Below are 226,824 nucleotides of genomic sequence, written 5' to 3' on the forward strand. Positions count from 1 at the left end.
CACGCCGCGGCCGAGGGCCTGCTCGGGGGAGAGGTACTGCGGGGTGCCGACCACCATGCCGGTCTGGGTCATCGAGGTGACGCCGGACTGCATGGCCCGCGCGATGCCGAAGTCCATCACCTTGACCACACCGCGCTTGGTGGTCATCACGTTGCCCGGCTTGATGTCCCGGTGGACCAGCCCCTTCTCGTGGCTGATCTCCAGCGCGGCCAGCACGTCCGCGGTGATCTTCAGGGCCTTGTCGGCGGGCATCGCGCCGAACTGCCGTACGTCGTCGGCGAGCACGGAGCCGAGCGGGCGGCCCTCCACGTACTCCATGACGATGTAGGGCATGCCGTCCGCTTCGTCCTCGCCGGTGTCGAAGACGGAGACGATGTTGGTGTGCGTGAGCTTGGCCACGGCCTGGGCCTCGCGGCGGAACCGCTCGCGGAACGCCTGCTCCCGGCCCAGCTCGGTGTGCAGGGTCTTGATGGCCACCTGGCGGTCCAGCACCGCGTCGTGGGCCAGGTGCACGGCGGCCATGCCGCCCTCGCCGAGCAGGTCCTGGAGCCGGTAACGGCCGCCGGCCAGTGCCCGCCCCGTGTACCGGCCGCCCTGTGCGCCGTCCTGGCTCATCGTTCCGTGTCCCCCACTGGCCCGTCGGAGCCGTCATCGACCGGACACGCGCCGCTCGGCACCCGCCTTGATCGAATGTGTCATTCCCGGCCAAGTCTGCCCGAGGGCACGGACACGTCAAGCCCGGTGCCCGTTCCGTGACCGTACGCGAAAGAAGCGTCGCGCAAGCGTTACAGCGGGCGTACGACCGGTGCACGGAATTTGCACGTGGGCCTGTGCTGCGGGTTTCATGGCCGGTCCGTCCTGGGCCCGTCCCGGTGCCGGATCGGGACCGGCGGCCACCGGCGAGGCTGTAGCGTGGCCGACGGAGTCCGTATCAACACCGCGCGCATCGCGGGCAGAAACGACGGCGAGGACCGATGGCACAGACGCACGGCGCCCAAGGCCCGTCCGACCCCGAGGCGTCGGCCGGCGGCGGCATGGCGGAGGCGCCGGAGAACTGGGGCAACGGCGGGCTCGTCGGCGACGGCCGCTACCGGCTCACCCATCGCCTCGGCCGGGGCGGCATGGCCGAGGTGTTCGCGGCCGAGGACGTCCGGCTCGGCCGTACGGTCGCGGTCAAGCTGCTGCGCGCCGACCTCGCCGAGGACCCCACCTCCAAGGCCCGCTTCACGCGTGAGGCCCAGTCGGTGGCCGGGCTCAACCACCACTCGATCGTCGCCGTGTACGACTCCGGCGAGGACCAGGTGAACGGCCAGGCCGTGCCGTACATCGTGATGGAGCTGGTCGAGGGCCGCACCATCCGCGAGCTGCTGGTCGACGCGGACGCGCCGGGCCCCGAGCAGGCCCTGATCATCGTCTCCGGGGTGCTGGACGCGCTCGCCTACTCGCACCAGCACGGCATCGTGCACCGCGACATCAAGCCCGCCAACGTCATCATCACCGACAACGGCGCGGTCAAGGTGATGGACTTCGGCATCGCCCGCGCCCTGCACGGCGCCTCCACGACGATGACCCAGACCGGCATGGTCATGGGCACCCCGCAGTACCTCTCCCCGGAGCAGGCGCTCGGCAAGGCCGTCGACCACCGCTCCGACCTGTACGCCACCGGCTGCCTGCTCTACGAACTCCTCGCGCTGCGGCCCCCCTTCACCGGTGAGACCCCGCTGTCGGTGGTCTACCAGCACGTCCAGGACATGCCGGTGCCGCCCTCGCAGGTCACCGCCGGCTGCCCGCCCGAGCTGGACGGCCTGGTCATGCGCTCCCTCGCCAAGGAGCCGGACGACCGCTTCCAGACGGCCGAGGAGATGCGCGGCCTGATCCAGTACGGCCTGCAGATGCTGTACGACCAGGGCGCCCACTCCGGCACCTGGAACACCGGCCCGGTGGACGCCGTCGCGGGCGCGCCGACCCCGCCCGGCGGCTACGCGGGCACCACCGTGATGCCCCAGTCCGGTGGCTACGGCGGCGGCACCACGCAGATCCCGCAGCCGATCCTGCCCGGCGGGTACGGGAGCGGCGACGACGGCGGTTTCGAGGGCCACGGGAACAAGGGCAGCGGCAGGGGCAAGCTCCTGGTGCTGGCCGCGCTCGCCCTGGTCGCGGTCGTGGCCGGTGTCGCGCTCGCGATGAACAACACCGGCGGCGACGAGGGCAAGGGCCCCAAGCCGACCCCGACGCACTCCCGGACGCACAAGGACGACAAGGCGTCCGAGACGCCGACCGGCGGCACCTCCAAGGAGCCGACGGACGACCCGGCCACCCAGGGCGGCTCGGGCTGGAACAACGGCTCGGACTACACCCCGTCCTACCGGCCGACCGACCCCGGTACGGCCAAGCCGTCGGACGAGCCGACCGACCCGCAGACCTCCGAGCAGCCGAGCACCCCGCAGACCTCGCCGCCCGCCACGGGCGACGCGTCCGGCGGCGGCACGGACGCGGGCACCACGGACGGCACCGGCAACGCGGGCGGCACCGACCAGGGCACCACGGCCGGTGCGGGCGGTGCGGACGCCGGTGCGGCGGCCGGAGCGGACGCGGCCGGCGCGAACGGCACTTGAATGCCGACGTCGCCGGCCCCCGGAACGGGCCCGGACGGGCCCGTCGGCTGACGGGGCCGAAGCGGCTCAGCCGGTGAAGGCGTCGCACACCGCGTCGTACTCCCGTGTCCACCACACCGCGAGCGCGGAGGCGGCCGGGAACTGGCAGTCGGCGCGGGTGTCCCCGCGCTCGTAGTGCCAGCGCAGCATCCAGAAGTCGTTCAGGCGCTCCCACCAGACCCGGTGTACGGCCGCCGCCAGCTCCGAGGGGGTGGCGCGCGCCGCGCGCCGGTACGCCCGCGCGTACGCCCGCGCCTTGGGCAGGTCCAGCATCCCCGCGGGCCGTACGAAGAAGATCGCGGCGGCCCGTACCGCCTCCTCGGCGCGGGGCTGCACCCCGAGGCGGTCCCAGTCGACGATGGCGGCGGGGGTACCGCCCCGGTAGAGCAGGTTGAACGGGTGGAAGTCGCCGTGCACCCAGCCCACCGGGCCGCCGCGCGGCGGGCGGCGGTGGGTGTGCTGCTCCAGCAGCGACCGGCGTTCCAGCAGGCGGTGGCGGGCCAGGTCGTCGAAGGCGTCGGCCGGCTTGTGACGGTGGACGTGGCCGAGCAGGTCGTCGATGAGAGCGAAGGTGTCGGCCGGGTCGGCGCTCTCCACCGGGTGCGGGCTCGTGGCCGGCCGGGTGCGCCCCTTGGGCGGCATCACGCGCTCCAGGCAGGCGTGCACGGCGCCCAGCAGCGCGCCCAGGCGCGCGCTCTCGGAGCGGGTGAGCTGGCCGCCGTGCAGATGCCCGCCCTCGATCCAGGGGTGCAGCGCGTAGGCGTGCCCGCCGACGACCGCGACCGTACGGCCCTCGCGGTGGGTGAGCGGCGGGACGGCCGGGACGCCGACCTCGGCGAGGCGCTTCGTGGCCAGATGGCGGCGCTCGATGGCGTCGGGGTCGGCGGTGTCGGGGTCGAAATGGTGCTTGAGGAAGTACCGGCCCCGGGTGGTGCGCACCCGGAAGCCCCGGTTGAGCAGCCCCTGGTCGACCGGTTCACAGGCGAGGGCCGTACCGGCTCCGTACAGGGGTAACAAGGTGCCCAGCGGGGGCGCGTGGGGCACGACGGGTGGTACACGAAGGCGCTGCACGCGCCGATGCTAGGGCACGGAAAGCCCCCTTGAACTGGGGGTTGTCACAGGCAGTCGTCGGTGGTCGCATTCGGTCACCCGGCGTGCCCCGGTGAACGGCCCGGCGTTCTTCGGAGCGCAATTCGCGCGCGGCGCGAAAGAAATCCGCAGCCGTCCCCGGTGACGCGCCGGGACTCTTCCTTTGAGCTGGGTGCGCGGGATAACGTGCCGTTGCTCCGGCCTCCTGCAAGGCTGTGACCAGGCAACTTCCGGGCCTTGCCGATTTACTTGGAAATCCAAGCAAAATCGCAGGTCAGGTGGGGTTTCACAGAAATGTGGAGCACTGGGTAACGTTAAAAGCCGCAGGCGCTCGCCGGGGCACCTGTCACGCCTGTTCCCGGCCGAGCGGCACCCACCCCGTGCCCGGTGGTCGAGAAGAGGTGGCCGCTCCCCCCGGCTCCGACCGAGCAAGGGGGAACCCAGGCTCACCGGCAACCCCGTGGGCCGGAACGACGGAGGAGCACACGTGACCGTGGAGAGCAGTGCCGCGCGCAAGCCGCGACGCAGCGCCGCAGGCAAGGCCGGTACCGCCGGTACCGGGCGCAGCACCCGCAGCACCGCGAAGCAGGGCACCGAGCCCGAGCTGGTGCAGCTTCTGACGCCGGAGGGCAAGCGGGTCAAGAACGCCGAGTTCGACGCCTACGTCGCCGGCATCACCCCCGACGAGCTGCGCGGTCTGTACCGCGACATGGTGCTCACCCGCCGCTTCGACGCGGAGGCGACCGCCCTCCAGCGCCAGGGCGAGCTGGGCCTGTGGGCCTCGCTGCTCGGCCAGGAGGCCGCCCAGATCGGCTCCGGCCGCGCCACCCGCGAGGACGACTACGTCTTCCCGACCTACCGCGAGCACGGCGTCGCCTGGTGCCGCGGGGTCGACCCGACCAACCTGCTCGGCATGTTCCGGGGTGTGAACAACGGCGGCTGGGACCCCAACGGCAACAACTTCCACCTGTACACGATCGTCATCGGCTCGCAGACGCTGCACGCCACCGGCTACGCGATGGGCGTGGCCAAGGACGGCGCCGACTCGGCCGTGATCGCCTACTTCGGCGACGGCGCGTCCAGCCAGGGCGACGTGGCGGAATCGTTCACCTTCTCCGCGGTCTACAACGCGCCGGTCGTGTTCTTCTGCCAGAACAACCAGTGGGCGATCTCCGAGCCCACCGAGAAGCAGACCCGCGTCCCGCTCTACCAGCGCGCCCAGGGCTACGGCTTCCCCGGCGTCCGGGTCGACGGCAACGACGTGCTGGCCTGCCTCGCCGTGACCCGCTGGGCGCTGGAGCGCGCCCGCAACGGCGAGGGCCCGACCCTGGTCGAGGCGTTCACCTACCGGATGGGCGCCCACACCACCTCCGACGACCCCACGCGCTACCGGCACGACGACGAGCGCGTCGCCTGGGAGGCGAAGGACCCGATCCTGCGCCTGCGCGCCTACCTGGAAGCCTCGAACCACGCGGACGAGGGATTCTTCGCGGAACTGGAGAGCGAGTCCGAGGCGTTGGGCAAGCGGGTGCGGGAAGCGGTCCGCGCCATGCCGGACCCGGACCGCTTCGCCATCTTCGAGAACGTGTACGCGGACGGGCACGCGCTCGTCGACGAGGAGCGCGCCCAGTTCGCCGCCTACCAGGCGTCGTTCGCGGACGCGGAAGGGGGCAACTGACATGGCCGAGAAGATGGCTCTGGCCAAGGCGATCAACGAATCGCTGCGGCGCGCGCTGGAGACCGACCCCAAGGTCCTGGTCATGGGCGAGGACGTCGGCAAGCTCGGCGGTGTCTTCCGGGTCACCGACGGCCTCCAGAAGGACTTCGGCGAGGAGCGGGTCATCGACACCCCGCTCGCCGAGTCCGGCATCGTCGGCACCGCGATCGGCCTCGCCCTCCGCGGCTACCGCCCGGTGGTCGAGATCCAGTTCGACGGCTTCGTCTTCCCGGCGTACGACCAGATCGTCACCCAGCTCGCGAAGATGCACGCCCGTTCGCTGGGCAAGGTCAAGATGCCGGTCGTCATCCGCATCCCCTACGGCGGCGGCATCGGCGCGGTCGAGCACCACTCCGAGTCCCCCGAGGCGCTGTTCGCGCACGTGGCCGGCCTGAAGGTGGTCAGCCCGTCCAACGCCTCGGACGCCTACTGGATGATGCAGCAGGCCATCCAGAGCGACGACCCGGTGATCTACTTCGAGCCCAAGCGGCGCTACTGGGACAAGGGCGAGGTCGACCCCGAGCTGATCCCCGGCCCGCTGCACAGGGCGAGCGTGGTCCGCGAGGGCACCGATCTGACGCTGGCCGCGTACGGCCCGATGGTCAAGCTCTGCCAGCAGGTGGCGGACGCGGCCGCCGAGGAGGGCAAGTCGCTGGAGGTGCTCGACCTCCGGTCGGTCTCCCCGCTGGACTTCGACACCATCCAGACCTCGGTCGAGAAGACCCGCCGTCTGGTGGTCGTTCACGAGGCGCCGGTGTTCCTCGGCTCCGGCGCGGAGATCGCCGCGCGGATCACCGAGCGGTGCTTCTACCACCTGGAGGCGCCGGTGCTCCGGGTCGGCGGCTATCACGCCCCGTACCCGCCGGCGCGCCTGGAGGACGAGTATCTGCCGGGCCTGGACCGGGTGCTCGACGCCGTCGACCGCGCCCTTGCGTACTGAGGAAGGTTTCGTGACGACGATGACGGAAGCTTCCGTGCGCGAGTTCAAGATGCCGGACGTGGGCGAGGGGCTCACCGAGGCCGAGATCCTCAAGTGGTACGTGCAGGTCGGGGACACGGTCACCGACGGCCAGGTGGTGTGCGAGGTCGAGACCGCCAAGGCGGCCGTCGAACTCCCCATCCCCTACGACGGGGTGGTGCGCGAGCTGCGCTTCGCCGAGGGCACGACGGTCGACGTGGGTACGGCGATCATCGCGGTGGACGTGTCGGGCGGAGCCGCACCCGAGCCGGCTCCGGCCGCGCCCGCCGAGCCCGCTCCCGCGCCTGCCGAGGAGGCCGAGCCGAAGGGCCGTACTCCGGTGCTGGTGGGGTACGGCGTGGCCGTGTCCTCCACCAAGCGGCGTCCCCGCAAGGGGCCCGAGGTGGCGGTGGCCGCCGCCGCGCAGGCGGTGCAGGCCGAGCTGAACGGGCACGGGGCTGCGGTTCCGGCTGCCGCTCCGGCTCCGGCTCCGGTGAAGGAGCGCCCGCTGGCCAAGCCGCCGGTGCGCAAGCTGGCCAAGGACCTGGGCGTCGACCTGACGCTGGTCACCCCGTCCGGGCCGGACGGCGTCATCACCCGCGAGGACGTGCACGCGGCGGTGGCCCCGGCGGAGCCGGTGGCCGAGGCCCCGGCCCCCGCAGCTGTGTCCGCTCCCGCGCCCGCCGTGGCGGTGTACGACTCCGCGCGGGAGACGCGTATCCCGGTCAAGGGGGTCCGCAAGGCGACCGCGCAGGCGATGATCGGCTCGGCGTTCACGGCGCCGCACGTCACGGAGTTCGTGACGGTGGACGTGACGCGGACGATGAAGCTGGTCGAGGAGCTGAAGCAGGACAAGGAGTTCCAGGGGCTGCGGGTGAACCCGCTGCTGCTGATCGCCAAGGCCCTGCTGGTCGCGATCAAGCGCAACCCCGAGGTCAACGCGTCCTGGGACGAGGCCGCCCAGGAGATCGTGCTCAAGCACTACGTCAACCTGGGTATCGCGGCGGCGACTCCGCGCGGGCTGATCGTGCCCAACATCAAGGACGCGCAGGACAAGACGCTCCCGCAGCTGTCCTCGGCGCTGGGCGAGCTGGTGACCACGGCCCGCGAGGGCAAGACGTCCCCGGCGGCGATGCAGGGCGGCACGGTGACCATCACCAACGTCGGCGTCTTCGGCGTCGACACCGGTACGCCGATCCTCAACCCCGGCGAGTCCGCGATCCTCGCCGTCGGCGCGATCAAGCTCCAGCCGTGGGTCCACAAGGGCAAGGTCAAGCCCCGCCAGGTCACCACCCTCGCCCTCAGCTTCGACCACCGCCTGGTCGACGGCGAACTCGGCTCCAAGGTCCTGGCGGACATCGCGGCAATTCTCGAACAGCCGAAGCGATTGATCTCCTGGGCGTAGCACGCCCTTTCCAGCGGCATTTCTCGTTCAAAAAGGCCCGCCCCCACGGAGTGATCCGTGGGGGCGGGCCTTTTGCGTGCTGTGAATTACTTCGTGAAGCCGTAGTTCAGGAGCTTCGTGGCGTCCGTGCCGCGCTGGGGGACGGAGGACGACGCGAGGACCGTGCCGATGACCGTCTTGCCGTTGCGGGTGGCGGCGAAGACGAGGCAGTACTTGGCCTCGGGGCCGGAGCCGGTCTTGACGCCGATGGTGCCGCTGTAGCTGCTCAGCAGCGTGTTGGTGTTGGTCCACGCCTTCATCGTGCGCGTGCTGCCGGTCTTGGTGACCGTCTTCGCCGTGTACGACTTGGTCTTGACGATCGCGCGGAAGTTGGCGCTCTTCATCGCGCTGCTGGCGATCTTCGTCAGGTCGCGCGGGGTCGAGTAGTTCGAGCCCTTGCCGATGCCGTCGAAGGAGTCGAAGTGCGTGTTCTTCAGGTTGAGGGCCTTCGCGGCGGAGTTCATCTTGCCGAGGAAGGAGTTCACGCGCGCGGTGTGCGTGCTGCCCGAGCCGTACTTGTCCGCGAGGACGTACGCGGCGTCGCAGCCGGACGGCAGCATCAGCCCGTACAGGAGCTGGCGGACGGTGACCTTGTCGCCGACGATCAGGCCGGCCGAGGACGCGTTGTTGGCGACGATGTAGTCGCTGGCGCCCTTGGGGATGGTGACCTTGGCGTCCAGGTTCAGGTTCGGCTGCGCCAGCACGACCTTCGCGGTCATGATCTTGGTGGTCGAGCCCGTGGAGCGTCGGGTGTCCGCGGCCTTGGTGTACAGCGAGGCGCCGGTGGAGTTGTTCATCACGTAGCCGCCCGCGGCCACGATCGAAGGCGCGGAGGCGGCCTGCGCGGGCGCTGCGGTGAGGGCACTGGTGGTGAGCAGCGCGCCGGACGCGACGGCGACGGCGGCGGCCCTGCGGAGGGAGGAGCCCTTGATGCCGGTAATCAAAGCGGAATACCTCGATTGTCTGAAATGCCCTGGGAATGCGGCCTGGTTGAGGTGCCCTGAAAGGAGAGCCGCACCTGTGTGACATGTGAACGGCCCCCATGGTTGCACTCCCGCGCGAGGAAATTTCCGGCGCTCCCCTGACGCCCCCTCACCCGGGTCCGCATGCTGGACCGCGTTGTCCCGCCCCCGGCTGTTGTATCTATCCTGTGGGCATGCAAACGGCCACCAGGCAGCCACCCGCCGCCGACCGCGTCTACACCCACGTCAAGCAGGGCGTCCTCGACCGCCGGTACGAGGGTGGCACCCTCCTCACCGAGGGCGAGCTGGCCGAGGCGGTCGGGGTGTCCCGTACCCCCGTCCGCGAGGCGCTGCTGCGGCTGGAGGCCGAGGGGCTGATCCGGCTGTACCCGAAGAAGGGCGCGCTGGTGCTGCCGGTCTCCGCGCAGGAGATCGCCGACGTGGTGGAGACCCGGCTGCTGGTCGAGGAGCACGCCGCCCGCAAGGCGGTCCCCGCGCCGCCCGCCCTGCTGGACCGGCTCGCCGAGCTGCTCCAGCGGCAGCGGGAGCAGGCCGCGGCGGGCGACTTCGCCGCCGCCGCCGTCACCGACCGCTGCTTCCACGCCGAGATCGTGCGCAGCGGCGGCAACGAGATCCTCTCCCGCCTCTACGACCAGCTCCGCGACCGCCAGCTGCGGATGGGCGTCGCCGTGATGCACTCGCACCCCGACCGGATCGCCAAGACCCTCACCGAGCACGCCGAGATCCTCGACGCGCTGCGCGCCGGGGACGCGGAGGCGGCGGTCGGGCTGGTGCACCGGCATGTCGACTGGTTCTCCGGGCTGGCGCGCGGGGAGGTCCGATGAGCCGGGCCACGACCACCCTGCCGGGTGACCCTCCGGGCGGCCGCCGGGCCGTCGCCGTGTGGTCCATAGGCGTCGCGGTCTACTTCGTCGCCGTCATCTTCCGCACCTCGCTCGGTGTGGCCGGCCTGGACGCGGCGGACCGCTTCCATGTGAACGCCTCCGCGCTGTCCACGTTCTCGATCCTCCAACTGCTCGTGTACGCGGGCATGCAGATACCCGTCGGCCTGCTGGTCGACCGGCTCGGCACGAAGAAGGTGCTGTGCCTGGGCGCGGTGCTGTTCACGGCCGGACAGCTCGGCTTCGCCTTCTCCCCTTCGTACGGCACCGCCCTCGCCTCCCGCGCGCTGCTGGGCTGCGGGGACGCGATGACCTTCATCAGTGTGCTGCGGCTCGGCACCCGGTGGTTCCCGGCCCGGCGCGGGCCGTTCGTCGCGCAGCTCGCCGGGCTGGTCGGCATGGCGGGCAACCTCGTCTCCACCCTGGTGCTGGCCCGGCTGCTGCACGGGCTCGGCTGGACCCCGGCGTTCGCGGGCAGCGCGGTCGCGGGCGTGGTGGTGCTGGTGCTGACCCTGCTGTTCCTCAGGGACCACCCCGAGGGGTTCGAGCCGGAGCCCTTCCCGCACCAGGGCGCCGCGTATGTGCGCCGGCAGATCGCGGAGGCGTGGCGGGAGCCCGGTACCCGGCTGGGGATGTGGGTGCACTTCACCACCCAGTTCCCGGCGATGGTCTTCCTGCTGCTGTGGGGGCTGCCGTTCCTGGTGCAGGCGCAGGGGCTCAGCCGGGCCACCGCTGGTGAGCTGCTCACCCTGGTGGTGCTCTCCAACATGGTGGTCGGGCTGGTCTACGGCCAGGTCGTCGCCCGGCACCACGCGGCCCGGCTCCCGCTGGCGCTCGGTACGGTCGCCGCGACGGCCGTCATGTGGGCGCTGACCCTCGCCTGGCCGGGCGCGCACGCGCCGATGCCGCTGCTGCTGGCGCTCTGCGTGGTGCTCGGCGCCTGCGGCCCCGCCTCCATGCTCGGCTTCGACTTCGCCCGCCCCGCGAACCCGCCCGAGCGTCAGGGCACCGCCTCCGGCATCACCAACATGGGCGGTTTCATCGCCTCCATGACCACCCTCTTCGCCATCGGCGTCCTCCTCGACGCCACCGGCGACGACTACTCCGTCGCCTTCTGCGCCGTCTTCGTCCTCCAGGCCCTCGGTCTCACCCAGATCCTCCGCCTCCGCACCCGAGCGGCCCGCCGCGAACGGGAACGACTGGTGGCGAGCCGGGTGGAAACGGTGCACGTACCGGCGGCGTAGCCGACTCTCAACGCTGGACCGGGACCAGCGTCAGGTACGCCATCCCCAGGATGCCCCGGTAGCTCATCCACTGGGCGCGGTGGCGGTCGAGGCGGTCGCGGACCTCGGTCGCGTCCGGGTGGGCGGCGAGCCAGACCTCCTGGTCGGCCTGGTAGGCCGATTCGAAGTGGTCCCACTCCGGGAGAGTTGCCGTCTCCGTCCATTCCGGGCGGAAGCCCGACGCGACGGCGAGGTCGAGGAGGGCGGGGAGGGTGAGGTGGTCGGAGGTCGCGGCGCCGGGCCACATGCCCGCCAGCTCGGCGGAGGTGGGCGTCCGTTCCCAGATGCCCTCGCCCAGCAGCACCCGGCCCCCGTCGGCCACCAGCCCCCGCAGCGAGCGCAGGGCTTCCGCCGTGGGGCAGTCGGCGTCGGACAGGGACTGGCTGGCGCCCACGCACAGGACGAGGTCGGCGGGGCCGTGGGCGGTGTCGCGGGCGGACTCGGCCAGGAAGCCGGCCCGTCCCGCCAGGCCCCGCTCCTCCGCCGCCCGGCGCCCCCGGGCGAGGTCGGACTCGTCCAGATCGATGCCCGTGCCCCGCGCCTCCGGGACCGCCTCCAGTACCCGGAGCAGCAGCTCGCCCCAGCCGCAGCCGATGTCGAGGACGGTGCGGGGGCGGTTCGCGGAGAGGCGGCCGACGATCGCGTCGGCGCGGGCGGAGGAGAGCGGGCCGTGGAAGGTGAGGCGGGTGTGGGTGGTCATGGCGGGGACGGTAACGGCGTCCCGGACACCCTGGCACCCCGTTAACCCGGACCCCCGGGCACCCGATCAACCCGGGCCCCGGCACCCGATCAACCGGACCCGGCACCCGATCAGAGGGTCACGGCGTGACCGCGAAGTTCCGCAGGATCGCCGCCGTCAGTTCCGGATCGCCCTCGGCCTTGATGCTGTCGCCCGCCTTCTCCGCGCTGATCCGCCCGCAGGCCAGCCGGAAGTACGTCTCCCAGTCGAGGCTGAAGCTCGCGGCGGGCCCGAGCGCGGGCGCCGTCTCCAGCGTGCCCCTGCCCTGGATGTCGACGCGGATCGTGCGCAGGAACTCCACCGGGCCGTGCACGTCGAAGACGATCGCCGAACTGCGCGGCGCCTCGGCCTCCTTGGCGACCACCTTGGGCAGCCCGGCCAGCAGCAGGTCGCGGGTGACCAGCGCGCCGGGCGAGTCGAGGTTGCCCGGACGCCCGAGGGCGGTACGCAGATCCTGCTCGTGCACCCAGACGTCGAACGCCCGCATCCGCATGGCGAGTTCGAGGGTGATCTCCTTGCCCATCGGCCCCCGGACCACCGTGTCGGGCTGCCGGGACTCGTTGCGGATCTGCCGGTTGCGCCGGATGACCGTGTACTCCAGCTCCGACGTCATCTCCGGCGCCGTGTGGTGGCGGCGCACGTCGACCTGCATCTCCATGTACCGCTGCGCCTCGTTGGTGACGTGGAAGAGGTCGCGGGGCAGCGTGTGGATCGGCCGGGGGTCGCCGAGCATCTCGCAGTCCAGCCCGATGACATGGGAGACCACGTCCCGCACCGACCACCCGGGGCACGGCGTACGCCGGTTCCACTCGGCCTCGGCCAGCGGGTTCACCAGCTCGGATATCGCGTCGATCGAGTGGTTCCAGGCGTCGGCGTAGGGCTGGAGGGTGGGATGCAGACTCACGGAACAGGACCCCTCGGCGGTCGGTACACGGGCAGAATCGGCGGCTGCACTGGGCGGGTGTCGTATGACCCCCACGCTCTCGGCATGCGCGAGCAGGGGGGACCCCCAAGTTACGCTGCTCCGATACCCCCCGGCAGTGCTTTCGTGTGACGATCGTAGGCCCGTGGGAACGACTCGAATGCCAGGACGGTGGTAGTGTGCGCGCCTCGCTGATCCAGATCCGTGTGGACGAGAGCGAATCCGTGGCCGGACGGCGCCTGCGCGCGGCGGACCTCGTACGCGGCGAGGCGGACGCCGGCCTTGTGGTGCTGCCCGAGCTGTGGACCACCGGGGCGTTCGCCTACGACACGTTCGCCACCGAGGCCGAGCCGCTGGACGGCCCCACCCACGAGGTGATGGCCCGGGCGGCCAAGGACGCGGGCGTCTGGCTGCACGCCGGGTCGATCCCGGAGCGGGACCCCGACGGCACCCTCTACAACACCGCGCTCGTCTTCGCCCCCTCCGGTGAACTCGCCGCCTCCTACCGGAAGATCCACCGGTTCGGCTTCGACCAGGGCGAGGCCGTGCTGATGGGCGCCGGGAGCGAACCCGTCACCCTCGCCCTGCCGGAGACCACCGTCGGCCTCGCCACCTGCTACGACCTGCGCTTCCCGGAACTCTTCCGCACCCTCACCGACGCCGGCGCCGAGACCCTCGTCGTCTCCGCGGGCTGGCCCGAGCGCCGCCGCGCCCACTGGACGCTGCTGGCGCAGGCGCGGGCGGTGGAGAACCAGGCATACGTCCTCGCCTGTGGAACGGCCGGTACGCACGCCGGAGTTCCCCAGGCGGGTCACTCGATCGTGGTGGACCCGTGGGGCGAGGTGCTGGCCGAGGCGGGACCGGACGAGGAGGTGCTCCGGGTGGAGTTCGACCCGGCGAAGGTCCCGGCGACCCGTGAGCAGTTCCCCGCGCTGAAGGACCGCGTCCTCGGCCTGGAAGCGCCCCGCCGCTGAGCCTCAGCCGCTGAGCCCCCGCCGCAGCCCTCAGTCGTCCTCCCGCTCCTTCTCCGCCAGGTGGATCACGCACACCGCCACCGCGATGAGCAGCGCCGGGTCGGCGTCCTCCCGTACGACGTCGACCGTGTAGGTGTCGCGGACGGTGAGCCAGCGGCGGGAGATCACCGCGAGGAGTTCGCCCTGGTACTCGATGGCGAACTCGCGGTCCAGGATCTTGCCGCTGATGTCGAGTTCGGTGCCGTCGACCAGATCGACGCGGTAGTGGTTGCGCAGCAGGGAGAGCCGCTTGCGGCGGATGGTGGCGAGGTCCTCGCCGTCCCGCTGGATCACCATGGTGTCGCGCAGGGCGAACATCTTCTGGTGGATGTCGATGAGGACGTTGCCCGCGGTGTCCTTCAGCTCGAAGGTGTCCCGCAGCCGCATGGCCTTGCCGTCGACGAGGAAGACCTTGCGGCCGTTCTCGTCCTCGATCCAGTAGTCGTCGCCGATGCCCAGCAGCCGGTCGCGCACGAGGAGTCTCATGTCTGAAGCGCTTCCCCGGCGCGAGGCGTTCCTCACCGCGCGGCGGGCCCGAACCGCTTCCGGTAGGCGGACGGGCTCAGTCCGGTCTCCCGGCGCAGCCGTGCCCGCAGGTTGGCCGCGGTGCCCAGTCCCGAGCGGGCGGCGACCACGTCGAGCCGGGTCTCCCCACGCTCGATCAGCCGGCAGGCCAGCGCCACCCGTTCACCGGTGAGCCAGGCCAGCGGGGTGGTGCCGAGGCGGTCGCGGAACCGGCGGTGCAGGGTGGCGGGGGAGACGGCCGCGCGGGCGGCGAGGTCGGCCACGGTGAGCGGTTCGCCGAGCCGTTCCTGCGCCCAGGCGAGCAGCGGGCCGAGCGAGACGTCGGGCACCTCGGGCAGCGGGCGCTCCACGAACTGCCGCTGTCCGCCGTCCCGGTGTGCGGCGAAGACCAGGCGCCGGGAGACCGCGCCCGCGATCTCGGCGCCGTGATCGCGCCGCCAGAGGTACAGCCCGAGGTCGAGCGCGGCCGCGCTGCCGGAGGCGGAGAGCACGTCCCCGTCGTCGACGAAGAGCACGTCCGGCTCCAGCAGCACCTCGGGGTGCAGCCGCCGGAAGGTCTCGGCCCACCGCCAGTGGGTGGCGGCCCGGCGCCCGTCGAGCAGCCCGGCCTCGGCGAGCGCGAAGGTGCCGGTGCAGAAGCTGACGATCCGGGTGCCCCGCGCGTGCGCGCGCCGGATCGCGTCCCGTACGGCGGCCTCGCGCGGGACCACGTTGTCCGGCCGGCCGGGCACGATCAGGGTGTCCGCGCCGTCCACCGCGTCCAGCCCGGCCAGGTCGGTCAGGGTCAGGAAGCCGTGGTTCATCCGCACCTCGTGGGTCGGCGCGCACACCGTGACCTCGTACAGCGGGACGGGAAGGCCCAGTTCGGGGCGGGGCAGGCCGAACAGCTCGGTGGCGACACCCACCTCGAACGGGTTGGTGCCGGCGTCCACCAGCACGGCGACCCGATGGGTGCGCGGCACCTGCGAGGATTCTTGCGCCATATGCGATTCCTAGCACTCGTGTGGTCCGCGCACACACCCCACGATGAGCACATGGCAACCGAACAGCCCCGCTCCCTCCCCGACGTCCTCGCCTCCTTCAGCGACCGCTGGAGCCCCCGCGTCGTCGCGTCGGTCAACGACTACGACGTGCGCGTGGCCAAGGTCGAGGGCGAGCACCTCTGGCACGCGCACGACGACACCGACGAGTTCTTCCTCGTCCTGACCGGCGAACTCCACATCGCCCTGCGCGAGCCGGCCGGTGAGCGCACGGTCGTCCTGCGCCAGGGCTCGGTCTTCACCGTCCCGCGCGGCACCGAGCACAAGCCGTACGCCCCGGTGCCCACCGAGATCCTGATGCTGGAACCCACCGGCACCCTGAGTATGGGCGACCGACACGAAGAGATCCCGGACCATGTGGACGCCACCACCGGACACACCCTGGACTGAGCCCCGCCCGTCCTGGTGGCACCCTTGAAGCATGAACGACTCCGCTTCTCGACGTGTCCGTGTCCGAGCCCCCGAGCTGGTCGGCAAGGGCGGCTGGCTGAACACAGGCGATCAGCAGTACACCCTGGCCGACCTGCGAGGACGCATCGTCATCCTCGACTTCTGGACGTTCTGCTGCATCAACTGCCTGCACGTCCTGGACGAGCTGCGGGAGCTGGAGGAGCGGCACCGGGACACCGTGGTCGTCGTCGGCGTGCACTCCCCGAAGTTCGTGCACGAGGCCGAGCACCAGTCGGTCGTGGACGCGGTCGAGCGGTACGGCGTGGAGCACCCCGTGCTGGACGACCCGGAGCTGGCCACCTGGAAGCAGTACGCGGTACGCGCCTGGCCGACGCTGGTGGTGATCGACCCGGAGGGGTACGTGGTCGCCCAGCACGCCGGTGAGGGGCATGTGCACGCCATCGAGCGGCTGGTCGAGGAGCTGGAGGCCGAGCACGAGGCCAAGGGCACCCTGCGCCGGGGCGACGGCCCCTATGTGGCGCCGGAGCCGGAGCCGACCGTGCTGCGCTTCCCCGGCAAGGCGCTGCTGCTGCCCTCGGGGAACTTCCTGGTCAGCGACACCACCCGGCACCAGCTGGTCGAGCTGGCCGAGGACGGCGAGTCCGTGGTGCGCCGGATCGGCTCCGGTGAGCGAGGCTTCACGGACGGCTCCGCCGACGCGGCGTCCTTCAACGAGCCGCAGGGTCTCGCGCTGCTGGACGACGGCTCCGTGGTCGTCGCCGACACCGTGAACCACGCCCTGCGCCGCCTGGACCTCGCCTCCGGCGCGGTCACCACCCTGGCCGGCACCGGCAGGCAGTGGATGCAGGGCGCCCCCACCTCCGGCCCGGCCCGTGAGGTCGCGCTGTCCTCACCGTGGGACGTGGCCCTCTTCGGCGGCAAGGTGTGGATCGCCATGGCGGGCGTGCACCAGCTCTGGACGTACGACCCGGAGGCGGGGACCGTCGAGGTCGCGGCCGGCACCACCAACGAGGGTCTGGTGGACGGGCCCGGCGCCGAGGCGTGGTTCGCGCAGCCCTCCGGGCTCGCGGCGACGGAGGAGCGGCTGTGGCTCGCGGACTCCGAGACCTCCGCGCTGCGCTGGGTGGACCGGGACGGCGCCGTGCACACCGCCGTCGGCACCGGTCTGTTCGACTTCGGCCACCGGGACGGCGAGGCCGGGCAGGCCCTGCTCCAGCACCCGCTGGGCGTCACCGCGCTGCCGGACGGCTCGGTCGCCGTGGCCGACACCTACAACCACGCGCTGCGCCGCTACGACCCCGCCACCGGCGAGGTCACCACGCTCGCCACCGATCTGCGCGAGCCGAGCGACGCGGTGCTCGTCGGCGACGACATCGTGGTCGTGGAGTCCGCCGGGCACCGGCTGACCCGGCTGCGGCTGCCCGAGGAGGCGGTCCGCGTGGAGGCGGTCGCCCACCGCACCCAGCGCGCGGCCACCGAGGTGGCCCCCGGCAGGCTGCGGCTGGACGTGATCTTCCAGGCCCCGGCGGGCCAGAAGCTGGACACCCGCTACGGCCCCTCGACCCGGCTGCTGGTCTCCGCGACCCCGCCCGAGCTGCTGCTCAAGGGCGAGGGCGCGGACAGCGACCTGAGCCGGGAGCTGGAGCTGGACCCGTCCGTCACCGAGGGCGTGCTGCACGTCTCCGCGATGGCCGCCTCCTGCGACGACCCCGCTGGGGGCACCTCCCGGTCGAAGACTGGGGGAGAGTACCCGGCCTGCCACGTCCACCAGCAGGACTGGGGCGTCCCGGTGCGCCTCGTTGAGGGCGCGGCGGACCGCCTGCCGCTGGTGCTGGCGGGCCTGGACGAGGGTGCGGGCGACGCGCGCTGAATCAGGCGCCGTAGCCGTCCGAGTAGCCGTCGCGCGGCGTGTGCCGCTCCTCCTCCACCACCCGGGTGGGCGGGACCACCACGCGGCGGCGCCGGGCGATGCCGCTGAAGGTCACCAGGCCGATCAGACCGGCGGCCATGAAGATGATGCCGACCAGGTCGAGGTTGACGCCGTTCATGTGCCAGTCGGTGGCAAATGTGAGGATCGCTCCCACGGCTATCAGGATGATGCATCCGCCGATGCCCATGAGGCCCTGCCTCCCTACTAGGTTCCGGAATCTCCGGTCCCGTTCGGCGGGTACCCCCCATCCGCCCGGTTAGCCGCCCGACCGGGTTGTCGACTAGCCCTCCAGAAAGGCCGTCAGGGCCTCGGCGAGGAGGAACGGGTCCTCGGCGCCGCAGAGTTCGCGGGCGCTGTGCATGGAGAGGATGGCGACACCGATGTCCACCGTGCTGATGCCGTGGCGGGCGGCGGTGATGGGGCCGATGGTGGTGCCGCAGGGCATCGAGTTGTTCGAGACGAACGTCTGGAACGGCACCCCGGCCCGCTCGCACGCGGCGGCGAACACCGCCCGGCCCGAACCGTCCGTGGCATAGCGGTTGTTGACGTTCACCTTGAGGATCGGGCCGCCGTTGATCCGCGGGTGGTGCGTGGGGTCGTGCCGCTCCGCGTAGTTGGGGTGCACGGCGTGCCCGGTGTCGGAGGAGAGGCAGACGGTGCCCGCGAAGGCACGGGCGCGGTCCTCGTAGGAGCCGCCGCGCGCGAACACCGAGCGCTCCAGCACGCTGCCGAGCAGCGGGCCGTCGGCGCCGGTGTCGGACTGCGAGCCGTTCTCCTCGTGGTCGAAGGCGGCCAGTACCGGGATGTGCGTCAGGGTCTCCCCGGACGTGGCGGCGGCGATCAGCGCGGCCGTGGCGGCGTGCACCGAGAGCAGGTTGTCCATCCGGGGCCCGGCGACCAGCTCGCGGTCCCGGCCCAGGTAGGCGGGCGCCTCGACGGGGTACGTCATGAGGTCCCAGCCCGCGACCGAACCGGCCTCAAGACCGGCCTCCTCCTCCAGGAACGCGATCAGGTCGCCCTCGTGGACATCGTTGCCGAGGCCCCACACGGGCTGGAGGTGGCGCTGCTTGTCGAGCTTGAGGCCGTCCATCGAGACCGAGCGGTCCAGGTGGATGGCGAGCTGGGGCACCCGCAGCAGCGGGCGGTCGATGTCGACCAGGACCGAGCTGCCGTCGCGCAGGGTGAGCCGGCCGGCCAGTCCGAGGTCGCGGTCGAGCCAGGAGTTCATCAGCGGGCCGCCGTAGATCTCCACCGCGACCTGGCGCCAGCCGTGCGCGCCGCTGTCCGGCTCGGGCTTGACCCGCAGGTTCGGGGAGTCCGTGTGCGCGCCGGCGATCCGGAACGGGGTGTGCGGGGTGGCGCCCTCGGGGACGTACCAGGCGATGACCGCGCCGCCGCGCAGCACGTACCGTCCCCCGCTGCCGGTACCCGCGGGGGTGTCCCACGCCTCGGTCTCGGTGACCTGCGTGAAGCCTGCCTCCGCCAGCCGTGCGGCGACGTTCGCCACGGCGTGGTACGGCGTCGGGCTCGCCGCCAGGAAGGCCATCAGGTCGTCGGTGTGGCCGCGGTCGAAACGGGACGGTGCGCTCATGGCGTTTACCTTAACGACGAGCGCGGGCCCGCTCTCCGGAAGGAGGAAGCGGGCCCGCGCCGGCGGTCTTTACGTGGGGATGAGGACTAGAACGCGGCCTCGTCCAGCTCCATCAGGTCCAGGTCGACGTCGGCCGAGATCTTGCGGGCCAGGGTGACGCCGGGCAGGACGTTGGCCGCGAAGAACTTCGCCGCCGCGATCTTGCCGGTGTAGAACGCCTTGTCCTTCGCCGACGCGGTCTCCAGCTTCTCGGCGGCGACCGCGGCACCGCGCAGCAGCAGGTAGCCGACGATGACGTCACCGGAGGCCAGCAGCAGGCGGGTGGTGTTGAGGCCCACCTTGTAGATGTTCTTGACGTCCTGCTCGGTGGCGGCGAGGTCGGTCAGCATCAGGCCGACGATCGCCTCCAGCTCCACGGCCGCCTTGGCCAGGTGCTCGCGGGCGCCCGCCAGCTCCTCGCCGCCGGTGGCCAGCGCCAGGAACTTCTTGATGTCCTCGGCCAGACCGTTCAGCGCGGCGCCCTGGTTGCGGACGATCTTCCGGAAGAAGAAGTCCTGGCCCTGGATCGCGGTGGTGCCCTCGTAGAGGGTGTCGATCTTGGCGTCGCGGATGTACTGCTCGATCGGGTACTCCTGGAGGAACCCGGAGCCGCCGAAGGTCTGGAGCGACTGCGCGAGCTGCTCGTAGCCCTTCTCGGAGCCGTAGCCCTTCACGATCGGCAGCAGCAGGTCGTTCAGCGCGTGCTCGGCGGAGGTGTCCTCGCCGTTCGCCTCCTTGACCGCGATGGTGTCCTGGACGGACGCCGTGTGCAGCACCAGGGCGCGCATGCCCTCCGCGTACGCCTTCTGCGTCATCAGCGAGCGGCGCACGTCGGGGTGGTGGGTGATGGTGACCTTCGGCGCCTTCTTGTCCATGAAGTTCGCGAGGTCGGGGCCCTGGACGCGCTCCTTGGCGTACTCAAGGGCGTTGAGGTAGCCGGTCGACAGGGTCGAGATGGCCTTCGTGCCGACCATCATGCGGGCGAACTCGATGATGCGGAACATCTGGCGGATGCCGTCGTGCTTGTCGCCGATCAGCCAGCCCACGGCGGGGTGGCGGTCGCCGAACGTCATCTCGCAGGTGTTGGACGCCTTGAGGCCCATCTTGTGCTCGACGTTGGTGGCGTAGACGCCGTTGCGCGCCCCCAGCTCGCCGGTCTCGCCGTCGAAGTGGTACTTCGGCACGAGGAAGAGGGAGAGGCCCTTGGTGCCGGGTCCCGCACCCTCGGGGCGGGCGAGGACGTAGTGGAGGATGTTCTCCTCCATGTCGTGCTCACCGGAGGTGATGAAGCGCTTCACGCCCTCGATGTGCCAGGAGCCGTCCGCCTGCTGCACGGCCTTGGTGCGGCCGGCGCCCACGTCGGAACCGGCGTCCGGCTCGGTGAGGACCATGGTGGAGCCCCAGGTCTTCTCGACCGCGATCTTCGCCCAGTTCTTCTGCTCCTCGGTGCCCTCCTCGAAGAGGATGCGCGCGAACGCCGGGCCGGAGGAGTACATCCAGATGGCCGGGTTGGCGCCGAGCACCAGCTCCGCGTACGCCCAGATCAGGGACGGCGGGGTGTTGGTGCCGCCGATCTCCTCGGGCAGGCCGAGCCGCCAGTACTCCGAGTCCATGAAGGACTTGTAGCTCTTCTTGAAGGAGGCGGGCACCGGCGCGGTGTTGGTCTCGGGGTCGAAGACCGGGGGGTTGCGGTCGGCGTCCACGAAGGACTCCGCCAGCTCGTTCTCCGAGAGACGGGTCAGCTCCGCGAGGACGGACTTCGCGGTGTCGGTGTCCATCTCCTCGAACGGGCCGGTGCCGTAGAGCTTCTCGCGGCCCAGCACCTCGAAGAGGTTGAACTCGATGTCGCGGAGGTTGGACTTGTAGTGCCCCATGGTGACTCCATCACGGACTCGGCGAGGCACTGACTCCTCGCGGCTGATCACGTACCAACAAGTGACTACGATGATGCTACCCGTCGGTAATAAGACGCAACCCCGGCGGGTGTGAGAAGGCTCTACCGCTCTCCTGACCCCGCCGCGCGGGCTCGGTACTCTTGCGCCCATGTACGGCTACGACCAGAACGCGGGCGCTCAGCAGAGTTACGTGCCGCCGCAGCAGCAGCCGGGTGGTGTCGGCGGGTACGGCCAGCAGCCGCCGCTCTACCCGGAGCCGTCCGCGCCCTCGCTGGCGGACGCGGTACGCGCCTTCACCACCGGGCAGATGCCCGCCGAGGACTTCCAGCAGGTCTTCGCCACGTCCAAGGTGTACTGCCCGCGCGGCGACACCCCCGGCTTCCTCGCCCTGCACAACACCCAGCAGCCGGTGATCCCGATGTTCACCTCGCTCAAGGAGCTGCGCCGGTACGCGGGCAAGGAGTCCAAGTACTTCGTGATCACCGGCGCCGAGGTGATCGACCTGCTCCCCACCGGCTACGGCTTCGTGGTCGACATGGAGGGCGAGCACCGGATGGTGTTCGACGCCAAGGCGGTGGAGCAGATGGTCGACTTCGCGATGCGCCGGATGTACGGCTAGCCCCGCTGATTCGTCGAGGCCCGGAGGGAATTACCTCCGGGCCTCCTGTGTTGTGGCTGGCAGAAAGTTCAATGCTCAACTAAACTGGGTCCACAAGGAGGTACCGACCATGCCTGCAGTGACCGTCGAGAACCCGTTGACGCTGCCCCGAGTGACCGCGTCCGCCGACGCCGTGTCGCGTCCGGTGCTCACCGTGACGACCGCGCCGAGCGGCTTCGAGGGCGAGGGGTTCCCGGTGCGCCGCGCCTTCGCCGGGATCAACTACCGCCACCTCGACCCGTTCATCATGATGGACCAGATGGGTGAGGTGGAGTACGCGCCGGGCGAGCCCAAGGGCACCCCCTGGCACCCGCACCGCGGCTTCGAGACCGTCACCTACATCATCGACGGGATCTTCGACCACCAGGACTCCAACGGCGGTGGCGGCACCATCACCAACGGCGACACCCAGTGGATGACCGCCGGCTCGGGCCTGCTGCACATCGAGGCCCCGCCGGAGCACCTCGTCATGTCGGGCGGTCTCTTCCACGGGCTCCAGCTCTGGGTGAACCTCCCCGCCAAGGACAAGATGATGGCGCCCCGCTACCAGGACATCCGGGGCGGCAGCGTCCAGCTGCTCACCACCCCCGACGGCGGCGCGCTGCTGCGCGTCATCGCCGGTGAGCTGGACGGGCACGCGGGTCCCGGCATCACCCACACGCCGATCACCATGATCCACGCGACGGTGGCGCCGGGCGCCGAGATCACCCTGCCGTGGCGCGAGGACTTCAACGGCCTCGCCTACGTGCTCGCCGGGCGCGGGTCCGTCGGCGCGGAGCGCCGTCCGGTGCGCACCGGGCAGACCGTGGTCTTCGGCTCCGGGTCCGCGCTGACCGTCCGCGCGGACGAGAAGCAGGACTCCCACACCCCGGACCTCGAGGTCGTCCTCCTCGGCGGACAGCCCATCCGTGAGCCCATGGCCCACTACGGCCCGTTCGTCATGAACACCAAGGACCAGCTCATGCAGGCCTTCGAGGACTTCCAGAAGGGCCGCCTGGGCACGGTACCGGCGGTACACGGCATGACGGAGAAGGGCCCGCAGGGCTGACACCGGTCCCGCTGAACCGCGCCGCCCGGCAGACAACGGAGTCCCCCGGGCGGCGGGGCGTCCGGGCGGCCCAGGCTGCCCGGTCAGATCGGGTCGGAAGGCCGCGTTCCCGGCGCGAAGCCCAGGGGCACGAACGACAGCTCGGGTATCCCCAGTTCCCGTCGCATGGCGTCCGACGTCGCCTGGACGGCCCGGTAGTACTCCACCTGGGTTTCCCGATAGTCGTCGTCGTGGATGTGCGCCCCAGCCGCCAACTGGTCACGAGTGGCGCGGCACTTCCGGAAGGCGTGCACGGCGAGCTCGACCACCCGGTCGGGGGCGAGCATGGTCAGCCGGAAGCGCACCTCGTAGAGGTCGGCGTCGGCGAACGCTTTCAGAACGGCGAGCCGCCGGTCCTCCGGTGAGGCGTGGGAGCTCTCGGACGCGAGCCTCATGCCCTCGTGGGCGCGGCCCATGTGCGTGAGGTACGCGACGAACACCTCACGCTGGACCTGAACCGCCTCACGATGCCGGTCTCGCTTCCAGCGCGAGCGCTCCATGGCGAGAGTGGTGCCACTGCCGATGACCACACCGACGATCGCGAACAGCGGAGACACCCACTCCATCGGACACTCCCGGTTTTCGCTCCTGCCCCAGGAGCTCTCGACGGTCGTCGGCATCAGACCAGTCGCACCGGGCTCAGCACAAGATCGCGGTCGGGGGCGATGCGGGCGGACGCCGGCCTCTCACCCACCCGGCCCGCCACACCAGGGCACCCGAACCCACGGCGTGCTCCGCTGGAAGCGTGCAGCTTCTCCCCGTACCCGTGCGCCGGTTCGCCGCCTGGTGTGCCGTGCTGCTTGTGGCGGCAGCCCTCGGCTGGGTCGGCATCCGGCTGTGCGGAGAGCTGCGTACCGCCGTCACCCCCGTACTGCTGGCCCTCCTCGGCACCGCCCTGCTGGGCCCGCTGTACCGCTGGCTGCTCAAGATGAAGCTGAACGCCAGCCTGGCCGCCGCCCTGACCTGCGTGGCCGTCGTGGCGGTCGTCGGCGGCGCGGTCTACATCGTGGTCGCCGCCCTCGTGGACACCGGCGACGAGATCGTGGCGTCCCTGCGCGAGGCGGCCAAGGCCGTCGCCCGGCACTTCGGCGCCGCCGGCACCGGTCTGGACGACCTGGCCGGCAACGCCCGCGAGCTGCTGGGCAAGTTCGGCGGCACGGCCGTCTCCAACGTCATCAGCGGCGTCAGCGTGGTCGGCGAGACCATCGCCGTCGCCGTACTCGCCCTGCTGCTGGTCTTCTTCTTCCTGCGCGACTCCCACCGCGCCCTGCGCTCCCTGCGCGGCTTCGCCCCCGCCGGCACCGCCGACGTGGTGGAGGCCATGGCCCGCCGGGCCTTCGAGGCGGTCGAGGGGTTCATGCGCGGCACGACGATCATCGCGCTCATCGACGCCGTCTGCATCACCGTCGGCCTGCTGATCCTGCGCGTACCCGGCGCGGTGGGCCTCGGCGCGCTCGTCTTCGTCGCCGCGTACATCCCCTACCTCGGCGCCTTCCTCTCCGGCGCGGTCGCCGTCCTGGTCGCCCTCGCGGACCGGGGTTTCGTGATCGCGCTCTGGGCGCTCGGCGTGGTGCTCGCGGTCCAGGTGCTGGAGGGGCACGTACTCCAGCCGGCCATCCAGAGCCGCACCGTGCAGATGCACCCGGCGGTGGTGATGCTGACGATCACCGCGGGCGCCTCCGTCGCGGGCATCCTCGGCATGCTCCTCGCCGTCCCCCTGACCGCGGCCGTCTTCGGCGTCGTCCAGGAACTCCGCGAGCGCTACGGCACCCCGCACGAGCAGTCCTAGACGACGCCGTCCTCCTCGTCCCCCTCGGGGCGTTCGTGCAGTTCGAACCAGATGCTCTTGCCCTCGCCGCGCGGCTCGACCCCCCAGGCGTCCGCGAGCATCTCGATGAGCATCAGGCCGCGCCCGGAGGAGGCCAGTTCGCCAGGGCGGCGCTTGTGCGGGAGGTCGTCGCCGCCGTCGGTGACCTGGACCCGCAGCCGGCGCCGGCCGTGCTCGCCGAAGATCTCCGCGAGCAGCAGCGCGTCGTTGTCGGTGTGCACCAGCACGTTGGTGATCATCTCGGAGACCAGCAGCACCGCCGAGTCCACCTGCTCGGCCGGGGTCCAGTCGTGCAGCAGCTCGCGCAGATGCTGACGGGCCTCCGCGATGCGCTCCGGCTCGTCCTGCGCCACCGACAGCAGCGTGCTGCGCACGCGGGTCCGGGCGGTGGCCGCCGGTCCGCTGCTGAGCCCCCAGCTCTCCCCGGAGCGGAACAGCAGCAGCACCGCGATGTCGTCCTCGCGGCGGTCGGTCAGCGGGCCGGTGGTGTGGTGCGAGGAGGGCCCGTGCACGCCCTGCACCAGCGCGTCCGCCAGCCCCTCCAGTCCGGTCTCGCGCTCCGCCTCCTTGGCGCCGAACTCCTCCAGGATGGTCCGGATGCGCCGCCAGCCGCTCTCCATGTCGTGGCCGCCGGTCTCGATCAGGCCGTCGGTGCACAGCATCATCGTCTCGCCCGGCTCCAGCGTGAACCGGGTCGTCGGATAGTCCCCGTCCGGGTCCACGCCCAGCGGCAGCCCGCCCGCCGTGGGCCGGAGCACCACCGTGCCGTCGGGCAGCCGGATCACCGGCTCCGGGTGCCCGGCGCGGGCCACCTCCAGGCGGCCGGTCGCCGGGTCGGCCTCCGCGTACAGGCAGGTCGCGAAGCGCAGGTCGGTCATGTGCTCGTCGTGGGTGATGCCGTGCAGGAAGCGGGAGGCGCGGGAGAGCACCGCGTCCGGGCGGTGCCCCTCGGCCGCGTACGCCCGCAGCGCGATCCGGAGCTGGCCCATCAGGCCCGCCGCCCGTACGTCGTGCCCCTGCACGTCCCCGATGACCAGCGCGAACCTGCCGCCCTGCGCGGTGGTCGAGGAGTCCCCGCCGGGCAGCGGGATCATGTCGTACCAGTCGCCGCCCACCTGGAGGCCGCCGCCGGTCGGGATGTAGCGCGCGGCCACGCCCATGCCGGGGATCTCCGGCAGCAGCGAGGGCATCATCGACCGCTGGAGCCCCTCGGACAGCTCCCGCTGGGTCTCCGCGTCGCCCGCCCGCGTCAGCGCCTGGGCCAGCATCCGGGCGACCGTGGTCAGCACCGCCCGCTCGTCCGGGGTGAAGGCCACCCGGTCGCTGAACGCCGCCATCCACGCGCCCCGGGTCCGCCCGCCGAGCGTCAGCGGCAGGAACGCCCACGAGCAGCGCCCGAACCGCTCGGCCAGCGGCCAGGTGGTCGGATAGCGGTCCCGGTACTCGGCGGGCGTGGACAGATAGACGGCCTGGCCGGTACGGACCACCTCGGCGGCCGGATAGTCCGTGGTCAGCGGCATCTGGGTGAAGGGGCCGTCGTCGCCGGGGAGGTAGCCGTGGTGGCCGATGATCGTCAGCCGGTCGCCCTCCACGCCGAACACCGCGAGGCCGTCCGGGGAGAAGCCCGGCATGGACAGCGTGGCCGCGACCCGCAGCACCTCCGCCGTCGACCGCGCCTCGGCTAGCGCGCGGCCCGCGTCCAGCAGGAACGCCTCGCGGGAGCGCCGCCAGTCGCCGGTGATCGCGCTGCGCGCCGAGGACGTGCCCGGTGCCGGCTCGATGACCTCCTGAAGGGTGCCGACCAGCTCGTACGCCCGCCGTTCCCGGTCGTAGGCCGGCTTGGAGCGGCTGCGCACCACCCGGACGGTACGGCCCTCCGCGTCCACCACCCGGATGCGGACCTCGGCGAGTGTGCCCCGGGCGACGGCGAGCGGGATGACCCCGGTGATCTCGTGCCAGTCCGAGGGGTGCATCCGGGCGCGGGCCTGGTTCTCGGTGAGGGTGGTGGGGCGGGCGGGCAGTCCCAGCAGCCGCGCCGCCTCCGCGTCCACGGTGACCAGCTCCGTGGCCGTGTCCCACTGCCAGAGCCCCGTGGCGAGGGAGACGAGGACATCCCCCAGGGACGGCAGTGGCTCACCTGTGCGCATTGCCCCACTTTAAGAAGGTCGTCCCCACTACTGCCACCCTGGTGCGGCCGGTGGCAATGGTGGGGAGGCGATCATGGGGTGCCCGGTACCCTTGACGGGTCCGGGCCCCGTGCCCGTTCTGGCCGGGGAGAGCACACTCCCGGCGAAGAACCCCCAACGAAGGACGATGAACGACGATGCATCGGTACAGGTCCCACACCTGCGGCCAGCTCCGCGCCTCCGACGTCGGTACCGACGTCCGGCTGAGTGGCTGGCTGCACAATCGGCGCGACCTGGGTGGCATCCTCTTCATCGATCTGCGTGACCACCACGGCATCACGCAGCTCGTGGCCCGCCCCGGTACCCCCGCGTACGAGGCGCTGGACTCCATCTCCAAGGAGTCCACGGTCCGCATCGACGGCAGCGTTGTTTCACGTGGAACCGAGAACGTGAACCCAGAGCTGCCGACCGGTGAGATCGAGGTCGAGGTCGCGGAGGTCGAGCTGCTGGGCGCCGCCGCCCCGCTGCCCTTCACGATCAACGCCGAGGACGGGGTCAACGAGGAGCGGCGCCTGGAGTACCGCTTCCTGGACCTGCGCCGCGAGCGCATGCACCGCAACATCATGCTGCGCACGGCGGTCATCTCCGCCATGCGTCAGAAGATGTCCGCGATGGGCTTCAACGAGATGGCCACGCCGATCCTGTCCGCCACCTCCCCCGAGGGTGCCCGCGACTACGTCGTGCCCTCGCGCGTCCACGCGGGCCGGTTCTACGCCCTGCCCCAGGCACCGCAGCAGTTCAAGCAGCTGCTGATGATCTCCGGCTTCGACCGGTACTTCCAGATCGCGCCCTGCTTCCGTGACGAGGACGCGCGTGCGGACCGCTCGCCGGGTGAGTTCTACCAGCTCGACGTCGAGATGAGCTTCGTCGAGCAGGAGGACATCTTCCAGCCGATCGAGAAGCTCATGACCGAGCTGTTCGAGGAGTTCGGCGGCGGCCGCCACGTCACCTCGCCGTTCCCGCGCATCCCGTTCCGCGAGGCGATGCTCAAGTACGGCTCCGACAAGCCGGACCTGCGCGCCAAGCTGGAGCTCGTGGACATCACCGATGTCTTCGAGGGCTCGGCGTTCAAGGCGTTCGCGGGCAAGCACGTGCGGGCCCTGCCGGTACCGGACGTCGCGGGCCAGAGCCGCAAGTTCTTCGACGGTCTCGGCGAGTTCGCCGTCTCGCAGGGCGCGCAGGGCCTGGCCTGGGTGCGCGTCGGCGAGGACGGTGCGCTGACCGGCCCGATCGCCAAGTTCCTCACCGAGGACAATGTCGCCGAGCTGACCAAGCGCCTGTCGCTGGCCCCCGGTCACGCGGTGTTCTTCGGCGCGGGCGAGTTCGACGAGGTCTCCAAGATCATGGGCGCCGTCCGGGTCGAGGCGGCCAAGCGCGCGGGCCAGTTCGAGGACGGCGTCTTCCGTTTCTGCTGGATCGTCGACTTCCCGATGTACGAGCGGGACGAGGAGACGGGGAAGCTCGACTTCTCCCACAACCCGTTCTCGATGCCGCAGGGCGGCCTGGAGGCCCTGGAGACCCAGGACCCGCTGGACATCCTGGGCTGGCAGTACGACATCGTCTGCAACGGTGTGGAGCTCTCCTCCGGCGCCATCCGGAACCATGAGCCGGACATCATGCTCAAGGCGTTCGAGATCGCGGGCTACGACCGGGACACCGTCGAGGACAAGTTCGCCGGCATGCTCCGCGCATTCCGCTTCGGCGCCCCGCCGCACGGCGGCATCGCCCCGGGTGTGGACCGCATCGTCATGCTCCTCGCCGACGAGCCCAACATCCGCGAGACCATCGCCTTCCCGCTCAACGGCAACGCCCAGGACCTCATGATGGGCGCCCCGACCGAGCTGGACGAGACCCGCCTGCGCGAGCTGCACCTGAACATCAGGAAGCCGCAGCCGAAGTAGTAAGCGGTACGTGGGGAACGGTCCGGCTCCTTCAGGGAGCCGGGCCGTACCTATGTCTCGTCTTCCTCGTCCTGGTCCGGAGAGGCGCCGTCCTCCAGCAGGCGTTCCGCGATGTCGTCGGACCAGTGCTGGGCCCAGGCGCGGAGCGGGGCGACCCCTTCGCGTGGCAGGTCGTACCGCAGGAACTCGAAGTCGGAGTAGAAGTCGGTGCCGGTGAGGCGGGACTGAAGGGTGGGGAGGTCGAAGGCGTCGTACGCGTGCCTGCGGCCCAGCTCCTCCAGCTCCGGCAGCGAGTAGTGCCCGGTGGCGGCGCGGGCGTCGATGAGATCGACCGCCGCTCCCCGGTCGTACAGCGCCCGGACCTTCGTCCCGACGGCATCCGCGCGCGACAGGGCGGGCCCGTACGGGGTCAGCTCGGGCGGCTGCCAGAAGGCTTCCTTGTGCAGCGCGAGGCCGACGTCCTCCCCGCTCCGCGGATCACCGACGACGAGCTGACCGGACAGCACCCCGACCGCTCCGACCCGCACGACCCGCCCCCGCGCCTCCAGCGCGGCCGCGAGCCCCCGCACCACGCCGTCCATCCCCTCGCCGCTCTCGGTGGCGAAGTCAAGATTCCCGTGCCCCCGCTCCACCACCCCATGCGCCTCCAGCGCATACCCCCCAGCCAGCACCAGCCCATACGGACCCCCCGCACTGACAACGTCGGCCAAGAGGCGCTGATGGGCTTCACTGATACTCACGGCACCCGTACTCTGCCAGGCCCGAAGCCCGTATGCCGGGTGCCGCCCCGGCGGGAATCAGGCGGGCTGGCCGCCGAAGCGCTCCTTGTAGGTCTCCAGGTCCTCGTCGGTGAGCTTGGCGAAGAGGACCGGGGGGACGGTGAAGGGGATGCCGGGCTGGAGGGTGGTGAGGGAGCGGGCCTCTTCGGGGGTGGTCCAGGTGGCGGTGTCGTCCGGGAGGGCGAAGGCCGCGCGCATCGCGGCCGCCGAGGACGGGATGAAGGGCTCGGAGACGACCGCGTAGAGGTGGATCAGGTTCATCGCGGTGCGGAGGGTGAGGGCCGCCGCGTCCTTGTCGGTCTTGATCTCCAGCCAGGGGGCCTTCTCCTCCAGGTAGGAGTTGCCGGCCGACCACAGGGCGCGCAGGGCGGCGGCCGCCTTGCGGAACTGGAGCGCCTCCATCTGGGTCTCGTACTCCGCGAGCAGCCCCGCGATCTCCTCACCGAGCCGGGTCTCCGCCTCGCCGGGCTCGCCGCCCGCCGGGACCTCGTCGCCGAAGCGCTTCTTGGAGAAGGACAGGACGCGGTTGACGAAGTTGCCCAGCGTGTCCGCCAGGTCCTTGTTCACCGTGGCCGTGAAGTGCTCCCAGGTGAAGGACGAGTCGTCCGACTCGGGGGCGTTGGCGATCAGGAAGTAGCGCCAGTAGTCCGCGGGCAGGATGTCCAGCGCCTGGTCGGTGAACACGCCGCGCTTCTGCGAGGTGGAGAACTTGCCGCCGTAGTACGTCAGCCAGTTGAACGCCTTGACGTAGTCGACCTTCTTCCACGGCTCGCGCACGCCCAGCTCGGTCGCCGGGAACATCACCGTGTGGAACGGGACGTTGTCCTTCGCCATGAACTGGGTGTAGCGGACGGTGTCGTCCGCCTCGTACCACCAGGACTTCCAGTCCCGGTCCGCCGGGTTCTGGTCGGCCCACTCCTTGGTCGCGCCGATGTACTCGACCGGGGCGTCGAACCAGACGTAGAAGACCTTGCCCTCGGCGGCCAGCTCCGGCCAGGTGTCGGCCGGGACGGGCACGCCCCAGTCCAGGTCACGGGTGATCGCGCGGTCGTGCAGGCCCTCGGTCAGCCACTTGCGGGCGATGGAGGAGGCCAGCTGCGGCCAGTCCTGCTCGTGCCGGGCCACCCACTCCTCGACCTCGTGCTGGAGCTTGGACTGCAGCAGGAAGAGGTGCTTGGTCTCGCGGACCTCCAGGTCCGTGGAGCCGGAGATCGCGCTGCGCGGCTCGATCAGGTCCGTCGGGTCCAGCACGCGGGTGCAGTTCTCGCACTGGTCGCCGCGCGCCTTGTCGTAGCCGCAGTGCGGGCAGGTGCCCTCCACATAGCGGTCGGGCAGGAAGCGGCCGTCCGCCGGGGAGTAGACCTGGCGGATCGCCCGCTCCTCGATGAAGCCGTTCTCGTTCAGCTTCCGGGCGAAGTGCTGGGTGATGTCGCGGTTCTCGGCGGAGGAGCTGCGGCCGAAGTAGTCGAAGGCCAGCGCGAAGCCGTCGTACACCGCCTTCTGCGCGTCGTGCGCCTGGGCGCAGAACTCGGCCACCGGCAGGCCCCGCTCCTTCGCGGCCAGCTCGGCGGGGGTGCCGTGCTCGTCGGTCGCGCAGATGTACAGGACGTCGTGGCCGCGCTGGCGGAGGTACCGGGAGTACACGTCCGCCGGGAGCATGGACCCCACCATGTTGCCCAGGTGCTTGATCCCGTTGATGTACGGAAGGGCGCTGGTGATGAGGTGTCGAGCCATCGGGGGCTGCTCCCAGGTCGCTACGGGTACGAACCTTGAAATCGTAGCCGACGTGTGTATGCCGCCCGCCTCCCGTTTTACGGGTGGGACGCGGGCGGCATACGGGGAGCTGCGGGGGTTACGGGCGCCAGTCCGCCAGTACGCCCTCGTACAGCTCGGTGTCCGTCAGCTCGCGGGGGGTGGGGCCCGCGTGGAAGAAGGACGTGTTGCCGGTCTTCAGCTTGCGGAGGTAGTCGAACGCCTTGTTGTCGTGCTCACCGAAGGCGACGAACGAGAAGAAGACCTTCGGGTGGGTCTTCGCCGCGTTCGTGAGGGCCTGGGTGGCGGGGGTCTTGGCGTCGGGGGCGCCGTCCGTCTGGAAGACGACCAGGACGTCGTCCTCCGGGGTGCCGTGCTTGTCGTGGTGGGCGAGTACGGCTTCCACGGCGGCGTGGTAGCTGGTGCGGCCCATGCGGCCGAGGTCCGCGTGCGTCTCGTCGATCTTGGTGGCGTGGTCCTCGGTGAGGGTGAGGTCCGTGGTGCCGTCGACCTCGGTGGAGAAGAAGACCACGTGGACGGTGGGGTCCTTGTCCAGGTGGGCCGCGAGGGCGAGGGTCTGGTCGGCGAGGGCCTGGGCGGAGCCGTCCTTGTAGTACGGGCGCATGCTCGCGGAGCGGTCCAGTACGAGGTAGAGCTTCGCTGCTTGGCCGGTGAGGTCGGTCTTGGCGAGGGCTGCTGCTGCGGCGGTGTGGGCTGTGGTGAGGGAGGGGGTGCTGCGGAGGGGTTCGGCCTCGGCTGCGTCCTCGGCCTCCCCCGTGCTCCCACCCGCACCACCCGTGCGGGATGCGTTGTCGCCCGCGGGTGCCGCCTGCTTGGGCGCGGGAGCGTCGGCGGCCTCGGGGGCGGGGGTGGCCTTGGACTGGGGGTCGGGGGCGGAAGTGGGCTCAGGCTCGGCCTTGGGCTCAGGCTTCGACGCGGACTCGGTGGAAGCCTTCGCCTTCGGCTCGGCGCCGGCCTCCGGCTTCGTCTCGGAAGCGTCCGGCTTGGGCTCCGCCTTCGCCTCGGGCTTCGTCTTCGGCTTCGACGCGGGGGTGGCCTTGGTCTCGGCCTCGGCTTCCGGGGCGGCCTTGGCCTTGGGCTCGGCGGGGGCCTTCGCCTTCGGCTGGTCGTCGGTGTCCGGCTTGGCCTTCGCCTCGGGTGTGGCGGGGGCCTCCGGCTTGGGCTCCGCCTTGGCCTTGGGCTCGGCGGGGGCCTTCGCCTTCGGCTTGGCGTTCGCCTCCGGCTTGGCGTCGGCGTCCAGCTCGGGCTTTGCCTCCGGCTTGGGGGTGGTCTCCGGCTCGGGCTTTGCCTCCGCCTCGGGCTCGGCGGGAGTCTTCGCCTTCGGCTCGGCGTTCGCCTCCGGCTTGGCGTCGGCGTCCAGCTCGGGCTTTGCCTCCGCCTCGGGCTCGGCGGGAGTCTTCGCCTTCGGCTCGGCGTTCGCCTCCGGCTTGGCGTCGGCGTCCGGCTCGGGCTTTGCCTTCGCCTCGGGCTCGGCGGGAGTCTTCGCCTTCGGCTCGGCGTTCGCCTCCGGCTTGGCGTCGGCGTCCGGCTTGGGCTTTGCCTTCGGCTTGGGGGTGGTCTCCGGCTCGGGCTTTGCCTTCGCTTCAGGTTCCTCGGTCGCCTTCGTTTCGGCCTCTGCCTTCGGCTCGGAGGTGGCCTCCGGCTTGGCGTCGGCGTCCGGGGCGGCCTTCTTCGCCTCGGGCTCGGCGGCAGCCTTCGCCGTCGGTTTGGCGTCCGCCTGGGGCTCGGACTTCGCCTTCGCGGCCGGGGTGGCCTTCGGTTCGGCTTCGGGCTCCGTCTTCTGGGCCGGGGTGGTGTCCTGCTTGTCGGTCGTCGCCGTGATGGTGTCGGGTGCCGGTTCCGTGGACTGCTCCGGGATGGCCGGCTGGGTGTCGTGCTCCGCCTCGGCCTCCGGGAGGGGCTCGGTGCGCTGCTGGGGGACCACGAGTTCCGGGTCCGCGTCCAGGATGGCCGGCTCCATCAGCAGCGGCTCGATCTCCGGAGCCTCGGGCTCCGGGGTGACCGGGGCGTCCGCCGCAGCAGTGTCGGCCGACTCAGCCTCCGGCGACTCCGGCTCCGGCGACTCCACCGGAGCCCCTGCATCCGCTTCCGGCTCCGGGTTCTTCGGTGATTCCGTGGCGCCCTGTGCGGGGACCCGGGGAGTGTCGAACGCCTCTGTCACCAGGTCGTGTTCCTGGCGGGGGGTCGGGAGGTGGTCCGCACTCTCCGCCTCGGCGGGACGCCCTTTGCGTCCTCGGCCGAACGCGTTCCGCAGGAGAGTGAGAATGCCCATGTGCGCACCCCTTCGCGTGAGTTGTCGCCGTAGATCCCTGGCCAGGACGGCCACGTTAGGTTAGCGGCCCGTCAGTGCGGTGTGGCGATGGCTCTCGCGGCCGCCACTTCTTGTCGTACCGGTTCCAGCACGCTGCCCGCCGGACCGGTCAGGTGGGTGGGGAAGGCGGTGAGGGTGTCGGCCGCCCGGACCCCCTCCGCCAATTCACCGAGTTGGCGCACCACTTGGTGGACCTCGGCGGAGGACGGGGGCGGTGCGCCGTGGTGGACGCGGACGCGTGCCGCGGTCGTCGCGTCGACGATCCGCTCCACGGCGACCACCAGCGGCCACCATGCCGCGGCGCGTCGCCCGGTGGGCGGCGGTTCGGTGAGCGCGCGCTGGAATTCCGTCCGGATGGTGGAGAGGTCACGGTAGAGGCGGCGCCGCATCCGGGTGCGGCGGGCGGGGTCGGTGCCGTCGCCGAACGCCGTGGAGACGTACGCCGCCGTGTCCTCGACCGCGTCCGCGAGCCGGTCGCCGACGCGGGTGCGCCAGCTCTCCGGCCAGAGGAGGTACCCCGCGACCAGGGCGATCCCGCAGCCCATCAGGGAGTCCAGCAGCCGGGGCAGCAGCAGGCCGGTGCCCTGGTGGTTGAGGATGTCGGAGAGCAGCAGGATCACCGGTGTGATGGCCGCCGTCTGGAAGCCGTAGCCGCGCGGGGTGAGCGCCGGGACGAGCGGCGCGAGCACCACCATCACCGGTACGTCCCACCAGCCGATCGGCACCTCCGCCAGCACCGCCGCCGCGATCGCCAGCCCCACCACCGTGCCCAGCGCGCGCAGCAGGGCGCGGGAGAAGACCGAGCCGAAGTCGGGCTTGAGGACGAAGGTGATGGTCAGCGCGACCCAGTACGAGCGCGGCACCGGGACGAGGGAGACGAGGGCCTGCGCGATGCCGATGCAGACGGCGAGGCGGAGCCCGTAGCGCCAGGAGCCGGCGGAGAGCACCGCGTCCCGGGTGGCGCGGGCGGTGCGTACGTGCAGGGCGACGGTGCGCTCGTCGACGCCGCGCGGGTCCACCGAGGGGGAGGTGACCACCTCGGCGGTGTGCTTGAGGGCGTGGTCGACGGCGCGTTCGGTCTCGGTGAGGGCGAGGGGGAGCTTCGGCAGGCGCAGGCCGGCGGTGTCGCCGCTCTCCACGGCGTCGGCGAGCGCCCGTACCGTCCGGGGGACCTCGGGGGGCAGCGGGCGGCCGGTGAGGTGGACGGCGGGGGCGGCCTCGACGACCGGGGTGATGGCGTTCAACCGGGCCAGGAGCCGGGTGAGTTCCTCGCTGCGGCCGTGGTGGCGGGCGCGGTGGCCGAGGATCAGGTCGTATGCCTGGTTCAGCGCGCGGGTGACGTCGAAGCGGGCGCCGATGTAGCGGTCGTCGTCGCAGGCGTCGTCCAGCAGGTCGGCGACCCGGCGGTACGCGTTGGCCACCGACGCCCGCTCCGGCACCCCGGCCCGCAGCGGCCACGCCAGCAGGGCGAGGGCCAGCACCAGCAGCCCGCCCCCGGTCATCAGCAGCGGCGCCAGCCACCAGGGGTGGGGCAGCGGGAGCCCGGCGCCGACCACGCAGTTGAGCAGGAGCAGCAGCCCCGACACGGAGGCCACCGCGCCGATGGTCGAGATCATCCCGGAGACCAGCGCGACCCCGGTGACCACGAGGACCGCGTACCACCCCCGCCCGAACGCGAGCTGCCCGAGGATGACGCCGACGGCGCCGGTGAGCTGCGGTACGGCGATGGTGATGACCCGCATCCGGTACGCGTCGGCGGTGTCGCCGATGACCCCGTTCAGCGCGCCCATGGAGGCGAGCGCCCCGAGCGCCGGCTGCCCGGCCGCGAACCCGATCGCCAGCGGCAGCGCCATCGCCACGGCGGCCCGCGCCATGGCGGCCCAGTTGACCGGCGCCGGCTGCGGCCGAAGGTTCCGAACCAGCCAGTCGGGCGGGGTGAGGCCGATGGGCAACTCTCGGAACATGCGCCCATTATGTCCACTGTGCCCGCCGGGAGCCTCAACCGGCCCGCGCGGCAGAAAGGTTGACCGTGCTCAGACCCGCGCCCGCGTCCGTGCCGGTGACCCCGGTGTCTCCGCGTCCCGCCGCCGCGCCGAGCGGCGCCGGGTCAGCCACGCGGTCAGCGCCACCGCCAGGCCCAGGACCAGCAGCAGCCAGGAGACCGTGCGCAGGCCCGAGGTGAGGGCGTCGTAGACGGCGGCGGCCACCGGGTGGGGGACGTCGGCGGGGAGGTCGGAGAGGGTGAGGGCGCGGCCCGCCGTGAGGGCGAGGCCGAGCAGGGCGCCGCCCAGGGCGGTGCCGAGGGCGGTGGCGACGACCGCGCGGCGGCGGCGTACGGCCAGGGCGATCCCCGCCGCGGCGAACAGGACGGCTGCCACCGGCAGCCACAGACCGGCGACTTCGAGCATGTGGAATCCCTTGCGGTACCGGGTCAGCTCCCCCGCCGGGAGCACCGGGACCTCGGTGTGGCGCACCGGGATGCGGGCGGCGAGCGGTATGTGGTCCTCGGCGAGCTGCGCCTTGACCTCGGCGGTCACCGGGGCCAGGTCGACGGTGACGGCGCGTGGCGCGCCGCCGGCCGGGGCGTCCTCGCGCAGCGCGCGCAGCACCGCGTCGTGGGTGACCCGGTTGCCGGCGTCCCAGGCGAGGCGGAAGGCGCGGGTGTGGGTGAAGGAGCGCACGGCGTCCCGGACGAAGGGGCCGACCGAGCCGCGTACCGGTGTCATGTCCGCGTGCTGGCCGACCTCGCGGAGGATGCCGTCCCCGACCGTGTCCGCGACGGCGTCCCGCACGGCCGGGTCGGCGGCGAGCGGGGCCATCGTGGTGACGTACCGGCCCGTGTCGGTGAGCGTGTACGAGGCCCAGGCCGCCGGTGCGCCGAGCGGCACGAGCAGGCAGGCCAGGGCGATCAGCGCGGCCGACAGGGCACTCCTCAGTCGGGGGTGCACGCCTCCCAGGCAAGTCCCGCCGCGCCCTCGGCGCGAGCGGTGGGGGTGCGTTCGGGGGACGGACGCCCCCCGGCCCTCTCAGCTCACCCGGTGCCCCACCGCGTCCTCCCGGGTGTAGAAGCGGTAGAAGAACACGATGAACGTCACCGCCGCCACGATCAGCGGAATCCCCACCGACCGCACCAGCGAGGCGCCCGCCTGGTTGTAGAGGAAGCCGAAGGACGCGCCGACGAACACCGCCCACAACAGCGCGTGCAGCTCGCGCCGCAGCCGGGGCGCGATGGTCAGCACGGCGAAGAGCAGCACCCCGAAGACCAGCGCGGTGAGGAACCCGAAGAGCAGGTTCCAGCCGGTGATCGGGCCGCCGGAGCGGCGGTTGGCGGCCGCCCAGTAGCCGTAGACCAGCGCCAGCAGCACCGGTACCGCCACTCGGGCCATCCGGTGGACGCGGTTGTCGAAGATGTCGGGGGGCGGGCTGATCGCCTTCGGGGCGTCCTTGCGGCCGCCCAGGTTCCGCGCGCCGGGCGCGGGTGCCGCGTGAGCCATGAGAGCGCTCCTTCTCTCGCCGCTTCGGGCCGCGACGTGACGGCCCGCCTTCCAGGGCACACCTGCGGCGACGGCCCGGCAACTCGGCCGGGCGGGTGAAGCCGCCCGGATGCGGCCGGAACCGGCCCGTGATCCCCTGAGGTCTCTCAAGGACGGCGGCCCGCCGCGACCCTTCGCGCGGCTCGGGACGGAGATGGCTCGTGACCGAGATGGAGTACCGGGGCCGGCGCGAGCAGCGGCGGATCGTGGGCCGGGGCGTCGCATGGCTGGTGCCGCTGGTGCTGCTGGCGGCCATCGTGACGGTGGACTTCCAGACGGCCGAGAAGTTCCGTGTCGTCTCCTGGATCATCCTGGTGCCGAGCATCGCCGCCGCGATCTGCGGGGTCGGCGCGACCATCACGTTCGCCCTGCTGTCCCTGGTCACCTACCTCGCCGTGGACACCGCCTTTCCCGAGCGCTACCGGGCGGGCACCGCCGACTTCGTACTGCTCGCGCTCGGCGGGGCGCTCGCCGTGATCGCCTCCGTGGTGCGGGTGCGCCGGGACCGGCAGGGCCTGCACATGCGGGACATCGCCGAGACCACCCGCCGTACGGTGCTGCGTCCCCTGCCGCCGGACTGGGGCGGTCTGGAGCACGCGGGCGTGTACCTGGCCGCCGACGTGGACGCGCGGGTGGGCGGCGACTTCTACGACATCCAGCCCGGCCCGAACGGCACCCGGGTACTCCTCGGGGACGTGCAGGGCAAGGGGCTCGGCGCGGTGGAGACGGCCGCCGCGCTGCTGGGCACCTTCCGCGAGGCGGCGTACCACGAGCCCGACCTGGCGACCGTCGCCGACCGGCTGGAGGTGCGGATGTCCCGCCACCGGGGGCACACCGCCGCGCTGGGCCGGTACGACGGCGACCGGTTCGCCACCGCGCTGCTGCTGGGCTTCCCCCGGGACGCGCGGGACGTCGTCGAGGTGATCAACTTCGGCCATGAGCCGCCGCTCGCCGTGGGCCCGCGCGGAGTGCGTCCGCTGCCCGGCGGGGAGCGGCTGCCGATCGGCTTCGGGGACCTCACGGGGGGCGCGGGGCCCGGCGCGGAACCGGGGCCGCCGGCCTGCCGGGAGCGGCTGGACCAGGACGAGACGCTGCTGATGGTGACGGACGGGGTGACCGAGGCCCGCGACCGCGCCGGGGATTTCTACCCGCTGCTGGACGACGTGGCGCGCGCGGTCGCCGCTGACCCCGGCCGGCCCGCGCCCCGGCGGCTGGTGCGCCTGGTCCGCGAGGGCGTGCTGCGGCACACCCGGGACCGGCTCGGCGACGACACCACCGTCTTCGCGCTGCGCAGGCTGCCCGAGCCGCAGCCGGAGGCCCGGCCCCGGTCCACGACCGGGCGACCTTCGCCGTCCTGAGGCCCGCCCGCCCGCGTCCAGCGGTTACGGTGCTGGCTGACCGGCGTACCCGGCCACGGCCGGTGAACAGGGGGAGGCGCCATGCCCGGAACCGTGCTGCTGCTCGCGGCCGCGCCGCTGGGCCGCGGCCGCCTGGTGGACGCGGCGGCCGTGCTGCCCGTACTGGGCGCGGTCGCGCCGTCCGTGCTGGCGGGCACCGACACCGCGCACGTGGTCGAGCTCGCCGACCCGCTCGACCCGCAGGGCGTGCTGACCCGGCTGCGCGCGGCCGCCGCCGCCTCCGGGCCGCTGACGGTGTACGTCACCGGGCAGCTGCTGCTGGACCGGCGCCAGCGCCTGCCCCACCTGGCGCTGGCCCGCACCACCCCGGCCACCGCCCGCTACACCGCGCTGCCCTGGCACTGGCTCAAGGACGAGCTGCGGCTCCGCCCGGCCGGGACCACCCAGCTGCTGCTGGACCTGCACGCGGACGCCGAGACCTGGGCCGACCTGGCCGAACGTCCGCTGGACTCGGGGCGTACGGCGGTCGTGCACGGCCGGATCGCGCCCCCGCCGGGATGGCGCCGGATCGCGGAGCCGACGTACATGCGGGCGGTGGCGGCGCTGCTGCGCGGCGGGCACCGGCCGCCGGTCGCGGAGCTGCACCGGCGGGCGCTGGACCGGATCGGGGCCGAGCTGCCGGCCAATCTGGTGCTCACCGCGCCGGACGACGAGGGCGACCCGCACGCCGCGCTGAGCGCCGCCGTCCGGGCCGGCCGCCATGCCGACGCCGACCGGCTGGCCGCCCGCCACCAGGACGCGGCGGTACGGCGCAACGGGCCCGCCTCCGAGGACGCCCTGCACTGGGCGGAGGTCCGGGCCGACCTGGCGATGTTCGCGGGCGACCCGGTGCGCAGCTGCCGCGCCTGGCTCGGCGTGGCCGGCTTCCGCCTCGCCTCCGGCCACGCCCCCGACGCCCCCGCCGTGGAGTCCGCGGTGGACCGCGCCCACCACCAGTGGGGCCGCATCGAGGACGCGGACCGCGCCCGCGAACTGGGCCACAAACTGGCCGAGTTGCGCACCCGCGTACCAGGACGCCGGGAGGGCGCCCTGGACGACGTGCGGGAACGTCTGGAGCAACTACAGGACGACTGACGTCACTTGGTGAACAGGAAGTACTTCCACGAGCCGTACGTCGTGGAGTTCACGCTGTCGCCGGAGCTGCCGTTGATGTACGACGAGCGCACCCGGAGCCGGTAGCCGACCTCCTGGCCGTGGTCGCCGGTGTACCGCACCTCGGAGACCCCGTCGGTGCCGAGCCCGAAGTACTCCGAACCGGCGTCGTACCAGGTGCCCTGGTAGTAGACCTGGATCTCCAGCCGGTGCGAACGGCCCTTGTAGTAGGGCATCTTGGTGATGAAGCGCGGGTCGGTGGACTTGTGGAAGTAGGCGTAGGTCTGGCCGTACGCCTTCACCGACTTGTACTGCTTGGCGGTCGTCAGGGACACGCTGACGCGGGTCCAGACGGTGCTGGTGGCGCTCGCCGTCGCGGTGCGGGCGTCACCGGCGAACTTCGCGGTGAGCTTGGTGTCCCGGCGCAGGTCGAGGGTGACCGCGAGGTCGCCGTGGGAGTTGACCTTGCCGGACTTCACCAGCTTGTTCGGCTTGTCGGCGCCGTAGGGGTCGGCCCAGATCTCCACCGTGCGGTTCTTGTAGGTCTTCCCCAGGTGGGCCGTGAACTTCACGTCCTTGCCGTAGGAGTAGACCTTGCCGTTGTTGTTCAGCGACAGCGACGCCTTGCTCCGCGAGACGGTCGCGCTGTCGCTGCCCCAGGCCGCGGTGTGGGCGGCGTCGCCCGCGTAGGAGACCTTGTACGTGACCTTGCCGCCGGCCGGCGGGGTGTCGGTGAAGGAGTAGCTGCCGTCGGCCTTGGTGGAGACCTGGGGCAGCGCCTTGCCCTTGGGGGACTCCAGGTCGGTGCGGGTGACGGTGAGCCGGGTCCCGGCCGGGAGCGCGGCCCGGGAGGTCACCTTGCCCTTGACGGTGAGCTTCTTGGCGCGGGTCGCGGTGGCCGGCGCGTCGGCGGTGACCTTGGTGACGGCCTTGGTGGGGCCCTCCAGGACCCGCAGCCGGTAGGCGCCGTCGTAGTCGTGGCTGACCGCGAAGAGGCGGGAGCCGTCCGGCGCCCAGGCGAGCCCGGCGTCCGCGAGGAGCTGGTCGCTCGCCCCGAAGTCGTACTCCCGGACCGAGGTCCGCTGCCCCGGCTTGAACACGAACACGTCGGGCTCGTACGCGCCGTCGATGCCCGCCGCCACCGAGCCGTCCGGGGCGATGTCCACCGCGTTCGGGTAGGCGTCGGTCGGGTAGGAGCCGTCCTCCGACAGGTCGGCCGTGTCGTAGACCGCCTGGTGATAGGGGTACGCGCCGGCGACCACGAGGCGCTGTCCGTCGGGTGTGACGGCGAGGTCGCGCAGGTTGCCGCCGTCGGTGTCGCGGTGGGCGGTCAGGGCCGGGGTGCCGGACGAGACGTCGTACACGCCCAGTTCGGACGGGCTCTGCGTGGGGATGCCCGCGACCAGGGTGTTACCGGCCCCGTCGAGCATGGGCGCGGAGAACCAGGGGCTGTCCGGGTCCTGGCCCAGGGTGACGGTGTGCTCGGGCGCGGTGAGGTCGACGGAGCCCAGGTGGCCGCCGTTGCCCTCGGAGGCGGTGTCGTAGCCGAACCAGAGCCTGCCGCCCGCGAGGGCCAGGTACTTGGGGTCGGTGCCGCTCACCGGATAGCGGGCGGACTCGGTGGCGGTCGCGGTGTCGAAGGCGACGATCGCGTCCGCGCCGCCGGGGACCGCCGCGTACAGGGTGGAGGAGTCGGCGGAGAGTTCCAGGCCGAGCACGCCGGGCAGGGCGGTGAGCTGCTTGACGACCGTGCCCCGGTAGTCGGTGACGACGATCTTGCCGCCGGACGGGTCGCTGAGGAACACCCGCTGGTGGACGCCGTCGACCACGACCGTGCCGGTCGACCGGACGGGCAGCGGCTGCGTGGTGTCGGCGTGGGCGGGGACGGCCGCGAGGGCCGCCGAGCTGAAGAGCACCGCGAGAGCGGTGGCGGTGGAGCGGGTGCGCATACGCACGCTGATTCGAACCCCCCGGAACGAATGCTGATGTGGAGCCGGACGGAGGCCACGGCGCGGAGAGTCCCCGGTGCGCCGGTGATGTGTGTGACCTGTGTGACCTGTGTGCCTCGTGCGGCGAGTGAGCAAAGAGTAGGTCATGCCGGTGACAGCGTCACGCGGGAATCACCAGGTGAAGCCCTCCTGGATCTTCATGCAGGCGTCCGTCCTGTCGCCGCCCAGGACGGCCGCCGACTTGGGGACCTCGCGCTTGGCCGGTTCGGGGAAGCGGTCGCCGGAGGGCCAGTCGGCGCCGACGACGAGGGTGATGTCCCGGGCGTCGTCCACCGCGCGGACGCGGGCGGCGGGGATGTTCAGCTCCTCGGCCACCGCGAGGGCGTCGCCCCTGAGCATGGTGCCGGAGTACAGGACGGAGGTGCCGGGCTCGGCGGCGGCCGTCTTCTCCTCGATGGTGTGGGTGAAGCCGTGGTCGCGGAGGATGCCGGCGACCGCCCCGGCGCGTTCGGGAGCAAGGGACTCCAGGCCCGCGCCGGTGCCGTTCTCGACCCGGACCGTGATCTCGGCGGGCGGCGCGGCCGGGTCGGTGGCCTTCGGGCCGGGGTCCTTGGTGCCGCGGCCGTCCAGCGGGACGTCGTCGCGGACCATGGAGACGAGCTTGTCGGCGTCGTCGGCGGCGGGCACCAGGCGGTCGCGGTCCTGTGACCAGGGCGTGGTGGGCAGCGTGGTCATGGTGATCCGCTCGGTGGGCACCTTCTGCAGCTCCATCGACAGGTCGTACAGCTTCTTGACCGTGCCGAGGCCCTCGTCGACGGTGAGCGCGCTGGTCGCGGCCTCGGCGAGGCGCCGCATCTCGGCGGGGTTGCCGAGGGTGGCGTCGGCGCGGAGCTGGCGGACCATCGAGTTCATGTACATGTGCTGGGCGTGGGTGCGGCCGACGTCGCTGCCGTCCTCGAAGCCGTAGCGGGTGCGCAGCCACTGCAGGGCCTGCCTGCCCTTGACCGGGTGGGTGCCCGCCCGCAGCCTGAGGCCGGAGCCGTGGCCGTCGGCGGTGTGCGAGTAGACGTTCTGTCTCACGCAGACCGGGACGCCCCCGATGGCGTCGGCCATGGCGACCACGCCGGAGAAGTCGACCATCATGAAGTGGTCCACGGGGATGCCGGTGAGCCGCATCCAGGTGGCGACCGTGCAGCCGGGCCCGCCCCGGCCCAGCGACTCGTTGGCCATCGCCAGGCTCAGCTCCGGGTACACCTTCTTGGTGACGGGGTCGGTGCAGCGGGGGATCGGGACCATGGTGTCGCGGGGCAGGCTGATCACCGACATGTCGTTCCGGTCCGCCGAGACGTGCAGCAGCATCTGCACGTCCGCCAGCGGGGGGCGGCCCACGTCGCCCTTGGAGCCGCCGAGTTCGAGGTCGTCGGCGGTGTTCCGGCTGTCCGAGCCGATCAGCAGGATGTTCAGCGGGGTGCGGCCCGCCGCGTCCGGGGTGGCCGAGGGGTTGGGGCTGTCGCCGAGGTTGAGCGGGGCCTTGGCGAGGTTGCCGTTGAGGTGCCGGTAGTAGAGGTAGCCGGCGGCTGCGGTGCCGAGCAGGAGCAGGGCGACGGCGAGGGCGGTCCAGCGCAGGACGCGTGTGGTGCGCCTGCGGGGTGGCCGTACGGTCTCGCCGGTGGTGTCCGGTGCCCCGGTGTCCTCCGTGCGCAGGCTGCTACCCGTCATCCCCCGTGCCCTTCCGCCCTGGCCCCCCGACCCCGGCCACCGAAAAGAAACCCCGTTCAGCGGCAAGGCGGTTCGCGCTTCGTGCAGGGCCTGGCCGGATCGAGGCTCACCCTAATGGCGGAGGTTCGCTGTCAACTGTTGACGGTGAGATATTCCACTCCCGTACAACCGTGGTCTTGGCGGGGTTTGGGAGTGTTCGCCGCTGGGCTTGGGGTGGGTTTTACTCGGAGTTGGGCGAGAAACCCCCTTGCGCGGGTGGGTTGTCGGGGGTTGTCAGGGCTGGGCGTGCCGGGCGACGGGCACGGGGACGGCGCCCGCCGCGCGGGCCGGGCAGGCGTGTCCGGCGAGCACCAGGACGGCCACCGCCACGACGGCCGCGACGACCCCTCTGGCGAACGGACCGGCGTCCGCGAGGCGGAGCCGGGCGCGGGCGGGAGCATGGGGGCGTGCGACGGGGGCGGGGGTGCGACCTGGCACGGCTACCTCGCAACATCAGCGACGGGTCAAGCGGACTTGAGCCGCCGTTTAACCTAGGGCTGCGGGACCCCAACGACAAGGGGACCAAAGGGAGTTGGGGAGGCACACGGATGCCGGAGCGGGACGGGCCCGAGGTGGTCGGGCGGCGCGTGCAACGGCTGCGCGCCGAACGCGGTATGACACAGCGACAGTTGGCCGAGCCCGCCTACACCCCCGCCTACATCTCCACCCTGGAGGCGGGCCGGGTGCGCGCCTCCGACGACGCCCTGCGGCACATCGCGGACCGGCTCGGCGTCACCTACGACGAGCTGGCCTCCGGCCGCCCCGCCGGGCTCGCCACCGCCCTCCGGCTCCGGCTCACCGAGGCGGAGCGGGTGCTGGCGGACGGCCGTGCCGAGGAGGCCGGGGAGCGGTACGCGGCCCTGCTGGCCGAGGCGGCGGAGCACGGCCTCGTCCCCGAACAGGCCGCCGCGCTGCTGGGACTTGGCGAATGCGCGCTGGAGACCGGCGAACTCGGGGCAGCGCGGAGCCACTTCGAGCAGGCGGAGGAACTGCTGTCCGGCGAGACCCTCCCGGTACGGGTGCCCGCCATACGCGGCCGGGCCGTGGCGCACTATCTCGCCGGTGAACTCCGCTATGCGGTCTACCTGTTGGAGTCCGCGCTCGACGGACTCAACCGGGGCGGGCTGCACGACCCGGACGCCCTGCTGCATCTGTACACCGCCGTCATCGGCCCCTACATGGACATGGGCGCCCACGCCCGCGCTGCCCAGGCCGCCGAGTTCGCGCTCGCGCTCGCCCCGCGCGCCGAGGACCCCGCGCTGATCGCCCGGATGCACCGCTCGGTCGCCCGCACGCTGCTCGCCGAGGGCCGGCACGCCGAGGCGGACGCCTCCCTCGCCAAGGCGGCCGGGCTCTACCGGCAGCTCCGGCTGCGCACCGAGCTGGCCAACTGCCACTGGATGCGCGGCTACGTCCACGCCCAGGCGGGCGAACTGGACCGCGCCGAGCACGAGTTGCGCCAGGCGCTGGAGATGCTGGCCGAGACCCGCGCCGCGCTCTACCGCAGCCAGGCCGCGGTCGAACTGGCCGACGTCCTGCACCGCCGGGGCCGGCCCACCGAGGCCGCCTCCCTCCTCGACGGCGTCCTCGGCGACTTCTCCTCCGAACGCGGCGCCGTCCACGCCGCCGCCGCCCACCGCCTCCTCGGCATCATCGCCGAGGACGCGGACGAGACGGACTCCGCCGAGGAGCACTACGTACGCGCCCTGAGCCTCCTCGAACGAGCGGGCGCAGCAGGCGACTTGGCCGACCTCTGCCGACTCCTGGGCGACCTCCTCCGCCGCACCGGCCGCACCGAAGCAGCCCTGGACGCGTACCGGACGGGCCTGGGCCACCGCACCACACCGGGCACGACCACGCTGGGCCCGGCCCCGGCGGGACCGCCGTTCTAGCCCCGCTGTTCCAGCCCTGCTGTTCTAGACCTGCGCCCGCCCCTGGCGCCGTACGTCCGCCAGTCTCAGTGCGCCGATCTGCACCGCCGCCTGGGTCGCGTCGTTCGGGACGTCGCCCGTGCTGCCGTTGGTGAGGGCGAAGGCGTCTTCGCCGACTCGGGCGGCGGCGAGTTCGAGGGTGAGGGACTGTTCGTCGGCGTCGGGGTTCTCGGGGTCGGTGGCGGTGAGGGTGACGCGGAGGCCCTGGCGTTTGTCGCCGACCTCGGGGAGGGGGAGGTCGGAGACCTGGACGTCCTCGGTCCAGCCGGTCTGGGTGGTGGCGGTGAAGCGGGCGCACTTGGCCGGCATCTCGCCGAGCCACTTCAGGTCGGCGTCCACGTCGGAGGGGCGGCGGGCGCCGATCTGGTAGCGGAGCTGGGCGCCCGCGTCGGGGTCGTCCAGCGCGACGGCGACGCGGGCGGGGGCGCCGAGTACCTGGTCGGAGTAGAGCGCGTCCAGCAGCCGCTGGCACTCGGCCACCTCCGACCTGGCCTTCAGCATGCCGTCCCGCCAGGTCGCGATGGAGCCCGCCGCCGTCCACGGCGAACCGAGGTCGGACTCGGTGACCAGCGCGGCCTGCGCCTGCGCGTCGGTGAGCGCGGAACCCCCGGCGGCCGGTGACTTGGAGTTGGCCGGGGGCTTCTCGACCGTCGGCAGGGAGTACGTCGCGGTCGGCGGATGCTCAAGACCGAGGGTCGCGCAGCCGCTCAGCGCGAGCAGGGAGCCGAGCGGCAGGAGGACACGGGCGCCGCGGGTACGTATGCCTCCGGTCATCGGGTGTGCCTCCTGGTCGGTGCGGCCGCTGCCTGCTCCTACGGCACCACCGGCGATCACCGCCCACCAGCGCTCCGGTCCGTTCGGGTGAGGGCATCGGGACCGGGGCCGGGGCACTCCCTTAGGGTCGAGGCGTCCGTACGCAGCGACGCCCGGCAGGAGGCCGCCGTGCAGCCCGTGGTGCCCGTGATCATCGACTGCGACACCGGCGTCGACGACGCCCTGGCCCTGCTCCTCGCCGTCCGCCACCCCGGACTCGACCTGCGCGCGGTGACCTGCGTGGCCGGGAACACCGACGTGGACGGCGTGGTCCGCAACACCCTCACCGTGCTGGAGCTGGCCGGCGCCCCCGCCATCCCGGTGGCCCGGGGCGCCGAACGCCCGCTGCTGGAGCCCGCCCGCCCGGCCCGCCACGTCCACGGCAGCGACGGCATGGGCGACCTCGGCCTGCCCGCCCCCACCCGCGCCCCGGCCGCCGTGGACGCCGTCACCCTGCTGCGCCGGGAGATCCTCGCCTCCCCGCGCCCGGTGACCCTGATCCCCACCGCGCCCCTGACCAACATCGCCCTGCTGCTGCGCACCCACCCCGAGGTCACGCGCAACATCGAGCGGATCGTCTTCATGGGCGGCGCGGTCGGCGTCGGCAACGCCACCCCGGTCGCGGAGTTCAACGTCTGGCACGACCCCGAGGCGGCCGCGATCCTGCTCGGCGCGGACGTACCGATCACGATGTACGGCCTCGACGTGTTCACCCGCGTCGTGGTCCCCGGCACCGAGGTGCGCCGCCTGCGCGCCTCCGCCGAGCCCGGCGCGAAACTCGCCGGCGACCTGCTCTCCCACCGCCCCAGCGCCCCCGGCACCACACCGGACGACGAGGAGGCGGGCGGCCTCGGCGACGCGGGCGCGGTCTGCGCGGTCGCCGACCCGGCCGGCCTCACCACCCGCCCGCTCCCGGTCGAGGTCAGCCTCGCCCCCGGTCCGGCACGCGGCCAGACGATCGTGGACCTGCGCCCCCGCCCCGGCGAGTCCGAGATCCACGGCGGCACCCGCGCCCGCCCCCTGGTGGACGTGGCCCTGGACGTCGACGTGACCCGCTACGTGGACCTGTACCTGAAGACGGTGGAACGCCCCTGACCGAGGTTTCCCGCCCCGGGCGCCCCGGACAGCCTTCTGTCGAGACCCTCTAGGTGACATGGAGCCCGCATGGCGGACCTCTCGTCCAGGAACCCCGACTGGTGGCGGCAGGCCGTCATCTACCAGGTCTATCCCCGCAGCTTCGCGGACGCGGACGGCGACGGCCTGGGCGACCTCGCGGGCGTCACCGCCCGCCTGGACCACCTGGCCACGCTCGGCGTCGACGCCCTGTGGCTCAGCCCCTTCTACCCCTCCGAACTGGCCGACGGCGGCTACGACGTCGCCGACCACCGGGGCGTCGACCCCCGCCTCGGCACCCTGGCCGACTTCGACGCGCTGGCCGCGGAGGCCCACCGGCTGGGCCTGAAGGTCGTCGTCGACCTCGTCCCCAACCACACCTCCCACCGCCACCCCTGGTTCCAGGAGGCCCTGCTCTCCGCGCCCGGCTCGGCGGCCCGCGCCCGCCACGTCTTCCGGCCCGGCAGAGGCACGTACGGCGAACTCCCGCCCACCGACTGGCAGTCGGTGTTCGGCGACAGCGCCTGGACCCGCGTCCCGGACGGCGACTGGTACCTGCACCTGTTCGCCCCCGAGCAGCCCGACCTCGACTGGTCGCACCCCGAGGTCCGCGAGGACTTCCGCACCACCCTGCGCTTCTGGTCCGACCGGGGCGTGGACGGCTTCCGCGTGGACGTCGCCCACGGCCTCGCCAAGGACCTCACCGAACCCCTGCGGGACGTCGGGGGCATCGGCGCCACCGGCGAGGAGGCCCTGCCCCGGATCGCCCCCGGCAGCCACCCCTACTGGGACCGGGACGAGGTCCACGAGATCTACCGCGACTGGCGCACCCTGCTGGACACCTACGACCCGCCCCGCACCGCCGTCGCCGAAGCCTGGGTCCCCGACACCCGCCGCGCCCTGTACGCCCGCCCGGACGAACTCGGCCAGGCGTTCAACTTCGAGTATCTGGAGACCGGTTGGGACGCGGACCGACTCCGCCGCGCCATCACCGCCTCCCTCACCGAGGCGCACACCGTCGGCGCCTCGGCCACCTGGGTGCTCTCCAACCACGACGTGGTCCGGCACGCCTCCCGCCTGATCCTGCCGCCCGGCACCGACCTGGACGCCTGGCTCCGCTCGGGCGGCACCGACCCCGCCACCGACCCGGAGGCAGGGCTGCGCCGGGCCCGCGCCGCGACCCTGCTGATGCTGGCGCTGCCCGGCTCGGCCTACCTCTACCAGGGCGAGGAACTGGGCCTGCCCGAGGTCGCCGACCTGCCCGCGGCGGCCCTGCGCGACCCGGTCTGGGAGCAGTCGGGGCACACCCGCAGGGGCCGGGACGGCAGTCGCGTACCCCTGCCGTGGACGGTCAGGGGACCCTCGTACGGCTTCGGGCCCGGACCGGCGTGGCTGCCGCAGCCGGAGTCGTTCGCCCGGTACGCCGTCGAGGCGCAGACCGGCGCCGAGGGCTCCACGCTGGAGCTGTACCGCACCGCGCTCCGGCTGCGCCGCAAGCTGCTCCAGGGCGAGGAACTCAGCTGGACGCCCGGCGCCCCGCCCGGCGTCCTGGACTTCACCCGCGCCCCCGGCTGGCGCTGCCTGACCAACCTCACCACGGAGCCGGTGGCCCGCCCGGCGGGCGAACTCCTGCTGTCCAGCACGCCGTTGAGCGAGCCGGACGTGCTGCCGCCGGACACCACCGTCTGGCTCGGTTAGCCGATCGTCGGCGTGGGGCTCGGCTCGGCCGGGGCCGGGTCCTCGCGGGTGCTGTTCGAGCCCGGTTCGCCGGGGATGGCCAGCGGGGTCGAGGTGGCGTTCGGCGGCGGGGTGAGCACGACCTGCGGCTGACCCGGGTCCGGCGCGGGGGGCGTCAGGTTGTCCGAGGGCAGCTTGGGCGGGGTGGTCTGCTGGAAGATGGTCTGGTCGAAGTCGACCAGACCGGTCTTCTCCATCACCGTCATGTGGTCCAGCACGGTGTCGTTGGCCTGGTCGGCCAGCGAGCGGATCAGCGAGTTCTTGGTGGTGGACCGGATCTTCGCGATGGCGTTGAAGATCGAACCGTGCGTCATCCGGAGGATGTTGGCGAAGTCGGTGTCGAACGCCTTGCCCGTCTCACCCTTGAGCTGGGTCACGAAACCCTCCTGCTGGGGGCTCGCCACGTTGGGGATCGTGATGTTCAGCATCGGCGCGATCTTGCGGCAGGAGGCGTCCAGCGCTGCGTGCCCGTCGATCAGGTGCTTGCTGGCCTCCTTGACACCCGGGGAGGAGCCCTTCTGGAGTCCGATCTGCCCGAGCGGGTACTCCCACAGCCCGGCCGCGCGCACCTTCACCACGAAGTCCCGGTCCTGCTCGGTGAGCGGACCCCACTGGGTGTTGGCGACGATACGGGTCTGTGAACTGGAGACGGTGTTCAGCCCGAGCATGCTCGGGTAGGCCAGCGCCGCGAGGGTCAGTGCCATGGCACCGCCCACGAAGAGAGTTCCCGTCGCGTTCCGCGAAAAGCGCACCGTTCCTCCTGCCCGGTCGTGGTTCCGCCGACAGGCGGTTCAGACACACAGCAGTACGGACGCGGAGCCGATTCGTCTCGACGTCCGCCGTAAAGATTCCGCGCCGGTTTCCGGTGCTGTGCGGCGGTGTCGTCCTTGGCCCGCCAACAACCAGTGTATGAGCGGACGTTGGCCAAAGGTTGACCTCTCTCCGGGCGAAGCGCCGCAGGCCAGAAGCCTAGATTTCGCCGCATGCCCCCACAGCCACCGCCCCGCTCGCCCGCCGCCCTGCCCGTCCTGCCGTACCGCAAGCCCACCGAGGGCCGCGACTACTGGGTGCTGGACGACGCCCTGCCCGACGCCGGCGCGGTGCGCGAGCGGTGTCTCGCCAAGGAGGACTGGGCCGAGGGGTACCCGTACACCTCGGAGACCTGGCCCGGACTGCGCGCGATGCCCGGCCTCGAAACCGGTGAACTGGCCCGGGTGGAGCGGCTGGTGAAGCGGGCGACCGGTGCGAAGGAGCTGTGGGTGCAGCGGGCGCCCGGCGGCGGCACCCTCAATCACAACTGCGTGCAGGTCGTCGGCGAGGGCGAGAGCGAGCCCCGCCCGCACACGGACTCGCGCGCGCTGTGCCGGTACGCGGCCGTGCTCTACCTCAACCCGGCCGTGCCGAAGTCCTGCGGCACCAGCTTCTACCGCCAGTCCCTGCCCGGCGGCCGGCTCGGCGGCAATCTCGTCCAGGCCCCGCACAACAACCTCGTCGACGCCCTCGGCACCCGCTTCGTCGCCCCCGACACCTTCGAGGAGGACGTCCGCGTCCCGCACCGGGCCAACCGGCTGCTCCTGTACAACGCCAATCTGGTGCACAGCGCGACCGCCTACACGGGGCGCACGCTGGCGGAGAAGCGGATGACGGCGGTGTTCTTCTGGATGGCCTGAGACGCCTGAGCCTGCTCCGGGGCGTCACCCGTATGGCCTAGCCCCCGTGGTAGTCCGGCGCCGTGGCCCCGATCGTCGTATCTACGACCCCGTCCGGGGTTCACGGGGGACGAGACGTCGGAGGTAACGGCCATGACCCAGCAGACGCAGTCGGTGCGGCCCGAGCGCAACGGGCTGGCCGAGGGAGGCGCGGTCTTCGCGGGTGTGCTGATGCTGGTGAACGGCATCCTCCACATCTTCCAGGGCATCTCGGCGATCGCCGCGGACGACGTGTACGCCCGGATCAACGCCTACGTCTACAAGATCAACCTGACCGGCTGGGGCTGGATCCTGCTGGTCGCCGGGGTGATCGTGGTGGCGACCGGCGCCGGGGTGCTGATGGGAGCGGCCTGGGCGCGGGTGGTCGGCATCGTGATCACCTCGCTGGGCCTGATCCTGCAGTTCCTGTTCCTGCCGTACGCCCCGATCTGGTCGCTGATCCTGATCGCGATCGACTTCTTCATCATCTGGGCGCTGGCGACCTGGCACCCGGAGGGCCGCGCGGCCCTCTGACCGACTGCCACCCCGTACGGGCCGGTGCCGCGACGCTCTCCCGCGCGGCACCGGCCTCTTGTCCGGGTCCCATGGTCGTTCCGGGCTGGAAAGTCCCTGGTGTCCGGTGCGCCGGCCGGGCCAGGATGGCCCCGTGACCATGGACAACGCTCTCGAGACCCCGCCCGCGCCCGCCGACCCGCGAGCCTCGGACACCCTCGCGCGCCTGGCCGCGGGGGCGCTGCTGCTGACCGGGGCCGGCTGGCTGGCGCGGGCCGTGTGGGAGATACGGCTGTACGGCGCGGGCGAGCCGGCCTCCGGGGTGCCGGACCAGGGCGACGGTGTGCATCGCCCGCTGACCTCCCTGGAGAACTCGTACCACCTGGTGAGCACGGCCGGTTCCTTGCTCACCCTGCTGTGCGCGGCGGCCTTCCTGATGTGGCTGGGGCGGGTCCGGGACAACGCCCGCGCGCTGTCGGGGCGCCCGCCGAAGTACGCCGGTGTCTGGGTGTACCTGGGGTGGGTGGTGCCGGTGGTGAACCTCTGGTTCCCGCGCGGCATCGTGGCCGACGCCTACCGGGCGAGTGCGCCGGGGGCCCGGCTGCCGGTGGTGGTCAACGTGTGGTGGGGGCTGTGGCTGGCCGGGCTGTTCGGGGGCTTCCTCCAGCAGAGGGACACCGACTCGGTCATCGCCCGCGCCTACTCCGAGATCGGGCCCCTGGTGGCGGCCGACCTGGCCGTGGCGGGCGCGGCCGTGGCGGGTGCGCTGATGGTGCGTACGGTGACGGCGGCCCAGACGGCGCGTCCGGCGCGGGCCTGACGTCCCGTAGGGCGTCGCCCCGAGGGCGCCCCCGGCAAGAACCCTTAGGCCAGACGGGTTTCCCGTCCTGCGGGCCGGAGTGGAGTGGGTGAATATGAGGATGTTTGCCCGACCCCTCCTCTGCTAGGGGGCCTCAATGGCTGCTGTAGACATTCCCCCGCTCATCAAGCCGTCCCGGCTCCGGCACCGGGGCGGTCTGGCGGGCGAGCTGATGGCGGAGTTCATCGGGACCTTCGTCCTGATCGCGTTCGGCTGCGGTGTGGTCGCCATGGCCGTCGCCGCGCTGCCGGGCTCCGGCCGCGCCGCCACCACCACGACGATCTTCCTCGCCGCCGGTGACTGGCTGCTGGTCGCCTGGGGCTGGGCGCTGGCCGTGACCTTCGGTGTGTACGTGGCCGGCGGCGTCAGCGGCGCCCACCTCAACCCGGCGGTCACCCTCGCCATGGCCGTACGCCGGGGCTTCCCCTGGCTGAAGGTGCTGCCGTTCTGGTTCGCCCAGGTCGCCGGCGCGTTCGCGGGGGCGGCGCTGGTGTACCTCGTCTACCACAACGCGATCGACGCCTTCGACACGGCGGTGCCGGGGCCCAAGACCGACGGCCACACCCTGGCTTCCTTCTCCATCTTCGCCACCTTCCCGGCGCCCTACTTCCACGGCGGGATCTGGGGTCCGCTGATCGACCAGATCGTCGGCGCGGGCTTCCTGGTGATGTTCGTGGTCGCCATCCTGGACCTGCGCAACCAGGCGGTGAAGGCGAACCTGGCCCCGCTGATCGTGGGCTTCGCGGTCGCCGCGATCGGCATGTCCTACGGCGCCAACGCGGGCTACGCCATCAACCCCGCCCGTGACTTCGGCCCCCGGCTGTTCACCTGGGTGGCGGGCTGGGGCAGCCTCGCCTTCCCGGGCAGTGTGCCGGGCCAGTTCAGCGGCTACTGGTGGATTCCCATCGTCGGCCCGCTGATCGGCGGCCTGGTCGGCATCTTCCTCTACGACCTGTTCGTCGGCGACGTGCTCTACCTCCGCAGCCACCTCGGCGAACTCCCCGAGCCCGGCCGCACCCGCCCGGTCCGCACGATCGAGCCGGACGACAAGACCGGCCGGGGCGGCGACAAGCGGAAGGGGCCGGACGAGGACGACGACTACTAGGTCCTCCCGGCAGGCTGGACGCGTGGGCGGCTCGGACTCCGGGTCGCCCACCGGTATGTGCACCTGTGTACGAGGGTTCAGTGCGCCGTGTGATCCCTGGGCCGTGTCCGCACCCGAGGTCGCGGGCGGCCGTTGGACTCTGCGTTGGGGCGCCGTGGTGCAGGAACGATTCGGCGCCCTCTCTGAGCGTGCGGCCACGGGTGCCGCATCGCCGCGAGCTACGGAGCGCAGAACAGTGTGGGCATACGCCGAAGGCACCGAGTGGGCGTCCGCAGCGGGGCGTTGCGGACCGGACGGGCTGATCGGACGGGGCGCGGAGACGCAGTCCCTCCGGGAGGGGCTGGCCCGGAACCGGCTGGTGACGGTGACGGGGGCAGCGGGGGTGGGGAAGAGCGCGCTGGCCGCCGTCGGGGCGAGTGCGGGTTCGGACGGCGTGTGCCCCTGGGCCCGGGTGATCTACGTGCGGTGCCCCGGCGGTGGCGGGCCCGTGGCCGTGGGGGCGCTCGCCGCCCGGGTGGCGGAGGCGGTGCTGGGGCCGCGGAGTACGGGCACGGGTGGGCGGCGGACGGTCGGCGCGGGAGCCGTACCGGACGCGCGGGGTACCCGTGCCAAGGCCCGGCCCGCCCTCGCCGACCTGGTCGCGGCGCTGCGGGGTACGGCCGGGCGGCGGCCCGTACTGCTGCTGCTCGACGACGCCGACGCGGTGCGCACCGAGTGCGCGGGGCTGGTGCAACGGCTGCTGATGGACGTACCCGGTGTACGGGTGCTGGTGACCTGCCGCCAGGCGCTCGGACTCGGGGAGGAACAGGTGCTGCGGCTGGCCCCGCTGGCCCCGGACGCGGCGGTGGAGCTGTTCCTCGCGCGGGCCCGTGACACCGCTCCGGGTTTTTGCGCGGAGGGAGCGGCGTCGGCGGCCGTGGCCCGGATCTGCCGGGTCCTGGAGGGCGTACCCCTCGCCGTGGAGCTGGCCGCCGGTCAGCTGGACGCCGAGCCCTCCTCCTGGGCGCTGGCCGACCGGCTGGAGCAGGGCCAGTGCTGGCTGGCCGCCCCCGGCCCGGCGCTGCGGCGGCACCGCTCGCTGCGGTCGGCGGTCGGCGCGGCGTATCTGCTGTGCGAGCGGCCGGAGCGGGCGGTGTGGAGCCGGAGCAGCGTCTTCCGGGGTGCGTTCACCGAGCCGACGGCGGCCTATCTGTGCGCGGGCGCGGGCGTCGCCCCGCAACAGGTCTCCACCTGCCTCGCCCGGCTGGCCGCCGCCGGAGTGCTGGAGACCCTGGACGAACCGGGTGGCCTGCGCCCGCCCCGCTACCGCATGACCCGTGCCGCCCGCGACTTCGGCGCCGAACGCCTGCGCGCGGCCGGTGAGTTCGAGGTCGCCGTGGAACGCCATGTGCTGCACCACCGCCGCCTCGCGGAGGTCGCCGAGCACCTGTGGCACGCGGGCGACCAGTGCCAGGCGGCCCGACTGGTCCGGGACAACGCGGCCGACCTGACGGCGCTGGTGGAGTACGCGTCCCGCCCCGAGGCCCCGGCCGCACAGGTCACGGCGGCGCTGGCCACGGTGGCCGACCTGTGGTTCTGGTGGACGGTGCACGACCACGCGGAGGAGGGCCGCGCCCATCTGGCCCGGCTGCTGCCCCGCGCGAGCGCCGAAGACCACCTCACCGCCCGCGCCCGCTGGCTCGCCGCCTGGCTGCACGCCCCCGGCGACCCGGTCACCGCCCGCGCCCTGCTCGGCCAGGTCTGGCCGGTGGCGGTCCTCGCCGGTGACGACGCGCTGATCGGCTGGGTCGCCCACGTCCAGGGCGTCCTGGCATGGGAGCGCGGCGACGCGCGTACCGCGGCTGAGTGCTTCCGGCAGGCCGCCGACACCGTCCCGCTGTTCGCCCCCGGCGGCCCGGCCCCCGCCGTGAGCCTCGCGGCACTGGCTGTGGCCCAGGCCCCCACCGCACCGGGCGCGGCGGGCCGCAGCGCGCGCCGGGCGCTGGCCTCCCCCGGCGTACGCGACGACGCCTGGGCGACGGCGCTGGCCCGCTACGCCCGCGCCTACACCGACCACCACCAGGGCCACACCGCCCGCGCCTGGCACCGCGCCCACCGCACCCTGGCCACACTGGACGCCCGCGTCCCCCTGTCGGGCACCCAGGACTCCCCCGACATCCCCTCCGTACGCGCCTCCCTGCACCGCCTGTTGGCCGACATCGAGTCGCCCCGCGCCCCGCGCGCCACGGTGCCGGCCCCGCGGACGGACACGCCGGTGCCGAGCAGGACGTCCAGCCGTAAATGAGGGGGCGATCGGGTGGTTTCACGTGAAACACGAAGGCGGCCGGGTCAGCCCTTGAGAGCCGTGGGCCGCCAGCGCCAGCCCGCCGTGTGCAGCGCCTCCGCCCGCTGGACGGCGATCTGGACCCGGAGCCTTGCCTCGGCACGGTCACGGAAGGCCGCGGACGCGGTGTGCTGGGTGGGGTGCTTGCGGTAGAGCGTGCCGGGCTCTCCCTGCATCCAGCCGGGGCTGACCGCCTCGCAGCTCAGCAGCAGCGCCCCGTCCTCGAAGGCGGGCAGCGCGGGCCAGCCGCCCAGCAGCCGGACCAGCTCGGTGTGCACGGTCTGCGTGGTCCCGACCACCGGCATCGCCCCGCGCGCGGCGCCGTCCAACAGGGTCCGGGCGGGCAGCGGACCGGGCTCGGGGTCGTAGGGGCCGGGTTCGAGCCGCCCGTCGGGGTGCAGGTCGAGACAGGGCGAGACGGTCCAGCCGTAGCCCGGGTTCGCGGTCAGCACCTCGATGTCACGGGCGAGTGTGCCGGCGTCGGGCAGCAGATCATCGGCGTCCACACACCGCAGCAGCGCCCCGGTGACCCGGGCCAGCCCGAGCGTCCGAGCCCGCGCGGCCCCACCGTGCCGTCCGCCCCCGGTGGAGATCCACCCCTCCTCCGGCAACACCCCCGCTGGCCGCCCCGACTCCCCGTCCTCCTGCACCACCCACTGAAGCCCCCACCCCCCGGGCAACCGCTGTGCGCGCAACGAGTCGTACAACTCCCGCAGATACCCGTGCCCACCGTCGTGAACGGGCGTCAGGACACTGAGCGTTGGCATACCGAACGCGCTCCCCTTCGACAACCGGGGTCGTGCCCCGAAGTTTTGTCACCCTAACGGGGACCCGGCCGCGCGGGCCCGCTCCGTAAAAGGCTCCCCAAACTCCCTTTCCCCGCACCACTTCTTCCGTCCGGACCGGCGCGGTTATGCCCGGTGCGTATTAACGTTCTCGGGCACTGAGTGCGCGACGCGTCGCACGGTGTCATCGGCGCAGGTCGGTGCCGGGGGGAGGCGCGTCCGCGGGGCACTACTTGGGGGGCTGGATCATGCAGGAGTTGGCCAAGGGAGCCAATGCGGCACTGGCGGCGCTGAGCGAGAGCGTCGATTCCGTGGTGGTCGGCCTGAATTGGTCGAGCCCCACGGGGGAGGGCGACGCGGACGTCTCCGTACTGCTGCTGAATTCCGACGGCAAGGTACGCAGCGACGCCGACTTCTACTTCTACAACAACCCCGTCGCGCCGGACGGCAGCGTGCAGTTGCTGGGCAAGACGCCCACGGGGGACGGCAGCCAGGACCGCATCGGCTTCGACCTGACCGCGATCCCGGCCGAGGTCACCCGGATCGTGGTGGCGGCGAGCCGGTACGAGGGCGCGCACTTCGGGGAGCTGGAGAACCTGCGCCTCACGCTGGCGGACGGGGTCGGCACGGAGCTGGTCGGCTTCACGATCACCGACACGGGCCCGATGAGCGCGTTCATCTTCGGCGAGCTGTACCGGCGGGACGGGGCGTGGAAGTTCCGCGCGGTCGGCCAGGGCTACGGCTCCGGACTCGCGGGCCTCGCCACCGATTTCGGCGTGGACATCGACGACGCGGCCGAGGAGGAGTCGCCGGCCCCGGTCGAGCAGGCCGCGCCGGAGGAGCCCGTACGGGCGCAGGTCCCCGCACCCCGGACCGCCGTGGCCGCGAAGACGCCCGCCCGGCCCCGTACCGCGAAGAAGAAGGTCACGCTGCCGAAGGCGCCCCGGCGGTCGCTGGCGGACAACGACTCCTGGCGCCAGGCCCGGCTGTTCCCGGTGTCCGCGCTCAAGAGCGACCGGGACCGGGAGGCGCGGGCGACCTCGGTGCTGCTGTCGGTGATGGCGCAGATCCCGGAGTTCGGCCGCCGGCTCACTGCGGCCTTCGGCGCGCCGGCCGGGCGGATGGAGACCTTCACCGAGGTCGCGCTGCCGTACGGCGACACCCCGCGCCGCCCGGACGGGGTGATCCGGGTCGAGCGCGCGGGCAAGCTGTGGACGGCGCTGGTCGAGACGAAGACCAACGGCAACGCGCTCAAGGGCGAGCAGGTCCAGGCGTACATGGACATCGCCGCGCGCCGGGGCTACGAGGCGGTCATCACACTGACCAACGACGTCGAGCTGGAGGGCAGCCCGCTGGTCGACGTCAAGGTCGACGGGCGGCGCAAGCACAAGGTGGCGCTGCGGCACCTGTCCTGGGCCGAGGTCGCGCACCAGGCGCAGATGCTGATCCAGCACGAGGGTGTGAACGACGCCGCGCACGCCTGGCTGCTCCGCGAACTGCTGCACTACCTCCAGCACGAGAACTCCGGCTGCCACGGCTTCCAGAACATGGGCGCGGCCTGGGTCCCGGTGCGCAACGGCATCGACGACGAGACCCTCTGCCAGGGCGACCCGCGCGCGCTGGAGGTGGTGGAGAGCTGGGAGCGCCTGGTCCGCCAGGTCTGCCTGCGCCTGGGCGGCGAGCTCGGCCACAAGGTGCTGCCCGTCCAGCGCTCCCGCCGGGGCACCGATCCGGCGGCACGGCGCGCCCAGCTCGCCGACCGGCTCTGCGCGGACGGCCGCCTCGGCGCCGAGCTGCGCATCGAGGGCACGCCGGGCGTCCTGGCCCTCACCGCCGATCTGCGCACGGGCCGTCTGCGCACCTCGATCGAGATCCCGGCGCCCACCCAGGGCTACCCCCTGAGCTGGGCCAAACGCCTCATCCGCCGCCTGGCCGAGGCGCCCGCCGACCTGCACGTCGAGACCCTCGTCGAGGGCGGCGCCGGCCCCCGCAGCACCCTGGAACGCCTCCGCCCCGAACCCGGCAACATGCTCCCCACCACCAACACCCCGGTCCTCGGCTTCCGCCTCTCCCTCCTCAAAACCATGGGCAGCACCCGGGGCAACGCCGAGTCCAGCTTCATCCGCAGCGTGGACGAGGCGGTCCATCGGTTCCACCGGTCGGTGGTGGCGTACTTGGAGTGAGACGGCTCCGGACGTGGAGTGCGGTGGCTCCGGACGGCGTCACGCCGTCTCGAAATGCCGCACCACCGCCCCCACCACCGCCCGAGCCGCCCGACTCGGCTGCCTGCGGCGGTGCTGGGCCAGGTGGATCGGTACGTCCGGCAGCGGAGGCCCCGGCACCAGGGTGAGGCGGCCCTCCGCCAGGGCGCGGGCGGCGTTCGCGTGGGGGAGGACGGTCAGGCCGAGGCCCGCGGTGACGCAGGAGCGGGCCGCCTCGATGCTGCCGAAGCGGGTCATGCGGGGGTGGGCGCCGGGGACCGCCAGGAGCTGGCCGGCGAGCCAGTCGCTGTACGAGCAGCCCTGTTCGTGGAGGAAGAAGTCCTCCTTGGCCAGCTCCTCCCAGGTCGCCGGGTGGGTGCGGTCCGCCAGACGGTGGCCCGGGGCGCACAGCAAATCCAGCGGCTGGGCGGCGACGCGTTCCGCGCGGATGTCCGCGTGGTCGACGCGGTCCTCCAGCAGCAGGGCGACGTCCAGTTGCCCGGAGCGCAGGCCGGTCAGGGCGGCGGCGGTGCCACGGGGTTCGAGCTGGACCTCCACCTCGGGGTGGAGTTCGCGCAACGCGGCGACGATCAACGGCAGATGGGCCGAGCACAGGGTCTCGCCCGCGCCCACCACCACCGTCCCGCTGACGGGCCCCTCCTCGGCGGCGGCCGCGAACAGCCGGGACTCCGCCTCCAGCACCTCCTCGGCCGGGCCGAGCAGCCGCCGCCCGTCCTCGGTGAGCAGCGCCCCCCTGGCCAGCCGGTCGAACAGCCGCGTGCCGAGCGCCTTCTCCAACGCCTTGATCTGCACGGTCACCGTGGACTGGGCGAGCCGCAGCTCGGTCGCGGCGGCGGTGAAGCTGCCCGTTCTGGCCAGCACGGCGAAGGTCTGGAGGAGCCGGGTTTCCATGCCGGAAGGCTAACCAGCCCTCGCGCAAGCCATCGGGCATGCCGATGGCTCGTATGAAAAACTATCGTTGGTGTTGATGCCCCCAGGGGCGCCAGCATGAGGGCATGGCTCACACCACGGCACCCGAAGTCCTGCGCTACGCGGCGTTCACCCCCGACCCCCAGGGGGGAAACCCCGCAGGGGTCGTCCTCGACGCGATCGGCCTCGGCGAGCAGGAGATGCTCGCCCTCGCGGCCGAGGTCGGCTACTCCGAGACCGCCTTCGTCACCGAACGGGACGACGACCGGCGCCGGTTCACGCTCCGCTACTTCAGCCCCCTCGCCGAGGTCGCCTTCTGCGGCCACGCCACGGTCGCCACCTCGGTGGCCCTCGCCGAGCGCGTCGGCACCGGCGCACTCCTCTTCGACACCCCCGCGGGGGAGATCAAGGTCGAGACGAGCGCCGGACAGGACGGCACCGTACGGGCGACCCTCACCAGCGTCCCCACCCGCTCCCGCCCGGCCGCCCCCGCCGAACTGGCCGCCGCCCTCGCCGCCCTGCGCTGGGACGCCGCCGACCTGGACCCGGCCTTGCCCCCGCACGTGGCCTTCGCCGGCAACGACCACCTGATCCTCGCCGCCGCCTCCCGCGCCCGACTGGCCGACCTGGACTACGACTTCGACGCCCTCACCACCGTCATGCGCACCCACGGGTGGACGACCGTCCACCTCGTCTGGCGGGAGAACGACAACAGTTACCACGCCCGCGACCCCTTCCCCGTCGGCGGAGTCGTCGAGGACCCGGCGACCGGCGCGGCGGCAGCGGCGTTCGGCGGCTATATGCGCACCGTCGGCCTGGTGACCGCGCCGAGCACGGTCACCGTCCGCCAGGGCGAGGACATGGGCCGCCCGAGCGATCTCACCGTCGAGGTCGACCCGTACGAGACTCCCGTGCGGGTCACGGGCCAGGCCGTACCGATTGCCGCGCCGGCCTCCTGAGCCCCGCCCGTCTCACCCGGAAATGATCAGCAATGCCCCATCTGTGTGCGGAACCGCGGTAGTTCGCGTAGAGATTTCGAAACTTTTTGGGCAACCCTTCTTCCCTCCTGTGGGTCAGCTATGCGGAAACGTTGATCCCTGCTGCCCAGAGGTTCCTGATGAAGCTGCGTCGTTCCCTGGCCCTCGCTGCCGCGACGGCCGTCCTTTCTCCGGTCGTGCTCATGACGGCGTCGGTGGCGCAGGCGGAGGAGAACCCCTCGTCGCCCACCTCCTCCGAGTCCGCCTCGACCGAGCCCGAGGGGAACGTCACCTCCACTCCGGCCGGTGGGACCTCCACCTCGGCCGAAGCGGAGACCTCCACCCCGCCCGCCGAGAACTCCACCTCGGCCGCGCCCAGCAAGGACACCACCTCCCCCTCGGCGTCCACCTCCGTCTCCACCTCGCCGAGCGCTTCCGCCTCCGCGTCGGCGTCCGCGTCCACCGGCCCGGAGGACTGCGACGAGACCGACCCGAAGCTCGACAAGGAGCTGAGCACCAGCCTCACCGGCCTGCCGTCGAAGGTCGTCGCGGGCAGCGGGTTCCACGGCTTCAAGCTCAACGTGAAGAACTCGGGCACCCACTCCTACAAGCGGGTCGACCTCGGTGTCTTCGCCGCGGCGATCAGCGACGACGACTACGACGCCACCCAGTACCTCACCCTCCAGTACCAGGACCCGTCCACCGGCAAGTGGAACGACATCTCCGTGGACGAGGACGACGAGGCCGCCGGCTACCTCGGCTACACCGACGTGAAGGCCAAGGAGTCGTTCTCCATCGACCTGCGCCTGTCGGTGGACAAGAAGGCCCCCGCCGGGTTCGGCTTCGCCATCAACATCGGCATGTACGCGGACGACCAGGGCAACTGCGTCACCGCCTCGGGCAGCGACTTCTACGACTTCGACATCCTCGCCGCCGGCACCACGCCCGGCCCGGTGGACGACTCCACCCCCAAGCCGCAGGGCGGCAGCAAGCCCCTGCCCACCACCAAGCCCGCCGGCAACACCCAGGTCGTCCCGCAGGGCCACCTCGCCGAGACCGGCTCCAGCTCGGCCCTCCCGGCGATAGCCCTGGCCGGCGGCGCGGCCGTCGCGCTCGGCCTCGGCGCGGTCTTCGTCGTCCGCCGCCGTCGCAACGAGGGCGGGAACGTCGCGGTCTGATCCCAGGCCCCTGAACACCCGCACCCCGTCGAACAGGCCCGGACGAACCCCGTCCGGGCCTGTTCGCATAGCCGTCTCGCGTGTCCGTAAAGACATCCCGCGCCCGTTTGGTGATCGATTTGTGTCCCCAGGGGGCGCTTTTCCATGCCACCTTTGATTGGCTTCCGGGTGGTGTGGTGTTGTCGCACCCGACATACCGACTCCGCTCCGGTGTCACCACGTTGGGTACGGCTTCACCATTTCCGCGACCAAATCGACCTGAATACACAAGAACCCGGCAAAACGAATAGAGAACGAGGCGCATGCTGTCACGGGGGCTTTCGCGAATATCCGGCACGACCGCGTCCACCCCGGGGGCCCGGTCACGGAAGAGACTCTGGGCGGCGGCGGGCGTGACGGCCCTCGGATTCCTCGTCGTGCTGGAGCTGACCGCGCGCCGCTACGGCCTGCCGGGGCCGCTCACCCACCAGGTCGCGGAGCTGGTGTACCGGCCCAAGTCGGGTGCCCTGCTGTACGCGGGTCTGGCGCTGACCCTCGTGGTGCTCACCTGGCGGCAGCGGTTCATCGCGGTCGCGGCGGCGCTCGGTATCGACGCCGTCCTCGCGCTGACCCGCTGGGTGTTCGGCATCGGCGGAGTCGGCGGGATCGAGGGCCGCGCCTTCGGCAACGGCGCGCTGTGGGTGGTGCTGGGCTGCGGCGTCGTCGCGCTCACCCGCCGTACCGGCGCGGAGCGCACCCTGCTGCTGAAGGGCGTCGGCCTGGGCCTGCTGCTGGTGGCCGGCCGCAAGACGGGCGACACCTGGCTGCTGATCACCTCCAGAACCCGCCCCCAGGTGCTCGACCCGTACGTGGCGACCGCCGACCACGCGCTGGGCAACCCGTCCTGGGTGGCGGGCCGGATCGTCGAGGCCACCGGTCCGATCGGCTCCCATGTCCTGGACGCGGTCTACGGCCAGCTCGCGGTGGCCGCGGTCGTCGTGGCGCTGTACCAGCTGCGCAACGTGGCGGCCGAGCGCCGCTTCCCGGCCCACCATCTGGTGCGTACGTTCCTGGTGATCGGCCTCCTCGGACCGGCGATCTACATGATCTACCCGGTGGTCGGCCCCGTCTTCGCCTACGGCACCGGCGCCTTCGGCACGGGCAGCGCGCACTGGGCCGTCGCCGAACTCTGGCCGCACACCCCGCCCCCCATCGGCACCCCGCACCCGGTGGTCTACGACGCGATAACGCCCCGCAACTGCATGCCCAGCCTGCACACCGCCTGGGCCACCGCGATCTTCATCCACTCCCGCCGGGCCCCGCGCTTCCTGCGCGTCGCGGGCACCTTCTGGCTGCTGGCCACCCTCACCGCGACGCTGGGGTTCGGCTACCACTACGGCATCGACCTCGTCGCCGGCGTGGTGTTCACCCTCACCATCGAGACGACCCTGCGCGCCCTCGACCACGGCTGGAACCGCCTGGCCGTACAGCAGGTCGCCGGCGGGACGGCGTTCTTCACCGCCCTGCTGCTCTCGGTCCGCTTCCTGCCCGTCCGGATGGCCCACCACCCCTGGGTGGCCGGCCCCCTCGTCCTCCTGGCGACGGCCGCGGTGATCTACGGCTACGTCCGCACCACGGCCCGCTGGGAGCCGAACCCCGTACCGCCGGCGCCCCGCGCGGAGCCGCAGCTCGAACCCGCGTGAGGCGTGGACCCGATCGGGCTCAGTGGTCGTCGCGCACGCTCGTGGCGATGCCGTTCCTGATCACGACCTCCGCCGAGACACCCTTCTTCGCGGCCGTCTCCAGCTGGGCCTCGGTGCACCTGGTGCCGCCGGCCGCGCCCGGGTCGCCGCAGATGTCGTCGTAGCCGGTGATCTCGGTGTCCTCGGCGACGAGGAACTCCTGCTCGGCGCCCTTCTGGCCGCTGACCGTGTACTTGCCGGGGGCGAGGTAGGAGACGTTGCCGAACCAGGTGCCGTTGACGCCCTCGCCCTTGCCGATGCCTTCGAGGGCGGTGTCGCGGGAGGGGGAGGGGGCGCCGCCATCGGTGCTCTGCCGTGAGGACTGCCGCTCGGGGCCGCCCGCGTCCGGGGCCTCGGAGGGACTGTCCGGGACCTGGGAGGGACTGGTGGCATCGGGGGACTTCGTGGCCGTCCCCGTGACGGACGTGGTGCTCGGGCCGGGGTCGGCGGCGGAGTCCGCGCCGCTCTGGCACGCCGTCATCAGCAGCCCGGCGGTGATCGCGACAGAGGCGACGACGGCCTTGCGCAGGTGGCGGTTCATGGGGGGAGGTTCCTTTCGGAGTGGGAAGGGGCCGGGCTCTCCTCAGCGCGCCGGGAACCCGAACGAGTAGCCCTGCTGCTTGAGTTCGGGCAGTACGCGCCGCAGCGCCGCGACCGTCTGCGAGCGGTCGCCGCCCGCGTCGTGGAACAACAGCGTCGGCCCGTTGGGCAGTTCACGCTCGACCGTGGCCACGATGGCGTCCGTGCCCGGCCGTTCGAAGTCCTTGGTGTCGACGTTCCAGCCCAGCGGCCGCATCCCGCGCGAGGCGGCGAGCTTGCGGCTGGCGGGGGTGAAGGCGCCGCCGGGGGCGCGGTAGTACATGGGCCGTACGCCCCCGGACGCCTCGGTGATCATGCGCTCGGCGTCGAGGATCTGCCGCGACTGGTAGGCCACGGGCTTCTTGTCCATCGCGGTGTCGTGCGACACCGTGTGGTCGCACAGCCGGTGCCCGGCCGCGACGACCTGCTTCACCAGTTCGGGGTGCGCCTGCGCCTGGGTGCCGACCATGCAGAACGTGGCCTTCACCCCGTACTCCTCGAGCACGGCCAGCACCTGGGGCGTCCAGGTGGGGTCGGGGCCGTCGTCGATGGTGATGTTGACCCCGCGCGCGCCCCGGTCCGAGGAGTGCGCGATGGTCACGTCGACCGGCTTCACACTGCTGGTCGCGTGCTTCGGCGCGGGCGCGCCCGCGGTGTCGGCCTGCGCGGTCCATATGGACGCCCCGACCGCGAGCATCGTCACCCCGAGCGCCGCCCCGACCACCTTGCCGTACCAGCCCCGCGTCCCGTTGTGCCGCGCCATCGCCGCCCCCACTCTCGCCCACCCAACCCCGGCCGCGTCGCGACCACTTGTCAGGACGGAGGGCGGGAGCGGGGGGATGCGCGTGTTACCGATCACGGACAATTCCGGGGGAGTACAGGGACAACGTGCCTACCAGGTCAGGGCGTCCGCCGCGCTGTACTGCCAGTACGTCACGGCAGCCGCGCTGTTGAAGAACACCCCGCCGTTCGGCAGGTTCAGGGTCTTCTCCTTGCCGGTGCCGCCGGCGTTGCGGTCGGTGAAGAGGACACCGAGGGTCTTCGTGGTGGTGCCGCCCTCGCCGTCGGGGGAGTAGGTGGCGATGCCGGCGTACGCGGACTCGCCCGGCTTGAGCGTGACCACGGCCTGCGGCTTGCTGTCCTCGACCCAGGCCAGTGGGGCCTGCGCGTCGGCGCCGGCGCGCAGGTCGGGGGCGTAGTAGGCGTTGCAGTTGGTGGTGCCGGTGTTGGTGGCCTTGAGCAGCAGGTGGTTGATGGGGCGGGACACCTCGGTGACGGTCAGCTTGGTGTTCGCGGTGGTGCAGCCGGCCGTGGTGACGGCACTGGCCGTACCGGCCTGGACGCCCACGAGGGCGAGCGCGGTGAGGGCCACCAGGGAGGAGGCGGTCGCGGTGCGGGTGGTGATGCGCATGGGTGAGTTGCCCTGTCTGTAAGTGAGTTGAGCTTCCGCCCGTTCAACGCGCCCTGGGCACAGGGGAAGCTGGGCCAGCACGGTGACCGGTGGGGTGCCGTGCTTGGATGACCTCAGCCTGTGCCACCCCGCGTTCCGCCCGCCATTCCATCGGGATCTTCGGGATGCTGGGATGCCGGCACCGGCTCTGACCTGGTGAAACGCGTTCGGTATGGGATGCCGGACGGGATGGGGGACTGGTGGGGTCGGCTGAGGAGATCGCCGGGTTCGCGGCGCTGTTACGCGAGTTGAAGCAGCGGTCCGGGCTGAGTTACGAGGCGCTGGCGAAGCGCGCGCACATGAGTACCTCGACCCTGCACCGGTACTGCCGGGGGGACGGCGTACCGGCCGACTACGCGGTCGTCTCCCGCATGGCCCGGCTGTGCGGGGCGACGCCGGAGGAGATGGTGGAGCTGCACCGGCGGTGGGTGCTGGCGGACGCGGCGCGGGAGCGGGGACGGCGGGCGGCGGTCCCTCAGGAGCCGGCGCCGAAACCGGAGTCGGAGCCGGAACCCGAGCCGGAGCCTCAGCAGAGCGCCCCGTCTGTCCCCGCCGTCGTGGCGGAGCCGTCCCGCCGCAGGCACTGGCCCCTGATCGCGGCGGCCGTCGCCCTCGTCGTCACGGTGGCCACCGCGCTGACGCTCGACCGGGACGACGGCGGCACCCCGGACCCCGGCACCACCGGCCGGGCCGTCGCCGCCCCCCTCACCGTGAGCACCCGCACCTACGGCTGGGACGACCCCCAGTGCGAGGGGAAGTACCTCGTCGACCGGCCGCCCGCCGAGGTCGCCCCGCCGGTGATGGGGCAGGACGTGCCGGGCTGGGTGGCGGCGCACCGGGCCGTCGCGGCCGACCGGCAGCGCGTGGCGCTGACCGTCCAGGGCACCGGCGACGAGGCCGTGGTCATCGAGTCCATGCACGTCGGCGTGGCCGGCTCCGGACAGCCGCCCGCCTGGAACGCGTACCTCGGCTCCTCGGGCTGCGGTGGAGGCGTGGAGACGAGGTCCTTCGACACCGACCTCGACGCCCCCCACCCCGTACTGACCCCCAAGGCCGGCCAGCGCGGCTTCCCCTACAAGGTCAGCCGCACCGACCCCGAGGTCCTCTACCTCACCGCCCGCGCCGACACCCACGACGTCCACTGGTACGTCGACCTCCAGTGGGACAGCGCCGGCCGCCAGGGCACCATCCGCATCAACGACCACGGCAAGCCGTTCCGCACGAGCGGGAGCCGGGGGCGGCCGGTGTACGAGTTCCTGGTGGGCGGGACGCACTGGTATCGGGACGCGTGAGGTCCGCCCCGGACGACGAAGAGGGCCCCGGCCGGTGACCGGGGCCCTCTCACGCTCAAGGGTGCTGAGCGCTCACTCCGACCGCTGGGCCGGCACGGTGATGGCCCGCGTCTCGCTGTACGGCGAGTAGTTCCCGGCCGCGTCGTAGGAACGTGCCCGGTACTCGTAGGTGCGCCCGTCGGCCGGCAGCGGCTCGCAGACGGTGGCCTCGGCCGTGTAGGGACGCGGGTCGTAACCCTGATGCAGGACGGGCGCCCAGGTGCCCGCCGTCGCCTCGCGGCGCTCGATCTCGAAGCCGGTGAAGTCGCGGATCGGGGCCGGCGTGGAGTCCGAGGCGGTGGCCCGGACGCCGCCCGCGCAGGTGCCCAGGGCCAGGTCGGGGGCGCGCTCGGGGGCGATGCCGTCGGGGATTCCCAGCCACAGCTCGTTGGTGGCCGTGGCGTCGAGCCACTTCGCGCTGTACGTGGTGGTGCCGCCGTCGTTGGTGACCAGGACGCGGTAGTGACGCCACTCGCCGTCGGGGGTGACGGGGCCGGTGGTCCAGGTGGAGCGCGTGGTGGTGCCGAGCGGGACCCATTCGTAGGAGCCGTCCACCAGGTCGTTGCTCAGGACCGTGTAGTGGTGGAACTGCGGTTCCGTGTTCTGCGGCCACTTCAGGGTGACCTTGCCGGTCGTCCTGTCGTACGTACCTGTGAGGGACGGCACGATCGGCAGTGGCCGGACGACGGTGTCGGTGCTGCCCGACGAGGTGTTGCCCGCCTTGTCCTTCGCGCGGACCTCGTAGAAGTACGGCGTACGGTCGTCGGGGTTCACCAGGGGGTCGGTGTAGCTGTGTGCACTGGTCGTGGTCACCCGCGTCCAGGTGCCCGAGCCCTCGGGGCGCCGGTAGAGGGAGTAACTCGCCAGATCCATCTCCTTGTTGGCGGACCAGGAGACGGTCGTCCTGCGGGTGGTGGTGTCGTAGGCGGTCTTGACGCCGGTGGGGGCGAGTGGCCTGGTCTTGTCGTACTGGGCCGAAGTGCGTGGCGTGTAGCTGTACTTGACCTTCGCGGCGCCGCTCCAGTTCACGCTGTCGACGCGGAGGGTGTGGCTGCCGGACGGGACGGTCAGGTTGACGCTCTTGGACCGCGCCTTGTCCCCCGTACCCGACCACAGGTCGATCTTCCGCACGCCGTCCAGGTACACCCGCACGCCGTCGGTGGCGGACACCGCGAACGTGAACGGGCCACCGGAGCCGAAGTCCCGCTTCACCGACCAGCGCACACCGAAGTTGTCCGCCGGCACCCCGGCCAGCGGCCTGCCGGACCAGCTCTGGTCGACGGCGCTGTCACAGTCGCTCTTCACCGGCGAGCCCGAGAACGAGGTGTTCTTGTAGAACGCCCGCGTGTACACATTCGCCGGACAACTCACCCCCGCAGCCACCGCCTCCGGCGCGACCACCACCGGGCCACCCAGCACAACGGCCGCCATCACCCCACCACTCACACCGACCACAAACTTCTTCTGACGCACGGCGGCCTTTCACACAGCACTGAACAGGACGTACGGCGTGAAGACCTGCGAGCGGGGTGGAAGGTTGCACGGGCGTTCGAGCGCGTGGGCGGGTGGCGAGCGCGGTCGGCGTTAGCGCGCGGCGGTGATCAGCAACGAGGGAGTGCGCCTGGGCGCGGAGGCCGCACGTCGCCTGGCGCGGTCAGGTCTTTACGAGTTCGAGCCGGGGCCCACACTCGCCGAGTTCACCCGGATCGAGCGTGAGTATGGCTTCGAGTTCGCGGTCGACGAGAACTGGAGCCCCCGAGCGACGGCCCCTTTCTGGCGGGACCTTCTCTGAGGAGCCTCGGACACCAAAAAGACCCAGGTCGGATGACCTGGGCCCTTCTTCGAAGAGCGGGTGACGAGAATCGAACTCGCGCTCTCAGCTTGGGAAGCTGATGTTCTACCATTAAACTACACCCGCGCAATACGGACATATCGACTGGACTGCAGTCGGCGTCCGAGCGCTCGCTCACTGTACCTCATGGGTGGGTCGGGGTGGGGTGGAGCGGGGCGTACGGTGGGGGCCGCGGGGCCCCGGAGTGCCGCCTGGATCAGGTTCCGGTTCGTCCCGTAATGTGGCATTCGGCGTCGGGGGAGCGAGCCCGACGCGGCTCCTGGGGAAGGGACTTGAGGGACTTGATGGAACGCACCGTCGTCCGCTGCGCGGACGGGCACGTCTTCAGCGCCGCTACGTTCCCGATGCAGCAGGCCGAGCGCCTCGGCCCCGGCCGGCTCGTCCGGTGCCCCCGCTGCGCGCGGCTGCGCAGCGCGGTGCCGGTCACGCTGCAGAAGCGGTAGACACACACCCGCAGACACATACGCACACGCACCACCAGGGGCGCGGGCCCGTCGCGATTGTCGGCGGTCCGTGCCCCTTGCGTATCCTCGGGACGTGCTTCTCTCAGACAAGGACATCCGGGCCGAGATCGACGCCGGGCGGGTCCGGATCGATCCCTTCGAAGAATCCATGGTTCAGCCCTCGAGCATCGACGTACGGCTGGACCGTTACTTCCGGGTGTTCGAGAACCACCGGTACCCCCACATCGACCCCTCCGTGGAGCAGCCGGACCTCACCCGGCTGGTGGAGCCCGAGGGCGACGAGCCGTTCATCCTGCACCCCGGTGAGTTCGTGCTGGCGAGCACGTACGAGGTCATCACGCTTCCCGACGACCTCGCCTCCCGTCTGGAGGGCAAGAGCTCGCTGGGCCGGCTCGGCCTGGTCACCCACTCCACCGCCGGCTTCATCGACCCCGGCTTCAGCGGCCACGTCACCCTGGAGCTGTCCAACCTCGCCACCCTGCCGATCAAGCTCTGGCCCGGTATGAAGATCGGCCAGCTCTGCATGTTCCGGCTGTCCTCCCCCGCCGAGCACCCCTACGGCAGCGAGCGCTACGGCTCCCGCTACCAGGGCCAGCGCGGCCCGACCGCCTCGCGGTCCTTCCTGAACTTCCACCGGACCCAGGTATGAGGGCGACGACGATATGAGCGACGTGCGGGAGAACCTGACCTACGAGCGCTTCGGCACGGCCGTCCGTGAGCTGGCGCAGACCATCGCGGACGACGGCTTCGAGCCCGACATCGTGCTGAGCATCGCGCGCGGCGGCGTCTTCGTGGCCGGCGGCCTGGCCTACGCCCTGGACTGCAAGAACATCCACCTGGTGAACGTGGAGTTCTACACCGGCGTCGGCACCACGCTCGACATGCCGGTGATGCTGGCGCCCGTCCCGGACCGCATCGACTTCTCCGACAAGAAGGTGCTCATCACCGACGACGTCGCCGACACCGGCAAGACGCTCAAGCTGGTGCGCGACTTCTGCCTCGACACGGTCGCCGAGGTGCGTTCCGCCGTCATCTACGAGAAGTCCCACTCCCTGGTGAAGTGCGAGTACGTCTGGAAGCGCACCGAGGACTGGATCAACTTCCCGTGGTCCGTTCTGCCGCCCTGCCGCAAGGCGGGCACTCCGGTCACGCCCTCGAAGGACGCCCTGTAGGACCGTCGCCGCAAGCCCCGTAGGCCCGCATGCCCGCACAGCGTCAGGTGCCGCCCGGACGAATGTCGTCCAAGCGGTCGACGAGCACCACGGACGCCGGATGTGCGGGCCTGGGGACCTGGATGAGGATGGGCACGTAGACCACGTCGCCATGCCTGTACTCGGCCTTCCACGAATGCCGATAGCACACGATCTCCTGCGGAGCACCGCGCGTCGCGTAGCACTGGGGCACCGACTCCGTGAACGCGGCCGGCGAGTTCTCCCACCGGGTGCCCGACTCGCTCGCCGCCGCACCTGACGCACCCCAGGCACCGAGTGAGACGCAGCAGACGCAGAAAGCCGCGGCCACCGCACCGGCATTCCGGCTCGCTGCTCTCTTGGTACTCATCACAGAACCCCTGTCACGGCTCGGAAGGGTGCAGTTTGCGGGCGGCGTCGTGCCGGGTGTGGACGCCGAGCTTGGCCAGCACCGCGCCCACGTGGTGCCCGGCGGTCTTGGGCGTGATGTAGAGGCGGACGGCGATCTCGGCGTCCGACAGGCCCTCGTTCAGCAGTTTGAGGACGTCCACCTCCCGGTTGGTCAGCCCGTACGGGTTGGCCCGGGTGGCCGCCCGTGCGCCGCGCCGGATCGGGCGGACCCCCCGAGCGCGCATGACGGCGCGGGTGCGTGCCACGGCCGGCCGGGCGTCCAGGGCCTCGAAGGCCGCCAGGGCCTCGCGCAGCGCGGCTGCGTCGCCGGACAGGCGGGCCAGCGCCGCGTCGTGCGGGCAACCGAGCCCGTCCCAGCGGGCCGCGGCGCCCGCCCAGTCGCCGGTCAGCTCCAGCGCGTAGGGTTCGGCGGCCGGCACCTGCGGGGGTGTCCCGCCGGCGCGGCGGATCCAGCAGGCCAGCGGGCCGGACAGCCAGGGGTGCGTACGCTCCGCCAACGCGGCCAGCCCGTTGCGCGCCTCCGTCTGGACCAGTTCGTGGTCACCGGCCAGCCAGGCCGCCTCGACCCGGGCCTCCCACCCGAGACCCGTGTCCAGCAGGCAGTCCGAGTCGGCGAGGCCCGCCGCCCGGTCCAGCAGCGGCCACACCTGGTCCCTGCCCTGCCGGGCCCGCACCAGGCCCAGGACGGTCAGGGCCAGGGCCTCGCCCACCGGCGGTGAGCCGGGGTGGGAGACGACCTGCTGCGCGGTGTCGGCGGCCTCGGTCCACAGGCCCCGGTTCAGCAGCCCCCAGCTGTCCCAGGCCCTCGCGCACAGCAGGTGGGGCAGCAGGTCGTGATCGAGGAAGTAGGCTTCCGCCCGGCTCGCGGCCGCGGTGGTCCGGTCGGCATCATGCTGCAACGCGCCGATCCGGCACAGGGTGAGCGCCAGGAAGCCCGCGTCCACCGGCAGATCCCGCGCCATCGCGCTGGACACCGCCCGCTCGCAGTCCTCCCACCCCGCCCCTTCGCTCAGCAGGCGTGCCGCCGCGGCATGGAAGTGCGCCTGGCCGGCCACCCCCGCATCGCCGAAACGCTCGCCCAGAGCGGCCGCCTTCTCGGCGTAGGCGGCGGCCACCGCGACCCCTTCCTGCTCGTGACAGGCCAACTGGCAGAGGTTCAGGTAGGCCCACGCCAACTCCCGGCTCGGTCGCAGCCGTTCGAGTACCCGCACTGCCTCCAGGCCGGTCTGCCTGGCCTCGGCGGTGCGCCCGGCCGACCACAGCCAGCACGACAGCCAGCGCAGGTCCTCCCCCTCGCGCAGCCGGTCACCCAGTGCGCGGCGCAGCCGCACCGCCGTACGGCGGGAAGCCACCCCCTCGTCGAGTCGGCTGGACAGCAGACAGGCCTGCGAGTGGCCCTCCAGCAGGGAGGTCTGCTGTTCGGCGGGCAGGTCGTCGGCGTACCGCAGGGCGCGGGCGTACTGGGCGGCCGCTTCCCGGTGCGCGCCCGACGCGGCGGCGTGGGCGGCCGCCGCGGGCGCGTACTCCAGCACGGCGGCCGCGTCCTCGGCGCCCTCCGAATGGTCGGCCAGCGGCGCCAGGTCGTCCGCCGCGACCGGCCCGGACCGCATCAATGCCAGTGCCTGGCGATGTACTCGCAGCCGGTGGGCGGCGGGTACGGCCTCCAGTACCGCCCGCCGGGTCAGCTCTTGGCGGAACTCGGCCGTGCGCCCCTCGGTGCGTACGATGCCGCAGGCCACGGCCTCGTCGAGAGCCTCCTCCGGAGCCGGCAGTATGCCGGCCAGCAGCGGCAGCGGGACCCGGCGTCCGAGGACGGCCAGCACGTCGACCACCCGGCGCGCCGAGGCCGACAGGCCGGCCAGGCGGCCCGCGACGGCCTCGCGCACGGTGGCCGGGACGGGCTCGGCAGGGGCGGCCAGGACCGAGGTGACGATGAACGGGTTGCCGGCGGACAGTCGGTACACCTGCTCGGCGTCCACCGTGTGTCCGGCGGCCAGTTGGGCCACGGCCCGGCGGCTCAGGGGGAGCAGGTCGTGGCGGTGCACCCACGGATAACCGGCCAGGGTGCCGAGGAGGGCGGTCAGGTCGTGGGTCCGGCCGATCTCGTCGTCGCGGTAGGTGACCACCACCAACGCGGGAACGCCGGGCAGGCGCCGGGTCAGATGGCGCAGCAGGTCCATCGTGGCCTCGTCGGCCCAGTGGACGTCCTCCACGACCAGCAGGCTCGGATAGGAACTCAGGTCGGCGAGCAGGCAGTCGAAGAGCTCGTCGGGACGGCAGGTGCCGGCCAGCGCCCCGGTCAGGGCGGTCCGCGCCGCGGCGCCCAGGTTCGGAGCCAGGTCCGTGAAGGGGCCCAACGGGCGCGGAGTGGCCAGCGGATCACAGGCGCCCGTCAGAACCCGGACGTGGGGATCGGCCAGCCGGGCCAGCCGGTGAACAACGGCGGTCTTGCCGATGCCGGTCTCGCCACGCACAAGGGCCAGGCGTCCCGGGCCGCTCACTGCCACTTTCAGATGGCCGGTGAGGTCCTGGAGAACGGCCTCTCGCTCTAGCAGGTCCATCAATGTCAGTTTCTCTCCGGGGCCGGAGACGCGCAAAAGGTCCAGCCCGATCCCGGCAGGTAGGCCGTCGGGACGGTAATGCCCGGGCGCCGTGCCGGGACCTGGGGTGTGCCCGGGGTGGAAGTTGGGGTGTTCGCCCGATGCGCCGCCGGAGACGGCGGCGCATGCTGGTCGAGGAGTTCCAAACCCGGGTTCCCCCGCGCCTCCGAGAAAAGACTGTGGCGGTCCGCCGCGTCCTGACGTCTCGGAGTTGAGGCGGCTTGAGCCCCAGGGCTACGGAGAACGCCCTCCGTAATCGAATCGGGGCCGCGAACCGGCAGGTCCCGATAGTCCCCGGAAAGGATTCATCATGCAGAACTTCGCGAAGCGTGCGGCGCTGGTGACGGCATCGGCTGCCCTGGCTGCTGGGGGTGCCCTGGCGCCCTCCTCCGCATTCGCCACCCCGGCGCCCACAGGAACTCACGCGACGACGCCGGACAAGCCGTGCCAGAAGAAGAACTGCAAGACCAACCGTAATGCTCAGGGCCGCAACACCCAGGGCGGCGTCCAGGGCAGCGGTAGGGGGAACACGCAGGGCGGTGTCCAGGGCAGCGGTAACGGCAACACCCAGGGCGGGGTGCAGGGTGGCGGTAACGGCAACACGCAGGGCGGGGTCCAGGGTGGCGGTAACGGCAACACGCAGGGCGGGGTCCAAGGCGGCGGTAGGGGGAACACCCAGGGCGGTGTCCAGGGTGGCGGCAATGGCAACACCCAGGGCGGGGTGCAGGGTGGCGGTAACGGCAACACCCAGGGCGGTGTCCAAGGCGGCGGTAGGGGCAACACCCAGGGCGGCGTGCAGGGTGGCGGCAATGGCAACACCCAGGGCGGCGTGCAGGGTGGCGGCAATGGCAACACCCAGGGCGGTGTCCAGGGTGGCGGTAACGGCAACACCCAGGGCGGTGTCCAGGGTGGCGGCAATGGCAACACCCAGGGCGGTGTCCAGGGTGGCGGCAATGGCAACACCCAGGGCGGTGTCCAGGGTGGCGGCAATGGCAACACCCAGGGCGGCGTGCAGGGTGGCGGCAATGGCAACACCCAGGGCGGTGTCCAGGGCTAATCGATAGACGGAGTTCGTCACCCCGCGGAGGAAATCTCTGCGGGGTGATGCCGCGTTCTCCCATGTCGATCGCCCGGCACGCAAAGAGCCTCACCCTCAAGGTGCGGCCCCAAGACGCTCTGTACGGGTGACATCGCCTGTGTCGTTGTAGTAACGCGGTGACAGCTTGCGACTAATTTGGTCCGCAAGAAGTCCTGTCTGCTGTCTAGAAAGGCCTACCGTGAAGCGGGTCGGAATCTACGCAACCCTGTCTTTTGCCGCTGCCGTGGCGCTGACAGGCGCAACGGCAAGCCAGGCTTCCGCGGACAACCGCACCTATCCGGGATATCCCGCGGAAGTCACTGTTGTTTTCAACCATGGGTATTACGGCAACGTCTTCAACACCCAGGGCGGTACCAACAACACCCAGGGTGGCACGCAGGGCGGTATCGGCAACACCCAGGGCGGCACGCAGAGCGGCGAGGGGAACACCCAGGGCGGTGTCCAGGGCGCAGGCAACGGCAACACCCAGGGCGGCACACAGGGCGGTACCGACAACACCCAGGGCGGCACGCAGAGCGGCACCAACAACAACCAGGGCGGCATCACGCAAGGCACGAAGGACGCGGAGAAGAAGATCACTGCGCGCACCTTCGAATTGATCAATGACGGCCTGGACGGATGACGAGGCCGCTGCCGCGGCGAACGAGGCCCACTGCGGCGGTGCAGAGATGTCCCGCATCTCCCCACCGCGGTGGGCCTCGTCGCTTTCGGGTCGTGCCCTGACTCGCGGCGCCGATGAACCGGAACGCAGGAGGGGCTCCCGGCACGGTGCCGGGAGCCCCTCCTACATGTACGCGGAATCTGTGCGGACCGGAGTCAGAACGTCCCCAGCTTCACGATCGACAGCAGCGCGATCAGCTGGATCGCGGACGCGCCCAGCGCCTTCGGCCAGGGCAGGTCGTGGGAGCGGGAGACCATCAGGGTGAGCAGCGCGCCCGCGCCGAGCCAGGTGACCCAGCCGATGACCTGCACGAAGCTCGCGTCGCCGCCGAAGAACATGGCGAAGACCAGGCGAGGCGCGTCCGTCAGCGACATGATCAGCATGGACAGGCCGACGGTGGGCTGCCAGGCGCCGTCGCCGCCGAGCTGGCGGGCCAGGGTGTGGGTGACCACGCCCAGGATGAACGCGCTCAGCACCATCACCACGGCCGAGACCAGCACGATGGGCACCGCGTTGGTGAAGGTCGCGCCGATCACGTCCGCGCGGGCGCCGTCGAAGCCGAACACCGCGAGCAGGCCGTAGAGGAACGTCACGATCAGGGCGGGGCCCCACATCGTGTAGTCCCGCATGCGGAGGAAGGTCGGGTTGGGGTTGAACACGACCCCCTTCAGCAGTTCCTTCCAGTGCAGCGGCGGCCCGGACGGGCCGGGGGGCTGCGCCGAGCCCGCGTGGTAGGTCTCGCCCTGTGAGTAGGCGGACGCCTCGTCGACGGAGAACGCCTGGGTGTGGCCCGGCTGGTTCGCCGCGTACGGGTCGTGCCCGCCGTGGCCGGGGTCGCCCAAGTACTCCGGTCCGTCGTTCGCCGGCCCCGGGTACCCGTAGTGGTTCCCCTGCGGGTACCCGTACGCGGGCCCCCGCTGCCCGTGCTGCGGGGCCTGACCGCCGTACGACGGGCCCTGGGGTGCGTGCGCCTGCTGTCCTTGCGCGGTGCGGTTGTTCCGGTCCCCGCGTCCCATCCTGAATCCAGCCACCCGTCGAACGTACCTGCTCCCGGCCCCCCGCGTGCCGGGCCCAGGGGGTCGGGCCCGGCATTGCGGCCATCCTGTGACATCCCCTAAGGGACCGTCAGGGTCGGCGTCGGGGTCGGGCGGCGGCCGCGAAGCCGGCGCCGGGTTACGGGTCTCAGTTGGCGAAGATGCTGGTGAAGCGCGGGGTGCCGGAGGTGGAGACGCCCACGGCGGAGGCGTTGACGAAGCGGGCGCCCTTCGTGGTGATCCTCGTGCCGTCGGAGGGCAGGTAGGTGAGGGCGCCGTCGCCGCCGTCCTCGTCGGAGCCGATCAGCAGGTCGGCCCGGCCGTCGCCGGTGACGTCGTCCAGCTTGACGTCGGCGCCGAAGTGGTCGGCCTTCTCGTCGCCGCCGGGGACGCCCGTGCTGCTCTGGGCGAAGGACTGGGCGCGGCTGGTGGTGTTCACGCCGCTCGCGGAGCCGTACAGCACGGTGACCATGCCCGCCTCGGACACCTTGCCGAGGTCCTCGAACATGCTGCTGATCACGAGGTCCTGGTAGCCGTCGCCGTTGATGTCGCCGAGGTCCAGCTCGCTCCCGAAGCCGTCGCCCTTCTCGGACCCGCCGGGGACGTTGCCGGTGTCCTGGTTGATCGAGGCGGTGCGGTTCGGCCCGGAGACGGACCCGTAGGTGATGTTGACGCGGCCCCCGGTGGAGGCGTCCGGGATCGGGGTGCCGTCCTCCAGCTTGCCGCCGTCCCACATGGCGCCGCTGACGATGTCGCCGTAGCCGTCGCCGTTGATGTCACCGATCCCGGTGATGATGCCGGACCTGAGCTTCTTGGCGGCGGCGGTGCTGAGACCGTTCGCGGTGCCGGGCAGCCAGTAGTTGGTGTTCCACCCGTAGGGGGTCTTGTTCTCGTAGCCGTCCACGACGAGGTCGGTGCGCCCGTCGCCGTTGACGTCGCCCGCGGTCAGGTTCATCGGGCCGAAGGGGTACTTGTCGTCGCCCGACTGGATCGGCGGGTTGACGGTGGTGCGGCTCGGGGCGGTGCCGGTGGAGCTGAAGCCGCCCTTGTAGAGGTACAGCGTGGAGGTCGACGCGCCCACCACGAGGTCGGTGCGGCCGTCCCCGTCGTAGTCGCCGGCCGCCATGACGCGGCCCCAGTAGTCGTGTGAGGACTGCGCCGGGTCGGGGAGGTCCGCGCTCTTGCCGGTCAGCCCGTTCTCGGAGCCCCAGAGCAGGGTGACGGCACCGGCGTTGGTGTCGCTGCCGAGCTTCTCGTGCGGGACGCCGACGGCGAGGTCGTCGTAGCCGTCGCCGTTGAAGTCGCCGTACGCCAGCGAGGAGCCGAACGTGTCGCCGGTCTCGGCGCCGCCGGGGACGCCGGGGGTGTCCTGGCTGAGGGTGGTGCGCTTGGCGCCGGAGACGCCGGTCTTGGTGCCGTACAGGACGACGACCTGGCCGGCGCCCTTGCGGCCGTTCACATAGGCGTCGCCGGCCGAGGTGGCGAGGTCGCCGATGCCGTCGCCGTTGAAGTCGGCCTTGGCCACCGTGGTGGAGTCGGCGGCCGTGGCCGGGGCGGCGGTGAGGCCGAGCAGGCCGCCGGTGAGGGCGGCCGCGGTGGCCGTCGCCAGGGCGATTCTGTGGTGCGCGCGCATGGGGTTCTCCTGCGGCGTACGGGGATGCCGGGAACGGCGTCCGCGAGTCGGTGTGGGGCCGACGGCCCGCGTGGACCCTGTCTTGCGCAGGGCGCCGCGAAGCGGTTGGCGATCATCAGACCGACAGCGGTGGGGAACGGTTGTGCGACATGCGGAGAAACTTCCGGGGCGGCATGGCCGGACCGCTGGGGGCAGGATGGGGGCATGAGCGTAGTGAAGATCAATGTGCTGACCGTTCCCGACGAGCAGCGGGAGGTGCTGGAGAAGCGGTTCGCCTCGCGGGCGCACACGGTGGAGAGCTCGGACGGGTTCGAGTGGTTCGAGCTGCTGCGGCCGGTGGAGGGCACCGACCAGTACCTCGTGTACACCCGCTGGCGCGACGACGCGGCCTTCCAGGCGTGGATGGAGGGCCCCATGAAGGCCGCCCACCAGGGCGCGGGCGAGGGCGGCGAGAAGCAGCGGCCGGCCGCGGCGGGGTCCACCCTGTGGTCGTTCGAGGTCGTCCAGCAGGCGTCCCCGAAGTAGCCCTTACGGGTACGACGGCGCCCCCCGGTCTCGTGGACCGGGGGGCGCCGTCGTGTGCGAAGCGGTGGACTACTTCACCGGCTCGGGCTCCGGCTCGGTGGCCGGCTCGTCCTCGTCCGCGGGGTCCGCCGGGGTGCGGACGGAGTCCAGCAGGAGCTGGGCGACGTCCACGACCTGGATGGACTCCTTGGCCTTGCCGTCGTTCTTCTTGCCGTTGACCGAGTCGGTCAGCATGACCAGGCAGAACGGGCAGGCGGTGGAGACGATGTCCGGGTTGAGGGAGAGGGCCTCGTCGACGCGCTCGTTGTTGATGCGCTTGCCGATCCGCTCCTCCATCCACATCCGCGCGCCACCGGCGCCACAGCAGAAGCCGCGCTCCTTGTGGCGGTGCATCTCCTCGTTCCGGAGCCCCGGGACCTTGCCGATGATCTCGCGCGGAGGCGTGTAGATCTTGTTGTGCCGGCCCAGGTAGCAGGGGTCGTGGTACGTGATGATGCCCTCGACCGGGGTGACGGGGATCAGCTTGCCCTCGTCCACCAGGTGCTGGAGCAGCTGGGTGTGGTGGATGACCTCGTAGTCGCCGCCGAGCTGCGGGTACTCGTTGCCGAGCGTGTTGAGGCAGTGCGGGCAGGTGGCGACGATCTTCTTGGCCGACTTGGGCTTCGCCGACTCGGGGACCACCTTGCCGTCGTCGTCCATCTCCTCGCCGAAGGCGGCGTTGAGGGACATGACGTTCTCCATGCCGAGCTCCTGGAACAGGGGCTCGTTGCCGAGACGGCGGGCGGAGTCACCGGTGCACTTCTCGTCGCCGCCCATGATGGCGAACTTGACGCCCGCGATGTGCAGCAGCTCGGCGAACGCCTTGGTCGTCTTCTTGGCGCGGTCCTCCAGAGCGCCGGCGCAGCCGACCCAGTAGAGGTACTCGACCTCGGAGAGGTCCTCGATGTCCTTGCCGACGACCGGGACCTCGAAGTCGACCTCCTTGGTCCACTCCAGGCGCTGCTTCTTGGCCAGGCCCCAGGGGTTGCCCTTCTTCTCCAGGTTCTTGAGCATCGTGCCCGCCTCGGACGGGAACGCGGACTCGATCATCACCTGGTAGCGGCGCATGTCGACGATGTGGTCGACGTGCTCGATGTCCACCGGGCACTGCTCGACACAGGCGCCGCAGGTGGTGCAGGACCACAGGACGTCGGGGTCGATGACGCCGTTCTCCTCGGCGGTGCCGATGAGGGGGCGCTCGGCCTCGGCGAGGGCGGCGGCGGGCACGTCCTTCAGCTGCTCCGCGGACGCCTTCTCGTCGCCCTCCATGGTCTTGCCGCCACCCGCGAGCAGGTACGGCGCCTTGGCGTGGGCGTGGTCCCGCAGCGACATGATCAGCAGCTTCGGGGAGAGCGGCTTGCCGGTGTTCCACGCGGGGCACTGCGACTGGCAGCGGCCGCACTCGGTGCAGGTGGAGAAGTCCAGCAGGCCCTTCCAGGAGAACTGCTCGACCTGGGAGACACCGAAGACGTCGTCCTCACCGGGGTCGGTGAAGTCGATCGGCTTGCCGCCGGAGGTCATCGGCTGGAGCGCGCCGAGGGCGACCCCGCCGTCCGCGTCCCGCTTGAACCAGATGTTCGGGAACGCCAGGAAGCGGTGCCAGGCCACACCCATGTTGGTGTTGAGCGAGACCACGATCATCCAGATGAACGAGGTCCCGATCTTGATCATGGCGACCAGGTAGACCAGGTTCTGCAGCGTGGAGACGCTGAGCGCCTTGAAGGCGAGGACCAGCGGGTACGAGGCGAAGTAGGCCGCCTCGTAGTGGTCCACGTGGTGCAGGGCGCCCTCGAGGCCGCGCAGGGTGTAGATCGCCAGGCCGATGGTGAGGATGACGTACTCGACGAAGTACGCCTGGCCGGCCTTGGAGCCGGCGAAGCGGGACTTGCGGCCCGGCCGGCTGGGCAGGCTCAGCAGCCGGATGACCATGAGCACGGCGATGCCGAGCACGGTCATCACGCCGATGAACTCGATGTACAGCTCGAAGGGCAGGAAGTCGCCGATGAAGGGCAGTGTCCAGTCGGCCTTGAAGAGCTGGCCGAACGCCTGGGCCAGGGTCGGCGGCAGCGTCAGGAAGCCCACGGCGACGAACCAGTGGGCCACGCCGACGATGCCCCACCGGTTCATCCGGGTGTGGCCGAGGAACTCCCGCACCAGGGTCACGCTGCGCTGGTACGGGTTGTCGGTCCGGGTACCGGCGGGGACGGGCTGGCCCAGCTTGAAGTACCGGACGAACTGTCCGATGGCCCGGGCGAGCAGCGCGACACCGACCACGGTCAGGACCAGCGACACGATGATCGCGGCGAGTTGCATGAGGGGCTCCTGAGGCGGCCTCGAAATTACTAAGCGGTAACTTATGCAGTCCGTCTGAGACTACCCCCATCCTCCTGCGCGATGCAGCACGGCGCGGGGTGAGATGAGTCGCTGAGGGTTGCCTTCGCCGGGACGGGGGAACCCGCGTCCCGCCAGGGTGAACGCCTCCTTGCATATAAGCGCCATATAAGAGTTGAGCCCGGTCGACTCATGTCTGTTGACCCCGTGCGATCGGAGTGGCACACTTGAGCCAGTCCCACTCAAGTTCTCTGGAGGAATCAACCATGGCACGTGCGGTCGGCATCGACCTGGGCACGACTAACTCCGTCGTCAGCGTTCTGGAGGGCGGCGAGCCCACCGTCATCACCAACGCCGAGGGTGCCCGGACCACGCCGTCCGTCGTCGCCTTCGCCAAGAACGGTGAGGTGCTCGTCGGCGAGGTCGCCAAGCGCCAGGCGGTCACGAACGTGGACCGGACCATCCGCTCGGTGAAGCGTCACATGGGCACCGACTGGTCGATCGAGCTGGACGGCAAGAGCTTCAACCCGCAGCAGATGAGCGCCTTCATCCTGCAGAAGCTCAAGCGCGACGCCGAGTCCTACCTGGGCGAGAAGGTGGCCGACGCGGTCATCACCGTCCCGGCGTACTTCAACGACTCCGAGCGTCAGGCGACCAAGGAGGCCGGTGAGATCGCGGGTCTGAACGTCCTGCGCATCGTCAACGAGCCGACCGCCGCCGCTCTCGCGTACGGCCTCGACAAGGACGACCAGACCATCCTGGTCTTCGACCTCGGTGGCGGCACCTTCGACGTGTCGCTGCTGGAGATCGGTGACGGCGTCGTCGAGGTGAAGGCCACCAACGGTGACAACCACCTCGGTGGTGACGACTGGGACCAGCGCGTCGTCGACTACCTGGTGCAGCAGTTCAAGGCCGGCCACGGTGTGGACCTCGCCAAGGACAAGATGGCCCTCCAGCGCCTCCGCGAGGCCGCCGAGAAGGCCAAGATCGAGCTGTCCTCCTCCACGGAGACCTCGATCAACCTGCCCTACATCACGGCGTCCGCCGAGGGCCCGCTGCACCTGGACGAGAAGCTCACCCGCGCCCAGTTCCAGCAGCTCACCGCCGACCTCCTGGAGCGCTGCAAGACGCCGTTCCACAACGTCATCAAGGACGCGGGCATCCAGCTCGGCGAGATCGACCACGTGGTCCTCGTCGGCGGTTCGACCCGTATGCCGGCCGTCGCCGAGCTGGTCAAGGAACTGACCGGCGGCAACGAGGCCAACAAGGGCGTCAACCCGGACGAGGTCGTCGCCATCGGCGCGGCCCTCCAGGCCGGTGTCCTCAAGGGCGAGGTCAAGGACGTCCTGCTCCTCGACGTCACCCCGCTGTCCCTCGGCATCGAGACCAAGGGTGGCATCATGACCAAGCTCATCGAGCGGAACACGACGATCCCGACCAAGCGGTCCGAGATCTTCACCACCGCCGAGGACAACCAGCCCTCCGTGCAGATCCAGGTCTACCAGGGCGAGCGCGAGATCGCGGCGTACAACAAGAAGCTCGGGATGTTCGAGCTGACCGGTCTGCCGCCGGCCCCGCGCGGTGTCCCGCAGATCGAGGTCGCCTTCGACATCGACGCCAACGGCATCATGCACGTGACCGCGAAGGACCTGGGCACGGGCAAGGAGCAGAAGATGACCGTCACCGGCGGCTCCTCGCTGCCGAAGGACGAGGTCGACCGCATGCGCCAGGAGGCGGAGAAGTACGCGGAGGAGGACCACGCCCGCCGCGAGGCCGCCGAGTCCCGCAACCAGGGCGAGCAGCTCGTCTACCAGACCGAGAAGTTCCTCAAGGACAACGAGGACAAGGTCCCGGGCGAGATCAAGACCGAGGTCGAGGAGGCTGTCGCCGAGCTGAAGGAGAAGCTCAAGGGCGAGGACAGCGCCGAGATCCGTACGGCCACCGAGAAGGTCGCGGCCGTCTCGCAGAAGCTCGGCCAGGCCATGTACGCCGACGCCCAGGGTGCCCAGGCCGCCGGCGGTCCGTCCGCCGACGCCGGTGAGGCCAAGGACGACGACGTCGTGGACGCCGAGATCGTCGACGACGAGCGCAAGGACGGTGCCGCGTGACGGAGGAGACCCCGGGCTTCGAGGAGAAGCCCGACGTCCCCTCCGGCGTGAACCCCGACGACGCCGAGCCGAAGGCCGCCTCCGAGAAGGGGGCGGCCCCGGCTGGGGACGCGAGTGCGGACGCCGGTCTGGTGGCGCAGCTGGACCAGGTGCGGACGGCGCTCGGTGAGCGCACGGCCGACCTCCAGCGCCTCCAGGCCGAGTACCAGAACTACCGCCGCCGCGTCGAGCGCGACCGCGTCGCGGTCAAGGAGGTCGCCATCGCGAACCTCCTGACCGAGCTGCTGCCCGTGCTCGACGACATCGGCCGCGCGCGGGAGCACGGCGAACTGCTCGGCGGCTTCAAGTCGGTCGCCGAGTCGCTGGAGACCGTGGCGGCCAAGATGGGCCTCATGCAGTTCGGCAAGGAGGGCGAGCCCTTCGACCCGACGATCCACGAAGCCCTGATGCACTCCTACGCGCCCGACGTCACCGAGACGACGTGCGTGGCCATCCTCCAGCCCGGTTACCGCATCGGTGAGCGCACCATCCGCCCCGCGCGGGTGGCCGTCGCCGAGCCGCAGCCCGGCGCGCAGACCGTCAAGGCGGAGGAGGCCGAGGAGAGCGCGGCCGACGACAAGGAGAACGGTGGCCCGGAGGAGGGCTGACGTAATCACGGAAATCATGCAGGTCCGGAAGGAGGGACGTCGGGGATGAGCACCAAGGACTTCATCGAGAAGGACTTCTACAAGGTTCTCGGCGTCCCCAAGGACGCCACCGAGGCCGAGATCAAGAAGGCGTACCGGAAGCTCGCCCGCGAGTTCCACCCGGACGCCAACAAGGGCAACACCCGCGCCGAGGAGCGCTTCAAGGAGATCTCCGAGGCGAACGACGTCCTCGGCGACCCCAAGAAGCGCAAGGAGTACGACGACGCGCGGGCCCTGTTCGGCAACGGCGGGTTCCGGCCGGGGCCGGGCGCGGGCGGCGGTCAGTTCAACTTCGACCTCGGCGACCTCTTCGGGGGCGCCGGCGGTGCGGGCGGCGCGCAGAGCGGCAGCTTCGGCGGCGGCCTGGGCGATGTCTTCGGCGGCCTGTTCAACCGGGGCGGCCCGGGTACCACCCGTACCCAGCCGCGCCGGGGGCAGGACGTCGACACCGAGGTGACGCTCAGCTTCACCGAGGCGATCGAGGGCGCGACCGTACCGCTCAGGATGACCTCCCAGGCGCCCTGCAAGGCGTGTTCGGGCACCGGCGACAAGAACGGCACGCCGCGTGTGTGCCCGACCTGCGTCGGCACCGGGCAGGTCGCGCGGGGCTCCGGCGGCGGCTTCTCGCTCACCGACCCGTGCCCCGACTGCAAGGGCCGCGGCCTGATCGCCGAGCACCCCTGCGCGGAGTGCAGCGGCAGCGGCCGGGCCAAGTCCTCGCGCACCATGCAGGTCCGCATCCCGGCGGGCGTCACCGACGGGCAGCGCATCCGGCTGCGCGGCAAGGGCGCGCCGGGCGAGCGCGGCGGTCCGGCGGGCGACCTGTACGTCACCGTCCACGTGGGCGAGCACAAGGTGTTCGGCCGCAAGGGCGACAACCTCACCGTCACCGTGCCGGTCACCTTCGCCGAGGCCGCTCTCGGCGGCGAGGTGCGGGTGCCCACCCTCGGCGGGTCCCCGGTCACCCTGAAGGTGCCGCCCGGCACGCCCAACGGCCGCACCATGCGGGCGCGGGGCAAGGGCGCGGCGCGCAAGGACGGCAGCCACGGCGATCTGCTGATCACCGTGGAGGTGAGTGTCCCGAAGGACCTCTCGGGGAAGGCTCGTGAGGCGCTGGAGGCGTATCGCGAGGCGACCGCGGACGAGGACCCGCGGGCGGAGCTGTTCGAGGCCGCGAAGGGAGAATGAGCCCGATGGACACACCAGGTCGTCGGCGCAACCCGTACGAGCTGACCGAGGAGACCCCGGTCTACGTCATCTCGGTCGCCGCGCAGCTCTCCGGACTCCATCCGCAGACGCTCCGGCAGTACGACCGCCTCGGTCTGGTCTCCCCGGACCGCACGGCGGGGCGCGGGCGGCGCTACTCGGCCCGTGACATCGAACTGCTCCGCCAGGTGCAGCAGTTGTCGCAGGACGAGGGCATCAACCTGGCCGGCATCAAGCGCATCATCGAACTGGAGAATCACGTGGCGGCCCTCCAGTCCCGGGTCGCGGAGCTGGAGTCGGCGCTGGACGGAGCGGCGGCGACGATGCGTCAGCGCGAGGCAGCGGTGCACGCCTCCTACCGGCGCGATCTGGTCCCGTACCAGGAGGTCCAGCAGACCAGCGCGCTGGTGGTGTGGCGGCCGAAGCGGCAGCAGTCGGCGGACTGACATGACCGGGCACTCTTCAAGGGCCGGGAGGCACCAGCCTCCCGGCCCTTTCGCGTGGTCACACCGTGGCTGACTTCATTCGCCTGTGTGTACGTAACACGCGGTTCGCGCGGGGAGGTTGTGAAGGGTGTTTACAGCGGGTTGCGCAAGGTTCCGCCAGGTCTTCACCGGTCACACGCAGCGTGGTGTTGCCATCTCGTTAAGTTGTTTTGCTTGACGCCGCGGGGCGCCGCCAAGTTGTCTTTTCAGACACCCGGGTCAGCACGCAGCACCCCGTCGGAACGCACCTGAAGTGAGCCCTCGAATGCGTCGTATCGCCATGTCCGTGGCCGTCACCACGATGGTCCTCCCGCTCGCCGGCTGCGGCGTCCTGAACGCGGCGGGAGACGACGCGAGCGCCAGCCCGACCATGGGCGACCAGGTCACCGTCGGCCTGCTGCTGCCGGAGAAGGCCAACACCCGCTACGACAAGTTCGACTACCCCATCATCAAGTCCAAGGTGGCCGAACTGACCCACAAGAAGGGCAAGGTCGAGTACGCCAACGCCGACGCGGACGCCGGTCAGCAGGCCGACCAGTTGCAGCGGATGATCGACGAGAAGGTCAATGTCATCCTGCTGGACGCCGTCGACGCGCACGCGATCGCGCCGGCCGTGAAGAAGGCCAAGGACGCGGGTATCCCGGTCATCGCCTACGACCGGCTGGCCGAGGGTCCGATCCAGGCGTACATCTCCTTCGACAACGAGCTGGTCGGCGAGGTGCAGGGCCGTTCCCTGCTGGAGCGGCTGGGTTCGAGTGCCGGGCTCTCCGACAAGATCGTGATGATGAACGGCTCGCCCACCGACCCCAACGCCAAGCAGTTCAAGGAAGGCGCGCTCTCCGAGCTGAACGGCAAGGTGACGATCGCGGACAGCTTCGACACCAAGGACTGGAAGCCGGAGAACGCCGAGGCCAACATGACCCAGGCGATATCCCGGATCGGCAAGGACAACATCGCCGCCGTCTACTCCGCCAACGACGGCATGGCCGGCGGCATCATCAAGGCGCTGAAGAACGCCGGCGTCACCAGCCTGCCCCCCATCACCGGCCAGGACGCCGAACTGGACGCCGTGCAGCGCATCCTGGCGGGCACGCAGTACATGAGCGTCTACAAGTCCTACCCGGACGAGGCCGAGGCCGCGGCCCAGATGGCCGTCGCCAAGGTGCAGGGCAAGGACATCCAGTTCGACGCCCTCACCCAGGACCGCGTCGACAGCCCCACCGACAAGCAGATCCCGGCCAAGCTGGTCCAGGTGACCGCGCTGACCAAGAGCAAGATCAAGGAAACGGTCGTCGAGGACGGCATCTACACCGTCGACCAGATCTGCACCGCCGCCTACAAGTCGGCCTGCGCGGCCGTGGGCCTGCACTGACGCGGCTGTACGCGGCCGGGGAGCGCCCCGGGGACAGGTGAGGGAGGCGGCCCCGGTGACGGCGGGGCCGCCTCCCTCTTCGCGTGCCGCCCGGCCCCCGGAGATCCGGGCATACCGGTGTTTCGCGGTTCCGGGGGCAGGAGGAGCCGTGTTGCGGAGGCGGGCGGCGCCGCGCATAGTTGCGCTGCGAAGTGGCGGCGACCGGGGGTGGAATGGGCGATGGCCGGGCACGCGACGGAGGAGCATCCCCACGGTGCCGACCGGCTGTGCGGGCAGGGGGACCGCGTGTACTCCCGTGCCGTGCGCCGGGGCCGGGTGCCCCGCGCGGACGCGGAGCCGGTGCCCTGCCTGCTGGAGCTGGCCCTGCTGCACCCCGACCCCGACGACATGGACTGGCTGGTCCCCACCTCCCCGCAGGAGGTGATGACCCGGCTGCTGCGCGGGGTCTACGACGAGGTCAACGAGAGCCGGCGCCGGATGGGCTCGGCGGTCGCCGCGTTCGACCGGTACGCCGGGCTCGGCCGTCAACTGCCCGCCCTGGGCGCCCCGGGTGAGGGCTCCGCGATCCGGGTGCTGGACGGGCTGACCCGTATCCAGGCCGCGATGGACGAGGCGACCGAGCGGTGTGCGACCGAGGTGCTCACCGTGCAGCCCGGCGGCATCCGGCGCGAGGCCGAGCTGACCGAGGGACTGCACCGGGCGCTCGAACTGCGCGGCCGGGGCGTGCGGATGCGCGACCTGTACACCCATGTCGCCCGGCACGGACAGGGGTTGCTCACCTACCTGGAGCTGATGGGTGACGCGGTGGAGGCCCGCACGCTGGACGAGGTCATAGACCGGCTGATCCTCTTCGACCGCACGGTGGCCTTCATCCCCGCCAACACCGACCGCACGATGGCCCTGGAGCTGCGCCACCCGGCGCTGGTGGAGTACCTGGTGACCGTCTTCGAGCGGCTGTGGCGGCTGGCGATCCCGCTGACCGCCCCGCTGCCCGACACCGGCATCGAGGGCATCTCGCACCGCGAACGCTCCATCGCCGCACTCCTCGCCGAGGGCCACCAGGACGCGGTGATCGCCGAGCGGCTCGGCATCAGCGTGCGCACCTGCCGCGCGCACATCGCCCGGCTCTCGGAGACCCTGGGCGCCACCAGCCGTACCCAACTCGGCGTCCGGATCGCCCAGGTGGGACTGGACGGCCCCTCGCACGGACCGGTGCCCGCCCCCGCCGAGGGCGTGCCCGCGCCCTGAACTCCCGCCCTAGTCGGCCTCGTTGAGCATCCCGGAGCGGGCGATGAGGTAACCGAGCTGGGCCCGGCTGCCGCTGCCCAGCGCGGTGGCGAGCTTGGCGATGTGGGCGCGGCAGGTGCGGACGTTCATCCCCAGGCGCCGGGCGATGGCCTCGTCGACGTGCCCCTCCACCAGCAGCTTGGCGATGGAGTGCTGGATGTCGGTGATGCCGTCCGGGGCGGTCTCGTAGGGCGTGCCGGCGCTCAGCGGGACCGCGCGGCTCCACATGAACTCGAAGACCTTGACGAGGTAGCGCACCAGGCCGGGGTGGCGCAGTTCCAGGGCGACCTGGCGGTCCTCCTGGACCGGGATGAAGGCCACCGTCTCGTCGCAGATGATCAGCCGCTCGACCAGTTCGTCGATGGTGCGGTACTCGGCCTTGCCGTCGGTGAAGCGGTCCACGTAGGCGAGGCGGTCGGCGCTGTAGCGGGCGGTGTGCTGGTACAGGGTGCGGATGCGCACCCCGCGCTCGATCAGCGGGCGGTCGCGGTCCAGTGCCTCCAGGAGGCGGTTCTCGGGGCTGCGGCGGCCGCCGGGCTGCACGGTGAGCACCTCGGTGCGGCACTGGCCGGTGGCGAGGTCCAGGGCCGCGTTGATGCGGTCCAGGCCCTCCAGGACGGTGATGGCGTGTGTCGGGGCGTCCTCGCGGGCGCTCAGCGTCATGAAGGGTTCGAAGATCTCGGACAGCACGATGGACCGGCGCCGCCGCTCGGCGATCTCCCGCTCGATCGGGGTCAGCCGCTGGGCCAGCGCGACGGCCGGCGCCACCGGGCGCAGCCAGCCGGGATCGTCCGGGTCGGGGTGGAGCAGGGCGAACTCCATCAGGCACGGAGCCGCCTCGGCGTCCGTGCGCGGGATGCGGCCGGTGCGCAGCGCGCTCGCGTAGAGGCGGCTTCCTTCCGCGCACATCTCTGTCACCGCGTGGGGATGTGTCGCCTCTGTCCCGTTTGTTGCCAAATCTCCACCCCCCAGGGTCCTGAACATGCAGGAACATGATGCACCGATCGTGTGGCGATGATGTGCCTGAATGAGCCATCGTCTAACTCGACGGGGGAAGAGGGGACTTTCAAGTGAGGACGAAGCCGACCATGCGTAACAGAATGCTTCGCTCGGCGCTTGTTGCCGCTCTCTCCGCCGTTGCGGCCGTCGGAACACTGGCGGGCCTCTCCGGTGCGACGAGCGCGCACTCGCCGGGTGACGGGGGGGCCGTGAAAGCGGCGGGCGTTCAGGACACCCGGTGGGACACCACGCCGGCGGACACCAGGTGGGACACCACCCCCGCGGACACGAGGTGGGACGTCGCCCCGCTCGACACGCGGTGGGACTGATCACCATGACCACGCCTCCCGACGACCGCTCCTTCCGTCGTGAGATGGCCACCGCCTACCGCTCCGGCTGGCACTTCATCGACCTGGTCACCGCCATCCCCCACAGCGGCGACTCGTTGATGGTGACAGTGTTCGGCGAGCCGGTGGTGGTCACCCGGGACGAGGACGAGGACGTACGGGCGTACCGCTGTCTGCGCAAGCCACGCGGCGCGCCGCAGCCGGTGCGGTGTGCCGTCCGGTACGGCATGATCTTCGTCAATCTGGACCAGCGGGACCACCGTCTCGCGGAGCCCGAGGTCGCCGACCTCAGGACCACAACTGCCACCCCCCGCAGTGCCTGACGCGATTCCCCCGTCGTAAAAGATCGCCTCAGGTACTTCCCCCCGCAGCGGCGTCACCGTGACCTGAACACGGTGACGCCGCTGCAGTTTCTGCGCATATTTCGGGGTTTCGGCGCCCCGGCCGGCTGGCCGGAATTCCTCAGCCGCGCCCGAGCGCGCGTTCCACCCGGATCTCCAGGGCGACCCGCAGCGGGTTCTCCCGGGGCTCGCGGCCGTACCGCTCGGTGAAGCGCCGTTCCGCCTCCGTGACCGCCTCCCGGTCCTCGCGCACCCGCGCCCGCCCCTCCAGCGTGGCCCAGCGCCGGCCGTCCACCTGGCACACCGCCACCCGCGCCCCTTCCTCCCCGGCCGCGCGCACCAGCGCCGCCTTGGTGCTGGTGCCGCTGGTGATGACGCGCGCGATCCCCGCCTCGGGGTCCCAGGTCACGCACACCGGCACCACGTGCGGGCTGCCGTCCGGGCGCAGCGTGGTGAGCGTGCTCAGGTGCCGCTCCCGCCAGAAGGCGACGTACGACTCGTCCGGTGCGTCCAGGTCCACGGAGTATGAGGGCATGGCTGAAACCTAGCCAATCTGAAGTTCGCCGCGCTTAATTGAGCGCACCAGACTCAAGTTTGTGTACACTGGTCAAGTCATCAGTGGTGTAGTGGCGGAAGGGGAGAACACGCACGTGGACGCCGAGCTGACCAACAGGAGCCGGGACGCGATCAACGCCGCGAGCCAGCGGGCCGTGACGGAGGGGCATCCCGACCTGACGCCCGCTCACCTGTTGCTCGCGCTGCTCGCGGGTCAGGACAACGAGAACATCACCGACCTGCTCGCCGCCGTCGGCGCCGATCCGGCCGCCGTGCGCGCCGGGGCCGAGCGCGCGCTCTCCACGCTGCCCAGCGTGACCGGCTCCACCGTCGCGCCTCCGCAGCCCAGCCGGGAGCTGCTCGCCGTCCTCGCGGACGCCGACGAGCGCGCCGGGGACCTCGGGGACGACTACCTCTCCACCGAACACCTGCTGACCGGTCTCGCCGCGAAGGGCGGCGCCGCCGGGGACGTGCTCCGCGAGCAGGGAGCCACCGCCAAGAAGCTGCAAGACGCCTTCCAGAAGGCCAGAGGAGGACGCCGCGTGACCACCGCCGACCCCGAGGGTCAGTACAAGGCCCTGGAGAAGTTCGGCACCGACTTCACCGCCGCCGCCCGCGAGGGCCGCCTCGACCCGGTCATCGGCCGGGACCAGGAGATCCGCCGGGTCGTGCAGGTGCTGAGCCGCCGCACCAAGAACAACCCCGTCCTCATCGGTGAGCCGGGCGTCGGCAAGACCGCCGTGGTCGAGGGGCTGGCCCAGCGCATCGTCAAGGGCGATGTGCCGGAGTCCCTGAAGGACAAGCGGCTGGTCTCGCTGGACCTCGGCGCGATGGTCGCGGGCGCCAAGTACCGCGGTGAGTTCGAGGAGCGGCTCAAGGCCGTGCTCTCGGAGATCAAGGACTCCGACGGGCAGGTCATCACCTTCATCGACGAGCTGCACACCGTCGTCGGCGCGGGCGCCGGGGGCGACTCCGCGATGGACGCGGGCAACATGCTCAAGCCGATGCTGGCCCGTGGCGAGCTGCGCATGGTCGGCGCGACCACGCTGGACGAGTACCGCGAGCGGATCGAGAAGGACCCGGCGCTGGAGCGGCGCTTCCAGCAGGTGCTGGTGGCCGAGCCGAGCGTCGAGGACACCATCGCGATCCTGCGCGGTCTGAAGGGGCGGTACGAGGCGCACCACAAGGTGCAGATCGCGGACAGCGCGCTGGTGGCCGCCGCGACCCTGTCCGACCGGTACATCACCTCCCGGTTCCTCCCCGACAAGGCGATCGACCTCGTGGACGAGGCCGCGTCCCGGCTGCGCATGGAGATCGACTCCTCGCCCGTCGAGATCGACGAGCTCCAGCGCGGGGTCGACCGGCTGCGCATGGAGGAGCTGGCGATCGGCAAGGAGACCGACCCGGCCTCCCGCGACCGCCTGGAGCGGCTGCGCCGCGACCTCGCCGACAAGGAGGAGGAGCTGCGCGGGCTCACCGCCCGCTGGGAGAAGGAGAAGCAGTCCCTCAACCGGGTCGGTGAGCTGAAGGAGCGCCTGGACGACCTGCGCGGCCAGGCCGAACGCGCCCAGCGCGACGGCGACTTCGACACCGCCTCCAAGCTGCTCTACGGGGAGATCCCCGAGCTGGAGAAGGAGCTGGAGGCCGCCTCCGAGGCCGAGGAGGAGGCCGCGCGGGACACCATGGTCAAGGAGGAGGTCGGCTCCGACGACATCGCGGACGTCGTCGCCGCCTGGACCGGCATCCCGGCCGGCCGCCTGCTGGAGGGCGAGACGCAGAAGCTGCTGCGCATGGAGGACGAGCTGGGCAAGCGGCTCATCGGCCAGAGCGAGGCCGTGCAGGCCGTCGCCGACGCGGTGCGCCGCTCGCGGGCCGGGGTCGCCGACCCCGACCGGCCCACCGGCTCCTTCCTGTTCCTCGGCCCGACCGGCGTCGGCAAGACCGAACTGGCCAAGGCACTCGCGGACTTCCTCTTCGACGACGAGCGGGCGATGATCCGCATCGACATGTCGGAGTACGGCGAGAAGCACAGCGTCGCTCGCCTGGTCGGCGCGCCTCCCGGCTACGTCGGGTACGAGGAGGGCGGCCAGCTCACCGAGGCCGTGCGGCGCCGCCCGTACAGCGTGGTGCTGCTGGACGAGGTGGAGAAGGCGCACCCCGAGGTCTTCGACATCCTGCTCCAGGTGCTGGACGACGGCCGCCTGACGGACGGCCAGGGCCGTACGGTCGACTTCCGCAACACCATCCTGGTGCTGACCTCCAACCTGGGCAGCCAGTACCTGGTCGACCCGGCACTGGACGAGGCGCAGAAGCGGCAGCGGGTGCTGGACACGGTACGGGCCTCCTTCAAGCCGGAGTTCCTGAACCGGCTGGACGACCTCGTGGTGTTCTCCGCGCTCAGCGAGGCGGAGCTGGCCCGGATCGCCCGCCTCCAGATCGACCGGCTCGGCCGCCGGCTGGCGGAGCGGCGCCTCACCCTCGACGTCACGCCCGAGGCGCTGGCCTGGCTCGCGGAGGAGGGCAACGACCCGGCGTACGGCGCCCGCCCGCTGCGCCGCCTGGTCCAGACGGCCATCGGCGACCGCCTCGCCAAGGAGATCCTCTCCGGCGAGATCAAGGACGGCGACACGGTCCGCGTGGACCGCGCGGAGGAGGGCCTGAGGGTGGCTCCGGCCACGGGTAAGTCCCTGTAGGAGACGGCCTGGGCGTTTGCCCCCGCGGCCCGGGTGTCACTCGTCCAGGCGACGCGTGACACCCGGGTGCGGCCGTGTTTCCGCCCGTGGCTGACAGGCCGCGCCGGGGCTTGCCACGGACCTCCCCTTCTGGGGGAGGATGGCGGAATTCCGTACGAAGGAGAACCACGGTGAGCATCGACCCGTCCTCGATTCCGAACTTCGGGGGCCAGCCCGAGCAGCAGCCGGAGGGGCCGACGGGCCCCGTCCTCCCGGACCAGGACCTCGTGAAGCAGCTCCTGGACCAGATGGAGCTGAAGTACGTCGTGGACGAGGAGGGCGACCTCGCGGCGCCCTGGGAGCAGTTCCGTACGTACTTCATGTTCCGCGGCGAGGACGAGCAGGCCGTCTTCTCCGTGCGGACCTTCTACGACCGTCCGCACCAGATCGAGGAGAAGACGCGGCTGCTGGAGTCCGTCGACGACTGGAACCGGCGCACCCTGTGGCCCAAGGTCTACACCCACACCCACGACGACGGCACGGTCCGCCTCATCGGCGAGGCCCAGATGCTGATCGGCACGGGCGTCGACATCAACCACTTCGTCTCCTCCGTCGTGAGCTGGGTCCGCGCGGCCATCGAGTTCGACAAGTGGCTCGCCGAACAGCTCGGCCTGGAGCAGCAGATCGACGACGCGGAGGACTCGGGCGGGGACGTGGAGTAGTCCACCCCTGATCCGTACACGGCCGAGGCCGGGGCGCTTTACCGCTGCCCCGGCCCTCGGCCGTTCCGCGCTCACGCCATGCGGCGCAGGCGGTCCGTGGCCTCCTGGAGGACTTCCGGCTTCTTGCAGAACGCGAAGCGGACGAACGGGGCGCCGGCCTCGCGGTCGTCGTAGAAGACGGCGTTGGGGACGGCGACGACGCCGGCTCGTTCGGGGAGGGCGCGGCAGAAGGCGAAGCCGTCCTTCTCGCCGAGGGGGCGGATGTCGGTGGTGACGAAGTAGGTGCCGGCGGGTCGGAAGACGCCGAAGCCGGCCTCGGCGAGGCCGGTGGCGAGGATGTCGCGGCGGGCGAGCATGTCGCGGCGGAAGCCGTCGAAGTAGGAGTCGGGGAGCGCGAGGGCCTCCGCGACCGCGTACTGGAAGGGGCCCGCGGAGACGTAGGTGAGGTACTGCTTCGCCGAGCGGACCGCGCTGACCAGGGCGGGAGCCGCCGTCACCCAGCCGACCTTCCAACCCGTGAACGAGAACGTCTTGCCGGCCGAGCCGATCGTCACCGTGCGGTCGCGCATGCCGGGGAAGCCCGCGAGCGGGAGGTGCTCGGCGTCGTCGAAGACCAGGTGCTCGTACACCTCGTCCGTCACCACCAGCAGGTCCCGCTCGACGGCCAGCTCGGCGATCGCGGCCAGCTCCTCGCGGGTGAGGACCGTGCCGGTCGGGTTGTGCGGGGTGTTGATCAGCAGCAGCCGGGTGCGGTCGGTGACGGCCGCGCGCAGCTCGTCCAGGTCAAGACGGAAGCGGTCCCCGTCCGGCCGCAGCGTCACCGGTACGCGCCGCCCGCCCGCCATGGCGATGCTCGCCGCGTACGAGTCGTAGTACGGCTCCAGCGCCACCACCTCGTCGCCCGGCTCCACCAGCGCCAGCAGGGTCGCCGCGATGGCCTCGGTGGCCCCCGCCGTGACCAGCACCTCGGTGTCGGGGTCGTAGGCGAGCCCGTAGCGGTGCCGCTGGTGCACGGAGATCGCGTGCCGCAGCTCCGGCACGCCGGGCCCCGGCGGGTACTGGTTCCCCCGCCCGTCCCGCAGCGCCCGCACCGCCGCCTCCCTGATCTCCTCGGGGCCGTCCGTGTCGGGAAAGCCCTGCCCGAGGTTGATCGCTCCGGTGGCCGTGGCCAGCGCGGACATCTCGGCGAAGATGGTCGTCCCGAACTCGGCGAGCCGGCGATTGAGGTACGGACGTGCGGTGGAGGTCATGCCGGCCATCCTCCGCCCAAGCTCTGGAGTTCCTCAACTCGGCTTTGGGGTTCTTCGTGGGCGGGCATTTCCCGGGGACCGTGCGGTGCGCGGGGTTGGACGAGGGGCCCACGGGGGGTCGCTTCGGGGGAACGGGAGGAGGGGGCGCCATGCTTTTCGGCATCGTCCTTGTCGTGGTGGTGCTGCTGACCGGGGTCGCGGTGCGGTCCCGGCGGCGCTCGTGGGCGGCGGCCGGCGGGAAGAGGCGGTCGCGGCGCGGTGGGTCCGGGTCGTACGACGGAGGGGCGAGCTGGTGGGCCGGGGACTCCGGGTCCTCCTCCTCGGGCGGGCACCACGGCGGGGGGCACTCGTCCTGTAGCGGCGGGCACTCGGGCTGCGGCGGTGGTCACTCCGGCTGTGGCGGCGGGTCGTCCTGCGGCGGCGGGGGCTGCGGGGGCGGCAACTGAGGGCACGCGGAGCGCTCGGGCGGCCGCGGCGGCGATTTCCGGCCGCCCGCGGCCGCCTTCGCGTGTCGGAAACGCCCGGGGGGCGGCGCCCCGGGCGCGCGAACGGGCGGAGCTTCCCGCTCCGCGCTGGGCGTACGCCGTAGTTGAACAGTTGAGCTGTGGAGCCCTCTGAGGGATGGAAACCCTCCGAACTTGGGTAAAAACGCTGTGGGGTGGCCAGTGTTCGTGATTCCCTCTAAAACACCACCTCGAGCCCTCGGACGTTCCAGGGACACCGCTTTCTCCAGCCGGGCCGATCTGGCCGAATCGCCCGGTGTCACCGAGGTGCGCCGGACCAAGCCATCTCCTTGTGTGTTAGCGGAGCCGATCCATGCTCACGACCCTGAACACGTCCTACACCGACACCCGAGCCGCCGACCTCGCCTGGACCCTCGGCCGCGAACCGCTGCCCGCCCTGGCCACCCTCGATCTCGAACTGAGCGGCGCGAAGATGCAGTTGAGGCTGCTCGGCGCCTCGCACCAGGTCCTTCTGGAGGAGGACCGGGGCAGTTGTTCGGAGACCGTCGCGTGCATCCCCGGCTCCTCCACCCCGCTCCCCCTCGGCGTCGCCAAGCGCGTCGGCGACTGGGAGTACGAGTTCGCGGCGCGCGTGGAGATGCTCACGCCGGGCTCCTTCGCGGGCCGCGCCCAGGAGTTGCTCGCCCTGGTCTCCGACCATCCGCACGGACTCGCCGGGGTCTTCCCCGGCAGCCCGCACGCCTTCACCGCGATGCTCGCCCAGCGGTACGAGGGCCAGGTGCGGTGGCGCACCTGGCACGCGTACCCGCAGGACGGGCAGTTGGTGGCGACCCGGACCCGCGTCGGGGTGAGGGTCCCGGCCGGGCAGGGCGCCTGGTAGACCAACAGGGCCAGGTTGACGGGGAGTTTCCACACGTGTGGGTGACGAAGCGTACCGCTGTGGTGACGTAACGTCGCAGCGTGATCGATCCGCACGCTCCCGTGTCCCGGGGTGCCCCGCTGTCCTCGGGTGCCCCGCCCTGGACCGAGCCCGCGCGGCTACCCGTCGAGCCGGGCATCGCGCGGTTCCTGGTGCTCGCGTGCGTCTTCGTCTGCGCGGCCTGCGGGCTGGTCTACGAACTCGAACTCGTCGCCTTCGCCTCGTACTTGATCGGTGACTCGGTCACCCAGGCGTCCGTGGTGCTGTCGGTGATGGTGTTCGCCATGGGTATCGGCTCGCTCGGCGCGAAGCGGCTGCGCTGGCGGGCGGCGGTGGGGTTCGGCGCGATCGAGACGGCGCTCGCGCTGGTGGGCGGGTGCAGTGCGATGGCGCTGTACGCGGTGTTCGCGTGGACCGGCGGCTGGGGCGGGATCTGGGCGGACGGACCGCGCTGTCTGCTGGTCGGATTCTCCCTGGCCATCGGGCTGTTGGTGGGCGCCGAGGTGCCCCTGCTGATGGAGCTGATCCAGCGCATCCGGCGCCAGGACGCGGGCGGGGCGGTGGCCGACCTCTTCGCCGCGGACTATGTGGGCGCGCTGGTGGGGGGGTTGGCGTTCCCCTTCGTACTCCTGCCGTTCCTGGGCCAGTTGACCGGCGCGCTGCTCACCGGGTCGGTGAACGTGGTCGCGGGGAGCGCGCTGGTGCTCGGGCTGTTCCGCCGCGATCTCACCCGGCGCGCCCGCTGGACGCTGCTGGTCGCCGGGCTCCTGGTGCTCGGTGTGCTCGCCTCCGCCGCCGTGCTCGCCGGGGACTTCGAGGCGGCCGCCCGGCGCGCGGTGTACGGGCCGGACGTGCGGGTGGCCGCGCAGACGGACGTACAGGAGGTGGTCCTCGCCGGGGGTACGGGCGGCCGGCCGCTCGACCTCTTCCTCGACGGGCGGCTGCGGGTCGGCGGCCGGGACGAGCGGCGGTACCACGAGGCGCTGGTGCACCCCGCGCTGTCCGGCCCGCACCGGCGGGTGCTGATCCTCGGCGGCGGGGACGGGCTGGCCGCGCGCGAGGTGCTGCGGCACAAGGGGGTCTCGCGGGTGGACGTGGTCGAACTGGACGCGGGTCTGGTGCGGTTGGCACGCCACGACCCCGGCCTCTCCGCGCTCAACGCGCACGCGTACGACGACCCGCGCGTCCACGTCACCACGGCGGACGCGTTGAGCTGGCTGCGGCGGGCTCCGGCCGGCCGGTACGACGTGGTCCTCGCGGACCTGCCCGATCCCGGCATCACCGCGAGCACCAAGCTGTACTCCCAGGAGTTCTACGGGCTCACCCGGCGCGTCCTCGCCCCGGGCGGGCGGCTCGCGGTGCACGCCGGGCCGGTGTCGGCGCGGCCCCGCGTCTTCTGGACCGTCGAGGCGACCCTGCGCGCGGCGGGCTTCTCCGCGACCCCCTACCGGGTGCTCGGCCACGACTCCGGGTTCGCCACCGGTCCCGACCGCTCGGCCGGCTCCTCCCGTACCCCGCACGACTGGGGCTTCCTCCTGGCCGCTCCCGGCGCCAGGGCCCCGCGCCCCCACCTGGACCTCCACCCCCGCACCCTGACGGACTCGGACCTCCGAGTGGACGTGGCGGCGGCCCGCCTCGCCCGCGTACCGGGCCTGTCCCCGTCGACGCTGGCACGTCCGCAGTACTGAGGGCGGGTGCATTCCGGGGACTACTGGGTAGGCTCGGCAGACATGGAGCTCCAGGTCTTCGTTCCGGTTCCGGCCGACCGGCTCAGGGACGCCCTCGCGGACGCCGTGAGGGTGGCCCGCGCGGTGCCGGGACTTCAGCAGGACGCCGGCGCGGCTCCCGTCGCCGGCCGCCTGAAACTGCGCGTCGGCGGCCACTCGGTCACCTACCGGGGCACGCTGTCGGTGAGCGCGCGGGCGGACGGCACGTACGCGGTACGCGGTGACGGTACGGAGGCGCGGGGCGCGGGGGTGGTCGTGCTCTCCCTGACCCTGGCCCTGCTGCCCACGGAGGACGGCACGACAGTCACCGTGACCGGCACCGCCAAGGCCGACGGCCGCCTGTCGGAACTCCCCGAGGACGCGGTGACGACGGCGGCGAACCGGTTGCTGACCCGGACGCTGGAGACTCTGGCGGGGGGCACGGGGCCCGCACGGGCGGTGTCCGAGAACTCCACGTCGGAAGAGGCGGCCGGGCCGGGCCGGCAGGAACAGGGCGATCCGGCCGAGCCGGGACAGCGGACGGAAGGCCAGGCGGCGGCCGAGCCGGAGCAGGCAGAGCCCGACCCCCGTGCGGAGAACCCCTCCGTCTTCGACACCGAGGTCCCCCCGCCCTCCCTCGACCCCGAGACGGACGCGGTCATCCCCGACACCGTCCCCGACGGCCTGGAGGTCCGCGCCGAGCCCCCCGCCGAGGCCGCCCACGCCCGCCGGACGATGATCGGCCGCAGCGCGGAGGAGGTCGACCACGCCCCGCCCCGCGGCCGCTACGCCCCCGTACCCGCCCCCCAGACGGTCACCGCCAGCCCGGTCCTCCGCTGGGCCGCCCCGGCGGCAGCGGTCGCGTTCGCCTCGGCGATCGTGGTCGCCCGAGCCCTCCGCAAACGCCACTGACCACTCCGCGACATCGGCCGAGGGCCCCCGAAGCCCCCCGCCCCCAGCAGCGGCCACGTCCACCCCGCCCCGCGTACGGCAACAGCCGCCGGCCGCAGCCCGAGCCCCCCGTACACGGAGCGAGCGGCACCTCGGTACCCACGGCCTCCGCGCCGTCCCCGGTGCCCCCGTCCGCCGCGCACCCTGCAGCTCCCCAACCACCCCCGCCGCCCCACCCCCGATAGCGGCCACGTCCACCCCGGCCCGCGTACGGCAACAGCCGCCGGCCGCAGGCCGAGCCCTCCGTGCGCGGAGCGAGCGGCGCCCCGGTTCGCACCCCGTCCCCCGCGCACCTCCCAGCCCCCCGACCACACCCCCCGCCCCACCCCCGGAGGGACCAGTAGGGTCGGGGGCGTGAGTAACGGAGAGATCACGTTGGCCGCGGGTGACGCGGAGGTACGGGTGCTGCCCGGTAAGGGCGGGCGCATCGGGGGGCTGCTCGTCGGGGGCACCGAGCTGCTGCGGCAAGGGGAGCGGTTCGGGTGCTTCCCGATGGTCCCCTGGTGCGGGCGGATCAGGGACGGGCAGTTCCTGGACGGCGGAGTCGTACGGCAGATGCCGCTGAACTCCCCGCCGCACGCCATCCACGGCACCGCCCGCGACGGAGTCTGGCGCACCGCGCGCAAGTCGGCCGACGAGGCGGTGCTGACGTTCGAACTGACCGACCCCTGGCCGCACTCCGGCAGGATCACGCAGATCGTGCGCCTCGGTGAGGACAGCCTGACGCTGAGCATGTCCGTGGAGACGTACGAGGATTCGTTCCCGGCGCAGATCGGCTGGCACCCCTGGTTCAACCGGAACCTGGGCGGCGAGGACGTGCGCGTCGACTTCCACCCGGCGTGGCAGGAGGAGCGCGGCGAGGACCACCTGCCGACGGGCAACCGTATCGAGCCGAAGCCCGGCCCCTGGGACGACTGCTTCGGCATGCCCGAGGGAGTCGACGTCACCCTGACCTGGCCCGGTCAGCTGGAACTGAAGGTGGCCAGCCGCGAACAGTGGGCCGTCGTCTACGACGAGCAGGACGCCGCCGTGTGCGTCGAGCCGCAGACCGGTCCGCCGAACGGCCTGAACACCGCCCAGCGCCTGGTCACCCCGTTGGAGCCGCTGGAGGCGTCCACGACCTGGACCTGGCGCCGCCTCTAAGCTGGGCGGTATGACGGATGTACGTGGCGAACTGCTCCAGCAGATCAAGGACAAGGCCGTGGTGCACGGCAAGGTGACCCTCTCCTCGGGTCTGGAGGCCGACTACTACGTCGACCTGCGCCGCATCACCCTGGACGGCGAGGCCGCCCCGCTGGTCGGCCAGGTCCTGCTGGACCTCACCGCCGACCTGGACTTCGACGCGGTCGGCGGCCTGACCATGGGCGCCGACCCGGTGGCCGCCGCCATGCTGCACGCGGCCGCCGCGCGCGGGCAGCGGCTCGACGCGTTCGTGGTCCGCAAGGCCGCGAAGGCGCACGGCCTCCAGCGCCGGGTCGAGGGTCCGGACATCGCGGGCCGCCGTGTGCTGGTCGTCGAGGACACCTCCACCACCGGCGGCTCCCCGCTGACCGCCGTGGAGGCGGTGCGGGAGGCCGGCGCGGAGGTCGTCGGCGTCGCCACGATCGTGGACCGCGCGACCGGCGCCGCGGAGAAGATCGAGGCCGGGGCGGGCGTTCCGTACCGGTTCGCCTTCTCGAAGGATGAACTGGGGCTGGACTGACGGTCCGCTTGGGGCTGGACTTCTCCCCGGCCGTCAGACCGTCCGGCAGGGCAGGTCTGGAAAGATGGGGCCGACGCCGACGTCGCCCCCCAGGGTCCAGGTCAGGGCCGTATCGCAGAACGCCAACCCGCAACACGAGGAGCGGACAGATGCCCATCGCAACTCCCGAGGTCTACAACGAGATGCTCGACCGGGCGAAGGCAGGCAAGTTCGCCTACCCGGCCATCAACGTCACCTCCAGCCAGACCCTGAACGCGGCCCTGCGCGGCTTCGCGGAGGCGGAGAGCGACGGCATCGTCCAGATCTCGACCGGCGGCGCGGAGTTCCTCGGCGGCCAGTACAGCAAGGACATGGTGACCGGCGCGGTCGCGCTGGCGGAGTACGCGCACATTCTCGCCGAGAAGTACCCGGTGAACATCGCGCTGCACACCGACCACTGCCCCAAGGACAAGCTGGACGGTTACGTACGCCCGCTGCTGACGCTCTCCGAGGAGCGCGTGAAGGCCGGCCGCAACCCGCTGTTCCAGTCGCACATGTGGGACGGCTCCGCCGAGACGCTGGCGGACAACCTGGAGATCGCCCAGGAGCTGCTGGAGCAGGCCCGCCGCGCGAACATCGTCCTCGAGGTCGAGATCACCCCGACCGGTGGTGAGGAGGACGGCGTCACGCACGAGATCAACGACTCCCTCTACACCACGGTCGACGACGCGATCCGTACCGTCGAGGCGCTGGGCCTGGGCGAGAAGGGCCGTTACCTGCTGGCCGCGTCCTTCGGCAACGTGCACGGCGTGTACAAGCCGGGCAACGTGGTGCTCCGCCCGGAGCTGCTGAAGGAGCTGAACGACGGGGTCGCCGCGAAGTTCGGCAAGCAGTCGCCGTTCGACTTCGTCTTCCACGGCGGTTCCGGTTCCTCCGAGGAGGAGATCCGCACCGCGCTGGAGAACGGCGTCGTGAAGATGAACATCGACACGGACACCCAGTACGCCTTCACCCGTCCGGTCGCCGACCACATGTTCCGTCACTACGACGGTGTGCTGAAGGTCGACGGCGAGGTCGGTGACAAGAAGCAGTACGACCCGCGCACCTGGGGCAAGCTGGCCGAGGCGGGCATGGCGGCGCGTGTCGTCGTCGCCGCGAACAACCTGCGGTCGGCGGGCAACAAGATGAAGTGACCCTCGGTGGTCTCCTGAGGGGGCCCGGCATCCTGTTTTCCACAGGGCCGGGCCCCCTCTGGCTATCCGGGGTATACCTGGGGACATGCCCGATGTCCGGCTGGCGTCCCCCAAGGGCCGGTGGATTCTGCTGACCACCGTGCTCGGTTCCAGCATGGCCCTGCTGGACTCGACCGTCGTCAATGTGGCCCTGCCCCGCATCGGCCGCGACCTCGACGCGAGCCTCGCGGCGCTCCAGTGGACGGTCAACGCGTACATGGTGACGCTGGCCGGGCTGATCCTGCTGGGCGGTTCGCTGGGGGACCGGTACGGGCGGCGCAAGGTCTTCGTGATCGGCGTGATCTGGTTCGCGGCGGCCTCCCTGATGTGCGGCCTGGCTCCCGACCCGAACGTGCTGATCATCGCCCGCGCGCTCCAGGGGGTGGGCGGGGCGCTGCTCACGCCGGGGTCGCTCGCGCTGATCCAGGCGTCCTTCCACCCCGACGACCGCAGCCGCGCGGTGGGGCTGTGGTCCGGGTTCGGCGGGGTCGGCGCCGCGATCGGGCCGTTCCTGGGCGGCTGGCTGGTGGAAGGCCCCGGCTGGCGCTGGGTGTTCCTGCTGAACGTGCCGCTGGCTCTGATCTGCGTACCGGTGGCGCTGCGGCACGTACCCGAGTCGGACGCGGGGCCCGCGCGCGGGCGGTTCGACGTGCTCGGGGCGGTGCTGGGCGCGGCGGCGCTGGCGCTGCTGACGTACGCGCTGATCGAGGCCCGTTCCGCGTCCGTCGCGGTGTGGGTGACGGCGGTGGCGGGCGTGGCGGCGGCGGTGGCCTTCGTCTACGTCGAGCACCACCGGCCGAACCCGATGCTCCCGCCGGACATCTTCGCCTCACGGCAGTTCACCGCGGTCAACCTGGTCACGCTGTGCGTGTACGCGGCCTTCGGCGGCTTCTTCTTCCTGACGGCGCTGCAACTCCAGGTCGTCGCGGGCTACTCCCCGCTGGCGGCGGGTACGGCCCTGCTCCCGCCGACGATCCTGATGCTCCTGTTCTCCTCCCGCTCGGGCGCCCTCGCCGACCGCACGGGCCCCCGTCTCCCCCTGACCGTCGGCCCGCTGCTCTGCGCGGCGGCGATGCTCCTGATGCTGCGGGTCGGCCCGGACGCGAACTACCTGACGGACGTCCTGCCCGCGCTCCTCGTCATGGGCACCGGCATGGTCACCCTGGTGGCCCCCCTGACGGCCACGGTCCTGGCCTCGGTCGACACGTCCCGGGCGGGCCTGGCGAGCGGCATCAACAACGCGGCGGCGCGGGCGGCGGGCCTGGTGGCGGTAGCCGCGCTCCCGTTGCTGACCGGCATGGGCCCGGAGGCGTACCGCCTCCCGGCAGCCTTCAACTCGTCCTTCGACAAGGCGATGCCGATCTGCGCGGGAGTCCTCGTCCTCGCCTCCGTCCTCGCCGCCACCCTGATCCGCCACCGCCCCACCCCGGACTGCCCTCACCCGGAATGCAGAACCCACGGCAGCATCACGACTCCGCCACTGGAGACGGGGGAGGTGGAGCCGGCTTCTGGGGGGTGAGCGAACCCGGCCCCCTCGCCGGCCCGGCAGGACCTACCGCCGCAGCTCCGCGTAAGCCTCCTCGCTGCTGTCCTGGAGGAACTGCCAGCAGCGGTCGGCCTCTTCCTTCTCGTTGATGGCGTCGGCCGCCCGCGCGAGGGCGGCGAGGCAGCGGAGGAAGCCTCGGTTGGCCTGGTGGGACCAGGGGATGGGGCCGTGGCCCTTCCAGCCGGCGCGGCGCAGCGCGTCGAGGCCGCGGTGGTAGCCGGTGCGGGCGTAGGCGTACGACTCGACCACCCGGCCGCCCTCGAAGGCGTCGTCCGCGAGCATCGCCCAGGCCAGCGAGAACGTGGGGAACTTCGCCACGACCTCCGCCGGACTCTGCGAGCCCTCACCCAGCAGGCGGTACGCCTCTTCGTTCTCGGACAGGAACGTCGGGTCCGGGCCGCCGAGCAGGTTCTTGTGCGTAGTCATGGCTGAAGTCTGCCACTAGGGCCTGTCCGGCGGATCAGGGCGCGGACGCGGGGTCTGGCACGCCCATCTGCCGCGTTGTCGTCACTCGCCGACGCTCCGCGTCGACTCCCTCCTCCGCCTTGCACCTGGACGCACCAGACCCCGCTCACCGGGATCGATCGGCACCGCTGCTTCCCGCACCCTGATCCGCCGGACACGACCTAGGCGCCGCGCCCCGGACGGGGGCCGGGAGGCGCTCGTACACCGTCACCCTGCGGCCCCGTACGGTCTCGTCCGCGACGGCCCTGAAGTACCTCCGGAGCGTGGCCCTCTTCGCCTTGTCCCGGCGGGCCGAGTCCCGCTTTGCCACCCCCGGTGCGTCGGTGACCAGCAGGATTCGGTCGGAGCGGCGTATGGCCGTGCGGATGCGGGACGGTTCCGCCTCCACGCCCTTGAGGGTGCCCGAGGCCAGGGGGGTCTCCGCGAGGGCTATGTCCCGTAGGCCCACGAAGGCGTCGGGGGAGACCAGGGCCGTGTCCCGGCGGGCGGCGGGGATGAAGAGGACCGCGTCTCCGGGGTGCTTCAGGTGGTGGACGCGGTCGGCGGCCGAGAGGACGTCGTCGACGCGGCTCTCGGGGGCGCGTTTGGCCAGGGAGTAGGGGAGGAGGGCGCCGAGGGCCGACAGGAGTGCCAGGGGGAGGATCAGTCGGGCGGTCCTCGGGAAGCGCGGGGCCGTCGCGGCGATCGCCCGGCCCAGTGCCGTGCCGATCAGCAGGGTGAGGCCGAGTTGGCCGAAGAGGACGTAGCGGTCCAGGAACAGGGGCTTGATCAGGGAGATCCCTGTCAGGGCGAGGAGGGGGACCGCCAGCAGGGGGAGGGCCACCGAGGCGAGCGAGGGCCTGCCGGGGAGGGGGCGGTCCAGTACGGCGCCCAGAGTGCCGATCGCCAGCAGGATCGCCGGGCCGATCAGCATGTGCCAGGTCAGGGGCGGTATCCAGGAGATCTGCTCGGACTGGTGCCGGCTGAAGAGGATCAGCGGTGCCGTCCCCGCGACGGCCGCGCCGGAAGCCGACGCCCAGCGGACCCACGTCCCCCGCCCGGCCCGCGTCCAGCACAGGGTCACCGCGTGCGCGACCAGCACCAGCAGCGCGAGCCAGTTCAGCAGTCCGCAGAGCAGGACCGTCACGCCGTACGCGGCCCACCACCAGGAGGCGGGACGCTCCAGCAGCACCACCAGGAGCAGCGTCGAGACCGCCGTGCCCGCCATGACCAGGGCGTACGGCCGGCCCTCTTGGAGGTGGAACTGCACGGCCGGGAGCAGTCCGAGGGCCAGGCCCGCGCCCATCCCGGCCGGGTTTCCGGCGAGGCGGGCGCCGATGACCGTCACGCAGCCCGCCGCGACGGCGACGGCCAGGACGGAGGGCAGGCGGAGGGTCGTGGTGCCGGGGCCGAAGCAGCTGAAGAGGGCGTGCATCAGCAGGTAGTACAGGCCGTGCACGGCGTCGACCTGGTCGAGCAGGTGCCAGATGTCGGCGGTGGAGCGCCGGGCCACCTGCCAGGTCGCCGCCTCGTCCCGCCACACGCTGTGGTCCCGCGACAGCCCCCACAGTCCGAGCCCGACGGTCCACACCACCGGCACCACCCACAGCGGTCCACCCCTGCGGACCCGTACGGGAACCCCCGCTCGCACCTCCACCGAGGTCACGACCCCGCCCCCGAAAACGCGCACAGCACAGCCCGCACCCCTCCCCCGTTACGCGCGAGCCCCCGTGCCCCCATGACATCAACGGTCACTCACGCCCAGCTTGCGACCCTAGGTGATCTCATTCCGGAAGAGAACGGTCTTATGCGGTCAGCAGGCCATTCCGGCACGGTCAGCGAGCCGTCCGGCCAGGCCCGGCGCAGCGTCCCGCCTTGCTCTATCCCATGGGATTGCGGAGGATTCAGCGTGGGGACCGGGGCCCCCGTGCCGGCATCGGCAGGGGCGGACCGCTACCCGGAGTTCAACAGGAGACAGCGATGTCCCACCAGGCTCACCCCCCTTCCCAGGCCGCCGAAGAGGCCGCTGAGCCCGAGACCCCGCATCTCGACTTCGCCGGTACGACGCCGTACGAGGACTACGTCCGGGCCGACGTGCTCACCCACCTCCAGCACACCCTCTCCGACGACCCCGGAGAGATGGTCTTCCTGGTCACGACCCAGGTCATGGAGCTTTGGTTCACGGTGATCACGCACGAGTGGGAGACCGCCGCGAAGGCGCTCCGCTCGGACGACGTGCCCACCGCGATCGCCGCGCTGAAGCGTTCCGTGCGCGAGCTGGACGCCCTGAACGCCTCCTGGCGCCCGCTGGCCCAGCTCACCCCGGCCCAGTTCAACTCGTACCGCTCCGCCCTGGGCGAGGGCTCGGGGTTCCAGTCGGCGATGTACCGCCGCATGGAGTTCCTGCTCGGCGACAAGTCCGCGTCGATGCTCGTGCCGCACCGGGGCACCCCCCGTACGCACGCCGAGCTGGAGAAGGCGCTGTGCGAGCCGAGTCTTTACGACGAGGCGGTACGCCTGCTCGCCCGGCGCGGCCACGCGATCCCCGACGAGGTGCTGCGCCGGGACGTGTCCCAGCGGTACGAGCCCGTGGAGGCGGTCGAGGCCGCGTGGACGGCGGTGTACTCCGGTGACCCGGACAGCGACCTCGCCCGTCTCGGGGAGGCCCTGACGAACGTCGCCGAGCTGGTGTGGCGATGGCGCAACGACCACCTCGTGGCGACCCGCCGCGCGATGGGCTCCAAGGCCGGCACCGGCGGCTCGGCCGGAGTGGCGTGGCTGGAGAAGCGGGCCCGCAAGAACGTGTTCCCCGAGCTGTGGACGGCGAGGTCCCATGTCTGACCGTACGGAACTGGCGCTGCGGGCGAAGGAGTTGGACGCGGCCGACGCGCTCGCCGGACTGCGTGACCGCTTCGTCCTCGACGACGGCGTCTACCTGGACGGCAACTCCCTCGGCGCACTCCCCGCGCACGTACCCGACCGGATGCGGGACGTACTGACCCGCCAGTGGGGCGAGTTGCGCATCCGCTCCTGGGACGAGTCGGGCTGGTGGACCGCGCCGGAGCGGATCGGCGACCGCATCGCCCCGCTGATCGGCGCCGGTCCGGGCCAGGTCGTGGTGGGCGACTCGACAAGTGTCAACGTGTACAAGGCACTTGTGGCGGCCGTACGAATGGCGGGGGAGGGCCGCGACGAGATCCTGGTCGACGCGACGACCTTCCCCACGGACGGCTACATCGCCAACTCGGCCGCACGGATGACGGGTTGCACACTCCGTCCGCTCACCCCCGCCGAGATCCCGGCCGCCCTCGGCCCCCGCACGGCCGCCGTCCTGCTGAACCACGTCGACTACCGCACCGGCCGCCTGCACGACCTGCCCGCCCTGACGGCGGCCGTGCACGACGCCGGCGCGCTGGTCGTCTGGGACCTGTGCCACAGCGCGGGCGCCCTGCCGGTCGGGCTGGACGCGCACGGGGTGGACCTGGCGGTCGGCTGCACCTACAAGTACCTGAACGGCGGCCCCGGTTCGCCCGCGTACCTGTACGTCCGCGGCGATCTCCAGGACCGTTTCGACTCGCCCCTGCCGGGCTGGAACTCGCACGCCGAGCCCTTCGGGATGAACCCCGAGTACACCCCGGTGCCGGGCGCGCGGCGCGGCCGGGTCGGCACGCCGGACATCCTCTCCATGCTGGCGCTGGAAGCGGCGCTGGAGGTGTGGGACGGGGTCTCGGTGGACGCCGTACGGGCGAAGTCGCTGACCCTGACCGACTTCTTCCTGGACTGCGTGACCGCGTACACCGAGCCCGGCCGGGTGGAGTGCGTGACGCCGCTGCGGCACGAGGAGCGGGGCAGCCAGGTCGCGCTGCGCTGCGCGGACGCCGGTGAGGTGATGAAGCGGCTGATCGACCGGGGCGTGGTGGGCGACTTCCGCCACCCGGACGTGCTGCGCTTCGGCTTCACCCCGCTGTACGTCGGTTTCGCGGACGCGGAGCGGGCGGCGCGGGTGCTGGGCGACGTGCTGGCGCAGCCGTAGGCGGAAGGCGTCGGGGGGCTGTGCGGAGGGACGAACTCCGCACAGCCCCCTTTTGCCTCACCCTGGGTGACATCCCCGTGTCCGCGCACGTCACGGGCCTGATACCGTCCCGGCCAACGGCCGAATCCCCACTCTGGCCCTGGTCCGCCAAACCCCTTACGCAGCTGGAAGGTTGGAGCATGCCGGAGGACGCAAGCGCAGCCCGTGCCGCCGCCGAGGAGGAGTCGGCGTTCTCCCATCCGCCCGTCGACCCCGACGCGAGCGCCGCCTACGGGGAGCACCCCGACCAGATCGTCGACTTCTACGCCCCGCGCACCGGGCCGGCGTCCGCGCCGCTGGTCGTGATCCTGCACGGCGGGGCGTGGCGGGCGCGGTACGACCGGCGGCACGTCACGCCGTTCGCGGACTTCCTCGCGCGGCGCGGGTTCGCCGTGGCGAACGTGGAGTACCGGCGCGGTGGGCCCGACATCCCGGCGCAGAACACGGGCGGCGAGCCGGCTTCCGTACCCCCGGCGGGCCGCTGGCCGGAGACCTTCGACGACATCGCCGCCGCGCTGGACGCGCTGCCGGAGCTGGCCCGCGAGGCGCTGCCGGGCGCGGACGCCCGGCGCATCGTCCTCACCGGGCACTCGGCGGGCGGGCACCTCGCGCTGTGGGCGGCCGCGCGGCACGTCCTGCCGCCGGACTCGCCCTGGCGTACGGACCGGCCGGCGCCGCTGCGCGGGGTCGTCGCGCTGGCGCCGATCGCGGATCTGGGGCTGGCGGAGAAGCTGGACGTCTGCGCCGGGGCTGCGGTGCAACTCCTGGGCGGGCAGCACCTGTTCGCCGAGCGCGTCCCGTACGCGGACCCCGCGCTGCTCCTCCCGACCGGTATCGCGACGACGCTGGTGCAGGGCCGTGCCGACGAGGTCGTCCCCGACGCGGTGGCGGAGTCCTTCGCGGACGCGGCGGCCAGGGCCGGGGAGGTCGTGGGGGTGACGCTGCTGGAGGACGTCGGCCACTTCCCGCTGATCGACCCGGCGGCGGACGCGGCTGCCGTGGTGGCGGAGGAGATCGCCCAACTGGCCTTCTGAGGCTATGCCTTGACCGGGTCCTCGCCGGCTCGCTTGACGACGCGGTCCCCGACGGCCAGGGACTTCCAGAGCTGCCGCCCGATCCGCACCTTCGTGGACTCCCCGTCACTCAGGCGGAGTTCGACGAAGTGGTACATGTTCGAGCCGTCGAGCATGCCGCGCGACTTGTCGGTGACGGTGCCTTCCCAGGCGTCGTCCTGTCCGGGTTTGCGGGATTTGAACATGGGACGAGTGTAGGAAGGCGGGGGCGTCCGGGGGCAGTGCCGAGGGGCACGTCCTGGGGATGACACATGTCATCTACCCCGGTGGGGCCCGCACGGACTAGCGTCCCCCCATGGGCACCACCTTCGACCCCTGGTCTCCGGAGTTCCTCGCCGACCCCTACCCGGCCTACGCCGAGCTGCGGGCGCGCGGGCGGGTGATCCGGTACGAGCCGACGGACCAGTGGCTGGTGCCGCACCATGCCGACGTGTCGGCGCTGCTGCGGGACCGGCGGCTGGGCCGGACGTACCAACACCGCTTCTCGCACGAGGAGTTCGGCCGTACGGCGCCGCCTCCCGAGCACGAGCCGTTCCACACGCTCAACGACCACGGCATGCTCGACCTGGAGCCGCCGGACCACACCCGCATCCGGCGCCTGGTCTCCAAGGCGTTCACCCCGCGCACGGTGGAGCGGCTGCGGGAGTACGTGCACGGGCTGGCGGACTCCCTGGTGGGCGCCCTGGTCGCGGCGGGCGGGGGTGATCTCCTCGCGGACGTGGCGGAACCCCTCCCGGTCGCGGTGATCGCGGAACTCCTGGGCATCCCGGAGGCGGACCGGGGTCCGCTGCGGCCCTGGTCGGCGGACATCTGCGGGATGTACGAGCTGAACCCGTCCCCGGAGGTGGCGGCGCGTGCGGTACGGGCGTCGGTGGAGTTCTCGGAGTACCTGCGCGGTCTGATCGCCGCGCGCCGCGCGGAGCCCGGGGACGACCTGATCTCGGCCCTGATCGCGGCCCACGACGAGGGCGACCGGCTCACCGAGCAGGAGATGATCTCCACGGCGGTACTGCTGCTGAACGCCGGCCACGAGGCGACGGTGAACGCCACGACGAACGGCTGGCTGGCACTGTTCGAGCACCCGGAACAACTGGGCCTGTTGCGGTCGGACTTGAGCCTGATCCCCACAGCGGTGGAGGAACTGCTCCGCTACGACACCCCGCTGCAACTCTTCGAACGCTGGGTCCTGGACGACATCGAGCTGGCCGGCACGACGATCCCCCGGGGCGCCGAACTCGCCCTCCTCTTCGCCTCCGCCAACCACGACGAGACGGTCTTCGACGCCCCCACCACCCTGAACCTCACCCGCAAGGACAACCCCCACATCTCCTTCAGCGCGGGCACCCACTACTGCATCGGCGCAGCCCTGGCCCGGCTGGAACTGGGGGCGTCCATGGAGGCGTTGCTCACTCTCGCCCCCTCGCTCACATTGGCCACCGAGCCGACTCGGAAGCCGGGGTTCGTGATGCGGGGGCTGGAGGAACTGAAGGTGACTGTCGGAGGCGACGGAGTCAGAGGGTGTTGAACGGTTCGGGGTAGGCGAAGGCGCCCCGCGCGGCCGGGTCGTACGTGGTCAGGGTGCGGATCTGGAAGTAGTGGGCCCAGCCGGGGTCGGGAGGAGTGATGCCGTACTCCGTGCTCGCTCGGAAGCCGAAGCGGTCGTAGTACGCGGGGTTGCCGAGCAGAGCGACGAGGGGTTCGTCGGTGGCGTCCGCCGCGCCGAGTACGGCGTGCATGAGCGCCAGGCCCACGCCTCGGCGTTGGTGCTTCGGGTGCACGCTGAGGGGGCCGAGCGCGAGGGCCGGGTGGGTGCCGACGTGTCCGCGGGTGCAGACGACGTGCCCGACGATCTCCCCTTGGTCGCCGATCGCGACCATCGACAGTTCCGGAAGCCACGCGCCGCATGTCCGCAATCGATCGACGAGGCCGGCCTCCACGGGGACCGGTGTGTCCGGTTTGGCGAACGCGGCGGTGGTGACCGCCTGCACGGCGGGTTCGTCGGTGGGTGCTTCTCGTCGGATCAGCATCGGCACAGTCCTGGCGCCCGACGACGGCACCGCAAGGTTCACCCTTACGAGGAAGGTGCCGGGTTGACGTCGATGTTTCCGCCGCCGGTTCGGATGGTGACGTGGTGGGGGGAGGCGGGGTCCGTGGGGACCGAGACCGTGTTGCGGCCGCCGCTGGTGGTGGTGTCCACGGCGTAGGGGGTGCGGGGGAGGGTGACCTTGACGTTGCCGCCGCCTGTTTCCGCGGTGAGGGTGGTGGGGGGTTTCGTCAGGGACGCCTCGATGTCTCCGCCGTCGGTGCGGGCGGAGAGGGTCTTGGGGGCGGTGTCGATGACGTGTACGTTTCCGCCGCCCGTCCGTGCCTTCGTCGCGCCGTCGACCCCGTGGACGGTGATGTTGCCGCCGTCGGTGTCCAGGGTCAGGGTCGTGCCGGGGGGTACGGAGACGGTGTAGTTCACGCCGCAGTCGTCGCAGCGGGGGGCGGTGAGGGTGAGGCGGCCGTCGCTGACGGAGTGCTCGGTCCTGGGCTTGCCGTCGGCGTACCGCATCTTCTCCGTGACGTGCGCGCCGGTGCCGTCACCTGGGACGACGTCGATGTTGCCGCCCTTGGTCGTCACGCTCAGCGCGGTCACCTTCGCGTCGATCCCGTACCGGGCCGTCGCCGACTTGTCCTGCACCGCGCACCCACTGAGCGCGACCCCCACCACGACCGTCCCGGCCACCAACAGCTTCGCCCTCATACGTCCCCCTGAATTCCGCCGTCCCCCGCACGCGCCAGTGTCGGTCAATCAAGGCTAGTAGCCCCGTGCTTCACGCCGGCGCCGTTTCCGCCGAGGTGTCAGCCGAGGTGCTGCTCGAAGAAGACGGCCGCCTCCCTGCCGACCCGGACCCGGACGGTCGGGTCGGCAGGTTCCGGGGCGAAGAAGTCGTCGTGGCGGACGTCCGGGCCTGCCGAGCCGCCACTCGCTGTGGGAATGTGCTCCAGGTATGGCTTGGTGTCGGTCTCGTAAGGGTTGACCGTGTCTGCTCCACCCCAGCGGATTCCCACAGGCACTCGCACGGTTGCCAGGCTTTGCGGGGTCACGAGACCGCCCAGTCCGGGAGCTACCTGGAAGACCGCCCGCACGCGGGGGTCGGAGAGGTCCGTGGCGGCGGCATCCAGCAAACGCCGTGACGACGCGTCCAGTGGATGCTTCGTCCGCAGCGCGTCCAGCGCGCCGGGGTACTCGGGGATCTCCGGCAGAGGGACAGTTCCCGTCAGTACAGCCCACAGGATCTGCGGATCGACACGGGCTCCGGCAAGGGCCGCCGCCGTGTAGGCGCCAAGAGAGAAGCCCGCTGCACCGACCGGACCGAGCGACTGTTCCCGGGCGAGTGCTTCGAGGGCGAAGGAGACGTCCCGGGGCCGTTCCCATACGTGGAGGAAGCCCTCCGGCTCGTAGCCGTCGACGTAGTTGTTGCCGTGGTGATCGAGGGCGACAACCCGGAAACCCGCCTCGCACAGCGGTCGTACCAGCCACTCCATGTTGCTGCCCGAACCCCCGGTGCCGTGGGAGACGACGACAAGCGGAGCCGGCGCAGCCTGTGAGCGGCTCGGTTCCCAGAGGTAAAGACGGACAGGGCGCGGACGAGTCGGATCCCGCAGGTCAGGACGGGACTCGTCGTGCAGGACACGTATCAGCGGCTGTCCCGGTCCAGAGGTGGTCATGGCGACATCGTAGGGAGGCCGCTCCTACTGATCGCTGGTGTTCCAGCCCGGCGGGTGCCCATCGGCTTCGCGGTCGGATCGTGGGCCCAGCCTCCACCCCGGCCTCGGTGAGGGAGCGGGTGAGCCCGGCAGTGGCCGCCTCCCTCCCTCGCCGGGCACGTCCGCGCTTCCGGGTAGCTGCTCACCCGGCCCCGGGCGCTGCGCCAGGGCCGCGGCGACCCCGCGGTCATCGGGTGCGCAGGCTCGCCGTGGTGGCGCCGGTACGGGCGCGCAGCAGCGCGCGCAGGGTGGCGGCGTGCTCGTAGCCCACCTTGCGCGCGATGGTCTCCAGGGACAGGTCGGTGGTTCGCAGCAGATGCGTAGCCTGTTCGACGCGCAGGTCCTGGACGAACCGCACGGGAGTGGTGTTCAGCACCCTGCGGACCGTGCGCTGGAGCGTGCGCTCGCTGACGCCGAGGGCACGCGCGGCCTCGGCCATGCTGTTCGGCGTGTCCAGGTGCCGGCGCGCCCAGTGTTCGAACGCGGCGATCAGGGGGTCGTTCTGCGCGAGGGCGCTCGGAATGGTGTAGGCGGATTGCGAGGGACGCTCGTCCACGACCAGGTACCGGGCGACCAGGTCGGCCAGAGCGGGGCTCGCCGTCCGCACCACGGCCAGCGCCAGATCGACGTGGCCGAAGGCGGCACCCGCCGTGGTCACCCCCCGCGTGGCCGTCACCATGCTGCTCTCGTCGAGCACGACCTTCGGGTAGCGGCGGCGGAAGACGGGCGCCAGCCACCAGGTGGTCGTGGCGCGGCGGCCGTCGAGCACGCCCGACTCGGCGAGCAGGAAGGTACCCGTGCAGGCCGAGGCCACGGGCGCGTCCCGGCCCCGGTGCTCGGCCAGCAGATCCCGTACCTCGGCCAGACCGGTGCCGCCGACCCGCTCCAGCAGCGCCTCCGGCCTGCGCTCGGCCAGCGCGGGCACGAGGAGCAGTTCGGTACCTTCCACGGTCCCGGCGGGCTCCGCCGCGACGAGGTGCCCCGCGCCGGTGCGCACCTGCGGGGTGAAGGCGACCGTCCGGACGTTCCAGGCGGGCGGCGGCTGGGGCAGTTCGCCCCGCATGGCGTTGGCCGCGTCCAGCACGTCCAGAGCCGCGCAGAGCCCTGAGTCGAACACGCCGTCGTACACCAGTACGGAGACATCCATGTCGGGAACGGTATCAGAGCTGTCGTTTCCGACACTGTGACCGGACTCTTCGGCGGCCTAGCGTGAGTGATGCCGCCGGTGCCACAGGGCACCGCACCGAGCCGGAGGAATCCCGTCATGAACAACATCGGTCTGCTGGCCCGCATCGAGGCCAAGCCCGAGTACGCCGACAGCGTCGCCCGGATGCTGACCGAGGCCGTGCGCCTCGCCGAGGAGGAGAAGCGGACCGTGACCTGGTTCGCCTTCCGGGAGGACACCACCACCTTCGGTGTCTTCGACACCTTCGAGAACGACGAGGACCGCACGGCACACCTCCGCGGACGGATCGCCGCCGCCCTCATGGGCGCCGCGGACACCATGCTCGCCTCGGCCCCCGACATCCGGCCGGTCGACCTGCTCGCGGTCAAGCTGCCCTGAGCGCCCCGCACACCCCGAGAACCCTTTGAGCATGTGAGCGACGAGAAGAACACGGAGATCCACCGACCATGACATCCAAGCCCCCCGCCGCCGTGTCGGACACCGGAGCCCCCCGCGAGGCGGGACCCGGCGTCCGCTCCCGGACCCACACGTGGGAGCCGCCCACCAGCTACGCCGACGGCGCCGGCCGCTCGGGTCTCGAGGTGCTCCGGATGTGCGTCGAGGGCCGGTTCCCGCAGGCGCCGATCTGCGGGACGCTCGGCTTCCGTCTCGTGGCGGCGGAGCACGGCCGGGCCGTCTTCGTGGGCGAGCCGGCCGAGCACCTGCTCAACCCCATGGGCACGGTGCACGGCGGGTTCCTCGCCACACTCCTCGACTCCGCCCTCGGCAGCGCGGTGATGTCGACGCTCCCCGCGGGGCGCGCCTACACCACGATCCAGCTCGGTGTGAACATGGTGCGTCCCGTCTTCCCCGACACCCCGAGCCTGCGGTGCGAGGGCACCGTGATCCACGCGGGCCGGACCACCGCGACGGCGGAGGCCAGGGTCATCGGCTCCGAGGACGGGAAGCTGTACGCGCACGCGACCACCACGTGCGCCGTCTTCCCGCTGCCCTAGCGGAGTCGCCCGGCGGCCGGTGCCCGGCACGAGCCGCCAGTATGCCTCTGCGCGGCTGCCCTGACATCGCTCACCGCGGCGAGAGCGGACCTACGGCACCGCTACTCACGGCCCCGGCACCACCAGCCCCCAGGCCCCCTCCGCCACCCGCCAGGTCCGCCTGCGTACCGGACCGGAGGTCTCCGCGTCGGCGCGGTAGTGGAAGTCCTCCCCCGTCACGGTGACCGTGCGGCCGCAGGAGCGGAGGGGGGTGGACTCTGCGCCCAGTGACACCGGGTGGATCTCCACCTCGGCCACCCCCCGCATCCCCGGTGTCACCGACACCGACTCCACCGGACGGTCCAGGTCGATCACCGTGACGCCGTCGATCTCGACCCGGAGCCGGGCCGGGCGGGCGGCGAGGGTGCGGACCAGGGTGCGCAGCCACGGGCGGGTGCCGGCGCCGACCGGCTCGGCGGGGACGGACGCGGGCGGTATGCCCAGGGAGCCGAGCACGACGCCGTCGCTGTCGTCGACCAGGAGGTCCAGCTGCCGGGAGACCCCTTCCAGCACCGCCCGCGCCGAGGCGACCGGCCCTCCCGGCACCCCCAGCGAACGCGCCAGCCCCGCCGATCCGACCGGCACCACCGACAGCGCACATCCGGCCAGCTCGCGATGTCGGTGCAGCAGCGCCACCGCTCGAACAAGGGCTCGATCATCCCCGACGACCACCGGCCGGCGCGACCCCCGCCGCCCCAGCGCGCGGGCGAATTCCTCCGGCCCGTCCGGCAGGCACACCTTCGCCGCCGCACCCGCGCTGAGCACGTCTTTCGCTATCCGTACGGACTCCCCGTCCGTGTGCCGGGCCATCGGATCGATGATCACAAGGAGCTGATCGGACGTCGCGGAAGTCGCCACCTCGGTCCTGCCTCGCTTCCTCGGGTAGCATCTTTGTGCAAGAGCCCCTTGCGCTATTGCGCCAGGGGCTTCGTCTATTCCGGGGCATCCGGTCCGACGGTCGTGCGAAGCGGCGATGAGCCATACGCCCACACCCCGACCATGGACATGCCCCGCCCGGAAGGGGTGTACGCGCGTGCCCGCACTTGTGCTGCTCGGTGCTCAGTGGGGTGACGAGGGCAAGGGGAAGGCGACCGACCTGCTCGGTGGCTCGGTGGACTATGTAGTGCGCTATCAGGGCGGCAACAACGCCGGCCACACGGTCGTCGTGGGCGACCAGAAGTATGCGCTCCACCTCCTCCCCTCCGGAATCCTCTCGCCCAGCTGTACGCCGGTCATCGGCAACGGCGTCGTCGTCGACCCGTCGGTCCTGCTCTCCGAGCTGAGCGGTCTGAACGAGCGCGGCGTCGACACGTCGAAGCTCCTGATCAGCGGTAACGCGCACATCATCACGCCGTACCACGTCAGCATGGACAAGGTCGCGGAGCGCTTCCTCGGCAAGCGGAAGATCGGCACCACCGGCCGGGGCATCGGCCCGACCTACGCCGACAAGATCAACCGCGTCGGCATCCGGGTCCAGGACCTCTACGACGAGTCGATCCTGACCCAGAAGGTCGAGGCGGCGCTCGACGTCAAGAACCAGATGCTCACCAAGCTCTACAACCGTCGCGCCATCGCCGCCGACCAGGTCGTGGAGGAGCTGCTGGGCTACGCGGAGCAGCTGAAGCCGTACGTCGCCGACACCGTCCTGGTGCTCAACCAGGCGCTGGAGGACGACAAGGTCGTGCTGTTCGAGGGCGGTCAGGGCACCCTGCTCGACATCGACCACGGCACGTACCCCTTCGTCACCTCCTCCAACCCGACCGCCGGCGGTGCCTGCACCGGCGCGGGCGTGGGTCCGACGAAGATCAGCCGGGTCATCGGCATCCTCAAGGCGTACACCACGCGTGTCGGCGCCGGTCCGTTCCCGACCGAGCTGTTCGACGCGGACGGCGAGGCGCTGCGCCGCATCGGTGGCGAGCGCGGTGTCACCACCGGCCGCGACCGCCGCTGCGGCTGGTTCGACGCGGTGATCGCCCGCTACGCGACCCGCGTCAACGGCCTCACCGACTTCTTCCTCACCAAGCTGGACGTGCTCACCGGCTGGGAGGAGATCCCGGTCTGCGTCGCCTACGAGATCGACGGCAAGCGGGTCGAGGAACTCCCCTACTCCCAGACCGACTTCCACCACGCGAAGCCGATCTACGAGACGCTGCCGGGCTGGTCCGAGGACATCACCAAGGCGAAGTCCTTCTCCGACCTGCCGAAGAACGCGCAGAACTACGTGAAGGCGCTGGAGGAGATGTCCGGCGCGCCGATCTCCGCGATCGGTGTCGGTCCCGGCCGTGACGAGACGATCGAGATCAACTCGTTCCTCTAGGTCACACCGTCTGTACGTGGGTACGCCCGCCGGTCCGCCCTATGGGCGCGCTCGGCGGGCGTTCCGCGTTCCGGCGCGGTGGAATTTCTCCATGAGCAGCGACCGGGAGATGTGCGGGGGGCCCTACGGCGAGGTGTCCGAGTGCGGGGACCCCGCGGTGTTCGAGGTGCGGCGGCACGACCGGTCGTCGTTGCCGGTCTGCCCACTGCATCTCGGCCCGTCCTTGTTGATGGGGTCGGGTGTGCTGTGGCCGCCGGAGATCAGCCTTGTCGCGCGTCCGTGAGGAAGGTGGTCCACGCGGAGGGGGTTACGGCGAGGAGGGGGCCGTGGGTCTGCTTGGAGTCACGGACGTGGACGGCGTCGGGGCAGGAAGCTACTTCGACGCAGTTGCCACCGCTGGCGCTGCTGTACGAGGACTTGTGCCAAGTGTAGGCAGTTTCCACGCAGTTGCCGCCACTGTCATTGCTGTAGCTCGACTTGAACCACAGGAGGGTGCTGGTCATTTCGCGCTTCTCCCGCCAACTTCCGGAGGAGGCTCACAGAGTCGTCCGGGCTCAGAGCCTGTGATCGGATCTTCGCATACCGGTGGGTTAGACGCGCCACCTTAACGGGATCGCTGACCAGCACGCTCTCGTCTTGAGCCTCCAGGTAGACCACGTGGTGGTGTTCACTGGTCGTGACCAGCGTCATGTCGCCGTCGGTGCCCGCGTGAGCACCCTTTGCCCCTCGGTTCAGGCGCAGTACTTGCAGGCTCACGTTGTCCCGCTCGGCGTCCTCGGCGAGCGCGTACAACTGCTCGCTCATGATGTCCTGGCTCCCGATCGTACGGAGGAGTGCGGACTCGTCAAGGACCGTCTCGATCAGGGGCGTCGGACCCGTACGGTCGAAGAGGGCCCTCCGGGCGATACGGGCGTCGACCAGCTCGTCCACCTCGGCCTTCGAGAGCGCGGGAGAACCTCCGCCGATCAGCGCACGCGCATAGTTCTCCGTCTGGAACAGGCCAGCGATCACGTACGTCTCGTAGGAGGACAGGGAGACCGCCTCCGCCTCCATCAGCGCGAAGTCCTGGAACTGCGCCGGGTACTTGTCCAGCAGGATGAATTTCCGGGCCATCTCGAAGATGCCCATCCCATCCCCGAGCACCCGCTCCAGTTCCATCAGCATCTTGTCGCTCGCGGGCTGCGCGCACGTCTCCATCGCGCTGATCGCGGACGCGGTGTAGCCGATGAGACGGCCCAACTCCTCCTGCGTCAGACCCAGCTGCTCACGTCGGGCCTTCGCGAAGGTGGCGATCATGCGTGCCGTCCCGCTCGCCGCCGTCTTGTTCGCCGCTCGCGCCATTGCGATCACCCCTGGACTCAACCGAACTCAACCGGTCCTCAACGGATGCCCCCGACTCCCGACCGTTCCGATGGGTCGACGGAGAGTCATGGAAACCGTAGCGTCGCCTGCCGAAACTGATTGCATGAATACGCAAAGTCACGCGGACATCCAATGGGTTCCCGCCATGGGCATCCAACTCCGGCGGGCCGGGGTGCAGTTCGACGCGGTGCGGGTGGACGGCGACCGGGGGCGGGACATCGCGGACCGGATGGCGCGGATGACCGGGGGTGATCCGGGGCCGGTGGTGGAGTCGGGGAGCGGGCGCAGGTGCGTGTACTTCCTGGTCGCGCCGGGGAGTACCGCGCATCACGCCTGGCCGGCCGAGGCCACGCGGCTCACGAGCGGCCCGTACCGGGTGAGCTACATCCCGGTTCCGGCGCTGGACGGGCAGACCTGGCCGCTGGGCTGGCGGTTTCCCCCGACCGCGCCGGACCGGTTCGTGCACACGCTGCTGCTGCGGGCGGCGCTGCTGGACGGGAGCCAGGGGCCGCCGCAGCCGCCGGAGCTCAACTGAAGACGATCATCGAACCCTGGGCGAGGGAGCGGGTCGCGGCGGCGTGCAGGCCGAGCCAGACGTGCCGTTCGCGGGCGAAGGGGCTCGGGTCGTAGGGCGCCGGGACGGCGGGCTCCTCCAGCTCGGTGGGGGCCGAGGGGGGCGTCGGGGCGGCGGGCGGGTTCGCCGGGTCGATGCCGATGGCCGGGGCGACCTGCTCCAGCTCGCGCAGCAGGGCGTGCGAGGAGCCCAAGGGGCCGCCACCGGCGAGGAGTTCGTCGTTGGAGAGGGGCTGGGTGAAGTCCAGCGGGACGTAGGCGCCGGCGTGGTCGTAGTGCCAGACCAGGTGGGACTGCTGCGCGGTTGACTCGAACATTTCGAGCAACTGCTCGTAATCGCCGCCCAGCTCCCCCACAGGGGTGACGGGGAGGCCGCAGAGCTGGAGCAGGTGGGCGCGGCGCAGGAAGTGCAGCGCGTCGTAGTCGAATCCCGCTACGGGGGCGACCTCGCCGTTCAGGCCCGGCATGTACTGGTAGACCGGGACCGGGGGGAGCCCGGCGGTGGCCAACGCGTCGTTGTAGACGGCCAGTTCCTCGGCGAACGGGTTGTCCGGCGTGTGGCACAGCACGTCCACGAGCGGCACCAGCCACAGGTCACAGGCCAAGAAAGGACTCCTCGCATCGTCCGCTGCGGGGGGTCTCCTCGCACACGGGTGGACCAGGCAGCGTAGTCCGTACGGCGGGCCATAGGAAAGCCCTATGGCCCCTGCTGCTATTCGGTCTTTGATTACCCCTCTTTTCCGGGCCTACGGTGAAGCGACTCGACGAGAAGTCCGCCGGGAATTGTCCAAGAGGGGAACGCTGAAATGGCCACCACGGAAAACGGCACGGGAACACCGGAACTCAAGGGAAAGCGGGCCCTGGTCACCGGGGGTACGCGAGGCATCGGGGCGGGCATCGTGGCCCGGCTCCTGGAGGCCGGCGCGGAGGTGCTCACCACCGCCCGCTCGGAGCCGGACGAGGTGCCGGAGGGGGTCCGGTTCGTCGCGGCCGACGTGCGGAGCCGGGAGGGGGCGGAGGAGCTGGCGGCGGCTGCCGTGGACGTGCTCGGCGGGGTGGACATCCTGGTCCACAACGCGGGCGGCGCGAGCCCGTACGAGTCCGCCACCGCCATCCCGGACGAGGTCTGGCTGGACGCGCTGAACCTGAACCTGCTGGCCTCGGTGCGGCTCGACGCCCTGCTGGCACCGGCGATGCGGGAGAGGGGGTCGGGCGCGATCGTGCACGTCTCCTCGGCCGCCGTGCCGGTCGCCTTCCCGCCGTTCCTGCACTACACGGTGGCGAAGGCCGGGCTGGAGAACTACAGCAAGGGCCTGGCCGCCGAGCTGGCCCCGGCCGGGGTGCGGGTCAACACGGTCACGCCGGGGCGGGTCACCACGCCCGGCGGGGAGGCGACGCGGGAGCAGTGGGCGAAGCTCGACCCGACGCAGAGCGGGGAGGTGTCCCTCGTACCGCTGGGGCGGGACGGGGAGCCGGACGACATCGCTCGGGCGGTGCTGTTCCTGGTCTCCGACCGGGCGAGCTGGGTCACCGGAAGCAATTTCGTGATCGACGGCGGAGAATTCCCCCGGGGCTGAAACTCAGGAGCCGGACCAATTCTCCTGGCGGAGGAATTCCAGCAGGGCCGTCTCGGCCGGGCCGGCCGGGTTCCGGACCACGGCGATGACGGGCTGGGCCACGGCGGGGGACACCGGGCGCGCGAGGTGTTCGTGGCTCGCGGGGACCGCCGACGCGGGGACGAGGGTGGCGCCGAGTCCCTGGGCGGCCCAGCGGACGGCGGTCGCGGTCTGGGAGACGCGGGCGACGGTGTCGGGCTCCGGGTCGGTCTCCCGCAGCGCCTCCACGAGAACACCGTCCAGCGCGCTGTCCCGGTCGAACCGGACCCAGGGCTCGCCCTTGAGGTCGCGCAACTCGACGCGCGGTGAGCCGAGTTGTTGATGCCCCTCCCCGAGCACCACCACGAACTCCTCTTCGCCCAGGCGGTGGGCGTCCGCCGGGGTCCGGTCGCACTTCGCCATCAGGGCCAGGTCCAGTACGCCCCTGCGGCACAGCCGGTCCAGCTCGGCGGAACTCGGCTCCTCGGAGAGGGTGACCTCCAGCCGGGGGAACCGTCGCCGCAGCTCTCCGAGCGCCTCGGGCAGCTGCCGCGTACCGAACCCCATCTGCGCGGCGACGGTCAGCTCCCCCACCAGCTCGGCCGCCCCGGCCCGCGCGGTGGCCGTAGCCCGGCGCGCGGCACTGACGGCCACCTGCGCCTCCCGCAAAAACGCCCGCCCCACCACGGTAGGCGTCAGCCCACTCGGCGTCCGAGCGAACAGCTCCACCCCGAGCTCCCGCTCCAGCCCCCTGATCTGCTGAGACATCGACGGCTGAGCCACCCGCAACCGCTCCGCCGCCGCCGTCACAGATCCTTCCTCGGCCACGGCAAGGGCGTACTCGAACTGGCGCAGACTCATGGCATCCCGGTCCCTCCGTGGTCTCAGCCCCCTAGGGGGAACTACCACGCGGCTTCCCGGATTCCCCGGGCCGGGGTCGCCCGGGAACCGCACTTCACCGATGGCTCGCATGTCACCGAGCGGCTGACACCGGGCGCTCGGCCGGATGGCCGAGGTGGCCGAGGGCGGGAAGTAGCGGGTGGGCCGGGTTCCCCGTCGTCCGCCCGCCGTTGCCCGGTGCGTGCCCCGACACTGCCCCCGCGGCCCTGGCCGGGAGAAGTGGGCGCGCGGTATCACGGAGGGACGACCACTGGCGCGTCGGAAGGCTCCTGATGCATGCCCATCAGCCAGCACACCAGGGGTGAACGCGAGTCGGGGAAGACCGGGCGCCGCACGCCCGCGGCGCCCGAGAAGGCGACCACGCGGCCGGGGCCCGGTTCCCTGGCCGGGTTGCAGGGCGCCGTCGGGAACGCCGCCGTGGTGCGGATGGTGCAGCGCGCGGCGCCGGAGACCCACCGGCACGGCGCGGGGTGCGGGCATGAGGAAGAAGCCGACGTGCAGCGGGCTGCCGTCGAGGAGGCGGTCCAGCGAGCGGCCGTGCACGACGTGCTGAGCGGCTCCGGCAGACCGCTGGACCAGCCGACGCGTACGGAGATGGAGGGCCGGCTCGGCGCCGACCTCTCCGACGTCCGCGTGCACACCGGCCGCGCGGCCACGGATTCGGCGGCGCAGATGGGCGCCCGCGCCTACACGTCCGGCAGCCACATCGTGATCGGCAAGGGGGGCGGCGACCGGCACACCCTGGCGCACGAGCTGACGCACGTGATCCAGCAGCGCAACGGGCCCGTCTCCGGTACGGACACCGGGCAGGGCTACTCCGTGTCCGACCCCTCGGACCGCTTCGAGCGCGCCGCGGAGGCCAACGCCCGCAAGGTGATGTCCGGACCCGCGCCGGGCGGGCAGGGGCGGACCGGGGAGGGAGGCGGGGACCCGGGCGCGTCCCGTCCGGCCGCCGGCGCGCCGGTGCAGCGGAAGCTGGAGACCGTCACCACGGAGTCGGCCACCGTCTCGCACTACGCGCCCACCAAGGAGGACGCGCCCGTCCTCAACGACCTGGGGATCAAGCGTCCCAAGGTGGTGACGGGAAGCATCGACCCGACGTCCACCAAGGGACGCCCCGCCGCCAGGCCGTCTACACACTGGACGACGCCCTGTCCGACTCGTCCTCCGACAGCGAGAGCAGCTCGCAGGACGGCAGCCGGCAGACCGACGTCAGCATGGGCGGCGAGGCTTCGCCTCCCCAGAGCTGGCTCCTTCTGTCCCCGTCCCTCGATTCCCAGGACGACAGTTCCGACCCCGACTACTCCCCGAGCCGCTGACGACAACGACGACGCCATGTCGACCTAGCCGCCCGCGAGTTCCTCGACCATCTCCAGGGCGTGCGCGTTGGCCGCGGCGACGATCGCGCGGGCGGCCTCGGGGTCGTGGGCCGACAGGGCGTCGACCAGGTCTATGTGGCCGGCCCACAGGCGGCCGCGGACCTCGGGGAGGCGGCGGAGGTGCTGGACCGCGCAGACCCAGGAGCGGACGCGGAGCCGGTGCAGGAACTCGGCGAGGTAGGGGTTGCCGAACAGCACGCTCAGCTCGCGCCAGAAGCGGAGGTCGTACCCGATGAGGACGGTGAGGTCACCGGCCGCGTTGGCCCGCTGGGCCTCCTCGCCGCGCCGCCGTACGGTCGCGAGCGCGGCGGCGGTGTCGGGGTTCCCTGGGTCCGCGAAGGCGGGGTGGCCCTGGCCGAGGACGCGGAACATGCCCTCGGTGACCAGCGAGCGGGCCTCGATCATGCCCCGGTAGTCGGCGAGGGAGTACTCGGGGACGCGGAAGCCCCGGTGGTGGTCGGCCTCCAGCAGGGCCTGCGCCGACAGGTCGACCAGGGCCTCGCGCACCGGCGTCGCGGAGACCCCGTACAGGTCCGCGATCTCCTTCACGGTGAACGCCCGCCCCGGCAGCAGCCGCCCGGCCAGCACCTCGTCGCGCAGCGCGTCGGCGATCTGCTGTCGCAAGGTACTGCGCGTCACAGCGCCGTAGCCGGGCATCGTCCCGGGGTCTCCTCACACGAATGGGGCCGCTCTCGTACGTCCGTGCCTATTCCCACAACCCCTTACGAGCACGTCACCTTACGCGTTCACCCCTGCCGGGCATCAGCCCCGGTGCCCTTTATGTGTGTGGGGGGATGGTGTGTGGGCCGCGTCAGCCGAGGCCGTTGATCATCAGGCCCACCGTGAAGTCGAAGCGGTCCCGGGTCGTGCCCGTCGTCAGTTCCGCCGCGTGGCGGGTCGTGTGGGGGAAGGCCGCCGCCGGGAGGGTGGTGAGGCGGTGGAGGAGGTCGGTCCGGTCGGCGGGCCAGACCTCGTCGCCGTCCTCCGCCCTGCGGTGGGCCACGGACAGCTCCAGGCAGTGGGCGGCGACGTAGAGGAGCAGGGCGTCGATGGTCCAGGCGGCGCGCTGCGGGGCGATGCCGGCGGTGAGCAGGATCGCGAGCATGCCCTCGCTGACGCGGAGGGCCTCCAGGTCGGTGGGGGCCATGGCGAGGGCGGCGCGGGAGATGCCGGGGTACTGGAGGTACTGGTCGCGCAGGGCCTCGCAGACGCCTCGCAGCTGGTCGCGCCAGGAGGCGGGGTCCGGGGCGGGGAGGGTCAGGCGGGCGCAGAGGCGGCCGATGAGGAGTTCGTCCAGGTCGGCCTTGTTGACCACGTGGGCGTAGAGCGAGGCCGGGCCGGTGTCCAGGGCGGCGGACAGCCTGCGCATGGTCAGCGCCTCGTAGCCCTCCGTCGCGATGATCCCGAGCGCCGTCTCGACCACATGGTCCACGGTGATCGGGTCCTTGCGGCGGCGGGGCCGGGCGTCCCCGGCGGGTGCGGGCCGGTGGCGGGCGGTGCGGCGCTCTTTCGCGTTCACGGGGACAACTATAACTTGACACGAACGCTGTTCGTTTTTAGAACAGTGTTCGTGAAGACAGATGTGGATGTGATCGTGACCGGTGCCGGGCCCGTCGGGCTCGCCCTCGCCGCCGAGCTGGCGCTCGCCGGGGTGTCGGTACGGGTACTGGAACGGCGGGACGTGCCCGACCCCGCGACGAGGGCGCAGTCGATCAACGTGCCGACCGCGCAGGCGCTGGCCCGGCGCGGGCTGCTGCCCGCCCTGGAGGAGATCCAGCGGGAGACGCTCGGTGTCCCCCGCTCCCGGTTCACCGGGCACTTCGCGGGGATGTCCCTCGATCCGGACCGGGTCGACTGGGCGGACCCCGAACTCGCCGCGTACACCGCCGTGGAGGGGGCGCGGATGATCCCGCAGCCCCGGCTGGAGGCGCTGCTCGCCGCGCACGCGGAACGGCTGGGGGCGGCCGTGCTGCGCGGGGTGGAGGTGACCTCGCTCCAGGACACCGGTGCGGGGGTGGTGGTCGGCACCGACACCGGGCCGATGCGGGCTGGTTGGCTCGTCGGCTGCGACGGGGGCCACAGCACCGTGCGCCGTCTCGCGGGCATCGCGTTCCCCGGCACGGACCCCGAGATCACCGGCTGTCAGGCGATCGTGGACATCGCCGACCCCGAGAAGCTCGCCGAGGGCTGGTCCTGGTCGCCCCGGGGTGTCTACCGCTACGGCCCCCAGCCCGGCCGCGTCGCCACGGTCGAGTTCGGCGGGGGTCCGGCCGACCGCACGGCCCAAGTCACCCTGGAGGACGTCCAGTCCAGCCTGCGCCGCGTCTCGGGCACGGACGTCACGCTGACATCCCTGCGCGCGGCGCCGACCCGCTGGACGGACAACGCCCGCCAGGCGTCGGCGTACCGCTCGGGCCGCGTCCTCCTGGCCGGCGACGCGGCCCACGTCCATCCGCCCTTCGGGGGACAGGGGTTGAACCTCGGCATGGGTGACGCGGTCAACCTGGCCTGGAAGTTGGCGGCGGTGGTGAGCGGTCGCGCGGAGGAGGCTCTGCTCGACACCTACGACGCCGAGCGGCGCCCGGTGGGCGCGTGGGTGCTGGACTGGACGCGGGCCCAGATCGGCGTCCTGCGTGGCGACCCCAAGTCGGGTGCGCTGCGGGGGGTGTTGGCGGATCTGCTGGGGACGCGCGACGGCACGACGTACGCGGTGAAGCAGATCGCCGGCGTCACCCAGCGGCTCCCCTTGCCGGGCTCTCACCCATGGACGGGCCGCTACGTCCCCGACGTGGTGCTGAGCGACGGCTCTCCGCTCGCGGACCACGCCCACGAGGGCGGCTTCCTGCTGCTCGACCGCACGCCGGGGGCGGTGTTCGCGGAGTCGGGGAAGGGGCGGGCGCGGATTGTCCGGGACGGCGGTACCGGGGTCGCGGGCGCCCTGATCCGCCCCGACGGGGTGGTGGTGTGGGCCTCCGACACCACCGACCCCGCCGGTCTGGAACCCGCCCTGCGTCAGTGGGCCGGGTCCGGCCCGCTCAGCCGGACGTCGTGAACTCGTCCGCCGTGGTCAGCGCGGCGTCCAGCGCGGCCAGGCCCTCCTTCAGCTCCGGCTCGGTGATGTTGCAGGGCGGGACGACGTGGGTGCGGTTCATGTTGATGAAGGGCCAGAGGCCGTTCTTCTTTGCGGCGGCGGCGAAGGCGGCCATGGGGGCGTTGGTCGCGGCGGACGCGTTGTAGGGGACCAGGGGCTCGCGGGTCTCGCGGTCCTTGACCAGCTCCAGGGCCCAGAACATGCCCGTACCGCGGACCTCGCCCACGCTGGGGTGGCGCTCGGCGAAGGTGGCGAGGGTGGGGCCGAGCACCGTCTCGCCGAGGTGCTTCGCGTTCTCCACGATGCCCTCGCGGGCCATCACGTCGAGCGTGGCGACCGCCGCCCCGCAGGCCAGCGGGTGCCCGGAGTACGTCAGGCCGCCGGGGTACGGGCGCGTCGCGAAGGTGTCCGCGATCTCGGGGGAGATGGCGACGCCGCCCAGGGGCACGTACCCCGAGTTCACGCCCTTGGCGAAGGTCATCAGGTCCGGGACGACCCCCGAGAGGTCCGCCGCGAACCACTCACCGGTCCGGCCGAACCCGGCCATCACCTCGTCCAGGATGAAGACGATGCCGTGGCGGTCGCAGATCTCGCGGACCCCGGCGAGGTAGCCCGGCGGGGGGATCATGATCCCGGCCGTACCGGGGATCGTCTCCAGGATCACCGCGGCGATCGTGCCGGGGCCCTCGAAGGCGATCGTGGTCTCCAGGTGCTCCAGCGCGCGGGCGCACTCCTGCTCCTCCGTCTCCGCGTAGAAACGGGACCGGTACAGGAACGGCGCCCAGAAGTGCACCACGCCCGCGCTGCCGCTGTCCGACGGCCAGCGGCGGGGGTCGCCGGTCAGGTTCACCGCCTGCTGGGTGCCGCCGTGGTACGAGCGGTACGCCGAGAGCACCTTGGGGCGGCCGGTGTGCAGGCGGGCCATCCTCGTGGCGTGCTCGACCGCGTCCGCGCCGGCGTTGGTGAAGAAGATCTTGTCCAGGTCGCCCGGGGTGCGTTCCGCGATCAGGCGTGCCGCCTCCGAGCGGGCCTCCACGGCGAAGGCCGGGGCGAACGTCGTCATCTTCGCCGCCTGCTCCTGGATCGCGGCGACGACCTCCGGGTGCTGGTAGCCGATGTTCGTGAACACCAGGCCGCTGGTGAAGTCCAGGTACCGGTTGCCGTCGTAGTCCCAGAAGTACGAGCCCTCCGCTCCCGCTACGGCCAGCGGGTCGATCAGGTCCTGCGCGGACCAGGAGTGGAACACGTGCGCGCGGTCGGCGGCCTTCACGGCCGCGCCGGTCGCGGGGTCGGGGGTGGGGGTCTGCTCCGGGTTCGGCTGAGGCGTCATGCGGCCGAGGGTAGGGGGTGGGGGTGCCCTCGCGACATCGGCGGACTGTTGTGGGCGGGGGTGGGATGCGCGACAGGTTGTCGTGAGTGGGGGGCTGTTTCGCGGGGCGTTGAGCAGGGGGCGGTGCTGTCCCGTATGCCCGCACTATCCTCGGGGCGTCGGCGCGCTTCGGGGGAAGGCGGGTGTGTTGTGCGGGAGTTGGGGCCGGGGGAGGACTGGGACTGGGTGTTCGGGGCGGGGGCGGGTGCGGGTGCGGGTGCGGGTTCGGGTTCGGGGGAGGGCACCCGGCCTCCGGCCGGGTCAGGGTTCCCACCCGCACCACCCGTACAACTTTCGTCGTCGGGTGCGGGTGGCCCCGGAGGGGCGGAATCGCCGTCGGCGGGTGCGGGTGCGGGTGCGGGTGGGAACGGTGGGGCGGGGGCGTCGCCGGCGGGTGCGGGTGGACTCGGTGGGGCGGGGGCGTCGTCGGCGGGTGCGGGTGGGCTCGGTGGGGTGGGGGCGTCTTCGGCCGGTGCGGGTGGGCCCGGTGGGACGGGGGCGTCTTCGGGGGGTGGGGGTGGGTGTTTGTCTTTGGGGGAGCATGGGGCTGTGGGGGATGGGTGGGGGTGGGTGGTCGGGGGGTACGGGCATCCTGAGGTGGATGGGGAGGTGCGGGACCGGCGGTCGACGTGGTTGCTCGTCGTGGTCGCGCTGATCGTCGCTCTGGGGGCCGGGGGGACGCTGTACACGTTGTTACGGGGTGGCGGGGTGTCGGACACCGCGACCGTCGGGCCGGCACCTGCTGAAGGGGACGTTCCGGAGGGCTACCTCGGCAGGTGGGAGGCCGGTACGCACCGGCTGACCGTGACCCAGGGGCGGGTCGGTGAGCGCGTACTCACCCTGACCGTGGACCGGGCCGACCAGCACTGCGTCCTCACCGCGACCCTGGCACGGAAACCGGACGCCGACGGCACACTCCGTCTGTCCGCCGCCACGGTCACCTCCGGAGCCTGCGCCCCCGGCGCCCCCACCACCCTCACCCTCACCCCGGACGATCACCTCAAGCGGACCGGGCGCCCCGGCACGAGAGCCGCGACCTACAGCAGGAGCGGGACGTAGACGGTCCCGCTCAACCCCGGCGGAGCCGTCAGCGGGGGTCCGGAGGGCGTTGGCGGGGCATGTTGGGGCGTGGCGCCGGAGGGAGGTAGCGGGAGACCGGGGCCGGGTCCGCGGGCCGGGACGGCGGGGGCGGAGGGGACACCGGCGGGCGCCCCCCGCGAAACTCCTGCATCCAGTCCGACGTCTCCGTACGGACCAGCTCCGTCACGTCCTCCGAGAAGCGCCGCAGAATCCCGAGACAGCGTTCCGCCGCCTCCCCCGCCGTGCCCTCCGCAGGACCCAGCACCTCACGCGCGCTCTCCGACGCCCAGTCGAACTGAAGCGTCTGCAGCCGCCGTTGGACCGCCTGCGCGGTGGCCAGGTCCCGCATCCACCCCGAGGTCAGCCCGAAGCACCGGTCCGCCCCGGCGCACGCGGCCCCCAGCAGCAACGCCAGGTATCCCCACGGCGCGCACCCCGCCACCGCCCCGGTGGCGTCCAGTAAGGGCAACGCCGCCCCGACCACCACCCCCGCGGCCGTACCGCCCCGAAGTCCCCTCGCGGCCCGCCGCCGCCACACCCGGTCCGCGAGATACCACTCCGCCGTCCGCAGCGCCCCCGCCTCCACCCACCGGAACAGCTCCCCCAGCCGCTCCGCGGGCTCCCCCCAGTCCCCGAGCGGCAACTCCCGCCCCACCAGATCCCCACCCGGCCCGGCGAGCCGGGCCACGTCCTCACTCACCTCGTCCGGCGCGGCGGCCCGCGCCCCCCGGTCTCCCGGCTGCCCCCCGCTCACGCCCGGGTCCCCGCCGTCCGCACCCCGCCACGCCCCGTCCCCTCCTGGTCCGCCCGCCGGAAGCCCGTCCGTCCCGGAACCGGCCCGCCGCGTACCGTCCGCACTCCGCCACACCCCGTCCGCTTCCGGCCCGCCCCGCCGCATTCCGTCCGGCGTGGCACCCCGGCCGGGTGCCGGGGGCACCTCGTCGGGTTGTTGTTCCGGCTGGCCCACCCCGGACTCCCTACTGGACGTGAACACCGATCGCGGGTCCTTCCTACCGCTCAACGGGTGGCGGGGAGCCGAGTTCGCGGGGTGGTACGCCCGGAAGAGGGGTGTGATCAGGTAGGGGGCCGGAGGCGTTCTCACCCGAAAGAGTGGCAGCGCGAGGGCCGCCCGGACCACGTAGGCTCGTGCCGAGCAGTGAAGCGGCCCAGACAGGCAGCAGACAGACAGGAGACACCCCCGTGATTCCCGGTGGCGGCCAGCCGAACATGCAGCAGTTGCTCCAGCAGGCCCAGAAGATGCAGCAGGACCTCGCCCGCGCCCAGGAGGAGCTGGCGAACACGGAGGTCGAGGGCCAGGCGGGCGGCGGTCTGGTCAAGGCCACCGTGACCGGCTCCGGCGACCTGCGCGCGCTGAAGATCGACCCGAAGGCCGTGGACCCGGAGGACACCGAGACCCTCGCGGACCTCGTCGTCGCGGCCGTCCAGGCGGCGAACGAGAACGCGCAGGCCCTCCAGCAGCAGAAGCTCGGCCCGCTGGCCGAGGGACTCGGCGGCGGCGGCATCCCCGGTCTGCCTTTCTGAGGCCGGGGCAACTACCGTACGTACCGCAAGGTCGTGAAGGAAAGGCAGTCCGTTGTACGAAGGCGTGGTCCAGGACCTCATCGACGAGCTGGGGCGGCTCCCCGGCGTCGGTCCCAAGAGCGCGCAGCGGATCGCCTTCCACGTCCTCCAGGCCGAGCCGACGGACGTCAAACGGCTCGCGCACGCCCTGCTGGAGGTCAAGGCCAAGGTCCGCTTCTGCGCGGCCTGCGGAAACGTGGCGCAGGAAGAGCTGTGCAACATCTGCCGCGACCCGCGCCGCGACCCCTCGGTCATCTGCGTGGTCGAGGAGCCCAAGGACGTCGTGGCCATCGAGCGCACCCGTGAGTTCCGGGGCAAGTACCACGTCCTGGGCGGCGCGATCAGCCCCATCGAGGGCGTCGGCCCGGACGACCTGCGGATCAGGGAACTCCTGGCCCGCCTCGCCGACGGCACCGTCACCGAGCTGATCCTCGCCACCGATCCCAATCTCGAAGGCGAGGCCACGGCGACGTACCTCGCCCGCATGATCAAGCCCATGGGTCTGAAGGTCACCCGCCTGGCCAGCGGCCTCCCGGTCGGCGGGGACCTGGAATACGCGGACGAGGTCACCCTCGGCCGCGCCTTCGAGGGGAGACGACTCCTAGATGTCTGACGCCACGCTGCACGCCATCGCGCAGAACCCGGACGACTTCGCCGTCCAGATCGCCGACCAGATCGAGAGCTTCCTGGTCGCCGTCACCGAGGTCGCCAAGGGCGACGAGCCCGGTTCCACCGTGCCCTTCCTGCTGCTGGAGGTCTCCCAGCTGCTGCTGGCCGGCGGCCGCCTCGGCGCGCACGAGGACTTCCTCCCCGACGAGCGCTACGAGCCCGACCCCGGCCCCGAGCCGGACGCGGACGGCCTGCGCGAGAACCTGGCCCGCCTGCTGGACCCGGTCGACGTCTACTCCGAGGTCTTCGACCCGTACGCGCCCCGCACCGCGCCGGTCGCCGCCCGGATCTCCGACGACCTCGCGGACGTCATCACCGACCTGGGCCACGGCATGGTCCACTACCGGGCCGGCCGCACCGCCGAGGCGCTGTGGTGGTGGCAGTTCTCCTACTTCTCCAACTGGGGCCCCACCGCCTCCGCCGTGCTGCGTGCCCTCCAGTCCGTGCTGATCCACGTCCGCCTCAACCAGCCCCTGGAGGAGCTGGACGGCCTCGACACCGACCAGGACCTGGGCGACGAGGCGCTGGAGGTGGAGGCCGGGCGGGTGATGGCCGAGGAGATCGGCACCCCACTCGGCATCCGCCAGGTGCGCTGACCGCGCCGGTGCCGGGCACGGATGCCCGACTCCCGCCGTACGCCTGACGACCGGTCCTGCGGGCGGTCATGATGTGATGCATGAGCGCCTTGTTCGACCGTCGGCCTGTGCCTGCCGCGGACGCCTCCGGTGCCGGTGCCATCGCCGCCGGCGGGAGCATCGCGCAGGCGTTGACGGGACCGGGTGCGATCGCCCTGCACATCGAGAACGTAGGCATGCTGCTGCCGGACGCGTGCCCACCGGCGGAGTCCGTGAGCTGTCCGCCCCGTCTCACCAATCTTCCCTTCCGCGCGGAGCTCTTCGTCGGGCGCAGCGATGAACTCGGGCTGCTGCGGGCGGCCCCGGCCACGCCCGGCAGGCCACTCGCACAGGTGCTGCGTGGCCTTGGCGGCATCGGGAAGTCCACGCTCGCCGCGCGCTGGTCCGTCGAGTGCGGACCGACCCACGCGCCGGTGTGGTGGATCCCGGCCGGCAGCCGCAGCGCGATCGACGCGGGTGTCGCCGCCCTCGCGGCCGCCCTTCAGCCATCACTCGTCCCCCTTCTTCCCCCGGAGCAGATGACGGAGTGGGGCAGTCGATGGCTCGCGTCCCACAGCGGATGGCTCCTCGTGCTCGACGACGTCACGAACCCGGCCGACGTGGAGCCCCTGTTGTCCAGGGCCCCCTCGGGCCGCTTCCTGATCACGAGCCGACGAGCGACCGGATGGCACGGTGTCGCGGAAGAGATCCCGCTGGACGTGCTGTCGTGCGATGACGCGGTGCGCATCTTCACCCGCGTCCGGGGCGGCGAGGACTCCGATGCCGCCGAGCTCTGCGAGGAACTGGGTTGTCTTCCGCTGGCCGTCACCCAGGCGGCGGCGTACTGCCTGGAGACGGACTGCACGGTCCGCGTGTATCTGGACGACCTCGCCGCGTACCCCGACGAGATGTACGCGGAGACGTATGAGGGCGGCGACCACGAACGCACGGTCGCCCGCGTCTGGCACGTCACGCTGGACCGCCTGACGAACGATCCCCTCGCGGTCCGGCTCCTGCTGACCATGGCCTGGTACGCCCCCGACGGCATCCCGCGCGGCCTCTTCGCCCACCTGGGCACGCCACTGGCCGTACGCAGGGCACTCGGGCGACTGGCGGCCCACAGCATGATCACGCTCTCGGGTGACACGGTGACCGTGCACCGGCTGGTACAGGCGGTGTCCCGTACGCGTGCCGACGCAGACCGACACCGGAACCCGGAGGCGATCGGGGACGCGTGTGCGGCGGCGGTGAAGGCGCTGGCGCGCGCGGTGCCCGAGGACGTCGACGACCCGTCGGCGTGGCCCGCGATGCGGTCCCTGCTCCCGCATGTCCAGGCACTGGCCGAACACGTCCGGCCGGAGGAGGACACAGCCGCGATGGCGTACGTGCTGACGCGGACCGGTGACTACATGCTGACGGCGGGGATCAGGCTTGCCGGCGGGGCGTACGGCCTGCTGCAGCGGGCGGAGGCCGCGTGCGTCCGGCATCACGGCCCGGGAGGGGAGCAGACGCTGTACACCCGCGTCCTGCTGGCTCGGGCGACGCGCATGCTGAAGTCGAGCGAGGAGGCCGCCCCGGTCGCCGAGGAGGTTCTGGCCGACTGCACGCGGGTCCTGGGCCCGGACCATGAGGTGACCTTGGGTGCCCTGTCGAACATGCATCAGGTCGCCTCGTTGCAGGGGGACACGGAACGAGCTTTGCGACTGGCGGAAGCGTGCCTCGCGGGTGTTGCCCGGCTGCGGGGTGCGGAGGCCCGCTCGACCTTCGAGGCGCGGAAGAAGCTGGTCATGGCGCTGACGGCGGTCGGTGAGATGACGCGAGCCGACGACCTGTGCGACGAGCTTCTCGCTGACTGCAGCCGGGCCTTGGGAGAGGAAGATCCTTCGACCCTCTCGGTGAGAAGCCTGCGCACCGCGCTGGCAGGCCAACGGGAACTCCCGGAAACCCTGATCAAGCTCATGGCGGGGGTCCACTCCGTCGGGGAAGAGGACGAGGAGGGTCTGATCGCCGCCCTACGTGTCCTGATTCAACAGGTAGGGGCAGTGGAACCGGAGCAGTTCACGCGTGCCACGGAGGAGGACGTGAGCGCGGCGGAGCGGGATCTCGACACGTGTCGACGTGTCCTCGGCGACGACCACGCCGACACCGTGGTCGCCCGCCTCGTGTTGCTTCAGGTGTACGCGGCGACACGGGATCCGCGTTATGCCGAGCCTGCGAAAGACCTCCTGATGGAAGTGCTCTCGGTCATCAGCGCGAACGAGTCCGCCCTCGCCTTCATGCTCCGTGTGTTCGGTGCACTGCACACGGTCATAGACGAACTTCCCCGGCCCCCTGACGAGTGACGTCATCTGCTTCCAACGCCTCCTCCTCGCCCGGACGTTGCACCACAATGGCCGCATGACACTCAAGCCATGGGCGTGGGCGGGACTCGGGATCTGCGGTGCGGGTGTGGCCACGCTGGTCGGCTTCGCCTTCGTGGATCTGGGTACAGCGGATCAGGTCGCGAGTGTGGGCGGAGGGGCCGTCGGTCTCATCGGCTTCGCGCTCGCGGTGATCGCGCAGTTCGGTGGCACGTCCGCTTCCCCCTCCGCGCCCTCCGGCCCCTCGGCCTCAGCGCGTGATGTCCACGCCTCCGGCGAGAGGGCGATCGCAGCGGGGGGCAGCATCGGTGTCGCGTCCACGGGTGGTGCGGCGTCGCCGGGTTCCCCCCTGCCACCTCGCGCGCCCGCGTCCGGCGCACCGGGCCCCGGCAGCGTGACCGCCTCCGGGACGGGGTCCATCGCCGCGGGCGGTGACATCGGCTCGGCGTCGACAGGCAACTGACACGGTCGCAGCGGCTACTCATCGCCGCAGTTCAGCCCGGGGCTTGAGCCTCGGGCTTCGAGCTTTTCCATGGGTTTCTGGGCTGGGTGAAAACCAACCCAACCAACCAATTTCCCACGTGAGTTGAAGCCGCTTACCTCGAAAGTGTGACTTTCTGTGATCGGCTTGCGCTGGAGAGTAAAGCCGCCCTAGGTTCGCGGCAATAGATCGGCCCCGGTCGGTGCGCCAACACCGGCTCCGGGGCCTAGCCCTACGGATCGAATCAGAGGTCGATCGTGGCTTCCGCCCACCCTAGCCCTGCCCTGCCGTCCCCGCAGCACCCCATGGCCAAATCGGGCTATGGCAAGCGCTCTGCCGGTGACGAAAACCCGTACGGCGACCCGGACTTCGCACATCTGAGCCCTCGCGACCGCGAGATCGCCGTCTTCGTCGACCACCTCGACGACGGTCACGCGATGGGCTACAAGGCGATCGCAGCCGTGCACCCCCGCTACGGCCAGCAGGCCGTGCGCACGTCGCTGAAGCGCGTCACCGCGGCCGGCCACCTGCGGCACATCCGGGAGCACCTCACCGTCGAGGACAACTCGATGCGCTGGGTCACGCGGACGTACTGGTCGCGTACGCCCAGGTCACCGGAGTGGTGGGCGGAGTTCGTACGCGAGCGCAAGGGCCTGGACGTCACCGACCAGTACGAGTCCGGGCTGGCGAGGGCCGCCGAAGCCGCCCCGGCCGCACTCGACGAGCAGCTCCCCGAGGAGCCCTCGGACGAGCCCGGCGCCGCCTACCGCACCCTCGCCGGCCTGCGCGACGCCGACCCGCGCATAGCGCTGTCCGCGTCGGACTGCCGTTCCCTCGAATCCCTCGCCGCGCGGTGGCTGGCCCTTGGCGCGACGCCGCAGGAGATCACCAAGGCCCTGACCGACGGGCTCCCGCCCGCCGTCACCAACCCGGGCGGACTCGCCCGCAGACGACTGGAGGACAAGATGCCCCCGACGAAGGCGAAGATCCGGCAGAGGGGCGGCCGCCGCGCCCGCGTCAGCCGCGTGATCATGGCCTGCGCCACCTGTGACGCGGACGAGCGGACGACGGAGATCATCGACGGGATCTGCCGTGAGTGCCATGCCGAGATCGAGGCGGATGAGGCGGCCGAGATGGAAGGGCTGCCGGTCGGCTACGTCCCGGAGACATTCCTGCGTGACCCGGCCGACGACCCCGGAGTGGTCGACGTGACCCACTGGGCGGCCGAGCTGCGCAGGGCGGCCGGGCTGCGGCCCAGGGCGGGGAGGGACGTATGAGCGTGCGGGAGGCACCGGCCGGGGCACCATGGAGTCGAGGAGGCGACGCCATGACCCCCAGGACCGAAGACCGGCCGCAGATGTCCGTCGAGGAGTTCGAGGAGCTCGAACGCCATGCCCCGGAGACCGTGCGGCTGGAGTTCCTCAATGGGAAGGTCCAGGTCAAGCCGGTGACCGATGGCAACCACGACCACATCATCGCCTGGTTGCAGCGGCTGTGCATGCAGCACCGACCCGAGCTCTGGTTGTACGGAGACCGAGGGATGAAGGTCGAGCGCTATCGGAAGGGGCGGGCACGTCCGGATGGCGTTCTCGCGCCGTTCGGATTCCCGGCGGGGCACGGAGACTGGTCGGACGCAGGGGGTGTCCTGATGGCCGTGGAGGTCACGTCGCACGACTCCGACACCAACCAGCGAGACCGAGTCGAGAAACCCGGCGGCTATGCCGCAGCAGGTATCCCCGTGTACCTGCTCATCGACCGGGACGACGGCTCGGTCGTGGTGTACAACCAGCCGGAGGACGGCCGCTACCTCCATGCCGAGAAGTCGCCCTTCGGCGCCTCCGTCGAGCTGCCCCACCCCGTCGACATCATCCTCGACACTGCCCCCCTCAAAGAGCTCGTCGACTGACGCGCTGTGACGCGGGGCACTTTCCGCGTGGCCCGCGTGCCGCTGGGCAGGTTCGGGACCGGGCGGACGACGTCTCACCATGCGGGAGCGCGATGGTGGATTTCGGACGCTCGATAGACTGAGCCGACACAAACGAACCGAGCGAGGAGCGCACGTGGGCCTTGTCGTGCAGAAGTACGGAGGCTCCTCCGTAGCCGATGCCGAGGGCATCAAGCGCGTCGCCAAGCGGATCGTGGAAGCCAAGAAGAACGGCAACCAGGTGGTTGTCGTGGTCTCCGCGATGGGCGACACGACGGACGAGCTGATCGATCTCGCCGAGCAGGTGTCTCCGATGCCTGCCGGACGTGAATTCGACATGCTGCTGACCGCCGGAGAGCGTATCTCCATGGCCCTGCTGGCGATGGCGATCAAAAAGCTGGGCCACGAGGCCCAGTCGTTCACGGGCAGCCAGGCAGGTGTCATCACCGACTCGGTCCACAACAAAGCCCGCATCATCGACGTCACGCCGGGCCGCATCCGCACCGCGCTGGACGAGGGCAACATCGCCATCGTCGCCGGTTTCCAGGGTGTGAGCCAGGACAAGAAGGACATCACCACGCTGGGCCGCGGTGGCTCCGACACCACCGCCGTCGCGCTGGCCGCCGCGCTCGACGCCGAGGTCTGCGAGATCTACACCGACGTGGACGGCGTGTTCACCGCCGACCCGCGCGTGGTGAAGAAGGCCCGGAAGATCGACTGGATCTCCTTCGAGGACATGCTGGAGCTGGCCGCGTCCGGCTCCAAGGTGCTGCTCCACCGCTGCGTGGAGTACGCCCGCCGGTACAACATCCCGATCCACGTGCGCTCCTCCTTCAGCGGGCTGCGCGGTACGTGGGTCAGCAGCGAGCCGATCGAGCAAGGGGAACAGCAGGTGGAGCAGGCCATCATCTCCGGTGTCGCGCACGACACCTCCGAGGCCAAGATCACCGTCGTCGGCGTGCCGGACAAGCCGGGCGAGGCCGCGGCCATCTTCCGCACCATCGCGGACGCCGAGATCAACATCGACATGGTCGTGCAGAACGTGTCGGCCGCCTCCACGGGCCTGACCGACATCTCCTTCACCCTGCCGAAGACCGAGGGCCGCAAGGCCATCGACGCCCTGGAGCGCAACCGCCCCGGCATCGGCTTCGAGTCCCTGCGCTACGACGACCAGATCGGCAAGATCTCCCTGGTCGGCGCCGGGATGAAGACCAACCCGGGCGTCACCGCCTCCTTCTTCGAGGCGCTCAGCGACGCGGGCGTGAACATCGAGCTGATCTCGACCTCCGAGATCCGTATCTCGGTCGTCACCCGCGCCGACGAGGTCCCCGAGGCCGTCCGCGCCGTGCACACCGCCTTCGGGCTCGACTCCGACACCGACGAGGCCGTCGTCTACGGGGGCACGGGCCGCTGATGGCACGTACCGGTCGCCCGACACTGGCGGTCGTGGGGGCGACCGGAGCCGTAGGAGCGGTGATGCTCCAGATCCTGTCCCAACGGGCGGACATCTGGGGCGAGATCAGGCTGCTCGCCTCCCCGCGCTCGGCCGGCCGCAAGCTGGCCGTGCGCGGGGAGGAGGTCGAGGTCGCCGCCCTCACCGAGGACGCCTTCGACGGCGTAGACGTCGCGATGTTCGACGTGCCCGACGAGGTGGCCGCCCGGTGGGCTCCCGTCGCCGTCGCGCGCGGCGCGGTCGTGGTCGACAACTCCGGCGCCTTCCGGATGGACCCCGAGGTGCCGCTGGTGGTCCCGGAGGTCAACCCGCACACGGCCAGGATGCGGCCGCGCGGGATCGTCGCCAACCCCAACTGCACGACCCTGTCGATGATCGTCGCCCTCGGCGCGCTGCACGCCGAGTACGGGCTGCGCGAGCTGGTGGTCTCCTCGTACCAGGCGGTCAGCGGGGCCGGGCGGGCCGGGATCGAGACGCTGCGCGCCCAGCTTTCCCTGGTCGCGGGCACCGACCTGGGCACCGCGCCCGGTGACGTACGGCGTGCGGTGGGCGAGCTGACCGGGCCGTTCCCGGAGCCCGTCGCGCTCAACGTGGTGCCCTGGGCCGGGTCGCTGCGCGAGGACGGCTGGTCCTCGGAGGAGATGAAGGTCCGCGACGAGACCCGCAAGATCCTCGGCCTGGCCGCCCTGCCGGTCGCCGTCACCTGCGTACGGGTCCCGGTCCTCACCACCCACTCCCTCACCGTCCACGCCCGCTTCCAGGACGAGGTCACCGTGGACGGCGCCCGCGAGATCCTCGCCACCGCCCCCGGCGTGGTCCTGTGCGACGACCCGGCCGCCGGGGAGTACCCGACGCCGGCCGATGTAGTGGGCACCGATCCCACCTGGGTGGGCCGGGTACGCCGGGCGCTGGACGACCCGACCGCGCTCGAACTCTTCGTCTGCGGCGACAACCTGCGCAAGGGCGCCGCCCTCAACACCGCCCAGATCGCCGAGCTGGTGGCCGCTGAAATGATGTGAGAATCCTGTGATGTTCGTGGGATTCTCCTGGGGAATGTGGCCGGAACCATGGTCCAAACCACTTGTCCCCGGCCTTCGTCACGACAGAGGATTTCCCTCCCAGTTCTCCGCAACCGCGCGAGCACCGGGAGCGTCTTTGCCCTCACCCTGGTGCGGCGGGACGTGGATTCCGGGCGCGGGGCGTCGCGGTGGGGCGTGGTGACGCCCTTTCAACTAGGCGTAGGGGAAGAGCGGGGCGCATGGCGGCACTTGAGGAACTGTCGGTCGTCGTGAATGTGACGCCCGGCACGTACAACCCTGCCGGGGGTACGCGTGTCCAACTGGCGTGGCAGAGGTACTCGAACTCGCACCGGCTCTCTTCGAGCCGGGCGTATCCCCAGCAGCCCGTGGCGCGGCGGCGCTCCGGCCGCCCCGTGCGGCACTTCGTCCGCGTGTGCCCGGCGGCATGCCGGTGATCGCGCCGATGCCCGCAGCGCGCCCCGCCCGCATACCCGGCCAGCGCGACGGCGCCGACGACACCGCGGGTGACGCGGCCGCCGGCACCACCGTCGACCATCTCACCGAGACCTACCGGGCGCACTACCGCTCCCTGCTCGGTCTCGCGGCCCTGCTCCTGGACGACACCGCCTCTTGCGAGGATGTCGTACAGGAGGCGTTCATCCGCGTTCACTCGGCGCGCAAACGCGTCCGGGACAAGGAGAAGACCCTGGCGTACCTGCGCCAGACGGTCGTCAACCTCTCCCGGTCCGCGCTGCGCCGCCGCATCCTCGGCCTGAAGCTGCTCTCCAAGCCGATGCCGGACATGGCGAGCGCGGAGGAGGGGGCGTACGACCAGCTCGAACGGGACTCGCTCATCAAGGCCATGAAGGGTCTTCAGCGCCGCCAGCGCGAGGTGCTGGTGCTGCGTTACTTCGCGGACATGACGGAGGCCCAGGTCGCCGAGACGCTCGGCATCTCGCTGGGATCGGTGAAGGCGTACGGCTCACGGGGCATCGCCGCGCTGCGGGTGTCCATGGGGGCCAAGACATGAGCGAGCGGGACGAGCCGGCCGACGAGTCAGCCACGGGGGCCGACCCACACGACAAGCCGACGCACGCTGGGAACGAAACTGTGAACGACGGCAGCCGCCGGGAGGGGTCCGCCCGTCCGGAAACCTCCGCCGACGCGGAGACACGGAAGCTCGACGGGCTCGACGGTCCGCACGACGACCTGTACGACGGGCTCGGGGCGGACGAGCAGGCGCTGCGGCGGCTGCTGCACTCCGCCGTGGACGACGTGGAGCCCCGTACCGGCTCGCTGGAGCATCTGCGGCGGGCCGTTCCCGCGCGGCGGGCCCGCAAGCGGCACGCGGCGGTCGGCATGGCGGCGGCCGCGCTGCTGCTCGGCACCGCGATCCCGGCCCTGGTGCACGTCTCCAACACCGGCGACGCCGACCCCAACACCGCGATGGCCGGCCAGTCCGAGGCGACGCGGGGCACCGAGGGCGGCGGCCACGCCTCCGACGGCGCCACCGGCGACACCCGGGGCGGTACGGGCGAGGCGCCCGGCACCGGCAGGGACGGCGGGAAGAAGGACGAGCCCGGCAAGAAGGGCGGCGGCGAGTCCGGCGCCCCCGACGCCGCGAACCCCTCGGCGAGCCTCGCCTCCGGCACCGCGACCTGCACCCCGGCCCAGCTGGGCGTCACGGGCAGCGCGAGCGGGCCCGACTCGGCGGGCGTGGTCTACGGCACCTTCCGCGTCGCCAACGTCTCCGGCTCCGCCTGCGCCGTCACCGGCGCGGGCCAGGTCGGCGCGGTCGCGGTGGGCGCGGCCTCCCAGGCCAAGCTGAGCGTGGCCGCGCATGTGTCCGGCGACGCGGCGAGCGGGCTGCCCGACCCGTCGCTCTCGGTGTCCTCGCTGGTGCTGCGGCCGGGCGGGGCGTACGCGGAGAAGTTCGCGTTCGTGCCCTCCGAGACCTGCCCGGTGCCGGGCGGCGGGACCTCCACCACCGGCGGCGGCTCGGCCACCGGCGGACCCTCGCCCGACCCGACGCCCAGCGGTGACCCGGGCGCGACCGGCAGCGCGGACAGCGGCGGCGGCACGGCCGGCGCGGCGGCCCCGCAGCTCCTCACCGTCGACGGCCCGGCCGACGGCAGCGTGCAGGTCACGTACAGCGCGGAGTCCGGCGCGGCGGCGACGGCGGCGGTGCCGAACGCATGCGCGGGGACGGTGTACTACACCGGGATGCAGTCGGAGAGCTAGACGGCGGTCGGTGTGCCGGCACCCTCGGGGGTGTCGGCACCGTCCGTCACCAGGCCCAGCTCGGCGTCGCGGGCGGCCTCGGCCTCGCGGCGCAGCAGGCGGAACCACATGAAGACCACGAACCCGGCGAAGACGAACCACTCACCGGTGTAGCCGAGGTTCTGGAACGCCTTCAGGTCGAGCCCGGTCCCGACGGGCGCGATGGCGGGTACGGCCTTCATCCCGGCGTCGCCCCGGTCCAGCGTTACCCAGGCCGCGTACAGCTTGTCCGGCACCAGGTTGACCAGGGAGGCCGGGGTGATGGCGTTGGTCTGCCCGCTGGGCAGTCCGCCGGTCGCGGGGACGCCGTTGCTGCCGGGAGACTCGGGGGCCTGCAGCGCGCCGGTGACGGTGACCTTCCCGGCCGGGGGCGCGGGCGCCTTCGCGGGGTCGGCCGTACCGGGCAGCCAGCCCCGCACCACGGGCAGCGACTCGCCGTTCGGGGTGCGCAGCAGGGTCACGACGTAGAAGCCGGTCTTCCCGTCCAGCTCCCGGCCGGGCGAGAGCAGCTGCCTGCCGTACTCGCCGCTGACCTCGACCCGCCGTCCCGACGTCGCCTTGTCCACGGGCAGCATCCGCGCGAGCGGCACCGCCTTCTCGTGGCGCGAGTCCGCCGCCTGTTCGGTGGCGGTCCGGTGGTCCTGCACCCGCCCCTCGAACCGGCTGAGCTGCCACGACCCCATGAACACACAGAACGGGATGGCGAGCAGCACGAAGACGTTGATGCCCCACCAGCGGGGAGTCAGCAGAAACCGGTACACCCCCCAAAGGTACGGCGCCCCCTTTGTCACCTTCACCCCGGGCCCGTGCCCCGGCGGCCCCGAACGTCATCGCCCAGCTCAGGGGTGTCCCGTAAGGCGTCGGGCGGGTGATCCTAGGGGGCATGGACAAAGCTGACGAAGCTGTGGAGATGCCCGACTGGGAGAAGCGGTTCCGTGCGCCGAGGGTCTCGCTGCCGGACTGGGCCGAGGACGCGCCCGACCGCTCGCTGTTCGTGTCGAACGCGACCGGCACCTACGAGCTGTACGCGTGGGACCGCGCGAGCGGTGCGCAGCGGCAGGCGACGGACCGGCCGAACGGCACCACGGACGGCCTGCTCTCGCCGGACGGGGCGTGGATCTGGTGGTTCGACGACAAGGACGGGGACGAGTTCGGGGTCTGGCGCCGCCAGCCCTTCGGGGGCGGCGACGACGAGACGGCCGTACCGGGCCTCGCACCCTCCTACCCGGCCGGGCTCGCCCTCGGCCGGGACGGGCGGACGGCCGTGGTCGGCCGGTCGACCGACGAGGACGGTACGACGATCCACCTGGCCCGCGCCGGTGAGGCGCCGGTGGAGATCTACCGGCACCGGGAGTCCGCCGGTGTCGGCGACCTCTCGCACGACGGCACGCTGATCGCGATCGAGCACACCGAGCACGGCGACGCCATGCACAGCGCCCTGCGCGTGCTGCGCCCCGACGGCACGGCCGTCGCCGACCTGGACGACACCCGGGGCGGCACCGAGGAGCTGGGCCTGGAGGTGCTGGGCTTCGCCCCCGTCGACGGCGACACCCGGCTCCTCATCGGCCACCAGCGCCGGGGCCGCTGGGAGCCGCTGGTGTGGGACGTGGCGAGCGGCGCGGAGACCGACCTCCCGCTGGACCTGCCCGGCGACGTGGCCGCCGAGTGGTACCCGGACGGCTCCGCCCTGCTGATCGCGCACGGCTTCGAGGCCCGCAGCGAGCTGTTCCGCTACGACCTCGCCACCCGCGAGCTGGACCGTATCCCCACCCCGCCCGGCACCGTCTCCGGGGCGACCGCCCGGCCCGACGGCAGCGTGGAGTACCTGTGGTCCTCCGCCGCCGAGCCGCCGGTGGTCCGCTCCACCAGCGGGGACGTCGTCCTCGACCCGCCCGGCCTGAAGAGCCCGCCCTCGGTCGCGGTGGAGGACGTGTGGGTGGACGGCCCCGGCGGCCGCATCCACGCCCTCGTCCAGAAGCCCGCCGGGGCCACCGGCCCCCTCCCGACCGTGTTCGACCTGCACGGCGGCCCCACCTGGCACGACAGCGACTCCTTCGCGGCGGGCCCGGCGGCCTGGGTGGACCAGGGGTACGCGGTGGTCCGCGTCAACTACCGGGGTTCCACCGGGTACGGGCGCGCCTGGACCGACGCGCTCAAGCACCGGGTCGGCCTGATCGAGCTGGAGGACGTGGCCGCGGTGCGCGAGTGGGCCGTCTCCTCCGGTCTCGCCGACCCCGAGCGCCTCGTCCTCACCGGCGGCTCCTGGGGCGGCTACCTCACCCTCCTCGGCATCGGCACCCAGCCGGAGGCGTGGGCGGTGGGCATCGCCGTGGTGCCGGTCGCGGACTACGTCACCGCGTACCACGACGAGATGGAGGCGCTGAAGGCCATGGACCGCACCCTCCTGGGCGGCACCCCGGAGGAGGTCCCGGACCGCTTCGCCGCGTCCTCCCCGCTGACCTACGTCGACCAGGTCAAGGCGCCCGTCTACATCTCGGCCGGCGTCAACGACCCCCGCTGCCCCATCCGCCAGATCGACAACTACGTCGACCGCCTGCGCGACCGGGGCGCCCCGCACGAGGTCTACCGCTACGACGCCGGCCACGGCTCGCTGGTGGTGGACGAGCGGATCAAGCAGGTCCGGCTCGAAATGGACTTCGCCGAGCGGCACTTGGGGGGTTCCGCGGAGTAGCCGGCCCGGCGGAGCAGGGGCTCGGTGGAGAAGGGGCGGTCAGCCGAACTCCGCCAGCCCGCCGCGCGTCGCCGCGATCACCACCCGGTCGTCCTTCGTGAGGAGGCGGTCGGGCGGGGTGTCGGGCGCGCCCTCCACGGCGAGGGCGCGCCAGACGCCGGGTGCGAAGGCGGAGGCCAGGGTGCGGCCCTCCAGCTGCGGGCGGTTCGCCACGTCGACCGACGCGAAGACGAGCACCCGGCGTTCCACCGGCACCGCGCCCAGGACGCGACGGCCCAGCATGGCTCCGGCGAAGGCGGGGGCCGAGAGATGGGTGACGCTGCGGCTGCGGGTGGTGGCCAGCGGGTGCGCGACCCGCAGGGTGCGGTACACGGCGGTGGCGAAGTCGTCGTCGTACAGCCGCAGTACCGCGCGGAGGTCGGGACGGACCCCGCGCGCGTACAGCACGGCCTCCAGGTTGGTGGTGTCCGCGCTGGTCACCGCGAGGAGGGCGTGCGCCCGGTGGATCTTCGCCGACTCCAGTACGCCCTCCTGCGTGACGTCCCCGATCACCACCGGCACCCGCAGCCGCCGCGCCACCGCGAGCCCGCGCGCCTCCGGGTTGCCCTCCACGCACACCACCGGCACATGCAGCTCCCGCAGCCGGATCAGCACCCGCGTACCGATCTTCCCCAGCCCCAGCAGGACCACATGCCCGCCGAGCCCGCGCGGGGGCTTGCGCAGGGCGGACTGCGTACGGAAGGTGCCCAGCCCCTCCAGCACGGCAGCCAGGAGGACCGGCAGCAGCAGCAACCCGACCAGTCCGGAGAGGAGTTGCAGGATCTGCCGCCCCAACGGCTCGCCCAGCGCCGGATCGTCGATGGCGAACAGGTCCAGCAGGGTCAGGTAGAAGGCCCGTACGGGATGGATGCCGGTCACGATCGACAGGGCCACCGCGAGCGCGATCACGCAGCCCGCCAGAACCGCCAGCGACCACCTCAACTGCTTGGAGAACAGGGAGGACAGGGGCGGGACACCGCCCACGCCGAGCCCGTTGCCCGCCGCCGCGCCCTCCGACGCCGAGAACCGCTCCAGCATCACGCGGGACCGCGCACCGGCCCGGCGTACCTCCTCGTCGCCGGGCAGCAGCACCGGCCCCTCGTCGTCGCCGTCGGCGGAGAGCAGGGCCAGCGTGCACAGGCCGCCCGGCGCGGGGCCCCCGGCCGGGGGCGCGGCCCGTTCCACCGCGCGCAGCAGCAGGCCCTCCGCCTGGATCACCTTGCCGGTACCGGCGACCGCGGTCGCGGCGAGCGCGGGCGCCGCGGTGTCGGCGTCGGAGAGCACGGAGGTGGCCGCGTCCCGGAGCGCCTCGTCGTCATCGCCCACCAACACGGCCGCCTGGTCGAGGAGTTCCTCGATGTGCTGGCCCAGCCGGCGGTTGTAGAGCCGCAGTACGAGCCGGAGCCTGGGGTTCAGCCGCCGGGCGGTCAGCGCGGCCCGGATGTTGGTCTCGTCGTCCTCGTACACCAGCGCCAGGGCGGCCGCCCGCTCCACCCCGGCCTCGGCAAGCACCCGCTCGGTGAGGAACTCGGCCTCCAGCACCCTCTCCCCGCCCGAGCGTGGGGACACGGCGGCCGAGTCGCCGCCCGGCGCGGGGCCGCCCCGGCCGACCGCCACCGACACCACCCGGTCGAACAGCGCCGCCGGAGCCGACCGGGGCCGCCCGACCATCGGCCGCCGCGCGGTACGGGCGTTCGGCGGTACGACGAGCACGACCTGCTCGCCGTAGACTCCGCGCAGCTCGGCGGAGAGCCGGTGCGCGAGACCGTCGTCCCCGCACACCACCATCGGCGCCGCCGCGCCACCTGAACCGCCCTGATACGGAACGCTGTTCGCCACGAGGGAAAAGACTGCCCCAAGAAGGCGGCCGGTTCCAGCGATCACCTGAACGGGGCCGCCGACGGCCGCGTACCGCCTGGGGTGTGTTCGTCGCAGCCGCACCCAGCCGGAGGTCTCCACCCGTGGCCATCACCGAAGACGCCCCGCCGGGTACCGAGCCGCCCCGCGAACGATCCGGGGGCGTCCGGCTCAGCTCCCCCCTCGTCCTCACCCTCCTGCTGCTCCTCGCCGTCCTCGCCCAGGCGCCGATCCGGGGAGCGCTCGGCGCCCCGGTGATGCAGAGCTGGACCACGGTGTTCGTCGCCGTCACCGTGCAGGCGCTCCCCTTCCTGGTCCTCGGGGTGCTGCTGTCGGCCGCCATCGCCGTCTTCGTCCCGCCCGCCTTCTTCGCCCGCGCGCTGCCGAGCCGGCCCGCGCTCGCCGTACCGGTCGCCGGGCTCGCGGGGGCGGTGCTGCCCGGGTGCGAGTGCGCGTCGGTGCCGGTGGCGGGCGCGCTGGTGCGGCGGGGCGTGACCCCGTCGGCCGCACTGGCGTTCCTGCTGTCCGCGCCCGCGATCAACCCGATCGTGCTCACCGCCACGGCCGTGGCCTTCCCCAACAACCCGGAGATGGTCGTCGCCCGGTTCGCCGGGAGCCTGCTGGTGGCCTGCGCGATGGGCTGGCTGTGGCAGCGGCTGGGCCGCGCCGACTGGCTGCGCCCGCCCGCGCACGGGGCGCACGAGGGCGAGACGAAGGCGGAGACCTTCTGGAACTCCGTACGCCACGACATCATGCACGCGGGCGGCTTCCTGGTGGTCGGCGCCATGGCCGCGGCCACCCTGAAGGCGGTCGCCCCGGCGGAGTGGCTGCGCACGGCCGCGGGCAACCCGTTCCTCGCGGTGCTCGCCCTCGCCGTGCTCGCCGTGGTGCTGTCCATCTGCTCGGAGGCGGACGCGTTCGTCGCCGCCTCACTGACCGACTTCTCCCCGACGGCCAAGCTGGTGTTCCTGGTGGTGGGCCCGATGATCGACCTCAAGCTGTTCGCCATGCAGGCCGGCACCTTCGGCCGCGGTTTCGCGCTGCGCTTCGCCCCGGCCACGTTCGCGCTGGCCGTCACGGGCGCGCTGGTCACCGGGGCGGTGCTGCTGTGAACCGCCAGGCGCAGGCCGCCGTGATGTTCCTCCTCGGGGGCGCGCTGCTGCACGCGGGGACGACGGAGCTGTACCTGAGATACGTCAAGTCGGGCCTGCGGCCACTGGTGTTGGCGGCGGGCGCGGTCCTGGTCGTGGCCGCGCTGGCGACGGTCTGGTACGAGCGGAAACGGGCTCATGGGGGTGGGGGGCATCCCGAGCCCGGCGTGGCCTGGCTCCTGGTGCTCCCCGTCCTCGCCCTCATCCTCATCGCCCCGCCCGCCCTCGGCTCCTACAGCGCGGTCCGCACGGGCACGGCACTCCAACCGCCCTACGGACTGGACCCGTTGCCCGCCTCCGACCCCGTCCGGCTGAGCGTCGTCGACTACGCCTCCCGCGCCGCCTACACCCACTCCCTGCGCGGCCGCACCGTCCGCGTCACCGGCTTCCTCGCCCTCGACGCCCACGGCACCCCCTACCTCGTCCGCATGGCCCTCAACTGCTGCGCCGCCGACGCCCAGCCGGTCAAGATCGGCCTCACCGGCCAGCTCCCCCCGGTCCTCCGCCCGGACGCCTGGCTGGAGGTGACGGGCGTGTACGCCTCCCGCATGACCCGTGACCCGGTCAACAACGGGCCGATCCCCTACCTCCGCGTGACCTCCGCCCGCCCGGTGGCTACTCCGGCCGACCCTTACGACGAGACGTGGAACAGGTGAGGGACGCGGCGTCCAACTCGGCCGGAGTGTGACCGGCTTGCAGGTTTCCCTCCGGTCCGTCTTGGGAGGGGTCGGATTGGTGATCAGTGGAGGTCGCTCACCCCTCCTCGGTGCCGGCGGTGTCCGACCTCGTCGCGTGGTCAGTTCAGGCAGAGGACCAGGAGGCAGAGGTGGGAAGGCGAGGTCGAGGGGGTCGCCGTGGGGGCCGGGGAGTCCGTGGGGGTGGGGGACTGCGGCTCGGAGGGGGTGGCGGACGGGGGCTCGGTGCGCTCGGTGGGGGAGGGCGTCGTCGCGTCCGGCGTCGGGGTGGACTTCGTGGGGGTGGGGGACTGCTTCGGCGGGGCGAGGGGGGAGGTGGGGGTCGTGGAGACCGGGGCCGGGTCGTGGGGGAGGGGGAGCAGGGAGCGGGAGTGGGGGTGCGCCGAGGCCGGTGCGGAGGGGGACGGCTTCTCGGTCTTCGGGGTGGCCTTGTGCGAGGCGGGGGTGCCGGAGCGGCGGGGGGCTGCCGGGGACTTGGCGCTCGTGTGCGACGGGGTGCTCGATGACGTGGGGCGCTCGGTCGGGGACGCCGTCGGTACCGGGAGGCCGGCGGTGGCCTCGGGACCCGTACCGCCCATCGGCTGCTCGCCCTGGGCCGCGGTGGGGCGGGTGCGGTCGGCGGGCTGGTGGTTCAGGGCCGCGGCGAGGGTGAGACCGCCGCCGACCAGCGCCACGGCGGTTGCCCACGCTGCCCTGCGACGCGTCTTCCGCCAACGGGACTGCTCACGGCGCCGGGCCGCACGGCCACTGCCCGAGGGCACCTCGGCGGGGCGGTGCGGGGCGGCCGGCGGGGGTACCGACCTGCCGCGACGGGACGAGGGGGCGGGAACGTCCTCCTCGCCGGGCCGCCGTACGGCGTACGGGCTCGTGCGGACCGGCATCGGGGCCAGGTCCGGGGAGGCGCAGACGCCGCAGCCGGGGCAGACCAGGGCGCCGTTCAGATGCCGACGGCAGGCGGAGCAGTAGTCCATTCGCGGTCTTCCTGGGTCGACGGGCGCGGGTGAGCGCCCGCCACCGTAACGGGACCATCAGCAGAGTGTGTGCGCCCCATGTGGCTCTCCTGCACACATTCCCAGCGGATTCGGCGTGGCCGGAACCTATGTGGCCGGAACCTATGTGGCCGGAGGCCGGGCGAGCCGGTGGCTCACGTCACACCCCCACATGTCACACCCCCGCCGCCCCACCCGTCGTAAGCGTGAACCCACCCGCACCGACTCCCAGGAGCGCACCCATGGACGCCCGTCTCAACCCCTTCGCCCTCCCCACCACCGCCAAGATCATCAAGCACCTCGGCGCGGCCGGAAAGGTGGTCTCGGACTCCACTCTCCCCGCCGCCACCCAGGAGCTGGTGAAGATCCGCGCCAGCCAGATCAACGGCTGCGGCTTCTGCCTCGACATGCACACCAAGGAGGCCGCACACGCGGGCGAGACCCCGCTGCGGCTGAACATGGTCGCGGCCTGGCGCGAGGCCACCGTGTTCACCGACGCCGAGCGCGCCGCCCTCGAACTGGCCGAGCAGGGCACCCGCCTCGCCGACACCCCGGGCGCCGTCACGGACGAGGCGTGGGCGAACGCGGCCAAGCACTACGACGAGGACCAGCTCGCCGCCCTGGTCTTCCTCATCGGCCTCATCAACGCCTACAACCGCATGAACGTCATGATCCGCATGCCCGCCGGTGACTACGAGGTCGGCCGGCTGGCCTGAGCCGCGGCCGGGCCGCAACCTCCTCACGCATCCGGAGGCGAGACGGCGTGTGCACCCCACCCGGCACACGCCCCTCGCTTATCGTCGGCCAAACACCGACATCCGGAGTGAAAATGGGAAAAACGGATGAGCTGGTGGGAGCGCTCGACGCGGCGGCGACGGCGACGGTCGTCACCCCCACCGCTCCACCGGCCCGCCCCAGCCCCGTACGCCCCCTGCTCGCCCTCACCGCCGCCGCGGCCGTCGGGATCACGGTGCTGCTGCTCGCCCGCGCCGGGGTGCTCGACCGCCCGGCCGTACAGGCGTGGCGCACGGTCTGCCTGGCGATCACCGTGCAGGCGCTGCCGTTCCTGATCCTGGGCACCGTGCTGTCCGGCGCGATCAACGCCTTCGTCCCGGCGGACCTGTTCACCCGTGTGCTGCCCAAGCGGGCCGCGCTCGCCGTGCCGGTCGCGGGGGTCGCGGGTGCGGTGCTGCCGGGGTGCGAGTGCGCGTCCGTACCGGTGGCCAACAGCCTGATCAGGCGAGGCGTCACCCCGGCAGCCGCGTTCGCCTTCCTGCTGTCCGCGCCCGCGATCAACCCGATCGTGCTCACGGCCACGGCGGTCGCCTTCCCCGGCAACCCCGCGATGGTCGCCGCCCGGCTGGCCGCCTCGCTGGCCACCGCCGCCGTGATGGGCTGGCTGTGGCTCTGCCTCGGCAAGGAGAAGTGGTTGCGCCCGGCCGTACGGCACACCGGTCACCAGCACGGACACAGCCGCTGGGCCGAGTTCCGCCAGGGCTTCCAGCACGACTTCCTGCACGCCGGGGGCTTCCTGGTGCTGGGCGCGATGGCGGCGGCCACCTTCAACGTCGCCGTACCGCGCACCGTGCTCGACACCTTCTCCGGCTCGCCCTGGCTCTCGGTGCTGTTCCTCGCCGGACTCGCCGTCCTGCTCGCGGTCTGCTCGGAGGCGGACGCGTTTGTGGCGGCGTCCCTCACAGGCTTCTCCCCCACAGCCCGGCTCGCTTTCATGGTGGTGGGCCCCATGGTGGACCTGAAGCTGATCGCCCTTCAGGCGGGCACCTTCGGCCGCGCCTTCGCCGTACGGTTCTCCGCCGCGACCACGGTCGTCGCCGTCGCCGCCAGCGCCCTGGCCGGAGGCACGCTGCTGTGAGACGCCTCGCCCAGACCGCCCTGCTCGCCCTCATCGGCGCCGGCCTGCTGCACACGGCCCTCTTCACCGACCTCTACCTGCGCTACGTCAAGGAGGGCCTGCGCCCCGTCCTGATCGCGTCCGGCGTCGTCCTGCTGCTCCTCGGCGCGGTGAACGCCGTACTCGACCTGCGGGCCGACCCGGAATCCCACGAGCACCACGAGCACGGCCACGACCATGCGCACGCCCCCAAGGTCGCCTGGCTCCTCGCCCTCCCCGCCCTGAGCCTCCTCCTCTACGCCCCGCCCGCCCTCGGCGCGTACACGGCGGCCCACTCCAACGGGAAGCCGGTCGCCACCACCCCGAGGGAACGTTTCCCCGACCTCCCCGCGACCTCCCCGCTCCCCCTGACCCTCACCGGCTTCACCCAGCGCGTCCAGCAGGACCCCACACGGGCGATCAAGGGCCGGCAGGTCCAGCTCACCGGGTTCGTCACCCCGGCCGGGGCGGGCGGCGGCTGGTACCTGACCCGGATCATCTTCACCTGCTGTGCCGCCGACTCCCAGACCGTCAAGGTCCGCGTGCACGGCCCCGACGCCCCGCCCGCCAACACCTGGCTCGCGGTCACCGGCACCTGGCACCCGGCGGGCCGCCTCGGCACGAAGACCGCCGAGGCCGCGCTGGACGTCCGGGAGACCCACCCCATCGCCCAGCCGGTCAACGCCTACACGGACGACCTCCCGCTGACCCCCTCGTGACCGCACCCGCCGCGCTGCACCCCGCCCCGCCCCCGCGATATCCTGGTGACCGGCCGCGCCTCACCCGCGCGGCGCGGCGGTGGGGCTCGCCGTACCCGAACCGCGGCACCGAGGCCGCCAACAGTCCCTACTTGCGATGGAGTGCGCCCGCGTGCGCGGGCCCCGGCGAGTAGGAGACGTACGCCCATGACAGCACCACGACCCACGACGAACGAACCCGTCGACCCCGACATCGACCTGCGCTCTCCCGCCCAGTGGCAGGAGGCGTGGCGCGGTCAGGGCCCGGTCGTGGCGGTGGTCGCGGTCGGCGGCGCGATCGGCGCGACGGCCCGGTACGCGGCGTCGCTGCTCTGGCCGGTCGAGAGCCCCGGCTTCCCCTGGACCACCCTGCTGGTCAATGTCACCGGCTGCGCGGTCATCGGCGTGTTCATGGTGCTGATCAGTGAGGTGTGGACGGCGCACCGGCTGGTCCGGCCGTTCTTCGGCACGGGGGTGCTGGGGGGCTTCACGACGTTCTCCACGTACACCGTCGAGATCGAACGGCTGGTGAACGCCGGTGAGGCGCGCACCGCCCTCGCCTATCTGACCGCGACCCTGTTCGCGGCCCTCGGCTCGGTGGGACTCGCGGTCGCGCTCACGCGCCGCGTCCTGGCCTGGAGGCATCGATGACCACGACACGGCTGACCGGCGACGCCCTCCGGGTGACGATCTTCATCGGCGAGCACGACACGTACCACCACAAGCCGCTCTACAGCGAGATCGTGCACCGCGCGCACGCGGCCGGGCTCGCGGGCGCCAGTGTGTTCCGGGGCATCGAGGGCTTCGGCGCGTCCTCCCTCATCCACACCGCCCGGCTGCTCTCCATGAACGAGGAGCTGCCGGTGGCGATCGTCGTCGTCGACACCCCGGAGCGCGTACGGGCGTTCCTGCCGCAGCTGGACGAACTGGTGGAGTCGGGACTGGTGATCCTGGACGACTGCCAGGTCATCCGGTACGCGGGCAGCCACTCGGGCCGGCACTCGCGGCGTCACCCGGGCAAGGAGAAGAAGGCGTGAACTGGCTCCTCGTGATCATCGGCGGCATGGCCGGAGCCCCGCTGCGCTACCTCACCGACCGCGCCGTCCAGAAACGCCACGACGCCGTCTTCCCCTGGGGCACCTTCACCGTCAACGTCCTCGGCTGCCTCATCCTCGGCCTCCTGACCGGCGCGGTGACAGCGGGCGCCGCCGGCACCCACACCCAACTCCTCATAGGCTCCGGCCTCTGCGGCGCCCTCACCACCTACTCCACCTTCTCCTACGAGACTCTCCGCCTCACCGAGGACGGAGCCCGCTTCCTGGCAGCGGCGAACGTGGTGGCCAGCGTGGTCGCGGGCCTGGGCGCGGCCTTCGTGGGGACGGCGCTCGCGGAGGCGGTCTGGAGCTGAGGCGGACTCTGCCTCGGGGCGCCCAGGGCCTGAAGGCCATTTGGGGCGCCACACCCCCGCCCGCGCCCAGGAGTGTCGTTCGCCCTTCGGCCGACGTGGCAGCGGGCGCTGGACGCCCCCTCGCGCCGGGCCCGGTGGCGGACCGTCAGCGCGGTGTCTCGTCGGGAGCGAGCGCGTTCTCCCGCAGGTTCGGCTGCTCACGCAGTGTCCTGGTGAACCAGGAGCCGTAGCGGTTCCCGAGGAAGGGGGCGGAGGCTCCGTGGAGGACGACGCTCAGGCCGACGGTGACGGCGACGACGCCGCTCAGCAGGGTTCCACCGGGCAGATGCTCCTCGAACGCGAGCAGGCCGAACACGAGGGAGGCGAGCCCGCGCGGACCGAACCAGCCGATGTAGGCCACGGAGGTGACGCGCAGCCCGGTGCCGATCAGTGCGAGAACGACCGGCAGCATCCGGATGACGGTGAGGGCGAGCAGTGCGTAGACGACCATCCGCCACGTCAGGTGCTGGAGCGTCGGCCCGAGGATGACCGCGCCGAAGACGAGGAAGCTCAGCGAGGCGAGCAGGAGGCCGAGTCGTTCGGTGAAGGTCGTGCTTCGCACCGGATCGGAGTCCTCGGGGCGAAGGTTCGGACCGGTGGGTGCTCGCCGCAGGTGGACGCCGAAGGCCAGGCCGGCGGCCCACGAGCCGATGAAGCCGCTTCCCTCGCCCATGAGGCACAGCGCGTAGGCGACGGCAGGAACGGCCAGGACCAGCAACTGCCGCCAGTCGGAGGTGCTCCACCCCCGGGCGAGCGACCAGCGCAGCAGACTCGCCCCGGCCCAGCCGGCCGCGATGCCGATCGCCCCGCTCAGCAGCAGTGCCCGCAGGAACGTCTCGGCTACGCCCGGATGCCCATGGCCCTCACCGGCCGCCGCGAGTGCCAGTACGAAGAACAGAAGCGCCAGACCGTCGTTCAGACCGGATTCCACGGAGAGGCCGCCGCGGATCAGCGGCGGCACCCGCTTGTTGGAGAAGGCCTGCTGGCCGAGCGCGGCGTCCGTCGGCGCGAGGATGACAGCGACCAGGGCCAGTTCCCACACACCGAGGCCGGGCAGCAGTGGCCAGGCCGCCAGCCACCCCAGAGCCATCGTGGCCGGCAGTCCGACGACGAGCAGGCGCAGCGGCAGGAACCCTTCCCGGCGCAGGTCCCGGACCCTGATGCCCGCCGCGTCCGCGAACAGCAGGAGCACCAGCGCGCTCTCCAGCAGCGTCCGCGTGAGCTCCGGGTCCTGCGCACGGCTCAGCATCCCCAGGCCCAGCGGGCCGATGGCCACACCCACGAGCATGAACACCAGCGGCCCCGAGAGCACCGTGGTCGACAGGCGCCGCGAGAACATCCCGTAGCCGATGACCACACACCCGGCGGCCACGACGGCCCAGCCGTTCATCCGCACTCCTCACGCCGGACGTCCGTCGTCGCCGGGGCGGTCGGGCGACCGTCACACAGAGACACGACTGCTGACCCTACGTCGCCTTCGGCCGGCCCTGCGGCAACCTGGGCCGGGAGATGCCCGCACAGGTGAGGACCACCGCCGGGCCCGCCCGGAACCTCACTGCCTGGCCATGTGCATGCGCATCTCGCTGGCCGGCACCGCCTGCGTGCCGGGGTGGAAGTGGTAGCTGGGCCGGGCCTCGGTGACCTGCGGCCTCTCCAGCATGAGGCGCTCGAAAGCGCTGCCGTCGATCGGCAGCACGTTGTACTTGCCGGCCTCGACGTACCACAGCGCGATCATCTCGATCAGCTTGCTGCGATGTTCCACGGCGAGGTCGCGAGTCTCGGCGACGTCCTCATGCCTGGCCTCCGTTCCACCGGCCCGCACGGCTCTCCTCGGCCGGCCGTCGACGTCTTCGGGCCGTGGGCACCACGCGAATGCCCCGGGCGGGCGCGGTCCGCCCACGAAGCGTCGTCTTCCCGCGCCACGACAGACCCCTGCCTCGCTCACCCAAGGCGCTCACCTCCACGCCAGGCCGAGAGGAACAGTGCCGCCAACCGGGCGTCCGGGCTTGGGGGCCCACTGGATGACCGGACCTCGGGCGACGGGCAGTCGGCTGGCAAATGACGATGTGTGGAAGGGACTTGGCCGTCCCACTCTCATGAACGACCGCCGCGCCGTCGGCCCCGCCACGCCCGGCGACGGCCACGTGATCCGGCACGACCGCGCAGCGGGCGGGCTCGCGCCGGCCGACTTCCCCACCGGCGGCCCGCTCGCGGAGCATTCCCTCGCCACCCCTCCCGCGGGCACGCTCCAGAACAGCCGGACCGACTCGTGGGAGGGGCACCCCGGGGGCACTTCCACAACTGCTTCCCCACTGCCGGCCGGCCGGGGGTGACGGGTGGAAACTTGTCCGGTCTCGGCGTAGTCGTGATGATGGCGGCATGTCTGAGAACGGGGACCGGATAGCGGGTTCGGGTGTCGCGCCCGGGCAGATGGCGGAAGTGGCGGCCCGGAGACGGGAGTTCGCCGAGCTGCTCGGGGAGTTCCGCCGTGCTCCCGTGCTCGTGCCCCTGGGTGACGAACAGGCGTTGCTGACCGCGGACTTGGGCGGCATCCGCTTCATCCTGGCCTTCTCCGACGAGCAGGCGCTCGCCCGGTACGCGATCGCGCGGGGGGAGTCGGCGCGGGAGTGGACGTATCAACGCGTGCTGGGTGCGCGACTGTTGGATGTCGCGGTGCCCGCCGCCGGCGTGCCGTGCGGGGTCGCGTTGGACTGTGCGGACGGGTCGGAGGGGATGGTGTTCCCGCCGGTGGCGGGGATCGTGCCGGACGGCGCGGCGGTGGATCTGGACGACGGGGTACGGCACGGGGGTGCGGTATGAGCGGCGAGGGCGGGATGGATCTCCAGGCGCAGGGCCTGGAGGAGATCGCCAAGGGCCTGACGGAGGCGCTGGGCGAACTGGGCGAGCTGGGCATGGCCGGCCAGGCCGGTGCGGGCCGTGGCTTCTCCGGAATCGCCCTGTCCGGGCTGGAGTTGGGCCACGAGGGCCTGACCGGTGAGCTGAAGACGTTCTGCGAACGCTGGGAGTGGGGCGTACGCGCCCTGATCGCGGAGGGCAACGCCTTCGCGCAGAAGACCGACCTCTCGGCGGGCACGTACTACGAGACCGAGCAGTACCTCAAGGGCAGCGTGAAGATCGTGGCCAACTCGGCGGTGGGCAACCCGTACGCCTCCGAGGAGGACGTCGAGAAGATGGGCTGGGGGGACATCGCCAAGTCCGGTCAGACGGTGGACTATTCGCAGGAGTCCTTCGAGCAGGCGTGGGAGAACAGCAAGCAGGGCTGGAAGGACGCCGGCCGGGACGCGATGACCGCACCCCTGATCGGCACGGTCCCCGTCACCCCGGAGAACATGCACGGCGCGGTGGGCATGTCGGACAAGGACTACGACCAGTTCCTCGACGACACCTTCGGCCCGTCACCGGAGGCCCGCGCGAAGGCGGCCGAGCAGCAGGGCGGTGAGGGCTGATGGGGCTGGGGGACATCACCAACTCGCTGCTGGGCGGCGCCGAGAACCTGTACGACAAGGGCAAGAAGAAGGTCGGCGAAGTCGTCGACGCGGGCACGGACAAGCTCGGCGACGGGCTGGACCACGTCGGCCTGCACGACTGGGCCGACGGCGTCGAGGACTGGGGCGACGAGGTCGCCTCCGACCTGGGCGCGACACCGGGCGAGCAGCAGCTCGGCCAGACCGAGCAGGCCGACGAACTCGTGCACGGCAAGCCGGAGAGGATCCGCGAGAGCGCGAAGCACCTGAAGGACTTCCACGGCGCGTTCGGCAAGGTCGGCTCGGGCCTGAAGAAGATCGACTCGGCGGGCTGGAAGGGCGAGGGCGGCGACGCCTTCCGCGAGAAGTTCGGCGTCCACCCCGCCAAGTGGGCCCACGCCGCCGAGGCTTGCGGTTCTGCGGCGGACGCGCTGGATCGGTACGCCGACACCGTCACCTGGGCGCAGAAGCAGGCGGCGGAGGCCGTCGAGCTGTACAAGAAGGGCACGAAGGCGTTCAGCGACGCGCGCGGCGACTTCGAGCGGAAGGCCGCCGCGTACAAGACCAAGGCCGACGCGGGCGAGGACCCCGGGCCGGTGCCGGAGCAGGACATGCAGGCGGGCAAGTCCGACCGCGACGCGGCCGCGCACAAGCTGAACGAGGCCCGCAAGCAGCGCAACACCGCCGCCGCCGACGCCCAGGGCAAGATCAAGGCCGCCCTCGCCCACGCCCCCGCCGAACCCCCGCCCCTGGAACGCCTCGGCCACGACTTCACCGACGGCTACCAGGCCGCCAACACCGAACTGACCCACGTCGTCGGCGGCGCCCTCAAGGGCACGGCCGGCCTCGTCAACTTCGCCCGCGGCCTCAACCCCACGGACCCCTACAACCTGACCCACCCGGCGGCCTACCTCCAGAACGTCAGCATGACGCTGTCCGGCCTCGTCTCCGCGGGCACCCACCCCGAGCGCACGGTCCAGGCGGCCATCGACGGCTTCAAGAAGGACCCGTCGGAGTTCGTGGGGCGGATGATCCCGGAACTGATCGGCACCAAGGGGGCGGGGCTGGCGCGGGGCGGGCTGCGGCTCGGGATGAAGACCGCGGCCAAGGAAGGGGTCGAGACCGGACTCCAGCGTGAGGCCCGGATGGCGGCCGAGCGGGAGCCGCACGCCGTCTCACGCGCGGAGAAGGAGAAGGTGTGCGTCGACGATCCGGTCGACGTCGCCACCGGCCGCATGATCCTTCCGCAAACGGACCTGATGCTGCCCGGCTCCCTGCCGTTTGTGTTCAGCCGTACCTTCGAATCCTCGTACCGGGCCGGCCGCTGGTTCGGCGTTTCCTGGGCGAGCACGCTCGATCAGCGGCTGGAGATCGACGGCCAAGGTGTGGTCCTCGTCGACGAGGACGGCAGCGTTCAGACCTATCCGCACCCCGCACCGGACGTACCTGTGCTCCCCGGCCACGGGCAGCGCCGTCCGCTCGCCCTCACGGCGGACGGCTACACCGTGACCGACCCAGAGACCGGTCATGTCCGCCACTTCACCCCCGAGGGACGCCTTGTCCAGACGGACGACCGCAACGGCGGGTGGATCGCCTACGACTACGACACCGATGGTGTCCCGACGGGTGTCCGGCACAGCGGCGGGTACGAGGTCCGCCTCACGGCGGAGGACGGACGTGTCACGTCGCTCGACCTCGCCGACGGAACACGCGTCCTCGAATACCGCTACGAGGACGGCAACCTCACCGAGATCGTCAACTCCTCCGGCAAACCCCTGTGCTTCGCGTACGACCACCAGGCACGCATCGTCTCCTGGACCGACACCAACGGTCAGCGCTTCGAGTACGCCTACGACGAGCAGGATCGCTGCGTCAGCCAGTGCGGTCGTGAGGGACACGTCAGCTCCCGCTACGAATATGAGCAGGGCGTCACCACGGTCGTGAGCGGTCTCGGGCACGTCCGGCGATACATCGTGGACGACCGTTCACGCGTCGTCGCCGAGACGGATGCGAACGGTGCCACCACCACCTTCGAGAGGGACCGCTTCAACCGACTGGTCCGCAGGACGGACCCGCTGGGCCGCGCGACCATGATGGAGTACGACGAGGAAGGCAGAGTCACCTCGGTCACCCGCCCAGACGGCCGGGGATTCTCGATGCGGTACGACGCCCTCGGGCTCCTCACCCGGGTGACGCGCCCGGACGGGACGACACACCGGCGCGAGTACGACGACCGCGGCAACGTCCGATCGGTGAGCGGCCCCTCCGGCAGGACTGACTACGCCTACGACGCCCGCGGGCATGTGGCCTCGGTGACCGACGAAGCGGGTCGAAGCACCCGGATACGGTGCAACGAGGCCGGCCTCCCGGTGGAGACCGTGTCCCCGTCCGGTGTCGTCACCCGTAACACATACGACGCCTTCGGTCGTCCGGTCTCCGTCAGCGACTCGCTCGGTCGGGTCATCCATATGGGGTGGAGCACGGAAGGCCGCCTGCTGTACCGCACCGAACCGGACGGCGGCCGAAACGAGTGGACTTACGACGGCGAGGGGAACGTCCTCACCCACACCACTCCCGACGGAGGACGCTCCACGTACGAGTACGGCGCGTTCGACCGGCTCTCCGCCCGGACGGCACCGGACGGCGCCCGTTACGAGTTTCACCACGACATCGAGCTGCGGCTGTGCCGGGTCACCGATCCCCGGGGACTGACCTGGACCTACGACTACGACCCGGCCGGTCACCTGCTCTCGGAGACCGACTTCGACGGGCGGACGCTGCGGTACGACTACGACGCGGTCGGCCAGCTCACGGCGCGCACCAACGCGCTCGGGCAGACGATCCGTTATGCCTACACAGCTGTAGGACAACTGGCTGCCAAGGACGCGGACGGGAGGCTGACGACCTACGAGTACGACCACTTCGACGAGCTGGCGAGCGCGACAGGTCCGGACGCCACGCTGACCCGGCTGCGTGACGAACGGGGTCTCCTGCGGTCGGAGACCACCAGCGGCCGGACACTGCGCTGGAGCTATGACACCTCCGGACGACTTGTCCGCCGCACCACCCCCTCTGGCGTGGTGACCGAGCGTGGCTACGGTCCGACCGGCGCGCTGGCCCGGCTCGCGGTGTCCGGCCGCATGATGGCGTTCTCCCACGACGAGGCGGGCCAGGAGATCGCCCGGCAGTTCGGCGACGTGAGGCTGGCGCGGACGGTGGACCCGCTCGGTCGCCTCGTCGAGCAGCGGCTGTACGGGGCGGACGGGCGCCCCTTGTGGCGGCGGAACTACAGCTATCGCGCCGACGGCCATCTGACGGGGCTGCGGACGCCCGACGGAGATCACGACTTCACCCTTGATGAGACAGGTCGGGTCATCGCCGTGTCCGCGCCGGGATGGGTGGAGGCCTACGCCTACGACCAGGCCGGGAACCAGCTCGAAGCGGCCTGGCCGGAGGAGCGGACCCAACCAGGTGCGGCCACGGGCGTCCGTACCTACGAAAGGAACAGGCTTGTCACGGCGGGCGGTCTGCGGTACGAGTACGACGCGCAGGGGCGGGTCGTACTGCGCCGGCGGAGCAGGCTGTCCCGCAAACCGGACACCTGGCGTTTCGACTGGGACGCCGAGGATCGGCTGACCGGTCTGACCACACCCGACGGCACAGTCTGGAAATACCTGTACGACCCCCTGGGGCGGCGGGTCGCCAAGCAGCGGCTGACGGCGGCGGGCGAGGTCGAGGAGGAGACCACGTTCGCCTGGGACGGCTCGTCGCTGTGTGAGCAGGCGACGGTGGATCGGGAAACCGCCCAAGCGATCGTGCTCACGTGGGATCACCAGGGTCTGCACCCCCTGTCGCAGACGGAGCGAATCCTGTCCGCCTCCCAGGAGGAGATCGACAGCCGTTTCTTCGCCATCATGACCGACCTGGTCGGAACCCCAACCGAGCTGGTCGACGAGAGCGGTGACATCGCCTGGCGAACGCGCGCGACGGTATGGGGGCGGACCACCTGGAACCGCGATGCCACCGCCTACACCCCGCTGCGCTTTCCGGGGCAGTATCACGACCCCGAATCGGGGCTGCACTACAACGTATTCCGCTGCTACGACCCCGAGACGGCGCGGTACCTGACGCCCGATCCGCTGGGACTCGCCCCGGCACCGAATCCCGCGGCTTATGTGCACAACCCTTTCACCTGGTCGGATCACCTCGGCCTGGCTCCGGACGAGTGTCGGGTGACCGTCTATCGAAAGCAGACGAGCCACCCCCTCAGCCAGCGTGTGCATGTGGATGAGAACGGCAACGTGACCATCACAGGCCAAAACCAGCTATACGTCAATATGAGTGGCGATATAAGGCATACTCTGGAATTCCGATCCGACGGCGGTCAGATCGTTTCGTTCGAGGTGCCGAAGGGGTTCGTGGAGGAGATCCGCGGTCGGGCGATCCCGCAGGAGCAGCCACCCGACTGGGGTTTCACCAAGCAAGAATGGAAGCAGATAAAGAAGTACTATCCGGAGATATCTGATCCCACGAGAGGTGTCGACCTGTACGGACTTCCTGGAGAGGTGATCGACAAAATGCGCAAGGTCATCGTTCCCGGCTCTGGTAAGATCGTCCACGATTTCGATTGAAAGTGAATGTATGCTGCACGAGATTGACGGCGTCGGTCGGGAATTCACGCGCGTTTCCGAGCGTCCCCGAATTGCTTCCGAAACCCCCGTTCTTGCCTGTATCGCGATCACTTCGGAGGGTGATCCAGAAGCCTACGCGCACAGGCTGCGAGATGCTCTGGGAGCAGTTTTCGCTCTTGCTGTCGACGCGGACTTCGACGAGGACGAACTTCCTGTGGACGGCATCCCGGACTGGTTCCTCGACGCCGGCCGAGGCGCCGGCCCCGCCGGTTCGACCGCCGAGGCTGCGCGCGCGCGGTACCGGGAGAGGACCGGTGCCGATCCTTGGGAGATCCAGAACTGGCTTTTCCGCTTCGACCCGGAACTGGAGGCGCGCGGCTGGGAGTTCTGGGACCTCACGCGCGCGACCGACGGCAGTGGGCGGCTTCACCTCTGGCTCGACACGTGGGGTGAGCCGATGTTCTCCTGGGAGGAGCTCAGATGGCTCCTCTACGCCTGCGGGGCGGAGACGGTGGCCGACCCGGTGGTGGTCGGGTCCGGTTCCTGGGCCGCAGAAGCGACCGTATGAGCGGCGATTTCCCCGAGCGCCAGATTCGCGCGGTCTTCGACGGGGGTGTCATCACCGTTTATCAGGCGTATGGCGAGCGGATCGCTGTACCGGCGCTGCGTGCCGGTACCTTCGTCGACCCTTTCAAAATGACGCGAATGACGTGGATCAAGCCGTCCTTCCTCTGGATGATGTACCGCTGCGGCTGGGCGGGTAAGCCGGACCAAGAGCGGGTGCTGGCCCTCGACATCACCCGGGAGGGATTCGAGTGGGCGCTCGCGAACGCCTGCCCGAGTCACTTCGACCGCGCCCGGTTCGCCACCGAGGCGGACTGGCGCAAGGCGCTGCGGACGAGCCCCGTCCGGGTGCAGTGGGATCCCGAACGGGATCTGAGGTTCAACCCGTTGTCGCACCGTGCCATCCAGATCGGGTTGTCGGGGGACGCCGTGGCTCGGTACGTGGACGACTGGATCGTCTCGGTCAGGGATGTGACGCCGCTCGCCCGTGAGGTGCACGCGGCCGTGCGCTCGGGAAACGACGAAGCGGCTCGCGCACTGCTTCCCGTCGAGCGGCCGTATCCGCTGTCGGACGAGCTGACGGCGCGCATCGGCTGACGGATTGTCCGGGGTGCTGTGAGCCTTCGGGACGGGCCGGGCGGATTCATCCAGGCCGCACGGTGTCCAGTGTCGCTGTGAGTGTGACGGGGCCCGTGCTTGCCGCCACTCGCCCTTCCCGCCTGCGCTCCTTCCGGCGCAGTGCTAGGCGCTGCCTGCGGGAGGGGTTTGCGCCAGTTCACCCACCTCGACCAGCTCGTGGCCCACGCCGGCCCGGCACCACCACACCGCCCGATCGTCGGCCCGTGCGTCCATGTGGACCCCGGTCCGGTGCTCCGGGCGCATCGGCCACACCTGCCACAGCACCGCCCGGACCGTCTCCTGGGCCGCCCCGGCGATGCCGGGTGCGGCAGGGTCCGTCACACCGCCGTGCCGGCGGCCGACGGGCAGCGCCGTGTGGAACTGGTCCGGGATGTCCTAGATAATGCGGAGAACAGGGAGTAGCTTCAGTCGTGTACAGCGAGTTTACGGTTCCCGATGATGAAGAGATTTTCGACATCATCGGTGCATGGCCGGAGACACAAGAAAGCGGTGCGCGTGCACTGACCTGGCGCTCTGGTGATGGGGCCCTTGTCCTCTCTTATGAAGCCGTGACCCGATCGGTCAGAATTCTCTGGTCGAACACCGACGGTGATTCGCTGCTGGATGTCTACCGCGAGGGCGCCACGCGGCTCGCCTTCACATCCACTCCCTCGGCAGTCGGTGCGCAGATCGACTTCTCTGTGGGCGAGTGTGCCGGTGTCATGGAAATAGACATCTCCCCTCGCATCGCAGTGCGAGACCGCCTCCTCTTCCGGTGAAGGAGCGTCCGGTGCGAGATCCGGCCACACTGCTCACCCCGGACGGCAACCTGGCTCCTGCCTGGTTGAGCGGAAAGCCGGTGACCCCTCTCGCCGCCGGCGATCGGCTGGGCGCGATCGTGTCGGACCGGGTGACGGCCGGATGCCGCTCGACCGGCGCCACCCACCTCCGGTACATCCCCCTAGGCGTGGACCCAGTAGTGACGACCCACGGGATTCCCACCGACGCGGCCACCCGCCCGCCGACCCTCCTGTGGACCCCCGACCACCAAGCCGCCCTCCTCTTCCCGTCCCCCGGCCACGCCCTCCTGGCCGGCACCAGCCCCTTCATGACCGCAGCCGTCCCCGAGGGCATCGACGAGGCCCGAGCCCGCTTCACCCGCTACGCCCGCAAACAAGCGGCCCGGCACCCCGAACTCCTCGCGGTGGCAGCCACGTACGCCCCCACCCACCATGCTTGGGCCCACCCGGCGGAAGTCCCCCCGAACACCGCCACAGCCCACCACCTGCACCTGCTCCGAGAGTTCACCGACGGCACCCTCCCAGCCCCCACCTTCGCCCACACCTGGTGGCGGACCCGCCGAACCGCCCAGTCAAACGGCGAACGAGTCCGAGGCCCTCTAGGAGAACTCCTCGACCACGTCTTCCTGCTCCTGGAGGACTACGAGGTGACCCCCGAACTGGCCGAGCCCACCGATCTCACGGCGACGGAACTCCGATCAGCGCTGACCGAGGCGTACCAGAACGGTCGGTGGGCCCCTAGAGTCTCCGCAGCGCCTCATACAGACTGATCGCACCCGGTGGGGAGCGACGCGTCCGTCATGCGTCGATGCTCCTCAGGCCGCCCTACGCAGAAACAGGTGAGGGCACCTACCAATGTTGGTAGGTGCCCTCACCTGCTGTTACAGCTGTCGGGGTGGCGGGATTTGAACCCACGACCTCTTCGTCCCGAACGAAGCGCGCTGCCAAGCTGCGCTACACCCCGATGTCGCTGCTGTCGCGGCGACGTCGTTTACTTTAGCCCACCGGGGGCCTGAGGCGAAATCCGGTTAGACGCGGCGGCGGACGGGGGAGGGGCGGGCGTGGTCGAGGGCGATGAGGAGGATGGCGGAGGCGTAGATCGCGAGGCCCAGGAGGAGCGCGTTGGCCAGGGTGTGGCGGTAGCCGTGGGCCGTGACGTCCAGGAAGGGGTAGAGGGAGCGGGCTCCGACCAGGAGGAAGACCAGGTACGCCAGGGGGAACAGCAGCCAGCCCGCCGCCTGGCGCAGATGCATCCGTGACGCCGGAGTCAGCAGCAGCCAGTCCAGTACCGCCGCCAGCGGCACCAGCGTGTGCAGCGCCTGGAGCGCCGCCCACTGGGCGTGCCACCGCGCCGGCGGCGCCGTCGCGCCCGTCATGGTGAACGGGGGCGTCGTGTGGGCCAGCAGCCCGTGGTACACCACCGCGCCGATCACCACGTACAGCAGCACCGCCCCCGTCAGCGCGGCCGGCAGGGCGCGGCGGGGGCGCCAGGAGCGCGAGGCCGACACCAGCATGACCACCGCCAGCAGCACCGTGCCCTGCACCTGGAAGTAGCTCAGCGCGCGGGCCGGGCCGGCCAGGTGGATCTCCAGGGCCACCCCGGCCGCCGCCAGCAGCGCGGTCAGCAGGCGGTACAGGGCCACCAGGGGGCGCCGGACCGGTGCCACCACCGCCGTCACCGGCACGAACGACGGCTTCAGTACGGGCGTGCTCTCCCAGGGGATCGCGGGCAGATCCGGGATCTCCCGGGGCACGGGCGGTATCGGTACGGTCATGCCCTCACGCTAGGCAAGCAGCCCAAAAGCGACCATTCAGGGCAATCCGATCGGGTTACGCCCGCTCCCTCGCCCGCTCCGCCGAAGTCACACCCGCTCCACCAGCGTCAGCAGCGTCGCCTCCGGTGGGCAGGCGAAGCGGACCGGGGTGTAGCGGTTCGTGCCGCAGCCCGCCGAGACGTGCAGGTAGGAGGTGTGGCCCTCCGCCGTGTGGGTGGACAGCCCCTTCACCCGGTCCGTGTCCAGGTCGCAGTTGGTGACCAGCGCGCCGTAGAAGGGGATGCACAGCTGGCCGCCGTGGGTGTGCCCGGCGAGGACCAGCGGGTAGCCGTCCGCCGTGAAGGCGTCCAGGGTGCGCAGGTACGGCGCGTGCACGACGCCCATCGAGAAGTCGTGGCCCTCGGAGGGGCCGCCGGCCACCCGGGCGTAGCGGTCGCGCTTGATGTGCGGGTCGTCCAGGCCGGTCAGCTCGATGGACACGCCCTCGACCTTCAGCACGCCCCGCTGGTTGGTCAGGTTCAGCCAGCCCGCGGTGTCGAAGCCGTCCCTGAGGTCCTCCCAGGGGTTGTGGACCACGCCGACCGCGGGGGCGTTGCCGTTCAGGCCGTGCCTGCCGCTCGTCTTCTCCAGCAAGTACCGCGCCGGGTTGCGGAGTTTGGGGCCGTAGTAGTCGTTGGAGCCGAAGACGTACGCGCCCGGGAACTCCATCAGCGGGCCCAGCGCGTCCAGCGTCTCGGGGACGCCCTCGGGGTCCGAGAGGTTGTCGCCGGTGTTGATCACGAAGTCCGGGCGCAACCCGGCCAGCGACTGGAGCCAGCGCTGCTTCTTGCGCTGGCCGCCCACCATGTGGATGTCGGAGACCTGGAGCAGCCGCAGCGGGCGCATGCCCGGCGGGAGGACCGGCACGGTCACTCGTCGGAGGCGGAAGGAGCGGACCTCGAAGCCCGCCGCGTACGCCACTCCGGCGGCCCCGGCCGCCATGATCCCCAGGGGTACTCCGTATCGCGCGCGCATACGCCCATCGTGTCAGACCCCGGCCCGGTGCCAAGAGCTGGCATCCCTTTAATCAAGGGGCGTTCGGCCCGGCGCACCTGCGACAATCGCTCCATGACCACCACGCTCAAGTCGAAGCTCCACGACGACCTCAACGCCGCGATCCGCGAGCGCGACGAGCTGCGCTCCGCGACGCTCCGGCTGACCCTCGCCGCGATCACCAAGGAGGAGGTCGCGGGCAAGGAGAAGCGTGAGCTGTCCGACGACGAGGTCCTCAAGGTGATCACCAAGGAGGCGAAGAAGCGCCGCGAGGCCGCGGACGCCTTCGCCCAGGGTGGTCGTCCCGCGCAGGCCGAGCGGGAGAAGGCGGAGGGCGAGCTGCTCGCCACCTACCTGCCCAAGCAGCTCTCCGACGACGAGCTGACCACGATCGTGGCCCAGGCCGTCGAGGAGGCGAAGGCGGGCGGCGCCGAGGGACCGCGGGCCATGGGCGCCGTCATGAAGATCGTGAACCCCAAGGTGGCCGGCCAGGCCGACGGCGGCCGTGTCGCCGCGATCGTGAAGCAGCAGCTCCAGGGCTGAGCGGTACGACAGTGGGGCCGCACCTTCGACAAGGTGCGGCCCCACTGTCGTACGAGAACCTCAGTTCCGGCGTCCGCCGTTCGCGTTCCCCTGACCCGGCTTCGTCGGCTTCGGCTGGCCGGCGCCCGGACGGCCGCCGTTGTTGCCGCCGTTCCCGCCGGTCAGGCCGCCGAAGAGACCGCCGATCAGGCCCCCGCCCGGCGTGCCCTGACGCCCGCCGTTGCCATTGCCGTTGCCGTCACCCCGGCCGTTGCCACCACCGTCGCCCCTGTCCTGGTCGTCGGGGATGTCGATGGTGTTGAAGTCGGGCGCGTCCTTGCCCACCAGGGCGCCGGACATCGCGTCCCGCCAGATCGGACCCGGCACGCCACCACCGAAGACCAGGTCGTGGTAGGCCCCGCCGATGGTGATGCGGGTCATCTTCACGTTCTGCCGGGCGCTGCCGACCCAGACCGCGCCGGACATGTTCGGGGTGTAGCCGACGAACCAGGCGTTCTTCCGCTCGTCCGTCGTACCCGTCTTGCCCGCGCTGTCCCGGTCGTCGAGGCCCGCCTCCTGGCCGGTACCGGAGTCGATCACGTCCCGGAGCAGGGTGTTGACCGTGTCCGCCGTCTTCTCGCTCATCGCCCGGGTGCACGTGGACTTCGGCACCGGCAGCGACTTCTCCTCGTCACCGGACTTCTCGGTGATCGACTCGATGGAGACCGGGGTGCAGTACATACCGCGCGAGGCGAAGGTGGCGTAGGCGTTGGCCATGGTCAGCGGGGAGAGGCCGATGGCACCGAGCGCGATGGCCGGCGTCTGCGGCAGCTTCGAGCCGTCGCCCTGCACCACGTGCAGCTTGTCGGCCATCTTGGCCACCGGGCACAGCCCGATGTCGGAGATGAGCTGCACGAAGTAGGTGTTGACCGACTTGGCCATCGCCTCCTTCATGCGGTACGGGCCCTTCTCGGACTCGTTCTCGTTCTCCGCCATCTCGTTCTTGGTGTTGCGGTACGGCGTCGAGCCGCACCGCTGCACCGGGCTCGGGTACGCCATCTTGTACGGCGCCGAGTACGCCTGCGTCGGCGGCTTGCCGCCCTCGATCGCGGCCGCCGCCACGAACGGCTTGAACGTCGAACCGGTCGGGAAGCCGAAGTTGGAGCCGCCCAGGTCCCGGTCGACCGAGAAGTTGTACTCCGTCTCGTCCTTGCCGTAGCCGTACGGCTTCGACTGGCCCATCGCCAGCACCTTGCCGGTCCCCGGCTGCACCAGGGTGGCGGCCGCGGCGACCGAGTCGGACTTGTAGACGTGGTCCTTGAGCGAGTCCTGCACCGACTTCTGCGCCTGCGGGTCCAGCGTCGTACGGATCGTCAGGCCGCCCTTGTTCCAGAGCTTGGCGCGCTCCTCGCGGGACTTGCCGAAGACCGGGTCGGTGAGGAAGACGTTCTCGACGTACTTGCAGAAGAACGCGGAGTCGCGGGTCGCGGTGATGCAGCCGTTCTTGGGGCGGCTGACGTGCAGACCCAGCGGCTGCTTGTCCGCGCGGTCGGCCTCGGCCTGGGAGATGTCGCCCAGCTCGGCCATCCGCTGGAGCACGGTGTTGCGCCGCTTGGTGGCCTCGGCCTCGTCGTTGACCGGGTCGTAGCGGCTCGGCGACTGCACGATGCCCGCCAGCAGGGCGGACTCCTGGAGGTTGAGGTCCTTGGCGTGCTTGGAGAAGTAGCGCTGGGCCGCGGCCTCGACGCCGTACGCCTGCTCGCCGAAGAAGGTGATGTTGAGGTAGTTCTCCAGGATCTTCTTCTTGCCGAGCTTCTCCTCGATCTGGATCGCGTACTTCAGCTCGCGGACCTTGCGGCCGAGGGTCTGCTGGGTGGCCTGGGCGACCTTGGTCGGGTCGTCGCCGGCCTCCTCGATGAAGTAGTTCTTCACGAGCTGCTGGGTGAGGGTGGACGCGCCCTGGGCGACGCCCCCGCTCTGCGCGTTCTTGTTCAGCGCGCGCAGCACACCCTTGAGGTCGATCGCGCCGTGCTGGTAGAAGCGCGAGTCCTCGATGGCGACGATGGACTTCTGCATGTACGGCGAGATGTCCTTCAGCTCCACCACCGTGCGGTCACGGGAGTAGACGCTGGCGATCTGGTTGCCCCGGCTGTCCAGTATGGTCGTCCGCTGGCTGAGCTGGGGGCTCTTGAGGTTGTCCGGGATCTCGTCGAAGCCCTGTACCGAGCCCTTCGCGGCAAGGCCCAGCGCCCCGGCGGCCGGCAGAGCGATGCCCGCCATCACCGCCCCCGCGAGCACGCTGACACCGAGGAACTTGGCGGCCTGCTGCGTGGCCGACAGACCACCGCCCGAGCGCTTCTTTGGCATGGGTGCAGCCTAAGCCGTGGTGATAAGCGTTCCGGGGGAGCGACGGGCCCCCGGGCGGTTCGGGTGCAGGATCGTGACGTCCGGTCGGGTGGCGCACCCGTGAGACGGCGTGACGGCGTGACCGCGCGGGGCGCAGGTTGTCATTCGCCGGACACGCGCACAGGCATTGGCCTAAGCTGCATTCAACTGTCACAGCGGCGCGGCCAGGTAGCAATACGTCCGGCGACCCCGAATCGTTCCGGAGAGCCCCGACGTCCCGGTGGGGATGTGCCCGAAACCGCCTCGTGTGTCACCCGGCGCCCCATGTGCCGCATCACAACCGTCCCGCTTTGCCGGGATGATCACGCATGTCGCCAGCTCACTCCTCCGGGTGATCTGCCGCTTACCCATAGTCCGTTCGGGCCATTCAAGATTGGGCCCGAAGGGGGTGTTGCGCTGTCCGCGCCTTCCGTAACGTCCTCAACTGGCGGCGGTGAATATGCCGCTGCCGCCGTGGGGGAGCCTCGATTCGGGAGAGGACGGCGCCGGTATGGGCTGGGTTACCGACTGGAGTGCGCAGGCCGCCTGCCGCACTACCGATCCGGATGAACTGTTCGTGCAGGGAGCAGCGCAGAACAGGGCCAAGGCGGTGTGCACCGGATGCCCGGTGCGCACGGAGTGCCTGGCCGACGCGCTGGACAACCGCGTCGAGTTCGGCGTGTGGGGAGGCATGACGGAGCGCGAGCGCCGGGCGCTGCTGCGCCGCCGGCCCACCGTGAGCTCCTGGCGGCGGCTGCTGGAGACCGCCCGCTCGGAGTACGAGCGCGGCACGGGAATCGTGCCCCTCGACGACGACGAGGTCTACGAGAACTACGCGGCCGTGAGCTGACGGCTCGCCTCCGGCATAGTCCGGCGGCACGGCACGGCACGGCACGGCACGGCCGCGTCGCACGGGAGCGTGCCCGCACGCGCCCGGGGCCGCTAGGACAGTTCCGTGTGCCCCGCCGCGAGGCGGTCGCCGATGTCGCGCAGGCCCGTGAGGTCGTGGACGTCGCCGGGGAGCGCGGGTACTTCCACGATGGCCACCTCGGGGTGGTGGCTGATGAAACGGTCCCGCGTGCGCTGTTCGCGCGCGAGCAGCCGCATGCGCTCGGCGTGCAGGCGCAGCAGACCCGCGGTCAGCTCGTCCACGGACCGGTCCGCGGCGGCGGGCGTCGGCTCGGATTCCGCTGGGCCGGAATCTGAACTTCCGTCTGTTTCGGGGGAGTTACGAACGTCAGCATTCCCGTCCGTCTGATCGACAATGCCGGGCTCCCCAAGATTTTCCGCGGCGGTGAGCGCCCGCTCGGCCGACAGCCGGGTGGCGCCGCTGCCGTGGACCCGGTTGAGCACCAGGCCGACCAGCGGCATCTTCTCGGCCGCCAGCCGCTCCACGAAGTACGCCGCCTCCCGCAGCGCGTCCCGCTCGGGCGCCGCCACCACCAGGAACGCCGTACCCGGCGCCTGCAACAGCTTGAAGGTGGCGTCCGCGCGGGTGCGGAAGCCGCCGAAGGTGGTGTCCATCGCGGAGACGAACGTCTGCGCGTCCTTGAGGAGCTGACCGCCCAGGATCTTGCCGAGGGTGCCGGTCATCATCGACATCCCCACGTTCAGGAACGCCATGCCCGCGCGGCCGCCCAGCTTGGCCGGTGCGGTCAGCAGCCGGATCAGCTTGCCGTCCAGGAACGAGCCGAGCCGCTTGGGCGCGTCCAGGAAGTCCAGCGCGTTCCGGGAGGGCGGGGTGTCGACGACGATCAGGTCCCACTCGTCCTTGGCGCGGAGCTGGCCGAGCTTCTCCATCGCCATGTACTCCTGCGTGCCCGCGAAGCCGCCGGAGACCGTCTGGTAGAAGGGGTTCGCCAGGATCTGGGCCGCCCGCTCGGGGTCCGCGTGCGACTCCACGACCTCGTCGAACGTGCGCTTCATGTCGAGCATCATGGCGTGCAGTTCGCCGGCCTCGGTGCTCTCGCCGGGCGCCTCCCCGCGGCGGTCCTCGACGCCCTTGACCCGGCGCGGCACGTTGTCGAGCGAGTCGATGCCCATCGACTGGGCCAGCCGCTTGGCCGGGTCGATGGTCAGGACGACCACCTTGCGGCCCCGCTCGGCGGCCCGGAGCGCGAGCGCGGCGGCCGTGGTCGTCTTGCCGACGCCGCCCGAGCCGCAGCACACCACGATCCGGGTCTCCGGATCGTCCAGCAGCGCGTCCACGTGCAGCGTCGGCGCCGGGGACCGGCCGGAGCGCGCGTCCGGGCCGGCGGCGGTCTGCGGCTCCTGGCTCATGACAACCCCTGCTTCCGCAACTCGGTGGCCAGTTCGTACAGGCCCGTCAGATCCATGTCCTCGGGGAGCAGCGGCAGCTCGGCCACCGGGAGGTCCAGCTCGCCGAGGACCGCGCGCTGCTCCTGCTCCAGGGCGTGCCGCTCGGCGTACTCGGCGGCCTGCGTCAGCAGTGGGTCGACCAGCCGCTCGGCCTGTCCGCCGCGCCGGGCCCCGCCCAGGCCCGCCGAGGACAGCGCGCGGGCGACGGCGGTGTGCGGGACGGTACGGGCCAGGTCCAGCTCGGCCGCGTCCAGCACCTCGGGGCGGACCATGTTCACGATGACGCGGCCCACCGGCAGTCCCGCCGCGCGCAGTTCGGCGATGCCGTCGGCGGTCTCCTGGACCGGCATCTCCTCCAGCAGCGTGACGAGGTGCACGGCCGTCTCGGCGGACTTCAGCACCCGCATCACGGCCTGCGCCTGATTGTGTATCGGGCCGATCTTGGCGAGGCCCGCCATCTCGTCGTTGACATTGAGGAAGCGGGTGATGCGGCCGGTGGGGGGAGCGTCCATCACCACGTGGTCGTAGAGGAACGCGCCCTTCTTGTCCTTGCGGCGCACCGCCTCGCAGGCCTTGCCGGTCAGCAGGACGTCCCGCAGACCCGGCGCGATGGTGGTCGCGAAGTCTATGGCGCCGATCTTTCTCAGCGCGCGGCCGGCGCTGCCGAGTTTGTAGAACATCTGGAGGTAGTCCAGAAGCGCCTGTTCGGCGTCGATGGCGAGCGCGTACACCTCGCCTCCGCCGGGAGCGGTGGCGATCTTCCGCTCCTCGTAGGGCAGCGCCTCGGTCCCGAAGAGCTGCGCGATGCCTTGCCGGCCCTCGACCTCGACGAGAAGCGTCCGCTTCCCCTCGTCGGCGAGGGCCAGCGCTAGAGCGGCGGCGACCGTCGTCTTTCCGGTCCCGCCCTTGCCGCTGACGACCTGGAGCCTGCTCACGTCTTCGAGCCTAACCAGTCCGGGCGACACTCACGCGGGAGGCTGTGGATAACAACGACTACAGTCGGCCTATGACCAAGTGGGAATACTCAACTGTGCCGCTGCTCGTCCACGCCACGAAGCAGATCCTGGACAACTGGGGCGAGGACGGCTGGGAGCTCGTCCAGGTGGTGCCCGGTCCCAACGCCGAGCAGCTCGTCGCCTACCTGAAGCGCGAGAAGCAGGCGTGAGCGCGGTCGAGGCCCGGCTCGCCGACCTCGGCCTGACGCTGCCGGAGGTCGTGCCCCCGCTGGCCGCCTACCAGCCCGCCGTGCGCTCCGGGCAGTACGTCTACACCGCGGGTCAGCTCCCGATGGTGGACGGACAGCTCCCGGTCACCGGCAAGGTCGGCGCCGAGGTGACGGCCGAGGAGGCCAAGGACCTGGCCCGGACCTGCGCGCTGAACGCGCTGGCCGCCGTCAAGTCCGTCACCGGCGACCTGGACCTGATCGCCCGCGTGGTGAAGGTCACCGGCTTCGTCGCCTCCGCCGCCGACTTCACCGGTCAGCCCGGTGTCCTCAACGGCGCCAGCGAGCTGCTCGGCGAGGTCCTCGGCGACAAGGGCGTGCACGCCCGCAGCGCGGTGGGTGTCGCGGTGCTCCCGCTGGACGCTCCGGTCGAGGTCGAGATCCTGGTCGAGCTGCTTCCGTAGCCCGCCCGGCCGCCGGTCCGGCAGCTCTCGAACATCTGCCCTGTTCGGGATAGCCTCCGCCCATGGCGAACGGTCAGTGGTACCCCCCGGAGTGGCCCGACCGCATCCGCGCCCTCGCGGACGGCACGCTCACTCCCGTCGTTCCCCGGCGGGCGGCGACCGTGCTGCTGCTTCGGGACACCCCGGCCGGACCGGCCGTCCACATGCTGCGCAGACGCGCCTCCATGGCCTTCGCCGGAGGCGCGTACGCGTATCCGGGCGGCGGTGTCGACCCGCGCGACGACGACCACCACGTCCGCTGGGCGGGCCCCACGCGCGCGTGGTGGGCGGAGCGGCTGGGCATGGAGAAGGGCGACGAGCCGGGCGCCCAGGCGATCGTCTGCGCGGCCGTGCGGGAGACGTACGAGGAGGCCGGCGTCCTGCTCGCCGGGACCGGCCCGGACACGGTCGTCGGCGACACCAGCGGCGACGACTGGGAGGCCGACCGGCTCGCCCTGGTCGCGCACGAGCTGTCCTTCGCGGAGTTCCTGGACCGCCGGGGGCTCGTCCTGCGCTCCGACCTGCTGGGCGCGTGGACCCGCTGGATCACCCCGGAGTTCGAGTCCCGGCGCTACGACACCTGGTTCTTCGTCGCCGCCCTGCCCGAGGGCCAGCGCACCCGCGACATCTCCACCGAGGCCGACCGCACGGTGTGGACCCGGCCCGCCGAGGCCGCCGCCGGGTACGACAAGGGCGAGCTGCTGATGATGCCGCCCACCATCGCCACCCTGCGCCAGCTGCTGCCCTACGGCACCGCCGCCGAGGCCCTCGCCGCCGCCCCGGAGCGCGATCTCACCCCGGTGCTCGCGCGGGCCCGGCTGCTGGACGGCCGGGTGGAGCTGAGCTGGCCGGGGCACGACGAGTTCACCCGGCACGTCCCGGCCGCTCCGGGCACGGCGGGAGGGGCGGCATGACCGACGCCGCGGCCCTGCCCGGCCAGCCCCGCGACGCGGTCCGCTCGGGCCCGGCCACCGAGCGCGCCGTCAACGTGCTCGCGCCCAACGCCTCGCCCATGACGCTGGACGGCACCAACACCTGGATCGTCGCGGAGCCCGGTTCCGACCTGGCCGTGGTCATCGACCCCGGCCCGCTGGACGACGGCCACCTGCGCGCGGTCGTCGACACCGCCGAGAAGGCCGGCCGGCGGATAGCGCTCACCCTGCTCACCCACGGCCACGCCGACCACGCGGAGGGCGCGTCCCGGTTCGCGGAGATCACCGGCACGCGCGTGCGCGCGCTCGATCCCGCGCTGCGGCTCGGGGACGAGGGCCTCGGCGCCGGGGACGTGGTCACGGTCGGCGGGCTCGAGCTGCGGGTGGTCCCCACGCCCGGCCACACCGCGGACTCCCTGAGCTTCCATCTCCCGGCGGACCAGGCGGTGCTCACCGGCGACACCGTCCTCGGGCGCGGCACGACCCTGGTCGCGCATCCCGACGGGCGGCTGGGGGAGTACCTGGCCTCGCTGCGCCGGCTGCGCTCGCTGACCGTGGACGACGGCGTGCACACCGTCCTGCCGGGCCACGGGCCCGTCCTGGAGGACGCCCAGGGCGCCGTCGACTTCTACCTCGCCCACCGCGCGAACCGTCTCGCCCAGGTCGAGACCGCCGTCGAGAACGGCCACCGCACCGCCGAGGCCGTCGTCGCCCACGTCTACGCCGACGTCGACCGCTCCCTGTGGCCGGCGGCGGAACTGTCGGTACGGGCCCAGCTGGACTACCTGGGCGAGCACGGGCTCATCTAGGCGCCGCTCTTGGTGCCGTGCACGCGCGCGTACTCCTCCGCCAGCCACGGGCCCAGGTCGTCCACGTAGCCGCGCAGGATCGCGGCGTTCCCGACGGGCTCGCGGCCGTAGCGGGCCGCGACGCGCATCTGGGCGGCGCGGCGGGGGTGGTAGGCGCCGAAGACCTCCGCCATCTCGGCCAGGTCGCTCGTCCAGCCGTTCCAGCGGGGCATGACCAGGGTGAAGCCGGTGCGCACCAGATGCCGGGACATGAACCGGACCAGCGGACGCCGGGCCTCCTCCGTGTCGGCGGCCCCCGCGATCCGCTCACGCCAGCGCGGGAGCAGACCGGCCAGGTCGCCGTTGGTCTCCCGGGCGAGGCGGGGGCTCGGCCGGTAGCGGGGCAGGCGCCCGGCGAGGTCGTCCCCGAGCAGCGGGGCGCACAGACAGGCCAGGAACCAGCCCATGTCGTACCGCTCGCCCTCGCTCAGCAGCCGGGCCGCGCTGAACAGCAGCGGGCCGACGCCGTCGATCTCGGGGAACCGCCGGTCCAGGGCCGTACCGAGGTCCTTCAGGGCGGCGCGGTCGGCGTCGGTGGGCTCGGCGCGCAGCGCGACCAGGAGGTCCAGGTCGCTGCGCCCCACGCGCGCGGTGCCGCGCGGGACGGACCCGTACAGGTAGCCGCTGTGCAGCCGGGCCCCGAAGGTCTCCGCCAGCCCGTCCCGCGCGGCGGCCACCACGGGCCGGAACGCGTCCTGCACGCGCGCGAGGGAGCCCTCACGGGCGATGAACCCCTCGGCGTCGAGGCCGTGCGGAACGGGCGGTCCGGACATGCGGACACTGTGCACCGCCGGGGGATGGCGGTGCAGCTCGTTTACGGGCGCCGACATCCGCTCCGGCGTCGGCCGGCAGCAATTGAGCCCGTCCGGCGATTGAGGACGAGGCCCCTTGGGGCCAACAAGCAGTTGGCCGGCCGAGACCAGCGTCAGCGGGACCGCTTCGCGAGGCGCTCCACGTCCAGCAGGATCACCGCGCGGGCCTCCAGGCGGAGCCAGCCGCGCTGGGCGAAGTCGGCGAGGGCCTTGTTGACGGTCTCGCGGGAGGCGCCGACCAGCTGGGCCAGCTCCTCCTGGGTGAGGTCGTGCACCACGTGGATGCCTTCCTCGGACTGCACGCCGAAGCGGCGCGAGAGGTCCAGCAGGGCGCGCGCGACACGGCCGGGCACATCGGAGAAGACCAGGTCGGACATGGCGTCGTTGGTCTTGCGCAGCCGGCGGGCGACGGCACGCAGCAGGGCGCCGGCGACCTCGGGGCGGACGTTCAGCCAGGGCTGGAGGTCGCCGTGGCCGAGACCGAGCAGCTTGACCTCGGTCAGCGCGGTCGCGGTGGCCGTACGCGGGCCCGGGTCGAACAGCGACAGCTCACCGATGAGCTCGCTGGGGCCGACCACGGCCAGCATGTTCTCCCGCCCGTCGGGGGAGGTGCGGTGCAGCTTGACCTTGCCCTCGGTGACGACGTAGAGCCGGTCACCGGGGTCGCCCTCGTGGAAGAGGGAGTCGCCACGGGCGAGGGTGACCTCGCTCATGGAGGCGCGCAGCTCCGCGGACTGCTCGTCGTCAAGAGCCGCGAAGAGCGGGTTGCGCCGCAGAACGTCGTCCACGAGTTCTCTCCTTGTCGAGCTGCTCAGGGGATGTTCCTCCCCAGCGTGCCAGGGGACCGTGTTCCCCGTTTTCCCGGACGGTCCAAACAGTGTGATCTGTCACAAGGATGCCGCACAGGTGTCCCGGGGTAAGCGGCAGGGGTCCAATCGGGGGCCGATCTTCCGGGTCCGGCGCGGATGTCAGTGCCGGGCTCTAGGCTGGCCGGGTGTCCAAATCGCCGGTGAGAGCACAGGCCGAGGGGGCTGGGCGGGTGGTTGCACGAGGTGATTCCGCCGTGGGCGAACAGGATTCCGATGGAAGTGGCAAAAAGGTGAAATCCGTAAAAAAGGACTCCGCGAAGACGGCCGGTGCGAAGACCGGCGAATCGCACACCGCCCTGGTCCGCCGCGCCCGCCGGATCAACCGCGAACTCGCCGAGGTCTACCCCTACGCCCACCCCGAGCTGGACTTCGAGAACCCCTTCCAGCTCGTGGTCGCCACGGTCCTGTCGGCCCAGACCACCGACCTGCGCGTCAACCAGACGACCCCGGCGCTGTTCGCCAAGTACCCCACCCCGGAGGACCTCGCGGCGGCCGACCCCGCCGAGGTGGAGGAGATCCTGCGGCCCTGCGGCTTCTTCCGGGCCAAGACGCGCTCGGTCATAGGGCTGTCCAAGGCGCTCGTGGAGGACTTCGGCGGCGAGGTCCCCGGGAAGCTGGAGGACCTGGTCAAGCTGCCCGGCGTCGGCCGCAAGACCGCCTTCGTGGTGCTCGGCAACGCCTTCGGCCGGCCTGGCATCACCGTGGACACCCACTTCCAGCGGCTGGTCCGGCGCTGGAAGTGGACCGAGGAGACGGAGCCCGAGAAGATCGAGGCCGCGGTCGGCGAGCTGTTCCCCAAGAAGGACTGGACCGACCTCTCCCACCACGTCATCTGGCACGGCCGCCGCATCTGCCACGCCCGCAAGCCCGCCTGCGGCGCCTGCCCGATCGCCCCGCTCTGCCCGTCCTACGGGGAGGGCGAGACCGATCCGGACAAGGCCCGCAAGCTCCTCAAGTACGAGAAGGGCGGCTTCCCCGGCCAGCGGCTCAACCCGCCCCAGTCCTATCTGGACGCCGGCGGCATCCCGGCCCCGCCGCTGGGGGCGGGATGACGGGAACGATCACAGGACAGGCGGGCGTTGGACACGGCAGCAGGGGGTGGCATGACGTACACGCGTGACACGCACGAAAGCCCGGTGGCGCTGCGCAGACAGGGGCTGCCCGGCTGGCTGGAGCCGGTGGCGCGGGCCGCCGAGACGGTCCAGCCGCTCCAGCTCAGCCGTTTCCTGCCGCCCGAGGACGGTGGGGGCCGGCAGTCGGCGGTGCTGATCCTGTTCGGCGAGGGCGAGCGCGGCCCCGAGCTGCTGCTGATGGAGCGCTCCGGCTCGCTGCGCTCGCACGCCGGCCAGCCCTCCTTCCCCGGCGGCGCCCTCGACGCGGTGGACGGCGACCCCAAGGGCGACGGCCCGCTGCGGGCGGCCCTGCGCGAGGCGGAGGAGGAGACCGGGCTCGACCCGGCCGGCGTCCAGCTCTTCGGGGTGCTGCCGGCCCTCTACATCCCGGTCAGCGAGTTCGTCGTCACCCCCGTCCTCGGCTGGTGGCGCGAGCCGAGCCCGGTCGGGGTGGTCGACCCGGCGGAGACCGCCCGCGTCTTCACCGTGCCCGTGGCGGATCTCACGGACCCCGCCAACCGGGCCACCGCCATCCACCCCAGCGGGTTCCGGGGCCCGGCATTCCTGGTCGAATCGGCGCTGGTGTGGGGGTTCACGGCCGGGGTCATCGACCGGCTGCTGCACTACGCGGGCTGGGAGCTGCCCTGGGACCGCACCCGGCAGGTCCCGCTCGACCGCCGGTCGTGACAGGGTGTCGTGCGTGATCGTTTACCGCGGGAAAGTCGATGGGCGGGGCCTGAAGCGTTGAACGTGCTGGACATCCTGTTGCTGCTGGCCGCCGTCTGGTTCGCGGTCGTGGGCTACCGCCAGGGCTTCGTCGTCGGCATCCTGTCGGTGATCGGCTTCCTCGGCGGCGGCCTGCTCGCCGTCTGGGCGCTGCCCCCGGTCTGGGACGCGGTGACCGACAACGCCGCGGTCGGGACCGTGGCGGCCGTCGTCGCGGTCATCGTCGTCATCGTCATCGCCTCGGTCGGCCAGGCCCTCACCACCCACTGGGGCAACAAGCTGCGCCGCCACATCACCTGGTCCCCGGCCCGCGCGCTGGACGCCACCGGCGGCGCCCTGGTCAACGTGGGCGCCATGCTGCTGGTCGCCTGGCTGATCGGCTCCGCGCTCGCCCAGACCACGCTGCCCACCCTCGGCCGGGAGGTCCGCGGCTCCAAGGTGCTGGTCGGGATGGACCAGGTGCTGCCGGTGCAGTCGAACACCTGGTTCAAGGACTTCGGCTCGGTCCTCGCGCAGAACGGCTTCCCGCAGGTCTTCAGCCCCTTCTCCGACGAGCAGATCCGCGAGGTCCAGCCGCCGGACCCGGCCCTGGCGAACAGCGCCGTGGCGGTCAGGGCCCAGCGCTCCATCGTCAAGGTCACCGGCACCGCCCGCAGTTGCGGCAAGGTGCTGGAGGGCAGCGGCTTCGTCTTCGGCGACCGGCGCGTGATGACCAACGCCCATGTCGTCGGCGGCGTCGACGAACCCACGGTCCAGATAGGCGGCGAGGGCCGTAGGTACGACGCCACCGTGGTCCTCTACGACTGGCGGCGCGACATCGCCGTCCTGGACGTGCCCGACCTCAAGGCGCCCGCGCTGCGGTTCGCCGCGAAGGACGCGGGCAGCGGGGACGGCGCCATCGTGGCCGGCTTCCCGGAGAACGGCGCGTACGACGTGCGCGCGGCGCGGGTGCGCGGGCGCATCATGGCGAACGGCTCGGACATCTACCGCCGGGGCACGGTCGGCCGTGACGTGTACTCACTCTTCACCACCGTCCGCGAGGGCAACTCCGGCGGCCCCCTGCTGACCCCTCAGGGCGCGGTGTACGGCGTGGTGTTCGCCAAGTCGCGGGACGACGCCCAGACCGGCTACGCCCTCACCGCCGACGAGATCCGCCCGGACGTCACCCGGGGGCGTACGGCGAACAGTCAGGTGGGTACCGACAACTGCGCCCTGTGAGGCCGCCGTGTCCCGCGAGGTGACAGCGGTTCAGGTGCGCGCGGTGTGACGCAGGCGTACCGAGACCCAGCGGGCCCGGCGGCGCAGGATGCGCGGAATCCCCACCCTCGGGTCGGTCTCCGCGAGTTGCGGTGTTCCTGGGTGCGGCGAATCGGGCCCGGAGGCCGAGCGTCGTTCGCGGGGTGCGTCACCGTAGTCGTGCGTCCAGCCCATACCCCGACGTGTGCCCCCGCCCCAAGGTCAGTAACCGCGTCCGGGCCCCCTGATCGGCCTATGCGTCAGGCATGTGGCAGTTCGGTGAGCAAACAGCCGGAAACGGTCGGGAAAGCGGACACTCGGTGCACCCGAACGGTCACCGGTCGGGTTCGGGGTCCTTCAGCCAGTTGATCAGCTCGGTGGAGAACGCCGCGGGGTCCTCCTCGTGCGGGAAGTGCCCCAGTCCGTCGAACAGCCGCCAGCGGTAGGGCGCCTCCACGTATTCGCCCGAACCGGCCGCGCTGCGGGTGCGGGTGACCGGGTCCAGCGAACCGTGCAGATGCAGCGTGGGCACCCGCACCGGCCGCTTCATCCGCCGGTTGAACTGGATGCCGTCCGGCCGGGCCAGCGACCGCACCAGCCAGCGGTACGGCTCGATCGAGCAGTGCGCCGTCGACGGGATGCACATCGCCCGCTGGTACGCCGCCACGTCCGCGTCCTCCGGCAGACGCGGCCCGGACCAGTCCCGGATCAGCTCGCCCACCAGCGCGCCGTCGTCGGCGGTGAGCTGCCGCTCGGGAATCCAGGGCCGCTGGAAACCCCAGATGTAGGAGCTGGCCGCCGTCTGCCGGGCGTCCCGCAGCATCGCCGCGCGCCAGCGCCTCGGGTGCGGCATCGACGCCACCGCGAGCCGCCGCACCAGCTTGGGCCGCATCGCCGCCGCCGTCCACGCCAGGTAGCCGCCCAGGTCATGGCCGACCAGCGCGGCGTCCGGCTCGCCGAGCGAGCGGATCACCCCGGTGACGTCCAGCGCGAGGTTGGCCGGGTCGTATCCGCGCGGGGTGCGGTCGCTGCCGCCGACGCCCCGCAGGTCCATGGCCACGGCCCGGTAGCCCGCGCCCGCCAGCGCGGACAGCTGATACCGCCAGGTCCACCAGAACTGCGGGAAGCCGTGCAGCAGCAGCACCAGGGGGCCGTCGCCCAGCTCCGCGATGTGGAAACGCGCGCCGTTGGCGGCGACGTCCCGGTGCGTCACCTGCTCCCCGGAGGGCAGGTCGAGGCGTACGGCTGGTGCGGCGGCGGGTTCCGTCATGAGGACGAGCGTGCCACAGCCTTGTGCGCGCGGTCCGCCACAGGCAGCTCACGCGGATGCGGCTTGGCGTTCTGCAGGACGCCCGCCGACTGCTTCACGGACGCGGCGACCTTCTGCGGGCCCTTGCTCTTCTTGGCCTTCTTGGCGAACACCACACCGATCAGCGCGAGCAGACCGGCCACCAGTACATTGGCGGCGAAGGACAGCAGGAAGCACACCGCGAGGTTCCAGTGGCTCCAGGTCCGGATGCCGTACGCCAGCGCGAAGTTGAGCATCGGCAGCGAGAACACCAGCACCGCGCCCGCGCCCGAGAAGGCACCGCCGCTCGCCGCGCCGCGCTTCACGTCCCGCTTGAGCTGCGCCTTGGCCAGCGCGATCTCGTCGTGCACCAGCGCCGACATCTCGGTCGTCGCCGAGGCGACCAGCTGGCCGATGCTGTGTTCGGCGCCGACCGGCCTGCCGTCGGGTGCGCTCATCGCGTTCTCTCCCTCTGCTTGTGATGCCGTCTTGTTTTGTACCGTCTCGTCAGATCATGCCGGACGACCGTTCTCCTCGCCTGCCCCGCCCGGTACTTCGGCACGCGCGTGGCGCGCGGCGGCGGACAGCCCGGCCGCGATACGCCGGTGCTCAGCGGCCTTCCCCTCATGGATCTCGGCCATGCGCAGGTGGTACGCCGGATCGTCCTGCTCGTAGACGTCGGGGATGCCGTCCTGGTCCTCGTCGCGCTCCTCGTCCTCGCACAGCCGCCGGTACCTGGCGTTGCGCACCTTCAGCAGCACCGTCGCACAGATGGCCGCGATCAGCGATCCGACGAGGACGGACGCCTTCACCTCCTCGGTGAGCACGGCGTCGCCGGTGAAGGCCAGCTCGCCGATGAGCAGGGAGACGGTGAAGCCGATCCCGGCGAGCGTGGCGACCGCGAAGACATCGGCCCAGGCCAGCCCCTCGCTCAGCGAGGCGCGGGTGAAGCGCACGGTCAGCCAGGTGCCGCCGAAGACACCGACCGTCTTGCCGACGACCAGGCCGAGCACCACGCCGAGCGTCTCCGGCCGGGTGAACACCTGGGCCAGTGCCCCGCCGGACACCGGCACACCCGCGCTGAACAGGGCGAACAGCGGTACCGCGAGGCCGGCCGACAGGGGGCGGACCAGATGCTCCAGCCGTTCACCCGGCGACCGCTCCTCACCCTCACGGGTGACGCAGCGGAGCATCAGGCCCATCGCCACACCGGCGATGGTGGCGTGGACGCCGCTGTTGTACATCAGCGCCCAGATCACCAGTGCCAGCGGCAGATGGACGTACCAGCCGCGCACGCCCTTGCGCTGGAGCAGCCAGAACAGGGCGAGGGCGGCGACGGCACCGCCGAGCGCGGCGAAATTGATCCGGCCGGTGAAGAAGACCGCGATGATCAGGATGGCGAAGAGGTCGTCGACCACGGCGAGGGTCAGCAGGAAGGCGCGCAGCGCGCTGGGCAGCGAGGTGCCGATGACCGCGAGGACGGCGAGCGCGAAGGCGATGTCGGTGGCGGTCGGCACCGCCCAGCCGGCCAGGGAGCCGCCACCGGTGAGGCTGGTCAGCGTGTAGACCAGCGCGGGTACGGCCATCCCGCACAGCGCGGCCACCACGGGCAGGACGGCAGCCTTGGGGTCGCGCAGGTCGCCGGCCACCAGTTCCCGCTTCAGCTCGACCCCGGCGACGAAGAAGAACACCGCGAGCAGGCCGTCGGCCGCCCAGTGGGCGACGGAGAGGTCCAGGCCGAGGGCGGCGGGGCCGAGGTGGAAGTCGCTGACGGCCGTGTACGCGGGGCTCAGCGCGGGGATGTTGGCCCAGATCAGCGCCGCGACGGCGGCGGCGAGCAGCAGGACACCGCCCACGGTCTCGGTGCGCAACGCGTCCGCCACGGCGGTCCGCTCCGGCAGGGACAGGCGGGAGAGCGCCTTACGGGCGGGGCTGGGGGTGCGGGGCGCGGCCACGGTGAAGACCTCCGGCTGGTGGGCATGACAGAACGCTTGCCGACCAGACTTCCCGGCGCACCTTGAGGCACGGACTCGTGCCGTACTTTGTTTACTTTACCTAAGATCAGATGATCTGGCAGGCCGGTGCCCCGGCGCGGTCGCCGGGGCACCCTCTGTCCGCCTCGGCTCAGTCCTCGCTGGAGGAGGACGGCAGCTTGGACTGGATGAGCGTCATGACCGTGGAGTCGGTCAGGGTGGTGACGTCTCCGAGCCGGCGGTTCTCCGCCACGTCCCGCAGCAGCCGGCGCATGATCTTGCCGGAGCGGGTCTTGGGCAGCTCCGCGACCGGCAGCACGCGCTTGGGCTTGGCGATCGGGCCGAGGGTGGCGCCGACGTGGTCGCGCAGCTCGGCGACCAGCTTCTCGTCCTCGGCGGCCGAGCCGCGCAGGATGACGAACGCGACGATGGCCTGCCCGGTCGTCTCGTCGGCGGCGCCCACCACGGCCGCCTCGGCGACCGCCGGGTGCGACACCAGCGCCGACTCCACCTCGGTGGTGGAGATGTTGTGGCCCGACACCAGCATCACGTCGTCCACCCGGCCGAGCAGCCAGATGTCGCCGTCGTCGTCCTTCTTGGCGCCGTCGCCGGCGAAGTACTTGCCCTCGAAGCGCGACCAGTAGGTGTCCAGGAAGCGCTGGTCGTCGCCCCAGATGGTGCGGAGCATCGACGGCCACGGCTCGGTGAGGACCAGATAGCCGCCGCCCCCGTTCGGCACCTCGTTCGCCTCGTCGTCGACGACGGTGGCGCTGATGCCGGGCAGCGGGCGCTGCGCGGAACCGGGCTTGGTCTCGGTGACGCCCGGCAGCGGCGAGATCATCATCGCGCCGGTCTCGGTCTGCCACCAGGTGTCCACGACCGGGGTGCGGTCGGCGCCGATGTTCTTGCGGTACCAGACCCACGCCTCGGGGTTGATGGGCTCGCCCACCGAACCGAGCACGCGCAGCGAGCTCAGGTCGAACTGCGCGGGGATCTCGTCGCCCCACTTCATGAACGTCCGGATCGCGGTCGGCGCGGTGTAGAGGATCGAGACGCGGTACTTCTCGACGATCTCCCAGAAGCGGCCCTGGTGCGGGGTGTCCGGGGTGCCCTCGTACATCACCTGGGTCGCGCCGTTGGCCAGCGGGCCGTACACGATGTACGAGTGGCCCGTGACCCAGCCGACGTCGGCCGTGCACCAGTAGACGTCGGTCTCCGGCTTGAGGTCGAACACCGCCCAGTGGGTGTAGGCGGTCTGCGTGAGGTAGCCGCCGGAGGTGTGCAGGATGCCCTTGGGCTTACCCGTGGTGCCGGAGGTGTAGAGGATGAACAGCGGGTGCTCCGCGTCGAACGCCTCCGGGGTGTGCTCGGCCGACTGGCGCCCGACCAGCTCGTCCCACCACACGTCCCGCTCGGCGTCGAACGCCACGTCCTGCCCGGTACGGCGCACCACCAGCACGTGCTCGACGGTGCCCTCGGCCTTGGCGACCGCGTCGTCCACGGCGGGCTTGAGCGCGGACGGCTGGCCCCGGCGGTAGCCGCCGTCGGCGGTGATGACGACCTTGGCGTCCGCGTCCTTGATGCGGGTGGCCAGCGCGTCGGCCGAGAAGCCGCCGAAGACCACCGAGTGCGCGGCGCCGATGCGGGCGGCGGCCAGCATGGCGATTGCGGTCTCGGGGATCATCGGCATGTAGATGGCGACCCGGTCGCCCTTGCGGACACCCAGCTCCAGCAGCGCGTTGGCCGCCTTGGAGACCTCGTCCTTCAGCTCGGCGTAGGTGATGGAGCGGCTGTCGCCCGGCTCGCCCTCGAAGTGGATGGCGACCCGGTCGCCGTTCCCGGCCTCCACGTGCCGGTCCACGCAGTTGTAGGCGACGTTCAGCTCGCCGTCCTCGAACCACTTGGCGAACGGCGGGTTCGACCAGTCCAGCGTCTTCGTCGGCTCCTTGGCCCAGCTCAGCCTGCGGGCCTGCTCGGCCCAGAAACCGAGCCGGTCCGCCGCGGCCTGCTCGTACGCCTCGGCCGTGACGTTGGCGTTCGCGGCCAGGTCGGCCGGCGGCGCGAAGCGTCGCTCCTCCTTCAAGAGGTTGGCCAGGCTCTCGTTGCTCACGACATCTCCCTTTCCCAGGGTGTCCGTTGTGTCCCAGGCCACACCTCATCAGACGTCGGGGCTGATGACAAGGGTGGACCGCAGAATTGGTTTAGACCTTTCTGCGGTCCCCGCGCGGGTGGCCGCTCAGACCAAGCTGCCCACCTCCGGCACCCCTCGCACGTCGTCCCTGGCGTCCTCTCTGACGTCGTGGAACACCGCCGCCTCCGCCTCGTCTCCGTCGTCGCCCAGCAGGTACGCCCGCGCCTCTCCGACGTGGAAGTACATGCCGTGCAGCTCCAGCCGGCCGGCCGCGAGGGCGCGTGCGACCGACTCGTGCGCCCGCAGATGCGCCAACTGCTGCACCACATTGGCCAGCGACAGCTCCTCCACCGCGTCGGCAGCCGGGCGCGGGGCGAGCCGGGGCCGCTCCGGACGCCCCTCCGCCAGCCGGGCCAGGCTCGGCTCCCCGTGCCGCAGCCACCGGCGCAGCGGGGTCGGGGCGGCGCCGGGCTCGGCGGCGAGCAGGGCCTGCATCGCCCCGCACCCGGAGTGCCCGCACACGGTGATCGACCTGACCCCGAGCACCTCCACCGCGTACTCGATGGCGGCGGCCACCGAGTCGTCGGCGTGCTCCTCGCCGGGGGGTGGGACCAGATTGCCGACGTTGCGCACCACGAACAGGTCGCCGGGGCCGCTGGCGGTGATCATCGAGGTGACGAGCCGGGAGTCGGCGCAGGTGAGGAAGAGCTGCGAGGGCCGCTGCCCCTCCTTGGCCAGCCGGGCCAGCTCCTCCCGCACCAGCGGGGCGGTGTTCCGCTGGAACGAGCTGATGCCACGGGCGAGTTCATGGGTGTCGGGGCGGGGGGCGCCCGTGGTGCCGGCCCCGTCCTGGCGCCCGGGTGCCGTGGGCAGGGCGCACCGGTGGTTGCGCCAGGGGGTCCAGGGGCGGCAGCGGCAGACGGTGGAGGGCGGGGTGCCCGCGCTCACCCCGGTGCGGCGGTCCTTCAGTTCGGCGGTGCCGCCCCGCGCGGTGTGGGAGGTCCGCCAGTCCTGGAGCGCCTCGTACGCCGCGTGGTCCATGAAGGAGCCGTCCAGCTCGACGACGGCGCGCGTGCCGTGGGGGACGCGGTGCAGGGCTCTGCTGAGCCGGGGCACGGCGAGGAACGTCAACTGGCCGCTCACCCGGATGTGGTGGGCCCCCTCCCGCTCCCCGTGCGTGATGCGGGTGTGGGTGAGGCGGTGCAGGGCGAGGGCGACGGCCACGGCGATGCCGAGGAGCACGCCCTGCAGGACGTTGAGGCAGACCACGCCGAGAGTGGTCACGACGTACACCGGCACCTCGCGGTGCCGGGTCACCGTGCGGATGTGGTTCAGGGACACCATCTGGATGCCGACGGCCATCACCAGGGCGGCCAGTGAGGCGAGCGGGATCTGCTCCAGGACGGGGACCAGCAGCAGGGTGGCGATCACCACGAGAGCGCCGTGCAGCATCGTGGAGTTCCGGCTGACCGCGCCCGCGTTGACGTTCGCCGTGCTGCGTACGGCCACTCCCGCGACCGGCAGTCCGCCGAGAGCGCCGGAGACGATGTTGGCCGCGCCCTGGCCGAGCAGTTCACGGTCCAGGTCGGAACGCCCCACGCGCGCGGAGCCGGTATGGCCGGCCGCCAGCTTGTCCACGGCCACCGCGCCGAGCAGCGACTGCACGCTGCACACCAGCGTGGTGGTGAGCACGGCGGCGACGATGCCGAGCGTCGGACCCTGGGGGAGTCCGGCCAGCGCGTGGCTGCGCCAGGACGGCAGATCGACGCGGGGCAGGGTGAGCCCGGTCAGCGCCGCCGCCGCGGTGGCCCCGACGACGGCGACCAGCGCGGCCGGCACCTTGCGCAGCAGGCTGCCCACGGGGTCCGGGATGCGGGGCCAGGCGAACAGCAGGGTCAGCGTCAGGGCGCTGATCACCAGGGCGGCCGGGTCGAGACGGGCCAACTGCGCGGGGAGCGCGCGCAGGTTGGTGAGGACGGAGCTGTCCGGCCGGCCGCCGAGCACGATGTGCACCTGGGCCACGGCGATGGTGATGCCGATCCCGGCGAGCATGCCGTGCACGACCGCCGGGCTGACGGCGAGCGCGCCGCGCGCCACCTTCATGCAGCCGAGGCCGAGCTGGGCGATTCCGGCGAGGACGGTGATGCCGCAGGTCGCCCGCCAGCCGTACTGGTGGATGAGGTCGGCGGTGACCACGGTCAGACCGGCGGCGGGCCCGCTGACCTGCAACGGGCAGCCGCCGATCCGGCCGGCGACGATCCCGCCGACCGCGGCGGCGACCAGGCCCGCCTGGAGCGGGGCGCCGGTGGCCAGGGCGATGCCGAGCGAGAGCGGCAGGGCGATGAGGAACACCGCGACGGACGCGGAGACATCGGCGCTCCCGACGCGGAAACGGCGGCGCCGGGGCGGTGGGGTGGTGGGCGGGGAGTGCTCGTTACGGGGTGGGGCGCAGGCTGACATGTTCCCGTCTCCTCCGGGGCAGCGCGGTCGCGGTCTGTGGGGTTCCGCTCAGGGGCGGGGTGTTCGGTCGCGGCCGTGGGTCACGGCGTGCAGCGGCGGGATGCTTCAACGTTCGGTAAACAGACCGTAATCCAGAGTAAAGACGCGGCATAGCTTTTCGCGGCAAATGGCACATATGTGCACTCGGCCGAGTGAAGCGGGCATTTCATCGGCTTGTCGTACTAATTCCTTCTCGACCCCATGCGAATTTGACGGCGCCGCCAGGAGGAATCCGGCGGATCACCAGAAAACGCCCTCATCGGCGTTCGCCTGACAGTTCGCCCGAGAGAAGGAAGAAGGTGGGCGGAACATGGCCGCCACCCAGAGGATCGCCGTCTGTGCCATGGTCGCCGCTGCCGGTGCGGCGTCCCTCGCCGGTTGCGCCGCCGGCTCCGACGGGGCACGGGAGGGCGCGCCCGGCCCGCAGAAGGGCGCCCCGGCCCCCAAGAGCGTCGTCCGGCTGATCGGCGACGGCTCCACCGCGTACACCGGCGCGCAGCCGCACCTGGTCAGGCCCGAGAAGCTGAAGCCCGGTCAGAAGCCGCCGCAGTTCGTGGTGTTCTCCTGGGACGGCGCGGGTGAGGACAGCCAGAAGCTGTTCTCGCACTTCCGCAAGGTCGCCAAGGACAACCACGCCAACATGACGTTCTTCCTCAGCGGCGTCTACATGCTGCCCGAGGAGAAGCGGGACCTCTACAAGCCGCCGCAGCACTCGCCGGGCCGCTCCGACATCGGCTTCAACGACGAGCAGGGCATCGCCGACACCGCCAAGCAGGCCCGCCTCGCCTGGCTGGAGGGCAACGAGATCGGCACCCACTTCAACGGCCACTTCTGCGGTCCCGACGGCGGGGGCGGCCAGTGGTCCGTGGCCGAGTGGAAGAGCGAGATCAACCAGGCCAAGGAGTTCGTGAAGACCTGGAAGACCAACTCGGGCCTGAAGAAGTCCTCGCCGCTGCCCTTCGACTACGACAAGGAACTCATCGGCGCCCGCACCCCCTGCCTGGAAGGGCAGAAGAACTTCGTCAAGGCGGCCGGCCAGATGGGCTTCCGCTATGACTCCAGCGGCGTCAACAACCAGGTCTGGCCGAAGAAGAAGGAAGGTCTCTGGGACCTTTCCATGCAGCTCGTGCCCTTCCCCGGCCACACCTTCGAGCAGCTCACCATGGACTACAACTTCATGGTCAACCAGTCCGGCACCCAAACCCAGGGCGACCCCGACAAGTTCGCCCTGTGGGGCGACGAGATGCGTGACGGCCTCCTCAAGGGCTTCGACCGCGCCTACGACGGCAACCGCGCGCCCCTGATCATCGGCAACCACTTCGAGTCCTGGAACGGCGGCACGTACATGCGCGCCGTGGAGGACGTCGTCAAGAAGGTGTGCAACAAGCCCGACGTCCGCTGCGTCTCGTTCCACGAGCTGACCGACTGGCTGGACGCCCAGGACCCGCAGACCCTGGCCAAGCTGCGCACCCTGGAGGTGGGCGAGACGCCCAAGCAGGGCTGGGCGTCCCTGCTCTCCGGCCGCCCGGCCCCGGCGCCGAAGGGCGTCCCCGGCGCGCCGGCCGCCAAGCAGTAGCCGGCAGCCCGCGGGAATCACGCGCATGCGTCAGGCGGGAGCCGCCACGCTCTCGCCGAGCACGAAGCCGGGGTCGATCTGCGCCGCCAGGTCGGCCCCGGTGCGCTCGTTGCCCCACGACTGGGCGTTGCGCAGATGGAAGTGGACCATCTGCCGGGTGTACCGCTCCCAGTCCCGCAGCCGGTGCGTCGCGTCGGCGGCGTCCCGGAGCGTCTCCAGCGCGCGGACGTTGCCGTTCTCCAGCAGGGCGAAGCGGGGTGGGCGCCCCTTCTCCATGGCGCGCACCCAGTCGGAGTGGCCGACCGTCACCAGCAGGTCGTCCCCGACCTCCTCGCGCAGGAAGTCGACGTCCTCCGGACCCTGGACCTTGTTGCCGACGACCTTCAGGGTGACGCCGAAGTCGCGGGCGTACTCCTTGTACTGGCGGTACACGGACACCCCCTTCCGGGTCGGCTCGGCGACGAGGAACGTCATGTCGAAGCGGGTGAACATGCCCGAGGCGAAGGAGTCCGAGCCGGCGGTCATGTCGACCACCACGTACTCGCCGGGGCCGTCGACGAGGTGGTTCAGGAACAGCTCCACCGCTCCGGTCTTGGAGTGGTAGCAGGCCACCCCCAGGTCGGCCTCGGTGAAGGGGCCGGTGACCATCAGACGGACGGCGCCGCCGTCGAGTTCCACCGGACGCGCGCAGGCGTCGTAGATCGCGTCGGGCTCGCTGATCCGGACCAGCCGCGAACCCGTGCCGGGCGGGGTGGTCTTGATCATCGTCTCGGCGGAGGCGATGCGCGGGTTGGTGCCGCGCAGATGGTCCTTGATCAGCGGCAGCCGGTCGCCCATGGCGGGCAGCGCCGCCGCCTGGTCCTCGTCGAGGCCGAGCGCGGGCCCGAGGTGCTGGTTGATGTCCGCGTCGATCGCGACCACCGGGGCGCCGGCGGCGGCGAGATGGCGGATGAAGAGGGAGGAGAGCGTGGTCTTGCCGCTGCCGCCCTTCCCGACGAAAGCAATTTTCATGTTCACGAAGGGTAGTCAGCTCGTAGCTGTATGTGCCAGGAAGGCCGTGAACATCACTCCTTCGAGGGGTGTGAAGGCCGAAGAAGGGGTGACGGTCGGCAAAAGGCGGGGGCGCGTAGGGTCGACCTCATGAGTACGACAGGAGCGACCGCAGATCCCCTTGCGGCCCTGGGCTCGTTGCCCGGCGTGGCCGACTCCGTGGAGTCCGTGCGCAAGGCCGTGGACCGGGTGTACGGACACCGGATCATGCGCCGTCGCAGCAATGCCATCACCTCCGAGGCGGCCCTGCGCGGCGCGCGCGGCTCGGCGGCACTGTCCGGCGCCGACTGGGCCCTGGAGGAGGTGCGCCGCCGCACCGACTTCAGCACCGGCGACGAGGCGCGCGTCATGGGCGCGGCCCTGAGGCTCACCGCCGAGGCCGGGCAACTGCTGTCCATCTGGCGGCAGTCCCCGCTGCGGGTGCTGGCCCGGCTGCACATGGTGGCCGCCGCGAGCGACACCGACGAGGTCGGCCGGCCGCGCCGGGCGGGCGAACTCGCCGACGAGCCGCTCATCGAACTGCCGCTGCCGGACGCCCCGGAGGTGTCCGGACGCCTGGACGGCCTCGCGGAGCTGGTCATCGCCGGGTCCTCCGCGCCCGCGCTGGTGACGGCCGCCGTGGTGCACGGCGAGATCCTCGCGCTGCGCCCCTTCACCTCGCACAACGGGCTGGTGGCGCGCACGGCCGAGCGGATCGTCCTGATCGGCAGCGGCCTGGACCCGAAGTCGGTGTGCCCCGCCGAGGTCGGCCACGCCGAACTGGGCCGCGCCTCCTACCTCGCCGCGCTCGACGGCTATGTCTCCGGCACCCCCGGCGGCATGGCGGCCTGGATCGCCCACTGCGGCCGCGCGGTCGAACTGGGCGCGCGCGAGTCGACGGCGGTCTGCGAGGCCCTCCAGCGCGGAGCGGCCTGACCCCTCACACATGGTTGCGGCGGTACGAAGTGTCCTCGTACCGCCGCTGGCATGTTCACCGGGTTACCAAGCGTCCTCGATATGTTGCTCATCAGGTCGGGGTCTTTGCCCGGCCCTGGTGTAGCAGGCCCGTAATCGACGGTCCGACGTCGCGTGGGTGCCCGGTGTTCATGCGAGGTCCGTGGGGCCCAAATGCGTAGTGGTAGGGAATCCTCTCGGATGTCCTCAGGTCCCGCAGGCCGTGAATCCTTTGTACTGCAACCTCGTGACGAGGGAAACCCCTGCCCGCACTTCTTTACTTTTGACTTCAAACAGGGTCGAACCGGACAGGGGTGAAGAGGAGATCAGACGGCCGTGCCCCGGCGCCTGCTGGCGTACCAGACGAGGCCCGCGGTCGCGGCCGCCGCGCCCAGTGCCGCCGCCGCGACGACCGCCGGGCGGGGCGCGTGCAGCGAGGGCAGGCGCTGCTTGAGCCGGACCGGCTTGCGGAACTCCAGCACCGGCCAGCCGCGCGATACGGCCTCGCGGCGCAGCGCGCGGTCGGGGTTGACGGCGTGCGGGTGGCCGACGGCCTGGAGCATGGGCACGTCGGTGGCCGAGTCGCTGTAGGCGAAGCTGCGGTCGAGGTCGTACCCCTCGGAGGCGGCCAGCTCCCGGATCGCCTCGGCCTTGGTGGGGCCGTACGCGTAGTACTCCACCTCGCCGGTGAAGCAGCCGTCCTCGCCGACCACCAGGCGGGTGGCCACCACCCGGTCGGCGCCGAGCAGTTCGCCGATCGGCTCCACGACCTCCGCGCCCGAGGTGGACACGATCACGACGTCCCGGCCCGCCGAGTGGTGCTCCTCGATCAGGGAGGCGGCCTCGTCGTAGATGATCGGGTCGATCAGGTCGTGCAGGGTCTCGGCCACGATCTCCTGGACCTGGCGCACGTTCCAGCCCCGGCAGAGCGCGGAGAGGTACTCCCGCATGCGCTCCATCTGGTCATGGTCCAAACCGCCGGCCAGGAACACGAACTGGGCATATGCGGTGCGCAAGGCCGCTCTGCGGTTGATCAGTCCGCCTTGGTAGAAGGACTTGCTGAAGGTGAGCGTGCTGGACTTCGCAATGACCGTCTTGTCCAGGTCGAAGAAGGCCGCTGCGCGAGGCAAGGAGTGGTTTTCCACGTCACTGAGCATAGGCGCCCACCATTCGGCGTAAGGTGTGGCGTGTGGGTTTGCCTGAGAAGCCTCTCGGGTACACCATGGAAGTCACGGATCGTTCGCGACCGTGCTAACCCCGGTCCGACTCCTCCCCCCCCCGAGTCGGCCGTGGGGACGACCCCCGCTCTCCCCCCCGGCGGGGGTCGTCGCATGTCCGGACGCGTTTTCCTCCCCATTCGGCCGGTACGGAACCGGCACCGGGCGGCTGCGGCCGCCCTTTCGTCATGCCCATGATTGATTACGTACGGTAATCATCAGGGTGCGCTCGGAAACTCGTACACAGTGCGTGCCGGTGTCACCGGTATGAGTGACGAAGTTATTCACAGGCGCTCCGCCGTCCACAGTTTTTGACCAAGATCCACACGATTTCGCGGTTCGCCCCATCGTGATTCCAGCGCTCCAGATCCGGGCCCGTTCATGGCCGGATCGCAATGCGGAGTGTGTATGGCCGGTTTCTGTCGGCCGTTCATATGGAGACCTTTACCGGTTCTCCACATCTCCAGCAATCGCGCGGCCGAGAGAGCGGCGCGGAAGTCGCAGTGAAGGGGGAACACCATGACCGGAACCGTCGCGCACGATCCGCCTCCGGCCACGGCCGGACGACCGGGACGGCCGCTCATCGTCACCGAGGACGCGGCGCTCCTCGACGACCTGCTGCGCCTGTGCGCGGCGGCCGGCGCCACACCCGAGGTCCACCACGGAGTCCCGGACCACGGCGGGGGATGGGACGGCGCGCCGCTCGTCCTGGTCGGTGACGACGCGGCCCGCCGGGTGCGCGGAGCCGCGCGGCGGCGCGGAGTGGTCCTGGTCGGCCGGGACCAGGACGACCCGGACGTGTGGAAACGCGCGGTCGGGATCGGCGCCGACCATGTGCTGATGCTGCCCGACGGTGAGCAGTGGCTCATCGACCGGATCGCCGACGTGGCGGAGGGCGTCGGCCGTCCCGCCCTCACCGTCGGCGTCATCGGCGGCCGGGGCGGCGCCGGGGCCTCCACCCTGGCCTGCGCTCTCGCCGTCACCTCCGCCCACCAGGGACTGCGGACCCTCCTGGTGGACGCCGACCCGCTCGGCGGCGGACTCGACGTGCTCCTCGGCGGTGAGACGGCACAGGGGCTGCGCTGGCCCGCCTTCGCCGCCTCGCGCGGCAGGGTCGGCGGGGGCGCCCTGGAGGAGTCGCTGCCCGAACTGCACGCGCTGCGCGTCCTGAGCTGGGACCGGGGCGACTGCGTGGCGGTACCGCCCCAGGCCGTCCGCGCGGTGCTCGCCGCCGCCCGGCGGCGCGGCGGAACGGTGGTCGTCGACCTCCCGCGCCGCCTGGACGACGGGGTCGCGGAGGCCCTGGCCCAGCTCGACATGGCGGTGCTCGTCGTGCCGGCGGAGCTGCGCGCGCTGGCGGCGGCCGGCCGGGTCGCCTCCGCGATGGGCATGGTCGTGCGGGACCTGCGGGTCGCGGTCAGAGGGCCGTACGGACCGGGGCTGGACGAGGAGGAGGTGGCCCGGCTGCTCGGGCTGCCGCTGATCGGCACCGTGCCCGTCGAGCCCGCGCTGCTGCGGCCCCGGGGTACCGCCAGACCGCCCGGCGCGAGCGGACGCGGCCCGCTGTCCCGGTTCTGCGCCGCCTTCTGGGAGCAGGCGCTGACCGAGGCGGGAGGCCCCCGATGACGCTTCCCGGACTCGGGCTCGGCCCGGCCGACGGCGCGGCCCTCCTCGACGGCGTCCGGCGCAGCCTCGCCGAGAGCGGCGCCGAACCCACCCCCGCGCGCGTGGCGCAGGCCCTGCGCGAACAGGGCCGGGTGCTGGGCGACGCCGAGGTCCTGGGCGCGGCCGAGCACCTGCGCTCCGAACTCGTCGGCTCCGGCCCGCTGGAGCCGCTGCTGGCCGACCCGAGCGTCACCGACGTGCTGGTCACCGCGCCGGACCGGGTGTGGGTCGACCGGGGCGGCGGCCTGGAACTGACGCCGGTCACCTTCCCCGACGCCCCGGCGGTCCGACGGCTCGCGCAACGGCTGGCCGCCGTCGCCGGACGCCGCCTGGACGACGCCCGCCCCTGGGCCGACGCCCGCCTCCCCGACGGGACCCGGCTGCACGCGGTACTGCCCCCGGTGGCGGTCGGCTGCACCTGCCTGTCGCTGCGTGTGGTCCGGCCCCGCGCGTTCACCCTCGGCGAGCTGGCCCGCGCGGGCACGCTGCCGCCGGGCGGGGAGGGGCTGCTGCGGGCGCTGATGGCGGCCCGGCTCTCCTTCCTGGTCAGCGGCGGCACCGGCACCGGGAAGACGACGCTGCTGAGCGCCCTGCTCGGGCTGGTCGGCCCCGGTGAGCGGATCGTGCTGGCCGAGGACTCGGCCGAGCTGCGTCCCGACCACCCGCATGTCGTCCGGCTGGAGACCCGGCCCGCCAACCAGGAGGGCGCCGGGCTGGTGACGCTGGAGGACCTCGTCCGGCAGGCGCTGCGGATGCGGCCCGACCGGCTGGTCGTCGGGGAGGTGCGCGGCCCCGAGGTGGTGCATCTGCTGGCCGCGCTCAACACCGGCCACGAGGGCGGCTGCGGCACCGTGCACGCCAACGCGGCCGCCGACGTCCCGGCCCGCCTGGAGGCACTGGGCACGGCGGCCGGGCTCGACCGGGCCGCGCTGCACAGCCAGTTGGCGGCCGCGCTCTCGGTGGTGATCCACCTGGTACGCGACCGGGCCGGGCGGCGCCGGATCGCCGAGGTCCATGTGCTGGAGCGGGACACCTCGGGGCTGGTGCGGACGGTGCCGGCGCTGCGGTGGGGCGAGCGGGCCTTCGTGCCGGAGCGCGGGTGGGAGCGGCTGCGGGAGTTGCTGTCCGAGGGAGCTGGGGGCGAGGGAATCGGTGATGGCTGACGTCGGTGTGGGAGAGACAGGGCTGCCTTTCGCGGGCGGCGGGTTGGTCAGCGCGGGGCCGGCGCCTTCGGAGCGGGGTCTCGGTGAGCTGCGGTGGCTGCACGATCGGAGTGAGGTGGCCTGCCGTGGCTGACGTCGGTGTCGGAGAGACGGTGCTGGGTGCGGGGTTGGCCTGCGCCGGGGGCGTGGCCTGGGCGCTGAACGCGCGGCATCAGGGGGTGCGACGGGCGAGGCTGCTGTTCGCGGGCGGTGGAGTGGTGGACCCCGGGCCGACGCCCTGGGAGCGGGGTCTCGGCGAGCTGCGGCGACTGCACGACCGGGTGGGCGCCGAGTGGTGGTCGCTCGTGGCGGGGCTGGTGCTGGCGCTGCTGGGGGCCTCGGTCGTCCCGGTGGTGGCGGGGGCCGCCGGGGTGCCGGTGCTGCGCCGGGTGGGGAAGGCGCGGCGGGCCCGGCTGGTGCGGGAAGGCCGGGCGGACGCGGTGATCGCCCTGTGCGGGGTGCTCGCCGGGGAGGTCCGCGCCGGTCAGCAGCCCGGTGAGGCCCTGCTGCGGGCCGAGCGGGACTCCGGGGGCCTGGGCGAGGCACAGGCGGCCGCGCTCGCGGCTGCGCGGTTCGGGGGCGATGTCCCGGGCGCGCTCGCCGTTGCGGCCCGGCAGCCGGGTGCCGAAGGGCTGCTGGGGCTGGCCGCCTGCTGGCGGGTGGCGGTGGACCAGGGCGCGGGTCTGGCGGCGGGACTCGACCGGCTGGACGGTGCCCTGCGCGCGGAACGCGACCAACGTGCCGACCTGCGCGCCCAGTTGTCCGGCGCTCGCGCCACGGCCCTGCTGCTGGCGGTGCTGCCCCTGTTCGGGCTGCTGCTGGGCGCGGCCATGGGCGCCGATCCGCTACGGGTGCTGCTGCACACCGGGGCCGGGCTGGGCTGTCTGGTGGCGGGAGCCGTGTTCGAGGGCGCCGGGCTCTGGTGGGCGGTCCGGATCGTGCGGGGAGCTGAGGCGGCATGAGCGGGGAGTTCGTCCACAGCCTGGGGGTGGCCGTGGGGATGACCGCAGCCCTCGGCTGGGCGGTCCGGCGGCTGGAGCAGGTGCGGCAACGGCAGCTGGCACGAAGAAGGTTGGCGGCGGTGCTGGCCGTGGAGCCACCCGGGGCCGGCCGCTCCCTCGCGGTCGCCGACGCGGCCCGGAAGTGGCTGCCGGTGGCCGGGGCCGGGTGCGGGGCGTGGGTGGTCGTCGGCGGGGTCTTCGGGGCGTTGGCGGGAATCGGGGCCGGTGCGGCGCTGTGGCGGTGGCAGGAACACCGGGCGGCGGTACGGCCTGCGGTGGAGCTTCTCGACACGGTCGCCGCCTCTCGCCAACTCCCGCTGGCCGCCGAGCTGCTGGCCGCCTGCATCGAGGCCGGGGCGGGTCCGGTGGTCGCCGCCCAGGCGGTCGGGGAGGCACTCGGAGGGCCGGTCGGCGACGCGCTGGCACGGGGTGCGGCGGAAGCCCGCCTCGGCGGTGAACCGGCGGACGCCTGGGCCCGGTTGACCGCCCTGCCCGGCGCCGGAGCACTCGCCCGTCTGCTGGAGCGGGCCGACCGGTCGGGGCTCCCGGCGGCCGAACCCGTGGCCCGGCTCGCCTCGGACGCGCGGGCGGAGTCGATACGGGCGGCCACGGTCCGGGCGCGCCGGGCGGCCGTACTGATCTCGGCGCCGGTCGGGCTGTGCTTCCTGCCCGCCTTCATCGCGGTCGGCGTGCTGCCCGTGGTGATCGGCCTCGCGGGCGGCGCGCTGGGAGGAGGTGGGCCCTGACCGACCGGACCGACGCGCACGACAACGACAACGACAACGACAACCGAGCTTCAGTGAAAGGAACTTGAGATGCGAGAGAAAGCCGGCAGGGCATGGGCGCTGCTGCGGAAGCGGTGCCGCAAGGACGCCGGGATGGTGACCTCCGAGTACGCCATGGGGATCATCGCGGCGGTCGGATTCGCCTTGCTGCTCTACGAGGTCGTCACCAGCGGCCAGGTCAAGGCGGAACTCCAGGGCATCGTGAAACGAGCGCTCAGTGCGCGCATGTGAACGGGGCGCGGACCAGGGGTTCGTGACGGCGGAGGCGGCCGTGGTGCTGTCGGTGCTGGTGGCGTTCACCATGGCGCTGGTCTGGGGGCTGCTCGCCGTGGCCGCCCAGATCCAGTGCGTGGACGCCGCCCGCACCGGGGCGCGGGCCGCCGCCCGCCAGGACCCGCCCGAGGCAGTGGTCCGGCTGACGAGAGAGGCGGCACCGGGTGGGGCGACGGTCGTCGTCGCCCGCGAGGGCGAGCAGGTCCGCGTGACGGTGACGGCGAGGCCGCCGGTGCTGACGGGGCTGCCGTTCGAGGTGCGGGAGGAGGCCGTGGCCGCCGCCGAGGAGGCGCTGGGGGACAGGGAGGAGGGTCCATGAGGAGCCGGGAGGGCGACCGGGGTTCCGCGACCGTCTGGAGCCTCGGGGTGATCGCCCTGCTGTGCGTGGTGTTCGGCGCCGTGCTCGGTCTGGGGCACGCGGTGGTCGTACGGCACCGGGCGGCGGGCGCGGCCGATCTGGCGGCGCTCGCGGCGGCGGACCACTGGGCCGAGGGCGCGGAGGCGGCGTGCGACGCGGGGCGGCGGGTGGCGTCGGCACAGGGTGCGCGGCTGGTGCGGTGCGCGCTCGTCGGCGAGACCTCGGACGTGAGCGCGGGGTCGGGACACGGACCGTTCACGGCGGAGGTACGGGCCAGAGCGGGACCTCCCGACCCGTCGGGCACGGGGACCCAGGCGGCACCGCAGGGCACCGGCCCCACGGCCCAGGCATCGCAGGGCACCGGCCCCGCGCCCCCGGCCCCGCATCGCAGGGCCCCGGCCCCCAGCCGGACGAGCCGGACTAGCCCGCCTCGCCCTCCCCGACCGCCCCGGCCCCCGCCCCGCTCCCGTCCGGCTCCGTCTCCTCCGGCGCCCCCCGCAGCAGCGTCGTAAGAAGCCTCACCGCCCCCCGCTTGTGCAGCGGCTCGTTGCCGTTGCCGCATTTGGGGGACTGGATGCAGGACGGGCAGCCGGCCTCGCACTCGCAGGAGGCGATGGCCTCGCGGGTGGCTGTCAGCCAGGCGCGGGCGGTGTGGAAGGCGCGCTCGGCGAAGCCCGCCCCGCCGGGGTGGCCGTCGTAGACGAAGACCGTGGGGAGCAGCGTGTCGGGGTGCAGCGGGACCGAGACCCCGCCGATGTCCCAGCGGTCGCAGGTGGCGAAGAGGGGCAGCATGCCGATCGAGGCGTGTTCGGCGGCGTGCAGGGCGCCGCCGAGGATCTCCGGGTTGATCCGGGCTTCGTCGAGCTGGTCCTCGGTGACCGTCCACCACACCGCGCGGGTACGGAGCGTGCGCGGCGGGAGATCGAGTTTCGTCTCGCCCATCACCTCACCGGTGATCAGGCGTCTGCGCAGGAAGGAGACCACTTGGTTGGTGACCTCGACCGAGCCGAGGCACAGGCGGCCGGAGCCCCACGGGATCTCCGTCTCCGTCTCCAGGACGGCGATGGACGTGGTGTCGCGGGCGGCGGTCGAATACGGCGGGTCGGCCTGCTCGACCAGGGCGACCGAGTCCTTCAGGTCGAGCGAGCGCACCAGGTAGGTGCGGCCCTGGTGGAGGTGGACCGCGCCCTCGTGGACGGCGGAGTGCGCGGCCTCCGCGTCGACCGTGCCGAGCAGCCGCCCGGTGCCCTCCTCCACGATCTGCACCGGAGGCCCGCCGGTGCCCCGGATGTCGGTCAGGTCGGCGGCGCGTTCCCGGCGCGTCCAGTGCCAGGCACGGGTGCGGCGGCGCAGCAGCTTCGCGGCCTCCAGCTGGCCCACCACATCGGCGCTCACGGGGCCGAAGAGATCGAGGTCGGCCTCGGTCAGCGGGATCTCGGCGGCGGCGGCGCACAGGTGCGGGGCGAGGACGTAGGGGTTGTCCGGATCGAGGACCGTGGACTCCACCGGGCGGTCGAACAGGGCCTCCGGGTGGTGGACGAGATAGGTGTCCAGCGGGTCGTCGCGTGCCACCAGGACCGCCAGCGCGCCCTGCCCGGAGCGGCCGGCGCGGCCCGCCTGCTGCCACAGGGAGGCGCGGGTGCCCGGATAGCCGGCGATCACCACCGCGTCCAGGCCGGAGATGTCCACGCCCAGCTCCAGGGCGGTGGTAGCGGCGAGACCGAGGAGGTCGCCGGAGTGCAGGGCGCGTTCCAGGGCGCGGCGCTCCTCGGGGAGGTAGCCGCCGCGATAGGCGGCGACACGCCGGACCAGGGAGCGGTCGACCTCGGCGAGGCGTTCCTGCGCGATGACCGAGATCAGCTCGGCGCCGCGCCGGGAGCGGACGAAGGCGACCGAGCGCACGCCCTGCACGGTGAGGTCGGTCAGCAGGTCGGCGGTCTCGGCGGTGGCGGTGCGGCGCACCGGGGCCCCCTTCTCGCCGTGCAGCTCGGTGAGCGGGGGCTCCCAGAGGGCGAAGACGAGTTCGCCGCGCGGGGAGGCGTCGTCGGCGACCTCGACCACCGGCAGCCCGGTCAGCCGGCGGGCGGCGACCGAGGGCTCGGCGGCCGTGGCGGAGGCCAGCAGGAAGACGGGCGACGCGCCGTAGCGGGCGCACAGTCGGCGCAGCCGGCGCAGTACCTGGGCGACGTGCGAGCCGAAGACGCCCCGGTAGGTGTGGCACTCGTCGATGACGACGTACTTGAGCGACTTCAGGAAGGAGGACCAGCGGGGGTGGGAGGGCAGGATGCCCCGGTGCAGCATGTCCGGGTTGGTCAGGACGTAGTTGGCGTACTGCCGGACCCACTCGCGTTCCTCGAACGGGGTGTCGCCGTCGTAGACCGCCGGGCGCACCGCGTTGCCCAGGGGTGCGGCGAGTTCCCGTACCGCGCGGCACTGGTCGGCGGCCAGGGCCTTGGTGGGGGAGAGGTACAGGGCGGTGGCGCCCCGGCCGTTCGGGGCCTCGGAGCCGTCCAGCAGGGCGGACAGCACCGGCATCAGATAGGCCAGGGACTTGCCGGAGGCGGTGCCGGTGGCGACGACGACCGAGTCCCCGTCCAGGGCGTGCTCGGCGGCGAGTGCCTGGTGGGCCCAGGGGTGCTCGATCCCGCGCTCCTGGACCGCGGCGATCACCTCGGCGCGAATCCGGTCCGGCCAGACGGCATGGCGGCCCGCACGGGGGGGCAAGTGCTCCGTATGAGTGATGCGCGCGGACCTGCTCGGACCGGAGGCGAGCCGGTGCAGAACCGTCTCCGGAGACGGGCGGGACGCCGGGTCCGGCTGGGGGTGATCGGGTCGGTGATTCTTGGCCATCGACACCGAGTGTGTCACCGGCTTGACGGACAATGGAGCCAAGGCGTCGTGCACACCTGCCGGTAAGTGATTGAATGCCATGGCGGCTGGCGAAGTGTTCCAAGGGCCGTAAGCCGGGATGTCCCGAGGGATGACCGCTCGATAGCAAGGTGCTGGAGGATTCGTGGACCTGTCCCTGTCGACCCGTACCGTCGGCGATCGTACGGTCGTCGAGGTCGGTGGCGAAATCGATGTGTACACCGCGCCCAAGCTGCGCGAGCAGTTGGTCGAGCTGGTGAACGACGGCAATTTCCACCTCGTCGTCGACATGGAGGGCGTGGACTTCCTCGACTCCACCGGGCTCGGCGTGCTGGTCGGTGGCCTGAAGCGGGTGCGTGCCCATGAGGGCTCGCTCCGTCTGGTCTGCAACCAGGAGCGCATTCTGAAGATTTTCCGTATCACCGGCCTCACCAAGGTGTTCCCCATCCACACCTCGGTCGAGGAAGCGGTGGCGGCCACCGACTGATCAGGGTCGTAAGCCGGGTCCGGGCCGTCTCGGCGGTCCGGGCGCCGGTCGACTCCGCCTCGGTTCCGTCAGCGGTCCGGGGCGCGGAAGTTTCATCGTGGGGGTGCGGGCTTTCGGCGGCCCCGGCCCCGCACCGCACGCCCGTAGTACGCGAGGGGGATGCATGGCCACCGTCGAACTCCGCTTCAGCGCGCTGCCCGAGCACGTCCGGACCGCCCGCCTGGTGGCGGCCGCGGTGGCGCGCAGGGCCGGAGTGGACGAGGCCGTACTCGACGAGGTCCGCCTCGCGGTCGGCGAGGCGTGCTCCCGCGCGGTCGGACTCCACCAGAGCGTGGGCATCACCGCGCCGGTCAAGGTCGCGCTGATCGAGGAGGAGAAGCTGTTCTCCATCGAGGTCGGCGACGAAGCCCCGCACGCCGTGCCCGCCGAGCGGGTCGCGGGCGGCGCGGCCGCCGACGCGGACGTGGAGACCGAGGAGGACGAGATGGGCCTCGCGGTCATCAGTGGCCTCGTGGACGACGTCGAGGTCACCACCGGAGAGAACGGCGGACTGATCCGCATGTCCTGGCCGGCCACCCCGCCGCCGACCGTACTGATCTGAACCGCGCGCCACGCGCGCCGCACGACGTCCGAGGGGCCCTGCACCGCAGGGCCCCTCGCGCCGTTCCGGCCACTTTCGGCCTAACCGCCGGCCGCCCCGAATACGTGAAGGAATTCACGACCGGAAACCTCCGCAGATCGCGCCGGGGAAGAAGCGATCTCACATGCCTCAGGGGTATTACTCCGTCCGGGTTTCGTGCTCTGGTCCTCCACTCGATCGTTTGCTAAAGGGTTAGGGGCGGGCAATTCTGTTTACCGTGCCGGTCGGGATCACCATCGGGCAGGTTGCAAGTCCGTCCACAGATTGAGCTCGGCCCAAGCGTCAAGGAGGACGAATGGCGGGGCTTCTCATCCCTGGTCAGGCGGGTCACTCCGCATCCCACTCCGCGTCCCTCGCGACCGTCGTCCTGACCGACGGCAACCGCGCCCTGGTCGCCGTGATCGCGGCGGTGGCCCTCGCGGCGCTGGTCGTCGCGGGCGTCCTGGTGCGCCAGGTGCTGTCGGCGGGCGAGGGCACCGCACGCATGCGGGAGATCGCGGAGGCGGTCCAGGAAGGCGCGAAGGCATATCTGGCTCGGCAGTTGCGCACGCTCGGCATTTTCGCCGTCGTGGTGTTCTTCCTGCTTCTGCTGCTCCCCGCCGACGACTGGAATCAGCGGGCCGGACGCTCGGTGTTCTTCCTGATCGGCGCGGTTTTCTCGGCGGCCACCGGCTATATCGGCATGTGGCTCGCCGTACGCAGCAATGTGCGTGTCGCCGCGGCCGCCCGGGAGGCGACTCCGGGAGAGGGCGAGGCGGAAAAGGATCTCACCGTCGTCTCGCACAAGGCGATGAAGATCGCATTTCGCACGGGCGGCGTGGTCGGCATGTTCACCGTCGGCCTCGGCCTGTTCGGCGCCTCCTGCGTGGTGCTGGTCTACGCGGCCGACGCGCCCAAGGTGCTGGAGGGATTCGGCCTCGGCGCCGCCCTGATCGCGATGTTCATGCGGGTCGGCGGCGGCATCTTCACCAAGGCCGCCGACGTCGGCGCCGACCTGGTCGGCAAGGTCGAGCAGGGCATCCCGGAGGACGACCCGCGCAACGCGGCGACCATCGCGGACAACGTGGGCGACAACGTCGGGGACTGCGCGGGCATGGCGGCCGACCTCTTCGAGTCGTACGCCGTCACCCTGGTGGCCGCGCTGATCCTCGGCAAGACCGCCTTCGGCGACGCGGGGCTCGCCTTCCCGCTGCTGGTCCCGGCCATCGGTGTCGTCACCGCGATGATCGGCATCTTCGCGGTCGCCCCGCGCCGCGCCGACCGCAGTGGCATGAGCGCCATCAACCGGGGCTTCTTCGTCTCGGCGGTGATCTCCCTGGCGCTGGTCGCGGTCGCCGCCTACGTCTATCTGCCCGGCCGCTACTCCGAGCTGACCGGGGTGCCCGACGCGGCGATCAGCGGCAAGGACGGTGACCCCCGGGTGCTGGCGCTGGTCGCCGTGGCCATCGGCATCCTGCTCGCCGCCGTGATCCAGCAGCTCACCGGCTACTTCACCGAGACCACCCGCCGCCCGGTCCGCGACGTCGGCCGCACCTCGCTCACCGGCCCGGCGACCGTCGTCCTCGCCGGCATCTCGCTGGGCCTGGAGTCCGCCGTCTACACCGCCCTGCTGATCGGCCTCAGTGTGTACGGGGCGTTCCTGCTCGGCGGCACCTCGATCATGCTGGCGCTGTTCGCGGTGGCGCTCGCCGGTACCGGGCTGCTGACCACGGTCGGCGTGATCGTGGCCATGGACACCTTCGGCCCGGTCTCCGACAACGCGCAGGGCATCGCCGAGATGTCCTCGGACGTCGAGGGCGCCGGAGCCCAGGTGCTCACCGACCTGGACGCGGTCGGCAACACCACCAAGGCCATCACCAAGGGCATCGCCATCGCCACCGCCGTCCTCGCGGCCGCGGCCCTCTTCGGGTCGTACCGGGACGCGATCACCACCGGCGTCGCGGACGTGGGGGAGCGGCTCAGCGGGCCGGGCTCGCCGCTGACCCTGTCGATGGACATCTCGCAGCCCAACAACCTGGTCGGCCTGATCGCGGGCGCCGCGGTCGTCTTCCTCTTCTCCGGGCTCGCCATCAACGCCGTGTCGCGGTCGGCCGGTTCGGTGGTGTTCGAGGTGCGCAGGCAGTTCCGCGAGCACCCCGGGATCATGGACTACACGGAGAAGCCGGAGTACGGCCGGGTCGTCGACATCTGCACCCGGGACGCCCTGCGCGAGCTGGCCACGCCCGGACTGCTCGCCGTGATGGCGCCGATCTTCATCGGGTTCACCCTCGGCGTCGGCGCCCTCGGGGCCTTCCTGGCCGGCGCGATCGGCGCGGGCACGCTGATGGCGGTGTTCCTCGCCAACTCCGGCGGCGCCTGGGACAACGCCAAGAAACTCGTGGAGGACGGCCACCACGGCGGCAAGGGCAGCGACGCCCACGCGGCCACCGTGATCGGCGACACGGTCGGCGACCCCTTCAAGGACACCGCGGGCCCGGCCATCAACCCGCTGCTGAAGGTGATGAACCTGGTCGCGCTGCTCATCGCGCCCGCGGTCATCAAGTTCTCCTACGGCGACAGCAGCAGCATGCTCGTCCGCGTCCTGGTCGCGGTGTTCGCGCTGCTGGTGATCGTCGTCGCGGTGTACGTGTCCAAGCGGCGCGGGATCGCGGTGGGCGACGAGGACGCCGGTGAGGTCTCCAACTCCACGCCGCCGGCGGTGGTTCCGTAAGGGTTCCCCAACGGGCGGGCGGACGGCGCGGGCTGACGCGTCGCCGCCCGCCCGCGTGTGTGGGGACGCCCGGCACGGGCCTGTCGGCCGTGAGCCTTCTCTCGCATGGTGCGAAACACCGCAAAAGTCTGCTTATAGGGCACCGGTCGTGTGGATGGTCTCGTTCCGCCGTGTAGATTCCGGTGGCCGATAGCCATGGAAGGGACCGATCCGGTGAACAAGAAGCTCGCGGCCGCCCTGTCCGGCGGCGCGGTACTGATAACGGCGCTGACGGGATGCGGCAGCGACGGCGGCGGCCCCGACCCCAAGCTGGGTGTCTGGGCGAAGAAGGTGTGCGACGCGGTGCCCGCGCAGTACACCAAGATCAAGGCGGCCAACGCCGGGATCGCCAAGATCGCCAGCGACAGCGACCTCCCGCCGAAGACGGCGAAGGAGACGTACGCGCAGGCGTTCCAGGACATGTCCGACGGCTACAAGGCCATCGCCACCGCCATCAACGGCGCCGGTGCTCCTCCCGGGGTCGACGGCGGGGCCAAGCGTCAGCAGGACGCGGTGAAGAACCTCAACAGCCTGGCCACCTCCTACGGCGACCTGAAGAAGAAGGTCGACGGGCTGGACACCAAGGACCAGGGCAGGTTCGCCAAGGGCCTGCACGAGGTCGCCGACCAGACCAAGGAGATCGGCCGCCAGAGCAGCAGCGGCACCGAGGCGCTGAAGCGCCTGGAGCAGGGCGACGTCAAGGAGGCCATCGCCGAGCAGCAGAGCTGCAAGGTCTCCGCCTCGGCACCGCCCGCCGCCAAGAGCTGACGACGGCCGGGCGCGGCGGCCCCGGGAAGGCGCGGCGGGCCACAATGGGGTCGTGACTGACTCCGGCTCCGCCCCCCTGCCCGCCACCGACCGGCCCGAGGCGGCCGCCCGCCTGCGCGACGCCCTGCTGTCCGCCTCCTTCACCGCGGACGGCCTGCTCGACCTGCTCGGCGCCCCCGCCTACGCGGCGCTCGCCCGCAGCGAGACCGTGCCCGCCCTGCGCGCGACCCGCGGTGACACGCCGCTGGAGGCCCTGGTGCGGCTGTTCCTGCTCCAGCAGCCGGTGCCCCGCGCCCGCCTGACGGACGTACTGCCCGTCGAGGACGCGGTGGCCGCCGGGTGGCTCAAGGCCGTGGGCGGCGACGAGCTGGCCGCGACCGTCGACGTCCGCCCCTACGGCGGACCCGACGGCGAGGACTGGTTCATCGTGTCCGATCTGGGCTGCGCGGTCGGCGGGGCGGGCGGCATCGGCAGCCGGGACGAGGACGTGGTCCTCGGCGTCGGCGGCGCCTCCACCACGCTGGCCGGCATCACCGTGCGCACCCCCGTCGCCGCCGCGCTCGACCTCGGCACCGGCTCCGGCATCCAGGCGCTGCACGCCGCCCAGCACGCGACCCGGGTCACCGCCACCGACCTCAACCCGCGCGCCCTGCACATCACCGCGCTCACCCTCGCCCTCTCCGGCGCGCCCGCCGCCGCCCTGCGCGAGGGCTCGCTGTTCGAACCGGTCAAGGACAACGAGACGTTCGACCTGATCGTGTCCAACCCGCCCTTCGTCATCTCGCCCGGCGCCCGGCTCACCTACCGCGACGGCGGGATGAGCGGGGACGACCTGTGCCGCTCGCTCGTCCAGCAGGCCGGGGAGCGGCTGAACGAGGGCGGGTTCGCGCAGTTCCTCGCCAACTGGCAGCACGTGGAGGGGGAGGACTGGCAGGACCGGGTGCGCTCCTGGGTGCCGCGCGGGTGCGACGCGTGGATCGTGCAGCGCGAGGTCCAGGACATCACGCAGTACGCCGAGCTGTGGCTCAGGGACGCCGGGGACCACCGCGAGGACCGGGCGGAGTACCAGTCGCTCTACGACGCGTGGCTGGACGAGTTCGAGGCGCGCAAGGTGAAGGCGGTCGGCTTCGGCTGGATCACCCTGCGCCGCACCGGCTCGGCCGAGCCCTCCGTCACCGTGGAGGAGTGGCCGCACCCGGTCGAGCAGCCGCTCGGGGACACCATCCGGGACCACTTCGGGCGCCTGGACCACCTGCGCGCGCACGACGACGCGGCCCTGCTGGAGGGCCACTTCAAGCTCGCCGCCGAGGTCGTGCAGGAGCAGGTCGGCCTGCCCGGCGCCGAGGACCCCGAGCATGTGGTGCTCCGTCAGCACCGGGGCATGCGCCGGGCGACGAAGGTGGACACCATCGGCGCGGGCTTCGCGGGCGTGTGCGACGGCTCGCTGAGCGCGGGCGTCATCCTGGACGCCATCGCCCAGCTCGTCGGCGAGGACCCCGTGGTGCTGCGCGACCGCACGCCCGCGCAGATCCGGCTGCTGGTGGAGCAGGGCTTCCTGGAACCGCTCGGCTGAGCCGCACCGGCGGGACACGTCGGCTGATCCGGTTGTCGTACCCGGCGTACCCGGTCCGGTGGACGGGCGGCCGGATCATCGTCGTATGCCGGGGGCACGGCGCGGAACGGCAAAAAGGCCGGAAAGTGATGTGTGCCGCCCCGACGGCGACAGAGGTGGCCCCGTCCGTTCATCCCGCCGTCGCCCCGCCGTCCACCGGGCGTGGCAGCCTCCCCGCGCTGGAGAGTTGCGGACCGCGCCGGGGCGCGCGGGAGGGGCGGACGGATCATGGAGAGCGTGCCGGCGGTGTTCGCGGGAGCGGTGTTCGCGCTGTTCGGAGGGGCTCTGATGGTGTGGACCGGGGTGCGGGTGCGCCGCGCGGAACCGGTCGCCGTCGGTGTGAACCGGGTCGCATCCGCGGTGTGCGCCACGGCCTCCGCTCTCGTCTCGCTGGGGCTGGCCGCGTACTGCCTGACGCGTCCCTGACCGCGTCGGCCGGACCGGCGCGGCGACGGCCGGAGCGGATGGCTCCGGGCATCGGGTGAGCGCTCGGCGGGTACTCCGGGCGGCAGGAATGGCGGTAGTCGGGTTACCGTTCGAGTGGCCGTTGTGGGCTTTTCCCGTTTGACACGGGGGCGGGATGTACCGTCACACTCCGCAGCGTCACACCAGCCACCGATACGCCGCGACCCCAGGGACGAGCGCCCGGGGGAGGACCCCAGCGCCGACCGGAGAGAAGAGCGAAGTTGTCCCCGACCAGCGAGACCGCACAGGGCGGCCGCCGACTCGTCATCGTCGAGTCCCCTGCCAAGGCGAAGACGATCAAGGGCTACCTCGGCCCCGGATACGTGGTCGAGGCGAGCGTCGGGCACATCCGGGACCTCCCCAGCGGCGCCGCCGAGGTGCCGGAGAAGTACACCGGTGAGGTCCGCCGCCTCGGTGTGGACGTGGAACACGACTTCGCGCCGATCTATGTCATCAACGCGGACAAGAAGGCGCAGGTCAAGAAGCTCCGGGACCTGATGAAGGACTCCGTCGAGCTCTTCCTCGCCACCGATGAGGACCGCGAGGGCGAGGCCATCGCCTGGCACCTCCAGGAAGTCCTCAAGCCGAAGATCCCCGTGAAGCGGATGGTCTTCCACGAGATCACCAAGGACGCGATCCGCGAGGCCGTCGCCAACCCGCGCGAGCTGAACAAGAAGCTGGTCGACGCCCAGGAGACCCGCCGCATCCTCGACCGCCTCTACGGCTACGAGGTCTCGCCGGTCCTGTGGAAGAAGGTCATGCCGAAGCTGTCGGCGGGCCGCGTCCAGTCCGTCGCCACCCGGCTCATCGTCGAGCGCGAGCGGGAGCGCATCGCCTTCCGCTCCGCCGAGTACTGGGACCTGACCGGCACCTTCGCCACCGGCCGCGCCGGTGACGCCTCGGACCCGTCCTCGCTGGTCGCCCGCCTCCAGAGCGTCGACGGCCGGCGTGTCGCCCAGGGCCGCGACTTCGACTCCCTGGGGCAGCTCAAGAGCGCCAACACCCTCCACCTCGACGAGGGAAGCGCCCGCGCGCTCGCCGCCGCCCTGGAGACCACCCGGTTCTCCGTGCGCTCGGTGGAGTCCAAGCCGTACCGCCGCTCGCCGTACGCCCCGTTCCGTACGACGACCCTCCAGCAGGAGGCCAGCCGCAAGCTCGGCTTCGGCGCGAAGGCGACCATGCAGGTCGCCCAGAAGCTGTACGAGAACGGCTACATCACGTACATGCGTACCGACTCCACGACGCTGAGCGAGACGGCCATCGGCGCCGCCCGCGCCCAGGTCACGCAGTTGTACGGGGCCGACTACCTCCCGCCGCAGCCGCGCTCCTACGCCGGCAAGGTCAAGAACGCGCAGGAGGCGCACGAGGCGATCCGCCCCTCCGGCGACCGCTTCCGCACCCCCGCCGAGACCGGCCTGACCGGCGACCAGTTCAAGCTGTACGAGCTGATCTGGAAGCGCACCGTCGCCTCCCAGATGAAGGACGCGACCGGCAACAGCGTCACCGTCAAGATCGGCGGCACCTCGGCCGACGGCCGGGACGTCGAGTTCAGCGCGTCCGGCAAGACGATCACCTTCCACGGCTTCCTGAAGGCGTACGTCGAGGGCGCCGACGACCCGAACGCCGAGCTGGACGACCGCGAGCGCCGGCTGCCCCAGGTCTCCGAGGGCGACCCGCTGGCCGCCGACGAGATCACGGTCGACGGCCACGCCACCAAGGCCCCGGCCCGCTACACCGAGGCGTCCCTGGTCAAGGAGCTGGAGGAGCGCGAGATCGGCCGCCCGTCGACCTACGCGTCGATCATCGGCACGATCCTGGACCGCGGCTACGTCTTCAAGAAGGGCACGGCCCTGGTGCCGTCCTTCCTGTCCTTCGCCGTGGTCAACCTGCTGGAGAAGCACTTCGGCCGGCTCGTCGACTACGACTTCACCGCCCGCATGGAGGACGACCTCGACCGCATCGCGCGCGGCGAGGCCCAGTCCGTGCCGTGGCTCAAGCGCTTCTACTTCGGCGAGGGCCTGCACACCGGTGCCGCCGCCGACGCGGGCAACGGCGACGGCGACCACCTCGGCGGCCTGAAGGAACTCGTCACCGACCTGGGCGCGATCGACGCCCGCGAGGTCTCCTCGTTCCCGGTCGGCGACGGCATCGTGCTGCGCGTCGGCCGCTACGGTCCGTACATCGAGCGGGGCGAGAAGGACACCGAGCAGCACCAGCGCGCCGACGTCCCCGAGGACATGGCGCCGGACGAGCTGACCGTCGAGCTGGCCGAGGAACTGCTGGCCAAGCCCAGCGGCGACTTCGAGCTGGGCACCGACCCGGCCAGCGGCCACCAGATCATCGCCAAGGACGGCCGCTACGGCCCCTACGTCACCGAGGTGCTCCCCGAGGGCACCCCGAAGACCGGCAAGAACGCGGTCAAGCCGCGCACGGCCTCGCTGTTCAAGTCCATGGCGCTCGACACGGTCACGCTCGAGGACGCCCTGAAGCTGATGTCGCTGCCCCGCGTGGTCGGCACCGACGCCGAGGGCGTGGAGATCACCGCGCAGAACGGCCGCTACGGCCCGTACCTGAAGAAGGGCACGGACTCGCGCTCGCTCACGGCGGAGGAGCAGCTCTTCACGATCACGCTGGAAGAGGCGCTGGCGATCTACGCCCAGCCCAAGCAGCGTGGCCGGGCCGCCGCCAAGCCGCCGCTGAAGGAGCTGGGCGAGGACCCGGTCTCCGCCAAGCCGGTCGTGGTCAAGGACGGCCGCTTCGGTCCGTACGTCACCGACGGGGAGACCAACGCCACCCTGCGCTCCGGCGACAGTGTGGAGGAGATCACCCCCGAGCGCGGCTTCGAGCTGCTCGCCGAGAAGCGGGCGAAGGGGCCCGCCAAGAAGACGGCGAAGAAGGCCACCGCCAAGAAGACGGCCCCGGCGAAGAAGACCACCGCCAAGAAGACGGCGGCCAAGAAGACGACGGCGGCCGCCAAGAAGACCACGGCGAAGAAGACGGCCGCCAAGAAGACGACGGCGGCGAAGGCGACGGGCTCCGGCTCCGAGGACTGATCCCCTCACCCGCCCTCCGCGTTCGCGAACACCCCGGTACCGGCCTCGGTACCGGGGTGTTCCGCGCTCCGGCGTACGCCCCTTAGGGGATCAAGGTGTGAGGGTCAGGGAAGGGGTGGGGACAAGGGGGGCATGGGGGTGGGTGGCTGCGGATAGGCTGAACGCATGACGCGAGCCGAGCAGCCAACGGCCCCCAACCCAGCACCGGACGACGCCCTTGTCGCGGATTCCCGCGAGCGCGCCGTCCGTTCACTGCTGCGCCGACCCGACCTGCGCCGCCTCTGGAGCGCGCAGCTCGTGAGTGGCGTCGGTGACGCCCTCGCGCTGTTGGTGCTGGTGGTGCTCGTCCTCCAGGCGGCCGTCACCCAGGGCTCCTTCGGCGGCGGGTACCGGGGCGCGGCGTTCGCAGTGGCGACCGTCTTCGGGGCCCGGGTGCTGGCCACCGTGCTCTTCGGTGCCGTCCTGCTCGGCCCGCTGAGCACGCTCACCGCCCCGGACGGCCCGCTCGACCGGCGCTGGACCATGGTCGGCGCCGACGGCGTGCGGGCCGCGCTGCTGATCGTGGCGCCCCTGTGGATCGACTGGACACCGGGCAACGCCCTGACCGTCCTGCTGGCCACCGCCTTCGTCACCGGCATCGCCGAGCGGCTGTGGACGGTGTGCCGGGAGAGCGCGGCCCCCGCGCTGCTGCCCGCCCCGCCCCCCGAGGGCGCGTCGGTGCGGCCGCTGCCGGACCACCTGGACGCGCTGCGCCGCCTGTCGCTGCGCACCGGCTTCGTGGCGCTGCCGCTGGCCGCCGCCGCCCTGGTCACCGCCTCCCTCTTCAACAACCTGCTGGGCACCGGCATCGCCTGGTTCGACCAGCACCACGCGGCCCTCGCGGCCTACGTCGCGGCCGGCCTGTTCGCCGCCTCGGTGTCCGTGCTGACCGCCCTGAAGCTGCCCGGTACGCGCACCCCACGCCCCCGCTCCCCGCTGGAGGGCCTGCGCCGTCCGCGTTCCGGCAACGGCGTCGACAAGGGCCGCACGGGCGCCGTACTGCTGCTGGTCATCGCCTGCGCCGCCGTGGCCGGGGCCATCTCCGCCGCCGTCGCGGTGTGCGTGCTGCACGCCTCCGACCTGGGCGGCGGCCCGGTGCTCTACGGCCTGCTGGTGCTGGGCCTGACCGGCGGTGTCGGCGTCGGCATCCGTACCGCGCCCTCGCTGCTGCCCTCGCTGTCCCGGCGCCGGCTGCTCGCGCTGGCCATCGCGCTCACCGGCATCGCCCTGCTGGCCGCCGGACTCGTCCCGGACGTCACCACCGTCCTGCTGATCCTCACCCTGGCCGGCATCGGCGCGGGCATCTCCGCCAACACCGGGCACGCCCTGCTGGACCAGGAGACCGAGGACTCCCGCCGTACCCGGATCACCGAGCACCTGCACGCCGTCGTCCGGGTCTTCATGGCGCTCGGCGCCCTGATCGCCCCGGTCGTCGCCGGGCTCATCGGCCGCCACCGGCTGGAGAACGGCCGCTTCGTGTTCGCGCACGGCGGTGCCTCGTTCACCCTGATGCTGGTCGGCGCGCTGCTGCTGCCGGTGGCCGTGCTGGTCCTCGCCAAGGTCGACGACCGCTCCGGCATCCCGCTGCGCCAGGACATCAAGGACGCCCTGCTCGGCGGCGACGACCCGGTCACCGCCCCCGCGGGGAACGGTTTCTTCATCTCCCTGGAGGGCGGCGACGGCGCGGGCAAGTCCACCCAGGCCGAGGCGCTCGCCGAGTGGATCCGCGCCAAGGGCCACGAGGTGGTCCTCACCCGCGAGCCCGGCGCCACCCCGGTCGGCAAGCGGCTCCGCTCGATCCTGCTGGACGTCTCCGAGGCCGGCCTGTCGCACCGCGCGGAGGCGCTGCTGTACGCCGCCGACCGCGCCGAGCACGTCGACACCGTCGTACGCCCCGCCCTGGAGCGCGGCGCGGTCGTCATCTCGGACCGGTACATCGACTCCTCCGTCGCCTACCAGGGCGCCGGCCGGGATCTGTCGCCGACCGAGATCGCCCGGATCAACCGCTGGGCCACCGGCGGTCTCGTCCCGCACCTGACCGTCCTGCTGGACGTGCCGCCGGAGGTCGCGCGGGAGCGCTTCACCGAGGCGCCGGACCGGCTGGAGTCGGAGCCGGCCGAGTTCCACGCGCGCGTGCGGGCCGGTTTCCTCACCCTCGCCGCCGCCGACCCCGGCCGCTACCTGGTCGTGGACGCGGGCCAGGAGCCCGAGGGCGTCACCAGCGTGATCCGGCACCGGCTCGACACCGTGCTGCCGCTCTCCGAGGCCGAGATCGAGGCCCAGGAGGAGGCGCGCAGGAAGGCCGAGGAGGAGGCCCGTCGCAAGGCCGAGGCCGAGGCCGCCCGCAAGGCCGAGGAGGAGCGGGTCGCGCGTGAGCGCGCCGAGCAGCTCGCCCGGCTGCGGGCCGAGGAGGAGGAGCGCAAGCGCCGCGAGCTGGAGGAGGCGCAGCGCCGCGAGGCCGAGCGGCAGGAGGAGGAGGCCCGGCGCCGCGCCGAGGAGGCGCACCGCCGTGCCGAGGAGGAGCGTCAGCGTCTCCTCGCCGAGGAGAAGGCCCGCGCCGAGGAGGAGGCCCGCCGCAGGGCCGAGGAGGAGCGGCGCCGCAAGCAGGCCGAGGAGGAGGCCCGGCAGCGCGCCGAGGCCGAGGCCCTGCGCCTGGAGAAGCAGCGCAAGGCCGAGGACGCGCTGCTGCGCGCGGAGGAGGCCCGCAGGCGCGCGGCCGAGGCCGCCGCGGCGGCCGACACCGCGGCCCGCAAGCCGTCCGAGCGCGAGCGTGCCGTCCCGGAGGCCCCGGACACCCCGGCGCCCCGCGCGGGCGACGACACGGCCGTGCTGCGCCCGGTGCGCGACGGCGCCTCCGAGTCCGAGGTGACGGCCGAGCTGCCGCAGCCGCCCGCCCCGCAGGGCGCGGCCGACGAGACGGCGCTGCTGCCGAAGTTCTCCGACCGGGACGCCGACGAGACCGCCGAACTGCCCCCGGTGAGCCCCGCCGAGCAGACGGCCGTCCTGCCGCCCGTCCGAGACGACGAGGACCGCACCCGCGAGATCCCGCAGGTCGGCGCCGACGGCAAGCCCCGGCGCCCGCGCCCCGACTGGGCCGAGGAGACCCCGCTGGACGACCTGCCGTCGCTCGCGGACGAACTCCTCGGGTCCTACGACGAGCACGACGACCGCGACCGGCACGACGACGGCGGCCGACGCGGCCGGGGCCGGCGCGGCTGACCGGGGCGGAACCAGGGGCGGTGTCCACCGGGCGCTTCGGCGTCGCGGAGGGCGCCGCCCTTCGCCGTGCGGGCGGCGCTGTCGGTGGCCGCCCGCACAATGGACGACGGAAGCTGAAGTGACGGAAAGGGCGGCGTGACCCATGAGTGTCTGGGACGACCTCGTCGGGCAGGAGAAGGTCGGCGTGGCGCTGGAGGCGGCCGCGCGGGACGCCGACGCGCTCGTCACGGCCGCGACGGAGGGCCGGCCGGCGCCCGAGGCGTCGAAGATGACCCACGCCTGGCTGTTCACCGGCCCGCCCGGCGCGGGCCGCAACCAGGCGGCGCGCGCCTTCGCCGCCGCCCTCCAGTGCGTGAGCCCGGACCGCGCCCTCGGCGGCACCCCCGGCTGCGGTTTCTGCGACGGCTGCCACACCGCCCTGCTCGGCACCCACGCCGACGTGTCCTCGGTGGCGGCCGTGGGCGCGGAGATCCTGGTCAAGGACATGCGGGACACGGTCCGCAAGTCGTACACCAGCCCGGCGAACGGGCGCTGGCAGATCATCCTGGTCGAGGACGCCGAGCGGCTGAACGAGAAGTCGGCCAACGCCGTCCTCAAAGCCGTCGAGGAGCCCGCGCCGCGTACGGTGTGGCTGCTGTGCGCGCCCTCCATCGAGGACGTGCTGCCGACCATCCGGTCCCGCTGCCGCCACCTGAACCTGCGTACCCCGCCGGTCGCGGCCGTCGCCGACATGCTGGTGCGCCGGGACGGCGTCGAGCCCGAGGTCGCCGCGGCCGCCGCCCGCGCCACCCAGGGGCACGTCGACCGCGCCCGGCGCCTGGCCACCGACCCGGAGGCCCGCCGCCGCCGCGCCTCGGTGCTGAAGCTGCCGCTGCGGGTCGAGGAGGTCGGCGGCTGCCTCAAGGCCGCCCAGGAGCTGGTCGACGCCGCCGCCGAGGACGCCAAGCAGCTCGCCGAGGAGATGGACGGCAAGGAGACCGACGAGCTGAAGGCCGCGCTCGGTGCCGCCCAGGGCGGCCGGATGCCGCGCGGCACCGCCGGGGTGATGAAGGACCTGGAGGACATGCAGAAGCGGCGCCGCACCCGCACCCAGCGCGACAGCCTCGACGTCGCCCTGGGCGACCTCACCGGCTTCTACCGCGACGTCCTCGCCCTCCAGCTCGGCTCCCGCGTGGCCATCGCCAACGAGGACGCCGAGGACGCCCTCCAGCGCATCGCCGGCGCGGGCTCCCCGGAGTCCACCCTGCGCCGTATCGAGGCCATCGCCGCCTGCCGTGACGCCCTGGACCGCAATGTGGCCCCGCTGCTGGCGGTGGAGGCGATGACGATGGCCCTGCGCGCGGGGTGAGCTGGGGGTGGGCCCAGGGGTGGCGTGGGGTGACGCCACAACCTGGACGCAGAGCACACAGAACGTCGCACAGCGTTACGCTCGCCTGATGGACACCAGGCCCTCCCCGTCGCCCCCGCCCGCCCGGCCGCCGCTGGCGCGCCGCCCGTTCCGGCCGGTGGCCGCCTCCCGCGCCACGGCCCGGACGGCGGCGGCCCTGTTCGTGGCGTCCACGCTGCTCGTGACCGGCTGCGGCGCGAGCGGTGCGGGCCCGGGCGGCACGGTGGGGGCGGCGCTGGCCGCGCTGCCGGTGTCGACGCCCTCGGCGCTGTCGCCGTACTACACGCAGAAGCTGAGCTGGCGGGCGTGCGGCGCCGCCGGTTTCGAGTGCGCCACGATGAAGGTGCCGCTCGACTACGACAAGCCCGCCTCCGGCGACATCAAGCTGGCCGTGGAGCGAAGGAAGGCCACCGGCAAGGGCAAGCCGCTCGGCTCGCTGCTGGTCAACCCGGGCGGTCCCGGCGGCTCCGCCATCGGCTACCTCCAGAGCTACGCGGGCATCGGCTACCCCGCCGAGGTCCGCGCCCGCTACGACATGGTCGCCGTCGACCCGCGCGGGGTGGGCCGCAGCACACCCGTGGAGTGCCTCGACGGCCGCCGGATGGACGCGTTCACCCAGACGGACGTGACCCCGGACGACGCCAGGGAGACGGACGCCCTGGTCGGCGCCGACCGGACGTTCGCCGAGGGCTGCGGCGCGCACTCCGCGAAGCTGCTGCGGCACGTGTCCACCGTCGAGGCGGCCCGCGACATGGACGTCCTGCGCGAACTGCTCGGCGACCAGAAGCTGAACTACGTCGGCGCCTCGTACGGCACGTTCCTCGGCGCGACCTACGCCGGGCTGTTCCCGCACCGCACGGGCCGGCTGGTGCTGGACGGCGCGATGGACCCCTCGCTGGACGCCCGGCAGATCAACCTGGACCAGACGGCGGGCTTCGAGACGGCGTTCCGGGCGTTCTCGGCGGACTGCGTCAAGCACGCCGACTGCCCGCTGGACGGCAAGGACGCCACCCCCGCGCAGGTCGGCGACCGCCTGAAGACGTTCTTCCGGACCCTGGACGCCCACCCGATCCCGGCCGGTGACGCGGACGGCCGCCGCCTGACCGAGTCGCTGGCGACCATCGGCGTGGTCGCCGCGATGTACGACGAGAGCACCTGGGAACAGCTCCGCGAGGCGCTGAACTCCGCGATGGACGAGAACGACGGCGCGGGCCTGCTGTCCCTGTCCGACAGCTACTACGAGCGCGACGCCCGCGGCCACTACAGCAACCTGATGATGGCCAACGCGGCCGTGAACTGCCTCGACCTGCCGCCCGCCTTCGACGGCCCGGAGCAGGTGGAGCGGGCGCTGCCGCAATTCGAGAAGGCGTCCCCGGTGTTCGGCCCGAGCCTGGCCTGGTCCGCCCTGAACTGCACGTACTGGCCGGTCAGGGCCACCGGTGAGCCGCACCGCATCGAGGCGAGGGGCGCGGCGCCCATCGTGGTCGTCGGCACCACCCGCGACCCGGCGACCCCCTACCGCTGGGCCCAGTCCCTCGCCCGCCAGCTGTCCTCCGGCCGCCTCCTCACCTACGAGGGCGACGGCCACACCGCCTACGGCCGCGGCAGCTCCTGCGTCGACTCCGCGATCGACACCTACCTCCTCCACGGCACCCCGCCCGCCCCCGGCAAGCGCTGCACCTGACCCCCACCACACCGGGCCCCACGGGCCGGGGCCCGGTACGGACCACCCCTCGAACCTGTGTAGACTTACCGACGTTGCCGATCGCACCCCGGTGCGTCCAACACGCCGCTTTAGCTCAGATGGCCAGAGCAACGCACTCGTAATGCGTAGGTCTCGGGTTCGAATCCCGAAAGCGGCTCCGGTGAGAAACCCCAGGTCGGATGGCCTGGGGTTTTCTGTTGTCCGGGGGCGGTGTCCGGCCGGGCGGTCAGTGGGTCAGCTTCAGGCCCGCCACGCACGCGATGAGCCCGAGCAGCAGGAGGATCTTGACGGTGCTGACGGGCTCGCCGTCGAAGAGCATCGCGTAGGCCGCGGTGAGGGCGGCGCCGATGCCGACCCAGACGGCGTAGCCGGTGCTGACCGGGACCGTGCGGAGGGCGAAGGCCAGGCCGGTCATGCTCAGCAGGAGGGCCAGGGCGAAGACGACGGACGGGAGCGGGCGGCTGAAGCCCTGTGACTTGCCGAGGGCCGTGGCCCACACCGCTTCCAGCATTCCGGAGACAACGAGCGCGATCCATCCCATGGGGAACTCCCACGCGCCGTCTTGTCGTGGGCTGGGTACGGCGCACTCGTCCAGGAGCCTCGTGCGAGCTCTGCCCGCCATGGTCGCACAGGCGCGCTCACTTGGCGTCGGCGTAGCACTCCACCACGGCGGTGCTGAAGGGGAAGCGGACCGGGGTGTCGCCGAAGGTGAGACGGGCCGCCAGGGCGGACGCCTCCCGGATGGCCGCCGCGACCTGTTCGGCCTCCTCGGCGGGGCAGTGCACGATCACCTCGTCGTGCTGGAAGAAGACCAGCTCGGCGGCGAGGTCCGCGCACGCGCGCCGCAGGGCCGCGAGGAGCAGCAGCGCCCAGTCGGCCGCGCTGCCCTGCACGACGAAGTTACGGGCGAACCGGCCCCGCCCCCGGTCGGCGGCCGTCTCCCCGCGCTCGTCGCCCAGCGGGATGCCCGCCTCCTCCGCCGCGTCCGCGCCCGTCCCCGCCGCCGGCGGGCAGGTGCGGCCCAGCCAGGTGCGGACCAGGCGGCCCTCCTCGCCCGCGCGGGCGGCCTCGTCCACATAGGCCACCGCCCTGGGGTAGCGGCGGCGCAGCGCGGCCAGGTTCTTCAGGCCGTCGCCCGCGGTCTGGCCGTAGACCGCGCCGAGGACGGCCAGCTTGGCCTGGTCGCGGTCGCCGGAGAAGGTGCGCTCGGACACCGCCTGGTAGAGGTCGCCCTCGCGGGACGCCACCTCCATCAGGCCGGGATCGCGGGAGATCGCCGCCAGCACCCGGGGCTCCATCTGGGCCGCGTCGGCCACCACCAGCCGCCAGCCGGGGTCGGCCACCACCGCGCGGCGGATCACCTTGGGGATCTGCAGCCCGCCCCCGCCGTTGGTGACCCAGCGCCCGGTGACCGTGCCGCCCGCGTGGAACTCCGGGCGGAACCGGCCCTCGCGCACCCAGTCCCGCAGCCAGGACCAGCCGTGCGCCACCCAGATCCGGTACAGCCGCTTGTACTCCAGCAGCGGGGCCACGGCCGGGTGGTCCACGTCGCGCAGCTCCCAGCGGCGGGTGGAGGCGACCTTGATCCCGGCCCGCGCGAAGGCCCGGACCACGTCGGCCGGGAGGTCGGGGCGGACCCGGTGGCCGAAGGCGGCGGACACCTCGTCGGCCAGCTCGGCCAGCCGGCGTGGTTCGCCGCCGCCCGCGTACCGCTCGCCCAGCAGGTCGGTGAGGAGAGCGCGGTGCACGTCCGCGCGCCAGGGCAGGCCCGCGCGGTTCATCTCGGCGGCCACCAGCATCCCCGCCGACTCCGCGCTGGTCAGCAGGCGCATGCGGTCGGGGTGGGCGGTCCGCTCGTGTCTTCGCTGCTGCTCGGCGTAGACCTCCAGGAGGTCGGTGAGCGGCATCCGGGTGCCGGCCGGCTCGAACAGGGCGGACTGCGCACCCGGTTCGGCCGCGCGCTGCGGCGGGTCGGGCGGTACGGCGCCGCCCCGGAGGCGGGCCAGGGCGGCGGCGGCCGAGCGTGGTTCGCCGTGCCGTCCCTCGTGGCCCAGGAGCAGGGTCTCGGCGTCCTCGACGTCGTAGCACCGCTCTACTCGCACCCCCGTGGCGAGCAGGAGCGGGTAGACCTCGGCGGTCGACCTCCACACCCAGCGTCCGGTCTCCGGGCGGCTCCGCACCGCCTGGGCGAGATCGCTCTCGCGCCGGACCGGACCCGAGGGCAGCCCGTCCCGGCCGAGGGGGGCGACGTCCACGCCACCGTCCTCGGCCGGTGCGAGTGCCCACCGGTCGGTCATGTGTTTGAGTCTGGCAGGGGGGTCTGACAACGGGCCTGAGCTGTGCTTTCGCCGCGCCGTTCAGCCTTCCTGCGTGTCGTCCGGGTGGGTGGCCGCCTGCTGGGCGGAGGCGGCCGCCTGCTTCTGCTCCATGAGCAGGGCCAGCACCCGGTTCACGTACTCCTCGGTGCTCTCCTTGGTGATGCCGAGGCCGGCCAGGACGCCGGTGCCGTTCTCCTGCTCCAGCAGGGCCAGCAGGATGTGCTCGGTGCCGATGTAGTTGTGGCCGAGCCGGAGTGCCTCGCGGAAGGTGAGTTCCAGGGCCTTCTTGGCCTCGGGGCCGTAAGGGACCAGATCGGGAGTGGATTCGGTGGCCGGGGGGAGCGCGGCGGTCGCGGCCTCGCGCACGGCGTCGGCCTGGACGCCCTGCGTCTCCATCGCCTTGACCGCGAGGCCCTCCGGTTCGGCCAGCAGGCCGAGGATCAGGTGCTCGGGGCGGCCCTCGGCGTTGCGGGCGGTCACCGCGGCGTTGTGCGCCGCCATGACGACGTTGCGGGCGCGCGGGGTGTAGCGGTTGAAGCCCTGGCTGGGGTCGAGGTCGGCCGACTCCTTGGAGACGAAGCGCTTCTGCGCCGCCTGCCGGGTCACGCCCATGCTCCTGCCGATGTCGGTCCAGGACGCGCCCGAGCGGCGGGCCTGGTCCACGAAGTGCCCGATCAGATGGTCCGCCACGTCGCCCAGGTGGTCCGCGGCGATCACCGCGTCCTGAAGCTGTTCGAGGGGTTCGGCGCGGGCGGTCTTGATGGCCTCGATGAGGTCGTCGAGGCGTACGGATGCCGTGACTTTCGGGTTGGTCGCCATGTGACAACCGTAGGTTGACGGTGACGAGGTGTCAACCGATGGTTGACAGTCGATTCACGGGAGGGGCCGGAGAGTTGTCCACAGGCTGTGGACGGCTTCTGCGGGCTGTCGGCCCGTCGTGGCACGATCGACCACGTGACCAGCACTGTCAGCACCGTCGAACGCGCCTTCGCGGCCGCTCTCTACGACGACACCGACTCGGGACTCGACACCGGCGCGTCCCTGCTCGCCGCCGACACCGGCGCCGACGCCGAACTCACCCGGCGCGGCGAGGAGTTCATGACGGCCGCCTGGCAGCGCGGGTGGCAGCCCGCCGATGTGGCGCGGCTGGTGCGCCGCGAGTTGGAGGACGCCCACCTCGGCCTCGCCGCCGCGCTGATCCGGGCCCAGGCGGCCAAGGACCGGCCGCGCGGGCCGCGTTGGACGGCCCAGCTCGACGCCCTCGCCGAGCAGCCCGAGCCCCGCCCCGCCGACCGCTTCTCGCACGCCACCACCGTCCTGGAGCTGTACCGGCTGCTGCTGCGCCTGCCCACGCTGGAGCCGCTGGAGGAACCCCGCCGGGCCGCCGGACCGGGCACGTCCCGCACCCTCGGCCGTATCCGCGCGCTGCTCGCCAAGGCCGAGGGCACCGGGTACCCGGAGGAGGCCGAGGCGCTCACCGCCAAAGCGCAGGAGCTGATGGCCCGGCACAGTGTCGACGAGGCGCTGCTCGCCGCCTCCGCCCCGGCGCCGGACGCGCCCGGCGCCTGCCGGATAGGCGTCGAGCCGCCGTACGAGCAGGCCAAGGCCGTCCTGCTGGACGCGGTCGCCCGTGCCAACCACTGCCGCGCGGTGTGGAACGAGCCGTACGCCTTCTCCACGGTCGTCGGCTTCGAGGCCGACCTGGAGGCGGTCGAGCTGCTGTACACCTCGCTGGTGGTGCAGGCCACGCACGCGATGGCCAGAGCCGAGAACGCCCAGCGGGCCGGGGGGCGCAAGCGGACCAAGACCTTCCGGCAGTCGTTCCTCGCCGCCTACGCCCACCGCGTCGGCGACCGTCTCGCCGCCGCCGCGGAGAGCCAGGTCAGCGCGGACCTGCTCCCGGTGCTGGTCACCCGCGAAACAGCCGTCACCCACCGCCTGGAGACGATGTTCCCGCGCACGACCACCACCCGCCTGCGCGGCATCACCGACGAGGCCGGCTGGACGGAGGGGGCGAAAGCGGCGGACAAGGCCCAGGTGAGGTCACGCCCGAGGCTGCCGTGAGCACCCGCCCCCGGAAGGTCCTAGTCGCCGACCTGCTGGAAGGCGCTCACCGACGCGTTCACCGCGTCCGCGCCCTTCGCGGCGACCGGGCCGAACTTCCAGGGGAAGGTCTTGGCCTCGCCGCCGCCGGGGAGGGTGACCTCCATGGTGCTCGCGTTCAGCGCCTTCGCGTCGCCGTCCGCGCCGCGGGTGTAGGAGATGGTGAAGGTCGCCGACGCGCCCTTGGCCAGCTTCAGGGTCTGGGGCTGCGCGCCCTCGCCGGCCGACAGCTTCACCGAGCGGTCGCCCTGGCGCAGGACGACGCCGGGGAAGTGGTCCAGGGTGCAGGGGGCGCTCTGGTTGGTGATGCTGACCGGCACCTCGCCGGTGTCCCCGGCGGCGGGCGCGACGCTCGCGGAGCCGACCTCCAGGGCCACCGCGCCGGTCGCACAGCCCGATCCGGTCTTGCTCTTGGCGCCGTCCGCGCCGCCACTGCCGCCGCCGTCGCAGGCGGTCAGGGCGAGGGCGGCGGCGAGAACGGTGAGGGTGAGCGGAATGACGCGGCGCATGTACTGGTCCCATCGAGGTCGTGACGTCTCCCCGCATCATGGCGCCTCGGCGCGGCGGCCGAGCACGCACCCCCGCCGATTCACCAGGACGGGGAACGCCTACGACGGCTGGAGACTCGTCGGCAGCCCGGTCGGCAGCTTGCCGCCCTCCGCCCTGGTGTACGACTCCGACCCGGCACCGCCCTTCCAGGTCACCTTCAGCCCCTTGGCGTCGACGGAGTCGACCGTGCCCTCGGCCCGGCTGTCGTCGCCGCCCTGACAGGTCAGCCTGATCACGCCCTGCCCCGCCCGCTCGCCCGCCGTACCGCTGCACACCGTGCCGCCGGTGACGAAGAGGCCGGCCTGCTTGCCGGTGATGACCAGGGCGACGATCTTGCCGCCGCCGGTGGTGATCCAGCTGCCCTGGAGCCGGTCGGAGGCGCCCGCGCCTCCGGAGCCGTCCTGGCCGGAGGGGGCCGGGGCCGCGCTGCTCGTGGTGGGGGAGTCGTCCGGGGAGCCGTCCCCGCCGCAGGCCGTCACGCCGAGCGCGAGCGCGCCCACCAGTCCCGCCGCCGCAGCGGCCCGTACCTTCGCCGTCGTCACGTCAAGCTCCCAACCAGTAGCCGGTCGCCCCGCCGGCCGTGCGCGAGGCCCCCCTGAGCCGGAGGTCCGCAGCAAGTTACCAGCCGTTACCCGGGGGAATCCCGGACACCGGGCAACAGGAAGGGCCCCGCGCGCGTCTCCCCCCGAAGTGGGACGTTCCGAAGTGGGACGTTCCGAAGTGGGACGTTGCGATTTGGACTACCTGGCGCGGAAGCGCGGGCACGACGCCCGCCCGCGCATGCCCGAACCCGCTTTCGGGCATGCGCGTCAACACCACCTGCCCCAGGGCCTCGGGTAAAGCGGACGTCAAAGCTGTAACCGCGGGAACACCCGCCGTGCACGTGCATCTGCCCATTCATCTGCACATGAACAAGGTTATGATCCGGGTCGATCGACCATGGCCACATCAGACAGTGCACAGCGGGGAGCGACCTGTGGACCGCTACGTTGACGGCGTGTACGGGGGGTACGACGTGTACAACGGCATGACTGCCACGCAGCTGGACGGCGTGGCCTGGCAGAAGAGTCGCCACAGCAACTCCCAGGGTTCCTGCGTGGAGTTCGCGCGGCTGCCCGGCGGCGAGGTCGCGGTGCGCAACTCGCGCTTCCCGGACGGGCCCGCGCTGGTCTACACCCGCGCGGAGATCGAGGCGATGCTGCTCGGCATCAAGGACGGCGAGTTCGACCACCTCATCGCCGGCTGACCCCACCACCGGCGGCCCCGGGCGGCAGCCGGTCCGGCAACGATGTCAACGCCCCTGGCCGGCAAGGGAGCCGGGCATCGTCAGCCGACTAGAGGCCGCCCTGCCCGGCATCGTCCTTCCCGAGCCGGAACAGCGCCCACACCAGCTTGCCCCCGGCGCCGCCCGAGGCCGGATGCCAGCCCCAGCCGTCCGCGAAGGACTCCACCAGCAGCAGCCCGCGCCCGGACTCGGCCGAGAAGTCGTCCTCGGTCTCGCGCGGCACCGGACTCTCGTCGCTCGGGTCGCGCACCGCGCACACCAGCCGCCCGGTCCAGCGCAGCAGATGCAGCCGCACGGGCGCCGACTGCCCTGCGCCGGGCGGGAGTTCGGCGGGCAGGGCATGGCGCAGCGCGTTGGTGACGAGTTCGGAGACGACCAGGGCTATGTCGTCGAAGCGGTCGCCGACGTCCCACGGGCCGAGGGTGGAGCGGGTGAAGTTCCGCGCCTCGCCGACGGCCTCGTAGCGGGCCGGCAGCGCGCAGGAGGCGGCGTCGGACACGGCCGAGGGGTCCAGCGGAGGAAGGCCCTGCCGTAACGGCTTGAGCATGGTCGATCCATTCGTCCCCATGCGAGGCACTCCCGGAATTCGCGGTCGTTGCGAGGCAGCGGTGGCGCGGCACCCATGGTTTCGGATGCGCACAGCAGATGCAAGGGCAGATGCACGTGCACGCGGCCGAAATCGCCCTGCGCGTACCGCTTCTTGGCCATTTTTTCCGCCATCGAGGCGTACATCGGCGCCAGTGGTCGTGACCTCTGGCGGGCAGGAACGGTTCACCTCTTTCCGTTTCCGTAACCGTACGAGTACTGCTTGAAGTGTTTTAGTGGCAGACTCAGGCACTTGCGGATGGTTGGGGAGGCGACGTACGTGAGCGCGGGAGAGCCCGGATCGGTGGTGCGGCGGATGCTGCTCGGCTCGCAACTCAGGCGGCTGCGAGAGGCGCGGGGGATCACACGCGAGGCGGCGGGTTACTCGATCCGCGCCTCCGAATCGAAGATCAGCCGGATGGAACTGGGCCGGGTGAGCTTCAAGACCAGGGACGTCGAAGACCTGTTGACGCTCTACGGCATCGACGACGAGGCGGAGCGCGAATCGCTGCTCTCCCTCGCGCGGGAGGCCAACGTGGCGGGCTGGTGGCACAGTTACTCCGACGTGCTGCCGAGCTGGTTCCCCACCTATGTGGGCCTGGAGGGCGCCGCGCACCTCATCCGGGTCTACGAGGTGCAGTTCGTGCACGGCCTGCTCCAGACCGAGGACTACGCCCGCGCGGTCGTCCGGCGCGGCATGCGCGGCGCGAGCGCGGCGGACGTGGAGCGGCGGGTGGCGCTGCGCCTGGAGCGGCAGAAGCATCTGCTCGGCGACCACGCGCCGGAGTTCCACATCGTGCTCGACGAGGCCGCCCTGCACCGCCCCTACGGTGACCGCGAGGTCATGCGCGGCCAGCTCCGGCATCTGATCGAGGTCTCCGAGCGGCCCAACGTGCGCCTTCAGGTCATGCCCTTCGCCTTCGGCGGACACTCCGGGGAGAGCGGTGCCTTCACCCTGCTCAGCTTCCCCGAGTCGGACCTCTCCGACGTGGTCTACCTGGAGCAGCTCACCAGCGCCCTCTACCTGGACAAGCGCGAGGACGTCGCCCAGTACGAGCACGCGCTAAAGGAACTCCAGCAGGACAGCCCCGGGCCCGAGGAGAGCCGCGACCTCATCGCGAGGCTGGCCGAACAGGTGTAATGCGCAAGGGAGTTGAGGGGTCTCGCGCTCCTCGCTCCGCGTAGCGCACCCGTACGATGGCCTGTGATCAGCACCTGGCGTGACTCAGCCGTACGCTCACGATTGAGGGATCACATGGCGGCCTTTTTCAGCGACCTCGCCCAGCAGTACATCGACGGCGAATGGCGGCCGGGCACCGGCTCCTGGGACGTCATCGACTTCAACCCCTACGACGACGAGAAGCTGGCCTCGATCACCGTGGCCTCGGTCGACGAGATCGACCAGGCGTACCGGGCCGCCGAGCGCGTCCAGAAGGAATGGGCGCGCACCAGCCCCTACGCGCGTCGCGCGGTCTTCGAGCGGGCCCTCGGGCTGCTCCAGGAGCGCGAGGAGGAGATCGCCGAGCTGATCGTCGCGGAGCTGGGCGGTACCCGGGTGAAGGCCGGGTTCGAGCTGCACCTCGCCAAGGAGTTCCTGCGCGAGGCGGTCCACCTGGCGCTGGCCCCCGAGGGCCGCATCCTGCCCTCCCCGCTGGAGGGCAAGGAGAACCGCGTCTACCGGGTGCCGGTCGGCGTGGTGGGCGTGATCAGCCCCTTCAACTTCCCGTTCCTGCTGTCGCTGAAGTCGGTCGCCCCGGCGCTCGCGCTCGGCAACGGCGTGGTGCTCAAGCCGCACCAGAACACGCCGATCGTGGGCGGCACCCTGATCGCCAAGCTCTTCGAGGACGCCGGCCTGCCCGGCGGGCTGCTCAACGTGGTGGTCACCGACATCGCGGAGATCGGGGACGCCTTCATCGAGCACCCGGTGCCGCGTGTCATCTCCTTCACCGGCTCCGACGGCACCGGCCGCCATGTCGCCACCGTGTGCGCCGCGAACTTCAAGCGGGCGGTGCTCGAACTCGGCGGCAACAGCGCCCTGGTGGTGCTGGACGACGCCGACCTCGACTACGCGGTGGACGCGGCCGTCTTCAGCCGGTTCGTGCACCAGGGGCAGGTCTGCATGGCCGCCAACCGGGTGCTGGTGGACCGTTCGGTGGCCGGGCAGTTCACCGAGAAGTTCGTCGCCAAGGTGCGCTCACTGCCGGTCGGCGACCCGCGCGACCCGGCCACGGTCATCGGCCCGGTCATCAACTCCACGCAGGCCAACGCCCTCTCCTCGGTGGTCGAGCAGGCGCTCGCGGAGGGGGCGACGGCGCTGGTGCACGGCCCGGTCGAGGGCAATCTGGTCTCGCCCAGCGTGCTCACCGGCCTGCCGGAGGGGTCGGAGCTGCTGCGGCAGGAGGTCTTCGGGCCGGTCGTCTTCCTCGTGCCGTTCGACGGCGAGGAGGAGGCGGTCCGGATCGTCAACGACACCCCCTACGGGCTCAGCGGCGCCGTCCACACCGGTGACATCGAACGTGGGGTGGCCTTCGCGCGGCGGATCGACACCGGGATGTTCCATGTGAACGACGGCACCGTGCACGACGAGCCGATCGTGCCCTTCGGCGGGGAGAAGCACTCCGGCACCGGCCGGCTGAACGGCGAGACGACCCTGGAGGCGTTCACCACCACCAAGTGGATCTCGGTGCAGCACGGCCGCAGCGGCTTCCCGTTCTGAGCCGGCGCGAGAAGTTCCGGCACCACGGGCCAGCGAAAACACCATCTGTCCTCGATGGCCCGTAGCTTCTTCGGTGTCGGGGCGAACGGCACCGGCGGGACGGAAGAAGAGGCGGACGGTCATGGTCACTCATGTGGGAGCCGAGGCACCGGGCGACGAGCGCGGAGCACTGCTGGCGTTCCTGGAGGAGCAGCGCGGCGGCATCCGCCGGGCCCTGCTGGGCGTGACGGAGGAGCAGGCGCGCACCCGGCCCAGCGCGAGCGGGCTGTCGCTGGGCGGGCTGCTGAAGCATGTCGCCGAGGTCGAGCAGGCGTGGCAGGCCCGCGCCCGCCAGGAGCCGCCGGCGGTGCACCGGGACCAGTCGAACTGGCAGGAGTGCTTCGAGCTCACCGACGACGAGACGGTGGCGGGGCAGCTCGCGTACTGGGCGGAGCTGGCCGCGGAGACGGAGAAGCTGATCCGCTCCGCGCCCAGCCTGGACGACACCTTCCCGCTGCCCTCGGCCCCCTGGTTCCCGCCGGACGGCGCGGTCTCGCTGCGCTGGCTCTGTCTCCACCTGATCCGCGAGACGGCCCGCCACGCCGGTCACGCCGACATCATCCGCGAGTCCCTGGACGGCAGGACGGCGTTCGAGCTGGTGGCGCTTGAGGAGCAGCAGTCGGAGTCCCAGCAGCCGGAGTCGTAGTGGCCCTCAGTGGTGGAACCCGGTGGCGGTCTCCCTGTCACCGGTCGGCCCCTGCTGGCGGCGCAGGCCGTCCAGCGCGCGGGTGAGGTCGGCGAGGAAGAGGTCGGCCAGGTCGTGCGAGAACCCGTTGCGGCACACCACCCGCAGCACGGAGAGGTCCTCCCGGTCCGGCGGGAAGGTGTAGGCGGGTACCAGCCAGCCGTACTCGCGCAGCCGCCGGGAGACGTCGAACACGTCGTACGCGCTGACGTGGTCGGCGGTGGTGAAGGCGAACACCGGGAGCTGGTCGCCGCGCGTCAGCAGGCGGAAGTCGCCGAGTGCCTCGATCTTCCCGGCGAGGTAGGTCGCCACGGCGCGGGTGGAGCGCTGCACCGCGCGGTAGCCCTCGCGGCCCAGGCGCAGGAACGTGTAGTACTGGGCCGCGACCTGGGCGCCGGGGCGGGAGAAGTTCAGCGCGAAGGTGGGCATGTCGCCGCCGAGGTAGTTCACCCGGAACACCAGCTCCTCGGGGAGCGCGTCGGCGTCCCGCCACAGCGCCCAGCCGACGCCGGGGTAGACAAGCCCGTACTTGTGGCCGGAGGTGTTGATGGAGGCCACGCGCGGGAGGCGGAAGTCCCAGACGAGGTCCTCGTCCAGGAAGGGGGCGACCATCGCGCCCGAGGCGCCGTCCACGTGGACGGGGATGTCCAGGCCGGTGCGCTCCTTGAGAGCGTCCAGCTCGGCGCAGAGGGCGGCGATGGGCTCGTAGGAGCCGTCGAAGGTGGAGCCGAGGATGCCGACCACCCCGATGGTGTTCTCGTCGCACAGGTCGGCCGCCGCGCGCGGGTCGAGGTGGAAGCGGTCGCCCGCCATGGGGACGAGCCGGGGCTCGACCTCCCAGAAGTCGCAGAACTTCTCCCAGCAGACCTGGACGTTGACGCCCATCACCAGATTCGGGCGGGCCCCCGGGTACCGGTCGGCGTTCCGTTTGGACCAGCGGCGCTTGAGCGCCAGGCCGGCCAGCATGCACGCCTCGCTGGAGCCGGTGGTGGAGCAGCCGACCACGGCCGAGGGGTCGGGGGCGTTCCACAGGTCGGCGAGCATCGCCACGCAGCGCCGCTCCAGCTCGGCGGTGCGCGGGTACTCGTCCTTGTCGATCATGTTCTTGTCCAGGCACTCCGCCATCAGCACCCCGGCCTGCGGCTCCATCCAGGTGGTGACGAAGGTGGCCAGG

The 226,824-nt window shown here is 71.9% G+C and carries 203 protein-coding genes, 3 tRNA genes, 1 pseudogene and 1 riboswitch (2 of these 208 cut by a window edge); of the genes and pseudogenes, 124 read left to right on the top strand and 83 right to left on the bottom strand.

Annotation, left to right across the window (positions count from 1 at the left end):
* Positions 1-615, bottom strand: the beginning of a protein-coding gene (locus tag D0Z67_RS14995) for a protein kinase domain-containing protein (protein WP_031179005.1). The gene continues 996 nt to the left of window position 1, outside the view; the window shows 615 of its 1,611 coding nt (coding positions 1-615); it begins with the start codon at positions 613-615; the stop codon falls past the left edge of the window.
* Between the two features lie 359 nt (positions 616-974).
* On the opposite strand from D0Z67_RS14995, the gene D0Z67_RS15000 reads away from it, so the two are divergent.
* Complete coding sequence (locus tag D0Z67_RS15000; RefSeq protein ID WP_031179004.1) at positions 975-2,615, top strand: protein kinase domain-containing protein; 1,641 nt, start codon at positions 975-977, stop codon at positions 2,613-2,615.
* Between the two features lie 66 nt (positions 2,616-2,681).
* Here D0Z67_RS15000 and D0Z67_RS15005 read toward each other — a convergent pair whose 3' ends face one another.
* Positions 2,682-3,725, bottom strand: a complete 1,044-nt coding sequence (locus tag D0Z67_RS15005) for a phosphotransferase (protein WP_234312560.1) — start codon at positions 3,723-3,725, stop codon at positions 2,682-2,684.
* 505 nt (positions 3,726-4,230) lie between these two features.
* Between D0Z67_RS15005 and pdhA the strand changes: the two genes are divergently transcribed.
* From pdhA to D0Z67_RS15020, 3 genes are read left to right on the top strand one after another with little or no spacing between them, the layout of a single operon-like run.
* Positions 4,231-5,421 (top strand): pyruvate dehydrogenase (acetyl-transferring) E1 component subunit alpha, encoded by a 1,191-nt coding sequence (pdhA, locus tag D0Z67_RS15010; RefSeq protein ID WP_031179002.1) that lies wholly within the window; start codon positions 4,231-4,233, stop codon positions 5,419-5,421.
* Position 5,422: 1 nt separating this feature from the next.
* Complete coding sequence (locus tag D0Z67_RS15015) at positions 5,423-6,400, top strand: alpha-ketoacid dehydrogenase subunit beta (RefSeq protein ID WP_031179001.1); 978 nt, start codon at positions 5,423-5,425, stop codon at positions 6,398-6,400.
* Positions 6,401-6,410: 10 nt separating this feature from the next.
* Entirely contained in the window at positions 6,411-7,823 is a 1,413-nt protein-coding gene (locus tag D0Z67_RS15020; protein ID WP_031179000.1) for a dihydrolipoamide acetyltransferase family protein, read from the top strand.
* 86 nt (positions 7,824-7,909) lie between these two features.
* Here D0Z67_RS15020 and D0Z67_RS15025 read toward each other — a convergent pair whose 3' ends face one another.
* Complete coding sequence (locus tag D0Z67_RS15025) at positions 7,910-8,806, bottom strand: D-alanyl-D-alanine carboxypeptidase family protein (protein ID WP_031178999.1); 897 nt, start codon at positions 8,804-8,806, stop codon at positions 7,910-7,912.
* 212 nt (positions 8,807-9,018) lie between these two features.
* Between D0Z67_RS15025 and D0Z67_RS15030 the strand changes: the two genes are divergently transcribed.
* The gene (locus D0Z67_RS15030) at positions 9,019-9,669 is read left to right on the top strand and encodes a GntR family transcriptional regulator (RefSeq protein WP_031178998.1); all 651 of its coding nucleotides are present in this window, start codon (positions 9,019-9,021) and stop codon (positions 9,667-9,669) included.
* Entirely contained in the window at positions 9,666-10,970 is a 1,305-nt protein-coding gene (locus D0Z67_RS15035) for an MFS transporter (protein WP_031178997.1), read from the top strand. Before D0Z67_RS15030 ends, D0Z67_RS15035 begins: the two co-directional genes overlap by 4 nt.
* Positions 10,971-10,977: 7 nt before the next feature.
* Here the strand turns inward: D0Z67_RS15035 and D0Z67_RS15040 are convergent, their stop codons facing one another.
* Together D0Z67_RS15040 and D0Z67_RS15045 are read right to left on the bottom strand one after the other, a co-directional pair.
* A complete protein-coding gene (locus D0Z67_RS15040) occupies positions 10,978-11,709 on the bottom strand; it encodes an SAM-dependent methyltransferase (RefSeq protein WP_031178996.1) in 732 nt (243 codons plus the stop codon).
* Positions 11,710-11,827: 118 nt separating this feature from the next.
* Positions 11,828-12,652 carry a maleylpyruvate isomerase family mycothiol-dependent enzyme gene (locus tag D0Z67_RS15045; RefSeq protein WP_031178995.1) on the bottom strand — a complete coding sequence of 275 codons (825 nt, stop codon included), beginning with the start codon at positions 12,650-12,652 and terminating at the stop codon, positions 11,828-11,830.
* A gap of 197 nt (positions 12,653-12,849) precedes the next feature.
* Here D0Z67_RS15045 and D0Z67_RS15050 point away from each other — a divergent pair, with 197 nt between their 5' ends.
* Positions 12,850-13,644: a carbon-nitrogen family hydrolase gene (locus D0Z67_RS15050; protein ID WP_031178994.1), complete on the top strand. Its 795-nt coding sequence runs from the start codon at positions 12,850-12,852 to the stop codon at positions 13,642-13,644.
* Positions 13,645-13,674: 30 nt separating this feature from the next.
* On the opposite strand, the gene D0Z67_RS15055 is transcribed toward D0Z67_RS15050, so the two are convergent.
* Both D0Z67_RS15055 and D0Z67_RS15060 read right to left on the bottom strand, forming a co-directional pair.
* Positions 13,675-14,169 (bottom strand): LURP-one-related/scramblase family protein, encoded by a 495-nt coding sequence (locus D0Z67_RS15055; protein ID WP_031178993.1) that lies wholly within the window; start codon positions 14,167-14,169, stop codon positions 13,675-13,677.
* 32 nt (positions 14,170-14,201) lie between these two features.
* Complete coding sequence (locus tag D0Z67_RS15060) at positions 14,202-15,191, bottom strand: helix-turn-helix domain-containing protein (RefSeq protein WP_031178992.1); 990 nt, start codon at positions 15,189-15,191, stop codon at positions 14,202-14,204.
* A 51-nt stretch (positions 15,192-15,242) separates the two neighbouring features.
* On the opposite strand from D0Z67_RS15060, the gene D0Z67_RS15065 reads away from it, so the two are divergent.
* Positions 15,243-15,638, top strand: a complete 396-nt coding sequence (locus D0Z67_RS15065) for a cupin domain-containing protein (RefSeq protein WP_031178991.1) — start codon at positions 15,243-15,245, stop codon at positions 15,636-15,638.
* Positions 15,639-15,669: 31 nt separating this feature from the next.
* Complete coding sequence (locus D0Z67_RS15070) at positions 15,670-17,529, top strand: thioredoxin-like domain-containing protein (protein WP_031178990.1); 1,860 nt, start codon at positions 15,670-15,672, stop codon at positions 17,527-17,529.
* Position 17,530: 1 nt separating this feature from the next.
* Here the strand turns inward: D0Z67_RS15070 and D0Z67_RS15075 are convergent, their stop codons facing one another.
* From D0Z67_RS15075 to D0Z67_RS15085, 3 genes are all read right to left on the bottom strand, one after another.
* A complete protein-coding gene (locus D0Z67_RS15075; RefSeq protein WP_031178989.1) occupies positions 17,531-17,776 on the bottom strand; it encodes a DUF6458 family protein in 246 nt (81 codons plus the stop codon).
* A 93-nt stretch (positions 17,777-17,869) separates the two neighbouring features.
* The gene (locus D0Z67_RS15080; RefSeq protein ID WP_031178988.1) at positions 17,870-19,180 is read right to left on the bottom strand and encodes a M18 family aminopeptidase; all 1,311 of its coding nucleotides are present in this window, start codon (positions 19,178-19,180) and stop codon (positions 17,870-17,872) included.
* 86 nt (positions 19,181-19,266) lie between these two features.
* A complete protein-coding gene (locus tag D0Z67_RS15085) occupies positions 19,267-21,093 on the bottom strand; it encodes an acyl-CoA dehydrogenase (RefSeq protein ID WP_031178987.1) in 1,827 nt (608 codons plus the stop codon).
* A 169-nt stretch (positions 21,094-21,262) separates the two neighbouring features.
* Here D0Z67_RS15085 and D0Z67_RS15090 point away from each other — a divergent pair, with 169 nt between their 5' ends.
* Positions 21,263-21,733 carry an SseB family protein gene (locus D0Z67_RS15090; RefSeq protein WP_031178986.1) on the top strand — a complete coding sequence of 157 codons (471 nt, stop codon included), beginning with the start codon at positions 21,263-21,265 and terminating at the stop codon, positions 21,731-21,733.
* A 109-nt stretch (positions 21,734-21,842) separates the two neighbouring features.
* A complete protein-coding gene (locus D0Z67_RS15095) occupies positions 21,843-22,820 on the top strand; it encodes a pirin family protein (RefSeq protein WP_031178985.1) in 978 nt (325 codons plus the stop codon).
* 83 nt (positions 22,821-22,903) lie between these two features.
* Here the strand turns inward: D0Z67_RS15095 and D0Z67_RS15100 are convergent, their stop codons facing one another.
* The gene (locus tag D0Z67_RS15100) at positions 22,904-23,479 is read right to left on the bottom strand and encodes a hypothetical protein (protein WP_131589650.1); all 576 of its coding nucleotides are present in this window, start codon (positions 23,477-23,479) and stop codon (positions 22,904-22,906) included.
* Positions 23,480-23,604: 125 nt separating this feature from the next.
* Between D0Z67_RS15100 and D0Z67_RS15105 the strand changes: the two genes are divergently transcribed.
* Positions 23,605-24,648: an AI-2E family transporter gene (locus D0Z67_RS15105; RefSeq protein WP_031178983.1), complete on the top strand. Its 1,044-nt coding sequence runs from the start codon at positions 23,605-23,607 to the stop codon at positions 24,646-24,648.
* On the opposite strand, the gene D0Z67_RS15110 is transcribed toward D0Z67_RS15105, so the two are convergent.
* Entirely contained in the window at positions 24,645-26,834 is a 2,190-nt protein-coding gene (locus D0Z67_RS15110) for an ATP-binding SpoIIE family protein phosphatase (protein WP_031178982.1), read from the bottom strand. The genes D0Z67_RS15105 and D0Z67_RS15110 overlap by 4 nt on opposite strands.
* A 176-nt stretch (positions 26,835-27,010) precedes the next feature.
* Between D0Z67_RS15110 and aspS the strand changes: the two genes are divergently transcribed.
* Positions 27,011-28,774 carry an aspartate--tRNA ligase gene (aspS, locus tag D0Z67_RS15115; RefSeq protein WP_031178981.1) on the top strand — a complete coding sequence of 588 codons (1,764 nt, stop codon included), beginning with the start codon at positions 27,011-27,013 and terminating at the stop codon, positions 28,772-28,774.
* 50 nt (positions 28,775-28,824) lie between these two features.
* On the opposite strand, the gene D0Z67_RS15120 is transcribed toward aspS, so the two are convergent.
* From D0Z67_RS15120 to D0Z67_RS15145, 6 genes are all read right to left on the bottom strand, one after another.
* Positions 28,825-29,514 carry a hypothetical protein gene (locus D0Z67_RS15120; protein WP_031178980.1) on the bottom strand — a complete coding sequence of 230 codons (690 nt, stop codon included), beginning with the start codon at positions 29,512-29,514 and terminating at the stop codon, positions 28,825-28,827.
* Between the two features lie 57 nt (positions 29,515-29,571).
* Positions 29,572-31,287 (bottom strand): methionine--tRNA ligase, encoded by a 1,716-nt coding sequence (metG, locus tag D0Z67_RS15125; RefSeq protein WP_031178979.1) that lies wholly within the window; start codon positions 31,285-31,287, stop codon positions 29,572-29,574.
* 118 nt (positions 31,288-31,405) lie between these two features.
* Entirely contained in the window at positions 31,406-33,394 is a 1,989-nt protein-coding gene (locus D0Z67_RS15130; protein ID WP_244942368.1) for a VWA domain-containing protein, read from the bottom strand.
* A gap of 275 nt (positions 33,395-33,669) precedes the next feature.
* Positions 33,670-35,601 (bottom strand): FUSC family protein, encoded by a 1,932-nt coding sequence (locus D0Z67_RS15135; protein ID WP_031178977.1) that lies wholly within the window; start codon positions 35,599-35,601, stop codon positions 33,670-33,672.
* A gap of 69 nt (positions 35,602-35,670) precedes the next feature.
* The gene (locus D0Z67_RS15140) at positions 35,671-36,585 is read right to left on the bottom strand and encodes a hypothetical protein (RefSeq protein WP_037774161.1); all 915 of its coding nucleotides are present in this window, start codon (positions 36,583-36,585) and stop codon (positions 35,671-35,673) included.
* 78 nt (positions 36,586-36,663) lie between these two features.
* Positions 36,664-37,131: a hypothetical protein gene (locus D0Z67_RS15145; RefSeq protein WP_031178975.1), complete on the bottom strand. Its 468-nt coding sequence runs from the start codon at positions 37,129-37,131 to the stop codon at positions 36,664-36,666.
* 209 nt (positions 37,132-37,340) lie between these two features.
* Here D0Z67_RS15145 and D0Z67_RS15150 point away from each other — a divergent pair, with 209 nt between their 5' ends.
* Together D0Z67_RS15150 and D0Z67_RS15155 are read left to right on the top strand one after the other, a co-directional pair.
* Complete coding sequence (locus tag D0Z67_RS15150) at positions 37,341-38,528, top strand: PP2C family protein-serine/threonine phosphatase (protein WP_051887439.1); 1,188 nt, start codon at positions 37,341-37,343, stop codon at positions 38,526-38,528.
* 81 nt (positions 38,529-38,609) lie between these two features.
* The gene (locus D0Z67_RS15155; RefSeq protein ID WP_031178973.1) at positions 38,610-39,662 is read left to right on the top strand and encodes a hypothetical protein; all 1,053 of its coding nucleotides are present in this window, start codon (positions 38,610-38,612) and stop codon (positions 39,660-39,662) included.
* A 2-nt stretch (positions 39,663-39,664) separates the two neighbouring features.
* Here D0Z67_RS15155 and D0Z67_RS15160 read toward each other — a convergent pair whose 3' ends face one another.
* The 3 genes from D0Z67_RS15160 to D0Z67_RS15170 all read right to left on the bottom strand — a co-directional run bounded on the left by D0Z67_RS15160 (position 39,665) and on the right by D0Z67_RS15170 (position 43,825).
* Complete coding sequence (locus D0Z67_RS15160; RefSeq protein WP_031178972.1) at positions 39,665-41,629, bottom strand: hypothetical protein; 1,965 nt, start codon at positions 41,627-41,629, stop codon at positions 39,665-39,667.
* Positions 41,630-41,800: 171 nt separating this feature from the next.
* The gene (locus tag D0Z67_RS15165) at positions 41,801-43,348 is read right to left on the bottom strand and encodes an LCP family protein (RefSeq protein WP_234312558.1); all 1,548 of its coding nucleotides are present in this window, start codon (positions 43,346-43,348) and stop codon (positions 41,801-41,803) included.
* Between the two features lie 273 nt (positions 43,349-43,621).
* Positions 43,622-43,825 (bottom strand): hypothetical protein, encoded by a 204-nt coding sequence (locus D0Z67_RS15170; RefSeq protein WP_031178970.1) that lies wholly within the window; start codon positions 43,823-43,825, stop codon positions 43,622-43,624.
* A 110-nt stretch (positions 43,826-43,935) separates the two neighbouring features.
* Between D0Z67_RS15170 and D0Z67_RS15175 the strand changes: the two genes are divergently transcribed.
* The gene (locus tag D0Z67_RS15175; protein WP_031178969.1) at positions 43,936-45,279 is read left to right on the top strand and encodes a helix-turn-helix domain-containing protein; all 1,344 of its coding nucleotides are present in this window, start codon (positions 43,936-43,938) and stop codon (positions 45,277-45,279) included.
* 24 nt (positions 45,280-45,303) lie between these two features.
* On the opposite strand, the gene D0Z67_RS15180 is transcribed toward D0Z67_RS15175, so the two are convergent.
* Positions 45,304-46,092 carry a hypothetical protein gene (locus D0Z67_RS15180; RefSeq protein ID WP_031178968.1) on the bottom strand — a complete coding sequence of 263 codons (789 nt, stop codon included), beginning with the start codon at positions 46,090-46,092 and terminating at the stop codon, positions 45,304-45,306.
* A 168-nt stretch (positions 46,093-46,260) separates the two neighbouring features.
* Between D0Z67_RS15180 and D0Z67_RS15185 the strand changes: the two genes are divergently transcribed.
* Positions 46,261-47,226: a nucleoside hydrolase gene (locus tag D0Z67_RS15185; RefSeq protein WP_031178967.1), complete on the top strand. Its 966-nt coding sequence runs from the start codon at positions 46,261-46,263 to the stop codon at positions 47,224-47,226.
* Positions 47,227-47,295: 69 nt separating this feature from the next.
* Entirely contained in the window at positions 47,296-48,942 is a 1,647-nt protein-coding gene (locus D0Z67_RS15190) for a glycoside hydrolase family 13 protein (protein WP_031178966.1), read from the top strand.
* Here D0Z67_RS15190 and D0Z67_RS15195 read toward each other — a convergent pair.
* Complete coding sequence (locus tag D0Z67_RS15195) at positions 48,939-49,685, bottom strand: DUF4142 domain-containing protein (protein WP_382846531.1); 747 nt, start codon at positions 49,683-49,685, stop codon at positions 48,939-48,941. The genes D0Z67_RS15190 and D0Z67_RS15195 overlap by 4 nt on opposite strands.
* A 279-nt stretch (positions 49,686-49,964) precedes the next feature.
* Between D0Z67_RS15195 and D0Z67_RS15200 the strand changes: the two genes are divergently transcribed.
* The 5 genes from D0Z67_RS15200 (at position 49,965) to D0Z67_RS15220 (ending at position 55,430) form a co-directional block, all read left to right on the top strand.
* Positions 49,965-50,651: a DUF6445 family protein gene (locus D0Z67_RS15200; protein ID WP_031178964.1), complete on the top strand. Its 687-nt coding sequence runs from the start codon at positions 49,965-49,967 to the stop codon at positions 50,649-50,651.
* Between the two features lie 132 nt (positions 50,652-50,783).
* Positions 50,784-51,203 (top strand): DUF7144 family membrane protein, encoded by a 420-nt coding sequence (locus tag D0Z67_RS15205; protein WP_037774156.1) that lies wholly within the window; start codon positions 50,784-50,786, stop codon positions 51,201-51,203.
* Between the two features lie 139 nt (positions 51,204-51,342).
* Complete coding sequence (locus D0Z67_RS15210; protein ID WP_031178962.1) at positions 51,343-52,002, top strand: DUF4328 domain-containing protein; 660 nt, start codon at positions 51,343-51,345, stop codon at positions 52,000-52,002.
* A 136-nt stretch (positions 52,003-52,138) separates the two neighbouring features.
* Positions 52,139-53,146, top strand: a complete 1,008-nt coding sequence (locus D0Z67_RS15215; protein WP_051887424.1) for an MIP/aquaporin family protein — start codon at positions 52,139-52,141, stop codon at positions 53,144-53,146.
* A 235-nt stretch (positions 53,147-53,381) separates the two neighbouring features.
* The gene (locus D0Z67_RS15220; protein ID WP_051887423.1) at positions 53,382-55,430 is read left to right on the top strand and encodes an ATP-binding protein; all 2,049 of its coding nucleotides are present in this window, start codon (positions 53,382-53,384) and stop codon (positions 55,428-55,430) included.
* 44 nt (positions 55,431-55,474) lie between these two features.
* Here D0Z67_RS15220 and D0Z67_RS15225 read toward each other — a convergent pair whose 3' ends face one another.
* Positions 55,475-56,122 carry a GltA gene (locus D0Z67_RS15225; RefSeq protein ID WP_234312557.1) on the bottom strand — a complete coding sequence of 216 codons (648 nt, stop codon included), beginning with the start codon at positions 56,120-56,122 and terminating at the stop codon, positions 55,475-55,477.
* 380 nt (positions 56,123-56,502) lie between these two features.
* Between D0Z67_RS15225 and D0Z67_RS15230 the strand changes: the two genes are divergently transcribed.
* Positions 56,503-58,437: a TerD family protein gene (locus tag D0Z67_RS15230; RefSeq protein WP_031178958.1), complete on the top strand. Its 1,935-nt coding sequence runs from the start codon at positions 56,503-56,505 to the stop codon at positions 58,435-58,437.
* Between the two features lie 39 nt (positions 58,438-58,476).
* Here D0Z67_RS15230 and D0Z67_RS15235 read toward each other — a convergent pair whose 3' ends face one another.
* On the bottom strand, positions 58,477-59,367 hold the full coding sequence (locus D0Z67_RS15235; protein ID WP_031178957.1) for a LysR family transcriptional regulator: 891 nt from the start codon (positions 59,365-59,367) through the stop codon (positions 58,477-58,479).
* A 104-nt stretch (positions 59,368-59,471) separates the two neighbouring features.
* Here D0Z67_RS15235 and D0Z67_RS15240 point away from each other — a divergent pair, with 104 nt between their 5' ends.
* The 3 genes from D0Z67_RS15240 (at position 59,472) to D0Z67_RS15250 (ending at position 63,222) form a co-directional block, all read left to right on the top strand.
* The gene (locus D0Z67_RS15240) at positions 59,472-60,344 is read left to right on the top strand and encodes a PhzF family phenazine biosynthesis isomerase (RefSeq protein ID WP_031178956.1); all 873 of its coding nucleotides are present in this window, start codon (positions 59,472-59,474) and stop codon (positions 60,342-60,344) included.
* Between the two features lie 158 nt (positions 60,345-60,502).
* Entirely contained in the window at positions 60,503-61,540 is a 1,038-nt protein-coding gene (locus D0Z67_RS15245) for an LAETG motif-containing sortase-dependent surface protein (RefSeq protein ID WP_031178955.1), read from the top strand.
* A 302-nt stretch (positions 61,541-61,842) separates the two neighbouring features.
* On the top strand, positions 61,843-63,222 hold the full coding sequence (locus tag D0Z67_RS15250) for a phosphatase PAP2 family protein (protein WP_078872973.1): 1,380 nt from the start codon (positions 61,843-61,845) through the stop codon (positions 63,220-63,222).
* A gap of 19 nt (positions 63,223-63,241) precedes the next feature.
* Here D0Z67_RS15250 and D0Z67_RS15255 read toward each other — a convergent pair whose 3' ends face one another.
* The 3 genes from D0Z67_RS15255 to D0Z67_RS15265 form a co-directional block, all read right to left on the bottom strand.
* Positions 63,242-63,802, bottom strand: a complete 561-nt coding sequence (locus tag D0Z67_RS15255; RefSeq protein ID WP_031178953.1) for a superantigen-like protein SSL4 — start codon at positions 63,800-63,802, stop codon at positions 63,242-63,244.
* A 42-nt stretch (positions 63,803-63,844) separates the two neighbouring features.
* Positions 63,845-64,603, bottom strand: a complete 759-nt coding sequence (locus tag D0Z67_RS15260) for a polysaccharide deacetylase family protein (RefSeq protein ID WP_031178952.1) — start codon at positions 64,601-64,603, stop codon at positions 63,845-63,847.
* Between the two features lie 129 nt (positions 64,604-64,732).
* Positions 64,733-65,251, bottom strand: coding sequence for a DUF4232 domain-containing protein (locus D0Z67_RS15265; RefSeq protein ID WP_031178951.1), 519 nt, complete (start codon positions 65,249-65,251; stop codon positions 64,733-64,735).
* Between the two features lie 239 nt (positions 65,252-65,490).
* Between D0Z67_RS15265 and D0Z67_RS15270 the strand changes: the two genes are divergently transcribed.
* Positions 65,491-66,582 carry a helix-turn-helix domain-containing protein gene (locus D0Z67_RS15270; RefSeq protein ID WP_234312555.1) on the top strand — a complete coding sequence of 364 codons (1,092 nt, stop codon included), beginning with the start codon at positions 65,491-65,493 and terminating at the stop codon, positions 66,580-66,582.
* 72 nt (positions 66,583-66,654) lie between these two features.
* Here the strand turns inward: D0Z67_RS15270 and D0Z67_RS30410 are convergent, their stop codons facing one another.
* Positions 66,655-68,052, bottom strand: a complete 1,398-nt coding sequence (locus D0Z67_RS30410) for a fibronectin type III domain-containing protein (protein ID WP_267974109.1) — start codon at positions 68,050-68,052, stop codon at positions 66,655-66,657.
* A gap of 166 nt (positions 68,053-68,218) precedes the next feature.
* Here D0Z67_RS30410 and D0Z67_RS15285 point away from each other — a divergent pair, with 166 nt between their 5' ends.
* Positions 68,219-68,413 (top strand): hypothetical protein, encoded by a 195-nt coding sequence (locus D0Z67_RS15285; protein ID WP_078872970.1) that lies wholly within the window; start codon positions 68,219-68,221, stop codon positions 68,411-68,413.
* 55 nt (positions 68,414-68,468) lie between these two features.
* Here the strand turns inward: D0Z67_RS15285 and D0Z67_RS15290 are convergent.
* Positions 68,469-68,539, bottom strand: a tRNA-Gly gene (locus tag D0Z67_RS15290).
* A 218-nt stretch (positions 68,540-68,757) separates the two neighbouring features.
* Between D0Z67_RS15290 and D0Z67_RS29690 the strand changes: the two genes are divergently transcribed.
* From D0Z67_RS29690 to D0Z67_RS15300, 3 genes are all read left to right on the top strand, one after another.
* A complete protein-coding gene (locus tag D0Z67_RS29690; protein ID WP_165507348.1) occupies positions 68,758-68,916 on the top strand; it encodes a hypothetical protein in 159 nt (52 codons plus the stop codon).
* Between the two features lie 94 nt (positions 68,917-69,010).
* Positions 69,011-69,586, top strand: a complete 576-nt coding sequence (gene dcd, locus D0Z67_RS15295; RefSeq protein WP_030816566.1) for a dCTP deaminase — start codon at positions 69,011-69,013, stop codon at positions 69,584-69,586.
* A gap of 13 nt (positions 69,587-69,599) precedes the next feature.
* Positions 69,600-70,109, top strand: a complete 510-nt coding sequence (locus tag D0Z67_RS15300; RefSeq protein WP_031178948.1) for a phosphoribosyltransferase — start codon at positions 69,600-69,602, stop codon at positions 70,107-70,109.
* A 401-nt stretch (positions 70,110-70,510) separates the two neighbouring features.
* Here the strand turns inward: D0Z67_RS15300 and D0Z67_RS15305 are convergent, their stop codons facing one another.
* Positions 70,511-73,099 (bottom strand): ATP-binding protein, encoded by a 2,589-nt coding sequence (locus D0Z67_RS15305; protein ID WP_078872968.1) that lies wholly within the window; start codon positions 73,097-73,099, stop codon positions 70,511-70,513.
* Positions 73,100-73,448: 349 nt separating this feature from the next.
* Here D0Z67_RS15305 and D0Z67_RS15310 point away from each other — a divergent pair, with 349 nt between their 5' ends.
* Positions 73,449-74,195, top strand: a complete 747-nt coding sequence (locus tag D0Z67_RS15310; protein WP_165507349.1) for a hypothetical protein — start codon at positions 73,449-73,451, stop codon at positions 74,193-74,195.
* Between the two features lie 220 nt (positions 74,196-74,415).
* Entirely contained in the window at positions 74,416-74,859 is a 444-nt protein-coding gene (locus tag D0Z67_RS15315) for a hypothetical protein (protein WP_131589654.1), read from the top strand.
* Between the two features lie 194 nt (positions 74,860-75,053).
* On the opposite strand, the gene D0Z67_RS15320 is transcribed toward D0Z67_RS15315, so the two are convergent.
* A complete protein-coding gene (locus tag D0Z67_RS15320; protein ID WP_031178944.1) occupies positions 75,054-75,929 on the bottom strand; it encodes a YIP1 family protein in 876 nt (291 codons plus the stop codon).
* 151 nt (positions 75,930-76,080) lie between these two features.
* Positions 76,081-77,565 (bottom strand): FG-GAP and VCBS repeat-containing protein, encoded by a 1,485-nt coding sequence (locus D0Z67_RS15325; protein ID WP_031178943.1) that lies wholly within the window; start codon positions 77,563-77,565, stop codon positions 76,081-76,083.
* A gap of 204 nt (positions 77,566-77,769) precedes the next feature.
* Between D0Z67_RS15325 and D0Z67_RS15330 the strand changes: the two genes are divergently transcribed.
* Positions 77,770-78,090, top strand: coding sequence for an antibiotic biosynthesis monooxygenase family protein (locus D0Z67_RS15330; RefSeq protein WP_031178942.1), 321 nt, complete (start codon positions 77,770-77,772; stop codon positions 78,088-78,090).
* Positions 78,091-78,159: 69 nt separating this feature from the next.
* On the opposite strand, the gene D0Z67_RS15335 is transcribed toward D0Z67_RS15330, so the two are convergent.
* Positions 78,160-80,442, bottom strand: a complete 2,283-nt coding sequence (locus D0Z67_RS15335) for a (Fe-S)-binding protein (RefSeq protein WP_031178941.1) — start codon at positions 80,440-80,442, stop codon at positions 78,160-78,162.
* Between the two features lie 284 nt (positions 80,443-80,726).
* On the opposite strand from D0Z67_RS15335, the gene dnaK reads away from it, so the two are divergent.
* From dnaK to D0Z67_RS15365, 6 genes are all read left to right on the top strand, one after another.
* Entirely contained in the window at positions 80,727-82,568 is a 1,842-nt protein-coding gene (gene dnaK, locus D0Z67_RS15340) for a molecular chaperone DnaK (protein ID WP_031178940.1), read from the top strand.
* Positions 82,565-83,215: a nucleotide exchange factor GrpE gene (gene grpE / locus D0Z67_RS15345; protein WP_031178939.1), complete on the top strand. Its 651-nt coding sequence runs from the start codon at positions 82,565-82,567 to the stop codon at positions 83,213-83,215. The genes dnaK and grpE overlap by 4 nt, the downstream gene beginning before the upstream one ends.
* Before the next feature lie 45 nt (positions 83,216-83,260).
* A complete protein-coding gene (gene dnaJ, locus D0Z67_RS15350) occupies positions 83,261-84,442 on the top strand; it encodes a molecular chaperone DnaJ (RefSeq protein ID WP_031178938.1) in 1,182 nt (393 codons plus the stop codon).
* A gap of 5 nt (positions 84,443-84,447) precedes the next feature.
* A complete protein-coding gene (locus tag D0Z67_RS15355) occupies positions 84,448-84,906 on the top strand; it encodes a heat shock protein transcriptional repressor HspR (RefSeq protein ID WP_030816557.1) in 459 nt (152 codons plus the stop codon).
* A 304-nt stretch (positions 84,907-85,210) separates the two neighbouring features.
* Positions 85,211-86,317 carry a sugar ABC transporter substrate-binding protein gene (locus D0Z67_RS15360; RefSeq protein WP_031178937.1) on the top strand — a complete coding sequence of 369 codons (1,107 nt, stop codon included), beginning with the start codon at positions 85,211-85,213 and terminating at the stop codon, positions 86,315-86,317.
* Positions 86,318-86,536: 219 nt separating this feature from the next.
* Positions 86,537-87,565 carry a helix-turn-helix transcriptional regulator gene (locus D0Z67_RS15365; RefSeq protein ID WP_031178936.1) on the top strand — a complete coding sequence of 343 codons (1,029 nt, stop codon included), beginning with the start codon at positions 86,537-86,539 and terminating at the stop codon, positions 87,563-87,565.
* A 9-nt stretch (positions 87,566-87,574) separates the two neighbouring features.
* Here D0Z67_RS15365 and D0Z67_RS15370 read toward each other — a convergent pair whose 3' ends face one another.
* Complete coding sequence (locus D0Z67_RS15370) at positions 87,575-88,588, bottom strand: helix-turn-helix transcriptional regulator (protein ID WP_078872966.1); 1,014 nt, start codon at positions 88,586-88,588, stop codon at positions 87,575-87,577.
* Positions 88,589-88,937: 349 nt separating this feature from the next.
* On the opposite strand from D0Z67_RS15370, the gene D0Z67_RS15380 reads away from it, so the two are divergent.
* Positions 88,938-89,273, top strand: coding sequence for a Rieske (2Fe-2S) protein (locus D0Z67_RS15380; RefSeq protein WP_030816552.1), 336 nt, complete (start codon positions 88,938-88,940; stop codon positions 89,271-89,273).
* 139 nt (positions 89,274-89,412) lie between these two features.
* Here D0Z67_RS15380 and D0Z67_RS15385 read toward each other — a convergent pair whose 3' ends face one another.
* Positions 89,413-89,826, bottom strand: a complete 414-nt coding sequence (locus tag D0Z67_RS15385) for a pyridoxamine 5'-phosphate oxidase family protein (protein ID WP_031178933.1) — start codon at positions 89,824-89,826, stop codon at positions 89,413-89,415.
* 115 nt (positions 89,827-89,941) lie between these two features.
* Here D0Z67_RS15385 and clpB point away from each other — a divergent pair, with 115 nt between their 5' ends.
* Both clpB and D0Z67_RS15395 read left to right on the top strand, forming a co-directional pair.
* Positions 89,942-92,539, top strand: coding sequence for an ATP-dependent chaperone ClpB (gene clpB / locus D0Z67_RS15390; RefSeq protein ID WP_031178932.1), 2,598 nt, complete (start codon positions 89,942-89,944; stop codon positions 92,537-92,539).
* Positions 92,540-92,709: 170 nt separating this feature from the next.
* On the top strand, positions 92,710-93,240 hold the full coding sequence (locus D0Z67_RS15395) for a type III secretion system chaperone family protein (protein WP_031178931.1): 531 nt from the start codon (positions 92,710-92,712) through the stop codon (positions 93,238-93,240).
* Between the two features lie 71 nt (positions 93,241-93,311).
* On the opposite strand, the gene D0Z67_RS15400 is transcribed toward D0Z67_RS15395, so the two are convergent.
* Positions 93,312-94,499, bottom strand: a complete 1,188-nt coding sequence (locus D0Z67_RS15400) for a pyridoxal phosphate-dependent aminotransferase (protein WP_031178930.1) — start codon at positions 94,497-94,499, stop codon at positions 93,312-93,314.
* An 807-nt stretch (positions 94,500-95,306) separates the two neighbouring features.
* Between D0Z67_RS15400 and D0Z67_RS15410 the strand changes: the two genes are divergently transcribed.
* From D0Z67_RS15410 to D0Z67_RS15440, 7 genes are all read left to right on the top strand, one after another.
* Entirely contained in the window at positions 95,307-95,834 is a 528-nt protein-coding gene (locus D0Z67_RS15410; protein WP_031178929.1) for a DUF2617 family protein, read from the top strand.
* 80 nt (positions 95,835-95,914) lie between these two features.
* Positions 95,915-97,561, top strand: coding sequence for a polyamine aminopropyltransferase (locus D0Z67_RS15415; protein ID WP_031178928.1), 1,647 nt, complete (start codon positions 95,915-95,917; stop codon positions 97,559-97,561).
* Positions 97,562-97,603: 42 nt separating this feature from the next.
* Positions 97,604-98,491 carry an SRPBCC family protein gene (locus tag D0Z67_RS15420; protein WP_031178927.1) on the top strand — a complete coding sequence of 296 codons (888 nt, stop codon included), beginning with the start codon at positions 97,604-97,606 and terminating at the stop codon, positions 98,489-98,491.
* Positions 98,492-98,884: 393 nt separating this feature from the next.
* Positions 98,885-99,673 carry an aldose epimerase family protein gene (locus tag D0Z67_RS15425; protein WP_031178926.1) on the top strand — a complete coding sequence of 263 codons (789 nt, stop codon included), beginning with the start codon at positions 98,885-98,887 and terminating at the stop codon, positions 99,671-99,673.
* Positions 99,674-99,683: 10 nt separating this feature from the next.
* On the top strand, positions 99,684-100,232 hold the full coding sequence (gene pyrE / locus D0Z67_RS15430; RefSeq protein WP_031178925.1) for an orotate phosphoribosyltransferase: 549 nt from the start codon (positions 99,684-99,686) through the stop codon (positions 100,230-100,232).
* Between the two features lie 149 nt (positions 100,233-100,381).
* The gene (fbaA, locus tag D0Z67_RS15435; RefSeq protein WP_031178924.1) at positions 100,382-101,404 is read left to right on the top strand and encodes a class II fructose-bisphosphate aldolase; all 1,023 of its coding nucleotides are present in this window, start codon (positions 100,382-100,384) and stop codon (positions 101,402-101,404) included.
* An 85-nt stretch (positions 101,405-101,489) separates the two neighbouring features.
* Positions 101,490-102,962, top strand: coding sequence for an MFS transporter (locus D0Z67_RS15440; RefSeq protein WP_031178923.1), 1,473 nt, complete (start codon positions 101,490-101,492; stop codon positions 102,960-102,962).
* A gap of 33 nt (positions 102,963-102,995) precedes the next feature.
* Here D0Z67_RS15440 and D0Z67_RS15445 read toward each other — a convergent pair whose 3' ends face one another.
* Positions 102,996-103,415 (bottom strand): DUF3151 domain-containing protein, encoded by a 420-nt coding sequence (locus D0Z67_RS15445; RefSeq protein ID WP_031178922.1) that lies wholly within the window; start codon positions 103,413-103,415, stop codon positions 102,996-102,998.
* A gap of 145 nt (positions 103,416-103,560) precedes the next feature.
* The gene (locus D0Z67_RS15455; protein WP_051887437.1) at positions 103,561-105,084 is read right to left on the bottom strand and encodes a glycosyltransferase family 39 protein; all 1,524 of its coding nucleotides are present in this window, start codon (positions 105,082-105,084) and stop codon (positions 103,561-103,563) included.
* 329 nt (positions 105,085-105,413) lie between these two features.
* On the opposite strand from D0Z67_RS15455, the gene D0Z67_RS15460 reads away from it, so the two are divergent.
* The 3 genes from D0Z67_RS15460 to D0Z67_RS15470 all read left to right on the top strand — a co-directional run bounded on the left by D0Z67_RS15460 (position 105,414) and on the right by D0Z67_RS15470 (position 108,539).
* Positions 105,414-106,274, top strand: a complete 861-nt coding sequence (locus tag D0Z67_RS15460; protein WP_031178920.1) for a tryptophan 2,3-dioxygenase family protein — start codon at positions 105,414-105,416, stop codon at positions 106,272-106,274.
* Positions 106,267-107,466 (top strand): kynureninase, encoded by a 1,200-nt coding sequence (gene kynU, locus D0Z67_RS15465; RefSeq protein WP_031178919.1) that lies wholly within the window; start codon positions 106,267-106,269, stop codon positions 107,464-107,466. Before D0Z67_RS15460 ends, kynU begins: the two co-directional genes overlap by 8 nt.
* A gap of 179 nt (positions 107,467-107,645) precedes the next feature.
* On the top strand, positions 107,646-108,539 hold the full coding sequence (locus D0Z67_RS15470) for an alpha/beta hydrolase (RefSeq protein ID WP_031178918.1): 894 nt from the start codon (positions 107,646-107,648) through the stop codon (positions 108,537-108,539).
* A gap of 2 nt (positions 108,540-108,541) precedes the next feature.
* Here D0Z67_RS15470 and D0Z67_RS15475 read toward each other — a convergent pair whose 3' ends face one another.
* Positions 108,542-108,763: a DUF7489 domain-containing protein gene (locus D0Z67_RS15475; protein WP_031178917.1), complete on the bottom strand. Its 222-nt coding sequence runs from the start codon at positions 108,761-108,763 to the stop codon at positions 108,542-108,544.
* 110 nt (positions 108,764-108,873) lie between these two features.
* Between D0Z67_RS15475 and D0Z67_RS15480 the strand changes: the two genes are divergently transcribed.
* Positions 108,874-110,103, top strand: a complete 1,230-nt coding sequence (locus D0Z67_RS15480; protein WP_031178916.1) for a cytochrome P450 — start codon at positions 108,874-108,876, stop codon at positions 110,101-110,103.
* Here the strand turns inward: D0Z67_RS15480 and D0Z67_RS15485 are convergent.
* The 4 genes from D0Z67_RS15485 to D0Z67_RS15500 all read right to left on the bottom strand — a co-directional run bounded on the left by D0Z67_RS15485 (position 110,090) and on the right by D0Z67_RS15500 (position 113,478).
* On the bottom strand, positions 110,090-110,605 hold the full coding sequence (locus tag D0Z67_RS15485) for a GNAT family N-acetyltransferase (RefSeq protein ID WP_031178915.1): 516 nt from the start codon (positions 110,603-110,605) through the stop codon (positions 110,090-110,092). The two genes, D0Z67_RS15480 and D0Z67_RS15485, sit on opposite strands and share 14 nt — an antisense overlap.
* A gap of 44 nt (positions 110,606-110,649) precedes the next feature.
* Complete coding sequence (locus tag D0Z67_RS15490) at positions 110,650-111,324, bottom strand: DUF4097 family beta strand repeat-containing protein (RefSeq protein WP_031178914.1); 675 nt, start codon at positions 111,322-111,324, stop codon at positions 110,650-110,652.
* Positions 111,325-111,422: 98 nt separating this feature from the next.
* Positions 111,423-112,292: an alpha/beta hydrolase family protein gene (locus D0Z67_RS15495; protein ID WP_199812114.1), complete on the bottom strand. Its 870-nt coding sequence runs from the start codon at positions 112,290-112,292 to the stop codon at positions 111,423-111,425.
* Between the two features lie 226 nt (positions 112,293-112,518).
* A complete protein-coding gene (locus D0Z67_RS15500) occupies positions 112,519-113,478 on the bottom strand; it encodes a GlxA family transcriptional regulator (protein WP_031178912.1) in 960 nt (319 codons plus the stop codon).
* 117 nt (positions 113,479-113,595) lie between these two features.
* On the opposite strand from D0Z67_RS15500, the gene D0Z67_RS15505 reads away from it, so the two are divergent.
* Together D0Z67_RS15505 and D0Z67_RS15510 are read left to right on the top strand one after the other, a co-directional pair.
* A complete protein-coding gene (locus D0Z67_RS15505; protein WP_031178911.1) occupies positions 113,596-113,895 on the top strand; it encodes a putative quinol monooxygenase in 300 nt (99 codons plus the stop codon).
* Positions 113,896-113,963: 68 nt separating this feature from the next.
* On the top strand, positions 113,964-114,512 hold the full coding sequence (locus tag D0Z67_RS15510) for a PaaI family thioesterase (protein WP_051887420.1): 549 nt from the start codon (positions 113,964-113,966) through the stop codon (positions 114,510-114,512).
* A 105-nt stretch (positions 114,513-114,617) separates the two neighbouring features.
* Here D0Z67_RS15510 and D0Z67_RS15515 read toward each other — a convergent pair whose 3' ends face one another.
* Positions 114,618-115,361, bottom strand: a complete 744-nt coding sequence (locus D0Z67_RS15515) for a diacylglycerol kinase family protein (RefSeq protein ID WP_234312553.1) — start codon at positions 115,359-115,361, stop codon at positions 114,618-114,620.
* A gap of 223 nt (positions 115,362-115,584) precedes the next feature.
* Here D0Z67_RS15515 and D0Z67_RS15520 point away from each other — a divergent pair, with 223 nt between their 5' ends.
* A complete protein-coding gene (locus tag D0Z67_RS15520) occupies positions 115,585-116,868 on the top strand; it encodes an adenylosuccinate synthase (RefSeq protein ID WP_031178908.1) in 1,284 nt (427 codons plus the stop codon).
* Positions 116,869-117,128: 260 nt separating this feature from the next.
* Here the strand turns inward: D0Z67_RS15520 and D0Z67_RS15530 are convergent, their stop codons facing one another.
* Positions 117,129-117,371, bottom strand: coding sequence for a DUF397 domain-containing protein (locus tag D0Z67_RS15530; RefSeq protein ID WP_078872960.1), 243 nt, complete (start codon positions 117,369-117,371; stop codon positions 117,129-117,131).
* Positions 117,328-118,209: a helix-turn-helix domain-containing protein gene (locus tag D0Z67_RS15535; RefSeq protein WP_051887419.1), complete on the bottom strand. Its 882-nt coding sequence runs from the start codon at positions 118,207-118,209 to the stop codon at positions 117,328-117,330. The genes D0Z67_RS15530 and D0Z67_RS15535 overlap by 44 nt, the downstream gene beginning before the upstream one ends.
* 124 nt (positions 118,210-118,333) lie before the next feature.
* On the opposite strand from D0Z67_RS15535, the gene D0Z67_RS15540 reads away from it, so the two are divergent.
* Positions 118,334-118,765, top strand: coding sequence for a hypothetical protein (locus tag D0Z67_RS15540; protein WP_051887418.1), 432 nt, complete (start codon positions 118,334-118,336; stop codon positions 118,763-118,765).
* Here the strand turns inward: D0Z67_RS15540 and D0Z67_RS15545 are convergent.
* A complete protein-coding gene (locus tag D0Z67_RS15545) occupies positions 118,758-119,408 on the bottom strand; it encodes a hypothetical protein (protein WP_031178904.1) in 651 nt (216 codons plus the stop codon). The two genes, D0Z67_RS15540 and D0Z67_RS15545, sit on opposite strands and share 8 nt — an antisense overlap.
* A 201-nt stretch (positions 119,409-119,609) precedes the next feature.
* Between D0Z67_RS15545 and D0Z67_RS15550 the strand changes: the two genes are divergently transcribed.
* Positions 119,610-120,380, top strand: a complete 771-nt coding sequence (locus D0Z67_RS15550; RefSeq protein WP_031178903.1) for an oxidoreductase — start codon at positions 119,610-119,612, stop codon at positions 120,378-120,380.
* 3 nt (positions 120,381-120,383) lie between these two features.
* Here the strand turns inward: D0Z67_RS15550 and D0Z67_RS15555 are convergent, their stop codons facing one another.
* Positions 120,384-121,259 (bottom strand): LysR family transcriptional regulator, encoded by an 876-nt coding sequence (locus D0Z67_RS15555; protein WP_031178902.1) that lies wholly within the window; start codon positions 121,257-121,259, stop codon positions 120,384-120,386.
* 315 nt (positions 121,260-121,574) lie between these two features.
* Between D0Z67_RS15555 and D0Z67_RS30490 the strand changes: the two genes are divergently transcribed.
* Positions 121,575-122,645: an eCIS core domain-containing protein gene (locus D0Z67_RS30490; RefSeq protein ID WP_051887417.1), complete on the top strand. Its 1,071-nt coding sequence runs from the start codon at positions 121,575-121,577 to the stop codon at positions 122,643-122,645.
* Here the strand turns inward: D0Z67_RS30490 and D0Z67_RS15570 are convergent.
* A complete protein-coding gene (locus D0Z67_RS15570; protein ID WP_031178900.1) occupies positions 122,642-123,334 on the bottom strand; it encodes a GntR family transcriptional regulator in 693 nt (230 codons plus the stop codon). The genes D0Z67_RS30490 and D0Z67_RS15570 overlap by 4 nt on opposite strands.
* 154 nt (positions 123,335-123,488) lie before the next feature.
* Complete coding sequence (locus D0Z67_RS15575; RefSeq protein ID WP_031178899.1) at positions 123,489-124,196, bottom strand: TetR/AcrR family transcriptional regulator; 708 nt, start codon at positions 124,194-124,196, stop codon at positions 123,489-123,491.
* 51 nt (positions 124,197-124,247) lie between these two features.
* Here D0Z67_RS15575 and D0Z67_RS15580 point away from each other — a divergent pair, with 51 nt between their 5' ends.
* Entirely contained in the window at positions 124,248-125,729 is a 1,482-nt protein-coding gene (locus tag D0Z67_RS15580; RefSeq protein WP_476726702.1) for an FAD-dependent monooxygenase, read from the top strand.
* Here the strand turns inward: D0Z67_RS15580 and D0Z67_RS15585 are convergent.
* Positions 125,713-127,098, bottom strand: coding sequence for an aspartate aminotransferase family protein (locus D0Z67_RS15585; RefSeq protein WP_031178897.1), 1,386 nt, complete (start codon positions 127,096-127,098; stop codon positions 125,713-125,715). The two genes, D0Z67_RS15580 and D0Z67_RS15585, sit on opposite strands and share 17 nt — an antisense overlap.
* A 648-nt stretch (positions 127,099-127,746) precedes the next feature.
* On the opposite strand from D0Z67_RS15585, the gene D0Z67_RS15590 reads away from it, so the two are divergent.
* The gene (locus D0Z67_RS15590; RefSeq protein ID WP_131589655.1) at positions 127,747-128,196 is read left to right on the top strand and encodes a hypothetical protein; all 450 of its coding nucleotides are present in this window, start codon (positions 127,747-127,749) and stop codon (positions 128,194-128,196) included.
* Between the two features lie 28 nt (positions 128,197-128,224).
* Here D0Z67_RS15590 and D0Z67_RS15595 read toward each other — a convergent pair whose 3' ends face one another.
* Positions 128,225-128,971 carry an SLATT domain-containing protein gene (locus D0Z67_RS15595; protein ID WP_420824439.1) on the bottom strand — a complete coding sequence of 249 codons (747 nt, stop codon included), beginning with the start codon at positions 128,969-128,971 and terminating at the stop codon, positions 128,225-128,227.
* A 446-nt stretch (positions 128,972-129,417) separates the two neighbouring features.
* On the opposite strand from D0Z67_RS15595, the gene D0Z67_RS15600 reads away from it, so the two are divergent.
* The 11 genes from D0Z67_RS15600 to D0Z67_RS15650 all read left to right on the top strand — a co-directional run bounded on the left by D0Z67_RS15600 (position 129,418) and on the right by D0Z67_RS15650 (position 140,559).
* On the top strand, positions 129,418-129,759 hold the full coding sequence (locus D0Z67_RS15600; RefSeq protein ID WP_030817248.1) for a YbaB/EbfC family nucleoid-associated protein: 342 nt from the start codon (positions 129,418-129,420) through the stop codon (positions 129,757-129,759).
* Positions 129,760-129,811: 52 nt separating this feature from the next.
* A complete protein-coding gene (gene recR, locus D0Z67_RS15605) occupies positions 129,812-130,411 on the top strand; it encodes a recombination mediator RecR (RefSeq protein ID WP_031183858.1) in 600 nt (199 codons plus the stop codon).
* On the top strand, positions 130,404-131,063 hold the full coding sequence (locus D0Z67_RS15610; RefSeq protein ID WP_031183857.1) for a DUF5063 domain-containing protein: 660 nt from the start codon (positions 130,404-130,406) through the stop codon (positions 131,061-131,063). The genes recR and D0Z67_RS15610 overlap by 8 nt, the downstream gene beginning before the upstream one ends.
* Before the next feature lie 107 nt (positions 131,064-131,170).
* Positions 131,171-133,423, top strand: a complete 2,253-nt coding sequence (locus tag D0Z67_RS15615) for a tetratricopeptide repeat protein (protein WP_234312926.1) — start codon at positions 131,171-131,173, stop codon at positions 133,421-133,423.
* Positions 133,424-133,478: 55 nt separating this feature from the next.
* Complete coding sequence (locus tag D0Z67_RS15620) at positions 133,479-133,904, top strand: hypothetical protein (RefSeq protein ID WP_051888173.1); 426 nt, start codon at positions 133,479-133,481, stop codon at positions 133,902-133,904.
* Positions 133,905-134,227: 323 nt separating this feature from the next.
* Positions 134,228-135,199: a hypothetical protein gene (locus D0Z67_RS15625; protein WP_031183854.1), complete on the top strand. Its 972-nt coding sequence runs from the start codon at positions 134,228-134,230 to the stop codon at positions 135,197-135,199.
* A gap of 50 nt (positions 135,200-135,249) precedes the next feature.
* Positions 135,250-135,828: a Uma2 family endonuclease gene (locus D0Z67_RS15630; protein WP_031183853.1), complete on the top strand. Its 579-nt coding sequence runs from the start codon at positions 135,250-135,252 to the stop codon at positions 135,826-135,828.
* A gap of 154 nt (positions 135,829-135,982) precedes the next feature.
* Entirely contained in the window at positions 135,983-137,260 is a 1,278-nt protein-coding gene (locus tag D0Z67_RS15635; protein WP_030817256.1) for an aspartate kinase, read from the top strand.
* Complete coding sequence (locus D0Z67_RS15640; protein WP_031183852.1) at positions 137,260-138,318, top strand: aspartate-semialdehyde dehydrogenase; 1,059 nt, start codon at positions 137,260-137,262, stop codon at positions 138,316-138,318. The genes D0Z67_RS15635 and D0Z67_RS15640 overlap by 1 nt, the downstream gene beginning before the upstream one ends.
* Before the next feature lie 325 nt (positions 138,319-138,643).
* Positions 138,644-139,348, top strand: a complete 705-nt coding sequence (locus tag D0Z67_RS15645) for a SigE family RNA polymerase sigma factor (protein WP_078873690.1) — start codon at positions 138,644-138,646, stop codon at positions 139,346-139,348.
* A gap of 80 nt (positions 139,349-139,428) precedes the next feature.
* Positions 139,429-140,559, top strand: a complete 1,131-nt coding sequence (locus D0Z67_RS15650) for a hypothetical protein (protein ID WP_107059665.1) — start codon at positions 139,429-139,431, stop codon at positions 140,557-140,559.
* Here D0Z67_RS15650 and D0Z67_RS15655 read toward each other — a convergent pair.
* Positions 140,556-141,359, bottom strand: coding sequence for an SURF1 family protein (locus D0Z67_RS15655; RefSeq protein ID WP_031183849.1), 804 nt, complete (start codon positions 141,357-141,359; stop codon positions 140,556-140,558). The two genes, D0Z67_RS15650 and D0Z67_RS15655, sit on opposite strands and share 4 nt — an antisense overlap.
* A gap of 122 nt (positions 141,360-141,481) precedes the next feature.
* Between D0Z67_RS15655 and D0Z67_RS15660 the strand changes: the two genes are divergently transcribed.
* The gene (locus D0Z67_RS15660; RefSeq protein WP_031183848.1) at positions 141,482-143,290 is read left to right on the top strand and encodes a S9 family peptidase; all 1,809 of its coding nucleotides are present in this window, start codon (positions 141,482-141,484) and stop codon (positions 143,288-143,290) included.
* 39 nt (positions 143,291-143,329) lie between these two features.
* On the opposite strand, the gene D0Z67_RS15665 is transcribed toward D0Z67_RS15660, so the two are convergent.
* Positions 143,330-145,117, bottom strand: coding sequence for an NAD-binding protein (locus tag D0Z67_RS15665; RefSeq protein WP_031183847.1), 1,788 nt, complete (start codon positions 145,115-145,117; stop codon positions 143,330-143,332).
* A 173-nt stretch (positions 145,118-145,290) separates the two neighbouring features.
* On the opposite strand from D0Z67_RS15665, the gene D0Z67_RS15670 reads away from it, so the two are divergent.
* Both D0Z67_RS15670 and D0Z67_RS15675 read left to right on the top strand, forming a co-directional pair.
* Positions 145,291-146,298, top strand: a complete 1,008-nt coding sequence (locus D0Z67_RS15670) for a permease (RefSeq protein ID WP_031183846.1) — start codon at positions 145,291-145,293, stop codon at positions 146,296-146,298.
* A complete protein-coding gene (locus D0Z67_RS15675) occupies positions 146,295-146,993 on the top strand; it encodes a TIGR03943 family putative permease subunit (RefSeq protein WP_031183845.1) in 699 nt (232 codons plus the stop codon). The genes D0Z67_RS15670 and D0Z67_RS15675 overlap by 4 nt, the downstream gene beginning before the upstream one ends.
* Before the next feature lie 140 nt (positions 146,994-147,133).
* Here the strand turns inward: D0Z67_RS15675 and D0Z67_RS29695 are convergent, their stop codons facing one another.
* Positions 147,134-148,003, bottom strand: a complete 870-nt coding sequence (locus D0Z67_RS29695) for an SCO2400 family protein (protein ID WP_165507350.1) — start codon at positions 148,001-148,003, stop codon at positions 147,134-147,136.
* Between the two features lie 260 nt (positions 148,004-148,263).
* Here D0Z67_RS29695 and D0Z67_RS15690 point away from each other — a divergent pair, with 260 nt between their 5' ends.
* The 6 genes from D0Z67_RS15690 to crcB all read left to right on the top strand — a co-directional run bounded on the left by D0Z67_RS15690 (position 148,264) and on the right by crcB (position 152,057).
* Positions 148,264-148,737: a carboxymuconolactone decarboxylase family protein gene (locus tag D0Z67_RS15690; protein ID WP_031182686.1), complete on the top strand. Its 474-nt coding sequence runs from the start codon at positions 148,264-148,266 to the stop codon at positions 148,735-148,737.
* Between the two features lie 113 nt (positions 148,738-148,850).
* Positions 148,851-149,894 (top strand): permease, encoded by a 1,044-nt coding sequence (locus D0Z67_RS15695; protein ID WP_234312867.1) that lies wholly within the window; start codon positions 148,851-148,853, stop codon positions 149,892-149,894.
* Complete coding sequence (locus D0Z67_RS15700) at positions 149,891-150,631, top strand: TIGR03943 family putative permease subunit (protein WP_031182688.1); 741 nt, start codon at positions 149,891-149,893, stop codon at positions 150,629-150,631. The genes D0Z67_RS15695 and D0Z67_RS15700 overlap by 4 nt, the downstream gene beginning before the upstream one ends.
* A gap of 186 nt (positions 150,632-150,817) precedes the next feature.
* Positions 150,818-151,300 (top strand): fluoride efflux transporter FluC, encoded by a 483-nt coding sequence (locus D0Z67_RS15705; protein ID WP_031182689.1) that lies wholly within the window; start codon positions 150,818-150,820, stop codon positions 151,298-151,300.
* Positions 151,297-151,686 carry a DUF190 domain-containing protein gene (locus D0Z67_RS15710; protein ID WP_037775610.1) on the top strand — a complete coding sequence of 130 codons (390 nt, stop codon included), beginning with the start codon at positions 151,297-151,299 and terminating at the stop codon, positions 151,684-151,686. Before D0Z67_RS15705 ends, D0Z67_RS15710 begins: the two co-directional genes overlap by 4 nt.
* Positions 151,683-152,057 carry a fluoride efflux transporter CrcB gene (gene crcB, locus D0Z67_RS15715; RefSeq protein WP_031182691.1) on the top strand — a complete coding sequence of 125 codons (375 nt, stop codon included), beginning with the start codon at positions 151,683-151,685 and terminating at the stop codon, positions 152,055-152,057. The genes D0Z67_RS15710 and crcB overlap by 4 nt, the downstream gene beginning before the upstream one ends.
* Before the next feature lie 145 nt (positions 152,058-152,202).
* Here the strand turns inward: crcB and D0Z67_RS15720 are convergent, their stop codons facing one another.
* Positions 152,203-153,486, bottom strand: coding sequence for a cation:proton antiporter (locus D0Z67_RS15720; RefSeq protein WP_031182692.1), 1,284 nt, complete (start codon positions 153,484-153,486; stop codon positions 152,203-152,205).
* A gap of 162 nt (positions 153,487-153,648) precedes the next feature.
* On the bottom strand, positions 153,649-153,858 hold the full coding sequence (locus D0Z67_RS15725; protein WP_199812222.1) for a hypothetical protein: 210 nt from the start codon (positions 153,856-153,858) through the stop codon (positions 153,649-153,651).
* A gap of 617 nt (positions 153,859-154,475) precedes the next feature.
* Between D0Z67_RS15725 and D0Z67_RS15730 the strand changes: the two genes are divergently transcribed.
* The 5 genes from D0Z67_RS15730 to D0Z67_RS15750 are packed head-to-tail and all read left to right on the top strand — an operon-like array spanning position 154,476 to position 161,373.
* Positions 154,476-154,916, top strand: coding sequence for a hypothetical protein (locus tag D0Z67_RS15730; RefSeq protein WP_078873499.1), 441 nt, complete (start codon positions 154,476-154,478; stop codon positions 154,914-154,916).
* On the top strand, positions 154,913-155,563 hold the full coding sequence (locus D0Z67_RS15735; protein WP_031182696.1) for a hypothetical protein: 651 nt from the start codon (positions 154,913-154,915) through the stop codon (positions 155,561-155,563). The genes D0Z67_RS15730 and D0Z67_RS15735 overlap by 4 nt, the downstream gene beginning before the upstream one ends.
* A complete protein-coding gene (locus tag D0Z67_RS15740) occupies positions 155,563-160,212 on the top strand; it encodes a putative T7SS-secreted protein (RefSeq protein WP_051887925.1) in 4,650 nt (1,549 codons plus the stop codon). Before D0Z67_RS15735 ends, D0Z67_RS15740 begins: the two co-directional genes overlap by 1 nt.
* Before the next feature lie 10 nt (positions 160,213-160,222).
* Positions 160,223-160,780: a hypothetical protein gene (locus tag D0Z67_RS15745; protein WP_031182698.1), complete on the top strand. Its 558-nt coding sequence runs from the start codon at positions 160,223-160,225 to the stop codon at positions 160,778-160,780.
* Entirely contained in the window at positions 160,777-161,373 is a 597-nt protein-coding gene (locus D0Z67_RS15750) for a DUF4291 domain-containing protein (RefSeq protein WP_031182699.1), read from the top strand. Before D0Z67_RS15745 ends, D0Z67_RS15750 begins: the two co-directional genes overlap by 4 nt.
* A 144-nt stretch (positions 161,374-161,517) precedes the next feature.
* Here the strand turns inward: D0Z67_RS15750 and D0Z67_RS15755 are convergent, their stop codons facing one another.
* Positions 161,518-161,736 (bottom strand): hypothetical protein, encoded by a 219-nt coding sequence (locus D0Z67_RS15755; protein ID WP_131589657.1) that lies wholly within the window; start codon positions 161,734-161,736, stop codon positions 161,518-161,520.
* Positions 161,737-161,825: 89 nt separating this feature from the next.
* Here D0Z67_RS15755 and D0Z67_RS15760 point away from each other — a divergent pair, with 89 nt between their 5' ends.
* A complete protein-coding gene (locus D0Z67_RS15760; protein ID WP_031182700.1) occupies positions 161,826-162,173 on the top strand; it encodes a hypothetical protein in 348 nt (115 codons plus the stop codon).
* A gap of 11 nt (positions 162,174-162,184) precedes the next feature.
* Positions 162,185-162,964 carry a hypothetical protein gene (locus D0Z67_RS15765; protein WP_131589658.1) on the top strand — a complete coding sequence of 260 codons (780 nt, stop codon included), beginning with the start codon at positions 162,185-162,187 and terminating at the stop codon, positions 162,962-162,964.
* Between the two features lie 120 nt (positions 162,965-163,084).
* Here D0Z67_RS15765 and D0Z67_RS15770 read toward each other — a convergent pair.
* The 3 genes from D0Z67_RS15770 to D0Z67_RS15780 all read right to left on the bottom strand — a co-directional run bounded on the left by D0Z67_RS15770 (position 163,085) and on the right by D0Z67_RS15780 (position 164,983).
* Positions 163,085-163,158, bottom strand: a tRNA-Pro gene (locus D0Z67_RS15770).
* Between the two features lie 64 nt (positions 163,159-163,222).
* Positions 163,223-163,969, bottom strand: a complete 747-nt coding sequence (locus D0Z67_RS30415) for a Pr6Pr family membrane protein (RefSeq protein ID WP_031182702.1) — start codon at positions 163,967-163,969, stop codon at positions 163,223-163,225.
* An 87-nt stretch (positions 163,970-164,056) separates the two neighbouring features.
* A complete protein-coding gene (locus D0Z67_RS15780) occupies positions 164,057-164,983 on the bottom strand; it encodes a metallophosphoesterase (RefSeq protein WP_031182703.1) in 927 nt (308 codons plus the stop codon).
* A 93-nt stretch (positions 164,984-165,076) separates the two neighbouring features.
* Between D0Z67_RS15780 and D0Z67_RS15785 the strand changes: the two genes are divergently transcribed.
* Complete coding sequence (locus D0Z67_RS15785; RefSeq protein WP_031182704.1) at positions 165,077-165,544, top strand: GatB/YqeY domain-containing protein; 468 nt, start codon at positions 165,077-165,079, stop codon at positions 165,542-165,544.
* A gap of 60 nt (positions 165,545-165,604) precedes the next feature.
* Here D0Z67_RS15785 and D0Z67_RS15790 read toward each other — a convergent pair whose 3' ends face one another.
* Positions 165,605-167,890 carry a transglycosylase domain-containing protein gene (locus D0Z67_RS15790; RefSeq protein WP_051887929.1) on the bottom strand — a complete coding sequence of 762 codons (2,286 nt, stop codon included), beginning with the start codon at positions 167,888-167,890 and terminating at the stop codon, positions 165,605-165,607.
* 529 nt (positions 167,891-168,419) lie between these two features.
* On the opposite strand from D0Z67_RS15790, the gene wblA reads away from it, so the two are divergent.
* Positions 168,420-168,758, top strand: coding sequence for a transcriptional regulator WblA (wblA, locus tag D0Z67_RS15800; protein ID WP_030811461.1), 339 nt, complete (start codon positions 168,420-168,422; stop codon positions 168,756-168,758).
* Positions 168,759-168,850: 92 nt separating this feature from the next.
* Here the strand turns inward: wblA and bagB are convergent, their stop codons facing one another.
* On the bottom strand, positions 168,851-170,188 hold the full coding sequence (gene bagB / locus D0Z67_RS15805; protein ID WP_031182706.1) for an ATPase BagB: 1,338 nt from the start codon (positions 170,186-170,188) through the stop codon (positions 168,851-168,853).
* Positions 170,185-171,162 (bottom strand): ATPase BagA, encoded by a 978-nt coding sequence (gene bagA / locus D0Z67_RS15810; protein WP_031182707.1) that lies wholly within the window; start codon positions 171,160-171,162, stop codon positions 170,185-170,187. The genes bagB and bagA overlap by 4 nt, the downstream gene beginning before the upstream one ends.
* A 71-nt stretch (positions 171,163-171,233) precedes the next feature.
* Between bagA and D0Z67_RS15815 the strand changes: the two genes are divergently transcribed.
* From D0Z67_RS15815 to D0Z67_RS15830, 4 genes are all read left to right on the top strand, one after another.
* A complete protein-coding gene (locus D0Z67_RS15815) occupies positions 171,234-171,392 on the top strand; it encodes a Sp36 family protein (RefSeq protein ID WP_086694324.1) in 159 nt (52 codons plus the stop codon).
* A complete protein-coding gene (locus tag D0Z67_RS15820) occupies positions 171,389-171,853 on the top strand; it encodes a RidA family protein (protein WP_031182708.1) in 465 nt (154 codons plus the stop codon). The genes D0Z67_RS15815 and D0Z67_RS15820 overlap by 4 nt, the downstream gene beginning before the upstream one ends.
* A gap of 62 nt (positions 171,854-171,915) precedes the next feature.
* A complete protein-coding gene (locus D0Z67_RS15825) occupies positions 171,916-172,806 on the top strand; it encodes an NUDIX hydrolase (protein WP_031182709.1) in 891 nt (296 codons plus the stop codon).
* Positions 172,803-173,633, top strand: a complete 831-nt coding sequence (locus D0Z67_RS15830; RefSeq protein WP_031182710.1) for an MBL fold metallo-hydrolase — start codon at positions 172,803-172,805, stop codon at positions 173,631-173,633. The genes D0Z67_RS15825 and D0Z67_RS15830 overlap by 4 nt, the downstream gene beginning before the upstream one ends.
* Here the strand turns inward: D0Z67_RS15830 and D0Z67_RS15835 are convergent.
* The gene (locus D0Z67_RS15835) at positions 173,630-174,445 is read right to left on the bottom strand and encodes a nucleotidyltransferase domain-containing protein (protein ID WP_031182711.1); all 816 of its coding nucleotides are present in this window, start codon (positions 174,443-174,445) and stop codon (positions 173,630-173,632) included. The two genes, D0Z67_RS15830 and D0Z67_RS15835, sit on opposite strands and share 4 nt — an antisense overlap.
* Before the next feature lie 152 nt (positions 174,446-174,597).
* Positions 174,598-175,272: a Crp/Fnr family transcriptional regulator gene (locus tag D0Z67_RS15840; RefSeq protein WP_030811441.1), complete on the bottom strand. Its 675-nt coding sequence runs from the start codon at positions 175,270-175,272 to the stop codon at positions 174,598-174,600.
* Between the two features lie 311 nt (positions 175,273-175,583).
* On the opposite strand from D0Z67_RS15840, the gene nth reads away from it, so the two are divergent.
* From nth to D0Z67_RS15855, 3 genes are read left to right on the top strand one after another with little or no spacing between them, the layout of a single operon-like run.
* Positions 175,584-176,405, top strand: coding sequence for an endonuclease III (nth, locus tag D0Z67_RS15845; RefSeq protein WP_031182712.1), 822 nt, complete (start codon positions 175,584-175,586; stop codon positions 176,403-176,405).
* Positions 176,406-176,456: 51 nt separating this feature from the next.
* On the top strand, positions 176,457-177,152 hold the full coding sequence (locus D0Z67_RS15850) for an NUDIX hydrolase (protein WP_031182713.1): 696 nt from the start codon (positions 176,457-176,459) through the stop codon (positions 177,150-177,152).
* 57 nt (positions 177,153-177,209) lie between these two features.
* Positions 177,210-178,409 (top strand): MarP family serine protease, encoded by a 1,200-nt coding sequence (locus D0Z67_RS15855; protein ID WP_031182714.1) that lies wholly within the window; start codon positions 177,210-177,212, stop codon positions 178,407-178,409.
* A 30-nt stretch (positions 178,410-178,439) separates the two neighbouring features.
* On the opposite strand, the gene D0Z67_RS30185 is transcribed toward D0Z67_RS15855, so the two are convergent.
* The 6 genes from D0Z67_RS30185 to D0Z67_RS15885 form a co-directional block, all read right to left on the bottom strand.
* Positions 178,440-178,622 carry a hypothetical protein gene (locus D0Z67_RS30185; protein ID WP_078873503.1) on the bottom strand — a complete coding sequence of 61 codons (183 nt, stop codon included), beginning with the start codon at positions 178,620-178,622 and terminating at the stop codon, positions 178,440-178,442.
* Between the two features lie 139 nt (positions 178,623-178,761).
* Complete coding sequence (locus D0Z67_RS15865; RefSeq protein ID WP_031182715.1) at positions 178,762-179,697, bottom strand: alpha/beta fold hydrolase; 936 nt, start codon at positions 179,695-179,697, stop codon at positions 178,762-178,764.
* On the bottom strand, positions 179,694-180,173 hold the full coding sequence (locus D0Z67_RS15870) for a phage holin family protein (protein ID WP_031182716.1): 480 nt from the start codon (positions 180,171-180,173) through the stop codon (positions 179,694-179,696). Before D0Z67_RS15870 ends, D0Z67_RS15865 begins: the two co-directional genes overlap by 4 nt.
* Before the next feature lie 54 nt (positions 180,174-180,227).
* The gene (gene nhaA, locus D0Z67_RS15875; protein ID WP_031182717.1) at positions 180,228-181,670 is read right to left on the bottom strand and encodes a Na+/H+ antiporter NhaA; all 1,443 of its coding nucleotides are present in this window, start codon (positions 181,668-181,670) and stop codon (positions 180,228-180,230) included.
* 169 nt (positions 181,671-181,839) lie between these two features.
* A complete protein-coding gene (gene acs / locus D0Z67_RS15880) occupies positions 181,840-183,798 on the bottom strand; it encodes an acetate--CoA ligase (protein ID WP_031182718.1) in 1,959 nt (652 codons plus the stop codon).
* Positions 183,799-183,924: 126 nt separating this feature from the next.
* The gene (locus D0Z67_RS15885) at positions 183,925-186,279 is read right to left on the bottom strand and encodes a SulP family inorganic anion transporter (RefSeq protein ID WP_031182719.1); all 2,355 of its coding nucleotides are present in this window, start codon (positions 186,277-186,279) and stop codon (positions 183,925-183,927) included.
* Positions 186,280-186,628: 349 nt separating this feature from the next.
* Here D0Z67_RS15885 and D0Z67_RS15890 point away from each other — a divergent pair, with 349 nt between their 5' ends.
* Entirely contained in the window at positions 186,629-187,894 is a 1,266-nt protein-coding gene (locus D0Z67_RS15890; protein ID WP_031182720.1) for a polysaccharide deacetylase family protein, read from the top strand.
* A 30-nt stretch (positions 187,895-187,924) separates the two neighbouring features.
* On the opposite strand, the gene D0Z67_RS15895 is transcribed toward D0Z67_RS15890, so the two are convergent.
* Positions 187,925-188,905 carry an ATP-binding protein gene (locus D0Z67_RS15895; RefSeq protein WP_031182721.1) on the bottom strand — a complete coding sequence of 327 codons (981 nt, stop codon included), beginning with the start codon at positions 188,903-188,905 and terminating at the stop codon, positions 187,925-187,927.
* Positions 188,906-189,034: 129 nt separating this feature from the next.
* Here D0Z67_RS15895 and D0Z67_RS15900 point away from each other — a divergent pair, with 129 nt between their 5' ends.
* Positions 189,035-189,859 carry a Fic family protein gene (locus D0Z67_RS15900; protein ID WP_031182722.1) on the top strand — a complete coding sequence of 275 codons (825 nt, stop codon included), beginning with the start codon at positions 189,035-189,037 and terminating at the stop codon, positions 189,857-189,859.
* Between the two features lie 344 nt (positions 189,860-190,203).
* Here D0Z67_RS15900 and D0Z67_RS15905 read toward each other — a convergent pair whose 3' ends face one another.
* A complete protein-coding gene (locus tag D0Z67_RS15905) occupies positions 190,204-191,034 on the bottom strand; it encodes an HAD family hydrolase (protein WP_031182723.1) in 831 nt (276 codons plus the stop codon).
* 579 nt (positions 191,035-191,613) lie between these two features.
* Here D0Z67_RS15905 and ssd point away from each other — a divergent pair.
* The 7 genes and pseudogenes from ssd to D0Z67_RS30190 form a co-directional block, all read left to right on the top strand.
* A complete protein-coding gene (gene ssd / locus D0Z67_RS15910; RefSeq protein ID WP_031182724.1) occupies positions 191,614-192,720 on the top strand; it encodes a septum site-determining protein Ssd in 1,107 nt (368 codons plus the stop codon).
* On the top strand, positions 192,717-193,922 hold the full coding sequence (locus tag D0Z67_RS15915; protein WP_031182725.1) for a TadA family conjugal transfer-associated ATPase: 1,206 nt from the start codon (positions 192,717-192,719) through the stop codon (positions 193,920-193,922). The genes ssd and D0Z67_RS15915 overlap by 4 nt, the downstream gene beginning before the upstream one ends.
* A gap of 125 nt (positions 193,923-194,047) precedes the next feature.
* Positions 194,048-194,923, top strand: coding sequence for a type II secretion system F family protein (locus D0Z67_RS15920; protein WP_031182726.1), 876 nt, complete (start codon positions 194,048-194,050; stop codon positions 194,921-194,923).
* Positions 194,920-195,708 carry a type II secretion system F family protein gene (locus tag D0Z67_RS15925; protein ID WP_031182727.1) on the top strand — a complete coding sequence of 263 codons (789 nt, stop codon included), beginning with the start codon at positions 194,920-194,922 and terminating at the stop codon, positions 195,706-195,708. Before D0Z67_RS15920 ends, D0Z67_RS15925 begins: the two co-directional genes overlap by 4 nt.
* A gap of 69 nt (positions 195,709-195,777) precedes the next feature.
* Positions 195,778-195,978, top strand: coding sequence for a DUF4244 domain-containing protein (locus D0Z67_RS15930; protein WP_051887932.1), 201 nt, complete (start codon positions 195,778-195,780; stop codon positions 195,976-195,978).
* Positions 195,965-196,339, top strand: coding sequence for a TadE family type IV pilus minor pilin (locus D0Z67_RS15935; protein WP_031182728.1), 375 nt, complete (start codon positions 195,965-195,967; stop codon positions 196,337-196,339). Before D0Z67_RS15930 ends, D0Z67_RS15935 begins: the two co-directional genes overlap by 14 nt.
* Positions 196,336-196,689 (top strand): annotated as a pseudogene (locus D0Z67_RS30190) (Rv3654c family TadE-like protein); the annotation flags it as partial. The gene D0Z67_RS15935 and the pseudogene D0Z67_RS30190, both read left to right, overlap by 4 nt.
* 109 nt (positions 196,690-196,798) lie before the next feature.
* On the opposite strand, the gene D0Z67_RS15945 reads toward D0Z67_RS30190, so the two are convergent.
* On the bottom strand, positions 196,799-199,309 hold the full coding sequence (locus tag D0Z67_RS15945; RefSeq protein WP_078873505.1) for a DEAD/DEAH box helicase: 2,511 nt from the start codon (positions 199,307-199,309) through the stop codon (positions 196,799-196,801).
* Positions 199,310-199,391: 82 nt separating this feature from the next.
* Here D0Z67_RS15945 and bldG point away from each other — a divergent pair, with 82 nt between their 5' ends.
* The 11 genes from bldG to D0Z67_RS16000 all read left to right on the top strand — a co-directional run bounded on the left by bldG (position 199,392) and on the right by D0Z67_RS16000 (position 215,527).
* Positions 199,392-199,733 carry an anti-sigma factor antagonist BldG gene (gene bldG, locus D0Z67_RS15950; RefSeq protein ID WP_010986038.1) on the top strand — a complete coding sequence of 114 codons (342 nt, stop codon included), beginning with the start codon at positions 199,392-199,394 and terminating at the stop codon, positions 199,731-199,733.
* Between the two features lie 163 nt (positions 199,734-199,896).
* Complete coding sequence (locus tag D0Z67_RS15955; protein ID WP_031182731.1) at positions 199,897-200,334, top strand: ATP-binding protein; 438 nt, start codon at positions 199,897-199,899, stop codon at positions 200,332-200,334.
* Positions 200,335-200,668: 334 nt separating this feature from the next.
* The gene (locus D0Z67_RS15960; protein WP_031182732.1) at positions 200,669-203,083 is read left to right on the top strand and encodes a sodium-translocating pyrophosphatase; all 2,415 of its coding nucleotides are present in this window, start codon (positions 200,669-200,671) and stop codon (positions 203,081-203,083) included.
* Between the two features lie 213 nt (positions 203,084-203,296).
* Complete coding sequence (locus D0Z67_RS15965; RefSeq protein WP_031182733.1) at positions 203,297-203,890, top strand: hypothetical protein; 594 nt, start codon at positions 203,297-203,299, stop codon at positions 203,888-203,890.
* Between the two features lie 52 nt (positions 203,891-203,942).
* The gene (locus D0Z67_RS15970) at positions 203,943-205,463 is read left to right on the top strand and encodes a N5-glutamine methyltransferase family protein (protein ID WP_031182734.1); all 1,521 of its coding nucleotides are present in this window, start codon (positions 203,943-203,945) and stop codon (positions 205,461-205,463) included.
* Between the two features lie 267 nt (positions 205,464-205,730).
* Positions 205,731-205,928: a hypothetical protein gene (locus tag D0Z67_RS15975; RefSeq protein WP_031182735.1), complete on the top strand. Its 198-nt coding sequence runs from the start codon at positions 205,731-205,733 to the stop codon at positions 205,926-205,928.
* A gap of 260 nt (positions 205,929-206,188) precedes the next feature.
* A complete protein-coding gene (gene topA / locus D0Z67_RS15980) occupies positions 206,189-209,020 on the top strand; it encodes a type I DNA topoisomerase (protein ID WP_031182736.1) in 2,832 nt (943 codons plus the stop codon).
* Positions 209,021-209,185: 165 nt separating this feature from the next.
* Positions 209,186-212,278 carry a dTMP kinase gene (tmk, locus tag D0Z67_RS15985; protein WP_031182737.1) on the top strand — a complete coding sequence of 1,031 codons (3,093 nt, stop codon included), beginning with the start codon at positions 209,186-209,188 and terminating at the stop codon, positions 212,276-212,278.
* A 142-nt stretch (positions 212,279-212,420) separates the two neighbouring features.
* A complete protein-coding gene (locus D0Z67_RS15990; protein WP_031182738.1) occupies positions 212,421-213,626 on the top strand; it encodes a DNA polymerase III subunit delta' in 1,206 nt (401 codons plus the stop codon).
* 88 nt (positions 213,627-213,714) lie between these two features.
* Positions 213,715-215,349, top strand: coding sequence for an alpha/beta hydrolase (locus D0Z67_RS15995; RefSeq protein ID WP_031182739.1), 1,635 nt, complete (start codon positions 213,715-213,717; stop codon positions 215,347-215,349).
* A 104-nt stretch (positions 215,350-215,453) separates the two neighbouring features.
* Positions 215,454-215,527: transfer RNA gene (locus D0Z67_RS16000), tRNA-Thr, on the top strand.
* A 69-nt stretch (positions 215,528-215,596) separates the two neighbouring features.
* On the opposite strand, the gene D0Z67_RS16005 is transcribed toward D0Z67_RS16000, so the two are convergent.
* The 3 genes from D0Z67_RS16005 to D0Z67_RS16015 form a co-directional block, all read right to left on the bottom strand.
* The gene (locus D0Z67_RS16005) at positions 215,597-215,911 is read right to left on the bottom strand and encodes a DMT family transporter (protein ID WP_031182740.1); all 315 of its coding nucleotides are present in this window, start codon (positions 215,909-215,911) and stop codon (positions 215,597-215,599) included.
* Between the two features lie 10 nt (positions 215,912-215,921).
* Positions 215,922-215,985, bottom strand: a riboswitch (guanidine-III (ykkC-III) riboswitch).
* A 23-nt stretch (positions 215,986-216,008) separates the two neighbouring features.
* Positions 216,009-217,667, bottom strand: coding sequence for a bifunctional 3'-5' exonuclease/DNA polymerase (locus D0Z67_RS16010; protein ID WP_031182741.1), 1,659 nt, complete (start codon positions 217,665-217,667; stop codon positions 216,009-216,011).
* Positions 217,668-217,727: 60 nt separating this feature from the next.
* Positions 217,728-218,507, bottom strand: coding sequence for a Clp protease N-terminal domain-containing protein (locus D0Z67_RS16015; protein ID WP_031182742.1), 780 nt, complete (start codon positions 218,505-218,507; stop codon positions 217,728-217,730).
* Positions 218,508-218,642: 135 nt separating this feature from the next.
* Between D0Z67_RS16015 and D0Z67_RS16020 the strand changes: the two genes are divergently transcribed.
* The gene (locus tag D0Z67_RS16020; RefSeq protein WP_031182743.1) at positions 218,643-219,752 is read left to right on the top strand and encodes a DUF2786 domain-containing protein; all 1,110 of its coding nucleotides are present in this window, start codon (positions 218,643-218,645) and stop codon (positions 219,750-219,752) included.
* Between the two features lie 20 nt (positions 219,753-219,772).
* On the opposite strand, the gene D0Z67_RS16025 is transcribed toward D0Z67_RS16020, so the two are convergent.
* Both D0Z67_RS16025 and D0Z67_RS16030 read right to left on the bottom strand, forming a co-directional pair.
* Positions 219,773-220,300 carry a DUF4232 domain-containing protein gene (locus D0Z67_RS16025; RefSeq protein ID WP_031182744.1) on the bottom strand — a complete coding sequence of 176 codons (528 nt, stop codon included), beginning with the start codon at positions 220,298-220,300 and terminating at the stop codon, positions 219,773-219,775.
* A 99-nt stretch (positions 220,301-220,399) separates the two neighbouring features.
* Complete coding sequence (locus tag D0Z67_RS16030) at positions 220,400-220,882, bottom strand: hypothetical protein (protein WP_051887938.1); 483 nt, start codon at positions 220,880-220,882, stop codon at positions 220,400-220,402.
* A 485-nt stretch (positions 220,883-221,367) separates the two neighbouring features.
* Between D0Z67_RS16030 and D0Z67_RS16035 the strand changes: the two genes are divergently transcribed.
* Positions 221,368-221,586: a DUF397 domain-containing protein gene (locus tag D0Z67_RS16035; protein ID WP_203617983.1), complete on the top strand. Its 219-nt coding sequence runs from the start codon at positions 221,368-221,370 to the stop codon at positions 221,584-221,586.
* An 88-nt stretch (positions 221,587-221,674) separates the two neighbouring features.
* On the opposite strand, the gene D0Z67_RS16040 is transcribed toward D0Z67_RS16035, so the two are convergent.
* Entirely contained in the window at positions 221,675-222,193 is a 519-nt protein-coding gene (locus D0Z67_RS16040) for an ATP-binding protein (RefSeq protein ID WP_078873507.1), read from the bottom strand.
* Between the two features lie 333 nt (positions 222,194-222,526).
* On the opposite strand from D0Z67_RS16040, the gene D0Z67_RS16045 reads away from it, so the two are divergent.
* From D0Z67_RS16045 to D0Z67_RS16055, 3 genes are all read left to right on the top strand, one after another.
* On the top strand, positions 222,527-223,351 hold the full coding sequence (locus tag D0Z67_RS16045; RefSeq protein ID WP_031182748.1) for a helix-turn-helix domain-containing protein: 825 nt from the start codon (positions 222,527-222,529) through the stop codon (positions 223,349-223,351).
* A gap of 114 nt (positions 223,352-223,465) precedes the next feature.
* The gene (locus D0Z67_RS16050; protein ID WP_031182749.1) at positions 223,466-224,926 is read left to right on the top strand and encodes an aldehyde dehydrogenase family protein; all 1,461 of its coding nucleotides are present in this window, start codon (positions 223,466-223,468) and stop codon (positions 224,924-224,926) included.
* Between the two features lie 121 nt (positions 224,927-225,047).
* Positions 225,048-225,611: a DinB family protein gene (locus D0Z67_RS16055; protein ID WP_031182750.1), complete on the top strand. Its 564-nt coding sequence runs from the start codon at positions 225,048-225,050 to the stop codon at positions 225,609-225,611.
* 6 nt (positions 225,612-225,617) lie between these two features.
* Here D0Z67_RS16055 and gad read toward each other — a convergent pair whose 3' ends face one another.
* On the bottom strand, positions 225,618-226,824 hold the 3' portion of the coding sequence (gad, locus tag D0Z67_RS16060; protein ID WP_031182751.1) for a glutamate decarboxylase. 197 nt of this gene lie beyond the right edge of the window; only the last 1,207 of its 1,404 coding nucleotides appear in the window; its start codon lies off the right edge, out of view; it ends in the stop codon at positions 225,618-225,620.

Origin of the sequence: Streptomyces seoulensis (genome assembly GCF_004328625.1) — a bacterium.
Lineage (GTDB): Bacteria > Actinomycetota > Actinomycetes > Streptomycetales > Streptomycetaceae > Streptomyces > Streptomyces seoulensis.

Excerpts from the sequence above, each read along its gene's own strand:
- D0Z67_RS15300 (WP_031178948.1), top strand. The coding sequence starts at position 69,600 with ATGAGCGACGTGCGGGAGAACCTGACCTACGAGCGCTTCGGCACGGCC.
- D0Z67_RS15550 (WP_031178903.1), top strand. The coding sequence starts at position 119,610 with ATGGCCACCACGGAAAACGGCACGGGAACACCGGAACTCAAGGGAAAG.
- D0Z67_RS15945 (WP_078873505.1), bottom strand. The coding sequence starts at position 199,309 with ATGGCATTCAATCACTTACCGGCAGGTGTGCACGACGCCTTGGCTCCA.
- D0Z67_RS15730 (WP_078873499.1), top strand. The coding sequence starts at position 154,476 with ATGTCTGAGAACGGGGACCGGATAGCGGGTTCGGGTGTCGCGCCCGGG.
- metG (WP_031178979.1), bottom strand. The coding sequence starts at position 31,287 with ATGGCTCGACACCTCATCACCAGCGCCCTTCCGTACATCAACGGGATC.
- D0Z67_RS15610 (WP_031183857.1), top strand. The coding sequence starts at position 130,404 with ATGTCTGACGCCACGCTGCACGCCATCGCGCAGAACCCGGACGACTTC.
- D0Z67_RS15555 (WP_031178902.1), bottom strand. The coding sequence starts at position 121,259 with ATGAGTCTGCGCCAGTTCGAGTACGCCCTTGCCGTGGCCGAGGAAGGA.
- D0Z67_RS15255 (WP_031178953.1), bottom strand. The coding sequence starts at position 63,802 with ATGAACCGCCACCTGCGCAAGGCCGTCGTCGCCTCTGTCGCGATCACC.
- kynU (WP_031178919.1), top strand. The coding sequence starts at position 106,267 with ATGTCTGACCGTACGGAACTGGCGCTGCGGGCGAAGGAGTTGGACGCG.
- fbaA (WP_031178924.1), top strand. The coding sequence starts at position 100,382 with ATGCCCATCGCAACTCCCGAGGTCTACAACGAGATGCTCGACCGGGCG.
- D0Z67_RS15180 (WP_031178968.1), bottom strand. The coding sequence starts at position 46,092 with ATGACCGGAGGCATACGTACCCGCGGCGCCCGTGTCCTCCTGCCGCTC.
- tmk (WP_031182737.1), top strand. The coding sequence starts at position 209,186 with ATGACGCGAGCCGAGCAGCCAACGGCCCCCAACCCAGCACCGGACGAC.
- D0Z67_RS15055 (WP_031178993.1), bottom strand. The coding sequence starts at position 14,169 with ATGAGACTCCTCGTGCGCGACCGGCTGCTGGGCATCGGCGACGACTAC.
- D0Z67_RS15990 (WP_031182738.1), top strand. The coding sequence starts at position 212,421 with ATGAGTGTCTGGGACGACCTCGTCGGGCAGGAGAAGGTCGGCGTGGCG.
- D0Z67_RS15850 (WP_031182713.1), top strand. The coding sequence starts at position 176,457 with ATGACGTACACGCGTGACACGCACGAAAGCCCGGTGGCGCTGCGCAGA.
- D0Z67_RS16010 (WP_031182741.1), bottom strand. The coding sequence starts at position 217,667 with ATGACCGACCGGTGGGCACTCGCACCGGCCGAGGACGGTGGCGTGGAC.
- ssd (WP_031182724.1), top strand. The coding sequence starts at position 191,614 with ATGACCGGAACCGTCGCGCACGATCCGCCTCCGGCCACGGCCGGACGA.
- D0Z67_RS15660 (WP_031183848.1), top strand. The coding sequence starts at position 141,482 with ATGGACAAAGCTGACGAAGCTGTGGAGATGCCCGACTGGGAGAAGCGG.
- D0Z67_RS15960 (WP_031182732.1), top strand. The coding sequence starts at position 200,669 with ATGGCGGGGCTTCTCATCCCTGGTCAGGCGGGTCACTCCGCATCCCAC.
- D0Z67_RS15510 (WP_051887420.1), top strand. The coding sequence starts at position 113,964 with ATGACATCCAAGCCCCCCGCCGCCGTGTCGGACACCGGAGCCCCCCGC.
- D0Z67_RS15790 (WP_051887929.1), bottom strand. The coding sequence starts at position 167,890 with ATGCCAAAGAAGCGCTCGGGCGGTGGTCTGTCGGCCACGCAGCAGGCC.
- D0Z67_RS15175 (WP_031178969.1), top strand. The coding sequence starts at position 43,936 with ATGCCGGAGCGGGACGGGCCCGAGGTGGTCGGGCGGCGCGTGCAACGG.
- D0Z67_RS15750 (WP_031182699.1), top strand. The coding sequence starts at position 160,777 with ATGAGCGGCGATTTCCCCGAGCGCCAGATTCGCGCGGTCTTCGACGGG.
- D0Z67_RS15065 (WP_031178991.1), top strand. The coding sequence starts at position 15,243 with ATGGCAACCGAACAGCCCCGCTCCCTCCCCGACGTCCTCGCCTCCTTC.
- D0Z67_RS15500 (WP_031178912.1), bottom strand. The coding sequence starts at position 113,478 with ATGGATGTCTCCGTACTGGTGTACGACGGCGTGTTCGACTCAGGGCTC.
- D0Z67_RS15360 (WP_031178937.1), top strand. The coding sequence starts at position 85,211 with ATGCGTCGTATCGCCATGTCCGTGGCCGTCACCACGATGGTCCTCCCG.
- D0Z67_RS15895 (WP_031182721.1), bottom strand. The coding sequence starts at position 188,905 with ATGAAAATTGCTTTCGTCGGGAAGGGCGGCAGCGGCAAGACCACGCTC.
- D0Z67_RS15420 (WP_031178927.1), top strand. The coding sequence starts at position 97,604 with ATGGAGCTCCAGGTCTTCGTTCCGGTTCCGGCCGACCGGCTCAGGGAC.
- D0Z67_RS15955 (WP_031182731.1), top strand. The coding sequence starts at position 199,897 with ATGGCCACCGTCGAACTCCGCTTCAGCGCGCTGCCCGAGCACGTCCGG.
- D0Z67_RS15900 (WP_031182722.1), top strand. The coding sequence starts at position 189,035 with ATGAGTACGACAGGAGCGACCGCAGATCCCCTTGCGGCCCTGGGCTCG.
- pyrE (WP_031178925.1), top strand. The coding sequence starts at position 99,684 with ATGACGGATGTACGTGGCGAACTGCTCCAGCAGATCAAGGACAAGGCC.
- D0Z67_RS15815 (WP_086694324.1), top strand. The coding sequence starts at position 171,234 with ATGACCAAGTGGGAATACTCAACTGTGCCGCTGCTCGTCCACGCCACG.
- D0Z67_RS15305 (WP_078872968.1), bottom strand. The coding sequence starts at position 73,099 with ATGGACCTGCTAGAGCGAGAGGCCGTTCTCCAGGACCTCACCGGCCAT.
- D0Z67_RS16045 (WP_031182748.1), top strand. The coding sequence starts at position 222,527 with ATGCTGCTCGGCTCGCAACTCAGGCGGCTGCGAGAGGCGCGGGGGATC.
- D0Z67_RS15925 (WP_031182727.1), top strand. The coding sequence starts at position 194,920 with ATGAGCGGGGAGTTCGTCCACAGCCTGGGGGTGGCCGTGGGGATGACC.
- D0Z67_RS15410 (WP_031178929.1), top strand. The coding sequence starts at position 95,307 with ATGCTCACGACCCTGAACACGTCCTACACCGACACCCGAGCCGCCGAC.
- D0Z67_RS15975 (WP_031182735.1), top strand. The coding sequence starts at position 205,731 with ATGGAGAGCGTGCCGGCGGTGTTCGCGGGAGCGGTGTTCGCGCTGTTC.
- D0Z67_RS29690 (WP_165507348.1), top strand. The coding sequence starts at position 68,758 with ATGGAACGCACCGTCGTCCGCTGCGCGGACGGGCACGTCTTCAGCGCC.
- D0Z67_RS15355 (WP_030816557.1), top strand. The coding sequence starts at position 84,448 with ATGGACACACCAGGTCGTCGGCGCAACCCGTACGAGCTGACCGAGGAG.
- D0Z67_RS15110 (WP_031178982.1), bottom strand. The coding sequence starts at position 26,834 with ATGCGCACAGGTGAGCCACTGCCGTCCCTGGGGGATGTCCTCGTCTCC.
- D0Z67_RS15440 (WP_031178923.1), top strand. The coding sequence starts at position 101,490 with ATGCCCGATGTCCGGCTGGCGTCCCCCAAGGGCCGGTGGATTCTGCTG.
- D0Z67_RS15040 (WP_031178996.1), bottom strand. The coding sequence starts at position 11,709 with ATGACCACCCACACCCGCCTCACCTTCCACGGCCCGCTCTCCTCCGCC.
- D0Z67_RS15245 (WP_031178955.1), top strand. The coding sequence starts at position 60,503 with ATGAAGCTGCGTCGTTCCCTGGCCCTCGCTGCCGCGACGGCCGTCCTT.
- D0Z67_RS15740 (WP_051887925.1), top strand. The coding sequence starts at position 155,563 with ATGGGGCTGGGGGACATCACCAACTCGCTGCTGGGCGGCGCCGAGAAC.
- D0Z67_RS15265 (WP_031178951.1), bottom strand. The coding sequence starts at position 65,251 with ATGCGCATCACCACCCGCACCGCGACCGCCTCCTCCCTGGTGGCCCTC.
- D0Z67_RS16005 (WP_031182740.1), bottom strand. The coding sequence starts at position 215,911 with ATGGGATGGATCGCGCTCGTTGTCTCCGGAATGCTGGAAGCGGTGTGG.
- wblA (WP_030811461.1), top strand. The coding sequence starts at position 168,420 with ATGGGCTGGGTTACCGACTGGAGTGCGCAGGCCGCCTGCCGCACTACC.
- D0Z67_RS15710 (WP_037775610.1), top strand. The coding sequence starts at position 151,297 with ATGACCACGACACGGCTGACCGGCGACGCCCTCCGGGTGACGATCTTC.
- D0Z67_RS15530 (WP_078872960.1), bottom strand. The coding sequence starts at position 117,371 with ATGACCAGCACCCTCCTGTGGTTCAAGTCGAGCTACAGCAATGACAGT.
- D0Z67_RS15785 (WP_031182704.1), top strand. The coding sequence starts at position 165,077 with ATGACCACCACGCTCAAGTCGAAGCTCCACGACGACCTCAACGCCGCG.
- D0Z67_RS15835 (WP_031182711.1), bottom strand. The coding sequence starts at position 174,445 with ATGTCCGGACCGCCCGTTCCGCACGGCCTCGACGCCGAGGGGTTCATC.
- dnaK (WP_031178940.1), top strand. The coding sequence starts at position 80,727 with ATGGCACGTGCGGTCGGCATCGACCTGGGCACGACTAACTCCGTCGTC.
- D0Z67_RS30185 (WP_078873503.1), bottom strand. The coding sequence starts at position 178,622 with ATGGGCTGGACGCACGACTACGGTGACGCACCCCGCGAACGACGCTCG.
- D0Z67_RS15090 (WP_031178986.1), top strand. The coding sequence starts at position 21,263 with ATGTACGGCTACGACCAGAACGCGGGCGCTCAGCAGAGTTACGTGCCG.
- D0Z67_RS15630 (WP_031183853.1), top strand. The coding sequence starts at position 135,250 with ATGACCCCCAGGACCGAAGACCGGCCGCAGATGTCCGTCGAGGAGTTC.
- aspS (WP_031178981.1), top strand. The coding sequence starts at position 27,011 with ATGCATCGGTACAGGTCCCACACCTGCGGCCAGCTCCGCGCCTCCGAC.
- D0Z67_RS15000 (WP_031179004.1), top strand. The coding sequence starts at position 975 with ATGGCACAGACGCACGGCGCCCAAGGCCCGTCCGACCCCGAGGCGTCG.
- D0Z67_RS15135 (WP_031178977.1), bottom strand. The coding sequence starts at position 35,601 with ATGTTCCGAGAGTTGCCCATCGGCCTCACCCCGCCCGACTGGCTGGTT.
- D0Z67_RS15085 (WP_031178987.1), bottom strand. The coding sequence starts at position 21,093 with ATGGGGCACTACAAGTCCAACCTCCGCGACATCGAGTTCAACCTCTTC.
- dnaJ (WP_031178938.1), top strand. The coding sequence starts at position 83,261 with ATGAGCACCAAGGACTTCATCGAGAAGGACTTCTACAAGGTTCTCGGC.
- D0Z67_RS30415 (WP_031182702.1), bottom strand. The coding sequence starts at position 163,969 with ATGACCGTACCGATACCGCCCGTGCCCCGGGAGATCCCGGATCTGCCC.
- D0Z67_RS15030 (WP_031178998.1), top strand. The coding sequence starts at position 9,019 with ATGCAAACGGCCACCAGGCAGCCACCCGCCGCCGACCGCGTCTACACC.
- D0Z67_RS15330 (WP_031178942.1), top strand. The coding sequence starts at position 77,770 with ATGAGCGTAGTGAAGATCAATGTGCTGACCGTTCCCGACGAGCAGCGG.
- D0Z67_RS15540 (WP_051887418.1), top strand. The coding sequence starts at position 118,334 with ATGAATACGCAAAGTCACGCGGACATCCAATGGGTTCCCGCCATGGGC.
- D0Z67_RS15830 (WP_031182710.1), top strand. The coding sequence starts at position 172,803 with ATGACCGACGCCGCGGCCCTGCCCGGCCAGCCCCGCGACGCGGTCCGC.
- D0Z67_RS15825 (WP_031182709.1), top strand. The coding sequence starts at position 171,916 with ATGGCGAACGGTCAGTGGTACCCCCCGGAGTGGCCCGACCGCATCCGC.
- D0Z67_RS16025 (WP_031182744.1), bottom strand. The coding sequence starts at position 220,300 with ATGCGCCGCGTCATTCCGCTCACCCTCACCGTTCTCGCCGCCGCCCTC.
- D0Z67_RS15885 (WP_031182719.1), bottom strand. The coding sequence starts at position 186,279 with ATGTCAGCCTGCGCCCCACCCCGTAACGAGCACTCCCCGCCCACCACC.
- D0Z67_RS15385 (WP_031178933.1), bottom strand. The coding sequence starts at position 89,826 with ATGCCCTCATACTCCGTGGACCTGGACGCACCGGACGAGTCGTACGTC.
- D0Z67_RS15150 (WP_051887439.1), top strand. The coding sequence starts at position 37,341 with ATGGAGTACCGGGGCCGGCGCGAGCAGCGGCGGATCGTGGGCCGGGGC.
- D0Z67_RS15905 (WP_031182723.1), bottom strand. The coding sequence starts at position 191,034 with ATGCTCAGTGACGTGGAAAACCACTCCTTGCCTCGCGCAGCGGCCTTC.
- D0Z67_RS15060 (WP_031178992.1), bottom strand. The coding sequence starts at position 15,191 with ATGGCGCAAGAATCCTCGCAGGTGCCGCGCACCCATCGGGTCGCCGTG.
- D0Z67_RS15160 (WP_031178972.1), bottom strand. The coding sequence starts at position 41,629 with ATGCGCACCCGCTCCACCGCCACCGCTCTCGCGGTGCTCTTCAGCTCG.
- D0Z67_RS15165 (WP_234312558.1), bottom strand. The coding sequence starts at position 43,348 with ATGACGGGTAGCAGCCTGCGCACGGAGGACACCGGGGCACCGGACACC.
- D0Z67_RS15230 (WP_031178958.1), top strand. The coding sequence starts at position 56,503 with ATGCAGGAGTTGGCCAAGGGAGCCAATGCGGCACTGGCGGCGCTGAGC.
- D0Z67_RS15080 (WP_031178988.1), bottom strand. The coding sequence starts at position 19,180 with ATGAGCGCACCGTCCCGTTTCGACCGCGGCCACACCGACGACCTGATG.
- D0Z67_RS16055 (WP_031182750.1), top strand. The coding sequence starts at position 225,048 with ATGGTCACTCATGTGGGAGCCGAGGCACCGGGCGACGAGCGCGGAGCA.
- D0Z67_RS15365 (WP_031178936.1), top strand. The coding sequence starts at position 86,537 with ATGGCCGGGCACGCGACGGAGGAGCATCCCCACGGTGCCGACCGGCTG.
- D0Z67_RS15250 (WP_078872973.1), top strand. The coding sequence starts at position 61,843 with ATGCTGTCACGGGGGCTTTCGCGAATATCCGGCACGACCGCGTCCACC.
- D0Z67_RS15735 (WP_031182696.1), top strand. The coding sequence starts at position 154,913 with ATGAGCGGCGAGGGCGGGATGGATCTCCAGGCGCAGGGCCTGGAGGAG.
- D0Z67_RS15585 (WP_031178897.1), bottom strand. The coding sequence starts at position 127,098 with ATGACGCCTCAGCCGAACCCGGAGCAGACCCCCACCCCCGACCCCGCG.
- D0Z67_RS15445 (WP_031178922.1), bottom strand. The coding sequence starts at position 103,415 with ATGACTACGCACAAGAACCTGCTCGGCGGCCCGGACCCGACGTTCCTG.
- D0Z67_RS15215 (WP_051887424.1), top strand. The coding sequence starts at position 52,139 with ATGGCTGCTGTAGACATTCCCCCGCTCATCAAGCCGTCCCGGCTCCGG.
- D0Z67_RS15400 (WP_031178930.1), bottom strand. The coding sequence starts at position 94,499 with ATGGCCGGCATGACCTCCACCGCACGTCCGTACCTCAATCGCCGGCTC.
- D0Z67_RS16035 (WP_203617983.1), top strand. The coding sequence starts at position 221,368 with ATGACTGCCACGCAGCTGGACGGCGTGGCCTGGCAGAAGAGTCGCCAC.
- D0Z67_RS16040 (WP_078873507.1), bottom strand. The coding sequence starts at position 222,193 with ATGGGGACGAATGGATCGACCATGCTCAAGCCGTTACGGCAGGGCCTT.
- D0Z67_RS15995 (WP_031182739.1), top strand. The coding sequence starts at position 213,715 with ATGGACACCAGGCCCTCCCCGTCGCCCCCGCCCGCCCGGCCGCCGCTG.
- D0Z67_RS15915 (WP_031182725.1), top strand. The coding sequence starts at position 192,717 with ATGACGCTTCCCGGACTCGGGCTCGGCCCGGCCGACGGCGCGGCCCTC.
- D0Z67_RS15930 (WP_051887932.1), top strand. The coding sequence starts at position 195,778 with ATGCGAGAGAAAGCCGGCAGGGCATGGGCGCTGCTGCGGAAGCGGTGC.
- D0Z67_RS30490 (WP_051887417.1), top strand. The coding sequence starts at position 121,575 with ATGCCCATCAGCCAGCACACCAGGGGTGAACGCGAGTCGGGGAAGACC.
- D0Z67_RS15535 (WP_051887419.1), bottom strand. The coding sequence starts at position 118,209 with ATGGCGCGAGCGGCGAACAAGACGGCGGCGAGCGGGACGGCACGCATG.
- D0Z67_RS15865 (WP_031182715.1), bottom strand. The coding sequence starts at position 179,697 with ATGACGGAACCCGCCGCCGCACCAGCCGTACGCCTCGACCTGCCCTCC.
- D0Z67_RS15485 (WP_031178915.1), bottom strand. The coding sequence starts at position 110,605 with ATGCTGATCCGACGAGAAGCACCCACCGACGAACCCGCCGTGCAGGCG.
- D0Z67_RS15335 (WP_031178941.1), bottom strand. The coding sequence starts at position 80,442 with ATGCAACTCGCCGCGATCATCGTGTCGCTGGTCCTGACCGTGGTCGGT.
- D0Z67_RS15890 (WP_031182720.1), top strand. The coding sequence starts at position 186,629 with ATGGCCGCCACCCAGAGGATCGCCGTCTGTGCCATGGTCGCCGCTGCC.
- D0Z67_RS15475 (WP_031178917.1), bottom strand. The coding sequence starts at position 108,763 with ATGTTCAAATCCCGCAAACCCGGACAGGACGACGCCTGGGAAGGCACC.
- D0Z67_RS15505 (WP_031178911.1), top strand. The coding sequence starts at position 113,596 with ATGAACAACATCGGTCTGCTGGCCCGCATCGAGGCCAAGCCCGAGTAC.
- D0Z67_RS30410 (WP_267974109.1), bottom strand. The coding sequence starts at position 68,052 with ATGGCGGCCGTTGTGCTGGGTGGCCCGGTGGTGGTCGCGCCGGAGGCG.
- D0Z67_RS15210 (WP_031178962.1), top strand. The coding sequence starts at position 51,343 with ATGGACAACGCTCTCGAGACCCCGCCCGCGCCCGCCGACCCGCGAGCC.
- D0Z67_RS15310 (WP_165507349.1), top strand. The coding sequence starts at position 73,449 with ATGCAGAACTTCGCGAAGCGTGCGGCGCTGGTGACGGCATCGGCTGCC.
- D0Z67_RS15200 (WP_031178964.1), top strand. The coding sequence starts at position 49,965 with ATGCCCCCACAGCCACCGCCCCGCTCGCCCGCCGCCCTGCCCGTCCTG.
- D0Z67_RS15620 (WP_051888173.1), top strand. The coding sequence starts at position 133,479 with ATGACACTCAAGCCATGGGCGTGGGCGGGACTCGGGATCTGCGGTGCG.
- D0Z67_RS15490 (WP_031178914.1), bottom strand. The coding sequence starts at position 111,324 with ATGAGGGCGAAGCTGTTGGTGGCCGGGACGGTCGTGGTGGGGGTCGCG.
- D0Z67_RS15015 (WP_031179001.1), top strand. The coding sequence starts at position 5,423 with ATGGCCGAGAAGATGGCTCTGGCCAAGGCGATCAACGAATCGCTGCGG.
- D0Z67_RS15100 (WP_131589650.1), bottom strand. The coding sequence starts at position 23,479 with ATGCCGACGACCGTCGAGAGCTCCTGGGGCAGGAGCGAAAACCGGGAG.
- D0Z67_RS15625 (WP_031183854.1), top strand. The coding sequence starts at position 134,228 with ATGGCCAAATCGGGCTATGGCAAGCGCTCTGCCGGTGACGAAAACCCG.
- D0Z67_RS15780 (WP_031182703.1), bottom strand. The coding sequence starts at position 164,983 with ATGCGCGCGCGATACGGAGTACCCCTGGGGATCATGGCGGCCGGGGCC.
- D0Z67_RS15070 (WP_031178990.1), top strand. The coding sequence starts at position 15,670 with ATGAACGACTCCGCTTCTCGACGTGTCCGTGTCCGAGCCCCCGAGCTG.
- D0Z67_RS15640 (WP_031183852.1), top strand. The coding sequence starts at position 137,260 with ATGGCACGTACCGGTCGCCCGACACTGGCGGTCGTGGGGGCGACCGGA.
- bagB (WP_031182706.1), bottom strand. The coding sequence starts at position 170,188 with ATGAGCCAGGAGCCGCAGACCGCCGCCGGCCCGGACGCGCGCTCCGGC.
- D0Z67_RS16050 (WP_031182749.1), top strand. The coding sequence starts at position 223,466 with ATGGCGGCCTTTTTCAGCGACCTCGCCCAGCAGTACATCGACGGCGAA.
- D0Z67_RS15095 (WP_031178985.1), top strand. The coding sequence starts at position 21,843 with ATGCCTGCAGTGACCGTCGAGAACCCGTTGACGCTGCCCCGAGTGACC.
- D0Z67_RS15240 (WP_031178956.1), top strand. The coding sequence starts at position 59,472 with ATGGCTCACACCACGGCACCCGAAGTCCTGCGCTACGCGGCGTTCACC.
- D0Z67_RS29695 (WP_165507350.1), bottom strand. The coding sequence starts at position 148,003 with ATGGACTACTGCTCCGCCTGCCGTCGGCATCTGAACGGCGCCCTGGTC.
- D0Z67_RS15720 (WP_031182692.1), bottom strand. The coding sequence starts at position 153,486 with ATGAACGGCTGGGCCGTCGTGGCCGCCGGGTGTGTGGTCATCGGCTAC.
- D0Z67_RS15705 (WP_031182689.1), top strand. The coding sequence starts at position 150,818 with ATGACAGCACCACGACCCACGACGAACGAACCCGTCGACCCCGACATC.
- D0Z67_RS15195 (WP_382846531.1), bottom strand. The coding sequence starts at position 49,685 with ATGGCACTGACCCTCGCGGCGCTGGCCTACCCGAGCATGCTCGGGCTG.
- D0Z67_RS15235 (WP_031178957.1), bottom strand. The coding sequence starts at position 59,367 with ATGGAAACCCGGCTCCTCCAGACCTTCGCCGTGCTGGCCAGAACGGGC.
- D0Z67_RS15325 (WP_031178943.1), bottom strand. The coding sequence starts at position 77,565 with ATGCGCGCGCACCACAGAATCGCCCTGGCGACGGCCACCGCGGCCGCC.
- D0Z67_RS15035 (WP_031178997.1), top strand. The coding sequence starts at position 9,666 with ATGAGCCGGGCCACGACCACCCTGCCGGGTGACCCTCCGGGCGGCCGC.
- D0Z67_RS15745 (WP_031182698.1), top strand. The coding sequence starts at position 160,223 with ATGCTGCACGAGATTGACGGCGTCGGTCGGGAATTCACGCGCGTTTCC.
- D0Z67_RS15495 (WP_199812114.1), bottom strand. The coding sequence starts at position 112,292 with ATGACCACCTCTGGACCGGGACAGCCGCTGATACGTGTCCTGCACGAC.
- D0Z67_RS15260 (WP_031178952.1), bottom strand. The coding sequence starts at position 64,603 with ATGGCGCGGCACAACGGGACGCGGGGCTGGTACGGCAAGGTGGTCGGG.
- D0Z67_RS15190 (WP_031178966.1), top strand. The coding sequence starts at position 47,296 with ATGGCGGACCTCTCGTCCAGGAACCCCGACTGGTGGCGGCAGGCCGTC.
- D0Z67_RS15695 (WP_234312867.1), top strand. The coding sequence starts at position 148,851 with ATGGGAAAAACGGATGAGCTGGTGGGAGCGCTCGACGCGGCGGCGACG.
- D0Z67_RS15515 (WP_234312553.1), bottom strand. The coding sequence starts at position 115,361 with ATGGCCCGGCACACGGACGGGGAGTCCGTACGGATAGCGAAAGACGTG.
- D0Z67_RS15665 (WP_031183847.1), bottom strand. The coding sequence starts at position 145,117 with ATGGTGGTGTGCGGGGACGACGGTCTCGCGCACCGGCTCTCCGCCGAG.
- D0Z67_RS15460 (WP_031178920.1), top strand. The coding sequence starts at position 105,414 with ATGTCCCACCAGGCTCACCCCCCTTCCCAGGCCGCCGAAGAGGCCGCT.
- D0Z67_RS15870 (WP_031182716.1), bottom strand. The coding sequence starts at position 180,173 with ATGAGCGCACCCGACGGCAGGCCGGTCGGCGCCGAACACAGCATCGGC.
- D0Z67_RS15370 (WP_078872966.1), bottom strand. The coding sequence starts at position 88,588 with ATGTTCAGGACCCTGGGGGGTGGAGATTTGGCAACAAACGGGACAGAG.
- D0Z67_RS15155 (WP_031178973.1), top strand. The coding sequence starts at position 38,610 with ATGCCCGGAACCGTGCTGCTGCTCGCGGCCGCGCCGCTGGGCCGCGGC.
- D0Z67_RS15205 (WP_037774156.1), top strand. The coding sequence starts at position 50,784 with ATGACCCAGCAGACGCAGTCGGTGCGGCCCGAGCGCAACGGGCTGGCC.
- D0Z67_RS15690 (WP_031182686.1), top strand. The coding sequence starts at position 148,264 with ATGGACGCCCGTCTCAACCCCTTCGCCCTCCCCACCACCGCCAAGATC.
- D0Z67_RS15570 (WP_031178900.1), bottom strand. The coding sequence starts at position 123,334 with ATGCCCGGCTACGGCGCTGTGACGCGCAGTACCTTGCGACAGCAGATC.
- D0Z67_RS15380 (WP_030816552.1), top strand. The coding sequence starts at position 88,938 with ATGACCACGCCTCCCGACGACCGCTCCTTCCGTCGTGAGATGGCCACC.
- D0Z67_RS15145 (WP_031178975.1), bottom strand. The coding sequence starts at position 37,131 with ATGGCTCACGCGGCACCCGCGCCCGGCGCGCGGAACCTGGGCGGCCGC.
- D0Z67_RS15075 (WP_031178989.1), bottom strand. The coding sequence starts at position 17,776 with ATGGGCATCGGCGGATGCATCATCCTGATAGCCGTGGGAGCGATCCTC.
- D0Z67_RS15470 (WP_031178918.1), top strand. The coding sequence starts at position 107,646 with ATGCCGGAGGACGCAAGCGCAGCCCGTGCCGCCGCCGAGGAGGAGTCG.
- D0Z67_RS15480 (WP_031178916.1), top strand. The coding sequence starts at position 108,874 with ATGGGCACCACCTTCGACCCCTGGTCTCCGGAGTTCCTCGCCGACCCC.
- D0Z67_RS16015 (WP_031182742.1), bottom strand. The coding sequence starts at position 218,507 with ATGGCGACCAACCCGAAAGTCACGGCATCCGTACGCCTCGACGACCTC.